General features: G+C 39.6%; 148 protein-coding genes, 6 pseudogenes and 3 riboswitches (1 of these 157 running past the window's edge). Of the genes and pseudogenes, 102 read left to right on the forward strand and 52 right to left on the reverse strand.

All coding sequences use genetic code 11. The features are described 5' to 3' along the window. The 4 genes from qoxB to ACIQYG_RS13280 all read left to right on the forward strand — a co-directional run. Positions 1–1824 carry the 3' portion of a cytochrome aa3 quinol oxidase subunit I gene (qoxB, locus tag ACIQYG_RS13265; RefSeq protein ID WP_402838671.1) on the forward strand. It extends 123 nt beyond the left edge of the window, so 1824 of the gene's 1947 nt are visible here — the last part of the coding sequence; the start codon falls outside the window, past its left edge; its stop codon occupies positions 1822–1824. After that, positions 1824–2420 carry a cytochrome aa3 quinol oxidase subunit III gene (qoxC, locus tag ACIQYG_RS13270; protein WP_048684979.1) on the forward strand — a complete coding sequence of 199 codons (597 nt, stop codon included), beginning with the start codon at positions 1824–1826 and terminating at the stop codon, positions 2418–2420. Before qoxB ends, qoxC begins: the two co-directional genes overlap by 1 nt. A gap of 1 nt (position 2421) precedes the next feature. Beyond that, complete coding sequence (gene qoxD, locus ACIQYG_RS13275; protein WP_048684982.1) at positions 2422–2706, forward strand: cytochrome aa3 quinol oxidase subunit IV; 285 nt, start codon at positions 2422–2424, stop codon at positions 2704–2706. 321 nt (positions 2707–3027) lie between these two features. Continuing rightward, on the forward strand, positions 3028–3477 hold the full coding sequence (locus tag ACIQYG_RS13280; protein ID WP_402838674.1) for a YfmQ family protein: 450 nt from the start codon (positions 3028–3030) through the stop codon (positions 3475–3477). Positions 3478–3751: 274 nt separating this feature from the next. On the opposite strand, the gene ACIQYG_RS13285 is transcribed toward ACIQYG_RS13280, so the two are convergent. Together ACIQYG_RS13285 and ACIQYG_RS13290 are read right to left on the reverse strand one after the other, a co-directional pair. Beyond that, positions 3752–3886 (reverse strand): BA3454 family stress response protein, encoded by a 135-nt coding sequence (locus tag ACIQYG_RS13285; protein WP_095390432.1) that lies wholly within the window; start codon positions 3884–3886, stop codon positions 3752–3754. A gap of 247 nt (positions 3887–4133) precedes the next feature. Further along, positions 4134–4991 (reverse strand): DMT family transporter, encoded by an 858-nt coding sequence (locus tag ACIQYG_RS13290; protein ID WP_402838677.1) that lies wholly within the window; start codon positions 4989–4991, stop codon positions 4134–4136. A gap of 130 nt (positions 4992–5121) precedes the next feature. Continuing rightward, a riboswitch (PreQ1 riboswitch) is annotated at positions 5122–5167 on the forward strand. A gap of 104 nt (positions 5168–5271) precedes the next feature. Here ACIQYG_RS13290 and queF point away from each other — a divergent pair. Both queF and ACIQYG_RS13300 read left to right on the forward strand, forming a co-directional pair. Continuing rightward, positions 5272–5772, forward strand: a complete 501-nt coding sequence (queF, locus tag ACIQYG_RS13295) for a preQ(1) synthase (protein ID WP_034305880.1) — start codon at positions 5272–5274, stop codon at positions 5770–5772. 203 nt (positions 5773–5975) lie between these two features. Further along, positions 5976–7322, forward strand: coding sequence for an aspartate kinase (locus ACIQYG_RS13300; RefSeq protein WP_402838679.1), 1347 nt, complete (start codon positions 5976–5978; stop codon positions 7320–7322). Between the two features lie 157 nt (positions 7323–7479). Here ACIQYG_RS13300 and ACIQYG_RS13305 read toward each other — a convergent pair whose 3' ends face one another. Both ACIQYG_RS13305 and ACIQYG_RS13310 read right to left on the reverse strand, forming a co-directional pair. Then, positions 7480–8646: an ABC transporter permease gene (locus tag ACIQYG_RS13305; protein WP_402838681.1), complete on the reverse strand. Its 1167-nt coding sequence runs from the start codon at positions 8644–8646 to the stop codon at positions 7480–7482. After that, the gene (locus tag ACIQYG_RS13310) at positions 8636–9388 is read right to left on the reverse strand and encodes an ATP-binding cassette domain-containing protein (protein ID WP_402838683.1); all 753 of its coding nucleotides are present in this window, start codon (positions 9386–9388) and stop codon (positions 8636–8638) included. The genes ACIQYG_RS13305 and ACIQYG_RS13310 overlap by 11 nt, the downstream gene beginning before the upstream one ends. A gap of 162 nt (positions 9389–9550) precedes the next feature. On the opposite strand from ACIQYG_RS13310, the gene ACIQYG_RS13315 reads away from it, so the two are divergent. Continuing rightward, positions 9551–10249: a LytR/AlgR family response regulator transcription factor gene (locus ACIQYG_RS13315; RefSeq protein ID WP_402838685.1), complete on the forward strand. Its 699-nt coding sequence runs from the start codon at positions 9551–9553 to the stop codon at positions 10247–10249. Between the two features lie 12 nt (positions 10250–10261). After that, positions 10262–11239, forward strand: a complete 978-nt coding sequence (locus ACIQYG_RS13320) for a sensor histidine kinase (RefSeq protein WP_402838687.1) — start codon at positions 10262–10264, stop codon at positions 11237–11239. Between the two features lie 107 nt (positions 11240–11346). On the opposite strand, the gene ACIQYG_RS13325 is transcribed toward ACIQYG_RS13320, so the two are convergent. Continuing rightward, on the reverse strand, positions 11347–11907 hold the full coding sequence (locus ACIQYG_RS13325; RefSeq protein ID WP_402838689.1) for a nitroreductase family protein: 561 nt from the start codon (positions 11905–11907) through the stop codon (positions 11347–11349). A gap of 449 nt (positions 11908–12356) precedes the next feature. Here ACIQYG_RS13325 and ACIQYG_RS13330 point away from each other — a divergent pair, with 449 nt between their 5' ends. From ACIQYG_RS13330 to ACIQYG_RS13375, 10 genes are all read left to right on the forward strand, one after another. Beyond that, positions 12357–14105 carry an ABC transporter ATP-binding protein gene (locus ACIQYG_RS13330; RefSeq protein ID WP_402838691.1) on the forward strand — a complete coding sequence of 583 codons (1749 nt, stop codon included), beginning with the start codon at positions 12357–12359 and terminating at the stop codon, positions 14103–14105. Then, a complete protein-coding gene (locus ACIQYG_RS13335) occupies positions 14080–15870 on the forward strand; it encodes an ABC transporter ATP-binding protein (RefSeq protein WP_402838693.1) in 1791 nt (596 codons plus the stop codon). Before ACIQYG_RS13330 ends, ACIQYG_RS13335 begins: the two co-directional genes overlap by 26 nt. A gap of 357 nt (positions 15871–16227) precedes the next feature. Then, complete coding sequence (locus ACIQYG_RS13340) at positions 16228–18303, forward strand: carbon starvation CstA family protein (RefSeq protein ID WP_402838695.1); 2076 nt, start codon at positions 16228–16230, stop codon at positions 18301–18303. Beyond that, complete coding sequence (locus ACIQYG_RS13345) at positions 18297–18500, forward strand: YbdD/YjiX family protein (protein ID WP_402838697.1); 204 nt, start codon at positions 18297–18299, stop codon at positions 18498–18500. The genes ACIQYG_RS13340 and ACIQYG_RS13345 overlap by 7 nt, the downstream gene beginning before the upstream one ends. A 301-nt stretch (positions 18501–18801) precedes the next feature. Next, on the forward strand, positions 18802–20016 hold the full coding sequence (locus tag ACIQYG_RS13350; RefSeq protein WP_402838698.1) for an ammonium transporter: 1215 nt from the start codon (positions 18802–18804) through the stop codon (positions 20014–20016). 15 nt (positions 20017–20031) lie between these two features. Next, entirely contained in the window at positions 20032–20394 is a 363-nt protein-coding gene (locus ACIQYG_RS13355; protein ID WP_402838700.1) for a P-II family nitrogen regulator, read from the forward strand. A 55-nt stretch (positions 20395–20449) separates the two neighbouring features. Further along, entirely contained in the window at positions 20450–20632 is a 183-nt protein-coding gene (locus tag ACIQYG_RS13360) for a hypothetical protein (RefSeq protein ID WP_402838702.1), read from the forward strand. A 323-nt stretch (positions 20633–20955) separates the two neighbouring features. Then, positions 20956–21606 carry a LytTR family DNA-binding domain-containing protein gene (locus ACIQYG_RS13365; protein ID WP_402838704.1) on the forward strand — a complete coding sequence of 217 codons (651 nt, stop codon included), beginning with the start codon at positions 20956–20958 and terminating at the stop codon, positions 21604–21606. A 131-nt stretch (positions 21607–21737) separates the two neighbouring features. Then, complete coding sequence (gene scpC / locus ACIQYG_RS13370; protein WP_402838706.1) at positions 21738–23264, forward strand: succinyl-CoA:acetate CoA-transferase ScpC; 1527 nt, start codon at positions 21738–21740, stop codon at positions 23262–23264. A 383-nt stretch (positions 23265–23647) separates the two neighbouring features. Next, positions 23648–24754, forward strand: a complete 1107-nt coding sequence (locus ACIQYG_RS13375; RefSeq protein ID WP_402838708.1) for an AI-2E family transporter — start codon at positions 23648–23650, stop codon at positions 24752–24754. A gap of 53 nt (positions 24755–24807) precedes the next feature. Here the strand turns inward: ACIQYG_RS13375 and ACIQYG_RS13380 are convergent, their stop codons facing one another. From ACIQYG_RS13380 to ACIQYG_RS13400, 5 genes are all read right to left on the reverse strand, one after another. After that, positions 24808–26226, reverse strand: coding sequence for an NAD-dependent succinate-semialdehyde dehydrogenase (locus ACIQYG_RS13380; RefSeq protein ID WP_402838710.1), 1419 nt, complete (start codon positions 26224–26226; stop codon positions 24808–24810). 207 nt (positions 26227–26433) lie between these two features. Then, positions 26434–27702: a dicarboxylate/amino acid:cation symporter gene (locus tag ACIQYG_RS13385; protein WP_402838712.1), complete on the reverse strand. Its 1269-nt coding sequence runs from the start codon at positions 27700–27702 to the stop codon at positions 26434–26436. Positions 27703–27932: 230 nt separating this feature from the next. After that, the gene (locus ACIQYG_RS13390; protein ID WP_402838714.1) at positions 27933–28853 is read right to left on the reverse strand and encodes a ketopantoate reductase family protein; all 921 of its coding nucleotides are present in this window, start codon (positions 28851–28853) and stop codon (positions 27933–27935) included. 147 nt (positions 28854–29000) lie between these two features. Beyond that, positions 29001–29564, reverse strand: a complete 564-nt coding sequence (locus ACIQYG_RS13395) for a 3D domain-containing protein (protein ID WP_402838716.1) — start codon at positions 29562–29564, stop codon at positions 29001–29003. A gap of 620 nt (positions 29565–30184) precedes the next feature. Continuing rightward, complete coding sequence (locus ACIQYG_RS13400; RefSeq protein ID WP_402838718.1) at positions 30185–31249, reverse strand: M20 family metallopeptidase; 1065 nt, start codon at positions 31247–31249, stop codon at positions 30185–30187. A 163-nt stretch (positions 31250–31412) separates the two neighbouring features. Here ACIQYG_RS13400 and ACIQYG_RS13405 point away from each other — a divergent pair, with 163 nt between their 5' ends. Beyond that, positions 31413–31919, forward strand: coding sequence for a general stress protein (locus ACIQYG_RS13405; protein ID WP_048685038.1), 507 nt, complete (start codon positions 31413–31415; stop codon positions 31917–31919). A gap of 48 nt (positions 31920–31967) precedes the next feature. Here the strand turns inward: ACIQYG_RS13405 and ACIQYG_RS13410 are convergent, their stop codons facing one another. From ACIQYG_RS13410 to ACIQYG_RS13420, 3 genes are all read right to left on the reverse strand, one after another. Beyond that, positions 31968–33962: a methyl-accepting chemotaxis protein gene (locus ACIQYG_RS13410; RefSeq protein ID WP_402838721.1), complete on the reverse strand. Its 1995-nt coding sequence runs from the start codon at positions 33960–33962 to the stop codon at positions 31968–31970. Between the two features lie 195 nt (positions 33963–34157). Further along, positions 34158–35627: a PH domain-containing protein gene (locus ACIQYG_RS13415; RefSeq protein WP_402838723.1), complete on the reverse strand. Its 1470-nt coding sequence runs from the start codon at positions 35625–35627 to the stop codon at positions 34158–34160. A 2-nt stretch (positions 35628–35629) separates the two neighbouring features. Continuing rightward, a complete protein-coding gene (locus ACIQYG_RS13420) occupies positions 35630–36124 on the reverse strand; it encodes a PH domain-containing protein (RefSeq protein WP_402838725.1) in 495 nt (164 codons plus the stop codon). Positions 36125–36339: 215 nt separating this feature from the next. Between ACIQYG_RS13420 and dacB the strand changes: the two genes are divergently transcribed. The 3 genes and pseudogenes from dacB (at position 36340) to bluB (ending at position 39602) form a co-directional block, all read left to right on the forward strand. Next, positions 36340–37830: a D-alanyl-D-alanine carboxypeptidase/D-alanyl-D-alanine endopeptidase gene (gene dacB / locus ACIQYG_RS13425; protein ID WP_402838727.1), complete on the forward strand. Its 1491-nt coding sequence runs from the start codon at positions 36340–36342 to the stop codon at positions 37828–37830. A gap of 423 nt (positions 37831–38253) precedes the next feature. Continuing rightward, positions 38254–38858: pseudogene (locus ACIQYG_RS13430) on the forward strand (uridine kinase family protein). A 102-nt stretch (positions 38859–38960) separates the two neighbouring features. Further along, positions 38961–39602 (forward strand): 5,6-dimethylbenzimidazole synthase, encoded by a 642-nt coding sequence (gene bluB / locus ACIQYG_RS13435; protein ID WP_402838729.1) that lies wholly within the window; start codon positions 38961–38963, stop codon positions 39600–39602. 133 nt (positions 39603–39735) lie between these two features. On the opposite strand, the gene rpoN is transcribed toward bluB, so the two are convergent. After that, positions 39736–41094 carry an RNA polymerase factor sigma-54 gene (gene rpoN / locus ACIQYG_RS13440; RefSeq protein ID WP_402838731.1) on the reverse strand — a complete coding sequence of 453 codons (1359 nt, stop codon included), beginning with the start codon at positions 41092–41094 and terminating at the stop codon, positions 39736–39738. Positions 41095–41475: 381 nt separating this feature from the next. Between rpoN and ACIQYG_RS13445 the strand changes: the two genes are divergently transcribed. From ACIQYG_RS13445 to ACIQYG_RS13455, 3 genes are all read left to right on the forward strand, one after another. After that, complete coding sequence (locus ACIQYG_RS13445; protein ID WP_402838733.1) at positions 41476–42801, forward strand: aminotransferase family protein; 1326 nt, start codon at positions 41476–41478, stop codon at positions 42799–42801. Positions 42802–42819: 18 nt separating this feature from the next. Then, positions 42820–44253 (forward strand): aldehyde dehydrogenase family protein, encoded by a 1434-nt coding sequence (locus ACIQYG_RS13450; protein WP_402838928.1) that lies wholly within the window; start codon positions 42820–42822, stop codon positions 44251–44253. A gap of 215 nt (positions 44254–44468) precedes the next feature. After that, on the forward strand, positions 44469–45989 hold the full coding sequence (locus ACIQYG_RS13455; protein ID WP_402838735.1) for an aldehyde dehydrogenase family protein: 1521 nt from the start codon (positions 44469–44471) through the stop codon (positions 45987–45989). Positions 45990–46214: 225 nt separating this feature from the next. On the opposite strand, the gene ACIQYG_RS13460 is transcribed toward ACIQYG_RS13455, so the two are convergent. Beyond that, the gene (locus ACIQYG_RS13460) at positions 46215–48263 is read right to left on the reverse strand and encodes a molybdopterin oxidoreductase family protein (protein WP_402838737.1); all 2049 of its coding nucleotides are present in this window, start codon (positions 48261–48263) and stop codon (positions 46215–46217) included. A 156-nt stretch (positions 48264–48419) separates the two neighbouring features. Here ACIQYG_RS13460 and putP point away from each other — a divergent pair, with 156 nt between their 5' ends. The 4 genes from putP (at position 48420) to megL (ending at position 53903) form a co-directional block, all read left to right on the forward strand. Beyond that, a complete protein-coding gene (gene putP / locus ACIQYG_RS13465; protein WP_402838739.1) occupies positions 48420–49889 on the forward strand; it encodes a sodium/proline symporter PutP in 1470 nt (489 codons plus the stop codon). Between the two features lie 374 nt (positions 49890–50263). After that, positions 50264–51331, forward strand: a complete 1068-nt coding sequence (locus ACIQYG_RS13470; RefSeq protein ID WP_402838741.1) for an ATP-binding protein — start codon at positions 50264–50266, stop codon at positions 51329–51331. Between the two features lie 47 nt (positions 51332–51378). Beyond that, positions 51379–52515 (forward strand): DEAD/DEAH box helicase, encoded by a 1137-nt coding sequence (locus ACIQYG_RS13475; protein ID WP_402838744.1) that lies wholly within the window; start codon positions 51379–51381, stop codon positions 52513–52515. 212 nt (positions 52516–52727) lie between these two features. Then, positions 52728–53903 carry a methionine gamma-lyase gene (gene megL, locus ACIQYG_RS13480; protein WP_402838746.1) on the forward strand — a complete coding sequence of 392 codons (1176 nt, stop codon included), beginning with the start codon at positions 52728–52730 and terminating at the stop codon, positions 53901–53903. 17 nt (positions 53904–53920) lie between these two features. On the opposite strand, the gene ACIQYG_RS13485 is transcribed toward megL, so the two are convergent. Continuing rightward, positions 53921–54649: a TspO/MBR family protein gene (locus ACIQYG_RS13485; RefSeq protein WP_402838748.1), complete on the reverse strand. Its 729-nt coding sequence runs from the start codon at positions 54647–54649 to the stop codon at positions 53921–53923. Between the two features lie 200 nt (positions 54650–54849). Continuing rightward, positions 54850–54980: riboswitch (FMN riboswitch) on the forward strand. A gap of 146 nt (positions 54981–55126) precedes the next feature. Here ACIQYG_RS13485 and ribE point away from each other — a divergent pair. From ribE to ACIQYG_RS13505, 4 genes and pseudogenes are all read left to right on the forward strand, one after another. Continuing rightward, on the forward strand, positions 55127–55765 hold the full coding sequence (ribE, locus tag ACIQYG_RS13490; protein WP_402838750.1) for a riboflavin synthase: 639 nt from the start codon (positions 55127–55129) through the stop codon (positions 55763–55765). 18 nt (positions 55766–55783) lie between these two features. Continuing rightward, positions 55784–56422: pseudogene (gene ribB / locus ACIQYG_RS13495) on the forward strand (3,4-dihydroxy-2-butanone-4-phosphate synthase); the annotation flags it as partial. Positions 56423–56502: 80 nt separating this feature from the next. Continuing rightward, positions 56503–56973, forward strand: coding sequence for a 6,7-dimethyl-8-ribityllumazine synthase (gene ribH, locus ACIQYG_RS13500; protein WP_048685088.1), 471 nt, complete (start codon positions 56503–56505; stop codon positions 56971–56973). A 405-nt stretch (positions 56974–57378) separates the two neighbouring features. After that, positions 57379–58545 (forward strand): DHH family phosphoesterase, encoded by a 1167-nt coding sequence (locus tag ACIQYG_RS13505; RefSeq protein ID WP_402838751.1) that lies wholly within the window; start codon positions 57379–57381, stop codon positions 58543–58545. Positions 58546–58606: 61 nt separating this feature from the next. Here the strand turns inward: ACIQYG_RS13505 and ACIQYG_RS13510 are convergent, their stop codons facing one another. The 6 genes from ACIQYG_RS13510 to ACIQYG_RS13535 all read right to left on the reverse strand — a co-directional run bounded on the left by ACIQYG_RS13510 (position 58607) and on the right by ACIQYG_RS13535 (position 63815). Further along, positions 58607–59473 carry a YihY/virulence factor BrkB family protein gene (locus ACIQYG_RS13510; protein ID WP_402838753.1) on the reverse strand — a complete coding sequence of 289 codons (867 nt, stop codon included), beginning with the start codon at positions 59471–59473 and terminating at the stop codon, positions 58607–58609. A 415-nt stretch (positions 59474–59888) separates the two neighbouring features. Further along, entirely contained in the window at positions 59889–61115 is a 1227-nt protein-coding gene (locus ACIQYG_RS13515) for a cation:proton antiporter (protein WP_402838755.1), read from the reverse strand. Between the two features lie 6 nt (positions 61116–61121). Beyond that, positions 61122–61619: a cation:proton antiporter regulatory subunit gene (locus ACIQYG_RS13520; protein ID WP_063234692.1), complete on the reverse strand. Its 498-nt coding sequence runs from the start codon at positions 61617–61619 to the stop codon at positions 61122–61124. A 52-nt stretch (positions 61620–61671) separates the two neighbouring features. Then, a complete protein-coding gene (locus ACIQYG_RS13525; RefSeq protein WP_402838758.1) occupies positions 61672–62235 on the reverse strand; it encodes a tyrosine-type recombinase/integrase in 564 nt (187 codons plus the stop codon). Between the two features lie 265 nt (positions 62236–62500). Then, the gene (gene mreBH, locus ACIQYG_RS13530; protein ID WP_402838760.1) at positions 62501–63508 is read right to left on the reverse strand and encodes a rod-share determining protein MreBH; all 1008 of its coding nucleotides are present in this window, start codon (positions 63506–63508) and stop codon (positions 62501–62503) included. A gap of 79 nt (positions 63509–63587) precedes the next feature. Then, positions 63588–63815, reverse strand: coding sequence for a hypothetical protein (locus ACIQYG_RS13535; RefSeq protein ID WP_402838761.1), 228 nt, complete (start codon positions 63813–63815; stop codon positions 63588–63590). Between the two features lie 110 nt (positions 63816–63925). Here ACIQYG_RS13535 and ACIQYG_RS13540 point away from each other — a divergent pair, with 110 nt between their 5' ends. From ACIQYG_RS13540 to map, 6 genes are all read left to right on the forward strand, one after another. Continuing rightward, a complete protein-coding gene (locus ACIQYG_RS13540; protein ID WP_402838763.1) occupies positions 63926–65023 on the forward strand; it encodes an AbrB family transcriptional regulator in 1098 nt (365 codons plus the stop codon). A 535-nt stretch (positions 65024–65558) separates the two neighbouring features. Then, entirely contained in the window at positions 65559–66350 is a 792-nt protein-coding gene (gene motA, locus ACIQYG_RS13545; protein WP_402838765.1) for a flagellar motor stator protein MotA, read from the forward strand. After that, positions 66343–67098 (forward strand): flagellar motor protein MotB, encoded by a 756-nt coding sequence (motB, locus tag ACIQYG_RS13550; RefSeq protein ID WP_402838767.1) that lies wholly within the window; start codon positions 66343–66345, stop codon positions 67096–67098. Before motA ends, motB begins: the two co-directional genes overlap by 8 nt. A 45-nt stretch (positions 67099–67143) precedes the next feature. Beyond that, positions 67144–67365 (forward strand): late competence development ComFB family protein, encoded by a 222-nt coding sequence (locus ACIQYG_RS13555; RefSeq protein WP_402838769.1) that lies wholly within the window; start codon positions 67144–67146, stop codon positions 67363–67365. A gap of 211 nt (positions 67366–67576) precedes the next feature. Further along, positions 67577–68092, forward strand: a complete 516-nt coding sequence (locus ACIQYG_RS13560; protein ID WP_402838771.1) for a type 1 glutamine amidotransferase domain-containing protein — start codon at positions 67577–67579, stop codon at positions 68090–68092. A 106-nt stretch (positions 68093–68198) separates the two neighbouring features. Next, the gene (gene map / locus ACIQYG_RS13565; RefSeq protein ID WP_402838773.1) at positions 68199–68945 is read left to right on the forward strand and encodes a type I methionyl aminopeptidase; all 747 of its coding nucleotides are present in this window, start codon (positions 68199–68201) and stop codon (positions 68943–68945) included. Between the two features lie 40 nt (positions 68946–68985). Here the strand turns inward: map and ACIQYG_RS13570 are convergent, their stop codons facing one another. The 4 genes from ACIQYG_RS13570 to ACIQYG_RS13585 form a co-directional block, all read right to left on the reverse strand. Further along, positions 68986–69228: a DUF2164 domain-containing protein gene (locus ACIQYG_RS13570; protein WP_402838775.1), complete on the reverse strand. Its 243-nt coding sequence runs from the start codon at positions 69226–69228 to the stop codon at positions 68986–68988. A gap of 12 nt (positions 69229–69240) precedes the next feature. Further along, complete coding sequence (mobB, locus tag ACIQYG_RS13575; RefSeq protein ID WP_402838777.1) at positions 69241–69756, reverse strand: molybdopterin-guanine dinucleotide biosynthesis protein B; 516 nt, start codon at positions 69754–69756, stop codon at positions 69241–69243. Then, on the reverse strand, positions 69744–71009 hold the full coding sequence (locus ACIQYG_RS13580; protein WP_402838778.1) for a molybdopterin molybdotransferase MoeA: 1266 nt from the start codon (positions 71007–71009) through the stop codon (positions 69744–69746). Before ACIQYG_RS13580 ends, mobB begins: the two co-directional genes overlap by 13 nt. 98 nt (positions 71010–71107) lie before the next feature. Next, complete coding sequence (locus ACIQYG_RS13585; protein WP_034305672.1) at positions 71108–71332, reverse strand: DUF1128 domain-containing protein; 225 nt, start codon at positions 71330–71332, stop codon at positions 71108–71110. Positions 71333–71564: 232 nt separating this feature from the next. Between ACIQYG_RS13585 and ACIQYG_RS13590 the strand changes: the two genes are divergently transcribed. Together ACIQYG_RS13590 and ACIQYG_RS13595 are read left to right on the forward strand one after the other, a co-directional pair. Continuing rightward, entirely contained in the window at positions 71565–71957 is a 393-nt protein-coding gene (locus tag ACIQYG_RS13590) for a YtxH domain-containing protein (protein ID WP_402838780.1), read from the forward strand. Positions 71958–71973: 16 nt separating this feature from the next. Continuing rightward, positions 71974–72813, forward strand: a complete 840-nt coding sequence (locus tag ACIQYG_RS13595) for a YihY/virulence factor BrkB family protein (RefSeq protein ID WP_402838783.1) — start codon at positions 71974–71976, stop codon at positions 72811–72813. A 229-nt stretch (positions 72814–73042) separates the two neighbouring features. Here ACIQYG_RS13595 and ACIQYG_RS13600 read toward each other — a convergent pair whose 3' ends face one another. Next, a complete protein-coding gene (locus ACIQYG_RS13600) occupies positions 73043–74962 on the reverse strand; it encodes a heavy metal translocating P-type ATPase (RefSeq protein WP_402838785.1) in 1920 nt (639 codons plus the stop codon). A gap of 323 nt (positions 74963–75285) precedes the next feature. After that, entirely contained in the window at positions 75286–76452 is a 1167-nt protein-coding gene (locus ACIQYG_RS13605) for an MFS transporter (RefSeq protein WP_402838786.1), read from the reverse strand. A 189-nt stretch (positions 76453–76641) separates the two neighbouring features. Between ACIQYG_RS13605 and cax the strand changes: the two genes are divergently transcribed. Together cax and ACIQYG_RS13615 are read left to right on the forward strand one after the other, a co-directional pair. Continuing rightward, positions 76642–77700: a calcium/proton exchanger gene (gene cax / locus ACIQYG_RS13610; protein ID WP_402838930.1), complete on the forward strand. Its 1059-nt coding sequence runs from the start codon at positions 76642–76644 to the stop codon at positions 77698–77700. Positions 77701–78160: 460 nt separating this feature from the next. After that, positions 78161–78973 carry a YfkD famly protein gene (locus ACIQYG_RS13615; protein ID WP_402838788.1) on the forward strand — a complete coding sequence of 271 codons (813 nt, stop codon included), beginning with the start codon at positions 78161–78163 and terminating at the stop codon, positions 78971–78973. A 33-nt stretch (positions 78974–79006) separates the two neighbouring features. On the opposite strand, the gene yfkAB is transcribed toward ACIQYG_RS13615, so the two are convergent. Further along, positions 79007–80128, reverse strand: coding sequence for a radical SAM/CxCxxxxC motif protein YfkAB (yfkAB, locus tag ACIQYG_RS13620; protein ID WP_402838932.1), 1122 nt, complete (start codon positions 80126–80128; stop codon positions 79007–79009). 156 nt (positions 80129–80284) lie between these two features. Here yfkAB and ACIQYG_RS13625 point away from each other — a divergent pair, with 156 nt between their 5' ends. Beyond that, positions 80285–80470 (forward strand): SE1561 family protein, encoded by a 186-nt coding sequence (locus tag ACIQYG_RS13625; RefSeq protein ID WP_034305661.1) that lies wholly within the window; start codon positions 80285–80287, stop codon positions 80468–80470. A 291-nt stretch (positions 80471–80761) separates the two neighbouring features. Further along, entirely contained in the window at positions 80762–82330 is a 1569-nt protein-coding gene (locus tag ACIQYG_RS13630) for a fumarate hydratase (RefSeq protein ID WP_402838790.1), read from the forward strand. 49 nt (positions 82331–82379) lie between these two features. On the opposite strand, the gene ACIQYG_RS13635 is transcribed toward ACIQYG_RS13630, so the two are convergent. Then, positions 82380–82517: a hypothetical protein gene (locus ACIQYG_RS13635; RefSeq protein WP_402838791.1), complete on the reverse strand. Its 138-nt coding sequence runs from the start codon at positions 82515–82517 to the stop codon at positions 82380–82382. A 111-nt stretch (positions 82518–82628) separates the two neighbouring features. Here ACIQYG_RS13635 and ACIQYG_RS13640 point away from each other — a divergent pair, with 111 nt between their 5' ends. The 5 genes from ACIQYG_RS13640 (at position 82629) to ACIQYG_RS13660 (ending at position 86797) form a co-directional block, all read left to right on the forward strand. Then, positions 82629–82814 (forward strand): hypothetical protein, encoded by a 186-nt coding sequence (locus tag ACIQYG_RS13640; protein WP_402838792.1) that lies wholly within the window; start codon positions 82629–82631, stop codon positions 82812–82814. Positions 82815–82983: 169 nt separating this feature from the next. Then, positions 82984–83769 (forward strand): delta-lactam-biosynthetic de-N-acetylase, encoded by a 786-nt coding sequence (pdaA, locus tag ACIQYG_RS13645; RefSeq protein ID WP_402838793.1) that lies wholly within the window; start codon positions 82984–82986, stop codon positions 83767–83769. A 122-nt stretch (positions 83770–83891) separates the two neighbouring features. Further along, entirely contained in the window at positions 83892–84776 is an 885-nt protein-coding gene (locus ACIQYG_RS13650; protein WP_402838794.1) for a DNA-3-methyladenine glycosylase family protein, read from the forward strand. Then, a complete protein-coding gene (gene rlmD, locus ACIQYG_RS13655) occupies positions 84773–86158 on the forward strand; it encodes a 23S rRNA (uracil(1939)-C(5))-methyltransferase RlmD (protein WP_402838795.1) in 1386 nt (461 codons plus the stop codon). The genes ACIQYG_RS13650 and rlmD overlap by 4 nt, the downstream gene beginning before the upstream one ends. A 117-nt stretch (positions 86159–86275) precedes the next feature. Continuing rightward, positions 86276–86797, forward strand: coding sequence for a YehS family protein (locus ACIQYG_RS13660; protein ID WP_402838797.1), 522 nt, complete (start codon positions 86276–86278; stop codon positions 86795–86797). Between the two features lie 169 nt (positions 86798–86966). On the opposite strand, the pseudogene ACIQYG_RS13665 reads toward ACIQYG_RS13660, so the two are convergent. After that, positions 86967–87200 (reverse strand): annotated as a pseudogene (locus tag ACIQYG_RS13665) (3-hydroxyacyl-CoA dehydrogenase family protein); the annotation flags it as partial. 11 nt (positions 87201–87211) lie between these two features. Between ACIQYG_RS13665 and ACIQYG_RS13670 the strand changes: the two are divergent. Beyond that, the gene (locus tag ACIQYG_RS13670; RefSeq protein ID WP_402838799.1) at positions 87212–87601 is read left to right on the forward strand and encodes an SDR family NAD(P)-dependent oxidoreductase; all 390 of its coding nucleotides are present in this window, start codon (positions 87212–87214) and stop codon (positions 87599–87601) included. 527 nt (positions 87602–88128) lie between these two features. On the opposite strand, the gene ACIQYG_RS13675 is transcribed toward ACIQYG_RS13670, so the two are convergent. Beyond that, positions 88129–88260 carry a hypothetical protein gene (locus ACIQYG_RS13675; RefSeq protein ID WP_402838800.1) on the reverse strand — a complete coding sequence of 44 codons (132 nt, stop codon included), beginning with the start codon at positions 88258–88260 and terminating at the stop codon, positions 88129–88131. A 372-nt stretch (positions 88261–88632) separates the two neighbouring features. Here ACIQYG_RS13675 and ACIQYG_RS13680 point away from each other — a divergent pair, with 372 nt between their 5' ends. The 7 genes from ACIQYG_RS13680 (at position 88633) to ACIQYG_RS13710 (ending at position 96734) form a co-directional block, all read left to right on the forward strand. Next, positions 88633–89823, forward strand: a complete 1191-nt coding sequence (locus ACIQYG_RS13680) for a glycine C-acetyltransferase (RefSeq protein WP_402838802.1) — start codon at positions 88633–88635, stop codon at positions 89821–89823. Between the two features lie 45 nt (positions 89824–89868). Beyond that, on the forward strand, positions 89869–90828 hold the full coding sequence (locus tag ACIQYG_RS13685) for an L-threonine 3-dehydrogenase (protein ID WP_402838803.1): 960 nt from the start codon (positions 89869–89871) through the stop codon (positions 90826–90828). A 319-nt stretch (positions 90829–91147) separates the two neighbouring features. Further along, entirely contained in the window at positions 91148–92545 is a 1398-nt protein-coding gene (locus tag ACIQYG_RS13690) for an amino acid permease (RefSeq protein WP_402838806.1), read from the forward strand. Between the two features lie 771 nt (positions 92546–93316). Next, positions 93317–93610, forward strand: a complete 294-nt coding sequence (locus ACIQYG_RS13695; protein WP_402838808.1) for an RNA polymerase alpha subunit C-terminal domain-containing protein — start codon at positions 93317–93319, stop codon at positions 93608–93610. 96 nt (positions 93611–93706) lie between these two features. Beyond that, positions 93707–94627, forward strand: a complete 921-nt coding sequence (coaA, locus tag ACIQYG_RS13700; RefSeq protein WP_402838809.1) for a type I pantothenate kinase — start codon at positions 93707–93709, stop codon at positions 94625–94627. A gap of 172 nt (positions 94628–94799) precedes the next feature. Further along, a complete protein-coding gene (locus tag ACIQYG_RS13705; protein WP_402838811.1) occupies positions 94800–95042 on the forward strand; it encodes a hypothetical protein in 243 nt (80 codons plus the stop codon). Positions 95043–95228: 186 nt separating this feature from the next. Beyond that, positions 95229–96734: a malate:quinone oxidoreductase gene (locus ACIQYG_RS13710; protein ID WP_402838812.1), complete on the forward strand. Its 1506-nt coding sequence runs from the start codon at positions 95229–95231 to the stop codon at positions 96732–96734. 291 nt (positions 96735–97025) lie between these two features. Here the strand turns inward: ACIQYG_RS13710 and ACIQYG_RS13715 are convergent, their stop codons facing one another. Then, the gene (locus ACIQYG_RS13715) at positions 97026–98081 is read right to left on the reverse strand and encodes a potassium channel family protein (RefSeq protein WP_402838815.1); all 1056 of its coding nucleotides are present in this window, start codon (positions 98079–98081) and stop codon (positions 97026–97028) included. Positions 98082–98771: 690 nt separating this feature from the next. On the opposite strand from ACIQYG_RS13715, the gene ACIQYG_RS13720 reads away from it, so the two are divergent. The 4 genes from ACIQYG_RS13720 to ACIQYG_RS13735 all read left to right on the forward strand — a co-directional run bounded on the left by ACIQYG_RS13720 (position 98772) and on the right by ACIQYG_RS13735 (position 102852). Next, entirely contained in the window at positions 98772–100109 is a 1338-nt protein-coding gene (locus ACIQYG_RS13720; protein WP_402838817.1) for a YjiH family protein, read from the forward strand. Between the two features lie 526 nt (positions 100110–100635). Next, positions 100636–101412, forward strand: coding sequence for a transporter substrate-binding domain-containing protein (locus tag ACIQYG_RS13725; protein ID WP_402838818.1), 777 nt, complete (start codon positions 100636–100638; stop codon positions 101410–101412). A gap of 64 nt (positions 101413–101476) precedes the next feature. Then, positions 101477–102121 (forward strand): amino acid ABC transporter permease, encoded by a 645-nt coding sequence (locus ACIQYG_RS13730; protein WP_402838820.1) that lies wholly within the window; start codon positions 101477–101479, stop codon positions 102119–102121. Continuing rightward, on the forward strand, positions 102118–102852 hold the full coding sequence (locus tag ACIQYG_RS13735) for an amino acid ABC transporter ATP-binding protein (RefSeq protein WP_048685183.1): 735 nt from the start codon (positions 102118–102120) through the stop codon (positions 102850–102852). The genes ACIQYG_RS13730 and ACIQYG_RS13735 overlap by 4 nt, the downstream gene beginning before the upstream one ends. Before the next feature lie 230 nt (positions 102853–103082). On the opposite strand, the gene ACIQYG_RS13740 is transcribed toward ACIQYG_RS13735, so the two are convergent. Then, on the reverse strand, positions 103083–105590 hold the full coding sequence (locus ACIQYG_RS13740; protein WP_402838823.1) for an NEW3 domain-containing protein: 2508 nt from the start codon (positions 105588–105590) through the stop codon (positions 103083–103085). Positions 105591–105847: 257 nt separating this feature from the next. On the opposite strand from ACIQYG_RS13740, the gene ACIQYG_RS13745 reads away from it, so the two are divergent. Genes ACIQYG_RS13745 through argH form a run of 5 tightly spaced genes read left to right on the forward strand, consistent with a single transcriptional unit; the run spans position 105848 to position 112478 of the window. Continuing rightward, positions 105848–107074, forward strand: coding sequence for an ROK family transcriptional regulator (locus ACIQYG_RS13745; RefSeq protein WP_402838825.1), 1227 nt, complete (start codon positions 105848–105850; stop codon positions 107072–107074). Further along, on the forward strand, positions 107074–108165 hold the full coding sequence (locus tag ACIQYG_RS13750) for an extracellular solute-binding protein (protein ID WP_402838827.1): 1092 nt from the start codon (positions 107074–107076) through the stop codon (positions 108163–108165). Before ACIQYG_RS13745 ends, ACIQYG_RS13750 begins: the two co-directional genes overlap by 1 nt. Positions 108166–108180: 15 nt before the next feature. Then, positions 108181–109293, forward strand: coding sequence for an ABC transporter ATP-binding protein (locus ACIQYG_RS13755; protein WP_402838829.1), 1113 nt, complete (start codon positions 108181–108183; stop codon positions 109291–109293). Continuing rightward, the gene (locus tag ACIQYG_RS13760) at positions 109290–110978 is read left to right on the forward strand and encodes an ABC transporter permease (RefSeq protein WP_402838831.1); all 1689 of its coding nucleotides are present in this window, start codon (positions 109290–109292) and stop codon (positions 110976–110978) included. Before ACIQYG_RS13755 ends, ACIQYG_RS13760 begins: the two co-directional genes overlap by 4 nt. A gap of 15 nt (positions 110979–110993) precedes the next feature. Then, on the forward strand, positions 110994–112478 hold the full coding sequence (gene argH / locus ACIQYG_RS13765; RefSeq protein WP_402838833.1) for an argininosuccinate lyase: 1485 nt from the start codon (positions 110994–110996) through the stop codon (positions 112476–112478). A gap of 712 nt (positions 112479–113190) precedes the next feature. On the opposite strand, the gene ACIQYG_RS13770 is transcribed toward argH, so the two are convergent. The 3 genes from ACIQYG_RS13770 to ACIQYG_RS13780 all read right to left on the reverse strand — a co-directional run bounded on the left by ACIQYG_RS13770 (position 113191) and on the right by ACIQYG_RS13780 (position 116485). Next, complete coding sequence (locus ACIQYG_RS13770) at positions 113191–114669, reverse strand: sodium:solute symporter family protein (RefSeq protein WP_402838834.1); 1479 nt, start codon at positions 114667–114669, stop codon at positions 113191–113193. Continuing rightward, positions 114666–114866, reverse strand: a complete 201-nt coding sequence (locus tag ACIQYG_RS13775; RefSeq protein ID WP_402838836.1) for a DUF3311 domain-containing protein — start codon at positions 114864–114866, stop codon at positions 114666–114668. The genes ACIQYG_RS13770 and ACIQYG_RS13775 overlap by 4 nt, the downstream gene beginning before the upstream one ends. A 275-nt stretch (positions 114867–115141) precedes the next feature. Further along, positions 115142–116485 carry an amino acid permease gene (locus ACIQYG_RS13780; RefSeq protein ID WP_402838838.1) on the reverse strand — a complete coding sequence of 448 codons (1344 nt, stop codon included), beginning with the start codon at positions 116483–116485 and terminating at the stop codon, positions 115142–115144. 207 nt (positions 116486–116692) lie between these two features. Beyond that, positions 116693–116771: riboswitch (glycine riboswitch) on the reverse strand. Positions 116772–117274: 503 nt separating this feature from the next. On the opposite strand from ACIQYG_RS13780, the gene ACIQYG_RS13785 reads away from it, so the two are divergent. Next, positions 117275–118663, forward strand: a complete 1389-nt coding sequence (locus ACIQYG_RS13785) for an amino acid permease (RefSeq protein ID WP_402838840.1) — start codon at positions 117275–117277, stop codon at positions 118661–118663. Between the two features lie 585 nt (positions 118664–119248). On the opposite strand, the gene ACIQYG_RS13790 is transcribed toward ACIQYG_RS13785, so the two are convergent. Together ACIQYG_RS13790 and ACIQYG_RS13795 are read right to left on the reverse strand one after the other, a co-directional pair. Further along, positions 119249–120034 carry a glucose-1-dehydrogenase gene (locus ACIQYG_RS13790; RefSeq protein WP_402838934.1) on the reverse strand — a complete coding sequence of 262 codons (786 nt, stop codon included), beginning with the start codon at positions 120032–120034 and terminating at the stop codon, positions 119249–119251. A gap of 18 nt (positions 120035–120052) precedes the next feature. Then, positions 120053–120904 (reverse strand): GRP family sugar transporter, encoded by an 852-nt coding sequence (locus tag ACIQYG_RS13795; RefSeq protein WP_402838841.1) that lies wholly within the window; start codon positions 120902–120904, stop codon positions 120053–120055. A 212-nt stretch (positions 120905–121116) separates the two neighbouring features. On the opposite strand from ACIQYG_RS13795, the gene ACIQYG_RS13800 reads away from it, so the two are divergent. Beyond that, a complete protein-coding gene (locus tag ACIQYG_RS13800; protein ID WP_402838843.1) occupies positions 121117–121677 on the forward strand; it encodes a thioredoxin family protein in 561 nt (186 codons plus the stop codon). A 181-nt stretch (positions 121678–121858) separates the two neighbouring features. Here the strand turns inward: ACIQYG_RS13800 and ACIQYG_RS13805 are convergent, their stop codons facing one another. Continuing rightward, a complete protein-coding gene (locus ACIQYG_RS13805; protein WP_034305549.1) occupies positions 121859–122404 on the reverse strand; it encodes a helix-turn-helix domain-containing protein in 546 nt (181 codons plus the stop codon). 402 nt (positions 122405–122806) lie between these two features. Between ACIQYG_RS13805 and ACIQYG_RS13810 the strand changes: the two genes are divergently transcribed. The 14 genes from ACIQYG_RS13810 (at position 122807) to ACIQYG_RS13875 (ending at position 153140) form a co-directional block, all read left to right on the forward strand. Then, positions 122807–123046: a PLD nuclease N-terminal domain-containing protein gene (locus tag ACIQYG_RS13810; protein ID WP_034305547.1), complete on the forward strand. Its 240-nt coding sequence runs from the start codon at positions 122807–122809 to the stop codon at positions 123044–123046. Beyond that, positions 123043–123948 (forward strand): ABC transporter ATP-binding protein, encoded by a 906-nt coding sequence (locus ACIQYG_RS13815; RefSeq protein WP_402838845.1) that lies wholly within the window; start codon positions 123043–123045, stop codon positions 123946–123948. Before ACIQYG_RS13810 ends, ACIQYG_RS13815 begins: the two co-directional genes overlap by 4 nt. After that, on the forward strand, positions 123945–124733 hold the full coding sequence (locus ACIQYG_RS13820) for an ABC transporter permease (RefSeq protein WP_402838847.1): 789 nt from the start codon (positions 123945–123947) through the stop codon (positions 124731–124733). The genes ACIQYG_RS13815 and ACIQYG_RS13820 overlap by 4 nt, the downstream gene beginning before the upstream one ends. A 49-nt stretch (positions 124734–124782) precedes the next feature. Next, on the forward strand, positions 124783–125499 hold the full coding sequence (locus ACIQYG_RS13825) for an ABC transporter ATP-binding protein (RefSeq protein ID WP_402838849.1): 717 nt from the start codon (positions 124783–124785) through the stop codon (positions 125497–125499). Then, positions 125474–127066, forward strand: a complete 1593-nt coding sequence (locus ACIQYG_RS13830; RefSeq protein WP_402838851.1) for a hypothetical protein — start codon at positions 125474–125476, stop codon at positions 127064–127066. The genes ACIQYG_RS13825 and ACIQYG_RS13830 overlap by 26 nt, the downstream gene beginning before the upstream one ends. 88 nt (positions 127067–127154) lie before the next feature. Further along, the gene (locus tag ACIQYG_RS13835) at positions 127155–127442 is read left to right on the forward strand and encodes a transposase (protein ID WP_402838852.1); all 288 of its coding nucleotides are present in this window, start codon (positions 127155–127157) and stop codon (positions 127440–127442) included. Positions 127443–127797: 355 nt separating this feature from the next. Continuing rightward, positions 127798–128508 carry a 4'-phosphopantetheinyl transferase family protein gene (locus ACIQYG_RS13840; RefSeq protein WP_402838854.1) on the forward strand — a complete coding sequence of 237 codons (711 nt, stop codon included), beginning with the start codon at positions 127798–127800 and terminating at the stop codon, positions 128506–128508. Continuing rightward, a complete protein-coding gene (locus ACIQYG_RS13845) occupies positions 128499–129158 on the forward strand; it encodes a hypothetical protein (RefSeq protein ID WP_402838855.1) in 660 nt (219 codons plus the stop codon). The genes ACIQYG_RS13840 and ACIQYG_RS13845 overlap by 10 nt, the downstream gene beginning before the upstream one ends. A gap of 9 nt (positions 129159–129167) precedes the next feature. Then, positions 129168–136706: an amino acid adenylation domain-containing protein gene (locus tag ACIQYG_RS13850; protein ID WP_402838857.1), complete on the forward strand. Its 7539-nt coding sequence runs from the start codon at positions 129168–129170 to the stop codon at positions 136704–136706. 10 nt (positions 136707–136716) lie between these two features. Next, positions 136717–136983: a phosphopantetheine-binding protein gene (locus ACIQYG_RS13855; protein ID WP_402838858.1), complete on the forward strand. Its 267-nt coding sequence runs from the start codon at positions 136717–136719 to the stop codon at positions 136981–136983. Between the two features lie 27 nt (positions 136984–137010). After that, positions 137011–141729, forward strand: a complete 4719-nt coding sequence (locus tag ACIQYG_RS13860) for an amino acid adenylation domain-containing protein (protein ID WP_402838860.1) — start codon at positions 137011–137013, stop codon at positions 141727–141729. 79 nt (positions 141730–141808) lie between these two features. Beyond that, the gene (locus ACIQYG_RS13865; protein WP_402838862.1) at positions 141809–149488 is read left to right on the forward strand and encodes an amino acid adenylation domain-containing protein; all 7680 of its coding nucleotides are present in this window, start codon (positions 141809–141811) and stop codon (positions 149486–149488) included. After that, positions 149485–152388 carry an amino acid adenylation domain-containing protein gene (locus ACIQYG_RS13870; RefSeq protein WP_402838863.1) on the forward strand — a complete coding sequence of 968 codons (2904 nt, stop codon included), beginning with the start codon at positions 149485–149487 and terminating at the stop codon, positions 152386–152388. The genes ACIQYG_RS13865 and ACIQYG_RS13870 overlap by 4 nt, the downstream gene beginning before the upstream one ends. A 20-nt stretch (positions 152389–152408) precedes the next feature. Beyond that, positions 152409–153140 carry a thioesterase II family protein gene (locus tag ACIQYG_RS13875; protein ID WP_402838865.1) on the forward strand — a complete coding sequence of 244 codons (732 nt, stop codon included), beginning with the start codon at positions 152409–152411 and terminating at the stop codon, positions 153138–153140. A 439-nt stretch (positions 153141–153579) separates the two neighbouring features. Here ACIQYG_RS13875 and ACIQYG_RS13880 read toward each other — a convergent pair whose 3' ends face one another. Both ACIQYG_RS13880 and ACIQYG_RS13885 read right to left on the reverse strand, forming a co-directional pair. After that, positions 153580–154971 (reverse strand): hypothetical protein, encoded by a 1392-nt coding sequence (locus ACIQYG_RS13880; protein WP_402838867.1) that lies wholly within the window; start codon positions 154969–154971, stop codon positions 153580–153582. Positions 154972–155294: 323 nt separating this feature from the next. Beyond that, positions 155295–155471: a hypothetical protein gene (locus ACIQYG_RS13885; RefSeq protein ID WP_402838868.1), complete on the reverse strand. Its 177-nt coding sequence runs from the start codon at positions 155469–155471 to the stop codon at positions 155295–155297. 1324 nt (positions 155472–156795) lie between these two features. Between ACIQYG_RS13885 and ACIQYG_RS13890 the strand changes: the two genes are divergently transcribed. Beyond that, positions 156796–157203, forward strand: coding sequence for a DUF4183 domain-containing protein (locus ACIQYG_RS13890; RefSeq protein WP_402838870.1), 408 nt, complete (start codon positions 156796–156798; stop codon positions 157201–157203). A gap of 93 nt (positions 157204–157296) precedes the next feature. Here ACIQYG_RS13890 and ACIQYG_RS13895 read toward each other — a convergent pair whose 3' ends face one another. Together ACIQYG_RS13895 and ACIQYG_RS13900 are read right to left on the reverse strand one after the other, a co-directional pair. Next, on the reverse strand, positions 157297–157581 hold the full coding sequence (locus tag ACIQYG_RS13895; protein ID WP_402838872.1) for a DUF4183 domain-containing protein: 285 nt from the start codon (positions 157579–157581) through the stop codon (positions 157297–157299). 163 nt (positions 157582–157744) lie between these two features. Then, entirely contained in the window at positions 157745–158119 is a 375-nt protein-coding gene (locus ACIQYG_RS13900) for a hypothetical protein (protein WP_402838874.1), read from the reverse strand. Positions 158120–158360: 241 nt separating this feature from the next. Here ACIQYG_RS13900 and ACIQYG_RS13905 point away from each other — a divergent pair, with 241 nt between their 5' ends. From ACIQYG_RS13905 to ACIQYG_RS13915, 3 genes are all read left to right on the forward strand, one after another. After that, positions 158361–158708 (forward strand): hypothetical protein, encoded by a 348-nt coding sequence (locus tag ACIQYG_RS13905; RefSeq protein WP_402838875.1) that lies wholly within the window; start codon positions 158361–158363, stop codon positions 158706–158708. A gap of 171 nt (positions 158709–158879) precedes the next feature. Continuing rightward, positions 158880–159845 (forward strand): hypothetical protein, encoded by a 966-nt coding sequence (locus tag ACIQYG_RS13910; protein ID WP_402838877.1) that lies wholly within the window; start codon positions 158880–158882, stop codon positions 159843–159845. Positions 159846–159872: 27 nt separating this feature from the next. Further along, a complete protein-coding gene (locus ACIQYG_RS13915; protein WP_402838879.1) occupies positions 159873–160058 on the forward strand; it encodes a hypothetical protein in 186 nt (61 codons plus the stop codon). A 126-nt stretch (positions 160059–160184) separates the two neighbouring features. Here the strand turns inward: ACIQYG_RS13915 and ACIQYG_RS13920 are convergent, their stop codons facing one another. Continuing rightward, a complete protein-coding gene (locus ACIQYG_RS13920; protein WP_402838881.1) occupies positions 160185–160664 on the reverse strand; it encodes a hypothetical protein in 480 nt (159 codons plus the stop codon). Positions 160665–160831: 167 nt separating this feature from the next. Here ACIQYG_RS13920 and ACIQYG_RS13925 point away from each other — a divergent pair, with 167 nt between their 5' ends. From ACIQYG_RS13925 to ACIQYG_RS13940, 4 genes are all read left to right on the forward strand, one after another. Then, on the forward strand, positions 160832–161098 hold the full coding sequence (locus ACIQYG_RS13925; RefSeq protein ID WP_402838936.1) for a UvrD-helicase domain-containing protein: 267 nt from the start codon (positions 160832–160834) through the stop codon (positions 161096–161098). Between the two features lie 528 nt (positions 161099–161626). Further along, positions 161627–162313 carry a 4'-phosphopantetheinyl transferase family protein gene (locus ACIQYG_RS13930; protein WP_402838883.1) on the forward strand — a complete coding sequence of 229 codons (687 nt, stop codon included), beginning with the start codon at positions 161627–161629 and terminating at the stop codon, positions 162311–162313. A gap of 53 nt (positions 162314–162366) precedes the next feature. Then, positions 162367–162795, forward strand: a complete 429-nt coding sequence (locus tag ACIQYG_RS13935; RefSeq protein ID WP_402838885.1) for a MarR family winged helix-turn-helix transcriptional regulator — start codon at positions 162367–162369, stop codon at positions 162793–162795. Between the two features lie 119 nt (positions 162796–162914). After that, on the forward strand, positions 162915–163571 hold the full coding sequence (locus tag ACIQYG_RS13940) for a carboxymuconolactone decarboxylase family protein (RefSeq protein ID WP_402838938.1): 657 nt from the start codon (positions 162915–162917) through the stop codon (positions 163569–163571). 467 nt (positions 163572–164038) lie between these two features. Here the strand turns inward: ACIQYG_RS13940 and ACIQYG_RS13945 are convergent, their stop codons facing one another. Next, positions 164039–164179, reverse strand: coding sequence for a hypothetical protein (locus tag ACIQYG_RS13945; protein WP_402838887.1), 141 nt, complete (start codon positions 164177–164179; stop codon positions 164039–164041). Positions 164180–164263: 84 nt separating this feature from the next. Between ACIQYG_RS13945 and ACIQYG_RS13950 the strand changes: the two genes are divergently transcribed. The 8 genes from ACIQYG_RS13950 (at position 164264) to ACIQYG_RS13985 (ending at position 174971) form a co-directional block, all read left to right on the forward strand. Beyond that, positions 164264–165862, forward strand: coding sequence for an MFS transporter (locus tag ACIQYG_RS13950; protein WP_402838890.1), 1599 nt, complete (start codon positions 164264–164266; stop codon positions 165860–165862). 146 nt (positions 165863–166008) lie between these two features. Beyond that, positions 166009–167208, forward strand: coding sequence for a LuxE/PaaK family acyltransferase (locus ACIQYG_RS13955; RefSeq protein ID WP_402838893.1), 1200 nt, complete (start codon positions 166009–166011; stop codon positions 167206–167208). A 406-nt stretch (positions 167209–167614) separates the two neighbouring features. Then, positions 167615–167986, forward strand: coding sequence for an iron-sulfur cluster assembly scaffold protein (locus ACIQYG_RS13960; RefSeq protein ID WP_402838895.1), 372 nt, complete (start codon positions 167615–167617; stop codon positions 167984–167986). After that, positions 167980–169170, forward strand: a complete 1191-nt coding sequence (locus ACIQYG_RS13965; RefSeq protein ID WP_402838897.1) for a cysteine desulfurase family protein — start codon at positions 167980–167982, stop codon at positions 169168–169170. The genes ACIQYG_RS13960 and ACIQYG_RS13965 overlap by 7 nt, the downstream gene beginning before the upstream one ends. 14 nt (positions 169171–169184) lie before the next feature. Further along, positions 169185–169481: a phosphopantetheine-binding protein gene (locus tag ACIQYG_RS13970; RefSeq protein WP_402838899.1), complete on the forward strand. Its 297-nt coding sequence runs from the start codon at positions 169185–169187 to the stop codon at positions 169479–169481. Positions 169482–169503: 22 nt separating this feature from the next. Then, the gene (locus ACIQYG_RS13975; RefSeq protein WP_402838901.1) at positions 169504–171282 is read left to right on the forward strand and encodes a fatty acyl-AMP ligase; all 1779 of its coding nucleotides are present in this window, start codon (positions 169504–169506) and stop codon (positions 171280–171282) included. Between the two features lie 30 nt (positions 171283–171312). Further along, positions 171313–173853 (forward strand): type I polyketide synthase, encoded by a 2541-nt coding sequence (locus tag ACIQYG_RS13980; protein ID WP_402838903.1) that lies wholly within the window; start codon positions 171313–171315, stop codon positions 173851–173853. A 23-nt stretch (positions 173854–173876) separates the two neighbouring features. After that, a complete protein-coding gene (locus ACIQYG_RS13985) occupies positions 173877–174971 on the forward strand; it encodes a flavin-containing monooxygenase (RefSeq protein WP_402838905.1) in 1095 nt (364 codons plus the stop codon). 162 nt (positions 174972–175133) lie between these two features. Here ACIQYG_RS13985 and ACIQYG_RS13990 read toward each other — a convergent pair. Continuing rightward, positions 175134–175616: pseudogene (locus tag ACIQYG_RS13990) on the reverse strand (IS6 family transposase); the annotation flags it as partial. 259 nt (positions 175617–175875) lie between these two features. Here ACIQYG_RS13990 and ACIQYG_RS13995 point away from each other — a divergent pair. After that, a pseudogene (locus tag ACIQYG_RS13995) lies at positions 175876–176673 on the forward strand (dihydrodipicolinate synthase family protein). 206 nt (positions 176674–176879) lie between these two features. Here the strand turns inward: ACIQYG_RS13995 and ACIQYG_RS14000 are convergent. Next, positions 176880–176972, reverse strand: a pseudogene (locus tag ACIQYG_RS14000) (IS3 family transposase); the annotation flags it as partial. A 409-nt stretch (positions 176973–177381) separates the two neighbouring features. Here ACIQYG_RS14000 and ACIQYG_RS14005 point away from each other — a divergent pair. Beyond that, positions 177382–177513 (forward strand): anti-repressor SinI family protein, encoded by a 132-nt coding sequence (locus ACIQYG_RS14005; protein WP_402838907.1) that lies wholly within the window; start codon positions 177382–177384, stop codon positions 177511–177513. 17 nt (positions 177514–177530) lie between these two features. Here the strand turns inward: ACIQYG_RS14005 and ACIQYG_RS14010 are convergent, their stop codons facing one another. Both ACIQYG_RS14010 and ACIQYG_RS14015 read right to left on the reverse strand, forming a co-directional pair. Beyond that, positions 177531–178646 (reverse strand): response regulator, encoded by a 1116-nt coding sequence (locus ACIQYG_RS14010; RefSeq protein WP_402838909.1) that lies wholly within the window; start codon positions 178644–178646, stop codon positions 177531–177533. 88 nt (positions 178647–178734) lie between these two features. After that, entirely contained in the window at positions 178735–181821 is a 3087-nt protein-coding gene (locus ACIQYG_RS14015) for an ATP-binding protein (RefSeq protein ID WP_402838911.1), read from the reverse strand. A 1563-nt stretch (positions 181822–183384) separates the two neighbouring features. Between ACIQYG_RS14015 and ACIQYG_RS14020 the strand changes: the two genes are divergently transcribed. Next, positions 183385–184710, forward strand: a complete 1326-nt coding sequence (locus ACIQYG_RS14020) for an FAD-dependent oxidoreductase (protein ID WP_402838913.1) — start codon at positions 183385–183387, stop codon at positions 184708–184710. A 450-nt stretch (positions 184711–185160) separates the two neighbouring features. Here the strand turns inward: ACIQYG_RS14020 and ACIQYG_RS14025 are convergent, their stop codons facing one another. Both ACIQYG_RS14025 and ACIQYG_RS14030 read right to left on the reverse strand, forming a co-directional pair. Beyond that, positions 185161–185829 (reverse strand): TetR/AcrR family transcriptional regulator, encoded by a 669-nt coding sequence (locus ACIQYG_RS14025; RefSeq protein ID WP_402838940.1) that lies wholly within the window; start codon positions 185827–185829, stop codon positions 185161–185163. A gap of 22 nt (positions 185830–185851) precedes the next feature. Further along, the gene (locus tag ACIQYG_RS14030) at positions 185852–187018 is read right to left on the reverse strand and encodes an FAD-dependent oxidoreductase (RefSeq protein WP_402838915.1); all 1167 of its coding nucleotides are present in this window, start codon (positions 187016–187018) and stop codon (positions 185852–185854) included. Between the last annotated feature and the right edge of the window lie 351 nt (positions 187019–187369).

A 187369-nucleotide genomic window follows, 5' to 3' on the forward strand; every position in this document is an offset into this window, starting at 1 on the left:
TACTTATGGCGTGAGTGGTTAACAACGGTTGACCATAAACGTATTGGTATCATGTACATCTTGGCAGCACTGCTTATGCTCTTCCGTGGTGGCGTCGATGCACTTATGATGCGTGCTCAAACGGCTATTCCAGATAACGGTCTTTTGGATGGACAGCATTATAATGAGGTATTTACAACACACGGGGTCGTCATGATCCTATTCATGGCTATGCCATTCATCATTGGGTTAATGAACATTGTTACACCATTGCAAATTGGAGCGCGTGACGTAGCATTCCCACGTCTGAACGCAGTAAGCTTCTGGTTATTCTTCATGGGGGCAATGCTATTTAACATCTCTTTCGTAGTCGGTGGTTCTCCTGATGCAGGTTGGACATCTTACTTCCCGCTGGCAAGTAACGATTTCAGTGAATCAGTAGGTTCGAACTATTACGCGATTGCAATTCAAATAGCTGGTATCGGTACATTACTGACTGGTATCAACTTTATCGTAACAATCTTGAAAATGAGAGCACCTGGCATGAACTTAATGAAAATGCCAATGTTCACATGGTCTATTTTGATCACAAACTTCATCATCGTTTTCGCTTTCCCTGTATTGACAGTGGCACTTGCGTTGATGACAATGGATCGTCTATTCGGAACTCAATTCTTTACGATGGCCAATGGCGGTAGCGATATGCTTTGGGCGAACTTGTTCTGGGTTTGGGGACATCCTGAAGTTTATATAGTAATTCTTCCAGCTTTCGGTATTTACAGTGAAATCATTTCGACATTTGCACGTCGTAACCTGTACGGGTATAATTCGATGGTTATCTCCATGGTAGCTATTTCTACTCTATCTTTCATTGTATGGGCTCACCATTTCTATACAATGGGTCACGGTGCAATGGTTAATGGTATCTTCTCGATTACCACGATGGCAATTGCCGTCCCAACTGGTGTTAAGATTTTCAACTGGTTGTTCACACTTTGGAAAGGTAAAATCGTATTTACCGTTCCAATGCTATACTCTTTAGCTTTCATTCCGATTTTCACGCTCGGTGGGGTAACAGGGGTAATGCTTGCAATGGCAAGTGCTGACTACCAATACCATAATACAATGTTCTTAGTAGCTCACTTCCATTACGTTTTAATCCCTGGTACTGTATTTGCCGTACTTGCTGGTTTCACGTACTGGTGGCCAAAAATGTTCGGTTTCATGTTGAGCGAAAAAATTGGGAAATGGTCGTTCTGGTTCATTACAATCGGCTTTAATGTAACATTCTTCCCGATGTTCATCACTGGTTTAGATGGGCAGGCACGTCGTATGTATACGTACTCTGAATCAACAGGGTATGGTCCATTGAATATGCTCTCTTTCGTTGGAGCGATTGGCTTGGCAATAGGTTTTGCACTTATTGTGTACAATATCTATTGGAGCACACGTTATGCGTCAAGAAATATTTCAAACGATCCATGGGATGCGCGTTCCCTAGAGTGGGCTACACATACACCAATCCCTGAATATAACTTTGCAATTGTGCCAACAGTTGATTCTACAGAAGCATTCTGGGATGCAAAGAAAAAAGGCTTTAAATTATTTGGCGGTAAAGTAGAAAAGATCCATATGCCAAATAACAGTGGTGTGCCGTTTATCATGAGCTGTATCTTCTTCGTTTGGGGCTTTGCGATGGTATTCAGCATGTGGATCATTGCAATCATTGCAACGATCGGTATCTTTGCTTGTATGATTCACCGTTCATTCGAAAAAGATCACGGACGTTATATCTCTGTTGAAGAGATCGAAGAAACTGAAAATAAATTGCGAGGTGCTAAGTAATGAAAATAGATAACTCGCTGCCACTAGAATATAGCACGGAAGAAAATCGCTTAAAGATTTTTGGATTCTGGATTTTCCTAGGAGCAGAAATAGCTCTTTTCGCTACACTGTTCGCAACTTACTTTGTATTAGTTGATGGAACTGGAAATGGTCCAACAGGGGAACATCTTTTTAAACTCCCAACCCTGATGTTTCAAACAATCTTTCTTTTAACCAGTAGTTTTACCATTGGTCTTGGAATCAATGCAATGAGACTTGGAAGGCAGAAAGCAACGATTGGTTTCTTCATCATCACCCTTATTCTTGGTTTAGGCTTCTTGGGAGTCGAAATTTATGAATTCGTGGAGTATGTACATGAAGGGGCAACCATTCAAACAAGTGCTTTCTTATCTAGTTTGTTTACATTACTAGGTACGCATGGAGCTCACGTTACACTTGGTTTATTCTGGGGAACCTTCATCATCATGCAGATCAAAAAGCGCGGTATGACTCCAGAAACAACAAACAAGGCTTTCATCTTTTCACTTTACTGGCATTTCTTAGACGTTGTCTGGATCTTCATCTTCAGTTTCGTCTACCTGAAAGGAATGATGTAATATGAAAGAATTATTCCCACGGGGCCAAGTTATGGGATTTGCCTTTTCACTAGTCCTGACTTTGGTCGCACTATCAGTTATTATGTTTGATCTCTCACTGAAAATGGCTATGATCATCCTTCTTGTTACAGCTTTCATGCAAGCTGCACTTCAATTAGTTATGTTCATGCACGCAGGTGAGTCTGAAGATAAAGCATCGATTTATACAAACGTTTATTACGGATTGTTCGTTGCATTGGTTACAATTTTCGGTACAATGCTAACAATGATTTGGGGATATCAATAATCGATTCCGGAAAAGCTGGGCGTCTTGATGACGCCCAGTTTTTTTGTATTTTAATTCTTATACTTGTCTATCCATTTCATTCATGGAAGTTTGTTAAGTAGGTTGTGGCTGAAATCATATTGTTTAGTATAACCATTTCATGAAATTATATTTATAATCGGGAAATTCTCACTTTAGAAGCGTGCCCGTGCATTTAAGTGCAATGTTCTACTAAAGTCTAAACGTTAATAGAACGGACACATCTTCTAAGAAAAACTGTCAGCCCTTTTGATATAATGAGCCATGTAAGAATTAATTTATAAATGTAGCGGAGATGATGAATTGACATTGCCGGTTTTGATTTTGACAATTATCTTAAGTTTGTTAAAAATATTGGTTTCCTGTCTTCCAACAGATGCAGTTAATTGGATTATCAGCAAATTTAAAATACACTCAGAAATTATTGATGGGAATGCAATCGTAACCTTTGACGGGAAACATTTGGAAGGTGAAGAAAAAATTCAAGTTATTAATTATTTTAATAACGCTAGATTTTTGAAGAAAAATCATATATTCCCAGGGAACGAGCAATTGTTTTTACATCCAGAGAACAGTGGGACTCCATTAGTCATTGATACTAAAAGAGGCAAAAAGGATGTTAGGTTATTAATTTTTATTTACAACGATCGCGTGGATGTAGTTAAACTGTACAAGAAGAAGGTCATTTCTTATAGTCTGTTTTCCGATAGCCTCCAAGAACGTACCATGCCATTAATAAGAAATTTAGTTTAAAAGAACATTAAAAAGACGGTCCATAAAAAGACCGTCTTTTTTTATAAGTCTTTTAATATATAATCCCATTTCAATTAGATATTTTTTTCATTATAAAAATTCTAGTATACAAACTGACATCTTAATTTTAGTGTCTTTTGAAAAAAACAATTAAAAATGTTTTTTAAGTAGGAGGGAATTGCTGCAAGAGGGTCTTTAATAGTGCATATGAAAAGTATTTTGGATAGTATTTAAGGTAATAAAAAAGCAGGTATCTATTACGATGCCTGCTTTTTTATGCTTTCCATTGTTTTTCAACTTGATGAAGGGCTTGTTGTAAAATTACTTCATGATCAGTACCCGGTTTAGTAAGGACGTTAGTTTGATAAGATTTTCCTTGGAAATCAACTGTTACTGTAACTTTTACCATTATGCATCTTTCCTTTCCTAATTCAGAATTAAATGAGGGGTTGTACCTATTTCTTTTATACCCATGGCAGAAGGATAATCAAACATTTCAAAAGCAGTAAAATTTGAAAGAATTAATATTCAAAATTATCTGATATTTTCAGGGAGGTGTCAACACTTTTTTTTTGACCTACCCTATTTTCCGGTTAAACAAAAAACGACCTGGCTTGTATACTGACAGCCAGGTTGTTTTATTAAACGAACTATATTCATATTTTAGTTAAAATAATACCGATTAATGCTGCAAGGACACCGGCAATTTGATAGGTTTTTAGTTTTTCCTTGAATATATAACATCCAGCGAATACGACAACCAAACAGTTCAGGCTGACGACAGGGAAAATGATGCTTGCGATCCCGGTGTTCAACGCAAAGAAATAACATCCATAGCCTATCATGCTTAAAAACCCTACTAAGGAACCGATTTTGACTTCCGTTAGCTTTATTTTTTCTTTTTTAAAGGCTAGAGCCGAAAGAAGATAAAGCATTCCGCCTCCATACATTGATACAAGGATATCAAGGGAGTTTAAATGAAGACGTGTTGATGTCGTCATAAGAATGCCGAGCACACCAAAAGATAAGATGGAGAGTAATGTGTGCATCATCCAAGGGACATATTGATGATTACCTTTTGCGTTAGGTGTATATTGGATGACTAATGTAGCGATAAACATGCAGACGATTCCACTCCACTGCAAGGAAGAAATATGTTCGTGGAAAATTAAAGCTGCACAGAGAATGGGGAATATTGCATTCGCTGCGATTAATGGAGATGTCAAGCTTGCCGGCCCTTTTTCAAAGGCGCTTGCCATCTGGATGTTACCATTAGCGTTCAGTACCCCAATAGCTGCCCCAAGCATGATGGATAGCCAGTTCAGCTGCAAACCTTCCGTGAATACTCCATAAAAAATGGACAAAATAAAAGCTGAAAAATAAAAGAAAAATTGGATATGTATCTTGGAATAGCCTTTTCCGCTGCTCCATTTAAAAATGCTGTTATTGATTCCGAAACATAAACTCGTGATGAGTGCTGCAAAAATCCACATTGACTTAATCTCTTCCTTCATGTAGGATAAACTTCTTCTACATTTTAAGCTGAATGCCTTCAGGAATCAAACCAAATTTAAAATGTATGATTGACAGATTAGATTTTTTTTTCTATATTAACTATGACAATTTTAAAATATTTCCCGATAAACGGGAGAGGTTCATAGCATCACCCTCTTAAAAAAACTATGGCTTTGATATTTTTCGCGAATCAACCATATCTTTGAGGAGATATGGTTTTTGTTATATAGAGGCCCATTTTATGAATCTCCCTGAAACGTGGGATTAGGAGGACTTTTCATGTCTGGAAGAAAAGAAGAAGAATTAAAAAAAGATATTACACTGCTTGGGAATCAAGGAACAAAATATACATTCGATTATGCTCCTGAAATCCTTGAGTCATTCGATAACAAGCATCCGAACCGGGATTACTTCGTCAAATTCAATTGCCCGGAATTCACTAGCTTATGTCCGATCACGGGCCAGCCGGACTTTGCTACCATTTACATCAGCTATATTCCCAGTGTGAAAATGGTGGAAAGCAAGTCTTTGAAACTTTATTTATTCAGCTTCCGCAATCATGGTGATTTCCATGAAGATTGCATGAACATCATCATGAATGATTTAATCGAATTGATGGATCCTAAATATATTGAAGTCTGGGGCAAGTTTACACCTAGGGGCGGAATTTCCATCGACCCTTACACGAATTATGGGAAACCAGGTACGAAGTATGAGGAAATGGCGAATTACCGCTTGATGAATCATGACTTATACCCGGAAACCGTGGATAATCGCTAAAGAATGGGAGAGACAATCGGCATATGCCCGTTGTCTTTTTTTAATTTTTAGCTAATCTCGATCAGTGGTTCTGTTGTTTTGTCTTTTTTAAAAAGACAAATGTCCTCCTATAATGGAATTTTCACTTGATTGTTTCGAGAAAAAGCGTAATAATAGGGAGAGTTAATTTTGACAGAATATTTACGAAAATAGGGGATGTCGAGATGAAAGTTGCAAAGTTTGGTGGAAGTTCACTTGCGTCAGGTGAACAGTTGAGGAAGGTATTCGAAATTGTTGTTTCTGATCCGGAGAGGAAGATTGTGGTCGTTTCGGCTCCGGGAAAACGCAATTCCGATGATATAAAGGTGACGGATTTATTGATTGAAGCTGCGGAACAGCAGCTGCGCGGGGATAACGGTGAGCATTTGATAGAAGATGTCGTATCCCGCTATGCGAGCATTGCTGAAGAGTTGGATATATCCGAGAGTGTCATCACAGGGATTCATGAAAATTTAATGGCACTGCTGCATGCAGACCAAACTAACCCGAAGCGCTATGTGGATGCCTTGAAGGCCAGTGGCGAGGATAATAATGCGAAGCTGGTCGCAGGTTATTTCCAAAGCCTTGGAGTAGAGGCACAGTATATAAATCCAAAGAAGGCCGGCTTGATCGTAACGGATGAAGGTGGATTTACCAAGGTGCTGCCAGAGTCTTATGATCGGTTATATGCTCTGCGAGATGAGCCGGGAATCGTTGTATTCCCAGGGTTCTTCGGATATACGTTAGATGGTGATGTGTTAACCTTCTCGAGAAGCGGTTCCGATATTACGGGTTCGATTCTTGCGAATGGGGTCAAAGCTGATTTGTATGAGAACTTTACGGACGTGGATGCCGTTTATGCGGTGAATCCAAATGTGGTTTCCAATCCGAAGGGAATCCGGGAACTAACCTATCGTGAGATGCGTGAGCTTTCTTATGCAGGTTTCTCGGTATTTCATGATGAGGCGCTGATTCCTGCATTCCGTGCGGGAATACCTGTCCATATCCAGAATACGAACAATCCGGCGGCACAAGGGACTCGCATTGTGAATACACGGGATAATACGAACGGGCCGGTTATTGGGATTGCAAGTGATAAAGGATTTTGCAGTATTTACATTAGCAAATATTTGATGAACCGGGAAGTTGGTTTTGGCCGGAAACTGCTGCACATCCTCGAAGATTATGGAGTTTCATATGAGCATATTCCATCAGGCATCGATGATGTGACGCTTATTCTAAGGCAAGACCAGATGAAAGGGGATGCCGAGAAGAAAATCATTTCCCGAATCAAGAAAGAGCTTCATGCCGATGAAGTGAATGTGGAGCATGATCTTGCCTTGATCATGGTTGTAGGGGAAGGAATGCGCCATAATGTCGGTACAACGGCAAGAGCGTCAAAAGCCTTGGCCGAAGCAAAGGTGAATATTGAGATGATCAACCAAGGCTCTTCGGAGGTAAGCATGATGTTCGGTGTGAAAGGGCACAACGAAGAGACGGCAATTCAGGCATTATATCACGAGTTCTTTTAAGTATGAGCGTTTAGGGGCCTCCTTGAAAAGGGAGGTTTTTTGGTTATGGATTTTCCCGCCATTAACATGTGTTTTCCATGATTGTGGGAAACGGTGGATTTTCATGGAGTTAAATTGGAGTGAATAAAAGACGCGCCGAGGGTTCAGCGCGTCAGGTTCAGTTCAGTACCCATTTGTCCTTTAAGAATAATATCCTTGAGACAGCAAAGAAGAGGATGATCGAGACGATGAGGGAGCTGGCTGTAAGGAAGATATTCTGGATATCGATCACACCATAAATCAATTCTTTAAAGAGTGCGAAGATGTTGAAAATCGGCAGCAGGAAGTGCTTGTTTGTTAACTCATGTAAACCTGTGCCTCCTAAGAACAATGCCGGCAAAATGACGAGCATGGTAATGGGCGATAAATAGTTTTGTGATTCCTTTACAGTTTTCGAAATGATGCTTGCGGACATTTGCAATGCACCCATGAACATCGAAAATAACACGGTGACCGATAAAGCGATCGGCAGGATCAGCCATAGATCGTTACCGAAATTAAACCCTTTTCTTAGCTCTTCCGTTAAAAAGATGAGTTCCAAGGTGACCACAAGGATGGAGATGATACCGGCAAGCGCCCCGATCGATGAAATCGTGAGCCACTTTGCGACAAGGATTTTCCCGCGGCTGACCGGAGTCATAAGAAGGGCTTCCATCGTTTTACGATCTTTTTCCCCGGCAAATAAGTCAGAAGCAAGCGGATAGGCACCGGTGCTGATGGCCATCGTGATGATCATCGGCAAAAAGATGGATAGAATGCTGAGTGAGGCGCCATTATCGGTGTCGAGACCAACTTCCTTGATGTTGACTTGCAGCGGACTGATCAGCTGGGAATCGGCCTTTATATTCTGCAGTCGTTCTTGGATTACTTGCTTTTCAAAAAGTGTTAAAGCAGATTCGATCTGAGAAATGGTGAAAGAGCTATCTTGGCTATATGTGTCCCCTGAGAGATTGAATGTGACTTGTTTTCCCTTTTCTATCTTTTCCATAAATCCTTCGCTTACTTGAAGCGCAGCGGCGGCTTCACCTTCTTGAACGGCTTTTATCGGGTCATCAAACGATTGGACTTGTATTTGGTTTAAGCCATCAAGTAAGCCTTTTGCATCTTTGCTGAATGATGGATCGACTGCAAGTGTATATGTTTCATTTTCATCCGTGTTCATCATGCTCTCATAAAATAGAGTTAGTCCTGTCAATAATAGGATAGGAAGGAAGACGCTCAAAATCAATGTACGGCGATCTCTAAGTGCTTCCTTCATTTCTTTTAAATACATATCAAGAAACATACGATTGGTTCCCCCTTACAAGTTTGGACATGAAAATATAATTTAGATCACGGCTGTTTTCTTCTGTATAAAGCGATTCCAGCTTACCTTTATAAATCAGTTCCCCTTTATGCATCATTGCTACGGAGTCACAAAGCAATGTTACCTCCTCCATGATATGACTTGAAAAAATGATCGTTTTTCCCTGCTGCTTCAGTTCCAGGACCAGCTGTCGGAAAACATTGGATGATGTGATATCGAGCCCTGTCGTCGGCTCGTCGAAAAGTATGATATCAGGATCATGAATCAATGTTCGTGAAATGGCGACTTTTTGCCTCATGCCTTTAGAGAATCCTCCAACTTTCCGGTCAAGATAATCTTTCATCCCGAACATGACGGCGAGTTCTTCGATCCGGACTTTCGTTTCGTGCTTGCTTAGCCCGTAAAGTGTGGCGAAGTATGCAAGGTTTTCGCGGGTGGTCAATCGATCATATAGACCGGTTTCTCCACCGAACAAGACACCGATCCTTTTCTTGATTTCATTCGGATTATCGATTGTATCGAATCCGGCAACATTGATATATCCATTAGTTGGAGTCAAGAGTGTGGCAATGGATCGAAGCAAGGTTGTTTTTCCAGCCCCGTTTTCTCCAAGCAATCCGACAATTTGGCCCTTCCTCACATCAAGGGAAACATGTTTAAGTGCAGTTATGAATAATTTTTTATCTTGGAATGTTTTAGTGATTTCATGAATTTCAATCATTTCGTAACCTCCTGTAATCTCTTTTGGTAGTTTTAACCATACAAACAAACGAGACGGGAATCTGCAGTTTTGTCGTGAAAATGTCATTTATTGTCGTGAAAAGGTCATTTTTCCATATTGGAATGGTAAAATAAAGATAATTTTAAATGGGGAGAGTTAAAAATGAAGGTAGGACTTGTGGATGATCGGATGATCGATTTAGACAAGCTGAATGGGATCGTGAGTCAAATACCCGGTATCGAGCTTGTCTTTTCTACGGATTCCGCTGAATATGCTTATGAGCAGATTAAACAGGAAACGATTGACTTACTTATTGCGGACATTGAAATGCCCAATTTGTCTGGTTATGAATTGGCAGACATCATCCATTCCCATGCACTGAACATTGCCGTCATTTTCGTGACCGGTACCAGCGGGTATGCGGTCCATGCATTCGAGTTGAATGTGCATGACTATATCATGAAGCCTTACTCGAAGGATAGGCTTGTCAAATCCATCGATCGTTTTCTGGAAAAATCAAAAACTGCGGAAGTGGCGGGAAGATTGTTTTTAAAGCAAAAAAATGATATTCATATTCTGCAAAAGAAAGATATTATCTTCATTGAACGTTCTGGCCGTTCCACTACGATACATACGAAAGGCGGTCCGATTAAAACCTATCAAACATTGAATGAATTGGAAGGCGAGTTGCGGGAAAGAGACTTCATCCGTTCTCACCGATCATTCATCATCAACATACATTTCGTCAAAAACTTTTCTTTATACGCAAAAAATTCTTACCTCGTTAGTTTTGAGGGCATCGAGGAGCAAGCTATGATCACGAAGGAAAGAGTGGACTTCCTTCAAGCCCAATACTTTTAAGGTGTGAAGACCGTGAATGCATTACCGATCATTACAGCCCTATTAGGGACATGGAATGTTTATGGATTAACAAAATTATTTTCGTTGCCTTTCCCGCTATGCATATCAGCGATATTCTTCTGCTTTCTTGCCTTTTTCCTTTACCGAAAGGATTCTCGCCTCTATAAGCAAATTTCACCGGGAATCTATGTGACTGCTATTCTATCAGGCATTCAGCTGATTGTTGCGATACTTTATGCAGTGATAGAACCTTCAATCGCGTATATTGGTCTTTGCCTTTTGTTCGTAGGAGTAGAAATGGTTAGGGTCGATATGGGGAGAAGTTTCCTCCGGCTGAAAAATCAACAGAAGCAAATGGAAGAAGAACGGATGCAGATCAATGAAACCTTCAGGGTGGTCCGCAGTGAGCGCCATGATTTCCTCAAGCACGTATCAGCACTCCAATTTATGATCGAACAGGATGAGGGGGCGGCGGCAAAGGAATATATGAATGGATTGATAGCTGAGTTTGAAGAAACGAATCTATCGATTAAAGGTGAAAAAGGGGTAGTTGCCGGGATACTTCATCAAATGTACAGGAGGGCAAAGGAAACTCAAGCCCAAATTGTATTTGAATTAGATGTTCCCCTCTCATCTTTACCTTTAAAGGATCATGACCTTGTGGCATTGATAGGGAATGTCCTTGCAAATGCGATAGAAGCAGCTGCATCATGGCAGGAGGAAAAAGGGGAGATAGCCCAAATCACGCTCCATTTTTATAAACGGAGCGGTATGTACCTGTTATCATGCAGTAACAGCAGTCTGCCCATACCTAATCCCATTCTGGATGCACTGTTTGAAAAACACGGTCAAACCACGAAATTAGGGCCGCATGAAGGGATGGGTACAAAAATCATCGCTGATATCGTGAAAAAACATCAAGGGTATTTGGATTTCACCTATAAAAGTGAAGAATTCAACTTGAAGATTAAGGTGCCGGCTATTATATAATCATCTTTAATGGATTATGATAAGTGGAATGCAACATTTGCCCGTTAATGATTGTTAAATATAAAAGGAAAGCCTCCAAATGGAAGATTGGAGGCTTTCCTTTTATTTTAGTCCATAATGGTCAAGAGTTGATCGATCGCGTTCCTTGGACGCGGGGCAGGGATCATATCGGGATAACCAACGTGAAGGCTGCCGACAATCTTCTCGCCTGGTTTCACGCCTAAAGCTTCACGAAACTCCATGCTGTGTATCATGCCGTATGTTTCCCATATCATCCCGATTCCCTGTTCCCAGGCAAGCAGGCTGAAATTCTGGATCAAGGCACTTGTAGCCGCATAATCTTCTTCACGTGTCATAGGATTCGGATGCTCTTCCATGATCACTGCGACAAACATCGGTACACCTATAAGTTTATTATATCCTCGCTGTCCGGCTGCTTTTTTCTTTTCAGGGTCCTTCTCTTTGCCTTCCATGAATGCACGGGTTGCTTCTGCGAGTTTTAAACGGCTATCACCATGCACCACGATGAAGCGCCATGGTTGGGTCATTTTATGGTTCGGTGCCCATGTTGAAGTTTCCAATAATGATTGGATGGTATCGATAGGAACAGGAATGTCCTTAAATCGTTTGATGCTGCGCCGTTCTTTAATGATACCTTCTAGTTTCATGACCATCCTGCTCCTTTAAATCATATATGTAAGTTTAATAGTTGAAAAAAAATAATCCCCGGCTGCCTAATATGCTTCCAATGTGAATAAATTACTTGAATAAAGAGGGGGCAATATTCTAGTGACTTGCATTCGCTAATGAGCATATAATTTTACTAGGCACAGAGAAGCCGGGGCGACATTGTATCTATGTACAATATCAAAAGGGTACGATAAGAGAATATCGTAATTGCTTATCAAATTTCAGAGATCGATAATGAAATTGAAAATCATTATCAATTAGAATTTTCGCTTATTTCCTGTTATTTGTCAAGGGTATTTATAAAAAAAATTCAAGATATTTACCAACCCTTTAAAACAGGTAAAATCTTTTAAAAAATCTGTATAAAAATGTATAATGAGAGGATGAAAAGATGCTATCTACATATGGAGAATCGAAGGTGTCATAGATGAAAAAATTGTCCTCATTTCTTAAGCCGTACTGGCTTTTGATCATTCTTGCTTTATCCTTAATGATTGTCGAGCTCGGGGTAGAGCTGTTACAACCTCTATTTATAGCAAAAATAATTGATGATGGCATTTTACAGAAAGATTTATCGGTAGTGATTAAATGGGGAAGCGTCATGGTTGGACTTTCCATTTTTTCATTTCTTGGCGGGATCGTTAATTCATTTACGGCATCACATGTAAGTCAAAGCTTTGGACATGATGTCAGGAAGAGCCTTTTTGGTAAAATACAGGCGTTTTCTTTTGCGAATTTGAATAATATCCCGACTTCCTCATTGATCACAAGGATGACAAATGATGTGACCCAACTTCAAAATACGATTTTTATGGGCTTACGTATCATGGCAAGGGCACCATTGATCGTAATCGGCGGAGCGATAATGGCTATTACGGTCGATTTGAAATTATCCCTTGTATTGGTCATTTCAATACCGGTTCTTGTTTTCTTCTTGGGATGGGTTATGAAACGCGCTGCTAAGCTGTTTATGCTCGTGCAGAAAAAACTCGATAATCTCAATGGCGTCATGAGGGAAAACCTGATAGGCATGCGCCTGATCAAAGCTTTTCTTCGTAAGGAGCATGAAATCGGCCGATTTGACCATGCGAATGAAGAGTTGAAAAGAAAGACTGTGTCTTCCCTTCGTTTAATTGAAACGACGATGCCTGTGCTGATGCTTGTCATGAATGTGGCGATTCTGGTCATTCTCTGGCTTGGAAGTGAATTTATAACAACGGGAGAGATACAGGTAGGGGAAGTTGTGGCGATTGTCAACTATGCCACGAGGATTGCCGCATCCCTTTCCGTTTTTTCGTGGCTGATCATGGTCATTTCCCGTGCAAAGGCTTCAGCGGAACGTGTGACGGAAATATTTGAAACCCCGATAGATATTGATGAAGGTAATGCGGAAAGCAAGAGTGGGGACGTAAATGGGGGAGGCATCAAGTTTCTGGATGTATCTTTCCGCTATCCCGGAACCGAAACCCCGGTATTGAAAAACTTGACCTTCTCCATCGATCCGGGAGAATCGCTTGCAATCATAGGAGCGACAGGATCGGGGAAAACATCACTGTTTCAGCTGATTCCGAGATTATACGGAGTTGAAAGCGGCTCCATTCAAATTGATGGCCAGGATCTGAAAGATATTCCCTTGAATTCGCTGCGGAATAGGATCGGCTATGTCCCGCAAGAGGCCCTGCTTTTTTCAGGAACCATAAAAAATAATGTCGCTTGGGGAAAAGAAGGTGCCTCGATGGAGGAAATCATGGCAGCGGCCATGCATGCTCAGGTCCATGAGACAGTAATGAAACTTCCGAAGCAGTATGAAACCCAGTTAGGGCAAAAAGGAGTGAATCTATCGGGAGGGCAAAAACAGCGCTTATCGATCGCAAGAGCATTGGTGCGCAAACCGAAGATTCTCCTTCTGGACGATAGTACAAGTGCGCTGGATTTGAAGACGGAAAGTAAATTGCTTGCCGCTTTAAAGGACTATACATGCACAACGCTCATCATTACCCAAAAAATCAGTACAGCCATGGAGGCTGACAAAATCTTGTTGCTGGAAAGCGGTCAAGTCCTTGCGCTGGGGAAACATGAGGATTTGATGCAAACAAGCGATCTTTATCGAAAAATCGTTCACTCACAGTCTGGGGAGGAGGGGATTTCGCTTGAGTCGAAGAATATCTCCCGATAAGGCAAAGTCTAAACCGGTCAACTCCTGGAAAACGATAAAAAGGATCGTTCCCTACTTAGCAACGAATAAAAGCCTGCTATTTTGCGTCCTTTTCATGGTACTGATGAGCTCGGTCTTGGGATTGCTTGGCCCCTTTCTTGTTGGGGTGGCCATTGATGATTATATTGTCACAAGAGATAGCGGGGGGCTGATCCGCCTTCTTTTAGGGCTTCTCGGAGTCTATATATTTTATTCCCTATCCATGTGGCTTCAGAATTATTGGATGATCGGAATCGCACAGGATACGGTTTATGCGATGCGCAATCAACTATTCAAAAAGCTTCACCAATTGTCCATTCCCTTTTTTGACCGGCGTCAGCATGGGGAATTGATGAGCAGGGTCACGAATGATATAGAAAATGTCAGTTCCACTTTGAATAGTTCCGTCATCCAGATTTTTTCAAGTGTGCTGACACTGGTCGGGACGATCGGAGTCATGCTTTATTTGAGCCCTTTATTAACTGTTTTAACCTTATTCATCGTTCCCCTCATGTTCTTCGGTCTGAGGTGGATAACGAACAGGACGGGAAAGCTGTTTAAACAACAGCAGAAGAACCTGGGAGAACTGAATGGGTTTATAGAAGAAACGATTTCCGGACAACGGATCGTAAAGGCTTTTTCACAGGAAGATAAAGTGATCCGTGATTTTATCATCCGGAGTGAAAACTTGAAGAAAGCCGGCTTTCTATCACAATCATACTCAGGGCTGATTCCAAAACTGATGAATTTACTGAACAACCTAAGTTTCACGGTAATAGCAGCTGTCGGCGGATTTTTGGCGCTGAGTGGCATAGGTACGGTTTCCATCGGGGTCATTGTCATCTTTACCGAGTATTCAAGGCAATTCACCCGTCCGCTCAATGACCTGGCTAACCAATTCAATACACTGCTCTCAGCTGTTGCCGGTGCTGAGCGGGTTTTTTCCATACTTGATGAAAAAGAAGAGGAATTGGATGAGAAACAGGCTGCTGAACTTCGTGATGTCAGCGGTGACGTGGGCTTTGAGGGTGTGTCCTTTTCGTATAATGATGAAGAGCAAACGATATATGATGTTAGTTTCCATGCTAAAAAGGGAGAGACCATCGCGCTTGTAGGTCCCACGGGGGCAGGTAAGACCACGATCATTAATCTTCTTGCCCGTTTTTACGAGCCGAATAGCGGCCGGATATTGATTGATGGCCAGGATATCAAACAGGTGACAAGGTCCAGTCTCCGTAAGCATATGGGTTTCGTTTTACAGGATTCCTTCTTGTTTCAAGGTACGATTCGTGAAAATATCCGCTACGGCCGGCTGGAGGCTGGAGATGAAGAAGTGGTGAATGCAGCCAAGCTTGCCAATGCCCATTCCTTTATCATGAAATTGCCAGATCGATATGATACCATCTTGAATCAAGATGGCAGTGGGATAAGTCAGGGGCAGCGCCAGCTGTTATCGATTGCCAGGGCTATTTTGGCCGATCCCGTTTTATTGATTTTGGATGAAGCGACAAGTAGCATAGATACGATTACCGAGCTTAAAATCCAGGAAGCATTACACCGCTTGATGGAGGGCAGGACAAGTTTTGTCATTGCCCACAGATTGAATACAATTCAGCAGAGTGATCAAATCCTCGTACTTGATGAAGGAAGGATCATTGAAAGGGGATCCCATGATGAATTGTTGCGGCAGAAGGGTTTTTATTACGATCTAAATCGCGGTTCATTAAGGGAAAATCAGATAGGATGAAGAAAAAAATGTGTGCCACTAGGCGCACATTTTTTTGTTGGTCCTAAAATAAGGATCTTAAACTTGGATTGCCGTTCATTTAATCCTGGATTTTTCACACAATAAGGTTTTTATAAAACGTGAAATCACCAATTCCATCATGGTGGGAAAAGAGGTAATTATCGACAAAATAATGGGAAATACTTTACAAATTGACCAAATTGCTATTGCTAATAAACCTAATGGTAACATATAATTCAGAATATATATAAAATTCTTTAAATTTAATGGGCGTGGGGAGTAATACAGCCCAGGCCCCTTATAAATGAAGGTTTTTTATAGTTGCACACTAGATCAATAGAGAGGAGATGGAAAAAAATGAAAGCGCTTAAGTCGGTTATTCTTTGGGGGATCATATCTGCATTGGGTGCGGTTAGTTTTGGTTTCGTCGCGCTAAACCGGGGGGAAAGCATCAATGCCATGTGGATTGTTACTGCAGCACTCTGTGTTTATTCAATTGCATACCGCTTTTATAGTAAATTCATTGCACGGAAAGTGTTTGAGCTAGATGACAATCGCCAGACTCCATCGGAAGCGAACAATGATGGGAAAGATTATGTACCTACAAACAAATGGGTGTTGTTTGGCCACCATTTTGCAGCAATTGCCGGAGCTGGACCTCTCGTAGGCCCCATCCTTGCAGCGCAGATGGGATATTTGCCAGGGACACTATGGCTTGTAGTCGGAGTTGTATTGGCTGGTGCCGTACAGGATTTCATCATTCTCTTCGGTTCGATGCGCCGTAACGGCAAATCTTTAGGTGAGATGATCAAAGAGGAGATTGGACCGGTTACTGGCTTGATAGCGATGATCGGTATCCTCGGTATCATGATCATTTTATTAGCGGTACTTGCCCTGGTTGTCGTAAAAGCGCTGGTGGGCAGTCCGTGGGGGATGTTCACGATTGCTTCGACCATACCGATTGCAGTCCTTATGGGCATTTACATGCGTTATATAAGACCGGGCCGGGTTGGTGAAGGATCGATTATCGGAATCATACTTTTAATGCTCGCTTTATATTTCGGCCGCTTTGTAGCCGAGAGCGAAACATGGGCGCCAATGTTCACTTTCAGCGGGGAAACGATTGCCATCATGTTGATCGTATATGGTTTCGTTGCCTCCGTATTGCCTGTATGGATGTTATTGGCACCGCGTGATTACTTAAGCACATTCTTGAAAATCGGGACGATCATCGGACTTGCACTTGGCATCTTTATTGTCATGCCGAGCCTTGAAATGCCTGCCGTCACTCAATTCATCGATGGAACAGGACCTGTATTTTCCGGAAATTTATTCCCGTTCCTATTCATTACGATCGCTTGTGGAGCGGTATCGGGATTCCATGCACTCGTTTCATCAGGTACAACCCCTAAAATGATTGAACGAGAATCTCATTCACGTCCAATCGGATACGGGGCGATGTTGACTGAATCCTTTGTAGCCATCATGGCGATGATAGCAGCCTGTGTATTGACGCCAGGTATCTATTTTGCCATTAACAGCCCGGGGGCCGTTGTGGGAACGGAACCTGCGCAAGTGGCCGCTACGATATCAGATTGGGGTTTCCTTTTGACACCTGATATGATTACCGGCCTTGCAGACGATGTTGGGGAAGAGACCATTATATCCCGTACTGGAGGAGCTCCAACCTTTGCTATCGGCATGGCCCATATCTTCTCGCAAGTGATTGGCGGAGCGTCCCTGATGGCGTTCTGGTATCATTTCGCGATCCTGTTCGAGGCATTGTTCATATTGACCACCATTGATGCGGGAACCAGGGTAGGGCGTTTTATGATACAGGATATCATCGGCACCTTTTACAAACCATTTGCCGAAACGAATAAATGGCTACCTAATATAATTGCGACTGCCATTTGTGTCATCGGTTGGGGGTACTTCCTTTATCAAGGTGTCATTGATCCTCTTGGAGGAATCAATACCCTTTGGCCATTGTTTGGAATTGCGAATCAGATGCTTTCCGCCATTGCGTTGCTGCTTGGGACGACGGTCCTTTTCAAAATGGGTAAAAAAGCGTACACATGGGTCACCCTTGTGCCCACTACATTCTTGTTGATAGTGACCATGACGGCAGGGTGGCAAAAGCTGTTCCATGAAAACCCGGCGATTGGCTTTTTAGCACATAAAGATAAGTTTAAAGCAGCCTATGACAGTGGGGAAGTTCTTGCTCCGGCAGCTAACCTGGCCGAGATGAAGCGGGTTATCGTCAATGATTATGTGGATGCTGCCCTATGTGCCATCTTCATGATCGTGGTGATCACGGTCCTGATTTCTGCCATAAGGTTATGGATAAAAGTCTTGAAGAACCAGAAAATAGATTTACATGAAACACCTTATGTATCCAGGTCGTCCATAAGGGAGGGAAGGCAATGTTGAAAAGAATAATTAAAATTCTCAGCTACAGAAAGCAATTCGTCAGTTTGCTCGTCGGTGTGCCAAGTTATGATACGTATGTGGCACATATGAGAATGCATCATCCTGAAGATCCTGTGAAAACCAGGAAAGAATTTTTCTGCGAAGCTCAGGATGAACGGTATAACGCAAAGGGCGGGAAAGTGTCCCGTTGCTGTTAAAAAATATTTATTGAAGGGTCCTCAATAGGGGGGCCTTTTTTTCGTGGTTTTTTCGAAGTGGGACATAAGTGGAGGGTGAAATGTAACAGCCGTGGAGTAGTGGAAATGTGGAAAAGTAAATATAAAACCAAAAAAAACACATTTCCTGGTCCTTTATTCATATTGATGTTATATAATCTAACATTTTTTTGAAAAATTCAAAAATTAAGTTGAATAATTAGAAAATTAAGTATATGATAAAAAATATAACATAATAATGTAAATAAACATAACATATACAAAACAAGGGGGAAAAAACAGTATGCAAATGACAGATTCGGTATTCATGTTTTTGGCAACGATGATGGTTTGGTTAATGACACCAGGGATTGCCCTATTCTATGGAGGGATGGTAAAAAGTAAAAATGTCCTGAATACGGCAATGCATAGTTATATGCCTTTGGCTGTCATTTCGATTCTTTGGGTGTTGATTGGGTATTCATTATCATTTTCACCTGGTAATACACTTCTGGGCGGTCTTGATTGGGTTGGCTTAAAGGATGTAGGCTTTGCACCTGGACCATACAGCGAAACAATTCCTCATAGTTTGTTCATGTTATTTCAAATGACTTTTGCCGTTTTAACTGTCTCGATCATTGCAGGTGGTATTGCCGAGCGGATGAAGTTTTCAGCATTCCTGATTTTTACGATCCTTTGGTCTTTATTCGTATACGCTCCCGTTGCACACTGGGTATGGGGAGGCGGCTGGTTAGCGGAACTGGGTACACTTGACTTTGCAGGTGGCAACGTTGTTCATATTTCTTCAGGGGTTGCAGGTCTGGTTTTAGCGATCATGTTAGGTAAAAGGAAAGAGTCAGGGGACAGTGCACCGCATAATCTTCCTTTAACATTCCTTGGCGGATCATTAATTTGGTTCGGTTGGTACGGATTCAACGTCGGAAGCGCACTGACAATCAATGAAGTGGCGATGAATGTATTCGTCAATACAGCTGTTGCAGCGGCTGCCGGTATCATAGGTTGGCTGATCGTTGAGTATATGGCTAATAAAAAGGCAACATTGCTGGGTGCGGTATCCGGAGCCATTTCTGGATTGGTGGCCATTACGCCTGCTTGCGGATTCGTAACCCCTGCCTCTTCCATCATCATCGGGGTCATCGGCGGTGCCGTATGTTTCTGGGGCGTATTCTTCCTGAAGAATAAACTGGGTTACGATGATGCACTTGATGCTTTCGGATTGCATGGAATCGGTGGGACATGGGGGGGCATCGCTACAGGGTTGTTCGCGACAACTTCCGTAAACGAAAACGGTGCAAATGGTTTATTCTATGGTGATTTCAACTTGTTGTGGAAGCAGCTTGTAGCGATCATTGCGACATATATCTTCGTTGCCGTTGTCACCTATATCGTTGCTAAAGTCATTAACCTTTTCGTGCCGTTGCGTGTCAGTGAAGAAGATGAGTCAATGGGGCTTGATCTTACACTTCATGGAGAAAAAGCTTATCACGAATCCATTTAAAAGGGGGTTGCTCATATGTCCGAGGTTTTAACGAAAATAGAAATCATTACACGTCCCATCAAGTTTGAACAATTCAAAGCGGAACTTGCAAAAATAGGGGTAAGCGGAATGACTGTATCGGAAGTAAAAGGAACGGGTCTTCAGAAAAGTTATGTGGAAACCTATAGAGGCAGAAATCGTGAAATGTCATTACATGACCGAATTAAAATCGAAATCGTCGTGTGTGAAGTGCCAGTTCAGGATGTTGTGGATGTAGCAAGGAAATTCTTGAGTACAGGTAAACCGGGTGACGGAAAAATCTTCATTTATGAATTGGCGAATGTTGTGAATATCCGTACCGGAAAAGAAGGCCATGATGCGTTAAAGAATGACCTCTGATTGTTGATGATCCGGCCGAATGTGCCGGATACATTAGATATAAGGGAGCCTGAAAATGGGGAGACTGGTCCGAATTGTTAATGCAAAAAAACAGAAGATCGTTAAAACGCTCATTTCAGAGGATGTATATCAACCTGATGACCGACCCTTTTTATTGGAATTGCCATTGAAAAATTTAGAAGAAATACTATCCCTCCGTATGAAATCCTCGTTTCAAAATCCCCGTTTTAAAAAATGACCTTTCAGCCGTTATCCTATATGGGATTAGCGGCTTTTTTATGGTTTTATTACCTCCCTCCGCTTTAATGTATTAAGGTAACTTTTTTCTAGAATCCCCCATGGAAATCGGGGAGCTTTCCAACTATAATGAATAAGGATATTAAATTTAAATACGATTTTCTTGCCTTTTTTGACGCTTTTCGCTTAGTTACTTCAATTTTTCTTACGAAAAGTTAATTCAAAAAAATGAAGTTTCCCAAAGAAACGATGAATTATTTCGTGAATGCCCTATTTAACAATAGGGAAAAATTATTAATATGTTCTATTAAGAGGTGAAAGGAAATGGATCAATTTACGGTCGAATCCGTTTTAAATATCATTAGGGAATTTGTACCGAAGGATGCTTCAATTTCTGTGGCTGATTCCGAAAAATACATTTATTATCAACCAAGCAAACAAGTTGACTTAAGAATAAAACCGGGTGATTTAATCAGTGAAAACACGGCGACATATAAAGCGCTGAGTGTCCGTAAAAAAATAGGGGTGCAAGTTGAAAGCAATGTATTTGGCGTACCTTACTATGGGCTGAGTGTTCCTATCATGGACGAGGGAAATCCTTTAGGGGCAGTAACTGCCATCTTGCCATCAAAGCCATTAATTTTACCGACATCATTCTTGACCATTAAAACGGATGACCGCTGGATACCGCTTCCATATGATGAAATTATGTATTTGGAAGCTCAAAATAGGAAAACTAAAATACAGTCCGAACGTGTGAGTGGATTTCATAAAATGAACTTGAGTGAATTGGAATTCATTTTACCTGGTGATTCATTCATTCGGGTGCATCGTTCGTACATCGTCAATATCAACTATATTCAAGAGATCCTTCCTGATTTCCATTCTACATTTTTATTGATAATGAAAGACAACTCCAAAATCCAGGTCAGTCAAACATATGCAAGTCAATTCAGGAGGGCTTTGGGGTTTTAGTGATTCTCCTTTGTGTGAAAAAAATGCTGGTTTATGCCCAATTTAAGGCTTTTCATTCGAAAATGAATGTGACGATTACACAGGATTGGTAAAATTAAGTGTAAGAAAAGCGAAAAATGGGGGTCTTTTGTATGAACGAAAGCGTTTTCAAAAAAATTCGCAACGAACAATTTAAGGGGAAAGTAGTTACAGCGGAAGAAGCAGCTTCATGGATTAAAGATGGGATGAAACTCGGTATGAGTGGATTTACCCGTGCTGGTGATGCTAAAGTTATTCCGATGGCTCTAGTTGAAAGAGCTAAAACTGAAAAATTCAAAGTTGACGTTTATACTGGTGCCTCATTAGGGCCGGAAGTCGACCAACATATGGCGGAAGCAGGTATCATAAATAAACGTTTGCCGTTCCAAGCGGATAAAGGCATTCGCAATAAAATCAATGCTGATGAAGTAACTTATGTGGATCAGCATTTATCTCATACAGCTGAACAAGTTCGTCAAGGCATTGTCGGACCAATAGATTTTGCAATCATCGAAGCTTTGGCGATTACGGAAGATGGATTGATCATCCCGACAACTTCTGTAGGTAACTCAGCCATATTCGTTCAAGAAGCTAAACATGTGATCATTGAATTGAACGTATCCCATCCAGAAGGGTTGGAAGGGATGCATGATATTTATACACCAGCTAAACAAGGGGAACGCGAACCGATTCCTATGACTAAAGCAAGTGATCGCCTTGGATCGATCGGTATTGCGGTTGATCCTGAAAAAGTAATGGGAATCGTCGTTTCTACAGATCTTGATGCACCTTCTACAATCGTGCCGCCGGATGAAGAAACTGCAACAATCGCCAACCACCTCATTAACTTCCTTCGTGAAGAAATCAAGGCTGGCCGTTTAACAGAAAGCCTTGCTCCGCTTCAGTCGGGTGTAGGTTCAGTGGCAAATGCAGTATTCGCTGGCTTCCTTGATTCTGAATTTAAAGATTTGGAAGTTTATTCAGAAGTGCTGCAAGATGCAGTATTTGATTTAATCGATGCTGGCAAGGTTAAATTCGCTTCAGGGTGTTCGATTACATTAGCTGAAGAAAAAGGAAAACAAGTCTACAGTGAGCTTGAAAAATACCGTGATAAACTAGTTCTTCGTCCACAAGAAATATCTAACCATCCTGAAATCATCCGTCGTTTGGGCTTGATTTCAATCAATACAGCGTTAGAGTGTGATATCTATGGTAACGTAAACTCTACACATGTTTCTGGGACAAGAATGATGAACGGAATCGGTGGATCAGGAGATTTTGCCCGTAACTCACGCCTAGGCATTTTCGTAACGAAATCATATGCAAAAGGCGGCAAAATTTCCAGTATCGTTCCTTTCGTTTCTCATGTGGATCATACTGAACATGATGTGGATGTATTAGTGACAGAGCAAGGGATCGCAGATTTACGTGGCTTGGCACCAAAAGAGCGCGTAGAGTTAATCATAGAAAACTGTGCTCATCCTGACTACCGTCCGCAGCTTCGTGCATACTTCACTGAAGCTGTTGCTCAAACGGGCGGGCATCAAACTCCGCACATTCTTGAAAAAGCATTTTCATGGCATACGAACCTAGCTAAAAACGGTACGATGCTTGAAGCGGTTCTTCAAGATCAAAAATAAGACTCAAAACCCCGCCAATAAACAGCGGGGTTTTTTTATTTGGGTCCGTGTCCGTATAGGTTAAACCCCATGAATCTTTCAATATTGAAAGGTAAATAGATTATTTCCCCTAAGTAATTTGTATGATGTTTCCTATTGATTCTTTTTCCTGCGACATATAACGGATTTAAAGTTTAAAATGATGCTTAACCATCAAAAAGATAGGGAACTGTATCTTTAGGCTTTTTTCTTTTATTTTTGTATATAATTATTCATTCAAGTTATAGAAATATGGTAAACTGCTAACAATGAAAGATTATCATACATAGAATTTTTCGCATTCATGATGTTGTTTCCATAGAAATAGGGAGTTAAATAGAATTGCTTATAGTGGAGGAGATAATTTGTTCAAGACAAAATTACATTTTTGGACGTTAGAGTTATTACTATTGTCTTTACTTTTTTATGTTGGTACAAAGATTTCTTTTCTTTTTGAACCAATAGTCATTTTTACATCTACATTGTTCTTTCCAATCTTGATTTCGGGCTTTCTCTACTTTTTGTTCAACCCTACTGTTGATTTCCTCGTTAAAAGGAGAATGCCAAGGGGATTGGCGATTTTATTGCTTTACGTATTTTTCCTTGGGTTGATTAGTTTATTGGTCGGTCTGGTTGGTCCATCACTTTCCAAACAGGTTACGGACTTAATCAATAACCTTCCGGATTATTTCAATCAAACAAGGAAGTTCATTGAAGATTCAGCTGAGTCAAAATGGTTTTTGTGGACGGTGGAACAAGATTATGTACCTCTGCAAGAAGTAGGTGACTCGCTTCAGAAATATTTGACTGATTTACCTAGTAATATAACAAACAGTTTAACTTCGGTTTTCAGTGTGGTCACGAATATTACTTTAGTGGTCGTAACGGTTCCTTTCATCCTGTTTTATATGTTGAAGGATGGGGATAAGCTTCCGGCCGCCATTATGAAATTCGTACCGGTTCGCTATAGAAAACCAGCTTTAACAGTACTTCAGGAAACTGGCGGGACGCTTACTACATACATACAAGGGCAGATGCTTGTTTGCATGTTTGTCGGGATCGGAACGTTCATCGGGTATTTGATCATTGGTTTGCCTTACGCGTTCTTATTCGCGCTGATTGGTGCCGTAACCAATATCATTCCATATGTAGGCCCGTTTATCGGAGCCGCTCCTGCTGTCATTGTGGCGCTGATTCATTCGCCGACCGAGGCGTTATTGGTCATTCTGGTTGTAACGGTCATTCAGCAATTGGATGGTAATTTCATTTCACCGTTAGTCATCGGGAAAAAATTGAACACACATCCGCTTACCATCATCATCCTATTGCTCGTGGCCGGAAACATTGCCGGTATCATCGGCATGATTTTGGCTGTTCCGACCTACTCCGTTGTTAAAACGATTGTATTGAATATCGTAAAATTCATCAGGATCCGTAAAGAGGAAAAGCTTGAAGAAGATATATTGGAATGAAAAAACGGGCCCGGCTCAATTGAGTCGGCCCGTTTTATAGTGTGCTAAATAGGTTACAAACCTAAGGAAATATATTTTACTTCCAGGAATTCCTCGATGCCCTGGTGTCCGCCTTCACGGCCGAGCCCACTTTGCTTGAATCCGCCAAATGGAGCTTGCGGAACGGAAGGAAGTCCATCGTTCAAGCCTACAATACCGAATTCAAGTGCCTCGGTGAACTTGATGCCCTTGGTGATGTTTTCAGTGAAGACGTAAGCTGCCAAACCGAAGATGGAGTCATTTGCCCTTTTGATTGCCTCTTCATCAGTCTTAAAGGAGGCAATGGGAGCTAGAGGGCCAAATGTTTCTTCCTTCATGCAGAGCATGCTGTCATCAATGTTGGAAAGTACGGTTGGTTCAAGAAAAAGACCGCTTATTGATTTACCGCCAGCTTCGAGCTTAGCGCCGCTGCTGATTGCTTCATCAATTTGTTTTTGAACCTTATCCACTGCATTTTGATCGATAAGAGGACCGATATCGACGCCATCTTCCAGTCCATTTCCTACCTTTAGTTCTTTGACCTTGGCAACGAGCTTTTCGATAAAGGCATCTTGAATTGCTTCGTGGACATAAATGCGATTTGAGCAGACGCATGTTTGTCCTGCGTTACGGAATTTTGAACTGATGATGCCATCAACCGCTTTATTAAGGTCGGCATCCTCAAGAACGATTGCGGGTGCGTGACCTCCGAGTTCAAGCGAGATTTTCTTTACCGTGTCAGCTGAGCCTCTCATAAGGGTTTTGCCGACTTCTGTAGAACCGGTAAACGTCAATTTACGAACCCTCGTATCTTGAAGCCAAGTTTCGCCGATTTCTGATGATTTTCCTGTCACGACGTTTATGACTCCTTTTGGGATGCCAGCTTCTTCAGCTAATTCAGCCATTTTTAAAGCTGTTATGGGAGTCAGGTTTGCCGGTTTAATGACGACTGTGCAGCCAACGGCAAGCGCTGGTGCAACTTTTCTTGTAATCATGGCTGCAGGAAAGTTCCAAGGCGTAATGACAGCTACAACTCCGACAGGCTGTTTAGTCACGAAAAGCCGCTTATTGGACACGGAAGCAGGGATCGTTTCGCCGTACACCCGTTTTCCTTCTTCGGCAAACCAAGATAAAAAGCCATTGGCATATGTCATTTCACCAAGCGCTTCTTTAAGGGGCTTGCCTTGCTCTTCAGTCATGATTTTGGCCAGTTCTTCTTTATGATCATCAATCAATCGATGCCATTTCCAAATTAGTTCAGCACGTTCGTAGACTGATAGCGCGGCCCATCCCGTAAAGGCTTCATATGCGGCATCTGCAGCCTTCGCCGCTTCAGTTGCACCGCCTTTAGGAACGGTGGCAACTACTTCATCCGTTGCCGGGTTTCTCACTTCAATTTTATCCAATCCAAAATCCGACCACTCACCGTTAATAAATAATCCGTAATCCTTCATGATAAAACCTCCTAATTTGGTTAAATCCATCAAACTACTAAAACTTTTAACTTTATACTTTTACCTGTTACATAAAAGTATAAACACTTTTCCGCGATTCTGAAATTAATTTGATTGGCTATTTATAGAAGATCGGCTGTTCAGTTGATAGAAAGGGAGCAATAAAAAAAGAGGTGCAAGTTGCACACCTCTTCATTCAGGGTTCGATTATTTTTCCGATGAGACGGCCACTTCATCCATATCACCTGAGATGGCTTGATTTGGATTGAATTCACCTTCTGATTTAGAAATGACCACTGTAGCGACACTGTTACCGATTAGATTAGTGATGGCACGTGCTTCAGACATGAAGCGGTCGACTCCAAGCAGTAATGCCATTCCTTCAACTGGTATCATTGGGAAGGCAGCTAATGTTGCAGCAAGTGTAATGAAACCGGATCCCGTTACACCGGCAGCACCTTTGGATGTTAACATCAAGATTCCTAGAAGGGTCAATTCCTGCCAGATGCTTAAATCGACACCATAGGCTTGGGCGATGAAAATCGCAGCCATGGATAAGTAGATGGATGTGCCATCAAGGTTGAAAGAATAACCGGTTGGGACAACCAACCCGACTACCGATTTTGAGCAACCGTATTTTTCGAGTTTTTTCATCACGCTTGGCAGGGCGGATTCCGACGAAGATGTTCCTAAAACTAAGAGGATCTCTTCTTTTATATAGGCAATGAACTTGAAAATATTAAATCCGTACATTTTTGCGATCGAGCCAAGGATGAGAATGATGAATAGTGCCATTGTGATGTATACGCTACCCATTAATTGTCCTAACGAGGTTAGAGAACCAAGGCCAAACTTACCGATTGTATAAGCCATTGCTCCGAAAGCCGCCAATGGAGATACTTTCATGATCATACCGACGATGCCGAAGAAAATGTCGGCAATATGCTGAAAGAAAGAAACGACTGGCTGCACTTTCGGTCCCATTGCCGCCATTGATAATCCGAATAATACGGCAAAGAATAGAATAGGGAGTAAGTCTCCGCCAGCCAGTGCGGCAACGGCATTATCAGGAATGATATTAGAAATGAAAGCAACGGCTCCATGTTCCGTTTCGGAAGCGGCTGTTGTATATTGTGATACATCTCCGCCCTCGACTGAATCGATGTTAAAGCCTTTACCAGGTCCCAGCAGATTGACCACGATGATTCCGATGGCAAGTGCGAAAGTGGTGACGATTTCAAAATAGAGCAGGGCCTTTCCGCCGATGCGGCCAACCTTTTTCATATCACCCATACCGCCAATTCCGATTACGACGGTTAAGAAGATGATTGGTGCAATGACCATTTTAATCATTTTAATAAATAAATCTGCTAATATCTTCAGCTGTTCACCGAAAGCAGGGAAGAAGAAACCGACTGTAATACCCAGAATGATACCGATGATGACCTGAACTGTTAGATTTTTTAATATTTTCAAGGTGCATTCTCCTTTGTCATATGATAGCGCTTTCTTAACTTGATAATAGTGTAACAGAAGAAAGAATCAGAATATTCTTTTGGTGATATTGTTTTCTTTTTGTTCTTTTTGGTCTTGGGGATTTTTAATAACTGAAGGGAAGAAAGGGAATTAAAAGTGACGATTAGGATATAGATAGATTACTAAGCTGCAATAAAAAAATACCGGCGGAGTGCCGGTATTGGGAAAAATCAATTTTCAAATGGTTTTATGAGTGCATATAGGGTTCCAATCACAGGTAGTTTCAAACCGGCCTTGTCGGCTAGGCGCAGTGCACCGCCCTGTAAATGTTCCACTTCGAGGGTCAGGCCCTTCCGGCGGTCCTGGTGCATCGAAGAGGTGGATTCATCAGGTAAGCCTGCCATGTTTTCCAACGCTTGAGCAATATTCTCCGCAGTAATCCCGACGTCATAAGCATTTGCAAGCTCCTTCATTTCAACAAGGACCTTTTCTAGCAATCCATTGGTTTCCGGAAATCTCCGTATCGTGCCGATAGGGAGGTTGGAGGCAGTTGTCACACCGGAGAACGCGGTGATGAACATGTATTTGATCCACATCCTGATCAATATGTTTTCCGTTCTGCTTGCCTTCATGATAGCTGAGCCGGCCGCCTGTTCGAATTCATCACAAATCTTTTTTTGTGACGGATGAAGCGGGCCATAGATTAAATCGTGATTTTCATTGGAGTGTATGACATGCCCTTTTTCATCAAGGGTGGCGATGATGAAGGCGCTTCCTCCCAAGACGGCTTCTTCGCCCAGTTCGTCCTGTAAAATGGATACATGTTCCAACCCATTCAAAAGCGGGAGGACCTTTGCGCCCTTTTCGACAAGCACCTTTAAATCTGAAAGGGTGCCTTGCAGATGCTGGCCTTTTACGGCGAGAATCACGAGATCGACCTTTTCTATATCCTTTACATTCTCTGTGATATGAAGGTCGTTGAAGTGGTAATTTCCATGTGGGCTGGTTATGCTGATCCCGTTTTCCTTCAATTGTTTGGCGCGGTTTTTTCGGACAAGGTATTGAACATCCTGCCCGGCCTGCTGCAACCTGCCCCCAAAGTAGGAGCCGAGTGCCCCGGCCCCTATAATGACAATATTCAAAGCGCACACCTCTCTTTTGATTAAGATGTACTAATCATAACATTGACTGAATTTTCGGTAAATGTTTCCGTTTGAAGGTCAACTGGTTGTTTACATGTTTATAAGAATGGGAAAAACAAAAGACCAGCCTGAAAGGTTTCAGGCTGGTGCTTATCATTATTTATAGATTTTTACTTTAACTGTTTTTCTGCCCCAATTGATAGCTTTTGAGTGAGAAGAGTAGAAGACGTCAATTTTATTCCCTTTGATTGCGCCGCCTTTATCTGCCGCAATGGCATCCCCGTATCCTTCTACATGAACTTTTGTTCCTAGTGGAATGACCTTAGGGTCGACTGAGATGGCTTTTACGTTAGGGTTTTTCTTTAAGTTAAGACCAGATGCTGTAATACCGCTGCAACCTTTGCAGTTCGCAGTGTAAGCTGTTGCCTTCACCGTGATCGTTTTATATTTCTTGGATGATGATGAGGTTTTAGCTTTAGCTTTAGGTTTAGCAGAGGTCGAAGTTTTCTTGATCTTTAAAACTTGTTTTGGATGGATGTTATCTTTTTTCAGGTTGTTCCAACTTTTGAGTTGATTGACTGTTATATTATGTTTATTGGCGATACCCCATAGTGTGTCGCCGCTTTTAACTTTGTATGTAGTAGTAGCAGCCGATGAAACTCCGGAAAAACTAAATACCAAAAAGAAAGCAGTGAATAGTGGAAGTAGTATTTTTTTCAAAATGAATAGTCTCCTTTGTTTTAAATCGTAGACTTAGAATAACAGGTCTTTATGACAACAATGTTTCGGTGGAATAGTAATTGTGTTACAAAAAGGTTTCCTTTGATAAATAAATGTAATATAAACTAGGACAAAAGGACTTATCTGTTAAATGTAAATATATTATTTATTATGTCAGTATAAGCGTATTTTTGTTAAATAGTGCTGCTATAATGGCGTATCCTGTTTAATTAGGTAAAATGTGGATGTGTATTCCCTGGTTTTAAAGTCCTGTATATTTTGTAAAAAAGCAACGTAATAATAGAGGGTTGAATGCTGTTTATTTTTGTGGGAGAGATATTCGGAAAATGGAAAAATCCGGCATCTGTGTGATGCCGGATTAAACTATAGACAAACTCGATTAAAATCGGTTTGTCTATAGTTTTTTTGAGAGTTTGTAAAAATTCGAACGTTGATTTCCACTCCAGGCACTCGCTTCCCGTCGGCTCCCATCGACGCGCTTTTCCCGCAGGAGTCTCGCACCTTCCGTTCCAATCAACTTTGTTTTGAAATTTAAATAAAACCCCTTTCCACAAACTCAGCTGGCATCTATGAGATGCTAGCTTTTTTCACGATTTTGATTAATTTAAAACGAATTCAGAAGCGAAATCGACTAGCATTTTTTGATAGACTGCTACCGATTCAAGATTGACGCATTCCCTATCTCCATGCCAGTTCTCGCCTTTTGGTCCGAATTCAATGGCTGGGATATCATATGCCGCAAAAAAGACGGTATCTGCGGAGCCGTGTTGTCCAAAAATGACAGCGTCTTGCTTGGTGTTTCTTTCGATAATCGGGCGAAGCAGAGTGATGAATGGGTCTGACTCTTCGGTTTTTACAGGTTTACTGTACATATTAAGGTGAACATTATTTCCTGTTACACTTTCGATCTGAGCGATGATATCTTCCATTGTTTGCGTAGGAAGATAGCGAATATCAAGACTTAGCAAACAGGCATCCGGTACCTTATTGTAGACCTCCCCGCCTTTTATTTTTGCTAGGTTAAGTGAAGGGGAAGAGTAAAGGGGAGTATGATCCCGGGTGAAAGGAAGCTCCTTTATTTTTTGATAGAAATCATAGGCCTTTTCAATTGCATTCACGCCTTCCCATGGACGGCTTCCGTGTGCAGATTTGCCGGATACTTCAATATCGAGACGAAGGGCACCCTTTGCCTGGAGCCCGATTCCCAATTGCGTAGGTTCAGCACAGATTACAAAGTCCCCTCTATAACCATGTTTCGCTAAATATCCGGAACAGTTCAACCCGCCAATCTCTTCATCCGATACGATCTGAAGCTGGATTTTCAAACCTAAGTCCTTATCTTTCAGTTCGTTAAATGCACACATCATCCCTGCAACTCCAGCTTTCATATCGGCTGTCCCGCGTCCATATAAATTTCCTTCATGAACCTCAGGGAAAAATTGATCCGGCGTACCGCTGACAACATCGACATGGCCATTCCAAATTAGGGTTTTATCTCCGCTGCCAATCTCGCTAACAAGCATTTTATAACCGTTATTTACAATCAAATTCACGGTAAGTCCTTGTTTTTTTAGCCAATCCGCACAGTAATCAACCGCTTGGTTGGCTCCTTCTTTCGATGAACTGTCGATAGATACTAAATCTTTAAGTAACTCGATGAGCAAAAAGAAAACCTCCTAAAAATATGCATACTAATATTATATATACCCTTTCTGAGTAAGGGTTAACTCAAAAATATTTTCCTGTTAAATAACGTTTAGCACTTTCATCCCCTGGGGTATGTAAAGGGGGAGCGACAATTTACATTCTTTAAGGAGGATGATAGATATGGATAAACGTATAATTGGTGTATATGAAACTGGAGAAGAAGCCATAAAGGCTGTTGAGTCATTACAGGCCCAAGGGTATAATCGTGAAGATATTTCAGTGGTAGCTAAAGATAAAGAAGAATTAAATGCAGTGAATGAAGAAACGGGTACAAAAGTTGAAGAGGGGCTCGCAGCTGGTGCGGCAACTGGAGGTATTTTGGGAGGTGCTGCCGGATTATTAGCAGGTGTGGGTGCGTTGGCAATTCCGGGAATCGGGCCGGTACTGGCTGCTGGACCGCTTGCTGCAACATTAGCCGGAGCGGCTGTAGGCGCTGGTACAGGAGGATTGGCTGGTACATTAATCGGAATGGGCATACCTGAAGACGAAGCCAATCGTTATGAAGCGGATGTAAAGAGTGGCAAGCTGCTTGTGTTAGTCGATTCGGATGCGAGAAAATCCAGTTCTTCTTACTCGGGAATAACTGAAACCGATGAAACGCTAACGAATGGCAGAAGAACTCTATAAGTCGTAAGTTAAAAAAGGACGGATCCCTTAGGACCCGTCCTTTTTTGATTAGAATGTGAATTTCTTTATTTCTTTGTGCATTTCCTGGGATAGGGCATCCAATTCACTAGCCAGGGCATTTAATTGTTCCATGGAGGCATTCGTTTCTTCTACAGAAGCTGATACTTCTTCAGTTCCTGCTGCAGTTTCCTGACTGATTGAATTTAATTTTTCTGCATTGGTCGCCATTCGTGTGACCTCGTTTACCATATCATTCATCATCTTTTTCATTTCGTCAAAATTGCTGAATGTGTTCGCGATGATGGATGCAATGTGACTGAAAGCATTTTCCGTATCCGTTACAGAAGTATCCTGAAGATGGATTTTTTGATTGACTTGATCAATCAAATGAACGGTATTGGTTGTATCGGTTTGCATGGCTTGAATGATTTCAGAGATTTCTTTCAGTGAGTTTTCCGTCTGCTCGGCCAATTTCTTCACTTCATCGGCAACAACTGCAAATCCTTTTCCATGCTCACCGGCCCTGGCTGCTTCGATGGCAGCATTCAGGGCGAGTAAATTCGTTTGTCCGGCAATCCCACTTATGGTCTTTACTATCGCACTAATATCATTGGACCGTGCATCCAATGATTTGACTGCTGTACTCATCTTATTGGATATCTGGGACGTTTCATTGAATTGTTGTTTTAGGCTTTGCACTTGAGTGATTCCGTTTTCGGAAGCTTTGAACATATTTTCGGATTCCGTGGCCATTTTGCCCGTTTGCGCTTCAAGGTCATTGATTTTGTCAGCCAGCAGCTTTACGGCTATTTCGTTATTCTGCCCAACTTCGATTTGGTCTATGGCACCGGCCGCTATTTGTTCCATCGTCATGGCCACCTCGTTAGCAGCCGCTGAATTCTCATCGGCACTAGCCACTAGTGTCATGGAGGAATCCGATACTTTATCGGAAAGGTTGTTGACAACCCCAAACATATGACCCATATTCCTGGTCATTAAGCTGGTGTCTTCTGCAAGTTGGCCTATTTCATCTTTCCTGAAAATGGAATTCTTGGAGGTGAAATCGCCATCAGCCATTTTCCTTATGGATTCCTGCAGTTTTTTAATGGGATTCGTTAAAGAACGGGTGATGAAGATCGCAGATAGTGCAGTGACGGTAAAGACAATCAACAGTGTGATGATATTATCGATTATCATCGAGCTTGCCCGGACTTTCACTTCATTTTCGTCCATTACCCCTGCTATTCTCCATCCGGTGGTAGGGTTGGTGGCGTATCCGACGATCCGGCTTTGCCCTTCATATTCCTCGTTCATTGATCCGGATGCACTTTTCATTTTTTTGAAAATATTTTCCTTTGATATGTCCTGTTGAATTTTTTCCTTGTCTGGATGTGTAACGAATGACCCTTTCTTATCCAACAAAACCGTATAGCCCGTTTCGCCGAATTTCGTTTGATTGACCATCGTGATCAATGTATCGATCGAGATGTCGACACCGAGCACGCCTATTAATTTATCACGATCATCATATATGGCTTTTGCTGCCGTAATGACAAGTTCATTCGTCGCCTGATCCGTATAAGGTTCCGTCCAAATGGTCTTGTTTTTTTGTTTCAATGCGGATTGATACCAATCCCTTTGTCTCGGATCGAAGTCAGCCGGCAATTCCGCTTTAGGGAATATTAATGTTTTTCCATCTTTCTCCGTGCCGAGGTATAAACCATTTATTTCAGAACTGCTTGACTGTGTATGGGAAAACTCATCCATTATGGATTCGGGGTTCTTATCATAAGTACTCATGATAGGATACATACCGATCCTATCCAATTGATTTTCCGTTTTTTGAAAGAAGATTTCGAAAGAATCGTTCATTGACTTGACTTGCTCTTCCGTCGTTCCGGTAAGTTCCTTGGTCGTCAACTCGATACTATTTTTATAGCTCATGTAAGAGATGGCCATTCCGCTTATCATGATCAAAGCTAAAAAAGGAATCAATATTTGTTTTTTTAGCGAATTAAAATACCAGTCTGTCAGTCTTTTCATCTGTACAATTCTCCTTATATACCTCAAATTAATTTAGGCTTCTATAGATATTTCGGTCTGCTTTGACTTTTTTTGAAGTTTCAAGTTAGAAAATTCCCAATATTAATTTTGCTGTGAGTGAACGACATGCATTCAAGGTATAGTGGATAAAAAAAAGAGCTGACAGCCATGGTCAACTCTTTCATTCATTGATTGCTATTCGACTTGGATATTTTTTGTCCTGTCCATATACCATGTGTAAAACTCGTCTGCATAATTAACGGATACATCTTGGAGCTTTGTATGGTGTACAGGCTTGGAGCGGTTGATCGTTTCAATTGTGGCAAGCCCGAAAAACTTTTGCAGCCTCGAACGCTCCACCTCAATTTGGATGACCTTGCTTCTTTTGGTAATGAATAGTGATGTTTCCAAACTTCCGGATTTGAACTGAATGAACTCATCATTTAACAAGTAACGGCTATTTTTGTAATCCATTATTCTCAATGTATAAATGAGGACGAATAGAATCAGCGAGATATACCATAGGGAGGGTTTGAAATAATAGATCGCCAATGTTGTGAGAATCCAGAAAAAGCTGGGCCGAAGCATTCGGATTTTGAAGGCCTGTTTCGATAGTGACTTCATTGACCGTTCCACTTTATAAGCGGGTAAAATCTCTTCTACCATCCCATATGCCCGTTCAATTGATAAAAAAGGATAGAGGGTGTTCGTTTCCAGATCTTCATCACCGGTGCTTCCTGCACTGATCAGTTTTACTTCTGCCAATCCTAGCAATCTTTTAATGATTGATTGGGTGATTTCGACTGCTTGTACTTTTTCTTTCTGAATGGAAAAAGCGGATTCATCCAGTACGCCTTTCTTGATATATATACGCTCGTGATCGGATGAAATTTCATATTTTCCATATTTAACGAATGTGGAAACGATTCCGAATGCAACGGCGACACAAATGAGACCCGCAATAACGATGGTTATGATCCACCAAGTATCCAATAGCCTGGCAAGGAAGCCTTCGGCGTTCTCCAAATCGATAAAATCATCAAGTGTATTATATAACGTGGCCAATATTGGGATTAGGGCCAGAAAACTGAGTGATGTAAAGGAAGCTTTCAGCACATCTTGTTTGCTTGGCGTGAAATGGATTGTTTTTTCACTGGTTGGTTGTATATCCTCAGCTATTCGTTCTTCAGGACTATCCACTTCGATAACCGGAAGTTCCTGTTTTGAAGCATATTCCCCCTCAAGCCGTTCGGCCTCTTTTCGGGAAATCATCTCGAAAGGTACGGTACCCTGATCGCCAGTCATCCCCGTTTCGAATGTTAAAGAGGTCAATCTGAAAATTTTATGAAATAAAGTCGTCCGTTGCTGGACATTCTGGACCTTATGAAGCGGGACAGTTCGATACGATTTCGAGATAAGCCCTGAAGTAATATGTATGGCACTTTCTTTGATTTGGTATTTATACGTATACCATTTAAGGATGACAGAAATGACTTTCCAAATCAGATAAACTAGAAAACCGATTTGGAGTACCTTCATGTACATCTTTTCAGAACCGAAATTCAGGACATAAAGCATGATTATGAAAAACACATTCCCTTTCAGCAATTTCCAAAATTCGAAAGGGATTTTGAAAGGGTGTAATCGTTTTGCTTGTTCTTCCATCGTTAATCCACTTCCTTAATTTTTGCGAAATGGGCAATTTTATCTCGTAATTCATACGCCTCTTTCTCGGGGATGGCAGGTATGTCATGAGAGTCGCCCATTGTTCCGACGCTTAGGGAATAAAGGTTATATTTTCGCAAAAAAGGTCCTTGGTTCAATTTGACGGATTGAACCTTCGTCATTGGAATGAGTTCATGCTTTTCACTCCAGGCTCCCCGTTTTGTTTGAATGAATTCTTCGTTCACATCGTAACGCCAATACTTTTGCAAAAGTATCGGTTCAATGAAGATGGACCAGATTGCATTGAAAAAAGATAATACGATAAGTCCGTTTAAAATCCATCCAATCCATTCTTTCCAAGTGAAATAATCATCAACAAATAATAGGATGCCAAGTACGGCGAGGATAATAAGATTTGTAATGGCTTCAGTCATCCGCCAAACCTTCACTGATTCTTTGGAAATTTTCTTCGTTGGTGGCTCTATCTTGGAATACATATATTCACTCCTTACTATGTCTTTATACTTATACGGATTATCTTACAAAAAAGTTCCCTATCATAAGAACTTGTTTCCATGGGGTGCCGGCCGAATAATCCTGCAGTTTCCCGAGTATATATAAATAAGGAACTTTCTAGTGGCTCTTTTCTTTTTATAAGACAGTAAAATGGACAAGATAGAAGATGTAAGTTTTTAGAGTGGGAGTGATAGGTTTGACATATAAAAGGAAGTTGAGTTTTATATTCTTCCTGTTTTTGATTTGTTTTTTTGATGGGGAATCGAAGCAGGCTGCAAATGATGATGGAAACCTAGAGAAGGAAATTCAACAAATATTAGAGTATTCGCCGGGATTGGCTGGGGCTTTGACGGGAATTTCCATCCGTTCAGCTGAAACGGGGGAAATGATTTATGAATGGGGAGCGCAAACGAGATTGCGGCCTGCTTCGAACCTTAAGCTATTGACTGCAGCAGCTGCGCTGGAAACTTTAGGGGAAGATCATGTTTTTCAAACAGAACTATACATAAAAGGAGTGCAGGTTGGCCATGTTCTGCAGGGAGATGTATATCTGAAGGGAAAAGGAGATCCCACATTATTGGAAAAGGATTTTGATGAGCTGGCAGCTTCATTGAAGCGCAGGCAAGTTAAGCTGGTTCATGGGGACCTTATAGCGGACGATTCTTGGTATGATGATATTCGCTATTCCCAAGACTTGGTTTGGAGCGATGAACAGGAATATTACGGAGCAGCCGTTTCGGCTTTAACCGCATCCCCTAATGAAGATTACGATACCGGTACCGTCATCGTGGAGATAACGCCTGGGGAAAAGGCTGGTAAAAGGGCAACGGTGAAGCTGGAGCCGGAAACGGATTACGTGAAGGTCATCAACAAAACGAAAACTGAATCGGCAGACAGCAATAAGAAAATTGAAGTCGAACGGTCTCATGGCACACAAGTCATTACGGTGTCCGGGACCATTCCGGAGCGTTCTGGGGTGACCAAAGAGTGGATCTCGGTGGAAGATCCCACGGAATATGCCCTGAGCCTATTTGAAAAATCAATGAAGAAACATGGAATTAAAGTGTTGGGAAAAAGGGAAAAAGGGAAAACGCCAGTAGAAGCGGACTTGATTGCCACTCATCAGTCCATGCCGCTTTCACAGCTGCTTATTCCTTTCATGAAATTGAGCAATAACAGCCATGCCGAGGTTTTGGTAAAGGAAATGGGCAAAGAGGCAGAAGGGGAGGGAAGCTGGAAGGATGGTTTAAAGGTTACTCGAAATCAGCTCAAGAGTATGGGTCTCGATATACAAACGATCATGATGCGTGATGGATCTGGCATTTCCCAAGTCAATATGATTCCAGCGAATGAAATAACGAAGCTTCTGTATGCCGTACAGGAAAAAACATGGTTTCCTGCTTACTTGAATGCTTTGCCGATTGCAGGCAACGAAAATCGGATGGTGGGGGGTACGCTAAGAAAGAGGATGAAAGGGACACTTGCAGCCGGGAATGTTCGCGCTAAAACAGGGACGATTTCAGGAACGAGCTCCTTATCAGGTTATGTGACGACCAAAAGAGGGGAAAAAATTATATTTTCAATCATCTTGAATAACTTTGTAGAAGAAAAAGGCATTACGGCAATCCAGGATAAGATAGCCGTTATGCTCGCGGAACAGGAAAACCTATTGGGAAGTGGCCATTAGTATCCATGGAAAGCAAGGTATGTAGTTCAGATCTGTGATAAGCTGCTCGTCATCTGCCAATTTATTTTCTTCGGCAAAATAAAGCCGATAAGCCGTTTTTTATTTGCTGACTCGATGTCGGGTTTCAATCGGAGATTCGAATGGCGTTTCAAATCGATGTTCATTATATAACATTGCATCAAGCCGGCTTTTGAACCATCGAAGACCTTTAAGGCCAAGCTGTTTGATCGTAGACAGGGTCTCCATGAAGTGAGGAAAAGCTAACCTTTTCCTTCTCTGTTTCTTGAATCAAACATGAAGCTTGGAAGCATATTGGATTTTATTCAATACCAGCACCTTCCTCTTATTTTTTTCATTTATCCGCTCAAGGAAGGATTTTAAGGGAGGATTAATAGAAATAAGTAGTATAGGGGGGGAATGCTTATGAACTTTCCAACACTCAATGGACAGTATACGATTAGCAGTCTTATAGCTGAAATTCACGAAATTTCAAAAAAACGCTCACTCTATATATTGGCCATAGATGGTCGGGGCGGGTCTGGAAAAAGTACACTCGCTTCCTGTATCCAAGCAGAATTTCCAGGTAGCGTGGTCGTTCATATGGATGATTTTTATTTGCCGTCATCGGATAGGGTTAAACTGCCTCCATCCCAAAAGCAGATTGGAGCGGATTATGATTGGGAACGGGTTTGTAACCAAATACTGAAATCGCTTACAAAAGGGGGAGAAGGAAGGTATCAAAGGTATGATTGGGAATCGGACACGATGGCCGATGGCATGTGGTTCCTGCTGGAGGCCTTGTCATTATAGAAGGAACATATTCTATCCGTAAAGAATTGGCAGGGTACCATGATTTCACGATTTGGGTGGAGTGTCCCCGTGATCAGCGATTGAAACGTGGCCTTGAGCGGGATGGTGAAGATGCACGTCAGATGTGGGAGGATAATTGGATGGTTTATGAAGATCTTTATGTGGGTGCACAAAGGCCTCAAGAAAGAGAGAATCTTGTTGTGGACGGAACGAGCTGAATCTGGGATATCTGGAGCTCGCTTTTAATTGTAAGGGTTTATCTATAAAATATATTATATGTTTAGATAAATTTCTGGGGAGCCGGAAACTGGGGGGAAACGATGTTTACTAATGAAGAACAAGCTGCCGTATATAAAGCCATTTATAACCGAAGGGATATCAGGAGTTTTTTGCCTAAGCCCATTTCAAAGGATATACTCCGCAGAATTTTGGATGCTGCACATCATGCGCCGTCTGTAGGATTCATGCAACCTTGGAGTTTCATCGTGATTTCATCGCAGGAAACCAAGGACAGTTTGGCATGGGCAGCGGATAAAGAGAGAAGGGCCCTCGCTATTCATTATGAAGGAGGTAAAGAAAATAAGTTTCTTGGTTTGAAAGTGGAAGGGTTAAAAGAAGCACCATACACCATTTGTGTTACATGCGACCCGACACGGGGCGGCTCCCATGTTTTAGGGAGGAACTCCATTCCGGAAACCGATATCCTATCCACGGCCTGTGCGATTCAAAATATGTGGCTGGCAGCCTGTGCGGAAGGATTGGCAATGGGATGGGTAAGCTTTTATAAGAAAAATGATATTCGTGATATTTTGGAGATTCCGCCGCATATAGAACCCGTCGCACTCCTGTCGATAGGCTATACGGATCAATATCCGGATAAACCCATTCTTGAACTTGCTAAGTGGGAAAAAAGAAGGCCGATGGACGAACTTATTTTCAAGGATAAATGGGGGAATAAATAAAACGATATATTAAGGTTCTAAAACTTGTTTATTAAGCCCCTGGTTCAGGGGTTTTTTGTTGTGAGGAAAATATAGAAGACTCTTACGAAAGATGCATCTTTTGAAAGAGTCTTTTTAAAAATTTGGTTTGATTTTAAAATCTGCGCCGTTTTGAAGATCCCGGTATACCGAGATCTTCACGGTATTTTGCAATAGTCCGGCGGGAGATCTTCGTCCCTTCATTTTCGAATATTTGACAAAGTTTCTGATCTGAAAAAGGCTTTATTTTATCTTCATCGGCAATCAAGACCTTTATTTTTTCCTTGATGGTGGTCGTTGATTCGGTTGCTTGGCTGTTCACGCGGTTTAACCCTCTAGTAAAGAAGTTCCTTATTTTGAAGAGGCCATGCGGCGTCTGGATATATTTATTGCTCGTCGCCCTGCTGATCGTTGATTCATGAAGCTGAAGTTTTTCCGAAATGTCCTTCAGTGTCATAGGTTTTAATCCTGTAATTCCCTTCATGAAAAACTCATGCTGCTCATCCACGATTGACGCTGTCACTTTGTAAAGTGTCATTTGCCTTTGTTCGAGCCCTTTTAAAAGTAATTGGGCATCATTTATGTGCCCTTTTATATAATCTTTAGCTGGATTAACAGAATTCATGGCGACGTGATTCTTGTAGTAAGGATTGATGGAAAGTTTAGGTGTGCAGCTATCGTTGACCGTTATCAGGAAACCTTCTTTTTCTTTTTCCACGTAAACGTCCGGAACGATGTAATGAGTCATATCATTGGAAAAGTGACTGACTGGACGCGGGTTTAACGTACGGATGAAATCCGAGGCCTCTTGTACTTCTTGAACGGTCACTTGGTGAAGGGCGGCAATTTTCCTGTAGCGTTTTTCTGCTAAATCCGCTAAATGCTTTTTAACGATCTTATACGCCAATTCATTGTGATTCTCATGCTCACGCAGCTGAATGAGTAAACAATCGGTCAGATCTTTAGCCCCGACTCCAATTGGGTCAAGGGATTGCAATACTTGAATCATATTTTCGATTTCTTCCACGGGTACGGAAAAATGCGAGGCAGCCCAATGGGCATCCAATTCAAGAAATCCATAATCATTTAAGTTTCCAATCAAAAATTGGAGAATCTTCTTTTCAAATTCTTTCAACGAACTTAGTAAACTCAATTGTTCCAGTAAATGGCTTTCCAGTGTTTCTGTGTTAACTGAATAATTGTTGATAGGGTTGTAATCATTGTCTCCGGTGAAACTTTTACTTTTAGAGGAGGATCCACGTATCTGAGAATTTATTTTATGTGTACGAATATTAAGTGATGCGAGGGGGTCTTTAAAGCTAATTTCGAGAATGGGATTTTCGTAAGCCTGTCGGTTCAGGAAATCTATCAGTTCATGGGTGGAATATTGAAGGATATTGATCGATTGCTGTAATTCAGGGGTTAATGATAACTTCAAGGTTTGTTTTTGATACAGTTCAAATCCTACCTGCATATATATCAACTTCTTTCTTTAAGATTAACATAGCGGCTTAAAAGGAATGAAAAAATATTAACATGATAATAATACAAATCTTACGAAAATTCAATATTGTGTGTCAGGTTTTGTAACATCAATTAGAAAATAATGAGGGGGATTCAAAAAAATGCTTGTATTTCAGTATTTAATCTAATGAATGGGAGTTGTTGATTCGAATATGAATCAAACGATTTATATGTGAATCAACACGTACTACTATTGATTTGAATATGAATCATTTTAACTTGAATACCTTTAATATAAGGCTCATATAATTTGGCATGCATCTTGCTACATCTATAAATATAAAAATAAACTAGCTTGAAAAAATCCATTACAGAGAAGGGTGTTTTTTACATGATTAAAGAGACGACGGGTATTCAGGAATTAATCGATTTGGATAAAAAGCATTTTATTCATCCGACTACGGCAATCGAACAACAGCAGACAGATGGTCCAAGTTTCATCTTTAAGGAAGGGAAGGGGATATATCTTACGGATGTCACGGGCAGGACTGTCATTGATGGCATGGCTTCACTTTGGAATGTGAATATTGGACATGGACAAGAAGAGATGGCTGATGTCGCGAAGGAACAAATGGCGAAATTAGCTTTCACCTCAAGTTTCGCCACTTTCAGCAATGAGCCGGCAATCCGTTTGGCGGCCAAAATCGCTTCCATCGCGCCAGGGGATTTGAATGCAGTTTTCTTCACTTCAGGTGGATCGGAGTCGAATGATACGGCGATCAAACTTGCTCGTCATTACTGGCTTTTGAAAGGGCAGCCTAATCGTCAAAAAATCATTTCCCGCTCGAAATCCTATCATGGAGTGGCAATGGGAGCTACAAGTGCGACTGGCCTGAAGCCGTTCCGAGATTTCACGAATTCAATCGCACCTGATTTTTACCATGTGGACGCTTCCTCCATTGAGGAGTTGCGTAAGGTCATAGAACAGGAAGGACCGGAAACGATTGCGGCATTTATCGCTGAACCGATTCAAGGGGCCGGTGGCGTGAACCTTCCTCCTGAAGGCTATTTTAAGGAAGTAAGGGAAATTTGTAATGAATACGGGATTTTGATGGTGACGGATGAAGTCATTACAGGTTTCGGAAGAACAGGGACTTATTTTGGGATTGAACACTTTGGTGTTGTACCTGATATGATGTGCTTTGCAAAAGGTGTAACGAGCGGATATGCACAGTTAGGCGGGGTCGTCCTGAATGATAAGATGCATCAGGATTTCATTGCCCTTTCAAAAGGCACGCTTTTACATGGCTACACTTACAGCGGGCATCCGATGGCATGTGCGGTTGCTTTAAAAAATATTGAAATAATTGAACGTGAAAACCTGATAGAAAACTCGAAACAGCGTGGTGAAGAGTTGCTTGCCGGCTTTAAGAAGCTTCAAAGCAAACATCCGATTATTGGTGATGTCAGAGCACTTGGACTAATTGGAGGCATCTCCATCGTAAAGGACAAACAAACAGGTGAAGGCTTTGAGTCACAGCTTGCTCCAAGACTTGTTGCTGAAGCGGCGAAGAATGGTTTGATTTGCCGCTCTGTTACGTTTGATCAAGATACACTCGTATTCGCACCGCCTTTAATCATTACAAAAGCGGAAGTCGAAAGAATGATTGAAATCCTTGATGTGACATTTACTGCTGTCGAAAAAGAAATTTTATAAGAGGTGAAAGTGATGGTCATGACGGAAACGCTGAAAAAGAAATTATACATTAATGGTAAATGGCAAGAAGCTGAAAAGTACACGACACTAAAGTCTCCTTATAGCGGGGAAGTCCTAGCGGAGATTCCTTCGGCGAGCCTTGAAGACGTCGAGTTGGCAATAGAATCAGCCTATCAAGCTAGAAAAACAATGGCAGCTTTACCTAGTCATAAACGCGCTGCCATACTTGAAAAGCTTGCGAGCCTTTTGGAAAGCCGCAAAGATGAGGCAGCTGAAATTATTGCAAAAGAGGCAGCGAAACCGATTAAAACGGCAATGGTTGAAGTATCCCGGACGATTGCCACATATAAATTTGCAGCAGAGGAAGCAAAAAGGATTCATGGAGAAACATTGACGATGGATGCAACAGCTGACGGAGAAGGAAGGATAGGGTACACCGTCCGTGAGCCTCTAGGCGTTGTGGGTGCGATTACGCCTTTTAATTTTCCGATGAACCTTGTTGCCCATAAAGTAGGCCCGGCCATTGCTGCCGGAAATACACTTGTCCTGAAACCTGCGAGCCAAACACCGCTATCTTCACTATTTCTTGCCGAACTATTAGCAGAAACGGATTTGCCGGCAGGTGCGTTTAATTTAGTCACCGGAAGCGGTTCGGTAATCGGTGATAAATTAGTCACCGATTCACGGGTGAAGAGCATTTCATTTACCGGAAGTCCGGCTGTCGGAATCGGGATCCGTAATAAGGCCGGGTTAAAGAAAGTGAGTCTTGAACTAGGTTCGAATGCGGCTGTCATCGTCGATAAAGGGATCAATATCGATAAAATCATCCAACGCTGTGTATCGGCAGCATTCGCTTTTCAAGGGCAGGTCTGCATTTCCTTACAGCGCGCTTATGTTCATGAAGAGGTGTATGATGAGTTCGTCAAAAAATTCATGGAAGTAACGAATGGCTTGAAACTAGGGGATTCTTTGGACCCGTCTGTGGATATTTCGGCATTGATCAGCGCTGGGGATGTACAGCGAAGCCTGGATTGGATCGGTGAAGCTAAACAACACGGTGCGATTGTTGCAGCAGGAGGTAAATCTGAAGGAAATATCCTGCATCCCACTGTGTTGCTGGAAGTGGATGCAATGCTTAAGGTATCTTGTCAGGAAGTCTTCGCTCCAATTGTTTTGATCAATAAGGTTTCTTCCGTTGAGGAAGCGATTGACTTGGTCAATGATTCCGAATTCGGATTGCAGGCCGGGATTTACACAGAAAATATCAATCTGGCTCTTTCTGCCGCAGAAAAATTGGAAGTCGGCGGTGTTATCATTAATGATATCCCAACTTACCGTGTTGACAACATGCCATATGGCGGAGTCAAAAAAAGCGGGACTGGTCGCGAAGGGCTGAAATATGCCATTGAAGAAATGACGGAAATGAAATTAATCATTATTAACCGGAATTAATCAGAAAAGAGGTGGGCAGCTGCTCATCTCTTTTTTCTATGAATCTTGTAAGAGATTGGCCCATGAGTTATGCAAAAATGAATAGGTAATTCACCACTGAATTTAAATAAGACAGGAAAGGGCAAAAAAACGTGAGTTACCTAATATTTCAAACTGGCATGAATCTTGCTCATATTTTATATAGGTAGATATCTTAAAACCGAGGAGGAAATTACATGCAGGAAACTTTGCAAAATAATACGAAAAAAGAAGGAACGGGAGCACTGGACTTAAAGATGTTCATCAATGGGGAATGGGTGAATTCGACTTCAGGTGAGAAGAGGGATGTATTGAATCCGGCCACGGGGGAAGTTATTGCCAAAGCAGCGGAAGGGACACAGGAAGATGTGAATGCAGCGGTCGAGGCAGCAAAATATGCTTTCTATGAAGGTGGTTGGTGGGGAACTCCGGCCGTCGAAAGAGCTCGCATTTTATTCAAAATAGCCGACAAAATAGAAGAAAAAGCTGAAGAACTAGCTGCGTTGGAGACATTGGACAATGGGAAACCATTGCGTGAGGCTCGTTATGATATAGCTGATTCGGCAGCCTGTTTTAGATATTATGCAGGATTGGCTACAAAACCGACAGGTCAGACTTTTGAAGTTCCTGACGGCCAGCAAGCGATGGTCGTAAGGGAACCGATCGGTGTCTGCGGGCAGATCGTTCCATGGAATTTCCCACTGATGATGTCCGCCTGGAAACTGGCTCCGGCTCTTGCTGCAGGAAATTCCGTTGTGTTCAAACCATCTGAGATCACTCCGGTGACGGCGGTCAAACTATTTGAAATCATGGATGAGGTAGGATTGCCAAAGGGTGTTGCAAATCTTGTGTTAGGAGCGGGGCCAGTTGTCGGACAAGCCATTGCAGAGCATGAGGAAATCGATAAAGTAGCCTTTACAGGAGGAACGGCAACAGGACGTAAGATCATGGAGGCTTCACTGGGTAACCTAAAGAAAGTGACATTGGAGCTCGGCGGTAAATCACCTAATATCGTATTTGCGGACTCAGACTTTGAGACTGCCGTTGACTATGCTCTATACGGGATTTTCTGTAATCAAGGACAAGTGTGTTCAGCAGGCTCCCGTTTACTGTTGGAAGAGTCAATTTACGATCAATTCATTGCAAGTCTTACTGCGAAGGCGAAAAAGATCAAAGTAGGTTCAGGTTCTGATGAAAACAGCCAGATGGGACCTATCGTTTCAGAAGCCCATATGAACAAAATTTTATCGTATATCCAAATCGGAAAAGAAGAAGGTGCCAAATTAATCGTCGGTGGAAATCGAATTAAAGAAGAAGGCATGGATAAAGGTTACTTTGTCGAACCTACTATTTTTGTTGATACGACACCGGACATGAGGATTGTTCAGGAAGAAATTTTTGGACCGGTGCTTGTCGTTCAAAAATTCAAGGATGAAGCGGAAGCTCTTCGACTTGCCAATGATACAAAATATGGTTTAGCCGGAGCGGTGTTCACGAATGATATCGCAAAAGCATACCGTGTCATTAAAAAAGTGCGTGCCGGCATCACGTGGATAAACTCATATCATCCGACTTATAACGAAGCTCCTTGGGGAGGGTTCAAGCAAAGCGGAAATGGACGCGAACTGGGAACCTTCGGTTACGAAGCTTACACCGAAGTGAAGCAAATCAATAACAACTTGGATATTCAGCCAACAGGCTGGTTTGATGAAGAGTAAATAGATTGACGAAAAAAGGCTGTTCCTTGGGGAACAGCCTTTTTTCGTGGAATCGGAAATATAATGCCGAAATCGGAGATAAAATCCGAGAAACGCAGATAAAATGTCGAAATCGGAGATAAAATGCCTGAATCGCAGATAAAACCCGAGAATTGCAGATAAAATAGAAAAACGCAAATAAAATGTAGAAATCGCAGATATATTTAAAGAATGCTAAACATTGTTTTACTTTTGTCGGACTTTTTCAAGATCAACCCGTCCTGAAAAGAAAACGGCGCCATTACCCATATCTGCGAGGCGATCTGGGGTAAGGGAATTGATGTGTTGTTTTGTTTTAGGTGCATTTTGCCACAAGCCTTGGCTGACAAGTACGCCGGGTAACACATTTTCACCGGGAGCAGCGGTAAGCAAACATTCACCGCGATCATTCCAGATTCTAACCATATCTCCGGCGGCTATCCCCATTGTTTTGGCATCAGCGGCATTCATGTGCAGTTTCGGTTCCTTTTCCATGGAGATATGTTTGGCATTATTTGAAAAGGTTGAATTCAAGAAATTGTGATTAGGTGCCGGAATGAATAAAAATGGCAGGTCGCTGTCTTTTATGATTGGCGTATATGTTGGCAAAGGCTCGTATCCATCCTGTTTCATCCGTTCGGAATAAAGTTCGATTTTACCGCTTGGTGTCGGGAGTTTTCCTGGGAACAGCGGCTGCATTTTGGCTTTGACAAATTGATTCTTTGAGAGGGAGTCATAGGTAATGCCTTCCAAATGCGGGTTATCGGGAAAATTCAGCGCCTGCCGTATCATATCTTCCTCTGAATCTCTAAATGCTTGTTCCACAAATCCCATTCCAATAGCTAACAGTTTGAACAATTCAACATTCGATTTCGATTGGCCATATTTTTCGACTACAGGTTTTTGTATTTGCACGTAATTATGCCAGTATGAATTATAAAAATCCTCCGTTTCATAAGATGATGTGGCAGGAAGGACGAGGTCGGCAAACATGGCCGTTTCGGTTAAGAATAGATCATGGACAACTGTGAATAGATCTTCCCGCATTAGACCTTCCTGCACCTTATTTGCATTCGGAGCGACAAGTGCTGGGTTTGATCCGTATACAAACATGGAGCGAATCGGGTTTTCTTTTTCCAGAAGAGCTTGACCGATTTGGTTCATATTAATGGTGCGGGTAGCTTTATTTTGCAATAAATCAGGACGTCTTAAGGCATTTATATTAAAGGCTAGATATCCTGAATTACCTTTGATGGCTCCGCCGCCTTCCGCCATCCATTGGCCGGTAAGTGCAGGCAGGCAGGCAATGGTACGTACCGCCATGCCTCCATTGTCATGGTGCTGCAGGCCATTGCCTATCCGAACGAATGATGGACTTGTGGTGCCGTACATCCTGGCTAGTTCATATAAGTCATCAATTGGAACGCCAGTTATCGCGGAGACGGTCGCAGGGTCATATTGGCGGACGTGTTCGCGCAATTCAGCAGCACCCACTGTGTATTCATCGAGAAAGGGCTGGTCGACTAGATTCTCGGCATATAGTATATGCATTAATCTGAGGGCGAGTGCACTATCGGTGCCAGGCAGAATCGGAATGAACCAATCTGCCCACTTGCCGGTTTGGTTTTTATGTACGTCAATGACAACTACTTTGGCCCCGTTTTTTCGGGCTTGCTGGGCAAGCGTCACTTGGTGCATATTTGTGCTCACAGCGTTAATGCCCCACATGATGAAAAGCTTTGTATGAATCGTTTCTTCTGGATCGATGCCGAATGAACCACCCATTGTATAGCTGTATCCGACTGAGCCAGCCGCATTACAAATGGAACGCTCGAGCATGCTTGCACCGAGTTTGTTGAAAAAGCGGCGATCCATCCCCTCGGCGCTGAGGTTCCCCATGTTTCCGTAAAAGCTGTAGGGAAGTATGCTTTCCGGTCCGTGCAATTCGATCAGGTCTTTCCATTTGGAAGTGATTATATCAATGGCCTCTTCCCAGCTGATTGGAGCGAAAATCCCTTCCCCTTTCGGACCTATGCGCTTTAATGGCTGTTTTAAGCGATTGGGGTCATATAGGCGAGCAGTCATGTTTCGGACTTTGTTGCAAATATTACCTTTGGTGACTGGATGATCAGGGTCTCCTTGAACTTTAATGATTTTCCCGTCTTTTTTGTGCAGCAGTAAACCGCATTGATCAGGACAGTCAAGAGAGCAAACAGAGGGAAAGACTCCATCTGGCTGATTGATATGGGATTGCATGGCGTATTCCTCCAAAATGATTTATTCTAATAAAATGAATTTTCTTATTTATATTGAAAGTGAAATCGTTGAAAGGTGCAAGAACTTCTTAACATATGTTTTTTTTTCTGATAAGCTTACAAGATGAAAATTAACCTATAAATAGGAGGATTCATTTTGGAGTATGGAATTATAATATCAATTGGAATATACATGGCAGGTATGCTGCTAATTGGCTATTTGGCGTATCGGAAAACGGCTAACCTAACCGATTACATGCTTGGCGGCCGGAACTTGGGCCCGGCTGTGACTGCATTGAGTGCAGGGGCTTCCGATATGAGTGGCTGGCTGTTGATGGGTCTCCCTGGTGCGATGTACATAAGCGGGTTGAGTGCTGGCTGGATTGTCATCGGCTTGTGTGCAGGCTCCTATTTAAACTGGTTATTCGTGGCACCAAGACTTCGGACATATACGGAAATTGCCGGCAATTCGATTACGATTCCCGACTTTTTGGGAAATCGGTTTAAAGATGGCTCCCGGGTCTTAAAAGTGGTATCAGCATCGGTCATTTTAATTTTCTTCACCTTTTACACTTCTTCGGGCATGGTAGCGGGCGGTGAGCTTTTCCGTACGGCTTTCCATTTAGATTACCGGTGGGGCATCTGGCTGACGGCGAGCGTCGTTATTCTTTATACATTATTTGGCGGATTCCTGGCTGTCAGCTGGACGGACTTCGTACAAGGTACAATCATGTTCATTGCCTTAATTCTAGTACCAGTTGTCACGATTATAAATATTGGGGGCTGGGATCCTGCCTTTAATGAAATAAAATCGATTAACCCGAATTTATTGCATGTTTTTGAAGGAACATCAACCATTGGCATCATATCTCTTCTGGCATGGGGGCTTGGTTATTTCGGGCAGCCTCATATAATCGTTCGATTCATGGCGGTTTCATCTGTTAAAGAATTGAAAAGTGCACGGCGAATCGGTATGGGATGGATGATTTTTGCTATCGTCGGAGCGATGTTCACCGGATTGGTGGGGATAGCTTATTTTAACCTGACAAACAGTCCTTTAGGGGAAAGGAATGCGGAGTCCGTCTTCATCATTTTATCTAAAGAACTGTTTCCATCTTTAATTACAGGCTTCTTGTTGGCTGCGATTTTAGCGGCGGTCATGAGTACGATTGCATCACAGCTGTTAGTATCGGCAAGTGCTCTGACAGATGATTTCTATAAGCAGTTCATTCGGCCGAATGCATCTGATAAGGAGTTAGTGCTGGTGGGTCGGTTTGGTGTATTGGCGATATCTGCCATTGCCCTATTATTGGCTTTTAATCCAAGCGGTACGATTCTTAAATTGGTTGGTTATGCATGGGCTGGTTTTGGGGCGGCATTCGGTCCTGTCATTCTGTTAAGCCTGTATTGGAAACGGATGACGAAATGGGGAGCCCTGGCGGGAATGATTGTCGGTACGGCAACCGTGATTGTCTGGGATATGATCGATAAGTTCGCTGGAGTATACGAAATCATTCCTGGTTTCATCGCTGGTTCAATAGCGGTGGTCGTTTTCAGCTTATTATCGGCCAAGCCTGCAAAAGATATAGAAGAAGAATTCAATCAAGCCATTAAAAACCTCTCTTGATTTATTGAAGGTCCAGTTAAAATGCCGGTGATTTTTATACGATATAAAACAATGAATGCAATATATATGGTACAATATCCATAGAGTCCTTATGTTGAAAACATGAGGGCTTTTTTTGAGTGATTTGGGAATAATAAACCAAAAAACAATACAAAGGAAAAAATATGAACCAATCTCATAAAATTGCATGTAAAGTGGCTTTTATATATATATTCATTGGGGTCTTATGGATTATCGTTACGGATTACATCTCTATGTCGCGGGCAAGGGCAGATGTTCAGATATATGCAATGTTTCAACATTCCAAAGGGTGGATGTTCATATTCATAACAGGGCTTTTCCTATACTTCATAATCAGGTATTGGACGGGGGAAATGTTGAGGTCCCAACAGGAATTCATTCTGAAGGATGAACAGTATCGGTCGCTATTCAAGCATAACCCGGATTGTATCCTTGAGCTGAATCTCGAAGGAAATGTTGTTTCGATAAACCCGGAAGCTGAAAAACTGTTAGGTCATCATAGTGACAATTTGAAAGGCAAGAATGCGAATCATCTCCTCAACTGGAATGAAAGTGATAAAGTATCTGAGTTCTTTATACAGTCCCTTCAAGGGGAGGCTGTAAAATTCGAAACGACCATTCAGAATAGCAGTGATGAACAACGGATAATCCGTGTAACTTTTTTACCGATCATCGTTCACTCGGAAATGCTTGGAGTATATGCAATCGTTAGGGATATTACTGAATTGCGGCGCGAAGAGGAATTGATGATCATGTCTGAAAAGCTATCTGTTATCGGACATCTGGCTGCGGCCGTCGCACATGAGATAAGGAATCCGCTGACATCGTTAAAAGGATTTGTACAGTTAATGGATATGACCAAGGAAGTGAACCCGCTGCATTCTGATATCATGTTGAAGGAAATTGACCGAATCAATATTATCTCAAGTGAACTTTTGGTTCTTGGGAAGAAACAGGATGTCGCATTCTGCAGGATCGATCTTGCCGACAGTTTACAACAGGTATTCACGTTGATGAAGGCAGAAACGAATTTGAAAAATATCGAAATGGGGCTAAGGATTAAAACCGCCGAACCGATTTATATTATGGCTGATTCAATTGAACTTAAACAGTTGATAATCAATATCGTCAAGAACAGCATTGAAGCGATTGAGGATAATGGAGAAATTGATATATCGCTGCAAACCATCGATGGACAAGCTGTAGTCAGCGTGAGTGATAATGGCATGGGAATGGTGCCAGAGCGTCTTGAACGGATCGGTGAGCCTTTTTATTCGACGAAGGAAAAGGGAACAGGGATCGGGCTTGCAATTTGCCGGAAGATCGTTCATCGCCTTCAGGGGGAAATGAATTTTGAAAGTGAAATAAACAAAGGGACGACGGTTACAATTCGTATTCCGTTGGCTACAGGACAAGAATAAATGGTACTATGAAAGATAGGAAAAGTTTTATATTAAAGGAGAACGATATGAGCGAATTACCTGCAATAGTGAACGATAGAAAACCATATATACAAGAGGTCTGGAAAAAGTCCGGATTCGGACAGCTTACTCCGATTCAAACGAAAGCGATTCCCGTGATTGTCGAGGGAAAGGATATCATGGCCGAATCACCGACTGGTACGGGAAAAACATTAGCATATTTACTGCCATTGCTGGAAAAGATAGATCCTGAAAAAAAGTCGCCCCAAGCTTTGATTCTGGCATCATCACGAGAACTGGTCATGCAAATCAATGAAGAAATTCGCATTTGGTCAGAGGGAAGCGGCATTACGGGTGCAGCATTCATCGGCGGTGCTAATGTGAAAAGGCAGTTGGACAAACTGAAGAAGCGTCCACAAGTGATTGCTGGAACACCGGGGCGGATTTACGAATTGATTGCCCAAAAGAAATTGAAGATGCATGAAGTTAAGACGATAGTGCTTGATGAAGGTGACCAATTGATCACTCCAGAGCATATGGGAACAATCAATAATATCATCAAAACAACGCTAAAGGATCGGCAAATCATGGTGTTTTCAGCAACCCTGCCAGAAGAAACGGAAAAAGCGGCCCGGGGATTCATGAATGAACCCGTAATGATCAAGATCGATAAGCATGAAAAAATGGAATCAAAGGTGGACCATCTTTACTTTGTTGTTGAGAGACGGGAAAAGTCCAAGATTCTCGAGAAAATCACAAGACTTAAAGATGTGAAGGCACTTGCCTTCCTGAATGATATAGCGGAGCTGAGCGTCTTACATGAAAAGCTGAGTTATAAAGGTATTGAAATGGGCGTGCTTCACAGTGAATCCAATAAAGTCGACAGGGAGAAAGCGCTGCGCAAGCTTCGTTCCGGAAAATCCCCGATGCTTATAGCAACGGATGTAGCGGCAAGGGGGCTTGATATTAAAGGTCTTACTGCGGTCGTTCATATTGATATGGCTGACAACATCGAACAATATATCCATAGATCCGGTAGAACTGGGCGTGCAGGTGCAGATGGCACGGTCATTTCAATCGTAACGGAAAGAGAAGAGCGGGAGCTGAAAAAAATGGCTCGTGAACTGGAGATTCCATTAACGAGAGTAACCTTCTATGGTGGAAACATCGTAGTCGATGAATGATTCGGAAAAAGGGACGGCCATGGCGGCTGTCCCTTTTTTTACATTCCCGTTAGGATTAAAATTAAAAGAGTTGCTCAATTTGCAGAATCCAACTGAACAGAAAACCAGATAATATTTCCTGAATTCATGGTCCACTTATATGAATGAAAACGCTTCCTTTATATGGTTTTTTGACATATGATAGAAATAGACATAGGTTAGGAGGAGACGGTATGACAAGAAAGTATAAACAATTTGAAACGGCAGTCATCCATGAAGGATATGACTCGAAGAAGCATTTGGGAAGCTTGGCAGCACCTTTATTCCAAACCTCAACATTCACTTTCGAAAATGCCGAGCAAGGGGAGAGGCGTTTTGCCGGTATGGAAGATGGATATATTTATTCCCGCCTTGGAAATCCAACGGTACAAGTGCTAGAAGAAAAGATTGCCGCACTGGAAGGCGGGGAAGCTGGTCTTGCTTTCGGTTCAGGCATGGCTGCCGTCTCAGCGGTACTTTTTGCGTTAACTAAAACAGATGATCACATCCTCTGCTCACAGGGGTTATATGGTTGTACATTTGGCCTTCTACAGCTAATGAAAAATAAATACCGGATAACTCATGATTTTTGTGAAATGGATACAGAAGAACAGGTTAGGAAAATGATCCGGCCGGAAACGACCTGCATCTATGTAGAAACCCCGATCAATCCGACGATGAAAATGATCGACTTACAGATGGTGGTGAGGGTTGCGAAGGAATATAATGTGACGGTCGTGGTCGATAATACGTTTTCGACGCCCTACCTACAGAGACCGCTTGAATATGGCTGTGATATCGTCCTTCATAGCGCTACTAAATATCTTTGCGGGCATGGGGATGTCGTTGCGGGACTTGTGGTGGGTAAAAAGGAATTCATGAATCATATAGCTGGGACTACACAGAAAGATATCGGTGGAATCATTTCACCATTCGATGCCTGGCTACTATTGCGGGGGTTAAAGACCTTGCCTGTCAGGATGGACCGTCATTCGGCCAATGCAACGGCAATCTTTCATGAACTTAAGAAACATCCAAAGGTGAAAAAGGTATATTATCCAGGTGATGATGCTTCACCGGATCACTATATAATGCAAAAACAGATGAAACATGGCGGCGGCCTTATCTCTTTCGAATTGCATGGCACAAAACAGGATGGACAGGTATTCCTCAATAAATTGAAACTTATCAAAATTGCCGTAAGTCTAGGGGATGCCGAAACATTGATCCAGCATCCCGCTACCATGACGCACTCTGCCGTTCCTGAAGATTCACGAGAACAAATGGGCATCAGTGACCAGCTGGTCCGTCTCTCAGTTGGCCTTGAAGCTTGGCAGGATGTATGGCAAGATCTTCAGCAAGCATTTTAGGGTACCATATCCCTCATTTAGTTCCTTCTATTTTTAATGAAGATGGTGATGGATACGATAAAAGTGATGGCAGCCAGGATATAAGATATGTCTGTGATTATCGGATAGGCGCCGCTATTTCGTATCCCGATGCCTATGAACGCCCAAACGAATACGAGAGGATAGCACCAATCCCGGTTTTTACCTACAAAGACAAAGGCAAGGGTTGTTGCTGCAATCAGCAGGAAGATCGTCCAGTTTAATCTGGAAACCCCAAAACCGTCCCATTTGATATAGGTGAGGTAATAAGAAATGTTAGCTATGGTTGCAACACTTACCCAGCCTGTATAAACGGAAAACGGAAATAGGTCGAAAGTCGTGTGTTCCACTTTTTTTATGCTTGTATAAATGATCATTAAAGTAACCAACAAAGCAATGATAATGAATACGGATAACAAAAGGTGTTCATAGTGCCAAGCCAAAAGCCAAGCAACATTCAGGACACAGCTTAAAGCGAACCAAGGGAAGGATGCCTTATAAGCAGGGCTGTTTTGATATTTACTTAAAAACTGCCTGAAGACCCAGATGGCGAGCAGGAAATAGATCAAGCCCCAAATGGAAAATACATAACCGGCAGGAGTGAAAAGGACATCCAGTTTATCGGAAATCTTTCCTGATGTCTGGCCGTTCAATGGCAGGAAATTGGCTGAAAAATTCATCGTGACGACGAACAGATAGAATATCAAGTTAATGATGGAAATAAGCATGTTTTTCCTCCTTACTTGAATTGTGATCCTCTAACCCTATTCCACATATTTACCTTGGTTAACCTTTTTGGAGCACATCGGGGACTTGGGGGTCGATATTTCATAAAAGGAGGAAGTTTCTGTAACAATTGAACCATTTAAGGTTAGAAATTTTACATCTTCACATTATGGTGATAAAATATTCAAAGATTCATATTAATTTAGTCCTTCGGGGTCGGGTGAAAATCCCAACCGGCGGTGATGAAGAAATTCTAAGCCCGCGAGCCTGTTAAAGGCAGGATTTGGTGAGATTCCAAAGCCGACAGTACAGTCTGGATGGGAGAAGGACGTGTGGAACCCAAGTGTATACGTACGCCTAATTTTTCGAAAATGAAAATATTAGGCTTTTTAAGTATACAATTTTTTTCACTCATTTCTCCTGTTAACTCCTTAGGTCATCCTAAGGGGTTTTTTATATTTTATAAAAGGGGGAAAAACATGTTTACGGGAATCATTGAGGATATCGGTACCGTCCATTCCTTGAAAAAAGGAAAAAGCAGTATGGAGTTATCGATTCGTTCTGAAAAAATCCTTGAAGATGTGCATCTGGGGGATAGTATTTCAGTAAACGGGGTCTGCTTAACGGTAACGTCCTTCACGAAAAGTTTATTTACGGTCGACGTGATGCCGGAAACGGTCAAAGCTTCCTCGATCCGGACGTTAAAATTGGGATCACCTGTTAATCTCGAACGAGCCATGAGTGCACAGGGAAGGTTTGGCGGTCATTTTGTTTCAGGTCATATCGACGGAACCGGAACAATCATAAAAAAAGAACGGAAAGAAAATGCCGTATATTATGTAATCCAATTGGAAGAAGGGCTTAGTACCTTTTGCATTCCAAAAGGTTCCGTGGCCATCGACGGAACGAGCTTGACGATATTTGGGATCGAAAGGAACCTTTTGACAGTATCATTGATTCCATTGACTCATCAGGACACCGTATTGGGACAAAAAGCGGCTGGAGATATCGTTAACATCGAAAACGACATGATAGGGAAATATATAATACATCAAATGAAAAATGGCAATCCAAAACCAGGACTGAATTTAGAGTTTTTGGCAGAGCATGGATTCTAATAAAAGGGCGGTGTAATGATGTTCCATACAATAGAAGAAGCAATAGAAGATTTGAAGGCTGGCAAGGTAGTAATCGTATCCGATGATGAAGACCGTGAAAATGAAGGGGATTTTGTAGTGTTGGCCGAAAAGGCGACACCGGAAGCGATTAATTTCATGGCGACTCATGGACGTGGTTTGATTTGTACAACCATCACTGAACAACTGGCAGCAAAATTGAAACTGCATCCTATGGTAGGAGAAAATACCGATCATCATGGCACTGCTTTTACGGTAAGTATCGATCATAAAAGCACCTCTACAGGAATCAGTGCTTTTGAACGGTCCTTGACCATCCTTGAGCTTCTTAATGAAGATTCGGTCGCTGAAGATTTCCAAAGGCCTGGTCACACTTTTCCGATAGTCGCTAAAGAAGGCGGCGTATTAAGAAGGGCAGGACATACGGAGGCATCGGTGGACTTGGCGAAGTTATGCGGTGCCGCTCCAGCCGGTGTCATTTGTGAGATCATGAATGAAGATGGATCGATGGCCCGCGTATCCGATTTAGAAGTCATCGCTGATAAATTCAACCTGAAATTCATTACGATAGCCGATTTGATTCGGTATCTTCAACACAATGATAAAATCGGGAAACAGGAACTTGAACTGAACATCCCGAAAGCTTGAAGGATTTTTAAGGAATTAAATCTTAACATGAAAAAAATAATATTGTTTTTAAAAATTAGGAGGAATTGGACATGGGGAAAACTATTGAAGCACAATTAATCGGATCAGGATTGAAAGTCGGAATCGTGGTAGGAAGATTTAATGAGTTTATCACAAGCAAGCTTTTAGGAGGGGCATTGGATGGCCTTAAGCGTCATGGCGTTGATGAGAATGATGTTGACATCGCTTGGGTACCGGGTGCTTTTGAACTTCCTTTAATTGCTAAGAAACTTGTGAATACAGGTAAATATGATGCGGTAATCGGTCTTGGAACGGTAATCAGGGGTGCTACTTCACATTATGATTATGTCTGCAATGAAGCAGCTAAAGGGATGGCTTCCGTTTCTTTGGAAACAGGTGTACCGGTTATATTCGGTTTGCTGACAACTGAGAATATTGAACAAGCCATTGAACGTGCTGGAACAAAATCAGGTAACAAAGGCTATGAAGCTGCAGTAAGTGCCATTGAAATGGCTAACCTTGGAAAATTGATAGAACAGTGATTTCACATAAGGAAGCCGCAGGGAATAATATTCCTGCGGCTTTTTTTGATGTGCTGGATCTTGGTCTGATTGAGTCAACTTTCATAAACCATTCAGCAATTTTTCAAAGTTCGTAAAGTTCCTTGCCATTGATCGATTAGCTAGTGCTGATCTTCGACACCCGCCTCAACCTCTTCAATGGAAATATCTCGATTTCAAAGTAATGGGTTTTCAAATTTTTTTAGAATAAATTATGGAAAATAAAGAATCATTAGGGAATTTCTTTAAAAAAAACCGAACAAAAGCATCACGTAATGGAAGCATGATAAAATATGCGGATATGATTATGCTACAATTGTAAAGATTGCAATTGAAATTCATGTCTTTAGGGAAAAGTAAATTTATTAGTTATTAGGAGGGGTTTGTGTGTACCATCTCTTTACACATAATGATTTAGATGGAGTCGGCTGCGGCATTGTAGCCAAGCTGGCATTCGGAGAAGAAGTAGTGGTTAGTTATAATTCAATTGGCCGCCTTAATCAGAATGTAGGAGCATTTCTTGAGCAGGCCAAGATTGAAGATACATTGATCGTTACTGATCTATCGGTTGATGAAGATAACGAAAAAATGATTACTCAGTTTGTGGAAGATGGAGGCAAGGCGCTGTTGATTGATCATCATAAGTCAGCACTGCATTTGAACGAACATGATTGGGCATCTGTAACTGTCGAACAGGAAGATGGTAAACAGACGGCAGCCACGTCATTATTCTATCAGTATGCAGTTGAAAATAAATTGCTGGAACCTTCAAGCATTGTCGCTGAATTCGTTGAATTGGTCCGTCAATACGATACTTGGGAATGGGAAGTCAATAAAAATACAACGGCAAAGCGATTGAATGACCTGTTTTTCATGATTCCGATAGAGGAATTCGAAATGAAAATCGCAAATAAGCTGTCCACGGCTGAAAGTTTTTCTTTTGACGAAGTGGAGCAAACGCTTCTGAATGTTGAAGAGAGTCGAGTAGATCGGTACATAAACAGGAAAAAAAGAGAAGTTTATCAGGCCACGGTCGGTCCCCATACAGCTGGTGTAGTCCATGCAGAGTCATACCACTCAGAATTGGGTAATGAACTATCGAAAGAGTTCTCGCATCTGGATTATATAGCCATCCTGATGGTAGGAGGTAAAAGAATCAGCTTCCGGACAATCCACGATGATATTGATGTTTCTGAGGTTGCTGGCAAGTATGATGGTGGCGGCCACCAAAAAGCTGCCGGTTGTACGATGTCCGAAAAGGCATATAGCCAATATGTCGAAAAGACCTTCTATTCCGAGCCGCTTAAACGAGATGCACATAAAAATCAATTGAATGTAAAAGAATCCCCAGAGGGTTGCCTATATTCAACGAGAGACAAACAGGACATATTCATCTATGAAGATGAAGAAGAGGAATGGATTGTAGAAATCAACGGAAAACAACAGAAAAAAACATTCGATACTTTTGCAGAAGCGGAAAAATACATTAAGCGGAAATACGCTGCATGGCTGGCCCATGATGAAAGATATGAAGAGTTTGTCAATAAGGGATAAATAGGAAAGCGGCTGTCCGAATGGGACAGCCGCTTTTCAATCTTCAATGTCATTCATTGATTTACCTTTTAAGCGGGACAGGATGAACGATGGTGCGTGACGGTTTTTTTGGAATGGAATTTTGGCGATGAAGAATTGCATTGATCTCTCCGCCGATCACAAAAATCAGACCACTCAAATACAGCCAAAGCATCAAGATGATGACGCCCCCTAAACTGCCGTATGTAGAAGAGTAGTTGGCAAAGTTACTGACATAGAATGAAAATCCAAGTGATATTCCCAGCCAAAGTACAGTTGCGGTCACTGCCCCAGGGATGACATGTTTAATGGGAAAACTTTTATTCGGTGCAAAGCGATATAAAAAGGCAAGGACAAGTGAGATGACCACAACCGCGATGACCCACCGTAATAAGCTGAATAATATTTGCGTTTCTTCAGGGATCGGAATGACTTGCTGTAATAATTCGATGATGACTTTTCCGAAGACGGGGAGACCCAACATGACGATGAATGCTACAACCAGACCTAATGTCAATATAATGGAAATGAAGCGGGCTTTAATGAAATTCCTTGTTTCTTCCACATCATAGGCGATATTCATGGAATGGATGAACGCATTCATTCCGTTGGAAGCGGACCATATGGTTCCAAGGAAACCAAAAGTCAGTAAGCCGCCGTTCCGTTCAGATAATATGTTGATGATATTTTTCTCGATGACTTCCATCGTTTCCGCAGGCATGAAGGTTTTTATCGTGTCAAGTGCTGTCTGAATATCGATATTCAGATAAGGTAATATGGACAGCAGTAAAATGAGCAAAGGGAATAGTGCCAGTAAATAGTAATAAGCTTGTTCTGCTGCCAGCCCGGTCACACGATCTTCCTTTATTTCTTTAATAAGTTTCTTTGAAAATTGGATCGACTTATTCATCTGGGCATCACTCCTGAATAGTTACTTAGGCTATCTGCTTCTATTCCCTCTGTTACTATAAGTTAATCCTTAATAGAAAAGAAATTGAAACCTCTAATCCGTGCGCTTGTAGAAGTTTGTGACAATGACATAACCTACAGCTACTCCCGTGTGATTGATCCGAACTCCGTAATTACGAAAAACAAATTTGGAGAGAGAGGCAAGTCAATTTTAAATGCTTAAAGTCAATTAATATCCCAAATTCTCGAAAGTTTCTCGATTAACTGTGAATAGGTGCTGATGATACTTCAAGGACGGCACCAATACTACTACTAGGTATGATTTTATGCCCACTGTATAACAAGTATTAATCATGTAAGTGAGTTATAAAAGGTAAACGGAAAAAGGCCAGACAGCAATTTCTGGCCTTTTTTCTCTATTGGACTTCTTTTTCCTGCTCCTTTTGAACCTTCGGAGGGGTCCATTTGAATACTTTATTTAGGATATTATAGATGTGTTTGGATTCTTTTGTAAGGATCGGCCCAAGAATCGCTAAGGTTAAAACATAAAGTGCCGCAAACGGGGTTAATATAGGCATTAAACCTCCGGCAATGCCTAAGTTGGCTAAAATGATGGAGAATTCGCCGCGCGAAACGATCGTTAAACCGATGTTTGCGGAAGCTCTGTGAGATAAACCGGATTTGCGTCCGGCAATCATGCCAGCTGCAAAGTTACCGATTATGGTGATGATGACAGCTCCAAGAACCATCCAGACAGCTCCGCCAAGGGTCGTCGGATCGATACTCAAGCCAAAGCTGAAGAAAAATATGGCTCCGAAGAAGTCTCTGAAGGGAATGACAAGTTTCTCAATCCTGTCGCTATGTTCCGTTTCAGAAAAGACCAGGCCGAGCAGTAATGCACCAATGGCTTCCGCAACATGAATCGTTTCCGAGAAACCGGCGATGAAGAATAGTAATGCGAACACGACGATGATAAAAATCTCATCGGAGGTTATATTGAATAATTTGTTAAGGACACCAGATGCTTTCCGGGCGATAACGAAAAATATCAGCATATACCCAATCGCGATAAATGTAGAAAGTAATGTTCCCCAAACGGAACCAGAAGAGCTTAATACCAATCCGGATACGACTGATAAATAAACAGCGAGGAAGATATCTTCAAACATGATGATGCCAAGGATAAGCTCCGTTTCATTGTTACCGGTCCTTTTAAGGTCCACAAGTACCTTTGCCACAATGGCACTTGAAGAAAAACTGATGATCCCGGTTAATATCAGGACCTCTTTTAACGGAAGACCGAGCAGGAAACCATACAGCAAGGCCATTCCCACGTTGATTAAAATGTAATAGGTTCCGCCTGTCACGATATTTTTCCCTGACTTCATAAGCTTTTTGACGGAAAATTCAAGCCCTAGGTAAAACAGAAGGAATAAAATACCGACACGACCGAGGAATGCTATGATTTCATCACTTTCAATGAAACGCAGGTCAATTAATCCGAAGTGCGGGGCATGGGGACCAACGAGCATCCCGATGATAATTAATAGTGGAACATTTGATATTTTGAATTTACCTGCAACGAGAGCGGCTAATGCCACTAGAAGTAGGGCAGTTCCCACTTCAAAGACTAAATGGTCCATATGAGCTTAGTCACTCCTTTCGTCGGTCAATAATTCTCTTATCAGGTTACGGATATCTTTTCTTTCACCGGATATTACAAGGGTGTCGCCTGTTTCGATGATGGAGTCAGGACCAGGATTATTCAGTTGTTTTTTGCCTTTTTTAGAATGGGCGATGACGGTCACGTTATAATTGCTCCTGATATCAATCGAACCGATCGTTTGATTGATGGCCTTTGAACCGGGTTCGACTTTGAACCATTCTATCACCAGGTCCCCCAATGACATTTCAATTGTTTCAAGTGCTTGTGGTTTATAGACCATGCCGCCTATGATGGAAGCCATTTGCCGGGATTCCTGATCATTAAGGGTGATGCTCGATATGACGTCCTCATGTTCATTATCAAAATGGTATAATTCCCGACGGCCATCATCGTGAATGACGATTACTAACTTTTCATCATTTCTCGTTATGATTTCGAATTTTTGGCCAATACCAGGAAGTTCACTTTCTCTAATTTTCACTGGAATTCCTCCTTAAAATGTTGGTTAGAGTTAATAGAAGAGAGCAGAATGTTTATAAGTTAACGTCAATATTCGTCTTGAATTTCTTCTCCTTGGATATACCGATGTATTTTAATGTCTCCGATGGACTTGAATGATGGTAATGCTTCTGTATCAAGGCCAATGACACTCCTTGTTTATAGGCATGGTAGCCAAAAGTTTTACGCATCGAACTTGCTCCGAATTTGCCTGTCAGCCCTGCACCTTCCACAGCATCATGGATGATTCGGTGCGCCTGTTGACGTGTAATCGGCTTTTTTGTCTTAGGGGAAAGAAATAAAAATTGACCTTCGATAACCTTCGAGCCTTTAAGGTATTCTTGTAAGGCGGTACGGACTTTCAGGTTCAAATAAATTTGGTTGACTTCGTCATTTTCCGTCCGTTGCTCATAGAACTCCTTGATTTTACCCGTTTCATCCAGAACGCTGGCGACGGTGATTTCGAGCATTTCATTTATCTTCATACCTGTATTGATGCCGAGTACAAATAATAAATAATCCCGACTGGAGTGAGCGCGTAAGTAGGTTTTCATTTTGCTGATTTGATTGATATCCTTAAAGGCTTCTACATATTCCATAGATCTTCTCCTCTTGCTAATGTAACATAATTACATTGTAACACATATTATGTAACATTGCATGCATTTAGTCCGACAGGTGATTCCTATCCAAACAGAAATGCATGCTTTCGAACGTAAAAAAAACTATTCCTTATTCTCTACTTAAACGAGGTAAAATATTTCAGGGAAGTTATTTAATGTGGAGATTGCTGTTTGCATCATGGGGGGACATCAGCCTGGAATGATAAAAAAAAGAAACCCCAAGTTGGGGTTTCCTATCTTTTTAGTACACGGCTTTTTGTAATTTGTGAATGACCTCAAGTGAAAGCCCGGTTCCGATGGCAACTGATTCAAGCGGGTTATCCGCAAGTTGGACAGGGACGACGATTTCATTCGTCAGCCATTCCTGTACCCCGTTGAGAAGTGCACCCCCGCCGGATAAGATGACTCCTTGATCGACGATATCCCCGCTCAATTCAGGAGGACAATCTTCCAAAGTGGCCCTTATTGCTTCCAGTATATGAAGAAGCGATTCCTGGATGGCTTCCTGGATGTCAGTGGATGATATTGTAATCGGTTTTGGAAGACCCGTTACAAGATCGCGGCCCCTGACTTCCATGGTGATCACGGAATGTTCAACGAGTGCGTAGCCGATTTCTTTTTTTATTTCCTCGGCTGTTCTTTCCCCAATCAGCACATTATGTTTTTTCCTGACATATTGGCTGATATCTTCATCCAATTGATCCCCGCCAATTCTGATTGAATTGCAAGAAACGACGCCGCCATAAGAAATGATAGCGACCTCAGTCGTGCCGCCGCCGATATCAACGATGACATTGGCAACGGGCTCTTCGACAGGCAGGCCCGCACCTATTGCTGCTGCTACCGGTTCCTCGATAAGGTGGACCTGTTTCGCTCCGCAGCTTTTGACTGCATCCTGAATGGCCCTTCTCTCAACTGAAGTGGAACCTGATGGTGTACAGACCACTACACTAGGTTTGCGAATCGATAAACCTAGGGCCTTACTAGCTTTTTTCATGATTTCCCTAAGCATTTGCGCGGTCACATCAAAATCCGCAATGACACCATCCTTAAGCGGACGGATTGCCACGATATTTCCAGGTGTTTTCCCGATCATGTTTTTTGCATCAACACCGACTGCCAATACTTTATTAGTCTCTATATCAATGGCCACCACAGATGGCTCATTAAATACGATTCCTTTATTTTTACTGTAAACTAGCGTATTTGCAGTTCCTAAGTCAATGCCTATTTCTGTATTTGATAACATCTAGTCACCCCTCCATAAGAGTTTGACCCCCTATATATATCATTCTACCTTTTCTTGCGAGTTTGTGGGGGTGGGAAATCTAGTAAATGGTGGAAGTGCCACGCTGTTTCTTTTCATGGAGCGAAAACATGATGAAATATAAAAGTGCACTGACGATGGCGAGCGCGCCAAGAACGGCAAATGTCCCAATTGTAACCAATCCACTGACATCGGAATGGCTGATGGGACCAACATTCTGCCTATTGTAAAACGTAAGCTGGAGGCTGCAAATATATCCTCTCATATGAGCCGGTTTAGTATTTATCACTACTGCGCTACTCGCTTCAGTCGAAAACAAGCGTGGATGACAGCTTTGAACCAACATATTTTATGTTAAGATATAGATGAAAAACCGCTTAGATAAAGAAGGTAATTTTTTTGAATGCAAATTTAATCGAGAGTAAGAGTTTTAGAGTCATTTTTACAGCTTTTCTAGCATTCCTGGGTGGTTATGCGTTTGATAGCCTAGGAATATACCTGCCATGGATGCTTGGGCCATTATTCGTCGTGATGATTGCGAAAGTGAAGTTAAGGAAGTACTTGTTTTGGTCTAAAACATTTAGAAGTACTGGATTGGTCATTCTAGGTTTACAACTGGGCAGTTCATTCACGAAACAATCGTTAAATGAGATGATTGAATATCTGCCCGTCATGCTTTTTACGACAATCGCAATCATTTCATTTACAGTGTTGACTGGCTGGTTTGTCGGAAAACGAATGAACTTATCCTTGGGAACATCCATGCTGGGCAGTTTTCCGGGAGGTCTTTCCCAGATGGTGGTCTTAAGTGAGGAAATGAAGGATAGTGATGAAACGGTTGTAGGTTTCATGCAAACACTGCGGGTCATCCTGGTGATTTCCATTGTTCCTTGGGTTGTGACTCATGTAATGTCAGTTGAATCAGGTGCGATAATGGCCGTAACGGAGCGGCCGTTTTTCTTATTTGAATATGATGGGAAATTAGCCATCATGATGTTGCTAACCTTGCTTTTATCCATCTTCATCACAAAGAAAGCCAATTTCCCGCTTCCTTTTTTGCTAGGACCTCTGATGGCCGCAGCACTATTCAATTTAGCAGGCCCAGGTGCCCCGCAGATTCCTGACTTTTGGTTGAACTTGTCGCAATTGTTGATCGGCGCACATTTAGGCTACACACTGAAAATAGATAATCCACGACTTTTCAGAAAGATGTTCGGGGCCGTATTCGTCAGTAATGTCCTATTGATTGGATTTTGCTATTATCTTTCCATTCAGTTTGCCCCGATCCTATCTTTACAGGCGAACGAACTATTTTTGAGCATGGCGCCAGGCGGCGTCGCCGAAATGGCAGTCACAGCCATGTCTGTGCATGTAGATTTATCCGTTGTCACAAGCTTTCATTTATTCAGGATCTTATTCATTTTATTTTTTCTTTCACCAATCATAAAATGGCTGGCAGGAAGAAGCCCCGGGAAACAAGAACAGGGACAAAGCTGACAGGCTTTGTCCTTTTGGCGTTTTGCGGAATTCACGAGTAAATGAGCAAAACTCACGAGTAAATGAGCAAAATTCACGAGTAAAAGTTTAAAACTCACGAGTAAAAGTGCGAAATTTACGAGTAAAAGTGGAAAACTCACTAGTAAACACACAAAACTCACGAGTAAAAGCGCGAAACCCACGAGTAAACCGCAATTTACGAGTAAAAAAGTGAAACTCACGAGTAAAAGTGCAAAACTCACGAGTAAAAGTGCAAAACTCACGAGTAAACCCCAAAAACTTACGAGTAAATGCGCATATTCCAGACGTTATGAGAAAAGTACGAACGGAACAGGCTGGTAATTCCATTCTCGAAATGATAAAGTGCCAGAACCATTGAAATGTGCTGTTGATTAAGCTTATGTAGGCAATAAAGTTGGTGGATTTTGTGATGATTTAATGAAAATTGAAATCGAATAGTAAAATAATCCTCACTTTTTTTGAACTTCATCCGATATAAGGAGGAGACGAGACTTTAAATGAATGGGTGAGTATTATGGATATAACATCAGTTTTGGGCGTAGTTCTGGGTATTGTGGCCATCTTAGTCGGAATGGTGTTGAAAGGTGTTAGTGTAACGGCGCTGATTAACCCGGCGGCTATTTTGATCATCATTGTAGGGACGATAGCTGCTGTCGTAACGGCTTTCCCTTTGTCGGAATTAAAAAGACTACCAAAAATATTCAAGATTTTATTCTTTGAACAAAAATTGACAAGGCCGGAAGATTTAATAAAAACCTTTTCGGAATGGGCCGTCATTGCCAGGAAAGAAGGCTTATTAGCATTGGAAAGCATTTCGGATCAAGTGGATAATACCTTTTTGAAAAATGGCTTGAATCTTGCAGTCGAAGGTCAGAGTGCCGATTATATTCGTGATATTTTAGCAGAGGAAATAGACGCGATGGAAGAACGTCATCTAAGCGCGGCAGCGATTTTCAGTCAAGCCGGTACATACGCACCTACGCTTGGCGTACTGGGTGCGGTAATCGGGCTGATTGCTGCATTGGGTAATATGGCTGACACGGAGGCATTGGGACATGCCATATCTGCCGCGTTCGTCGCGACCTTGATGGGGATTTACACGGGGTATGTGCTATGGCATCCATTTGCCAATAAGCTCAAACGGAAATCGCAGCAGGAAGTCAGAATCAAAGAAATGATGATAGAAGGTATTTTATCGATCATCGAAGGGGAAGCGCCGAGAACGATTGAACAGAAATTAACATCATATTTGCCTGCTGGAGATCGTAAAAAGTGGTTGGAAGGCGATGTGAGAGAAGATGGCTAGGCGGAAAAAGAAACAAAGGCATGAAGAGCATATCGATGAATCATGGCTGGTTCCCTATGCCGATATCTTAACATTGCTTCTCGCGCTTTTTATCGTCTTGTTCGCTTCAAGTTCGGTTGATGCAGTAAGGTTCCAGCAGTTGTCCAATGTATTTAATCAGGTTTTTACAAGCGGAACGGGTTTTATGGATTATCCAAGTGATTCCCCCAGCAATGAGCCGACGTCACCAGAACAAAAAACAGGTGCAGAAGATCTTGAGAAGCTAGGGAAAAACGAGCAGGAAGAACTTACGGAAGTTCAGGAGCGTGTTGATGCCTACATCGAAAAGAATGATTTAACGGATAAATTGGGAACGAACCTTACGGATGAAGGCATGTTGATTTCAATTAGGGAAAACGTGTTGTTCGAATCGGGTGTGGCCGAGGTGAGAAGTGAAAACCGTAAAATCGCTAAAGAAATCTCGGATTTATTGGTCATGGACTTACCTAGAAATATTATCGTAAGCGGACATACTGATAATATTCCTATTAAAAATTACCAGTATGAATCCAATTGGGACCTGAGCGTGATGCGTTCCGTGAATTTTATGAAACTTCTCCTCGAAAATAAGGATTTGGATCCCGAAATGTTCAGTGCTAAAGGACATGGGGAATTCAAGCCGGTTGCTTCCAATGAAACGAAAAAAGGAAGGGCGAAAAACAGGAGAGTTGAAATCCTAATTGTTCCACGGACAGCGATAAATGAGTGAAAACCTGTCAGGAATGGACGGGTTTTTCTTTTTGAAGGAGAATATATGGAAAGAGAATGCACAAATGTGATGGAAGAAATCGTAGTGACATGGGTGCAGGTTTTAATGTCAGGTATGGAATACCAAACATTTTGTTCGTGCAGGAAATGTAAAAATGACATCATCACATTATCATTGAATAACCTGCCTAATTACTATGTAACCACGGAAGAAGGGCGGAAAAGGATATTTGGAAATTACAAAAGAAAACAGGAAATGGATCAATAAAAGAATCATCAATGCGATACACGTTGTTGGCTTGTATCCTAAACATTGATTTGCATTGGGTAAAGGAAAAAGTGGACAGCCGGAAACTTAGGGATTTACTCATAAACAAAAGGGACAACTATTAATTATGTGTTTTATTTATAGTAGTAGAGGGAACATAAATAAAGTGCAAATAGGTTCATTCGATCAAAAATTGAGGAGATGAATTATTATGGGTAAAAATATTGCATGTGTAGTAACGAATATGTTTGAGGATTCGGAGTATAGTGAACCGGCAAAAGCATTCGAAGAAGCCGGCCATAAGGTAACGACGATTGAAATGGTGAAAGGGAAAACTGTTAAAGGGAAACAAGGGGAGGTAGAAGTCGAGATTGATGAAAGCATCGACTCGGTGAAACCAGAAAGTTTCGATGCATTATTCATCCCCGGTGGATTCTCGCCTGATCAACTGCGTGCTGATGAACGTTTCGTATCTTTCGCAAAATCGTTCATGGATGATAAAAAACCTGTATTTGCGATCTGTCATGGACCGCAGTTGCTGATTACGGCCAAAACACTTGAAGGACGCCACGCAACAGGATATACATCCATTAAAGTCGATATGGAGTATGCAGGTGCCACATATTTGGACAAAGAGGTTGTGGTTTGCGGCAACCAGCTTGTAACCAGCAGGACACCTGAGGATCTTCCGGCATTTAACCGGGAATCGCTCAATCTATTGAAATAATGAAAAATCCCGGCAGCTGCCGGGATTTTTCATTTTAAAGGATTCATATACTTCAATCTTTGCAGTAAAATAAAAGGAGAGACGAATAAAAAAGGAAGTGTCACGATTGATCGTATTAAAATCTGCACGTGAAATTCAAGCGATGCATGAATCGGGTAAAATTTTGGCAGCTTGTCATAGGGAGATTGCAAAGTTGATTGTTCCTGGTGTGACAACATGGGAAATAGAGGAATTTGTTGAAGGATTCTTAAAAAAACATGGTGCGAAGCCGGAACAAAAGGGTTACAAAGGGTATGAATATGCGACATGTGCCAGCATAAATGAAGAAATCTGTCATGGTTTCCCTCGTAAGACCCCTTTGAAAAATGGAGATATCGTAACGATTGATATGGTCGTCAATTATAATGGGGCCCTTGCTGACTCTGCTTGGACGTATACGGTCGGTAAGGTTTCAAAGGAAACCGAACATTTAGTGAAAGTGACGAAGGAATCTTTATATAAGGCGATTGAAGTATGTGTGGAAGGCAATCGGATTGGAGATATAGGTCATGCCATACAAACATATGTCGAAGCGGAAGGCTTCTCTGTCGTTCGTGATTTCATCGGACACGGGATAGGGAATGTCATTCATGAAGAGCCGCAAGTTCCGCATTATGGACTGCCGAATAAAGGTCCGCGTCTTAAGGAAGGAATGGTATTCACCATCGAGCCAATGGTAAACGTAGGTACATATAAAGCGAGCCGCGATCCGAATGGATGGACGGCATCCACTGCAGATGGGAAATACTCGGCTCAATATGAGCATACGATTGCCATAACGAAAAACGGCCCGCTTATTCTAACCGAACAATGAACATAAAAAAACAGCATCGATTATGATGCTGTTTTTCATTTTAATCAATTGGACGTTCCAATGAATACAAATCTTCTTCGATATTTCCTAATCTGTCCTCAATGACTTTTTTAGCATCTTTGATACCTTCATTGTAAATAAAGGGAGCGATATTTTCGAAAATGAACTGCAAGTGATTTTCAGCAGCGATTTCACCGATTTCCTTCCCATGTTCCTGATACACATAATCTTGGATACTATCGATCATCTTGCGGCGTTTTTCCATGGGGAATTGAATGAACATTGTCCGCCTCCTTCATATTTGTTCTAAAAACCATGTAATGAATTCATCCGAATCCAAAGGGAAGACTGGTACTGAAGCATGATTCCTGGTTTGTTCCAGACATTCGGGCCAAGCCACTGCCGCATTGACATTGGTAAGCCGTTCCAATAACAGGAGGTCACTTACTTCCTTGATTAAAATGATCTTAGGAAAGTCCTCTTGCTTATAACCTTCAATTAAGATCACATCAGGGAGAAATAGACACAGTAATTGAATCAGCTCAGTGATAGGGGCTCTCCCCTTGAAATTGCCGAGCAGCTCGATTGTTCCATCTCCTTCAACAAGTGAAGCGGCCGCCCCAGCAAGAAAGTGTTTATTGGAATCCTTCGTGCCTGTAACATCCGGTTTTCCGCCATGTCCATGATGTTTTAAAACGGCTGTCTCCAATTTGGCTTCGCCAAGCTTTTTGATTAAATTCGTTATGAAGGTCGTTTTTCCTCTATTTTGGTAGCCAACCACCTGAAAAATAAAGGGCTTCACCAAGGCCATTTGCATCCTTCCTGGTCATCGAGGAGCAGGATGTCCACGAAATCCCCCGTTTGGAAACCACGTGTCCCTCCAGGTAAGACGGTCAGTGAATTGGCACCTGCCAAACTTGTTGTAATATTGGATTTATCCACACCGCTTGGAATTACCTTCAACTGGCCGGATTCGTAAAATAATCGGGTACGAAGCAGACGTGAGAATGGATTGGGTTTTAAAAAGTCCTCTGCCAATTGGGCCGTTTCTTTTCTTAAATGCGGATGTTCCGAAAACAGCATAGTGCGGATGATCGGTCTTGCAAATAGTTCAAAGCCGACATAACTGGCGGATGGATTGCCGGATAAACCGAATAAAAATTTGTCATTATATACCGCTACGGTTGTAACGCTGCCGGGGCGCATGGCCACTTTGTTGAATAAGACATCAGCGCCAATCTTTTGATAAATATCCGGGAGAAGGTCAAAATCACCGACAGAAACTCCTCCTGTTGTAATGAGCAGATCCACTTCCTCCAAGGCAGTCGAAATGGCATCGTAGCTTAATTCGAATTCGTCCTTAAGCTTTCCATAAAAACGGACTTCTCCCCCGGCCCTCCGAATTTGGGCGGAGATGGCATGTGAATTGCTGTTGCGTATTTTCCCAGGCTGCAACGGTTCATTAACATCAAGCAGTTCCGATCCCGTAGCGAATAATCCGACGACAGGCTTCTTGGCAACTGGCACTTCGGCATAACCGAATGTTGCCAGCAAGCCGATGATCCCTGGATTGATCGCTGTTCCTTTTTTTACAAGAACATCTCCTTTCTTTGCATCCTCGCCTTGAAAAGAAACGTTTTCGCCTTCCTTAAGTGAGCGTTTAAATGATATGTACTTCTTTCCGTCCTTTTCGAATTCCTTCGTAAGTTCGAGCATGATTACGGCATCACACTCAGCTGGCATCTGAGCTCCAGTCATGATTCTAGCCACTTGATTTTTTTGTACAGGAATAGTCGACACCATACCCGCAGCCAACTCTTCCACCACCTCGAACTCGAGAGGGTTATTTATGGAACCTTCAGAAGTATCCTTGGACCTGAGGGCGAATCCATCATATGGGGAGCGGTTAAAATGCGGAACATCATTTGTAGCTACAATATCTTGAGCCAAAAAACGGTCTTGGCTGTCCTCGAGAGGAATCAGTTCCACTTGTCCTATTAATTTATGCTTCATCACTTTTTCCACTGCTTCTGCAATGCTGATGGGCGTTCTTCTTTCTACCATGCTTACAACTCCTGTCCGTTTTCAAATTTCTATATCAAATGTAGCAGAATTTTTTTGAAAATGAAAAAAATCCTCACCGGTATGGGAGGATTTGAATATTACTTATTACGCAGTCTTCCAAGTTCTTCAGCGATCGCTTCCATTTCACGGACACTGAAATTCGTTTTTTTCATCACCATTGTATAAATATCGTGCAGCTCTTCGTACATTTCGATATCAAAATGAGTTGATTTGATTGCTCCAAAGTTCATCACCTTTAATTTATCCTTGATTGCTTCGATCATAAACTCGACACTTTCGGCTGTGTTTTGCGTTAAATCCATTTTCCTTCATCCTTTCATACGTTCCTAAATTATTTTCATCTTTGCATGATTACCGCTGGAAGTCAATGAATATTCGGGTGGGATGCGAAGCTTGACCCCCGATATACTTGGTCATCTTCGCGTTTTAAAGTTAGAGAGTTTGGGAAAAGATAGGAAAAAACTTTTTTAAACATTGTATAATGGAGATAGCTACCATTATCCATCAACTAATATATGACGAGGAGGAGAATATATGAGCAACATTCGAGAAGAATATAAGTGTGCCAAGAAAAGTAAATTTATGCAAGCGGTCTTTATTGGGGCGTTAGCTGGGGCGGCAATAAGCCTTTTTGACAAGCAAACGCGTTATTCTGTATTGGAAAACAGCAAAAGCTGCATGAGTAATATGAAGGAATTCGTGAAGAATCCCAATGGGGTGCTTACACAAGTACGTGAAACATCATCCAAGGTCCGTTCCACTGTTGAAAAAATTTCCGAAGATGTATCCTTCATTTCCCAAAAGGTTGAGGAAATGAAAGATATTCCATCACAAGTGGCCCAAGTGGTGATGGAGACGAAGGAAGTTTTTGCTGCAGAGGAAGAAGAGCCATCTTCTAGAAATCACGATCAAATTTCCTTAAATTAGAAAATGGGGTGGAGGTATGGCCAATAAAAAAGAATGGCTGAAAGGCTCATTCTTCAAGACTTTGGTAAAACGGTTACAGGTCGATGATGTGTCTGGGCTTGCCGCACAGCTGTCTTATTTCTTCCTACTTTCCCTGTTTCCATTACTTATTTTTTTATTCACTTTATTGGCCTATCTGCCATTTTCACAAGAAGATATATTAAATACCGTCCGTACATATGCACCTGACGATTCGATGAACATCATTGAGGCTAACCTATCGGAAGTAATGGAAGCGAATGGGACTTTATTGTCGTTTGGTGTCATCGGAACGATATGGTCGGCATCGAATGGGATGAATGCAATCATTAAAGCATTTAACCATGCATATGGTGTAAAAGAAAGTCGAACTTTCTTTATTTCCCGGGGAATGTCGATTCTTCTAACTTTAGCGATGATTTTTGTTTTTATTGTCGTTTTATTGCTGCCGGTATTCGGAAAACAAATCGGAGTGTTCCTATTTGCCGAAATTGGACAATCCGATGAGTTTCTTACGATTTGGAACCAAATTCGCTGGGTGATCAGTACGCTTGTATTTTTAATTGTGTTTACCATCCTTTATTGGATTGCGCCCAACATTAAGCTGAAGTGTATAACCGTACTGCCTGGTGCAATCTTTGCAACGGCAGGATGGAGTCTCGCTTCTTTTTTGTTTTCATTTTATGTGGAGAACTTCGCTAATTATTCCGCAACATATGGAAGTCTTGGAGGGATAATCGTATTAATGGTCTGGTTTTATTTATCGGGGCTCATCATCATACTGGGCGGGGAAATAAATGCGCTCATAAGTGAAAAGAAAAAGCCAGAATGTGAATGAACTTCCTGGAGTTTCCGTAATAGCGGACTATCATGCTGCGGATACTATTCAAGAAATGACAACTTTTAAAGAGGAGGAGTTCTTTCATGAGTAAAAAGGATGGCAGCACAAAGCAAAAAGGGAAAAATAAAGGTTCGAACCATAAAACATCAGGTTCTGCAAACGGTAAGAACGGATATCACTAAATGAACATAAAAAAAGGGAGCCTTGTATGGCTCCTTTTTTATGTTTAGTTTCTCAATAGTCTTAAGCTGTTCAGTATAACGAGGATTGTGCTTCCTTCATGGCCAATGACTCCATATGGTAGGTCAAGGAATTGAAGGAAATTGGATGCTATCAGGATCATGATGACAGAAATTGAAAAGATGACGTTTTGTTTGATGATCCGATTCATCTTCTTGGATAATTTGACTGCTTCCGCGATGCGCGGCAGGTCATTCTTCATCAGGACGACATCTGCTGTCTCCAAGGCAACATCCGTTCCTTCACCCATCGCAATTCCAACAGAAGCTGTTGCTAGTGCAGGTGCATCATTGATGCCATCCCCAACCATTGCTACGGTGCCAAAATGTTCTTTCAGCTTTTTCACTTCAGTCACTTTCGTTTCTGGAAGGCATTCGGCAATATATGCATCAATATGGCTCTCCGAGGCAATCGCTTTAGCCGTTTTTTCACCATCGCCTGTCAGCATGACCGTATGGATGCCCTCATTTCTCAAAGCTTCGATGGCTGTAACGGTTTCTTCACGCACGACATCTTTCATAGTGAGTATACCGGCAATCCCTTGATTATCTTTTGCATACACGATTGTCTTACCTTGTTCAGCTAATGTCAGCGCAATGCCATTTTGGAATCGTTCTGCTTCACTGCGACCGACGAAATCAGCTTTTCCGACTTGCCAAAGCACGCCATTGATGTATGCTTGAACACCATTACCTGAGATATCTTCCATATTATCCGGTTTAATGATGTCTCTTTGCAATTTCGTTTTGGCATAACGTACGATTGATGTTGCCAAAGGATGGTTCGAATAATTTTCAACAGATGCAATATGAAATAAGAAATCTTCTTCGTTTAAATCATTACGGATAATGACATCTGTTACCTCTGGTTTTCCTTTTGTCAATGTACCGGTTTTATCTAAAGCAATTGCCTGCAGGTTACCTAGATTCTCAAGATGGATGCCGCCTTTAAATAAAATGCCATGACGAGCACCATTTGAAATGGCAGAAAGTGTAGCTGGCATAATAGAGGCCACAAGGGCGCAAGGCGAAGCGACAACGAGCAGGATCATCGCTCTGTAGAATGTCTCGGTCCAGCTCCACTCCAATAGGAAATGGGGTACGAACATCATCAAACCGACAACCGTCAATACCACTTTTACATAAGTCCCTTCAAACCGTTCAATGAACAGCTGGGAAGGGGACTTTTCACTTTGTGCGGATTGAACGAGAGTGATTATTTTTTGAAATAATGTTTCACTTGCTGGTTTGGTGATTTCCACGGTAATCGTACCACGGAGATTAACCGTTCCAGCAAAAACTTCATCATCCAATGATTTACTGACTGGTATGGATTCGCCAGTAATGGCCGCTTCATCGATATTGGTACGCCCATCCGTGATTTTTCCATCTGAAGGAACTCTCTCTCCTGGTTTCACTAAAATCAGATCCCCGATATGAAGCTGGGAAACGGACACGGTTTCCTCATATCCGTTAGTGATGCGCAGTGCTTCTTCAGGCTGTAAGTCCATAAGTGCCGAAATTTCTTTATGGCTTTTATTCATCGTGTATGTCTCAAGGGCGCCGCTTAAAGCGAAGATGAAAATCAATATGGCACCTTCCGTCCAGTATCCGATGACCGCAGAACCGATGGCCGCAAAAATCATCAGCATCTCAACATTCAATTCCCGGTCGGCAATCGTATCTTCTATGCCTTCTTTTGCCTTGGCATATCCGCCAATCAAGAAAGAGGCTAAGTATATGACTATGGAAGCGGACTCCATTCCGTTCTTTGAAAGGGCCCAGCCCAAAACTATTAATAAACCGCTGAATAATGCGGCAATAAGTTCTAGATGAGGTTTTGCTTTTTCCAACCAAGTGGTTTTGCATGTAGCCGGTTGGGTTAAATGTTTAGTATCTGTAGTCATAAGATTCCCTCCCACATTCTTCTCTATTTTGTGTAAATGATATAGATTATCATTTACTTTATATATAATTGAGAAAGATAATCAACGTCATTTCTCTGGATAAAATATGAAAGCTGCCACCGTAATTGCGATGACAGCAATGTTTTCAAAGGTTTATTAAGGTGATGTCCCTTTTGTTAATATTATATTACCACATATCCTATTCAGAAATAAAGAAGAATGATTCTAATCTAGGAAAAAATATAAAGTATCGAATACAGGCACTCTTGATAAATACCGTTCAAATTGAATAATAAAAGAAGTAGTCCAGATAATAAACTATATTACATAACTGAAGCAGGCATTTTCTCCTTAAACAAGGCCAATGAAATGAAGACAAGGAAAAGCATGATGCTGATCATGTAGAAAAAATTCCCGCCTTGTATATGTTCAATGACCAGGCCGCCAAAAAATGGACCGCCAATGCTGCCGAGACTAAAGAAAATACTGCATAATAAATTTCCTGCAGGTAATAGGTTTCGAGGCAAAAGATCTGCCATATAACTGATCCCCAGCGAAAAGGTCGAACCAACCATCATTCCGCCAAACATAAAGCAGATGAATAGACCAATCACTGAATAGGAATAAATCCCTGCAAGCGTGAATATGGCAAACCCTGAAAAAAGGATTGTCAGCAAGGTCTTTCGCCGGCCAAAACGGTCACTGATCATCCCCAAGGGAATCTGGGTGAGCAGAGTCCCTGCGGAAAATGCCGGAATGATGATGGAAACGGCGGTTAAATCGATTCCGGAGCGCAGGGCGAATACAGGAAAATTGCTATTCAATGATGCTTCGAGCACGCCAAATGTGAACGGAAGTAAAAAAGCGACCCAAGCTATGCGGCTCACTTTCGTAAACCTTTTGAGTGTGCCCACGAATGATGTGCTTTCGGAATCATCCTGTTCAGGAAGTTCATTTCTAATAAGGAAAACAGCGGACCAAGCCAGAAGGCTAAGCATGGATGTGATAATGAAAGGCAAAGACTGATTAATCTCGAGAAGCTTCGTCATCAGCGGGCCCACCATGAAGCCAAGACTGAAGAAAAGTCCATAAATGGCAAGATTCCTTCCGCGCTTCATTTTTGGTGAAATGGCAGTGATCCATGTCTGGGTAGCGAAGTGAAGTGTATGATCGCCGATTCCAATGAAGAAACGCAGGACGAACCAAAACCAGAATGATTTCCAAACAGGAAATAATGCAAGCGATAGAATGACCGTTATCCCGCCAAATAATATCAATGGCTTATAGCCGTATTTACGGAGCGGGGCTTCCATAAAAGGAGAAATCAACAGAATTCCGATATAAAGCGAGGCTGCATGAAACCCGTTCAGGGATGAGCTAATTCCGTCATTTTCAAAAATGATGGCAATGACCGGCAGAAGCATTCCCTGTGAAAACCCCGATATGCCGACAATTAAGATTAAAACGCTAAAAAGCAATTTATTATTCATGAAATCAAGTCTCCTAAGAAATGTATACCTTCTTGATGTTACATCTTAGGAAGAGGATTAAGCAATAGAAATTTGGGTAAATATTGACAAGAAAGGAGAAGATGATAAAATTTTCCTTTGTCATCGCACAAAGATTTTGTATGATAGTTTTTGTTACATAAAAAGAACTATAGGATTGTGAGGAGAAGTATCGTGAATAAAATATTTTTTGGGCTTGTCCTGTTAGGCGTCCCCATATCAGTCATCGGGTCATTATTGCACTGGCCGAGTGTGATCATGTTCATCGTATATTGCTTAACCATCGTCGCGCTAGCAGGCTTCATGGGCCGGGCGACTGAAAGCTTAGCAATCGTCATGGGACCAAGGATTGGCGGTCTTTTGAATGCAACCTTTGGTAATGCAGTGGAATTGATCATATCCATCTTTTCATTAAAGGCGGGGCTTGTTGGGGTCGTGTTGGCGTCTTTAACTGGTTCCGTTTTAGGAAACTTATTGTTGGTGGCAGGACTTTCATTCTTTGTCGGAGGGACTAAATACAAACGGCAGAAGTTTAATGTATTCGATGCGAGGCATAATGCCGGTCTATTGATTTTTGCAGTTATTGTAGCCTTCGTCATACCGGAAGTATTCACACAAGACATGAGTGAATCAAGCACGATGTCGTTAAGTGTAGGAATTTCCATTATATTGATCTTATTATACCTTGCTGCATTATTCTTTAAATTGGTTACTCACCGCGGGGTATATCAGCATACGGAGAAACCCGCGGAACATGAAGAGGAAGTGCCGGAGTGGAGCAGGAAAAAGGCAATTATAATACTTGCTGCCGCTACATTGGCCGTTGCGTACGTATCGGAAAAACTTGTCCATACGTTCAGTGAAGTGGGGGAAACCTTCGGATGGTCTGAGTTATTCATCGGTGTCATTATCGTTGCAATCGTGGGTAACGCGGCAGAGCATGCGTCCGCAGTCATAATGGCCTATAAAAACAAAATGGATGTCGCAGTGGAGATAGCCGTCGGTTCCACGCTTCAAGTTGCGATGTTCGTAGCTCCTGTACTCGTACTTATTTCGTTAATGTATCCAACGCATATGCCGCTTGTCTTCACAATGCCAGAACTGATCTCAATGGTTACAGCAGTCTTTCTGATGATCATGATTTCTAATGACGGGGAAACGAACTGGTTTGAAGGCCTTACCTTATTGGCCGCTTACTTCATTATGGGAATTGGATTTTACTTATTATAAGAATGCAGGCCTTCCGATACGGAAGGTCTTTCTTTTTATAAAATAAAAATGACTCTGCTCAGGTTAGATTTAGCAGAGTCATTTCTATATTAGTAAATTACCATTCATAAGTTATTCCAAAAATTTTCATCATGCTTTGTAAAAGTTGAGAAAATATTCTAGAGTGTCACACCATCCTTTTACATCAGATTTAAGTATTGGCGAATTCGTTTTCTGTCATCCTTTAAAAGGGTTTCATGGATTGTTCGATAAGCATACCTCCTAAGGTTTAATAGGTATGAACGATTTCGCCTCCTTTTTATAATGTAAATTAATTATAACCGATTCCAAAAGAAAAGTAAATATTCAGAACTTTACAAATTCATTACAAAGTTGAAATCGGAATGAAATGTATAGAATGTTGGCTAAAAACAAAATCTATAAACAAAATGATTGAACCCCTCAAAAGGAGTGCGACAGCATGAGAAGAACAATTCTTATTACGATGATTGCCCTAATTGCCTTCATACAGGCGAATGTAAGTTTTGCAGCAGATATACCAGTAGACAAAGCAAGTCCGAAAAAGGTGAATATCCCTCCTTCCGTATTGAATATTGCAAAGGAGAATACGTACCCGAACCCGACCCAGGATCTTCCGATGCTTCAGCCAAGTACGTTTGCGAAACAATTGATCGATTCGTCGGATATCAAGATTGAAAATCCAGAACTCATCCATATGTTGAATGAATCGGCAGTTGCAAAGGCGCCGCTTGCTTTTGGTTACAGGGCGACCATTTACCTTGGCCATTGGGCATTGAATTATGAGTCTTTGGAAACGGCACCAAACTGGGAATACCAAAAAATCAATACGAATTACTATGATAATCGCGGCGGTGAAGTTCCATACAAAATCCGTTATGTCCAGGAAAGTCAGAAGGCAGTGAGCGGCGGTCTGACAGCGAAAATCCCTAAGACAGAGGATGTTCAAAAAATGATGCTGTTAAAAGCCACTGAGAAAACGAATTTGCCATTGGCTTTTGAAACGATCATCGGAGCTGGTACGAAAAAAGATGAAGTATACAATGTTGCTTCAAATAGGATTGGTTACTTATCCAGCTATGCTTCCGCCGTAAATGAAAAAGGCAAGGTCACATATGGGGAAGTGTATTTGAACCTAAAAGGAAATAAAAGAACCATTACGATAAAGAACATCACTTCCCAAGGCATCGGTGCATGGATACCGGTTCAGGACCATGTTTCCTTCAGTTTTACAGTCTCGCAGCAACCCAGGTAAATTGAAAAACTCGCCGGATTGGCGAGTTTTTCTTCATATGGTTGACTTCCTGATCCTGAAGTCCTCCTTCGGGTAATATGCATTTTTGACGAGAACATTCGGGCCTAGGCATTTGACTGCAGGGCAGTGGCAATTCAATTTATTGGCCAGTTTCGAATTCATCCATGTTTCATAGGATTCGGTCAATGGCTGCTCTTTGATATTCCCTAATGTAGGCGCATCCCCGAAGTCGGTCACGATCACTTCCCCGGTGAAAATATTGATGTTCAACCGGGAACGTCCATCAGGGTCATTACGCACAGTCACTTTATGTGAACCGTAAAGGCGTTGAAGCAGGTTAATATCCTCTTTACTGTCATTACATGGATAAAATGGCAGGGTACCGAAAAGCATCCAAACATTTTCATCACGGATATCAAGTAAATGATGAATCGCTTCACGTATTTTGTCCAGTGATAAAGTTTCAAGTGCCGATGCGAAATCGCTTGGATACATCGGATGAATTTCATGCCTTTGACATCCCATTTCATCGACGATCTGCCTGTGAATATGCTCAAGATGAGGCAATGTCCGTTTATTAAGCATCGTTTCTGCAGATACCAGCACACCAGCTTTTGTCAGGGCACGGGAATTTTCGATCATTTTATCAAATAATTTCTTTCGCTGTTCCCGGGATGGTTTTCGGTCCATCATGGCAAAGCCGATATCAATGAATTCATCGATCGTTCCCCAGTTATGGGAAATGTGGAGAACATCCAAAAAGGGAATGATTTCCTCATACCGTTCCAAGTCAAGGGTCAAATTGGAATTGATTTGTGTCCGGACCCCGCGACTGCGGGCATATTTCAATAGAGGCAAAACATAATTCTTCACTTGTTTTCTTGAAAGCATCGGTTCCCCGCCAGTGATGCTGAGCGAGCGAAGCAAAGGGATCTCATCAAGGCGCTGGATCAGTAATTCCAGAGGCAGTGCATCCGGGTCCTTGGGCTGGAGTGTGTAACCGACGGCACAATGCTCACAACGCATATTGCAAAGGGTGGTGGTGGTGAACTCCACATTGGTAAGGCTGAGTTTTCCATATTGTTCAACGTCCATATATGCTTCCCAAGGGTCATACTTGGGTGTAATTGGTGTTAAAAGATCTTGCTTGATTATTGACATATTTAAAACTCCTTACGTAATAATGCACTAACCCATTATGAACAATGGGGACAAAAATTGTCAAATGGCGGAGAGCTGCATTTATAGCTTGCCATTGCACTTTCAAGCAGATTTCGTTACGATGAAAGAAGAACGGAAGGAGAGTGCCTCATGGGAAAATCCATTACAGGTAAAAACGAACAATTAACATATTTAAAAGAACGCCTCACGATGTTCATGGAAGTTCTTGATCATATCGAACCGGAAAATACGGAGTTGGAAGATATAGACCGTTTAATCGGCATGATAGATGATTTGGAAGGCAAAGTGGAACAATTCAAAACCCGCGAAGACTAATATCTGTTTCGATAGTATGATTTTTTCAATGTTAATATTCTGAAGGGATGACGGGAAAATGCGTCATCCTTTTTTGATGGAAATGTTTGGTGACGAAATTTCACACATGGGCTATTTCTGGCGCTTTGCTCATTTCTCTCCCAATTGCTGTTCATTAAGAAAAATAATTACTTGTTTTCGAAAGATTATGTTAGATGTATAATAAAACGGGTGTTGAATCATTCACTATTTATAGAGAAGCAGGGAAATGATTAAATCTAATCTAGGGGAAATAAGAGGGGGAAGAGAAATTTGGATATTCAAAAATTCCAAGAAAGTATGTACAGTCTTATCGTTGAAACTTCAACGAATCTTCCAAAGGATGTTCGTCGTGCGGTCAAAAGTGCAAAACAACGTGAAAATGCAGGTACTCGTTCTGCATTGAGCCTGACCACCATCACGAATAATATTACAATGGCTGACGACAATGTATCACCGATTTGTCAGGATACTGGTCTGCCGACTTTCAAAATAAAAACTCCAGTTGGCGTGAACCAACTTGAAATAAAAAAAGCAATTCGGAATGCAATCATTTTAGCGACAAAAGGCGGAAAACTTCGTCCAAACGCAGTTGATTCTTTATCGGGTGAAAATAGCGGGGATAACCTTGGGGAAGGTCTTCCTGTCATTAAATTCGATCAATGGGAAAAAGACTATATTGATGTTCGTCTCATCTTAAAAGGCGGCGGCTGTGAAAATAAAAACATCCAATACAGTCTGCCTATGGAACTTGAAGGATTGGGAAAAGCGGGTCGCGATTTGGATGGAATCCGTAAATGTGTCCTTCACTCTGTCTATCAAGCACAAGGACAAGGCTGCAGTGCAGGCTTCATCGGCGTAGGGATCGGAGGGGACCGTTCATCCGGATATGATCTGGCTAAGGCTCAACTTTTCCGCAGTAATGAAGATGTGAATCCAAATGAAGATCTTCGTAAACTTGAAGATTACATCATGAAGACAGCTAATGAATTGGGTATCGGCACGATGGGCTTTGGCGGCGAAACTACACTGCTTGGATGTAAAATCGGTGTCATGCACCGTATTCCGGCAAGCTTTTTCGTTTCCGTTGCTTATAACTGCTGGGCGTTCCGCCGTTTAGGGGTGAAAGTCAATCCTGTAACAGGCGAAATCAGTGAGTGGTTATATCAAGAAGGCGAGAAAATCGACTTTGCCCGGGAAGCAGAAAAAGCGGCGAAGGATGAAGTGGCAGCCGCTGCAGAATCGGACGTTGAAGCTTCCCGTGAAATCACCCTGCAAGCACCAATCACGGAAGAACAAATCCGTGAATTAAAAGTTGGTGACGTAGTTCATATTAACGGCAGAATGTATACAGGCCGTGACGCCATCCACAAGCACTTATCTGAAAATCCTGCACCAATCGACCTGGATGGACAAATCATCTATCACTGTGGACCAGTAATGCTGAAGGATGAAGAGGGCAAATGGCATGTCAAGGCTGCCGGACCGACAACAAGTATTCGTGAAGAACCATACCAAGGCGATATCATGAAACGATTCGGTATCCGTGCAGTTATCGGTAAAGGCGGAATGGGACCAAAAACACTAGAAGCATTAAGTGAACACGGCGGCGTTTATCTAAATGCAATCGGCGGAGCTGCTCAATATTATGCAGACTGCATCAAATCCGTCGAAGGTGTGAACTTCACTGAATTTGGTATTCCAGAAGCAATGTGGCATCTGAATGTTGAAGGATTCACTGCAGTGGTTACCATGGATTCACATGGAAACAGCCTGCATAAAGATGTTCAGCAATCTTCATTGGAAAAATTGGCACAATTCAAAGAACCAGTATTTAAATAAATGTATGGTAAAAGACGCTCACCAAAAGGTTGAGCGTCTTTTGTATATCTTACTCTTCGACTTCCGGCAGTGGATCGATCCTTGACGAATCCTCTAGATTCAATCCGCTTTTCACAAAATGAACAAACACTCCACCACTTAAACCAAGACAACCAACAAATCCTAAAGTGATAACCCATTCCAGCATTTCATTCCCCCCTTGGTAAATGTATATGAAAAAAAAGGCGAAAATTACCTCAGAAAAGTACAATCTTTTGGAACGGTCGCACATACATTAGAAGAGAAAGGAGGGATTTTCATGCAGAATAGCTACATCTTATTCTTTTTAGCCATGTTAACCGGTTTTGCTTTCATCCAACTTCCTGTGGCAAACACGATTTTCTCCGGTCTTGAAACATTCCTTGACGTAGTTGGAATTGTAACCGTTCTCATTTTCGCTATCTCCATTATTTGGAAGGCGGCACAAGCGTTATTTAAAGGATGAACAAAACAAAGAGGCCTATCCCTTTCGGGGGAAAGGCCTTTTTTTGCGTGGGATTATGGTTTTGCGGAAGGAATTCGACCCATAGCCCGTTAATTCCACCTTCACAATATCATGCATATAAATCTCCATGTTCCAAACAATAAGAAAAAAGGATATGGGGGATATTCCAATGAAAAAAATGGTGATTTTATCCGCTTTTATATGCTTGATGTGCTCTTTGGCTAGCCCAGCTTTTGCAGAATCCTATAACTGGGGTTTCAATAAAGGTAAAAATGGGACACCTGCCGATGCCGGCAAAAAATTCAATGAAATGCTGCCTAAATATGAAGCGATTTATAAGGGGGATACAAAGAAAAAAGTCGTTTATTTAACCTTTGATAACGGTTATGAAAATGGCTATACGGGCCAGATTTTGGACGTTCTGAAGAAACATGGTGCTCCTGGAACTTTTTTTGTCACGGGTCATTACTTAAAAACGGCACCTGAGCTTGTCGTCCGTATGGCTAATGAGGGGCATATCGTAGGAAACCATTCATGGAACCATCCGGATATGACCAGCGTGACGGACGATGTGATCCGCACCGAGCTTGAGCGGGTAAAAGAAGCAACGGAAAAATTAACGGGACAAAAGGGAATGAACTACTTAAGGCCGCCTCGTGGAGTATTTAATGAGAGAACAATGAGGATCGCAAAAAAAGAAGGGTATTACCACATCTTTTGGTCACTGGCATATAGAGACTGGATTGTAGATCAACAAAAGGGTGCCGCGTTCGCACATGATGAAGTGCTTAAGCAGATTCATCCCGGCGCGATTTTATTATTGCATACCGTATCAAAGGATAATGCGGAAGCATTGGACTCGATTCTGACGGATCTTGAAAAACAGGGGTACACCTTTGGTAGCCTTGATGAATTAATGATTGCGAAACAGTTGCCGAACCGAATGCTTTATTAAAATGAGAAGCGGGTCCTGTAGTGATAATTCAGGTCCCGCTTTTATCCATTCTTCTCAATTTCAAGTAATATTTCAGGAAACATGCTATAATACGTGGAAAACTGCTAAAGGATGGATCGCTTGTGTGGACAGAAAAATTACAGGTTCAAGGACCCTATAATTTCGATCTTGTTCTCGAACGATTATCGTTAGACCCACTTCAGGTAGTTGATTTCACTAACAGGACGGTAAAAGTTCCGCTATATATAGAAAAAGAACCAATCGTTTTGCAGGTTCAGGCAATAGGAAATATCGATGAACCATCTTTTATCATCAAAGGTCAATCAGAGGTGTACAAGTCAAAAGCAATCGAACGGTTAAAAAAGGTTTTTCATTGGCATCAGCCATTAGAAGGCGTTTCCCGGCACTTCCGGGAATCCGATTTGCGGGAAATCTTCGAAGAGCACCGCGGTACTGCCATAGTCTTGGACTTTGATTACTACAGTTGCCTCGTCAAATGCATCATACATCAGCAATTGAATTTATCTTTTGCCCATACGCTCACGGAACGATTCGTTAAAACTTTCGGCTTTCAGATGGAAGGTGCCTGGTTTTATCCGACACCGGAAACAACCGCCCAACTTCAAATCGAGCAATTAAGAGCCATTCAATTCAGTGGCCGGAAAGCGGAATACGTCATCGGACTTTCCGAGCAGATCATTCAGGGCCATCTCAACCTTGATATAATGGATAAGCTATCCGATCAAGAGGTTATGGATACACTAATAAAAATACGCGGTATCGGGAGATGGACGGCTGAAAACTTCCTGCTTTTTGGACTTGGCCGGCCGAACCTATTTCCTAAAGCCGACATTGGCATTCAAAATGCCTTGAAAATATTATATGGCTTACCGCATAAGCCAACCCAAGAAGAAATGGAGTCCTATAGTGTGAAATGGGCTCCATATCTAAGCTACGCTTCCCTCTATTTGTGGAGAAGCATTGAAAAACGGAGTGAAAAGAAATGACAAACATTCAAGATACAAAACTAGAAGTGAATCAAACCCTTCCCCTTACGATTAAACGACTTGGCATAAACGGAGAGGGAGTCGGTTATTTCAAAAAGAAAGTCGTCTTCGTCCCAGGAGCATTGCCAGGTGAAGAAATTGTAGCTTTGGTTACAAAGGTTCAGCCAAACTTCACCGAGGCGAAAATAAAAACCATCCGTAAAGAATCACCGCATCGCATTGCAGCGCCATGTCCGGTTTACGCTGAATGCGGCGGATGTCAGTTGCAGCATTTAAGCTATTCCCAGCAACTTATTGAAAAACGAGATATCGTCATTCAAGCGATGGAACGTCATTCGAAATTCCCAGTTTCTTCATTAAATGTAAAAGAAACGATCGGCATGGAAGATCCTTGGAATTACCGCAATAAAAGTCAGTACCAAGTCGGCCAAAAAGATGGCAAGTTGATTGCTGGCCTTTACGGCTTGAATTCCCATACACTGATCGATATCCCGAATTGCCTCGTACAGCATAAAGCAACAAATAAGGTAACACGTACAGTGAAAAAGATACTAAAGAACCTGAACATCTCGATTTATAACGAAAGAAAAAGAAAAGGTGTTATCCGGACGGTCATTACACGTGTAGGGTTTGAAACAGGTGAGGTGCAGGTTGTCCTTGTTACAGGAGCGGAGGAAATTCCACAAAAAGATCAGTTGCTAAAACAAATTCGTGACCAATTGCCTGAAGTGAAATCGGTTGTACAAAACATCAACAACCGGGACACATCACTGATCTTTGGCGAAAAAACGATTCACCTGGCAGGCGAAAAAGTCATCAACGAAACATTGGGTGACCTATCATATGAACTATCAGCCCGTACATTCTTCCAGCTTAACCCTGTCCAAACTGTTCGCTTATATGATGAAGTGAAAAAAGCAGCAGCCTTAACCGGCACGGAAAAAGTGGTTGACGCTTATTGCGGTGTTGGAACCATTGGGCTGTGGCTGTCTGAAAATGCCAAGGAAGTCAGAGGAATGGACGTCATTAAAGAATCCATTGAGGACGCCAAGAAAAATGCCAAAAAGCATAAACGCAACAATGTATACTATGAAACAGGCAAAGCAGAGAATATCCTTCCACGCTGGACCAAAGAAGGCTGGAAACCGGATGTACTGGTCGTCGACCCGCCAAGATCCGGCTGTGATCAATCTTTACTGCAGACAATCTTGAAAGTTAAACCGAAAACCATAGTGTACGTATCATGCAACCCGTCCACATTGGCGAAGGACTTACAAGAACTGGGATCTTCTTATCGCGTGGAGGCCATGCAGCCAGTGGATATGTTCCCGCAGACGAGCCATGTGGAAGTAGTAACCTCGTTGAAGCTGATTAAAGAATAAGCAGAGTGATCCGGGAATCTGTAAAAGGTTCTCGGATTTTAATCTGCGTTTATTTCCATCCATTTGTGAAATAATGAAAGTACTGTGAAAATCGAGAAATACATAGGAGGGTTTTGGATGCATAATCATGATATATTAATTCGATTAAGATATGCGCTGGATATTAAAAATAAAGATATGGTTGAGATATTTAAACTCGGGGAGATTGAAGTGACAAGAGAAGAAGTCATGCAGATGCTCACAAAACCAAAAGATGATTATTATGATGAATATGATGATGATATGGATGAAGCTGAAGATGGGATAAACTGCAATAACATGATGCTAGAGTCCTTCTTAAATGGTTTGATCATTTTTAAACGAGGGAGACAAGAGCCAAAACCTGGTCAGCCCCAAAGTCAGGCACCTGCTGTAAAGAATAAGGAAAGTGTGAATAATATCCTTTTGAAGAAACTGAAAATAGCATTGACATTAACCAGTGAGGATATGATTGATATCTTGGAAGATGCAGGAGTCATGATAACCAAAGGGGAATTAAGCGCTATATTAAGAAAAGTGGGTCATAGGAATTATAAAGAGTGCGGGGATCGATACGCCAGGAATTTCTTAAAAGGATTAGCTTTGAAATATAGGGGATAAGGGTTCAGTACTGTTTTTATCTTGAACATCATGATATTTAGACCTTGATTTCGTGAAAAGTACTTTTCCGATTTCAGGGTCTTTTTCTATTCGAAGACACTAGGAAGTGAGAATGAATTTAATAACAGAAGGCACCCCTTAAGGCACCCTCTGCACATTAAATACGAGTTCATTGGCCTCTTAAAAAGTCTGGTTTTGCGAAATTGGGGTTGGGATATTTATAGAAGCCTTCTCCTGCTTCTCTTCCGATTTTCCCTTTATCGATATACTCTGTTTTCAATAAGTTAGCCAACTTTTCAACTTCTGGATCACCTGTCGCTTTCGCTTTTGCAAGTGAAATATTATAAGCGGTATTGATTCCTACCACATCTAAAATGGCGAAAGGTCCAAGAGGTGCTCCTGTTCTTAAGTTCAATGGCTGGGATCATAACGACACCATACAGCGGTCCGTATGCAGCAACCAAACATGCCATCGAGGGAATGGCTTTAACCTTGAAAGATGAGCTGAAGGAGTATGGGGTGCAGGTTGCGACCATCAATCCGGGTGCCTACAATACCGGTTTTAACGACAGGGCAGCTGAGGAAAAATGGGAATGGTTCGATGAAGAAAAGAAGTTTACAAGAGCAGAGGGTATGAAAAAGCAAGAAAAGGGATTAAAGAACCAATTCGATCCGGAAGACATGATAGAGAAGATGATCGAAATCATTCCGGCTCACCACCATAAATTCAGTACTGTCCATCCCGAGAAAACGGAAAAACGGATGAAGGAGACCGAAGAGGAACGGTGGGACATGGAAACCTGATTTAGCCTGAGCAGCTGGGCACTACTGTCCTAGGAGAAGTGCAGGGGGATAATTTGTAAGTTGTGCATGAATTCTGGACGAAGGAAAAGAAATAGGGTAAATCCTTATTCTTATTCCCTTTCTCCTATTCTTTTGCATGACTTTTTTGTACGTGAGATTTAATTCAATATCCGAGCTGATCAGCAGCTCTTTTTTTATTGTTGTAATGGACTTAAGCGTCCATTAGTACAATGTATAACAGACAAAAAAGAGGATGATTATTCCCCTTTCAGATTATCGACAAATTTGAAAAAATCGGTTTTCCTGCAGTTTTTTCTTAAAAAAACAATCCAGTTGATTGGTGCAGGTGTTCGAGTCTCCTGCTTAGAAAAGAGTGTCCAAGAAAAAGACCCCACAGGCGCAAAGACCGCCCGCGGAAAGAGATTGCTGGAGGGGAAATTAAGCCCCCAAAAAAAGATTCATGATTAGGAATGAACCATTCTGAACTTCCTTTTGTCAACAAAAGGAAAGAGGATGATCCCCTTGTTTTACTTGTCTTCATTTGTTTGTTCATCAGGTTTTTGGACGATTTCTTTTAATTCCCCAATGTCACCTTTGGCATTGATAACCTCAAAAATTTCATTTAGGCCTTCTGATGTTTTTTCATCTTCCGTTTTCACTATACCCCTCCTTAATTAGGTTAATGGTTAAGGTCTCCAAAAAACCAGTAGATAAACATCGGTTAGCTTGGAAAATTGATGAAATTCTCTTCGTATTTCCATTGATATAAGCGCATTTTAGGCGGATGTTAATTGTAAAACTACAAAAAATCAATTTTTTTTGTCCGCACAATATGGACAACGTTGAAATTATCTATTATTATGATTGTTATAACTCTTAGTATAAAGGGGTTTGTGGTACTTCTTAATGTATTTTTGGAGAGGACACATGTATTTTTAGAAAAAAGGGAAAAAATACAATATTTCTGAAATAGGGGTAAAACATATAAAGATCCTGCATTTATTCCAACCATCAATGAGGGGGTATATTAAATGTCAAGTGAAATATTAAATGAATTCTTGAAAGAAAATTTGGAAGATTTAAAAGAAAAGGGACTTTACAACGTTATTGATCCAGTGGAAGGTCCTAATGGTCCGGTAATTACCATTGCAGGCAGGGAGCTAATTAATTTATCATCCAATAATTATTTAGGTTTAGCGACAGATAGACGATTAATAGAGGCTTGCATAGAAGCGACGAAAACATATGGTGTCGGTGCCGGTGCCGTTCGTACGATCAACGGAACGTTAGATATTCATGTCAAATTAGAAGAAAAGCTTGCTGAGTTTAAACATACGGAAGCAGCAATTGCTTATCAGTCTGGATTTAACTGTAATATGGCAGCGATTTCAGGAGTGATGGATAAACACGATGCCATTCTTTCAGATGAACTGAATCATGCTTCAATCATTGATGGATGCCGATTGTCCAAGGCGAAAATTATTCCCTTTATCCATTCCGACATGGACGATTTACGGACAAAAGCCCGTCAAGCAAAGGAGTCCGGATTGTATAACAAAATCATGATTATTACCGACGGAGTGTTCTCGATGGATGGCGATATTGCCAAGCTTCCTGAAATCGTGAAGATTGCCGAAGAGTTCGATTTAATCACGTATGTTGATGATGCGCATGGTTCGGGTGTATTAGGTAACGGTGCAGGAACGGTAAAACATTTTGGGTTATCGGATAAAGTGGATTTCCAAATTGGGACATTATCCAAAGCCATTGGTGTTGTTGGAGGCTATGTAGCAGGAAAGAAAGATTTGATTGATTGGTTAAAAGTGAGAAGCCGCCCATTTTTATTTTCAACGGCTGCCACACCGGGAGCAGTTGCAGCTAGCATAGAAGCCATCGATATTTTGATGAATAGCTCAGAACTTCAAAATAAGCTTTGGGAAAACAGCGATTACTTGAAACAGGGCCTAAAAGAATTAGGGTTTGATATCGGTGAGAGCGAAACACCGATTACACCTTGCATTGTGGGTGATGAAACAAAAACGCAGCAATTCAGCAAGAGACTGAATGAAGAAGGTGTGTATGCTAAATCCATCGTATTCCCTACCGTTCCAAAAGGAACAGGAAGAGTGAGGAATATGCCTACTGCTGCTCATACAAAAGAGATGCTGGATCGTGCAATTGCCATTTATGAAAAAGTAGGAAAAGAGATGTCGATCATATAAGTAGATTGCTTGTTTCAGAGTTTAAAACTTGGGGAGGGATTTTTGATGAAAAAGGTCTTGGTAACGGGGGCTTTAGGTCAAATTGGTTCAGAACTGACGCTGAAAATGAGAGAGGTTTATGGAGCTGACAATATCATTGCGACAGATATTCGAAAAACGGACAGCGATGTTGCTCAATCAGGTCCATTCGAAATTTTGGATGTTACGGATGAAAAAGCGATGTATAACATGGCAAAAAAACATGAAGTGGATACAATTATACATCTAGCCGCTTTATTGTCAGCAACAGCTGAAAAGAAGCCGCTTTTAGCTTGGCATTTAAACATGGGCGGATTGGTCAATGCTTTGGAATCGGCACGAGAACTCGAATGCCAATTATTCACTCCTAGTTCCATTGGTGCGTTTGGTCCAACCACTCCTAAAGATTGGACACCGCAAGACATCATTCAAAGGCCGAATACGATGTACGGCGTGAATAAAGTATCCGGAGAGTTATTATGTGATTATTATCATCATAAATTTGGGGTTGATACGAGGGGGCTTCGATTCCCGGGACTGATTTCATATGTCACACCTCCTGGCGGTGGAACTACCGACTATGCAGTTGAAATTTACTATGAAGCGATTAAAAACAAGCGATATACTTCTTACATTGATAAGGGAACGTATATGGATATGATGTATATGCCGGATGCTTTAGCAGCCATCATTAAATTAATGGAGGCAGATGCTTCAAAATTGAAACATCGGAATTCTTTCAATGTTTCTGCCATGAGCTTTGATCCTGAGCAAATTGCAGCCGAAATTAAAAAGCATATTCCGGAATTTGTCATGAATTATGAAGTCGATCCTGTAAGACAGTCCATTGCAGACAGTTGGCCAAATACAATTGATTCAACTTGTGCAAAGGAAGAGTGGGGATTCAAGGCGGAATATGATTTGGAGAAAATGACCAATGATATGTTGTTGAAGCTGAGATTAAAGTCCCTTTTAGTAACAGCATAATAAACCTGCAAGCCGAATAAAAGAGTTGCAAAACTCTTTTATTCGAGTTATTTTATACAGGGGAATTTTTACGTTTAAGGGGTGAGCTTTTATAAGCGATAAAAAGTAAGCGCTTTCTATGAAACCTTGAACAGAATCAAGAAATAACATGAAATTTGATAGTAATCTTTCTGACTGTCAGGAATGCTTAAAAGTGAAGAATGATTTTAAGGGGCGGCTTTAAAATAAAGTGCCTGCTATATCATTTCTATATTAAATAGGGAGTGTATTAAGCATCTTGCATTAAATTTCGACTATTAGTAGTGTAGGGGGAAATGGAATGGCAAACAAAGATTTGAATAGGGACCTGAAAGGTCGTCATATTCAGATGATCGCTTTGGGCGGAACGATTGGTGTCGGTTTATTTATGGGTTCAGCCAGCACGATTCAATGGACAGGTCCGTCTGTAATGTTAGCTTATGCGATCTCTGGTTTATTTATATTCTTGATCATGCGCGCAATGGGGGAAATGTTGTATTTAGAGCCAAGTACAGGTTCATTTGCAACATTTGGTTATAAATACATTCATCCATTGGCAGGATATATGACAGCTTGGAGTAACTGGTTCCAGTGGGTTATCGTCGGGATGGCAGAAATTATTGCAGTGGGGACGTACATGCAGTATTGGTACCCTGATCTCCCTGCTTGGATTCCAGGTTTAATTGCAATGGTGATTCTTGGAGCAGCGAACTTAATTTCCGTTAAATCATTTGGGGAAATTGAATTTTGGTTTGCACTGATTAAAATCGTAACGATTATTTTAATGATCGTTGCAGGTTTTGGACTAATTTTCTTTGGAATCGGTAACGGAGGGGAAGCCTTAGGGTTATCGAATCTTTGGGAACATGGCGGTTTATTTACAGGTGGCTGGAAGGGCTTCTTCTTTGCTCTCTCACTGGTGGTTGCCGCTTATCAAGGTGTAGAATTAATTGGGATTACGGCTGGTGAAGCAAAAGATCCGCAAGAAACGATAACCAAAGCGATTCAAAGTACCATTTGGCGTATTTTAATCTTCTATATCGGTGCGATCTTCATTATTGTAACCGTTTACCCTTGGGATCAATTAAGTTCGATCGGCAGTCCATTTGTTGCGACCTTTGCGAAGGTTGGTATCACGGCAGCAGCTGGAATCATTAATTTTGTCGTAATCACGGCTGCAATGTCTGGCTGCAATAGTGGAATTTACAGTGCAGGACGAATGCTTTACACATTAGGGATGAATGGACAAGCGCCAAAATTCTTTGCAAAAGTATCTAATAGCGGTGTCCCTTTATTCGGTACGTTTGGAGTGATAGTCGGTTTAGCAATTGGGGTTGTTTTAAGTTATATTGCACCAGAAAATTTATTTGTGCATGTATACAGTGCGAGTGTACTTCCTGGAATGATTCCATGGTTTGTCATTCTGATCAGTCAAATTAAATTCAGGAAAGTCAAAAAAGCAGAAATGCACAATCATCCATTCAAGATGCCGTTTGCACCTGTTACAAACTACCTGACCATCGCTTTCTTGCTCATGGTATTAATCGGTATGTGGTTTAATGATGACACACGTATATCTCTTATGGTTGGAATAGGTTTTCTGGCTATCGTTGCAATTAGTTATTTCGCTTTTGGAATAGACAAGCGAGTACAAGCCAATGCTCAGACAGAGGCTCAGAAGGAAGATAAAGTGGGTTAATCCATCATTCACTATGAGGTTATGCAAAGGGTTGCTGCGGCAGCCCTTTTCCAATGAAATTAAAAGGGCAGATTAGTTTTAATAAGAGATGATAAAATGGATTAAATTGATTGCTTCATTGTGAAGGGTGAACTAACGATGTCGGACTTAAAAATGACAATCCTAAAATGTATACGAATCCATCCAATATCATCAAAGACCACAGAAATGCACTTAAATAACTGATTAGTGAAAACTTCCAGAAATATGGGGGGCCTGGAAACAAAACGAAGAAGAATGGTTTAATGATTGTCCCGGCGTTATCCATTTTGGAAATCGCCAATTAGAATTATTTGCAAACAAAGCTGATGAATACGCTGTTACCTTTGACAAAATCCTTGTTACCCAAGACCTTTGTTGGTATGGGACGGATTTAAGACTTAAATGGGAAAAGAACAAGTTACTGAATTCAGCTACTTGTAAACAGCTGGTTGGGATTGAGATTGTTGAAAGATGTGAAACAAACGCACCGGATTATTTTTATTTATATGTCCTTGGGCTTCACTTGAACGATGGCTATCTCACCATATGTAATGGATCTGATGAAAATTCAATAATCATTAAAAGGGAGAAGATCCAATTTACAGGCACACGCTTATCTGACAAATATCAATTTTTTATGATCTATGATGAATGGAAAACGATCTGGGCAGTCTAGTTAATGACATCAGGATACGTTTCCGCCAAAGTTAATATAGAATGCTAAATATCATAGAAAAGGAGAAGTTGACAATGACAACTTCAAAGAAGAATTTGAGGACTTGCGAAAAGGGACACAAATACTACAAATCCAGCGACTGTCCGACCTGTCCTGTATGTGAGCAGGAACGAAAACCTGATACAGGATTTCTTTCAGTGCTCTCGGCACCTGCCAGACGTGCATTGGAAAACAATGGGGTAACCTCTTTACAACAGCTATCAACATATAGTGAAAAAGAGATTTTGAAATTTCACGGTATGGGACCAGCTTCTTTACCTAAACTTAGGGAAGCTTTGGAGACAGGTGGGTTATCATTCAAAGATTAATCACTTTACGTGAATAAGGGATCAGGAACATCTTTTTTATGGACATCATCCTTGTTAAACTGATAGTAACTCTAAAAAGTGAGGTAACGAAAAATCATGAGTTCCTATACTCCCTATTTTGAATTCAATCGAAAAAAGTGGGCATCTTTGCGAAACCATACCCCACTTCCTTTAACTGAAGAAGAATTGGATAACTTAAAAGGAATAAATGAAGAAATATCCATTCAGGAAGTAGAAGAGGTTTATTTGCCCTTGACTCGTTTGATCAATTTACATGTTGAAGCATCTCAGCAGCTTAACACAGCCGCTTCTTCATTTCTAAAAACTGATGCTAAAAAAGTACCTTATATCATTGGGATTGCAGGGAGTGTTGCTGTAGGAAAGAGTACGACTGCAAGGTTACTTAAGACTTTATTATCCAGATGGGATAATCACAGAAACGTAGGTCTTGTCACTACCGACGGTTTTTTGTATCCAAATCATCGTTTAGAAGAAAAAGGACTGATGAAAAGAAAAGGGTTTCCTGAAAGTTATGATACTCAAAAATTAATCAACCTTATCGGAGATGTAAAAGCGGGAAAAAATAAAGTGGAAGTTCCAATCTACTCACATTTGAAGTATGACATTTTGCCAAATGAAGTGCAGACTATCTGTAATCCGGATATTTTAATAGTGGAAGGTGTTAATGTACTTCAAGTTGACAAGGAAAATCAAGTATTCGTCAGTGACTTTTTTGATTTCTCAATCTATGTAGATGCAGACATAAACGACATAGAACGATGGTATGTTGAAAGGTTCCTTTTACTTCAGAAAACCGCATTTCAAAGTCCCGAATCCTATTTTCATCGTTATATTGATTTGTCTAAAGAACAGTCCATTAAACAAGCGACTCAAATTTGGGAAGAAATTAATCTGAAAAATTTACATGAAAATATACTGCCGACAAAAGGAAGGGCGAAACTCGTCTTGAAAAAAGGATCAGAACACAAAGTTGAAAATATCTTTTTGCGAAAATAATAAATTAGAAATAATGTTTTTTTGTAATAGCAATAAAGCAAGGAATTTCATTTATAAGGAACTATGCGATAAGTCTTAAAATTAGGAATATTTTCAATGATAATACCTTATATTGGTTTAATTTTCATTAATTATTGGTATTGTTATAATATCTAATAATTGGGTGGAATTTATGATTCAAGTTAAAAAGATAGGATTTTGGGGATTTCAGGAAGTCCCTTATTTTTTAGGGAAATGGTTACAAAAACTTCTAATTTCACTTCTGTTTTTGTCAATAAATGTGTATTTTCATGACTTTTTCGACTCTGTCAATATTATTTCACTAACAGTTTCTTCCTTCAATAATGGGGAGTTACTGAAGAAATCTTTTAATGTGACTATCGGGGTGGATAAGTTTAAGCCAATTTCTTCGTAAAATCAACATTTTAACAAAAAAAGTAATAGTAGAATATTTTAATCTATGAAATAATAATAATAGATTATGATATAGTTATAAGGAGACAGAAAAGGTGTGTTCCTAGTTCGTGCCGGGCTTTTTTGTGACACCTAAGCAGGAGCGCCTACATCTTTTTTGCAAATATAGGGGATAAGGAAGGTTATAATGAGCAACATACAGAAACAAACAGACGTTATCTTAATTGGCGGCGGAGTCATGAGCGCGACTTTGGGATCATTACTGAAAGAGTTAGCACCGGAATGGGAAATCAAAGTATTTGAGAAGCTTGCAAACGCAGGAGAAGAAAGCTCTAACGAATGGAATAATGCGGGTACGGGACATTCTGCGCTGTGCGAGCTTAACTATACATCCGAAAAAGCTGACGGATCTATAGATATTAGCAAAGCAATTAAAATAAATGAACAGTTCCAAGTTTCATTGCAGTTTTGGTCGTATCTTGTAAACTGTAAGCTGATTGATAATCCGCAAGACTTTATCATGCCATTGCCTCATATGAGTATGGTACAAGGGGATAAAAATGTAGCGTTCTTAAAGAAACGTTTTGAAGCGCTGTCAAAAAATCCTCTGTTCCAAGGTATGGAGTATTCCGATGACCCAGCAAAACTGATGGAATGGATTCCACTTATTATGCAAGACCGTCCATCGAATGATTCTATAGCGGCAACAAAAATTGATTACGGTACAGACGTTAACTTCGGTGCTCTAACACGTATGTTGTTTGACCACTTAAAGACTCAAAACGTCGATATCAAATATAAACATAGTGTTGATAATGTTAAACGTGCCAGTGATGGCTCATGGGAATTAAAAGTGCGTAATGTCGATACCGGTAGCGTAGAACGCCATAATGCTAAATTCGTCTTTATCGGAGGCGGGGGCGGAAGCTTGCATTTACTGCAAAAATCCGGCATTCCTGAAGGGAAGCATATCGGAGGATTCCCGGTAAGCGGATACTTCATGGTATGTAATAATCCTGAAGTTGTTGCGCAGCATCATGGGAAAGTATACGGAAAAGCTAAAGTTGGTGCTCCACCAATGTCTGTTCCGCATCTTGATACACGTTTTATCGACAATAAAAAATCGTTGCTATTTGGACCATTTGCGGGCTTCTCACCGAAGTTCTTAAAAACAGGTTCAATGTTCGATTTAATAACTTCAGTAAAACCGAATAATGTTTTAACTATGTTGGCGGCAGGCGCAAAAGAGATGTCATTGACAAAATACCTGATCCAGCAAGTTATGTTATCGAAAGAACAGCGCATGGAAGAGTTACGGGAGTTCATCCCGAACGCTAAGAGCGAGGATTGGGATTTAGTAGTAGCTGGCCAACGTGTACAAGTTATCAAAGATACTGCTGAAGGCGGAAAAGGTACACTTCAATTTGGTACGGAAGTTGTCAGTGCATCCGATGGCTCTATTGCAGCATTGCTAGGTGCTTCTCCAGGGGCTTCTACTGCTGTTCACGTTATGCTTGAGGTAATTAATAAATGCTTCCCGCAACGCATGAAAGAGTGGGAACCGAAAATTAAAGAAATGATTCCTTCTTATGGAGAGTCACTAATGGAAAATCCAGAGCTTCTGCAAGAAATTCAAACTTCAACATCAGAGACGCTTGGTCTGAGCAAAAAAAAAGAGCTAGTTTATAGTTAATTTTTGGATATTGAAGCAACATTGAAATTAAAAACAACAGAACCTTTAATCTATCTTTGATTGAAGGTTCTTTTTTTTGTTTTGGGATGCTTTAATTGCATCCCTCAGTTTGTAGACAAAAGGGTTCTATCTAAAAGTTAAAACTAAGTTGATTGGAGCGGGTGTTCTCGAGACTCCTGCGGGAAAAGCGGGTCTAGGGAGAGCCTGCAGGCGCAAGCCGAGGAGGCTCCAGACTCCCGCGGAAAGCGAGTGCCCTACGTTCCAATCAACGTCCAAATTGTACAAGAGATTCTAATGTATTTTTGAATTTATTTTGGAAATGGTCTCTTTATCGCAAATAATGAAAAGCTGTGCATCATCAGGAATTCGTGCATCTAATTTTTGGTTTATGTTAAGATCACCACGATCTGCCACCAGTGTGGCTCCTTTATCGAGAAGATCTATGAATGCATCACGATAAGTTCGCCATTCATCTTGTTTAGGAATTTCATACATCGTCTCTTCATACTTTGTGCTCATAAGTTCAGAATACATGTGGGTGACTCCATGAGAAAACAATGATCGTACTGCTGCGTGGGAGATCATTTCTTGTGTAGGAATAAACTCATCCACCTTTACACGCTCGAATAAACGAATATGCTTTTGATTGATCACCTCAGCGGTGACATGAATGGACGTATTCGTTTTTTCTTCAATGGACGTTATGGCAGTGGCAACTAATAATGTCTTTCCATCGACAAGTAACGGATCTTTTGTAGCGTAATTATCTTGTGTTATTTGGTCAGCAAAAATGATAACGCCTTTTGCTTTAGGAAGGTTTGCACGGATTAATGTTTCTTCATCGGTGGCATCCCCGCGAACATAAAATAGACGCTCCTCCATCATGGGGGATTTTTCCAAGTTATCAATGATTACAATATCAATGGTTTCATCAGATTTATAAATTTCTTGGAGTGCTGATTTTGACTTATCACTCCATCCAATCAGAATGATATGATTTCTACCTGTATATTTCATTTTTCCACCAACTTTACGTTTTTCGATAAGGTATACAGATTTAATGATTTTTCCAATAAATAGACTAACAAGCCCAATACCCGTTATGTAAAGACCGATGGTAAATGCTTTTCCAAGATCGGTGACAGGTGCATAGTCACCAAAACCAACCGTAGCAAGCGTTGTAAGAACCCAGTAAACTGAAGTTAAATATGATTCGAACGTCTGTGGCTCTATAGAAAAAGCAACATATGCTGCAACTAATATGTACAAAATGGCAAATGGTATAAAGATTCTACCTCTTAATTTTATCAGGTAATATATTATTTTTTTTACCTTAATTCTCATCATACCCATCCTAGTTTTAAAGTCATCATCGATTGAATTTATATTTCCCCAATTTAACAGATAATTAAACGTAAGTGTAAGAACTATTTATCCCCAAGTTAGGAGCAAGAAGCATATAAAAGAAAGATTGGTTCTTTAATGATATGTGCGCTCCGCTCTTGTTCTTATGCAAGAAAAAGGGCAGGAACACTCTGCCCAGGTTTTATAGACTACATATTCAAGCTTTTTGTACCAAAACTACGGATTCTCCTCTTAAATTTTGCTCTAATATTAATATAGATTATAAAAAGAACAATAATAGATGAATTTTTGAAAATAAATTATAAAATAATCATCAAAAAATAAAAAATTTTTTCAAATTTTCAGTATACAATGAATGTTGAATGATGAGGAGGTCAACCAAAATGAAAGCGGATACAATGGAAAAAGTAACGATATGAAAAAAAGAACAGGATTGCATATAAAAGTCTCGCAACAATTGGCAGTGTTTCGCATGTTAGTGAACAATTTTGGCCGGGGTGTAGTTGTGCACCGATATACGGCGGGATTGGAAAGCGGCACATAACTGTGGTGTTTTGCTTCGAATGTTCAATCATTTAAAGAGCTGTAAGCGGGTGAAGCTTTACTTGATTGGATGTGGGTATGACGCCAGGGATTTACCCAGTATGCAATTAAATTATAGGGGGAATGATTATGGGATCACCAAATGTTGCGACAAATACGAAACAAGAGAAGCCGCAAATTCAATCAACCACCAATGTACTGAAGTTTATTATATATAGTTTAATAGGAAGTTTTATGTTTTTTATTCCTATTACCATAAATGGTGTTTCAAGCATACCAATTGATCATATGGTAACATGGATCAAAGTAAACTTACCGTCGGCTGTTCCTATTTATGCTCTAATCGTTATCCTATTAGGAGCTGTTTATCCATTTATTTCAAAAAACTGGAGCAAAGATAAGGTATCGATAGTTTTTTCTTTCTTAAAAGTAATAGGTGCTGTTGTTGCGATATTAATATATTTCAAGATTGGACCTGAATGGTTAATGGCCCCAAGTATGGGTCCTTTCCTTTTCGATAAACTTGTCATACCTGTTGGACTTGTTGTTCCTTTTGGTGCAATATTTTTGGCGCTGCTCATTGGATACGGGCTTCTCGAATTTTTGGGTGTGTTGATGCAGCCAATCATGAGGCCGATATTTAAAACGCCAGGGCGTTCAGCGGTTGATATGGTTGCTGATTTAGCAGGTAGCTACTCTATTGGCATGCTTATTACGAATAGACTATATAAAGAAGGAAAATACACCCTTAAAGAAGCTGCTATTATTGCAACCGGCTTTTCAACCGTTTCAGCAACGTTCATGATCGTTGTTGCAAAAACTCTCGGGCTTATGGACATATGGTCGCTTTTCTTTTGGGTTTCTTTAGGGATAACGTATCTTGTCACTGCCATTACCGTACGTATTTGGCCATTAAATAAAATGAGCGACGAATATTATTCGGATAATGCCGATCCAGAAGAAGTTATCAAAGAAGGACTTTTCCGAAATGCCTGGAACAGTGCGATGGTGGGGGCAAACAATTCCGTAAGTCTTGGCAGAAATTTATGGGAAAACTTAAAGGACGGTTTTCTTATGACAATGAGCATTCTGCCGTCCATTTTATCCGTTGGTCTCATCAGCCTTGTATTAGCGGAGTATACTCCAGTATTTAATTTACTTGGCTATCTTTTTTACCCATTTACCTGGGCATTGCAAATACCTGAACCATTTTTGGCTGCAAAAGCTTCAGCTATAGGAATTGCAGAAATGTTCCTGCCGGCGCTTCTCGTGGTTGAAGCACCTCTGGTAACTAAGTTCATCATTGCCGTGGTATCTGTATCATCCATATTATTCTTTTCAGCGACGATACCTTGTATCCTATCAACCGAAATCCCGATCAGTATTACGAAGTTGGTTGTAATTTGGTTTGAACGGACGCTCATCACGTTAATTATAACTGCACCTATCGCAATATTGCTGCTTTAGTACAAATCAACGAATCTTAATTCGATCACAAATCGAAAAGGTGCGTTCGTATCATAAGGTCGACCAGTAAAATTACTGGTTGACCTTTTTTGATAGAATCTTAAATCAGTAGACATGGTAGGATGCACGGTTGCACGGACATTTAAAGTAAGGGTAGTGGAGGCGGAAAAAACAATTCCTATATTCTAGTTTATGAGCCTCCAAAAGTTAATTGATTTAGTTTTTTTGGGGGATCCCTAATAGGGATGACTAAGGAACCCTAGTGAAAAACCCCCCTCTAATGGTGTTGTTTACAGGTACTGGTGACATGATCATCTATTTTTATAAAGAAGGAACAAATATGCGATTCCCATACCCTTTTGATAGTTACCATCACTGAAACAATATTAGGAAAAACATCCAGAAAAATTATTTAAAGAAAATAATATATATTCTAAAAATTCATATTATAATACTTTATACTTATGCTATATTATAGGGAGAATTATTTATTATCACGTATAATCTAAGAATTGGAGTGATTTGAATGAAGAAACTTGGTTTACTGAGTATGTTTTTGATTCTTGCTATCTTTATCTCGGCTTGTGGAACCAATGAAGAAAAAAATGCAGGTGAGGAAAAGGAACCTGAAAAGGTATATAAGGTTGGTGTGGATACGACTTATCCTCCTTTTGAATTTAAAGAGGGGAACGACTATAAAGGTATTGATATAGAATTGATCAATGCAATCGCGAAAGACCAGGATTTTAAAATCAAATTGTCTCCAATGGATTTCGGCGGAATCATTCCGGCTATGCAAGCCAATCAGCTTGATGTGGCCATTGCGGGAATGAGCATTACAGAGGAAAGAAAAAAGGTAGTAGATTTCTCAACACCGTATTTTGATGCAGGATTAACAATAGTTGTTAAAAAAGATAATACAAGCACTAAAACCGTTAAAGATCTTAAAGGAAAAACCATTGCAGTCAAAAAAGGGACAACTGGTGCTAAATATGCACAGGATAATGCTACTGAACTAGGAATAAAAGTTGTCCAATTCAATGATAGTCCAGCGATGTTCCAGGAAGTGGCCAACGGCAACGCCGATGCCCTTATAGAAGATTACCCGGTTATCTCCTATGCGATCGCCCAAAAGGATCTTGGGTTGAAAATCGTAGGTGACCGTTTGAATGGTGACCAATATGGCATTGCTGTATTGAAAGGGCAAAACGAGGATTTATTGAAGAAAATAAATGATGGTCTTGCCAATCTTAAAAAAGACGGCACGTATGATGAAATTATAAAAACGTATCTTGGTGAATAAACAGTAGATTAAAGCTAAATAGGCGCGCTTATGGCGCGCTTTCTTTTTCAAAGGGGTGAAAGAAATGGATATAATTGTTGCGGCATTGCCACTTTTATTAAAAGGACTTCAGGTGACACTTTATATCTTTGTGATTGCCATTATCCTAGGTTTTTTGATTGGTTTAGTGGTCGCTTTGCTGCGGCTTGCCCCCATCAAAATCTTGAACTGGATTGCAAAGGTTTATGTGGATGCGATACGAGGGACGCCGTTCATCGTTCAGTTATTCTTTATCTATTTTGGTGTGAATTCTCTGAATTTGATTTCTTTGGACAGTACAACAGCTGGAGTCATTACCGTTGCAATCAATGCAGGGGCATATTTTGCTGAAATAATAAGGGCAGGGATACAATCCATCGATAAAGGGCAAACGGAGGCGGCAAGATCCATCGGGTTCACTGGAGCTCAAACAATGAGATATGTCGTGCTTCCGCAAGCCTTTAGAAGGATGCTCCCTACCATTACGAACCAATCGATCATCAGCTTGAAGGACACTTCGCTATTATCCGTCATTGGTATAGCCGATTTAACCCAGCAAGGTCAGATTCAGGCTTCGGCAACCTTTGAAGCATTCAAGATTTGGCTGGCCGTGGGTGTGATTTACTTTATCATCATCTATTTGTTAACCCTAATTGCTAATTTCATAGAAAGGAGGGTACAAGTTCGATGAGCATCATTACAGTAAAAAACCTGAGAAAATCATTCGGAACTGTCGAGGTTTTAAAAGATATTAATGCAGAAGTGCAGGAAAAGGAAGTAATTTGCGTAATAGGCCCTTCTGGATCTGGAAAGAGTACATTCCTGCGTTGCCTGAATCTCCTTGAGGAAGTTACGGGCGGTGAGGTGGTCATTAACGGACATGATATAACCGATCCTAAAAGGAAAATCAATATAAACAAAGTCCGGCAAGAAGTTGGGATGGTTTTTCAACATTTCAATCTATTTCCCCATAAAACCGTTTTGGAGAACATAACCTTGGGCCCTATTAAAATTCGGGCCACCGATAAAGCGGAAGCAGGAAGGTTAGCGCTTGAGTTATTGGATAAGGTTGGTCTAAAGGAAAAGGCAAATAGCTATCCAGGGGAACTTTCCGGCGGACAAAAACAGCGGGTCGCCATCGCAAGGGCATTGGCGATGAATCCGAAAATCATGCTATTTGATGAACCGACTTCGGCCCTTGACCCTGAAATGGTCGGCGATGTTTTGGAGGTAATGAAACAACTTGCCAAGGAAGGCATGACAATGGTCGTCGTTACGCATGAGATGGGCTTTGCCCGGGAAGTAGGGGACCGGGTCATATTCATGGATGGAGGGTATATCGTGGAAGAAAATGAGCCGAATGAATTATTCGGTAACCCTCAGCACGAAAGAACGAAAGCATTCTTGAGCAAAGTGCTTTAACGGGATGGCTGTAAGAAACCATGGTGCATCATGAATGAAGTTGTGCATGAAGTGTGGACAAAGGAATAGCGGAAAATGAGGGGAAACCCAAACGCATCAGCCTTTTCCTCATCTTTGTGCATAACTTTTTTGTTTTTTAGAGTAGAAATCAGTCAGGCATGTTTATTAATATCATCGGGCAGGCATCAAAAAAACCTATGCATTCGGTACATGCATAGGTTTTTTCTTATTTACTTGGCACCGTAACTAATCAAGTTCGTCATGATTCGATATCCGCCGGGAACCTGGCCTTGAATTTGCCTGTATAGGACAAGGTTTGTGTAGAGGTAGGTGCCATTACCGTATTTAGCCATGAGGATTCCGCCATCAAATGGTTCTTCATTTGGATCAGCCATGGAAATGAATGTTTCAAACCGTTCATCCCATTCCATCGGGAAGTACAATCCTCTTTCTTGGACCCAATTGCTCCAGTCATCACTTGTTATTTTATTTGGATAGTTAAAAAGAGCCGATTCGGGTTTCGAGACGTTTACCGTGGCTTTTTCATCGGTTACCCGCCAGCGAATCGAAGGATTCCCGAGGGTAAGGGGATATGGAGCTGTCTTCAGGGCATCCCATCGATCACCCGGTTTATGGTATTGAACGACGAGATGACCGCCGTTTTCCACATATTCAAGTAAGCGCGCGTTATTTGCCTTTAAATCTTCCCTTGATAGATAAGCACGGATGCCTGTAACGATCGTGTCATATTGACTTAAATCACCTTCAGCTAAATCAGCCGCAGTTAACTTCGTAATGTTCAGGCCTGCATTGCTCAAGTAATCTGCCACTTTATCGAATCCGCTTTCAATGTACCCCACTTTTAATGAAGCTGGCTTCAAAAGCTCAAATGCAACGGTGTTGATAACTGCTGGGTATTGGTAATAGAATGTTCCGATATGGTCATAGGAAATTTCCTGAATGGTCGAATCAAAGGTTTTCCCATTGACTGTAGCAGCTGCCTTAATCTGATATTCACCATTTTGAATTGCCTTCGGAGGTCTGAGGGTGAACTTCACTTGTTTTTCTTCTGATTTTTCATTAAATGATACAGTGGCATTTTTGGGATGAACTCCCCAATTTTCAGGGACTTTTAAAGCGACCTTTGCTGATGTTTTTCCTTCTGTATAGTTTTTCAAGGTCACCGTCACTGGGACTTCTTCTTTTACATCTGCTGTATTTACGACGATATCTTCAGGAGACAGGGTAAGGCCAACGTCGGGCAGGACAGCGATCGTTCCGTCCAATTCTTCCTTGATGGAAGTTTTTGTGCTGCCGTATTTATAAGAAATGCCCGTTGTAATGGTTGGTTCATCATAGGTATGGTAATAGGCTGCATCTTCAGGGACTTCAACCAGGTAGGTCATCGTCGCTGATTTATTTGGAGCCAGATTGACATCTTTAGCTTTTGTTTTGATCTTCCATCCTTTAGGCACATTCAATGCAGCAGCGACTTTTTTCAAGGTTTGTTTCCCGTTATTCTTCACGGTTACGGTAACATTCGTTCTTTGGCCTTTCGTAAGGATCTTTGAAGCTGCTTCAGCTTGAACTTCGAGTCCTGAAGAGACATAACTGACGTTTTGCAATTGCTCTTCTTTTAATGAGAGCTTATGAAGCAAGTCGTTTTTAATGGCAGGACTTAGCTTTGCCTTTTTGACTTGCGCAGTAATTGAACGAACATTGGAGAGAGCATTTTGGGATGTTGAAAAAACACGTTTTTCATTTGGATAAGCCGCAATAACGGCGTCCAAATTCCGTTGCAGGTATTTAAGTTCACCTTTCAATTTTGAAGCTGAGCGAGGGAGTTTTTCAGCCCATTCAGTAAAATTGTATGGTACACCTGCAAAAAGGTCCGACTCGCTTTTTGTATTAACGGCGCTTTGCTTCAAATCCAGATGGATTTGGCGAGGTGCTGCAGGGATATCAGAACCCATGCCTTGGCTTTTATGCAGATAGCGTGATTGTTCTCCAAGCTGCGGGTAAGTCATATTGTATATTGGGTCAAATTTACCTATTTCAATCGAAGTGGTTGCTTGATCTGCCGAGGAAACGGGCAAATATAACTTTTTCACTTGCCATACCGATAGACCTTGTTTCAATTGTTGTGGAAACACAGTTGGGTCGGCGGCATCCTTAAAGGCACGTTCACTTAAGATTGTCATTGTTCGATGATGTCCATGCTGGGTATCATCATTTTGAAAGGATGGCATCAATATATCCGGCTGATATGTCCGAATAAAGCGGATTAGCCTTTCATAGGTGAGTTCCTCGCCCCATCTTTCCAATGTTTCCTCTGGTGTTTTAGAGAAGCCGAAATCATAAATGGGATCTGAGGTAGTTTCACTTAGATGATAGGCCTTAACCCCGGTGATTTTTGCAGCTTCTATCATTTCCCTCGAACGGATGATTCCAAGAGCATTGTCCAGTTCATCCCCAATTTCATTTTGTCCTCCTTCACCACGGTTTGCAATCAGGCTGGATGTCTTAACCCCTAACCCTCTCGATAGATAAGCGAGAAAGTCACTGCGTTCATCATCCGGATGGGCACCGCTGTTCAAGAATGTCACGGTCGTCTCGAGCGGCTTGACCGCACTCCATAACTCAACGTTGGCTTCCTCAGGATTTGCAGCGTTACCCCCAAGCGGCAATAATGCAAGGACCAACCAAAGGGAAAGCAACGATAACAAAGCTTTTTTCATCTTCTTGTAACCCCCTTCAACTTTTATAAAACACCTAAAAAAATGTAGGTTAGTAATGTTTTCTAACTAACCAGACGGGAAAAAAACATATCTAATAAATAGCACTAATGGTTATAAATGTAAATAATACAAAGTAATTATTTAAAGTTGAACATTTTAAATGTTCAGAAAAATAACTTGTCCGTTGAATATTTTTAAGTTATATTTTTACTTAATTAGTAAGATTTACTAACTAAATGATGTAAGGCCGTGATGTGATGAGTTTTAAAAGAACACCCAGTCATCAAAAATATGTCAATAAAAAAAGAATCATTCAATGCATCCAAGAATGTTCACCCATTTCAAGAGCTGAAATCGCCGTTAAGCTTCAGCTAAGCAAACCAACAGTTTCTCAGGCTGTGGATGAACTTATACAGGAGAAATGGGTATTGGAGAAAGGAATAGGAGAATCCTCATCTCAAGGCGGGAGGAGGCCCATCCAGCTCTTTTTTAATGAAAAGGCTGCCTATATCATCGGTGTCGATATAGGCGGGACGAAAGTGAAAATCGTTTTAAGTGATTTAAGCGGCAACATACTTGCCGGCACTAGTTTTTCAACTAACACTTATTTAAAATCAGGGCTTCTTAAACAAATGGCGATTGAAACGGAACGGTTAATTGCAAAGAATCAGATTGCGAAAGTAAGGATATTGGGGATGGGAGTCGGTATCCCTGGTATTACGCAAACGGCAAGCGGATTGGTAATAGAGGCACCGAGTTTAGGATGGGTACAATATCCATTTATAGCAGAAGCGAAGCGTTATTTTGATTTCCCGATCTTTCTGGACAATGATGTAAACGCGGCTGCACTAGGTGAACAGTGGCTGGGTAATGCACAAAATAAGCGGAATCTGCTGTTCATTGCGGTGGGCACGGGGATTGGAAGCGGCATTATCTTGAATAACCAGTTATACAGAGGGGCTTCCAGTGCAGCTGGGGAAATGGGATATATGGTGACGGACAAAGAGGATATAAAACGTGAATTCAAGCCGATTTTCCATAGATACGGCTATTTGGAAAGTGTTGCAGGAGGAAAGTCGATTGGCGGTCATTTCACCAGGGAGGTCCTCAAGGATCCTCATCATTTTTTATTCGAACGGGCCAAATCTTCCGAACTATCGGGGGAGGATGCTTTTTTTGCAGCAAAAAAAGGAGACACGACAGCCATTGCCGTCATAAATGAAGCCATCGAACATTTAGCCTGCGGAATTGTCAATGCGGCTAGTTTGCTAAATCCGGAAGTGATCATTTTAGGAGGTGGTGTATTAAATTCTTCTGAATACATTTTACCTAGAATTCGGGAGATCGTTGATCGATATCTTCCAAGTTTAGTAGAAATGAAAACTTCACAACTGGGAGAAAACGCAGGAGTGCTTGGAGCGGTTTCCCTATTCTTAAGGGAACATGATGGCATTTTGAATTTTCGTGATGAGGGGGATTATTAATGAAAAATAGGAAAAAGTCGCTTGTTTCAGTACTGACCTTATCGGCAGCGCTATTGATTTCGGGATGTAACGGTACAGATACGAAAACGAATTCGGATACTGGCGGTGCCAAGGGAGAAAAGGATGAGCTGGAAGATAAAATCGTTGTTTATTCACCGCATGGCAAAGATATTTTATCAAAATTCGAAAAGCAGTTCGAAGATAAGTATGGTATTGATGTTGAGTGGCTTGATATGGGTTCCCAGGAAATTCTTGACCGTGTTCGATCAGAGAAAAGCAATCCGCAGGCAGACGTTTGGTGGGGTGCCCCTTCCACGAACTTCAATCAAGCAAAGGATGAGGGGCTGCTGGCTGCTTATAAGCCTAGCTATTCTGATAATCTCGATGAAGGATTCCGCGATCCGGAATGGTATTGGACAGGAACGAGCCAGACACCGGAAGTCATCATGTATAACAGTAAAGAGCTATCAAAAGACGAGGTACCGAAAGATTGGGATGAGCTGCTTGATCCCAAGTGGAAAGACGAAATAATCATCCGCTATCCGTTAGCCTCCGGAACGATGAGGACAATTTTTTCTGCGATGATCTATCGTACGTATAAGGATACAAATGATCCAAAAGAAGGGTATGACTGGTTAAAGAAGCTCGACCAAAACACAAAGGAATATTCAGCGAATCCTGAAATGATGTATAACAAGGTAGCCAAAGGAGAGGGGTCACTTTCCGTTTGGGCAATGCCGGATGTTGTCATGCTTAAGGAAAATAAAAATTATCCATTTGAGTTCGTCATTCCGAAAAGCGGAACACCAGTATTGACAGAAGGTATCGCCATCGTTGAAGGTGCCAAGCATCCAAAAGCGGCAGAGGCCTTTTATGAGTTTGTGAATACACCTGAAGCCGCAAAAACTTTGGCAGAAGAATTTTACAGGATTCCGACCAGAAGTGATGTGAAGGGTTTACCTGAATGGATCACGGAAACAGAAATTAAAGCGATGGATATTGATTGGAATGCATTCGAGGAAAAAGGTGACGAGTGGATGAAATACTGGGACGAAAATATTAAAAGTGGAGATAAAGAAATTAAAGAATAAGGAAGTGTCGTTGGGATGGCGTCAATAAAAATGGAAAATGTCCAAAAAGCCTTCGGGAAAACGATAGCTGTTGACCAGTTAAATCTGGAAATCAAAGAAGGTGAGTTTTTTACCTTTCTTGGTCCAAGCGGCTGTGGTAAAACGACAACGCTTCGGATGATTGCCGGTTTTTATTATCCGACAAAAGGTGTCGTCCGATTTGGCGACAAAGATATGACGCGTGTACCTCCGGAGAAAAGGAATACAGGCATGGTTTTTCAAAACTATGCCCTCTTTCCCCACATGACTGTTTTTGAAAATGTAGCGTTTGGCTTGCGTGTCAGAAAGGTTTCTCCTGCTGACTTAAAAAGGAGAGTGCTGGATGCCCTCCAAAAGGTCAGGCTGGAGAGCTATTCGGATCGTCAAGTGAGCCAGTTAAGCGGAGGACAGCAGCAGCGGGTGGCCCTTGCGAGAGCACTGGTCATTGAACCGGAGATATTACTGCTGGATGAACCATTAAGTAATCTGGATGCCAAGCTTCGTGATGAAATGAGAGTGGAAATCTTAAGGCTGCAGCGTGATTATAAGATTACCACCATTTATGTCACACATGATCAGGCTGAGGCATTATCCATGAGTGATCGGATCGCTGTGTTCAATTATGGTGTATGTCACCAGGTCGGGACGCCAACAGAAATTTATAATCGGCCGGCCAATGACTTTGTGGCGAGTTTTATAGGCGAGATTAATCTATTGCCCGTTCAAGTCGAAAAAGTTCAACAAGATAATATAGAGGTTGCCCTTAAAGGTAGTGAACAACCGATTAAATTGAATGTGGAAAATCAAGCTAGAGAAGGAATTTCAATCTTACAGACTGATGTTGACCTTGCTGTTTCGATTCGTCCTGAAGCAATCAGAATTCTGGATGTGACCGAAGAAGGAATGAATATCTTTAAAGGTAAAATAAATTCCGTCCAATTCTTTGGATCTGTTATGAATGTCATGGTGGATGTTCAAGACGTGTCACTAAGGGTCGACGTATTTAACACCCATGATTTTGGATACTTTTATCAAGGAAAGGAAGTGTATGTCCAGCTTCCCGAGAAACAGCTGCGTCTTATCCCTGTCATAAGCGGTGATGCTCCATGATTAAAAATCGTGATACGAGATTGACGGTTTGGCTCCTTCTACCAGTTGCATTGGTGCTTGTAGCATATGTACTCTACCCATCGTTGAGGACCTTTATAGAAAGTCTGCAAAAAGACGGAATGATATCCCTTGGAAATTATCAGGACTTCTTCGTACAGGAATCGAAAACGAACTTAGAGGCTCTTTGGAATTCTGTTTATATATCCTTATTGAGTGTATTGGTCAGTGCCTTGATTGGCATTCCGCTCGCATTCATTTTTAACCGTTACGATTTTCCCGGCAGAAGCTTCTTTTCATCAGCAGCGATTTTGCCGATTGTCCTGCCATCATTGGTAGGGGTCATGGCCTTTATGTTTTTATATGGAGAATCGGGATTGGTTCCAAATGCCATCAAGGACCTGTTTGGTCTTGATAAGGTTCCATTCAAGATTGGCGGGGTATCGGGAATTCTTATCGTGCATGCCTATACGATGTATGTTTATTTTTATATGACTGTATCCGCTGCAATCAATAAAATAGATCCCTCACTTGAAGAAGCCGCTTATAACTTAGGCGCAAATAAATTCAAGGTTTTTTGGAAGGTGACATTTCCATTATTGACACCTGCCATCGTTGCCGCCTCTTTACTAGTTTTCATGATATCAATGGCTTCTTTCAGTGCCCCGTTTTTATTAGCTGGCGGATACAGGGTGTTGAGCCTGCAAATTTATTTTTCAAAAATCAATGGTGATATGGAAATTGCCGCTACTCAATCGGTCATTCTATCCATCGTTTCGATTTCATTTCTATTATTCATGCGTTGGTATCAGAATAGGAAGGATTATCGCATGGCTTCGAAAGGAATTGGCGCACACAGGAGTGAAGTGAAGAACCCGTTCATGAAATGGGTGATGGTCGTAACGGGTATCATCGGCGTAATTATTCTGCTTTTACCGCATTTTACGATTCTTTTGCTTTCACTAGTGCCGGATGGAACCTGGACATTTCAAACGTACCCCACAGTATTTAATGTGGAAAATTACCGGCTTTTGTTTGAAGATCCTAATATCTTCAAACCGTTACGAAATAGTTTACTGATGGCGGTCATTGCAACGTTGGCAAATCTGGTGTTTGGGGTCATAGCGTCCTATGTACTTGTCAAACGGAAATTCGTCGGGAAAAGCCTTGTCGATATTCTAGTCATGATTCCTTGGGCGTTGCCTGCAACGGTCATAGGGATGAACTTGATATTCGCATTCAATGAACCTAGCGTTTTTTCCTTTGGTCAAATATTGGTAGGAACATTTTGGATATTGCCGCTTGCCTATTTCATCAGGCATATTCCACTCGTTGTCCGCTCGACTAATGCCGTTCTGGAGCAGCTGGATGATTCGATTGAGGAAGCAGCCAGAAACTTGGGGGCTAAGTGGTTTTATACCTTCAGAAGGGTCATATTTCCGATTATTATGCCAGGTGTTTTATCAGGGACATTATTGGCATTTATCGAATCTGTGGGGGAATTCCCGACCTCGGTCCTGTTGTACACGATTTCAAACAGGCCCATATCCATTGAAATCATGAATCAGCTTAGGATGTTCAATATGGGGCAGGCAGCCGCATATGGGATGATTCAAATCACGCTGATTGTAATCGTTCTCTTTATTTCGAACAAGTTTTTTGGAATCAAAGCGGAAAAAGCTTTATAAATCGGAGGTTCAAAGATGAGCAGGCTTGAAGAGTTTATCAAAAATGAAGGTAGTGTCTTTCCCGGAAAAACCTATGCTAGAGAGCTTCTGATGCCTGTTTTTAATGATCAAAGAGATTATTTATTTCATGCAATGTTCGATATTCATCGGGCACATGTCATCATGCTTTCGGAACAAAAGATCATTAAAGATGAAGAGGCGAGAACCATGCTTGATGGGATTCGGAAAGTGGCCCAAACAGATCTCGCCCAGTTGACCTATCAGCCCCAATTCGAAGACTTATTCTTCATGATGGAGGCAAAGATCGGTGAGGAAATCGGTCATGAACTTGCAGGGAAGATTCATATCGGCCGCAGTCGTAATGATATGGGAGTTGCAATGTACCGGCTTGTTTTGAGAGGTCATCTGCTCCAATTGATAGGCTATGCAAACCAATTGAACGAAGCATTCTTAGTGCAGGCTGAAAAACATACAGAAACCTATATTACAGGTTATACGCATACCCAACCGGCTCAGCCGACTACAATAGGACATTACTTTTTAGCCATTTATGATGTGCTTCAAAGGGATATTGGCAGATTGTGGTCAGCCTATGAAACGGTTAACCAATCCCCTTTGGGTGCGGCCGCGTTAACGACCACCGGATTTCCGATCAGTCGGAACCGTACTGCTGATCTGCTTGGGTTTGATTCGGTGATTGAGAATTCCTATGATTCGATAGGCGGGGCAGATTATTTATTGGAAACCGCAACTGCAATCATGACGTGCATGGTCAATACAGGGAGATGGATTCAAGATTTCCTGCAGCATGTGACAAGGGAGTTTGGAACATTTCATGTGGCGGATCCTTATGTTCAAGTGAGCAGCATCATGCCGCAAAAAAGAAATCCAGTCTCAATTGAACATTCCCGTTCAATTGCAAGCAGTGCGTATGGTGATGCACTTGCTGCAATGAATATGATCCACAATACACCATTTGGTGATATCGTCGATACGGAAGATGATTTACAGCCGCATTTATATCGAGCTTTTTCGAATGCAGGCCGTGTCATGAAACTAATGTATGCCGTCATATCGACTTTGAAAGTAAATGAAGAACATACAAAGAAAATGGCCGCAAAATCCAGTATAACGGTTACTGAATTAGCGGATACCCTATCAAGAGATTACGACATATCCTTTAGAAAAGCCCATTCCATAGCCAGTACTATTGCAAAACGGTCAATTAGTGAAGGGAAAGAGCTATATGATTGGGACACACAAGAAATCAACAGTATCATCAATGAATTCGTTTCAGTGAACATAGCTGAAGACGAATGGAAAAAAATAATCTCTCCCGAATATTTTGTGGAGATAAGAAGCATTCAAGGCGGGCCCTCCCCGAAAGAGGTTACGAGAATGATTGTAAATAGAAAACAAAAACTGGAACAAGAGTTGCAAGAATATAAGAAAATGGTCAAAGAATTGAATGATCGCAGGAAGGCTTTAGTGGATTACTGAAGGTACGGGGTAAAAAGGAAATGAGCTTTAACGGACATGAAATTCACGAGTATTTGCACCAAATTCACGAGTAAAAGCATGAAACTCACGAGTATTTGTTCCAATTCATGAGTAAAAGCATGAAACTCACGAGTAAAAGCCCGAACCTCCTGAAGAGAGTATTTTTGGTCGGCTTGGACGAAATACGATGCATTTTATCTGTTAACAGAGAAAGCTTCCTATTTTATGATATATAGTCATTCTTTATTAGGGTGGCTATTTTTTTGAATTTTATTGAAACTGAGATATCCCCACTAACAATAAATGTAGATTATTTCCAAAGGCAATGCAGTTATTTGTAAAATATATAATATGAGGCGGAATGTTAATGTCAAATAGATTTCAGTTCGGTTTTATCCTGATTTTAATAGCTTTCGTAATATCGATTATTTTTTGCTTGAATCCGGAAGCTTTATTAAGAGGTGGATATGACTTAGCTATTGATGGTCTGGTAGTATCCAGAACCTTGATGATTATTTTTTCGTTGTATTTATTAGTTAAAATAGGGGATTTGTTTATAAACAGAAAAGATTAATAGTCTAAAATGAGACTTCCTATAATCAAACTTGAGAAAAAGGACATTATGCTTTGTCTGTCGATAATAAGGAAGGCTCAGTCTTTTGACTGAGCCTCCAATGTTTATTTATCCAGAATAACCAGTTTCAAAGTTGCTTCATATATCGTTAACGGATTTAGGTTCCAACTGAACCGCATGCTTTCTGAAAGCAAGACTTACCGTGATCATCACAATGAAATTGACTGCCAATGCGATGATTCCAACATTCAAATCTTTCGCTGCTTGCGGCAAGGATGGAAACAAGGTCCCTATTGTCGATTGACTTAGTGTAATGCAGATTACGATGGCCAATCCGGTGATGATACCGGTGATTGCACCAAATTTATTGATCGGATTATTCCTTTTCAGACTAAAGAGAAGGGACGGGAAAAGCTGTGTGATGAGACTGTATCCCATAAGAATTAATGCCGACATCGTTTCACCGCCGTTTAAGGTGAAGTAGACGGCTATAAGGGCAATGACTGGCACAAGGAACTTTGCCAACCGTACAATGTGGCGATCGGATACTGCGGGTGCAAATTCCTTATAAACGTTTTTCGCGAGCAGTGTAGCGACGCTCATCAAAAGCATGGATCCCGGCACCAATGCGGTCAACAATCCAGCTCCGCCGATTATGCCTATAAACCATGGATCAAAGGTCTCGATCGAAAGGCGCAGCAATGAGAGGTCTGCATCTGCCCCAACGAGTCCGGGCACTTTCAATATAGCTGTAAACCCAACGAAAAAGACGAATAACAGCATGAGTGTATATAAAGGGCTGATGATGGCGTTTTTTCGAAATACCTTGCCGCTGCGTGCTGAATAAACAGCGCTGAAAACTTGTGGCCACATATAGAAACCGAATACGAGCAATATTACCGTGGAGATGAACCATGATACGCTAAGCCCCTGATCAGGGAACTTTAGAAAACCAGGCTTGGCCGCATCAACCGCTTCAAACATCGGCTGAAATCCGCCAAAGTAATGTATCGGCAGATAAATCCCCAAAAATCCTATTATGGCGACCATCATGATATCTTTAATGACCGCTGTCCAAACTGAACCGTGGATACCGGAAATCATCACATAAATGGTAAGGCTGATCGCCCCCATCCAAACTGCCTCGGACATTGAGATGGCACCATAAGATGCTTCCGAGACAATGATCCCCAATCCTTTCAGCTGCACGACGATCACTGGAATCATCGACACCACACCGACAAGCGCAGCCAAAATTCCTAAACTGGGACTCTTATATTTGCTTACAAAGAAATCGGATTGAGACATCAGTTTATTTTCTTTGGCATATCTCCATATTTCCGGTAGGAGCCAATAGGATAATACGTAAGATAAAGTAATGTAAATGAGAACATATAGAGCGGGTGCACCCTTGCCATAAGCCCAGCCGCTGCCGCCAAGGAAGGAGAAGGTCGTATAGATTTCCCCGGCCATCAGCAGAAAGACGAATATCGCACCAAAACCGCGTCCGCCCACCGTCCATTGTTCCAAGTCCATATCTTTTCCTTTTGAAGAGCGTATGCCTAAAAATATCGATAGAAGTAAAAATGCTAAAATGATTAAGAGAGCAATATTCATTCCTGGTCACCTTCCCGATTCCTGGGATCCAGCTTATACATGATGCCGAGTATGGCAGAGGTAAGGACCACCCACATAGCCATCCAGAACATATTGAAAGGCATCCCTAATACATATGGTTCTATTTTATTAACAAAAGGTAGAAATACGAGTATGCCTATAAAAGGAACTAGAGTAAGAATATATATAATCTTCACTAAACAAACCCCTCCGTTTTTATATAAAGTGAAACGCCCACCAATGGGGGTTTATTCTTCAATGCGACTGATGGATGGGTGAACCAAACCGGGATGAAAAATTCATACATGACGGAAAAGGTCCGATGATATATATTAGCTTACACTATTTTGATATAAAATTTAATGCAGTTGCCTGATATATTTTAGCAACAGTTCGCAGACAGCCGAATCCAAATGTGTTCATAAGACAGATAAAGCCTTGAATTCATATTGAGTTCAAGGCTTTATTTCCTTTAGCTATCTTTTTTCCGATAGTTATATAGTATCACCAAGAGGATGAACCAGATTGGGGTCAAGAGCAGTGATAGTCGTGTAGCTTCAGCGAATAGCATAACAATAAGGATGAACAGGAATAATCCTAAAATGGCGTAATTGACAAAAGGTGTAAAAGGAGCCTTGAAAGTCGATTCGGCTCTTAGGTCAGGCCTTGTTTTCGAATATTTGATATGGGAGATCAAGATAATGCTCCATACCCATATGAAACAGATGGCACTGATGGTAGTCACGACAGTAAATGCCTGTTCAGGTATCATTTTGCTTAATAATGCCCCTATTGATACAACGATTGTGGATGTTAATAAGGCATTGCTCGGAACAGCCTGTTTATTTAATTTTTCCAGTTTAGCAGGGGCTTCTCCATTCCTGCTTAACGTATAGAGTATTCGGCTTGTTGAAAATAAACCGCTGTTGCATGCAGAAGCAGCGGATGTCAAAACGACGAAGTTGATGATCCCTGCAGCGACGGGAATGCCAATTAACGCAAAGACCTCTACAAATGGACTGCTCGTGGCATTCAATTGTGTCCATGGGTTGACGCAGAGAATGACGAATATGGCACCAACATAGAAAAGTAAAATCCGGACAGGGATTTTATTGATGGCAGATGGAATGTTCTTTCTCGGGTTCGCCGTTTCTGCTGCAGAAACCCCGACCAATTCGACACCGACAAATGAGAAGACGACCAACTGTAAAGATAGTAGGAATCCGGAAATGCCATTGGGGAACATGCCACCATGATTCCATAGGTTCGTTAGGGAAACCGTTCCGGTATTGGTATTGAAGCCGATGATCAAAAGAAAGATTCCTACGATGATCAAGGCGATGATCGTGATTACTTTAATGATGGCAAACCAGAATTCCAATTCGCCAAATATCTTAACGGTCAATAGGTTCAATCCTAACAGAATGACCAGGCATATTAGAGCCGGAATCCATTGAGGGACATCAAACCAATATTGTATATAGACACCGACAGCTATGATATCGGCCATTGCGGTCATGATCCAACAGAACCAATATGTCCAACCTGTCACGAAGCCGGCCCATGGACCGACATATTCAGTTGCGAATTCAGTGAATGATACATACCCTGCATTGGATAAGAGCAATTCCCCCAGGGCCCTCATCACAAAAAACAAGGCAATCCCTATTATCAGATAAGAGAATAATATGGAAGGTCCTGCCAATTGTATAGCTTTTCCTGAACCTAAAAATAACCCGGTGCCAATGGTTCCTCCTATTGCAATCAGTTGTACATGTCGATTTTTTAAATCTCTTTTCAATTCTTGTTTAGCCAATTCGTACGCCCCCGTCTTTTATAGTCTTGGTAGTGAATGTTTTTACCTGCATGGTCTTGGAGAGAGGGACGTGATTATTTCGCCCAGCTGGCCTTTCCCATTGGTTTTAAAAGTTGGTGTTTTTAGTCCAATCACAAAATGGACAATAAAAAAAGAGATTGGATAATACCAATCTCTTAAAGGGCTCAGAATAACAATTTTATCATTCGTTACTCTTCTGTCCTTTTGCCTGAGATTGTGAATCCTTCGGCGCTGTATCTTGTACAGTCTCTCCAGAAGCTGCTCCTGCTATAGTGTCATCCATAGCATTCATCGCTTGCTTGTATGCGGTTGTGAAGAAATGTCAGTCAGTGAAAATCTATCACTGCTGGAGCATTCATTATACTTATAAAATAATATTGGAATTCTATCATCTATTTTTCGGTAGGTCAACAAGTTTTTTTGAAGTGAAACTGGCCTTATCTGCAGTTTATAGTGGGTTGTATTTAACTTAAGGTTTAAGCAGAAGTGATCTTTTTGAACGATCACTATAATAAAATACTGAACATCACTTTTTTAAAATGATATTTTTAGACTGGGAAAATCGACAAGATATTATTGGTAACTGTTTATTTCAAAAATACAATTGTATTTTTACAGAATATTTACTATTATAAGATAAGAAAACGTAATTGAAGTGTTATGTAATATTGATTAGGATAAAGCATTTCTAACTGCAATAATTAATAGAGAGTCGTTCGTGGTAAGGATAGAAAAACATTACCGATATTGCATCTGGGGGAGTTAATCATGTCGAACAAGGAATTAAAGAGAGGGCTGGAATCACGACATATTCAAATGATAGCTTTGGGCGGAACCATCGGAGTCGGGTTATTCATGGGTTCTGCAAGCACGATCAAATGGACCGGGCCCTCTGTAATGCTTGCTTATGCCATCGCAGGTATTTTTATATTTTTCATCATGCGTTCCATGGGTGAGATGTTATATTTAGAACCGACTACAGGTTCTTTTGCAACCTTTGCGAGCAGCTATATACATCCTTTGGCAGGTTATATGACTGCTTGGAGCAATTGGTTTCAATGGGTAATCGTCGGAATGTCCGAAATTATCGCGGTTGGGTTGTATATGCAATATTGGTTCCCGGAGTTACCTGCTTGGATACCAGGTGTGGTAGCCATGATCATCTTGGGGGCGGCCAACCTCATTTCCGTAAAATCATTCGGGGAATTTGAATTCTGGTTTGCGCTTATAAAAATCATAACGATTATATTGATGATCGTTGCCGGCCTGGGCCTTATCTTCTTTGGGATAGGCAATGGCGGGGATGCGATTGGATTATCGAATCTATGGGCAAATGGCGGCTTCTTTACGGGAGGCTGGACAGGATTCTTCTTTGCGCTTTCACTTGTCGTGGCTTCCTATCAAGGCGTTGAGCTTATCGGCATCACGGCCGGTGAAGCGAAAGACCCAACGAAGACCGTAACAAAAGCGATTCAATCAATCATATGGCGCATATTGATTTTCTATATTGGTGCCATATTCGTCATCGTGACAGTCTTCCCTTGGGATCAACTGGATGACTTAGGCAGCCCATTCGTTTCAACCTTTGCCAAAATCGGTATCACTGCGGCGGCAGGAATCATCAATTTTGTCGTAATCACTGCGGCAATGTCCGGATGCAACAGTGGGATTTTCAGTGCAGGACGTATGCTTTACACACTGGCATTGAATGGCCAAGCTCCGAAAGTCTTTGCTAAAGTATCTAAAAATGGAGTGCCGGCATATTGCACGATCGCTGTACTATTAGGATTGGGCATCGGGGTTATCCTGAATTACCTTGCACCGCCGCAATTATTCCTTTATGTGTATAGTGCGAGTGTATTGCCCGGGATGATTCCATGGTTTGTCTTACTTATCAGTGAGCTTAAATTCAGAAAGGTAAATGCCGCTGAAATGGAGAAGCATCCTTTCAAAATGCCGTTGGCCCCTTACAGTAACTATGCGACAATAGCCTTTTTACTGATGGTGCTGGTGGGTATGTGGATCAATCCGAGTACCCGGATTTCCTTGGTTGTCGGGATCGTTTTCCTAGCCTTGGTTGTGGCAAGTTATTACATGCTGAAAATGGATAAACGAACACCGTTGGATGTTAAATCCGATGATGAAATTTCAGGATAAAAATTCTATTAGAAAGCCCTTCTCTTAATTCGAGAAGGGCTTTTGTTGTCTTTGTGGATCAATTGTTAGAATTCACGAGTAAATCAGCGAAATTCACGAGTAAATCGGCAAAACTCACGAGTAAAGTAGTTGAATTCACGAGTAAATCACTTAAATTCACGAGTAAAGCTAATTTGACCCCATAACAAGGGAGACCAGTAGGGGGAATGAATCAAAAAGCCTATGGAATGAGAATTCCTGCCAGATTTTTTCATCTTTACACAAGGAAGTTTTTATACAAATTACCGGGCGTACCGTAACACCAAATGAAGCGCTCCACATGAACGAATATAAACAGCGTCTATTCCAGACGATTTTCCACTGACATCAATTCCGCGATATAGCTTATGATTTGTTGGTTCCAATGCAGAAATCGAGCCAAATGGGACACCAATCCAAGTAATAGAACGCAAGTATAGTAAGTATTATTTTTTAACAATATTTATCCGCCGAGAATAGGATTCTAAATTGTACAATTCTTGTCCAGGGTCATGAAAAGAACCACCCCAAGTTTGTGATGGAGTGTTTTTTTTTCATAAGTTAAGTTCAGCCTTTTCCTGCTTGGAATCCTGGATATTTGGTCATTCCGCCATCAGCGTATAAGGTCATTCCCGTTACGTAGCTCGATTCGGCGGAAGCTAGCCAAGCGGCACAAGCGGCAATTTGTTCCGGTTTTCCGATGTATCCCATCGGTATCAGGTCGATGACTTCTTGTTGAGCTTTTGGGTCATTGAATTTTTCGGCATTGATGGGTGTGTCGATTGCCCCAGGTGAAATATTATTAATGCGAATCCCTTTAGGAGCATATTCAAGTGCAAGGGTTTCTGTCATCATCTTCACTCCGCCCTTACTTGCTGCATAGTGGACAAAATGAGGCCAAGGTATCCGGTCATGGACGGAAGACATGTTAATGATATTGCCCTTGATACCATGATCGAGCATATAATTGATTGCTTCCCTGCTTGCCAGGAACATCCCCGTTAGATTTACATCGATGACTTTCTGCCAATCTTCAAGAGTCAATTTTTCGCTGGGCACTTCATTTTCAATACCAGCATTGTTGATCATGATATCGATTGTACCAAAGGTGTCCACAGCGAAAGAAAGCAATTTCTTCACATCCGCTTCTTTAGAAACGTCACCTTGAATGGCTGCGGCTTTCCCGCCTGCAGCTTCAATCGTTTTGATGATTTCCTTATGGTCGCCATTTTCAGTGTGATAATTTAATACGACATGTGCTTTTTCTTTACCGAACCTTTCGGCCATGGCTTTTCCTAACCCTTTTGCCGCTCCGGTGATCACGACCACTTTTTTCTCTAAATCGTCATACATCATTCATCTCTCCTTTAACTATTCTTTTGTGAAGCCGATCATGATTCCGCCAGCAATTACGAGTACACACCCGATGATGACGAAGGCCATTTGCTTTTTGGATTTTTTCTCTCCTAAAAGAAAGATGCCGCCTAAAGTGGAAATGACGATTCCCATTTGGGAAAATGAGAATGCGATGGCAACGCCCACTTTTGGATTAGCGAGCAAGAGAACGATATTACCGACTGCCCACATCATTCCGGTTAGAATATTTCGTCCGGCATACTTATTAAACGGTTTATGTTTGATTGAAAGGAGCAAGGCAGCCAGGAACATGCCAATTGCTTGCGGCAGGATCGCCGACCATCCGTCAACTTCATTCCATCTAACGACGATGACATATGTAACATAACCCATCGTAGAAATGGCAAGGTAAAAAACGCCTTTTTTCATGTTTCCTTCTTTTTTGTTATCACCATCACCGTAGCTAGTCAGCAAGACACCTGTAATCAAACAGATTATTGCAACAATGCCGATGGTGATTGTCATCTTGTCATTCCATTCCCTGAAAATGATAACCGCAAAAAATGTATTCCCTAGAATTTGCAGTCCTGTTGAGATTGGAACGGTTTTTGATACCCCGATTTCCTTCACGCTATTGAATTGAAATAACTGCCCGAATGCCCAGCCTATTCCGGAAATGATGCCGACAGTCCACACTGTACCGCTCCATTCCGGCGGATTGATGAAAGACATCATGATGGCGAACAGTAAAGAACCGATTGTAATGCCAAGTGTTTGATTATAAGAGTTGCCTCCGAGTTTTTCGGACACAAGCACTAAGCTGCCCCATGTCAATGCAGGGAGGAGCGCAAAGAGAAAACCTTCCAAAATTTCATCTCCTAAACTAGAAAACAATGTTTTTATCAATATAAAATAGCAAGTTAGTAAGCTATTGAATGTATGTATAGTTTTCCCTTTACACGGGAAAGAAAACATGGTTTTAATTTACCAATTTTCCATTTTATTTTTCAGGGGTGATTCAATGAAATAATAAGTGGTTTATGGTACTTTTAATTTAAAAAATAGTTAGGAGAAATAGTATGACGACACTGAATGAATGGTTTGAAAAGGGGATTTCTGCTCAAGAATTTGTATCTTCGATGAAAGTTCATAAAGAAAACTTACAATCGATTCAGGATGGTTTTTCCATTTCTGCTGAAGACCAAGGTTTTTTTGATGCATTAAAGAAGAAGGAACTTCGAGCCATTGTCATTACTGAAGACTGGTGCGGAGATGCGATGATGAATATTCCTATACTGCTGAATATATCTGAAGCGGCAAATATTGAAACCCGCATGGTTTTACGAGATCAAAATCTTGAACTGATGGATCAATACCTAACGAATGGAACAGCGCGTTCGATTCCCATTTTTATATTCATTGATAAGAATGGTGAAGAAAAAGCTGTTTGGGGGCCTCGTGCACCAAAGGTACAAGAGTACGTAATGGAGTTAAGGTCAGACCTGCCTCCCAAGGATGATGAACGTTTCGAGGCAGAGCAAAAAGCATTCATTAAAAAGATAACTGCGGCTTTTGCTGAAGAAAAACACCTGTGGGACGAAGTATACGGCAGTATAAAGGAAGCATTGGGGAACTGCTGAAAGCGGATATATCACTTTTAGTCCTGTCCCATAACGGGTGGGATTTCTTCCATAATGAAGGGCTGTTTCAAAACGGGACTGCAACCTGATTGGTTTGTGAATATATAGATATGTTTCCTGACGGTTTTTTTCTAAGTATTCTTTTCTTGAGTCCGTGGTTTTGGAACAGCCTTTTCATTTTTTATGATTCTGGAATAATTGTAACGCCGATTGTTCGAATAGGAGAATCTTGTTTGGCACTTTGATTCGTTGCTTTGTAGTATTTTAACATTAAATCGTTCAATTCATTTTGGAAGTTAAGGAAGCTTTCATCATCAAGCTTTAGTTCTAAAAGGGAAAAGGTTGAACCATCTTCTGCGCAGTCTCTTTCTTCTAATTTAGTAAGATAGTTTTGATATTGGGTCATAAGGGATAATTGATAATAAGAAAAATAGTTCACCTTTTTTTCATTAGAGGATTTTTTCCATTCTTCCCCGCTAAGCCGTGCTTCTTCTTCATTTAAAACGTAATATTTTTCGGAAACGGATCTCACTTTTTTCTCTTTTACAATGCGTATGACCCCTGAATCCAAAAGAACCTGTATATGTCTATATAATGTTGCTTGGGGTACATCTTTAATGATTTTTAACATTTCTAATGGTGTTAAACCATTTTCCCTATTTCTCATTAAAGCTTGGGTAATCTTTATTCTTACCGGGTGCATTAAAATTTCAGCTTTATTAATCATCTAATTCTCCTCACATTGTTATAACTGGATAATTTTTGATCAAATTTAATGTTGGTCATGAATAATAAGTTTAATTCGTCATATATTGTAATGTTTGAATCATTTTCATTTAAATAAAAATGACACGGTTCGAAAAATAATATTACCGAAATATTTTTTCGAAGTAAATAATAAGCCTTTTTAAATAATTTAAATTTTTAAAAAAAGATGTATTCATGCAATGAAAATTAATAAATATCGCGATATTTTATTATTATTTATTATGATAATATTATCATTATAAATAACAATAAAAACTAAAACAATATTTTATTAAGAAAAAAAATAGGTGCAAAATTCCAAATTACATGTTATCATTATCGATAATGATAATAATATTTCGTTACCAAAGGAGTGGTATATATGGAATTGCATTATGGATGGAACGAATTGAAAGATATTGATTTCATGTCTATTCTGCCAATTATTTTACCGGTAATTGCAATTGGAATGATTTTAGTTCTTATAGCATTAATTGATTTATACAGAAATCGAAAGACGAGGAAAAATGTTTTATTGTGGACACTCATCATTATTTTTGCAAATACTATCGGTCCAATTCTGTACTTCGTTATCGGTAGAAAGGATAGTGAAAGAATATGAAATTAGAGATTAAAAATGTTACAAAAAAATTCAAAGAAAAAACAGCGGTCAATAATTTTTCAATGGAATTGCAATCAGGAGAATGTGTTGGATTGATTGGGCCCAATGGGGCTGGTAAATCGACACTGATAAAAGTGATTGCAGATATTATAGATCCAAGTATGGGAGAAGTATTGCTTGATGGTAAGAAAATTTCAAAAATGAAAAAGGAAATAGGCTACTTACCACAATACCCTAACTTCTTTCAATGGATGACCGCCAAAGAAACCCTTACTTTCATGGGGCAGCTTTCGGGTATCAAGAGGGAAGAATTATTAAGCGGCATCCCAGAGATATTGTCGAAAGTGGGGTTGAGCGGGGAAGAGAATTCAAAGGTGCGGACTTTTTCAGGCGGAATGAAACAAAGGCTTGGAATTGCACAGGCGCTGTTACATAAACCGGCATTGATTGTCATGGATGAACCGGTTTCGGCATTAGATCCAATCGGCCGGAGAGAAGTGTTGAATATCATAAAAGAGATAAAGAAAGATACGACAATTTTATTATCGACGCATATATTAAGCGATGCAGAAGAAATATGTGAGAGGTTTGTCATTATAAAAAGCGGTAAAAAAATTGAGGACACAACAATGCCAGAATTATTAAACAGGAATAGCGGAAATAAAATCAATGTCGACATAACCTCTAAAAGTCAAAAATGGATTGAAACCGTTAAAAGCTTGAACTTTGTCAAAGGTGTAGAGGTAATGGGAAATAAATTGAAGATAGAAGTGGAAAATATTGAGTCAAACAAGAATATGTTACTGGCGAATGCCTTGGAGCATAATGTTGATCTTGTCAGGTTCGAAATAGATAACGATACATTGGAAGAGATATTCTTAAAATTGGTGGTGGAAAAATGAATAATTTTGCCGTTTTAGCTAAAAAGGAATTTGTTCAGATGGTACGTGAATTTAAAGTGATTTGGCTGCCGCTTGTATTTATATTTTTAGGAATAACTCAACCAGTTGTAAGCTATTATTTACCTTCAATATTAGAGGCACTGGGCGGGGGCCAAGGGATCACCATTGATCCAAGCATGGCTGCCCAAAAAGGCGGCGAAGTTCTTGCCAGTACCTTAGGGTCTCAATTTGATCAGCTAGGGGTCATGATCATCATCGTTTCCATGATGGGAGTCGTACAGTCCGATAAAGCAAATGGGATGCTTGCTTTCATACTTACAAGACCCGTCACGGTCGGATCATATATAAGCGGGAAAATCATTTCCAATTATCTGTTTGTTGCCTGCAGTGTAGCATTGGGATATTTGGTTTCATATCTGTATGTAGTTTTTTTGTTTACGAATGTTAACTTTGCGGATTTAATAGTGGCTTTGCTTTTCTATCTGCTGTGGATCCTATTTATCGTTTCATTCACGACGATGATCAGTACCATTTTTAATAGCCAGGGTATTATAGCATTAATTTCGATAGTATTTCTCCTCGGGTGTAGAATCATAGTTGGATTAAGTCCGGTAATAGACAATGTGAATCCGGCAAGCATGAGTAAACATGCCATGGAAGTACTGATTTTAGGCACAGTCAATTCACAGGCGATTTGGGGTGCATTAGCTGCACTTGCATTGACGGCAGTAACGATATTGGTAACGAACATATGGATTTCAAAAAAGAAATTCAATAATGAGTAAGTTTGGGGTGGAAATGTGTTAATCATGAAGTGATCGGAGGGTGATAACTTTGTTAAGCATCACAGATTTAGAGAAAAGCTACTCGGCCAGGAAAATTTTGAATGGGGTAAATCTAGAAATCAAAAAAGGGGAAATCTTAGGTTTTATAGGAGCAAATGGTGCAGGGAAAACCACGACGCTGAACATTATTACGGGCATTTTAGATTCTGAAAATGGAAAGGTTGAAATAAATGGCCTGACCAAAGAAGACGGCATAGAATATAAAAAACAATTTTTCTTCATTCCTGATACTATCAATGTATTTAACAATGTTTCGGGATTTGATTGGATTCGTTTCTTGATGAACCTATATGGAAATGATGACAAAGAGCGGTTGGGGAAATATATCAACCGGTTTGGGATGCAGGAGTCCATTAAAAAGCCAATGGGAAGTTATTCTTATGGAATGATGCATAAGGTATCCCTGATAGCGGCTTTTACCATTAATCCCCCGATCATCATTATGGATGAACCATTAAACGGATTAGATCCAAACGCCGTTTTAGTTTTTAAGGGGTTGATCAAACAATATGTTGAAATGGGCGGTACAGTGTTTTTCTCGACGCATCTGCTGGATGTGGCAGAGAAAATTTGTAATACAGTGGCTATTTTAAAAGAGGGAAAAATCATCCTGCATGATGAAATTCAAAATATAATAGGTGAAAGTTCATTGGAATCTACCTTTATGGAGGCTCAGGTATATGAAGGAAAAACTTCAGTTAACTAGATTTTTCGTTTCTTCCTTCTATAAAATGCCCAAGCAGACAATGTTGCAGGCTGTCCTGATAATCGCCGTTTTTTATATGTTTTTGCAGCTGACTGTCGTTAATGCCTTTGTTTATTTTCTTGGAGATACCCAGGTCTTCCTATTTTATAATTTGACGATTTCCAGCATTCTCGTCTTTGCATTGGTTTGTTATTTGTCCACATCACAAATATTTGCTTATTATGAATTTAAAGTATTGGCACCTCTGCCGCTCACCTATAAGGAAATATCAAGGGCTAAGGTGTTAAGTAGCTTATGGGTCCCCATCATCTTATCAATGATAACCCAAGTGCCAACATTAGGCTTCTTGATAGTCGATCTAAAGTTTATGGAAGCGATTAAATTATTCGCGTTTTTACCGATTGTCAATGGATTAACGGCCTTGTTCCTGCTTTTTATCCTATCGTGCATTAATAGGTATTATTATAGATTCAAAAGTAAAGTAGCATACTTAATGGTGAACATTGCTATCATTCTATTGCTTACGATTTTTTCCATCGTATATTTTGCAGGAAAATCATCAATTGCCATTTCAAAGGTCATCTCGGAAATAGATTTGAATTCTTTTGAAGGGCTAAAAAACTCGTTGGAATTGTTAATGAGACATATGTTTGAAACCGCAAATATGATTCCAGTGATTAAGTGGATACTGGATGCTTTTGTTTCAAATGAAATAACAGGTCAATTTTTTATTATTTATATTTCGATACTGGTAATTGGTTTCCTATTGTATTCAATTATTATAGAAAACATTTCTGTTAATTACTTTAAAAACGGGTTATTGGGAAACAACAAAACGAATATGAAAAACTCAAAGGTTAATATATCAAAAAATCAATGGAGTAACTATTTACAAAGAGAGATGTGGATCATTAAGTCTGAAGCATATTTTAAAATGCAAATCGCTTTAGGTCTCCTGTTGCCGCCAATCGTATCACTTGTCATATTATTGCTGATTCAGAATGAAGTGTTCCCGAGTTATTTGAATATAACGAAAGAGGGAGTCTTTGATAAATACTTTTCATATTCGGTCCTTTTCTTGTGTTGTATAAATAATATAAGCGGAACTCCATATTCAAGAGAAGGGAAATACCATTATTTACTGAAAAGTGCCCCTTTTGATGAAAGATATGTTTATTTTTCTAAAGTGATATTTTCATCAATAATCAGTATTATTGCCGTAGTGATCAGCTTTATAATATTTGCACTTTTTGGCTATTGGGAAATGGAAAATGCAGTCTTGTTATTGATTACTTCTTGTTTAGTGGTTTGCTATAATCTTCTAACACCATTATATGATATGAAAAATCCTAGTATAGAATGGGAGAACCCATCTGCTGCTATCAAATCAAACCCCAATGTATTAATAAGCCTGCTTTATGGATTGCCATTATTAATCATGGTAACAGCGATTCATTTTGCCTTGATTTGGTTCAGTGTCCAACCCCTGATGGGAGCTCTGATAATTTTAATGATCGCAATAGCGATCAATTCCATTTTGATTAATAGATTGAAAATAAATTTATGAAAGTCTTTATATTAGAAAAACATTTCCGTTTGATAAAGGAAGTACAGAAAATCGGCACTAAATAAATTTAAAAAAGGAGTGTCTTATTATGGGGAAGCACCATGATAAAGATTTTAAAATTTATGCTGCTCGATTAGTATTGGAAGAAGGCAGAAAACCTAAGGAGTTGGCCGAAGAACTTAATATCTCCATACCTACATTAAGAAATTGGGTCAATATCTATAAAGAAACAAATGAAGATGGCCCGGCGGACTCCAGTAATGGTTTTTCAGGGCTCAGTCTGAAAGAGGAAAAGGATAAAATAATTAAAGATTTACAGGAAGAGAATGAGATTTTAAAAAAAGCAATGCACATTTTTACGAAACAACCAAAATGATTGAACAGTATTAAAGCCATATTTTATTTTTCACAAATTATAGTGAAAAATAAAATATGGCTTTTTTATTTGAAAATTTAAGGTTAATTTTTCCATCTAAATTTACGCGGTAAGTCCTATGAAAATACTACTAAAGAAGAAAAAATGAAAATTGGTAAAGTTATTATGTAATGTAGATAATTTACAAATTTTTAATGGACTCGGCAAAATTGTTGTGATAAAGTGTTATCGATAATGATAATAGGTAATATTTGACCTAGAAAATGAAATAATTGTTTAAAAAAAGAAATTTTAGAGGTAAAAAATGGAGAAAAATTGCGAGATTTCTAGAAAAAAGAAGGGAGGCAAATTATAATTGATTGAATATTTTATGAATAAGAAAAAAATTTATAAATCTTATATCAAGTTTTATGAAGCGGATTCAGTCAATTTGAACTATATTGATGATGTTTTTAACGAAAAAGAATGGAGTTATCTAAATTTGCAAAATGGTCCCAAAAGAACCATCGAAGCAAAGAAAAGTTTGTACTGTGGAAAAAAAGCAATTATGGAATTTTTAGGTATAGGTTTGGATGAAATAAAGAATGTATCACTGTTGAAAGGAGTCTTTGGACAGCCGGTTATTGTTGCAAACTTGTTCTTATTAATGAACATGGGTATATCCATCACACATACGGATAAAACAATCGGAATATTGATTTTTGATCAGCTGCATCCAATGGGAATCGATATTGAGACTAAAACGAAATCTGATTCTGAATTTTTGGAGATCTATTTAACGGAATCCGAGAAAAAAATGATTAAGGAAAGTGATGGTGTTTTAAGTAAAGAAATTTTCTTTAGTGCAAAAGAAAGTCTATCAAAGATACTAAAAACAGGATTGACCTCTCCACTTGAAATCTATGAGATTTCCAAGGTTGAATTGGATCATGATAACATCTCACTTTTTTATAAAAATTTTTCCCAATACAAATCGACGGTTGTACTCGTGAATGATGAAATAAGAAGTGTTACCTTTCCAATAAATTCTACAAAAATAATTGAGGGGGAATACCAATGGAATTAAAAATGGAAGCAAATGCTGAATTAAGAAACAATAACAAATTAGTGCAATATCTTTTTAAAAAAGAGGATAGAGTTCATAAGTTAATAATTTCGTTATTGATACTCAGTTTAATAGCAGGTATCGAAACGACTCTTTTGTTATATTCTGCAGATCAAAAAGGGATGAACGTATTAAATGGCATGTCCATTTCAGAGATCGGAGCCATGAGTTTTGCCATTAACACAATTGTAATGGGGGCTCTAGGATTATTGGTTACATTCATCATTCAAATATTAATTGTGTGCCTATTATTTTTAGTTTTAAAAGAAAGGCCGGTAAATATAAAAGGGATCTGCCAAGCTGTCATAAATGCAGGGATATGCATCGTGATTGGATCTGGTGTTAATGCAATCATCGCATTATTGGTTAAGAGCAAGGAAACGACATTTACTAGTTTATCCTTACTGGTGCATGATAAACATTCCATCCTTCACACATTCATGGCTGAGTTTGAGTTGTTTTACATTGTCAGTTTAATTCTATTCAGCTATAGTCTGGAAAAATTGGCGCTCATTAAGAGAAGAAATGCATTAATCATAACGATTGTAATAGCTTTGATTTCTTTTGTTTTCCATATATTGACAGTTGCATCAGGCACATATTTAAAATAATGGGGGAAAATGATGAATATGAATTCTTTAGCGAATTTATTTGAAGAAAGTGTTAGGGAATATGGAGACAATATTGCAGTAAGAAATAAGGATAGGCAATTTACATATAAAGAAACGAATATCTTGGCAAATAAAATGGCAATGTACATAAAGGACAAAGGGATAAATAAAGGAGACAATGTCGGAATCTATATTGAAAAATCCGAGCATGTTTTATTTTTGATCATAGCACTACTTAAATCGGGTGTTACTTATGTACCTATCGACCCTAAAAGTCCTGATAAAAGAGTAAAGCATATAATAAAGAATTCAGAATTGAAGTTATTAATTGGGGATAAAAGCAATATTAGCGACATTGATTGTAATTATGTATCCATTGATGAAGTGATAGAGAATTCAAAAGAAATGACAGGTGAGAATCTACATACTTTAATTGACCCAGAAGATCCAGCCTATATCATTTTCACATCGGGCTCTACAGGAAAGCCTAAAGGAGTTTGCGTTTCACATGAAAATGTCATGAACTTGTTTTATGGCTGCGCCGATTTGTTCGAGTTTAATAATAAAGATAAATGGACATTTTTCCATTCCTACGCATTTGATTTCTCCGTATGGGAGATGTGGGGGGCTTGGATATATGGCGGAGAAGTTGTAGTGGTTTCATTTGAAGAAAGCAGAAATCCAATATCCTTTGTTGAATTATTGATAAGTACAGAAACAACCGTTTTTAATTGTACGCCAAGCGCTTTCTTCGAGGTGAGCGGTGAGCTCATAAATCGTCAAAATGAATTAAGTTTAAAATACATTATTTTTGGAGGGGAAGCATTAAACTTCAAGAAATTGACGCAATGGTTTTCTCCCGAAAATGGCAGACTGCCAAAGCTAATAAATATGTATGGAATAACTGAAACGACCGTTCATGTAACATACAAAGAAATCGCCAATAGTGATGTTGAAAAAGGAATTACCAATATCGGAAAAGTCTTGCCTCATCTTGGGTTCAAAGTGATGAATCAAAATGGAGAAGAAGTAACTGGAGATGAAGAGGGCGAGTTATACGTTTCAGGAAAAGGTGTATCGCTTGGCTACTATAAAAACCCCATGATGAATAAGATGAAATTTACGGATATTGATAATGTCCGCTACTATAAGTCAGGGGATGTAGTGAAACTGTTGGATGATGGTGATCTGCAATATATCTCCAGGAATGATGAGCAAGTGCAGCTAAGAGGTTTCAGGATTGAATTAGGGGAAATTGAGAGCGCGTATAATGATTTGCAAAACATCAAGAATGCAGTTGTTACGATGGATAAAGCGTTTAATGATGATATGCATTTATTCTTATACTATGTTGCTGATGAAGAATTAGCTGCTGGTTATTTGAGGGAAAGTGTAAAAAGCTCTTTGCCAACGTATATGATACCAAGCTATTTTATCAAGGTGGACAACATCCCCCTAACTGTAAATGGAAAACTGGATAAATCATTATTACCAAAATTCATAATAAAAGACTGTGAAGCTCCATCGAATATCAAGAGTCCAGCAGATAAAACAATAAGTGAAAAAGTAAGGGAATTGGTGGTTAGCATCATAGGCAATGGGGTTATAAATAATAATCATTCGCTACTTGAAAGTGGAATGAACTCATTATCGATAATGAGATTGATTGTCAATATTAAAAATCAATTTCAGATTGAAATTGCGCCTTCCGTTTTATTGGAAAACGATACGATTATGAAATTATCCCAGGTCATAGAAGCTCGTCAAAAAGAAGAGGTAAAGCAAGAGTATACACCTATCAATATGAATGCCAGAAATACATACCCTTTAACATATGAACAAGAAAATTTGTGGTTCATTCATCAAACCAATGTAGACAAATCATTATATAACATCGTTTTTTCGTATGAAATAGCAGGTGCAGTGAATGAAGGAAATCTGGAACTATCTTTAGATAAGCTAAGCAATAAACATCAAATCTTAAAAAGTGTCATTAGAGAAGAAGCTGGAATGGGCATCTTGGCTTTCGATGAGTCGATTCATCATTATATTAATTATTTCGATGTTTCGGATATTCCTTCAGACATGCAGGAAGAAAAAATGAATCACTTTGTGAAGGAAGAAACGGAACGGCAATTTGATTTAGGAAATGGTCCCCTCCTATCAATTACGTTAGTGAAGACGAATGAACGTGAATATCAATTATTATGTAACATCCACCATATCATTTTTGATGGTTGGTCGATTCCATTAATGATCAATGATTGGTTTGCCATTTATGAGCAAATCGAGAATGGACAACGAAATGATGAAGATAACCAATCAATCCAATATGGAGATTATGCTTTATGGCAAAAAAACTCACCAAATTATGTAACCAGTAAGGATAATGAGTTCTGGAGTAATGAACTAACTGCACTACGGCAAAAGTCCTTTTTACAATATGATCATCAAAAAGCGGGAGAAGGTAAAAGCACGTCCGATATTATCAGCTTTTTGTTACCGAAAGAAATTCAAGACAACCTGGAAAGTCTTCATAAAAAAACGAAATCGACTTTGTTCATGAGCTTACTTACCGCTTATCAAACCTTTTTATCGGTTTATTTTGATGAAGGGGAAGTTGTCGTTGGCAGCCCTTTGGCGAAGAGAAACCATGTGGAAACTGAACAATTGATAGGATATTTCGTCAACACCTTGCCCTTTAAATTAAATGTGTCTCAAGAAGATTCATTTGAAGAGATTTTGCGAAAAAACATAAAAAATATTGCAGGTGTTTTTGACCATCAAAATTTACCTACTAAGGAAATTTTGAAATATATATCGGCAGAAAGAACCATGGGAAATACGCCATTGTTCGATACAGTATTTGTCCTGCAAAATAACCAAAAAGAAAAGCTGGCATATAGAAATTTCAAGTTAAAACCGAAAAAAATCAATACCTTTAAAGCTAAATTTGATTTGGTTGTTCAGGCAGAAGAAATGGATGAGGATGATTTAGTCATCTCGTTTGAATTCAACAAATCATTATTCAATAAAACGACGATTCAAAGAATGGCCAGTAATTTTCAGCATTGGCTGCAAGAGGTTACAACCCAGGAAAACAAGCGGATAAAGGACATTACCTACTTAGAGCCTGAACAGTTGCAATCAATAATCGAAATGGGGACAGGCAATGTAAATCAAGAAGTGGAAGATCATCGCTTTGAAGATGTAATAACCAGGTTTGAGAAAAAAGTAAGGACAAATTTCACTGATGTTGCCATTGTTCATGGTGATGAGCAGGTGACGTATAGCGAATTAAATGCCCGGGCAAATCAGGTGGCGCAACGCTTATTCCTAAACCATGTAGGTGTAGAGGATAGAATTGGGATTTTTATGGATCGATCGATCAATATGGTTACGGCCATTTTAGCCATTATGAAAGTTGGGGCGGCATATGTACCTTTGGACCCGTCACAACCAGTGTCACGGCTGAAACATATGATTGAGGATTCTCAAATCACATATTGTTTAAGTAATGAAGCAGGACTTCCAAAGTATCCTGGTGATGAAGGAAAACTATTATGTATCGAAGACATACTAAAAGAACGGGAAATGGAGTGCTCAGAATTCGATTCAAGAAAGATATCGGAAAGTGATCTGGCCTATATCATCTACACTTCAGGAACAACGGGAAAACCTAAAGGGGTCATGATTGAGCATGGAGGGTTGGCTAACCTCTGTAATTGGCATATCAATTATTATTCAGTCGATGGAAATGATGCAGCAGTACTGGTTTCGAATACATCTTTTGACGCTTCCGTTTGGGAGATATTCCCTTACCTGACGAATGGGAATAAACTCCTGATACTGGATTACTATGATTTATTGGATGTAGAAATCCTTTCGGAGAAGATGGAAAAGGAGAAAGTCACACTCGCGTTTTTTTCAACGGGACTGCTCGAGCAATTATTTATAAACGATATGAAATTCCCAGAATCAATCAGAGCTATTTTGACAGGGGGAGATCGTTTAAAAACGATACCCGATCGTTTGAGTTTTGATTTATATAATAATTATGGTCCAACGGAGGGCACTGTCGTTTCGACAGCATATAAGGTACTTCCAAGTGATGATACAGTGATTCCGATCGGAAGGCCAATATTAAATGCAGAAGCATACGTGTTCAATTCCAGGATGAAGCCTACTCCTATAGGTCAAATAGGCGAGCTGTATATCGGCGGGAAAGGCATTGCAAGGGGATATATAAATAATCCGGAGAAAAACGATGAAAGCTTTATTCCTAATCCGTTCAGTCCCTCAAGGAAACTATATAAAACTGGAGATTTAGTTAAGTATGCCGAGGATGGAAATCTACTATTTGCAGGTAGAGCTGATGACCAAGTGAAAATCCGGGGATATCGTATCGAACTGGGAGAGGTCAGTGCAGTTCTGAATAAATGCACGGGTATAAAGGATTGCTTCATAGCGATAAAAGAAGAATCTAAATCGAAGAAATTCATCATTGCCTATTATATCGCCGACAATGACCTAGAAGAAAATTATATCCGGGATTATATGAAGAATCACCTTCCCCACTATATGATTCCTTCATATTTCATTAAACTGGAGTCCTTTCCGCTAACCGTTAACGGCAAAGTGGATGCGAAGAGCCTGCCGGATACAAAAACGAATTCGGAAGGAGCCAACAGTAAAAGTGTCATTAATGGAACGGAACAAAAATTGTTAAAGATATGGAAAGAGGTGCTGAATAATCAGGAAATAACCATCTTTGATAACTTTTTCCAATGTGGAGGAGACTCCATCCTAAGCATTCAAATTTGTTCACTTGCCAAGAAAGAAAATCTTCACATCACTTCAAAAAACATCTTTGAAAAACAAAGTATCGAAGAGCTGGCAAAGGTTGTGGAATTGACGGGCGATTTAACGATAACTCAGTCTGATGTTTTTGGAAAGGCACCATTTACACCTATTCAAAGTTGGTTTTTCACTCAACAAATAAATAATTATAATCATTGGAATCAATCTGTAACGTTAAAGGGCTATCCGCAATTGAATGAGAAGCGGCTGCAAAGAATCATGGCCCATATCGTCAGACATCATGATGGGCTCAGATCAAGATTCAATAGAGAAGAATCATTTTCGCAGGTGGAAGAGCATATCGACCCGTCTGAAAATTGGACTTTGAATTACGTAAATCTATCAAACGTGAATAAGGACAAACAGGAACGGGAAATAGCTAGACTCGGGATCGATGCACAGCAGGGCATCAACATATCAAACGGACCGCTAATGAAAATAGTATGCATCAATACAGATCAAAACGAGCATGAAATCATTTGGATCATTCATCATTTACTTGTTGATGGGGTTTCCTGGAGAATCTTGATCGAAGATTTTGACCAGCTATACATGCAAGATATAAACAATCAGGAACTAAAACTGGATAGTAAAACGACATCATATAAGGAATGGGCGAATAGCCTAAACCAATATAAAAATAGCATTCCTTTAGGCATTAAAGAGTACTGGCTGAATGAACATGACACAGCATACGAAAACGCACTAGTCAAAACAGGGAATGTTTACGATGGAAAATCATTTGAAATGAAGCTGAATAAAGAGATTACAAACAAAATCTATAATGAAATGAGAAAAGCGTATAAAGCATCTATCGATGAAATATACTTATCCATTTTCGCAGCGCTGATCGGGAAATATTTTAATAAAAAAGATATTCATTTTACTTTGGAGGGACATGGTCGCGAAGAGTTATTTGCAGGTGTCGATCTGTCCAGGACAGTAGGATGGTTTACGACCATGTGCCCGGTTTATATAGAAAATAAAGAATCCATTTCGAACACGATTCAAGGTACAAAGAAAAAGTTAAGGACACTGCCTAATAAAGGGATTGAGTATGGAATCATAACCGAATTATGCGGCGGGACACATATGAAACGAAATAGGCCGATCATCAGTTTTAATAATTTAGGTAGATTTCACCAAAACAATGAATGGGCTGCAAAAGAGGTCATCTTTTTTAGTGAACAAGATATTCAACATAATTCCTATACCGAACATGAAGTCGATATCGAATTGCTTGTAGTGAATGAGGAGCAAACCATAAAAATAAACTATAACAGACATTTCGTAAGAGAAGATTTTGAGCAATATATTCAACACAATATGCCGGAATTGTTACGGACATTGGAAGAAGAAACATTGGGAAAACAGATGTACCGTCCGGAAGACTTTCCATTGGTGGATATGCCCGAAGAGGAACTTAACCAACTATTGCACAAAGAAACAAGAATTGTTGATATTTATGAATTGACGGCTTTGCAAAAAGGGATGTTGTACCATAGCTTGTTTGATAGTGAAAGCAGCCAGTATAAAGTGCAACTCATTTTTGATATTAAAGGTTTTCTGGACGTCGAAAAATTAAAGAATGCCATTGTGACAACTGCAGGGAAACATGACATTTTAAAAACCAAATTATATTCAAGCAGAAAAGGGGTATTCTACCAACTGTTAATGAGTTCCATGGATACCGAGATTGAATATGAAGAACTAATTGATCATCAAGAGAACTTGGAAAAGTTGTTAGCAGATCAATATAAGATCATAGATATCGAGAACAATAAGTTGAATCGCTTCATGATCGTTAAGCTTGCGGAAAATGAATACCAATTAATATGGACATTCCATCATATTATTATGGATGGTTGGAGCTATTCGATGGTGATAAATGACATTTTTGCTTCTTATTATTCAATAGCAACATCACCATCCGTGAGTGCTTCATTTAAAAAGTATGTTGAATATATGAAAGATTATACGAGTAATAAGGAGCTGCGGGACTATTGGGCAGGGAAATTGGAAGGTGCTCGAAATTCCGGATCTAGTTTAATGGGAGTGTTGGAAGGCGAGGGGTACATTGAGAATAGCTACTTGAAAGTATTGGATGAGGAATTAAGTGATTCCATTCAACGATTCTGTCAGGAGCACAAGATTACCATGAATACTTTCTTTCTAACCATTTGGTTAGCCACTTTGAAAGAAGTAAAAGGAACGGAAAATGTATGCTGCGGCGTAGTGACATCCGGCAGGAATATTCCTGTCCAAAATATTGAGTCCATGGTTGGTCCATTTATCAATACTGTGCCGTTTATCAAGCATATCAGCCACGAAAAGACCTATATGGAAATACTGGATGAAGTTCAAAATGAATTTTTGGAATTAAGTGCCTATGAGAATACACCGTTATCAGAGATTTATGAGTGGGCTAATTTGGAAAACCAATTATTTGAATCATTATATGCTTTTGAAAACTATCCCGTGAAACTAGCTAATAATGATGAAATTAACGTGAGTTTGAAAGAAGGGCGGGAAACGACCCATTATCCAATCGTCATCATCATCACCCCTGGTTCAAGTGTTCAAATTAAATTTAATGAGGCAGCGGTCAATCCAAAGTTAAGGTCATCAGTACTTTCTATATTTAATCAAATCTTAAGTGAAATGTTGGAAAAATTGAAAGTGAAATGAGGGGAAATATATGGAGACAACAATTACGGTGAAGGAAAGGTTAATTGAGGAAAAGCTTATTGGATTTTGGAGGGAAATTTTAGAACAAGAAACAATAGATACAGATTCCAACTTCTTTGACTTAGGAGGGAATTCCCTTTTGGCCATGCAATTTATACAAATGGTGAAGAATAACCTGGGAGTGAGATTACCAATCAAAGTCATGTTCGAACAGTCCACCATCCAGGAACTATCTGTACTCATCAAACAATTGGACGATATGAATAAGTTAAGTTGAATGGAAAAGAATTGAGGTGTTTTATCTATGAACAGGATGATCAGTGAAACGGAAGATAGGCTATTAAACTTGATTTCAATTGTTATCGAACCTATTAAAATATCACTATTAGAGGACATGAATGAATCATTAAGCACAAATGAAAAAAAAGATGAGTTTTTGTCTTCGATAAAACAGGAGTTTGGTATTCAATTAACACCGGAAATCATTTCAAGTCAATGGAATATAGAAAAACTGGCAAGTTTCCTGGACATGCTCCTCGAAATGAGGGAAGTCGAGGTAAATAAGCCTTATAAACGCGGGAAAAGTGAAGGAATGCTTTCTCATAATCAAGATCGAATGTATCTGTTTGACAGCCTGAATGAAAGGAAAATGCTCTATAATATGCCATTTAAATTCATTTTAAATGGCGTAGTGGATACTGATGACCTGCAACAGGCATTAGATTTCATGATTGACCGCCATGAAACTTTGCGAACTAATTTCAAGGGTGAAGAACATCAAATCCTTCAATTCTTATCAAAAAAAAGCAGAAACATAATTGCCTATGAAGACTGTCGGGATTTAGATCCCGAAGTCAGTAATATAATGGTCACCTCCCATCTTACTGAAGAAATGGAAAGATGCTTCGACCTGGAAAATGATCATTTATTTAATATGAAACTATTTCGAGTTGACGAAGAAATGCATTATTTAGTATGCAATTTTCACCATATCATTTTTGATGGAGTATCGTTTGTCACCTTTTTCGAAGAGTTATTGGAGATTTATGAAAGAATTCAAACAGGCAGGGTTGGGGATATTCCTCCTCTGGACATGCAATATTTAGATTATGCTGTCTGGCATAAGGAGTGGGTCAAGGAAAGTACGCCAAGCCAAAGGAGGTTTTGGGAAAGTTATTTAGATCAAGAGGAAGAAGCATTAGAACTTCCATTTGACTTTCAACGTCCAAAATCACCTTCTTACTCAGGGGAAAGACTGGAAATGGACATAACGGATGAACTTCGTGTATTGATAGACAGGGTTTTAAAGGAGAATGGTACGACTTTATATGCTTTTATGATGACAGCCTATCAAGTGTTTTTAAGTCAGTATACCGGGAAGAATCAAATCGTTGTCGGGAGTACCGTGGCAAACCGTGGCCAAGAAGAATTTGCCCGGACAGTTGGATGCTTTGTCAATACGCTGCCATTGAAGTTAACCGTGGATGCCACGGAATCATTTCATGAAATATTGAACCGGAATCGTAAAGTGATTTTGGATGTATTGGAACATCAGGCTTTTCCATTTGAAAAAATCGTGGAAATCATTAATCCAGACAGGGATCTCAGCCATTCCCCATTGTTCCAAACAGCTTTGGCAATGGAAGAAAGCTTTGATGGGAACTTTAGCAATTCATTCTTCACTCTTGAACAAGACAAATTCGAAATTCCTTATTCAAATTATGACCTGACTATAAAGGTGAAGGGGTCTCATGATCTAATCCTGGAATTCGAGTATTCCGATGAACTTTTCAGACGGGAAACAATTGAAAGACTCATGTTGAGTTTCGAAAAATGGTTATTCCAAATCTGCAGAAATGCAGATATGCCTATCTGTCATTTGCAGTATTTAGATGACAATCAAATGAATCAATTGTTAATTGGGTGGCAAGGTGAGGTTTCGGATGCACATCAAAATGAGACGATTACCACCATATTCAAAAGAATCGTTAAGAAGCATTCAAACAAATTAGCCGTTGCTGATAATGGTCAGACCATTACTTATTCGGAATTAGATCAAAGATCGAATGTGATTGCGAAATTGGTTAGAAATAAAATCGAAAATGGTTCTAATAAGGTAGGCCTGCATGTAAATAGATCGATTGATATGGTAATCGGCATGTTGGGAATCATTAAAGCCGGATGTGCATACGTTCCGCTTGATCCTATGCTGCCAGCTGAAAGATTGGAATATATCATCAATGATTCGAAAATGGATATATGCATTACGAATCAAGTTGAGGTTCCTGCCATTAAAAAAATAGCTAAAGTGATTGATCTAGAATCCGTACATTACGTGGATACCGAGTGCTGTAACGAATCCATTGCACCTTCCGATCTGGCTTACATAATCTATACTTCGGGAACGACAGGAAAACCCAAAGGTGTCATGTTATCTCATAGAGGAGTAGTGAATTTAATAATAAGTCAAAACAAATACTTACAACTTGATGAGACCTCAAAGGCATTACAATTTGCCACGTTTAATTTTGACGCTTCTATATATGAGATTTTTGGGAGCTTATTAAATGGTGCAGAGCTGCATATCGGGAATAATAAGGAGGAAATGTTTGATTTATTCGCATTGGAAAATCAAATCAAAAGTGAAAAGTTAACGCATCTAGTATTGCCGCCTGCAGTATTACAAGAGCTCAATATAGAGGGATCCCATGTGAAATTCGTTGGTTCAGCCGGATCTGAATGTCCAATAGCTTTGCTGGATCGCTATCAAACTATAAATTTTTATAATGCCTATGGTCCAACGGAATATTCAGTATGGACCACGTTTGAAATGTTTAAAGCGCATGAAAACAATGAGACTACTAATAATAAAGTATCGATAGGCAAACCAATCCTGAATACCGACGTCTATTTATTAAGTCCTGAGCAAAGACTCGTCCCGATAGGTGCAGCAGGGGAAATATATATTGGTGGTGAAGGGTTAGCCGTTGGATATGTGAATAATGATGATTTAACAAAAGAAAAGTTCATTGAACATCCTTTTAAAGCTGGAAAGCGTTTGTATCGCAGCGGTGACCTTGCAAAATTCACGAGCGATGGTGAGTTGATTTTTCTGGGGCGTAAAGATAATCAAGTGAAAATAAGAGGTTTCCGTGTGGAAGTTGATGAGATTTCGGTCAATCTCAATGCATATCCGCAAGTAAGTGACTCATTCATTAAGGTTCAGGATCAGCCAAACTTAAATAAACAAATAATCGCTTATTTCACATCCAAACAACAAGTTGATTACGATCACTTAAAAGCATTTTTAAAAGAGAGATTACCAAGTTACATGATTCCTTCATTCTTTATGCAAGTGGACAAATTTCCATTAAATGCAAATGGGAAAATTGATTCAGCGCTTCTTCCGGTGCCAGTAACTAGGAGCAATACATTGGAAGAACCTGAGACGTTCAATGAGAAAGTGCTTCTTCAAATTTTTAAAAGTGTCTTAGGGTTAGATGATATCAGTATCCGAGATAACTTTTTTGAACTTGGCGGCGATTCCATTCAGAGCATTCAAATATGTTCACTAGCAAGGCAGGAAAGTATAATCATTAGTCCAAAATCAATTTTTGAAAATCAAACGGTAGCAGAGCTGGCAGCGATCGCGAAAACCGAAAATAAGGTCATGATCCAACCTATAGCCACTAGGGGGAATGTGGAACTGACCCCCATCCAAGAATGGTTCTTTGCAGAACACACGACTTCCATCAATCATTGGAACCAGTCTATTGTTTTTAGTAAAGATGCCCGTGTCCAAATGGAGGACATGGAAAAAATTCTATCTCAAATCGTGGAACATCATGATGGATTGTTAACCCTATTTAAAAAACAAGACAATAAATATATCGGGAATATAGACTCCGAACACAAAACATGGGAGTTAGTCTATAAGGATATACATCATTTAGATGAAGAAACGCGGATGAAAATGAGAGATGAATGGGAAAGCAAGGCTCAAGGTTCATTGGACATAAGTAATGGACCGATCATGAAAATGCTTGTTTTAAAAGAACAATCGAACAAATATCGCTTCTTTTGGGTAATCCATCATTTATTGATTGATGCAGTTTCCTGGAGGATTTTACTTGAAGATTTCAATACTCTCCATGATCAAGCATTAAACAATCAAACAGGGAAGCTGGCTTATAAAACTTCATCATTCAAAGACTGGTCAAACTTCTTGAGGAAATACAATGAATCGTTGATGGACCCTGAAACACTCCGTTATTGGGAACAAAAAACAAAAAGTGAAATAACGGATTTTAAAATAGCGGAAGACTTTATAGCTAAAGAAGAAAGTACGATGGAGAAATCATTCGGTGAAGAAGAAACTGAATTATTGATCCAGGAATTAACAAGGCAATCTAAAGCGACTGTAGAAGAAGTATTGTTGTCATTAATCGCAAAGGGTTTGAAACAATCTTTGGATGTAAAGAACTTTTGGATGGAAGTAGAAGGGCATGGCAGGGAAATGGTGGACGAAACAATCGATGTTACTAGGACCGTTGGCTGGTTTACAGCGATGTATCCAATATTGCTGCATTCAGATGAGACGTTTGACGACACTTTAAGAAACACGAAGAATGCCATAAGGGAAATCCCAAATAAGGGTCTTGATTATGGCGTCATCAAGTATTTACGACCTGGGGTCATTCAGGAGCCGGATATCCACGTGACTTTCAATTACTTAGGAAGATTGGATTCTCAATTTGAATCATCCAATAGCAGGGATTTTGGTGAGTTTGAAAATAAACCAAAACTGCATTTCCTGTCATTTATTCAGGACGGAAAACTAATCATAAAAATCATTTCAAAATTAGCCGCAGAAAAGATGAACTTAATAATAGAAGCTATTGGTAAAGTCGTCATGGAAATCAAGGGAACTGAATTTGACCAAGGTTCTTTAATAGAAAGTGATTTTCCGGATGCGATACTCACTGAGGAAGATTTGTTTCATATATTGAATTCTAATAAATAAGGTGATTACTGGTTTAATAGAATGATTGTAGTCAGCGGGTATGGATGACACGAAGATAATGGAATCGGGAGGCGCAAAATTGGAGAAATCTATTCAGAATATCTACTCATTAACTCCGCTTCAAGAAGGAATCCTTTATGAACTGGAAATGAACAATACAGCTGAGAACCTTTACATTTCTCAAATGCGAATCAGGATAACAGGCGCTCTTGAAGTGAATGCATTGTTCGAGGCGTGGAGTCAGGTTGTAGAACGTCATGAAGCATTAAGAATGAAGGTCATCTCTAAAAATATTGAAAATAATGTTCAGGTTGTATTCAATACAATGGATTATCAACCGGAAATGATCGATATGACAGAGTTGAGTGATCATGAACAATTAAAGGAAATTCAGAGAGTGACTTCCGAATCTCAGGAGATGGATGTGAATAACTCCAATTTGATGAAACTCCAGTTAGTGAAAATTGAAGAAAATCAGTTTATCTTGATTTGGACTCATCACCATATAATTTTGGATGGCTGGAGCACCAGCATAGTCATCGATGAACTCTTTGTTATTTACGGCCGAATTGTGGGAAAAGACTCCAAAGGACTTATTGAAAAGCCAAAGCAATATGGAGATTTTATCCGGTATATGAATAAAACAGATGAGGAAGATTTAAATCGTTTTTGGAAAGAGCTTGCAAAGGATATTGAGCAGCCGACGATCACATTTCCCGTCATGAAACATGTGAAGGAAAACCAACAGGAAAATGATCTCTTTTGGGAGCTGGATAAAACACAAAGTAAGCTTTTAAGAGAATTTGCCGCTAGAAACCATGTAACGCTTAATGTATTACTGCAGTTAATTTGGTCAATCCTCCTAAAGGAAATGTCCAATCAAAATCGAATAGTCTTTGGAATCGTCAGCTCTGGCAGGTCGAATAACTTATTCAAATCGGAAGAAATTGTTGGGATGCTCATTAATACGATTCCTATGATAGCTGAAATAAGCGATACAGACAGCGTTACCGATTTACTGAAACGATTCCAGGAAACATTAAACAATATGCTGGACTACTCCCAAATTTCTTTAGTGGATATCAAAAGGCATACGAAATTAAAGAAGGACGATCCGATTTTCCAAACTTTATTTGTTTATGAAAATTATCCGGAGGCGAAAGATGAAGGCATTAGCATTAACTGGGAGGTCGAAGGCGGAAAAGAGTCACATAGCTTTCCGTTATCGTTACAAGCCCAGGATAATAAAGAAACGGTTAAATGCAAATTGTATTTTAATACCTGCTTCTTACAGCGTTCGCTAGTAAATGATATCCAATCAGCCTTCATGCAGATTGCCCATCAAATTACTAAAGTTCAGCAAATTGATGAAATATCTGTGGATATTGATTTTTCAAAACTTAAAAATAATGTGAGTAAAGACGATCAAGCAACGGATAGCCATTCGATCACATCCACACCAGTTAATCAAGGACTTAAAGAAATATGGCAAGAGTTTTTCTTGAACAGCGATATTAATGGTGATTTCTTTCAATTGGGCGGGCATTCGATAACAGCCATGAAAATGGTGTCTAAAATAAATAAAAGACTTGATGCGAATATGAAATTAGCTGATTTGTTTGAAAATCCTACATTGAAAATGCTAAATCATAAGATCTTTCAGGAAATGAGTACACCTAAGAGAAATGAAACGCAGGTAGTTTCATCTTTCGTGGAAAAGACATTTTTGGAAGTCTTATCAACAAGTCAAATCGATAAAGATGCCGATTTTTTTGAAATGGGCGGACACTCGATTTTAGCCATGAAGTTATTGACAAAATTAAACAAAGAATATAATCAAATTCTAACTTTGAAAAATATTTTTCAAAATTCTACAATCGATTCGTTGACGGCCTTCATCATTAATGAAATTTCAGATCATGACATTGAGCACATAGAAGTGCAACAAAAAGATCATGTTTTATCCAGTAACCAAGAGGCTTTATGGTTCAACGAAAAACTCAATGGTAAGACAGCCAATTATAATATCCCTCAAAAATATAAAATTACTGGAACAGTGGATACTTCGATGCTGGAAAAAGCTATCAATCATGTCATTGATAGACATGAGATTTTGAGGACGACCGTCCGTGAAAAAGCTGGTAAAGGCTATCAGGAAATCAGGGAAGATGTATACATTAAAATAAATGAAATCGATCTCTCTGCGTTAAAGCCTGAACAGCAAACGACTCGTATGCTGCAAATTGAAGATGATGTCCAATCGGAAATCTTTGAAATTGAAAAAGGTCCTCTCATGACAGTGAAACTTGTTAAATTGAGTGAAAAAGATTTTGTTTTATTTGTGAATCTCCACCATTTCGTTTTTGACGGATGGTCAGTGAGTATATTTTTAGATGAATGGTTATCTTTTTATGACAGTGAAGTGAATGAAAAGGAACTTATCCTTGGAAATGACTTTAAACAATATAAGGATTTTGCATTAGAGCAGAAAAACTGGTTGGAAAATAACATTAAAGAAGAATCACTATTTTGGGAAACAAACTTATCTGGGGAATTACCTAAATTGGAGCTTCCTTTAGATACGATGCGTTCAAAAGAAAATCGCAACGATGGCAGTAGTTTTATAGTGGAACTAACAAGGGAAGAGCTCCAGGGTTTAAAGCGGATGTCCCTGGAAAAAAACTCGACTTTATTCATGACACTGCTAACGATGTACCAGTCTTTTCTAGCAAAATATACAGGTCAAAATGATATCATCGTTGGAAGTCCTTTGGCGAATAGAATGATTGAAGGGACAGAAAAATCGATAGGTTATTTTGTCAATACACTTCCCTTTAGATTAAAGCTGGGACATGAGGAAACATTTGAAGAGATTCTTCAAAGAAATACAGACCATATCATCGACATCTATGATCATCAGCAAATGACATTGGAGAAAATCGTTGAAGTCATTAACCCTGAAAGAAATTTAGCAAGCACTTCTTTATTTCAAACCGTCTTCATTTTACAAAATAATGCCAAAGCTGCATTGGAAAGTGAATACATAAAGATAACGCCTGAAGTAATAAAATCAAAGGCAGCAAAATTCGATTTGAGTTTAGCTGCTGAAGAATATGAAGATAAGCTATTATTCGCCTTTGAGTATAATTCAGGGATCTTCAATGAACAAACCATTCAATCGTTAGCTGAGAATTTCCTGGAGTGGATCAAGAAAATTACTTATCAGCCTGAACAATCCATTGACAAGGTATCTGTCGTGAGTAAGAAGCAGGAGAAAGTATTATTGGAAGAATGGCAGGGGGAAACCATTCGCTTTGAGGGGATCAATGACACAATCCCAGAAGCCTTCCATAAAATTGTTGAACGATTTCCCGATAAGATAGCCATTGTTGATGGTCCTGGAACCATTACATATCGCGAATTGAATGATAAGAGCAATCGACTTTCACACTATTTACTAAGCAAAGGGATTTCTAAAGAAGAAAGAATCGGAATTTATGTGAATCGATCAATTGATATGGTGACAGGGATGTTGGCAGTAATTAAAGCAGGTGCTGCGTATGTCCCATTGGATCCTCATTATCCTAATGAACGATTAAGCTACATGGTTGAAGATTCGTCCATTTCCTATTGCTTGAGTCACAAAGAACTCGGAAAGAATGGTTTGATTGACTCATCCAAAATAATATATTTTGAAGATATTGAAAAAGAATCGGATTTGTTAATGAAAGAGAATCTTCACATTGCGGATCAGCGAGACTTAGCATATGTCATTTATACCTCTGGAACGACAGGCAGGCCCAAAGGAGTCATGTTGGAACATAGAGGAATCATTAACTTAGTTTATAACCAAAATAAAATGATGTGTTTAGATACATCAGCTAAAGTGCTGCAATTCGCTACGTTTAATTTTGATTCATCCGTCATAGAGATTTTCAGCACACTATTGTTCGGTGGCGAGCTGCATATAAGCGTAGATAAAGAAAATCAATTTGACATGAGTAAACTTGTTGAACAAATTAAGCACGAAGGAATTTCTCATATCATTTTACCGCCTGCTGTGTTGAAGGAACTGCCAATCAATGAATTGAGCACTATTAAAGTGTTGGGATCCGCAGGTTCTGAATGTCCAGTTGAGCTCGTTTCAAAGTTTAAGCATATATCGTTTTTCAATGGCTACGGGCCTACTGAATATTCGGTGTGTACAAGTTTTAAAATGTTTCCCCCGAATGAGGATGTTACAGATGAATTCGTTGTTTCAATTGGGAAGCCTCTGACTAACACGGTTGCACTTGTGCTGGATGAAAACCGGAAACTAGTTCCGGCAGGAACGGTTGGTGAACTTTATGTCGGAGGAATGGGGTTAGCAAGGGGATATCTGAATAATGAGAGTCTGACAAATGAAAGATTCATATCCAATCCATTCAACCCTAACGAAAAAGTTTACAGAACTGGGGATTTAGTAAAGCATAACAAAGCTGGGGAATTAGTTTATATAGGCAGAGCGGACGATCAAGTGAAAATAAGGGGATACCGTGTGGAACTATCTGAGGTTAATGTTTCATTACGAAAAATAGCAGAAATCAAAGATAGTTATGTAACGGTAATGGAAGATGGATTTGAGAATAAAAGGCTAATTGCTTATTATACGGTGAATGATGAGGTTTCGGTGGATTCAATCAGAAGAAGACTGAAAGAAACACTGCCTGCGTTCATGATTCCTGCTCATTTTATGCAACTGGATAAATTCCCTTTGACGCCGAATGGAAAAGTTGACCGGAAATCCCTGCCGAAATGGACTGAACAGTTGGATGAGAGGAAAGAAAAAGTGCTGGATGTGCAAGAATTGTCCAAAACTGAAACAGAGCTTCTGAAAATATGGAGAAATGTTTTAAACGATCCAACTATAGGACCAGAAGATAACTTTTTTGAATGTGGCGGTGATTCAATCATCAGTATACAAATATGCTCTGCTGCAAAAGAAAAAGATTTATTTATAACGCCTAAAGATTTATTTGAATACCAAACGGTACGTGAGCTAGGGAATATTGTAAATGAGCTTGAGCAAAAACAAGTGGTTCAAGAAAAAATATCAGGTTATGTACCGTTGACGCCTATTCAATCTTGGTTTTTTAATGAAAATCATGAGAATATCCATCATTGGAATCAGTCAGTCGTTTTGATGAAGGATAATGCGTTGGAGACTGAACAATATAAAAAAATCATCATGAAATTAATTGATCAGCACGACATATTAAGGACGTTATTTGTAAAACATGGTGATTCATATATTGGCAATATTTCAAATGCTGATACGGCATGCGGTTTTTATGAGTATCATGTTTCAAGTTTTACAGATGAAAATAGTCTGAAAGTAATTAAGGAGCTAGAAGAAAACGCCCAACAAAGTTTAAACATACACAATGGCCCCATGATGAAGTTCCTTCTATTCAGGGATCAAAGGGAGGTAAGGATTTTTTGGGTGATTCATCATCTTGTGGTTGATGGTGTTTCATGGAGGATACTTCTTGATCATTTCGAAAGATGCTATCAACAGATAAAGAATGAACAAGAACCTTCACTGCCTTTAAAAACGACTTCTTATAAACAATGGTCCGAGAAACTGAACGAATACCGGAACACTGACCTACCGGACGATGCCGTTCAATATTGGGAAAAGGAAATGAATATTCCGGTTTCTCCGCTGACGGAAAGCTTAGGAGAAACATGTGATTTTGAAAACATGTACAAAATACAAATGGATGTGGACCAAACACAAAACCTTATTAAAAACACTTTAAGAAAACATAAAACGACGATTGATGAAGTCTTATTATCCGTTATCGCCCATGCGTTTTCCAATATAATGGGAATCGATGAGTTTTGGCTCGATTTAGAAGGACATGGCAGAGAGGATATTGAAGATGATATTGATCTATCAAGGACGGTAGGGTGGTTCACCTCCATTTATCCAGTTAGGATTAAAGGAATGGCGTCTTTGGGCTCAACCTTGAGAAATACAAAAAACAAATTAAGAAGTGTGCCAAATAAAGGGTTCGACTTTGGAATCCTAAAGTATATTTCCACCCGGAATCATAACTATCCAGATAGCCTTGTGAGTTACAACTATCTTGGACAGTTCAATAACACTGGTGATATGGAACAAACCAATAGCAGCAATATCGATTTGAACTATAAATTTCCATATAAACTCAACTTTGTCGCCAGCATCGTAAACAATAGACTCATGCTGAATATTATTGGCGATAGCAACAATGAAAACTACCAAATGATATGTAAAGAAGTTGAAGTACACTTAAACAAAATTTTAAGTGGAAGTGCAGATTTGAATGAAGCTATTGTCGAAACGGATTTTGAAGCTGAGAAAATAGTCGATGGAAGTACGATCACCCATTTCATTAATAAGTTTAATAACATTGAAGAGATTTACCCAGTGACATCACTTCAAGAAGGGATGTTATTCCATAGTGAAGTAACTCAAAGTCCTGAATATATTTCACAGCTATCGATTGATTTAATAGGTGATCTGGACTTTGTTAAATTGGAAGAAGCTTGGAATGAAACCTGTAGAAAATACGACGTTCTTAGATCTGTTTTCAGGCGCAATCAAATGGGTGACCGTTATCAAATCATACTAAATGACATTTATTATGTGTTTAATCATGTGGATCTAACGATGTTTAGTGAAGACAAGAGAGCATCCAAGATAGAAAATCTTATAGAGCATAGCAAAAATAGACAAACGGATTTAGAGAATGGTCCGCTCATGAACATCACCTTGATCAAGCTATCGGATCATCGCTATAAATTCATATGGACACATCATCATGCTTTAATTGATGGCTGGAGCCTGCAAATCGTCATTAATCATTTTTTGGATAATTATCGAAGTCCATCCAATATGGCAAAAGACAGTGATGAACACAAGATTGCTTATAAACAAGTCATGAATCATGTCCGGAATATTAATAAACAGGATGAAGCAGCTTTTTGGAATGAAGAATTGAAGGATTTTGAACAAGTAAAAGCACTAGTAGGTAAGAAAACGGATAAGGAAGCTGTTACATCGGATAAAGTTATTGAATATAGTTTACCTGAAGAGCTTACCGAAAGATTAATAGAATTATCCAAGCGGCATAGAAAGACGATCAATACAGTCGTTCAAGGAGTCTGGGGCATCGTCCTGTCCTGCCTCAGTGAAAGTGACTCAGTATGCTATGGGGTGACAAGCTCAGGAAGGAACCTCAGCATTCCGCATATTGAATCAGCTGTAGGCTTATTGATCAATACTCTGCCATTCTCGTTAAAAATCGATTGGGATGATGATTTACAATCCTACCTTACTGCTATTCAAAACAAACAATTACAAATGAGAGAGTATGAGTTCAGTTCACTTACGGATATAAAGCGATACGCCAAAATTCCATGGGATAAAGAATTGTTCCAACATATATTTGTATTTGAAAATTATCCGAGCACAGAACTGGCAGAGGATTCGCGAATCATGATCGAAAATTCAGTTGGAAGCGAATCGACCAATTTTGATCTTACGTTCTCCGCGGCTGTAGTGCAATCCAAGCTGCATTATAAAATCATTTATAAAGACAGTAAATTCGCCGAAAATGAAATTTTAAGTTTTATGGATTCCATGCAAGAAATATTCTTAAAACTACTAGAAGATGAAACGCTTCTATATATTGGTGAATTAATAAATCACTTGAAAGTTGGGGCCCGATGATAAGTAAATCGATGACGACGAATAAATTGATATCAATAACTGAAGCTTTTAAAAAAATCGTGGAAGATAATCAATCAAATGCGGCACTTTGTGAAAATGAACGTCAAATTACTTATAAAGAATTAGACATTCTTTCAGATAATCTTGCCAAAAGGATCATTGATTTGGGGATTCAAGAAGAAACAATGATCGGTATTCCAAGCAAAAGGTCCATTGAACTGATCATAGGGATGCTTGCCATAATTAAGTCAGGCTGTTGCTATGTTCCAATTGACGAAAAGTACCCATTAAAAAGATTGGAATATATGCTTGCAGATACGGATATGAAGTTCTTCTTATCGTTTAATGGTCAAGAAGGGAAGCTCAGTGAATTGGATATCGAACCAATTCCATTTGAGATGAATGAACTAAGCAGGGACGGGCATATTCCCGTGAACCGTTCTTCGGAGAATGGTCTCGCATATGTCATCTATACATCAGGAACGACCGGGGAGCCAAAAGGTGTAATGATAGAGCATAAGAGTGTAGTCAATTTAGTACTGAACTCTGAAATTCTTGAAATAAACGAAAATAATAGAGTGGCTCAATTTTCCAACCCATGCTTCGACGCCGCAACTTTTGAGATATGGGGAGCTTTATTAAATGGAGCAACTTTATTCTTGATGCCGAATGAGTTCACTTCTTTTGATGATTGGAAAGAAGCGATATCCATTGGAAAGGTGGATGTAGCTTTTTTTACGACAGGTCTTTTCAATGCAATGGTAGATGAGGATCCATTAATTTTTGAAGGATTAAAGAAAATTGTGGTTGGCGGAGATAAAATCTCGGTTTCCCATGTGAGGAGATTGAAGCAAACAATCGGTCATTTTTCCTTGATTAATGGGTATGGGCCAACTGAATGCACGACTTTTGCCATTTGTCATGAGGTCGAAGACAAAGATGCAGATGTTATTCCCATTGGAAAGCCATTGAGCAATGTAGAAATCAGGATTCTATCTGAAGAACAAGTAGAGGTAGCAGATGGGGAAATAGGCGAAATCTACATTGGCGGTCAAGGGGTCATGAGAGGCTATTTAAATCAGCCGCAATTAACCGGACAAGCGTTGATCATGGATGACTTGAATCAGACCAAGTGGTATAAAACAGGTGATCATGGCATCCGGTTACATAATGGTGAGATCCTGTACAAAGGCCGAAAAGACAGTCAAGTGAAAATTCGCGGTTTTAGAATTGAACTGAATGAAATTCAAGACAAGCTTGATAAATACATGAAGGTTGAAAGTTCAGTAGTTGCTGTTAAAAACATCAATGATGAAAAATATGTTATCGCTTATTACAAACATAAAGATGAAAAAGCCGAAAACGCTGAAAAGGATATTAAAGATTATCTGAACAATGAATTGCCGAATTATATGATTCCCCACTTTTTTGTCAGAGTGGATGATTTCCCGCTTAATGCCAACGGTAAAGTGGATAAAGAGAAATTATTGGAAATGGATATCATGTCAAATAAAACTTCCTTAGCCAATCAAGAAACTGGAAAGAAAAAAGAAGTATTGGAGATTTGGAGAGATGTATTAGGAAATCAAAGTCTAGGATTGGACGACAACTTCTTTGAAAATGGAGGCCATTCCATTTTAGCTACAAAACTGGTCTATGTAATGAAGGAAACTGTACTTCCTGAAGCCACTTTACAAATCTTATTGGAAAATAATACAGTGAATAAATTTGTTGAGGCAATTGAAGTCGATTCATCTGGCAGCATGGAAGCAGTGATGGAGAAGGATTCCATGCTCGATCGAGAGTTGGTGCGGAAAATAAAGGAAATATCCGCTAAACCAGTTCAAATTGAAAAAAATATGATGATTACAGGTGGAACAGGTTTTTTAGGAGCACATCTATTAAACAAATTGTTACTGGAATTGGAAGATATCAAAATCTATTGTTTGGTTAGGTTTCCTTCAAGAAATAGGCTGAAAGATACATTAATGAAATATGGTCTTTGGCAGGATGAATTCGTAAGTCGAATCGTTGTAATTGAAGGGGATCTTAGTAAACATCAATTCGGTCTGGATGATATGACATATGAGAAATTAAGCAATGATGTTTCTCATGTGTATCATGCCGGTGCAGAAACGAATTTCTTCGAGCCGTATAGCAAATCAAAAATATCGAATGTGGATGGTGTAGTGGAAGTCATTAAGTTTGCTTCATCATACAATCGGAAAAACATTTATTATGCATCAACGCTTTCTGTCTTGACCGGAGAAAGGAAATGGGACGAGGAAGACGAATTGGTTTACTCCCCCGATTTAATGATCGGGTACAGCCAGTCCAAATGGGTTGCCGAGAAACTGCTACTTCAAGCAAGGGAACTTGGACTTACAATCGATATTTTCCGATTAGGCAGGATTTCATCTAATTCAAACGGGGTTTGGAATGAGAAGGATATGTTGTACAAGGTTTTCGAATCATTTATTGAACAAAGGATATTGCCATTTAAAGAGGAAATTCATTTTGAATTGATGCCAGTCGATTTTGTAAGTGAGTTTATTTACAAAATATCAAGATTAAAAGAGGATCAGAAGCTCGGGATCTATCATATGTTCAATGATCAGAGAGTTTCAAGTGAATTCGTGACCTCCTTCTTCGAAAAAAATGAAATACCTTACTCCAATATGGATTTGGAAGAATGGTTACACTCTTTAAAAGAAAAGACACAATCTAACGAGATTCATTCATTAAGTGCTTTGTCCCAGTTAATAGATGAATCAACCAAATTAAAAGAGTCGGAAATCCTGCAATCAAAAACCAAGAAGGACATGGAAAGGCTATCAATGAAAATGCCGGAAATTGATCCAAGGTATGTTGAAAGCTTTATGAAGTACATGTTGAAATAATTGATCGTAAGAGAAGGGGGATGAAAGGACTGAAGAAAACACTTTTTTGTTTCCCTTATGCTGGGGGAAGTGCATCTTTTTATAGAGAATGGAAATTTGATGATGATGTGATAGAGGTAGTCCCGCTGGAATACCCTGGACATGGCAGTAAATATAGTGAGCCATTATGTGATCATATGACGGATTTGACGGATATATTATTGAAAGAAATGGAAACGAAACATCGAATGAATTCACTGGAAAGCATCTCTTTGTTTGGACATAGCATGGGTGCGATCGTAGCCTATGAAATTGCGGCAAAATTAGAAGAGAGAGATGGTAATAAAGTTGAACATTTATTCATTTCAAGTAAGTCGTCTCCAAATTATAAAGTAGATCAAATCGATTGCTCTAATACAAAACATTTAAAACAATCGCTTGAAAAAATCGGGGGCACAAACAAGGAACTCCTGGAAACGGAAGATTTCATGAATATATTCCTTCCGATAATCCAGTCGGACTTGAATATATTAGCAAACTACCACCATGAAAAAAAACGCGAGAAAAAGGTGGGAAACAAAGCCGTTTTGCTATTGGGATCGAATGATACCGTGACGAAGGAAAGTATCGAAAGCTGGAATGAATATATTGAACATATTGAAGGATTGCATATATTAAAAGGGGATCATTTCTATATAAAGCAAAACCAGGATATCGTTTTAAAAATCATTCAAGAGTATGTACTCAACCGTCGTTGTGAAGTTCTCATTTAAGATAGCGGCCGGTTTTGTACCAAAATTTGCTCCGCCAATTAGTTTCAGAAGTCAAAATTTAATGTAAGTTTGGCATATCCGCTTGGATAAGCATGAAACCCAATCTTCATCTAAAAAAAGGACTGATTTATTCAGTCCTTTCAAACAGTAGATAAACTCAATGAAAATCGAGTTTATCTACTGTTTTTTATTGGTTTTTAGATTTTGGATGTAGATTGGAAGTAGGTCCGCCCTCGGCTAGCCAGTTATTCGGCATGAGTATCGCTAATTTATTCAATCAATGAGAGATCATCATTATAAAAAAGTAAAAAACATGAAGGATAACCAATTCTATTTCACGGTTCGGGGTGAGACCAATCGAACCTCCTTTAAATATGGAAATGGAAATTGAGATGCCGTTCCGTGTGTTTTAAAGTCCACACAAATCGGCGTAAATCGATTAAATGAGGAACATTGCGACAATCGTAGTCACTGCTAAACCAATGGTTACCGGAAGCAGATTCCGGCGGGCAAGTTCAAAGGGACTGACGTTACATATGGCAGCGGCTGGTATCAGTGCCCATGGAATCAGGGTACCTCCACCAACCCAAATCGCGGTTATTTGCCCGAGTGCAGTCAAGGTGGCAGTTCCGCTTCCGATTGCCGTGCCAAAAAGTTTGGCGACAGATCCCGCTAAAGAAATGCCTGAAAAGCCCGATCCATCCAAGCCAGTGATGGCACCGATGCCCGTTAATGTGACGGCTGCTATTTCTTTCGTTAAAGGAACGGAGGCAGCTAAGGCGGCACCGAGGTCATTGACGATGCCGAGGGATGTTTTTGGTAAGTAGTCACCGATGATCTGATTGAATCCAGAATCACCTAAATAGAAGAATGCGGCGATCGGAATGACGGGTCCGAATACTTTGAAGCCAAATTGAAACCCCTGAATCAAATAGGCCGTTGATTTTTCAAGTCCTTGTTGTTTATGTGCGACAAGGGATAAAACCAACAGAATGAATACGGCTGTACCGCCAACCAACGCCGTTGCATCTCCGCCTTGCAATTTCAAAATCGACAATGCCACAACATCCAACAGAAAGGCAATCGGAATGAAAACGGCAAAAAACTTCTTTTGTGCCAGTGTTAGCAAATCTTCACTGATTGTTTGATCTTGGACAAGTCCCTCATTATCCGCAGGCTGGATTCTTCCAAGCTTCATATCCCGCTTTAAAAGGATAAAGGCGGAGAGGGTGGTGACGACCCCCATTGTAATGACAAGGGGGATGCTCGCAGCAATGACATCACCGACTGGTATGGAAGCCGCATCACCCGTTAGCTTAGGGGCAGCCTGAATGATGAAATCCCCCGATAATGCTATTCCGTGACCAAAAAGGTTCATCGCCATCGCCACTCCGAGTGCAGGTAAACCAGCCCGTAAAGCAACGGGAAGCAGAACAGCCCCAAGTAAGGCAACGGCAGGTGATGGCCAGAAAAACCAGGAAATCATCATCATGACGATTCCGATTACCCAAAAGGCAAGTGTAGGATTTTTAATGAATTTTGCAAACGGTGCAATCATGACATCATTAATGCCCGACTTCGTTAAAACCGTACTCATGGCAACGATTATGGAAATGATTAATATCGTGGACATTAATTCCGTGATTGCGAAAATGAAGCTGTTGAATATCCCGCTTATGGAAGAGGCTAAACTGCCTGTAGCCACTAAAGCCAAAAGGAAAATACCAATTATGCAGATGAGGGTAGTATCACGACGTTTTACCATAAACCCGATTATCAATGCAATAAAAACAACATAAATCCAATGGAGTGCCGTTAATTCCATCTCCATGATCCGTCCCCCTCATAAATGTGCCTAGTTACAGATTATGAGGGAGGTACGGGGTGGTGAGTTGTTTCAAAAATTTAAAGGCTTATCTTATTTTCAACTTATGGTGTAGATATCGAGTTTAAGATGAGATTACTGGGTCAAAGTGTTTTTTCTTTTACTTAAGACTTAGTTGAAATAGAGGAATGTTGTATAAGATAATGCTAGTAAACTAAAGGGGCAGGTACTTAAAGAAATTCGTATTTTTTATATAAACTATATTTGGTAATATATTAAAAAAAGTGCCTTGATCAAGTACTGGATCAAAGCACTTTCCATTTAACAAACTACCATTTACCAAAAGTTATCAAAGCAGTGTTTCTTCTTACAACAAATAAAGTGATGGTCATCATTGCAGCATTTTTTCTTACAAAAATCAAAGTGATGGTCATCATCGCAGCGTTTTTTCTTACAAAAATCAAAGTGATGGTCATCATCGCAGCATTTTTTCTTACAACAATCATCGTGTTTCTTATGATCACATTTGTTATGATTTTTATATGTGGTATCTACAAAAGGTTTACAATGTGGAATAGGATTAAACGGGTTTATTTTAATCACCTCTTTTTTATTTTCAAGTTATTTTATTCATTAATAGAAAAAAAGTTTGTACAATATAGTATAAATAGTGAAAATAAGGCTATAAAAACAGCCTAAATCTACTGGTTTATAGCCGTTTTTAAGAATTTGATAGTTTTAAACAAAAAGGGTTTGAAGTAATATTAGAAAATGAACTTCTTAAACTTTTTTAAACAATTTTCTTGAACGCTCCTGTTAGTTCTAAAAGAAGGAAAAATCCACTTACATCACTATACAGCTAATTTTTTAAAGAAAAAGAGCGTTAACCCTTTTGGTCAACACTCTAAAATCGATTTAACATACATTAATAACTAATACATGACCATGCCAAGCGTAAATTTCAATATCAATCTTCCTTTTCTACTTCATATAAATCGTGTTTACCAATATAAATAGGGCCGTTTGCATAATCAATTCTGATTGGCCATTCATACGGAACGGATAAACGGCTTGCTATACACCTCTCCAAAATTTACTCGAATCGGTTTCAAAATCTTGAAACCCTTTTAATAGTTCTTTATATGACGCACCGTCAAATTGTATATTCATTTACTGTAACCTCATGAAAGCCATTTGTCTAATTTCAAACTCTGTTGCTTTTTCCATTTCTTATCCAGTTGCCTCTTCGATAATGGTTCCTGGCGGGGGTAAAATAGTGTAGATATTATCTACTTCTTCTCCCGTTTCTTGTGCGGTGATCAATTTATTCCGAATCCGATTAAGCATAAAGTCGACTCCTAATGGATTTCATCTATTATATATAAGTCTATCGAGCCGCGTAAACAAAATACTCTTCATGTTTAAACTAATGCACCCGACAGTTAATGTACAATTCTTCACACAATTTCGTCTACCCCATATTTTATAAGTTGTTCAATTTATCTAGGTTTTGGTTTTTGTTCTTCTGTACTTACACGGCTTAGAGTCGTCGCCGGCAGGAGTAAAGATGGGAAGTAGAGAGTAGGTTGTATGTATAAACGGAGTGAAGGGGATGAGAAAGAGATAGAAAATAAAAAGAATAGTAGCTTGAAGATAAAAAAGTGGGAAGTCGGAAAAAGCAAAAAAATGTGTATGATGTGAAAATTATAGAGGCTGTAGAACCCATACCTGAACCAATAGAAATGAATATATAAGTGTAAGGGAGATACAGAACAAGTACAGAGAATTTCGGAGCATCATTATCCAAAAAGGAGGGTTTAATAGTAAGTTATGACTAAGAAATTAATTGGTTATCATAGCATGTACCAGCAACAAAAGAAAACAGGATTGTATAATAAAAATAGTTGTATATCACCAAGTCCGCCAAGAGGTTGTCCAAATATTTATCCAGTGAGGGAAAACCCAAATCCAATTAACATTTTAAAGGTAAAAACTTTTCAATATACTGCAATCTCTGACGGTATAAAAAGGGTTTATACCAATCAAGATGGAGTATTAAAATACGGAAGCTCTGGGATTCTTAATCCAAACAGCGTATCTTATATAAACTTATTTATAAATGGAATATTACAGCCAAATATAAATTACATCGTAGAAAAGGGAAAACTTACATTCTCTAACGATTTACCCCTATCTGGATCCCCTATTATTCTTCAATTTGTAATAATTTATGGATAAAGAAAAAGTGGAAGTTCTTGCGCATCCAATGAACAAAATGCCGGACAATCACCAATTGATTACCGGCATTTTTTCATTGGCAAATCATGAGGATTAGTTGACTACAACTTCAACAACAATTGGAGTTGCAGCATCAAGTGCATCGCCACCTGGAATAGTTATAGTAGTAGTAGTAAGGGTTGAGGTATCAGCTGTTTGAATCTGAGCATTTATATATAAAATATAATAAGCAAATGACCCTGGAAATGCGGTTACAGCTGCACCTGCATCATCCGTAAAGGTTGTTGCTGCAATTGCAAAAGTCGCACCTGTACCTGTACCATCTCCTATTGTGGCAGTGAATTTTCTGGAAGCCATAAAAGGTTTAATTATTGCCATTTATATCCACCCCCTTCTTTTTTAATATACGTTTTTTTTCAGACATTCCTTAAGAGCTTGTCCGTCCCCCTGTTAATTATTTTATTTCATACTTCGAATTAGGGAACGGCAAGTTTGACTTTTCTTATGGAGCTAACCTGCCCTTTTTAGTTCCATAAGAAAATCAGCAAAAACCTTTAATAGAAAAAAACTGCTTAATAACCTTCCAGAATTCCTGTATAGTTTCAGCCTTTTCATAGAATGAACCTACTAGGTTACTGAATACATCAGGAACCCAATGTCTACGAAATTTGCTTTTTTTTAAAGAGTTTTCTTGGGTTTTAATGGCCGGACACTTCTTGGACTCTTTCACAGGGGGCTTGCCGGACATTTCTTCTTTCACAGGTTGAATAATGATGGCATTGGCTGTTTGCATCATATCTTTTTTTCTCTTCATTGGTACTTGGCGGGTCATACCAAGGTCTTCAAGTTTTTTCATTAAACGTTGAACTGTTTTATAAGAGACTTCAAGCTTATTTGCAATTGTATTCTTACACATTTAGCTCACACCGAAATTTGCTTGCAGCTGTGAAAGAAGAAAAAGTAGATTGAAAAGTTCGCCTTTTTTATTTATTCGTCACAAAAACGGCTTATCAATTGCAGGGTAGTTTCCTGTATTTATCCAGTTGGGAATTTGTTAAGACAAAATCAGCTGCAGACATATTTTACTGTATAATTTGGTAATACTTACTTAAATTTACTTTTATAGTAAAATGTTAAACGGAGGGGAGGTTATTATATTGAAGTTGAAAAGGTCATTATTTATAACAGCATTAGGTTTATCAATACTAGGTTCTGCTACGGGGGCAAGTGCAGCTGAAACTGAAGGTCTGGTAAATTCGCAAGAATCATCATTTACTCAAGAACCAGATGGTACAGGTAGTACCATCCTAGCAAAGAATAAAGTCCGTATGAGTTTAAGTACATACAACCCAATTTTATCGACTAATTATGCAGTCGCTAAATCATCTTCTGATAAGATACAGGACTATATTTACGCACGAGCTAAAACCTTTAATGGTGATGGTTCTTTAAAACTAAATCGGCAAGTTCTACAAAGACGGACTATATTGGAGTTAAAACATTGAACGATTCAATATACTTCAGGAATGATTTTGCTATTGGGACTCATACTTTTAAACTTAAAGGGTATAAAACTGTTAATGGTCAAACAAAGGCCTATTGGTAATTGGTAGTAGAAAAATAATGAAGAGATATGCTCATTGCATATCTCTTTTAATTAGGAGAAGATTGGTTTTATGAAAAAATACTACATAGCTGCGTTATCTGTTTTGATATTGCTTGGGGTTTTTTACTGGTTTTATGCTTCATCTCCACTTAAAGAATTAAGATTAAGCACGTCTAATAATGATGATATTGAAAAAGAAAGCAAAGAAACGAATGCGGCTGAGTATGGTTCGGTTGGGTATGGTTTGATAGATTTGAATGGTAAATTTATCGATGAAGGAAGTGCACTTAATAGTAAAAACAATGAAGTGACAGTTGTTGCCTCAGTAGACAATGACATTGATGAGGACAGAAAGTATGCTTTACTTATTTTTGAAGATTATAAACAAGTAAATTTCAAAGCTGAAAATAAGGAGCAGGAAGTAAATAAATTTTTCTTTGATGCGAAACCTAACACCTCCATAAACTTCAAAGTTTCTGTTCCCATTCGTTCCGATTCCAGTGAATTGACTTTTGTAATCGTTCAAAAGCCAGAGTATAAATTGAAGGAGCTCGACCTAAATAGGGCAGGGATTTTAGAACAAGTTTTAAGTATGCGGTATTCCATCAACAAAGCTGACAGCGGGAAAGATGCAATAAAAGTAAAGCAAGTAAAACCTGATGCTATTGTAAAGGATGGATTCAATGAAAATATATCTATCACAAATAGTCAGGAAAAGTTGCAATCAATTATGACTGAAAAAGAAGGCAAGGAACTTAAGTTCTCTGCCGGAAATGAGACAAATGCTGAGATCAGATATGCAATCATAGCTTTAAAAGATTGGGAACAAGTTGCAGTTAGAGATAACACAGACGTCTTATATACCACTGTTCCACCAGAAACTAGACATCTTTTTGATTTTAATCTACCCAACGTTGAAAGAGAAAATAATTTCCAACTCATCGCCTTCCCATTTCCTTATGAAGTAAATGCTGATAATTATGAGAGTCAACAAACTTTTGGTTCCTTTAGAGTTGTTATTCAAAATAAAGAATAAGATTATTAACGGAAAGGAAGAATCGGATTGTCTACTATAATTAATATATTAGGTTTCGTGGGTATTATCGGATTTATAGTTTTTTTAGCAATAGCAAAAACTATAAAAGATAAATCTAAAAGGGGAGTTGGTTTTATTAGTGAAATCACTTTCCCCGATAAGAGGTCTGGATTACCAGGCCTTTTTTTGTTCCTTACTTATACAGCATTGTAAGACGAGTCAAAAATCAAAAGGAGAATTCATATACCCTTTTACAAGTTTTCAATAAGAAGGACTCCTCAATACAGTAAAAGTTCGTCTTATTAAAGTGAATTCTTCCAACTATCCTGCTTCTTATGTTCAATTAAAGCTGTGCATAAACTCTTCATCAAAGTAAAATTCATTCATAAGCTTATTCACAATCCCATTAAAGTAAGCAAATGGTCCTTTATGCATCTTAACTCGACTCTTAACCTTCATAGCAAATTCCTTAAAAGCTTTGGTTCCGATTTCTATTTCCTGTTTACCTGTGAATGCTCTTTTGTTAGCAGAATAATCAACCACTCTATTACACTGCTTAATAACCTTCCAGAATTCCTGTACAGTTTCAGCTTTTTCGTAGAAAGAACCAACTAGGTTACTAAATACACTCGGAACCCAATGAGCTACAAAATTCGCTTGTTTTAAAGAGTTTTTTAGAGAATTATCCACATGAGAGAATTGAGCAACGGCTTTACGTTTATTGTTTTTAATATTTTGTTTTAAGAAAGAAGTAGCTGATTTAATGGCTGGTCTTCTAGTGTCTTTTAGAAAAAGGGGTTGCTTGATTAAATTAACCATCAATTTATGCTAAAAAACTACCCTGTTTGGTAGTTTTTTAGTTACTGAACGGTAACAATACGAATATGATTGAACAATTAAAAGCTTTAACACCAAAAATTTTACCACCAGGGTGTGATTTTTTTGATTAACAAAAAGAAGCAATAAGGGCGGAGGGTTCAATTGATATAGTTGCAGGTCCAGGATCTGGTAAGACTACTGTTCTAATTGCTAAGTGTGGCCTACTATTGAACAAAATAGCTAAGAGTGATAAAGGGATATGTCTTATTACGCATACAAATGTTGCAGTAGATGAGATTAGGACAGGTTTAGCAAAAATGGGGATGAATGATATAGAATACCCTAACTTTATTGGAACAATTCAGGAGTTCTTTAATAATTTTTTTGCAAAGAAAGCATTCCAAAAAAATGATTTTAGGAGAAAAGAATTTTAGGAGAAAAGAATTTTAGGGTGTTAGATGATGAAGAATATCAAGAGAAGTTTTCTGAGCTTTTTGATTAAAGGAAACCTGATTGGTATAATACGTATAATCCAAAAGTAAACAAATGGAATCCGAAAATTTTAATCACTGATGATTTTTCATACAGTATTGTTAGTGATGTAAAGAATACAATTAAGAGTCCTTTCAATTAAGAGTCCTTTCAATCGGAGCATAGAAATCTGAAGCGAATAGGAGAACAACAACACGCTATCTATCTTTACAATGGAGCACTGGAGGTACTGTCATTTGAAAATGAAGAAAGAAAATATGTCATCACAGGAAACCTAATCGTAACCTATATACAGTGTGAAGATTGGGGAAATGCGAAGAGAATTATTGATTTAGTAAACGAGAATGAACTTTATTCGTTATCGCGAGATCACTTTTTTTACAACAAAGAAGAAGTCGAACAGAAATTTATCGAGGGAATCGATAGGGAAATAATAACGTCATCATTTGTACAAAGGGAGGATAATAGAATTGATCAAGATTTTTGCGCTTAAGATACCAGGAGAAATTGAACCGGAAATTTTTTTAAAATGGAGCACAAAAGTATCAAAAGAACGAATGGAGAAAGTAAGTCGATTCTTTCGAAAGGAGGATGCAATGCGCTCACTGTTCTCTGAACTATTAGTGAGAGCGGTCATAAGTAAAGAATTTAACATACCAAATGAAGAAATTAAATTTACTTATAATCAATATGGGAAACCGTCGTTAAAGAATTCAAAGTCTTTTTTTTTCAATGTTTCTCATTCAGGTGAGTGGGTAGTGGCAATATTCCATACAGCCCCCATAGGGATTGATGTGGAAAAAATTCGCCCTGTTGATATTCACATCGCTGAACGCATTTTTTCGGATAAGGAATATCAAGAAATTTTGAGGAAGCCAAGGGAAGAACAAGAAAACTATTTTTTTGATTTATGGAGCTTAAAGGAAAGCTATGTAAAGGCTGTGGGAAAAGGCTTGTTCCAACCTTTTCATTCGTTTTCCATAACCAAAAAAAACAACGGGGAGATTATTTTTGCATGCAATGAAAGTCCCTGTCGCTGGTTTTTTAAGCAGTATAATTTGGCAGAAGGTTATACCTTGTCAGCGTGTACTATACAGGCGCAATTTCCCGAGGAAGTAACATTAATGGACCTAGAAGCAATAGAACAAGTTATATAAGACTTTGTTATAATAAAGTTAGAATTTTACTTTTCTTATGAGAGGAAATCAATATGGACAAAAAAATGAAAAGTTGGATAGGATTTTGGTTAAAAAGGAATTATAGATCAATTTGTAATTATTTAGATCATGAGTTAGAACAATACAACATAACGAATTCACAATTAGGTGTATTGCTTATCTTATGGGAAAGTGACGGTACCAGCCAGAAAGTAGTTCAACAGACTTTGGGAATTACGCCAGCGTCAATAACTAATCTCATTAAAGGACTTGAAAACAAAGGACTTATTATTAGAAGAGTGGATCCTAATGATTCAAGGGCAAATCTTATGTATTTGACGGACAAAGGAAAAGCGCTAGAGGAAAGATGCTTGACTATTGTCGAGAAAGCAGAAGTCATAGTTCGTAAGGGGTTTTCGCCTGAAGAGACTATGATACTTCGCTTATGGCTTCAGCGTGTGCATAAAAATATTGAAATATAACAAAACGCTTATTTCCATCTGTTATAAGATTGTAAATATTGACAATCCAAAAATATTTAGATACCATAATTTATGGGAGCTAATGATTTCTATTTTTTGGAGGGATAATATTGATTAAAATGGATGATGTTTTATACAAACGGTCTAACTTGGAGCGAGTTTCTGATATTCAAAAGCTTGCGCCCAAAACAGCGAATGCTTTTTTTGGTTTTATGAATGAGGCGTTTTCTCCTGGTTTAATTGATGCTAGAACCAAAGAACTGATCGCTGTTGCTATTACGCATGTAACAGGGTGTCCTTACTGCATCGATGTTCATACAAAAAAATTCAAAGGTCACGGCGGAACAGTAGAGGAGATTTTGGAAGCAGTTATGGTTGCGGGCGTAGTAAACGCTGAGTCCGTCATTTTAAAAAGTGTGAATGCATTAAATGCTTTCAAGGGAGAAGCAAGTGATAGCCTTTATTTGAAAACTTATATGGATAAATTCAAGGAAGTTAAGACGGCGTTACCTAAGGCAGTGGAATCTTTTGAAGTATTTAATACAGATGTACTTGTTTCAGGAAATATCGATGCAAAGACTAAGCAACTTATTGCCGTGGCAGTCGCTCAAGTGACTGGATGCGCCTATAGTATTGAGGTCCATACTCAAAACTATAAGAAACTTGGTGGGGAAATGGAAGAGATTTTGGAAGCGGTTATGGTTGCGGGCGTTGCAAATGCGGGATATGTTCTCACTCACAGCGTGAATTCTTTGACGTGTTTTGAAAAGCACTAAACATTATTATAATTAAAGAAACTTGGTCATTTAGGTCGGGTTTCTTTAATTTGAAACTTTTCTTATATACGTCGGAGTATCGTTTACCTGTTTCCGATAATCTGTGTCAAAAACAGACCGTAGTGTAGATTATAATTTAGAAATCGAAATAAAACTCAAATATTAACCGATTAAATAAGTTGTAAAAAATATATAAAAGGATATTATTGTAATTATATAGTTAGAAAGCTAAGTAAAAGGAGGGGTAATCTTGATTGATAAATGTGTTCGTATTTTCTCGAGATTTATGCCAAAAGTATGTATGCGTTTTTTTGCAAAGTTAATGGGGAAAAAACTACAATGATATATTAAACGACTTGATATAGTCATATAGAAATTAAACTAAGAACTAGGTTTGTTTTCTAGAAAGATCGTGGAAAAAGCCCACCGAATCTAAAAAGGGTCGATGGGCTTTTTAAAATTCTTTTTTACTTTTTGTCACAAGGAATCTGCGGTGATTTCTTTGCATTCTTTTTGTTTTTTCTTTTCTCGTTTGCCCAAACAATAAAATCCGCCATGTAACACATAGGACATTTTAATTCAAATTCTTTTTTTTCTTTGTTGCTCATAACTATCACCTCACTTTATTATTTATTACAATATTAAACAAATATTACTTTAATTTCCATATAAAAATGAAAGGTGGAAATAATTTGGCTGAACTAAGCGAAAATTCATCGGGCTATGGGGGCATGAAACAAGTTTTTACTATTAGTTTAGCGCTCTTTATTATTTTCTTAGATGGAAGTATTGTAAACATTGCGTTGCCAAGCATCATCAAAGAATATAGCACTGACTTAGGAATGGCATCTTGGATAATAAATGCGTACGTCATTACTGTAGCGGTTTTTCTTGTTTTTATGGGGAAAATCGGAGATATGTTAGGGAGAGCTAAATTTTACAACATAGGCTTGGTTATGTTTATGCTCAGTTCTTTTTTTTGCGCGCTTTCCACTAATGTGGAGATGCTTATCCTTTTTCGTTTTTTTCAAGGGATTAGCGGAGCGATTGTGATACCAACCAGTATGAGTCTAGTTCGTACTGCAGTTCCTCCTGAAAAAGTAGGCTCTGCCATGGGGGTTTGGGGAGCAGTAGGTGGATTGGCGATAGCAATTGGACCTGCTTTGGGGGGAGTAATTACAGAGGTTTCTGATTGGCGTTGGATGTTTTACATTAACCTTCCTGTCATTACAATTGCTTTGTTTTTAAATAAAAGAATATTTCAACATTTAAGAGAAAAGACACAACCGCTCCATTTTGATGTTTGGGGGACAATTACATTGAGTGTTACACTCTTTGTTCTTATTTACACTGTTATTAAAGGGCCGGATGTTGGGTGGATGTCCTGGCCAATAATAGGAAGCTTTACTTTTTCCATACTAGGGGTAGGAGTTTTTTATTGGATTGAACATAAGATCTCTTATCCGTTAGTTGACTTTGAATTATTCACCAATAAGTTGTATGTAGTTGGGCTGATATCGAATTTACTAGGTGGAATTCTTTTAAGCGGTATGATGATGATTTTGCCGATCCTTCTTACGGAAGCTATGGAATTTACGTCGTTGCAAGCAGCCTATTTTATTACACCATTATCTGCAGCGATGCTGATTACTGCTCCGGTTACGGGGAGACTGATTGATCGCTTCGGTTTTTTTGTCCCTATGATAATTGGTTATATTATCAGTGTTATCGGTTTTTATCTTTTAACAAGTCTTGAAGTAAACACACCTACACTATCCATATTGTGGAGAATTGGAGTCATTGGTGTTGGGATTGCCATGATTGCAGTTACCAGTTTAACTGTCAGCACCGTTTCTGTTCAATCTTCACAGTCTTCTGTCGCATCAGGTATTTTTGCAATGGTACGAAATGTTGGAGGGGCCATTGGTGTTTCTCTTTTTGTTAGTGTGATTATGACATCCTTTAATCATTTCTCTATGGTTTCGATACAAGATTCCATTCAACAAATTCATTCAACTTCTTTGTCAACGTATGAAAAAAGTAAACTAACAGATGCTTTAAAAGCACAACAGGTATCGTTTTTCGATAGAAATTATACATCCCATTTGGAATCGCTCGAAATCAGTAAGAATAATCTGGGAGAATGGAAAAAGATGATTTCAGATTTGCGAGATCAGGAACAGAAAAATAAGGTAACTGCTATTCATTATGCATTTATTTTCGGAATGTTATTATCCATTTTCTTTAGTATTTCAGCGATGTTTTTACTAAAAAAATCATTTCGGTTATAGCTAAAAAAGAGTGATTTTAGAGATGGATTAAATTATTTCACCAAAATTCCAATTTATTATTTACATTTTTTTGAAATGCAGATAATATTATCCTGTATTTAAGGAAAATAAATACAATACAGGTAAAAAAAAGGTGGTTTTGATTAATGGGTAGTTATTTTGCTGAAGTGGTAAAAAATATGAACAATTTGGGGATTGATCCAGTAGGGGCAGTTATCTCGTCTGTAAAAGACATTTATACACGACCAGAAAAAGAAATTGAGGAAATCAAGGCAAACCTAATCTATGATAATTTCAAATTTCATTACGAAAATAATGCCTATTACCGAGGCCTCTGTGATGAACAGGGTGTGACTCCTGATGATGTGCAGACATTTAAGGATCTCGTAAAAATTCCAGGGATACACGTAGCAAGATTTAAAGATGTTAACTCTCACCAATTGTTGACCAAATCTATTGCGTCTCTTGAACACGAACTAAGAAGTTCAGGAACAAGTGGTATTCCTAGTATCTCCAGACGGGATGAAGCAACCATCAACCGTACTGTATTAGGGATTTACGCAATGTATCGAGAGTTCTTCAAATTTTTTGACGGAGAAGCAATCTTCTTGGCACCATCCGCTGAGGAAATGCCGGAAATGGGGATGGTCAAAGTATTGAGCATGTTCTCTGGATTGATGGATGGAAGCCATAATGTAGTGAAGCAAGCGACTTTTGTTCCAGAAGAGGTAATAGAGTTATTAAATAGATGGGAAAGAATTCACACCAGACATCTTATTGGACCTCCGTTTATGATTGACCGACTGCTCAATTATCTAAGAGAAAATGATATCAGACTGAAACTGGATCGAAAAACAAAAGTAATTACTCTAGGTGGATGGAAAAGATATACGGGCGTTGAGATAGATAGAGAACAATTTAATAAGGAATGTGCTGAGTATTTAGGTATCAAGGAAGATCAAGTGAGAGATATGTATGGATTGGTTGAAACTAATTTTATGGCTATTGAGTGCGAACAACATGAAAAACATGTTCCCCCTTGGGTACATTTTTCTGTACGGGCCATGGAAGATCTCAGTAAAGAAGTAGAAGATGGGGAAGTAGGAAGACTAGTAATTTTAGACCCTACCTCCATATCGTATCCAGGATTTATTATTACGGAAGATCTAGTTTTTCTGTCTAAAGATAAAGGCTGCTCCTGTGGTCGAAATGGACAAAGGATCAACTATTTATTTCGAATTAAAGGGGCGGAAATCGGTTGCTGTGCCATCAATTTAGAAAAGCACATGGATGAAAATGAAAAGAGCGATGGCGGAGAAGGTTTCTCTGTGAGTTGTTTTTGTTAGCAGACTAAATTTGGATATATAGAACAGGGAATGCGAAAATAGAAGCATTCTAAAGCAAGGCAGCTTATTTAGAAACAGAAAAGTCAGTAGAGTAGACTGCTTGGGAACTAAGGACTAGAGCCTCCTACATCGTTGAATGACTGAATTCAAAAATGAGAAGATGATATAAGCTTTTCCGTACAGTGGGTATTTAAAATTAGAAGAGCAAGTCCTACAGAATATCGAAAAGAAAATTAGAGATCTATTAGAAGAGAAACGAGATAAAAAACGATGCACTACTTCGCGATTGGTGCTAATCGATGCTTTCACTCATCGGTATGGATTTAGGTTTCTTGTCACGAAGAGGTGCAAAGTTCTTAGCACTTTCCAAATAAGATGATTATGGATGAAGTAAAGGAGGCTAAAAATGTACAACGAAATTATTACAGAACATTTTATGAATCCCCGTAATATTGGAGAGCTAGAGCATCCAAGTCGCGTTATTAAAATTGGCAACGCTGTTTGTGGTGATACTATCATTCTTCATATTGCTTACAACAATAATCAAGAAATTACGGACGTCAGATATAAAGCTTATGGTTGTGCCACATCTATCGCCACAGTCAGTGTGTTTAGTGAATTTATACAGAATAAGTGTATTTCCGATTTGTCTGCCGTTTCCGAGACAGAAATCGAGGCATTGCTTGGGGAATTAGAGCCAAATCAAATGCATTGTCTGGATATCATGAAAGAGCTCTTTAAACAACTTGGTATACCGGAAGGGACGAATGCATGTTGAGAACGTACTTTGATTACAATGCAACAACCCCTATAGATGAGAGTGTAGCAAAGGCTATGTCAAAAGAAGCATTTGAATTGTTCGGTAATCCGTCAAGCAACCATCAGTATGGAGGTAGTTCCAAGAAGAAGATAGAGAAGTCTCGTGAAGAAATCGCAGCCCTTATTGGAGCGAAACCAAATGAAATATATTTTACATCGGGAGGTTCGGAAGCTAATAACTGGGTTTTAAAAGGATGGATTGAACAATTTCGATTTGATCCCATTCATGTAATTACATCGATGATTGAACATCCTTCTGTATTAGAAGTATGCAAATACTTAGAAAGGTATTTCAACGCTGAAATCACTTATTTGGAAGTGGATAAAAATGGATTTGTGTCCGTGGATGATCTTGAACGCTCAATTCTCCCGCACACCCGAATCATCTCACTAATGATGTCAAATAATGAGATTGGAAGCATTCAGCCCATACAGGAATGCGCGAGTATTGCTAAGCGCTATGGTATCTTTTTTCATACCGATGCCGTTCAGGCTGTTGGAAGAATACGTATTAATATTGAAGAATTAGGGGTAGATGCCCTTTCATTCTCTGGGCATAAATTTTACGGTCCAAAAGGAATTGGGGGACTTTTTTTAAAAGAATCACGCGCACTTGAACCACTCCTTCATGGAGGATCTCAAGAGAATGGATTGCGTAGTGGAACGGAAAATGTGATTTCCATTGTTGGCTTGGGAGAAGCAAGTGCAAAAATACGTCAGGAGTTTAAAGAAGATTATGAAAGGATACAGGCATATAAAAATCTTCTTTTAAAGCAGCTCATAGAGCGGATTCCTCACACTTGCATTAACGGCTCAACTGATCAAGAGCATGTCTTGAATAATACTGTAAATATTAGTTTTGAAAATGTCAGGGGAGAAGCAGTTGCTGCTCTTTTGAATCAGATTTATGGTATTGCTGTTTCAGTAGGATCGGCATGTAGTTCGAACAAACAAGCTTCTTTGTCACATGTGCTGACCGCCATTGGATTATCAGAAGCACAAATCCGCTCATCTATCCGAATCAGTATTGGAAAATATACACAAAAAGATGATGTGTTTTTCCTGATTAATGCATTAGAGCATGTCGTTTCAAAGCTTCGTCGGATGATTCCTATTGAGCAGAACAATTTTGTACAACTCTAACATGAGGTGAGGATATGCAAGCAAATAAGGTGCTAACCATTGAAGATATTTCGTATGTGATAAAACAGAAAGTAATTATTGAGAATTTGGAATTAACAGGGATTACAGCGGGCGATATTCAAGATACAGAGCCTATTTTTGGAGAAGGACTGGGTCTTGAATCAGTCGATACGATTTATATCGTTAAAGGAATCGAAAAGGAGTTCGGGATGAAAGTAGATATTAAAAAAATCAATTCTTTGAGAAAGCATTTTTATTCGGTTGCCACATTAGCTCAATACGTACTTTCACATCTTCAACAGACAAAGTAGGAAAAGGTGGAGGAAATAATACATGACAATAGTAAATATAGCTGAACAACATTCAAATCTTGTCAATTTACTGCAGTACCGTGCATTATATGATCCACATTCGTTAATGTATACATACTTAGATGACACTGGAAAGGTAGAAAGAACGTTTACCATTGCTGATTTGGACAGAAAAGCTCGTGCTATTGCCTCAACGTTGCTTGAGATGGGAAAGCCAGGGGATCACGTTCTTCTTCTTTATCCATCAGGTCTCGATTTTGTTGCAGCATTCTTTGGATGTCTATATGCAGGAATGATTGCTGTACCTACTTCGTTGCCTCATTTTCGTCGTCCTTCGGAAAGAATTCAAGCGATTGTTGCTGACTCTCAGGCTTCTATTGCTTTAACTACTTCTAAAATATCCGACGAAATCAAGAAGAATTCATCTATACTACCTTATCTATCCATCTTGAGATTTAAGGCAACAGATCTTATTTCAGATATTTCAGCTAACGAATTTCAGGAAAAAGAGATTTCTGCTGACATGATTGCTTTCCAGCAGTATACATCAGGTTCTACTTCAAAGCCAAAGGGCGTGATGGTTACTCATCGTAATTTGCTACATAATCTTTTTCTGATGGAACAAAACTTTAAACTTTCTTCTGAAACAAAAGCGGTGAGCTGGCTTCCAGCTTTTCATGATATGGGCTTGATTGGAAAAATTCTTTTGACACCTTATTTGGGTAGTCAGCTTGTTATGATGTCTCCAGTTAGCTTTATGCAACGTCCACTAAAGTGGCTACAAACAATTTCAAAATACGGTGCAACTTACAGTGGGGGTCCTAATTTTGCTTACGAATTATGTGTTCAGAAGTTTAAACCTGAGCAGGTGACTGATTTGGATTTGAGTAGTTGGCGTGTAGCTCTAAATGGTGCGGAACCGATCCGTTTAGAAACTCTAAGAAAGTTTGCGGAGTGTTATGCTCCTTATGGTTTTAGGGAAGAAAGCATCATGCCTGGGTATGGATTGGCGGAAGGTACTTTGTATGTATCTGCTTGTAGCAGGGATTATTTTCCGATTACGTTATTCGTCGATGCTGTAAAGTTAGAACAAAATCAAGTGAAGGTTGTTTCGGAAACAACAGAGGAAGCACGTGCGTTGATTGGCTGTGGTCACGTTTATACCGGACAAAAGGTAGCGATTGTTGATCCAGAAACATTGGTTAACTGTACTGATTTGCAAGTCGGTGAGATTTGGGTGTCTGGACCAAGTATATGCAAAGGATACTGGAACAATCCAGAGAAAACTGCTGAAACTTTTGAGGCTTACATCAAAGATACAGGAGAAGGCCCATTTTTACGAACAGGTGATTCAGGATTTATTATGGATGGAGAACTATTTGTGACGGGTAGAATGAAAGATTTGATTATCATTCGAGGACGTAATCACTATCCGCAGGATATTGAATTAACTGTTCAAAAGAGCAGCCCGGCTATTCGAGATGAATATGTAGCAGCGTTCTCGGTAGAGGTTGATGGGGAAGAACGATTAGTGGTAGTTGCTGAACTGAATCGTGACTACCGTCCAAGAGGCAAAAATGAAAATTTAGAGGATCAGAATGAGTCGGATGAGGCGGTTCTTTTGAAAAAAGTTGCTACTGAAGTACGCAAGAAAGTTGTGGAAGTACATGAAATTCAACTTTATAAACTCATACTGATTAAAACTGGTACAATTTCTAAGACTTCTAGTGGTAAGATACAGCGGCATGCTTCAAAAATAAAGTATCTAGAAAACAATTTTGAAGCCTATGGATGTTTCTAATCTAAAAACACAGGTATGAAAGGTAAACAAATGAGTCTAAATGTACGTACTTCATCAGATATAAAGAAATGGCTAATTGAAGAAATTGCTGCTCGATTGGAACTAGTTCCAGAGGAGATCGAGACAGGGGAACCATTCATTAATTTTGGTTTGGATTCTGCGGAAGCGGTCATGTTGTCTGGAGACTTGGCAGAATGGTTAGGTCAAGAAGTTTCACCGACAATTTTCTGGGATTTTCCTTGCATTGAGGAATTAGCAATTTCATTGTCAAATGGTGATAATGAAGATTGCAAAATTAATTTTACCGCCGATAAAAAAGTACAAATATCAAAAGAACCGATTGCAATTGTAGGCATTGGTTGCCGATTTCCTAGAGCAAAAAATCCTAGAGAGTTTTGGGATTTGTTGAAGGAAGGTAAGGATGCGATTTCAGATTTCCCGATTGAACGTTTGAAGCTGATTAATCAGTATAAGGGAGAACATTTTGGGATACGTAGAGGGGGATATGTAGAGAATATTGAGCTTTTTGATAACTCTTTTTTTAAGATTACTAAAAGGGAAGCGACTAGAATGGATCCACAGCAACGTATGCTGTTGGAAGTAACGTGGGAGGCTTTCGAAGACGCGGGCATTAATCCTGAGAAAATACGTGGGACGAAGACAGGTGTATTTATTGGAACCTCCAACAGTGATTATGGACGTATGCAAATCACTCAATCGCAAGATCCTCATATTTATGCGGTTACTGGTACAGCATTAAGTATTGCTGCCAACAGGATATCATACTTTTTTGATCTTCATGGTCCGAGTATGGCAATTGATACTGCTTGTTCATCTTCTCTTGTTGCCATTCATTATGCCTGCCAGAGCATTTGGCAAGGAGATTCAACATTGGCTGTTGTCGGTGGTGCTAATCTCATTTTATCTCCGGAGATTACGTCCAGTTTTGCGAATGCAGGTATGCTTGCAGGTGATGACTGTTGTAAAACATTTGATGCTCGAGCAGATGGCTATGTTCGCGGAGAAGGAGTAGGAGTGGTAATTCTTAAGTCGTTCTCCCAAGCTATATGTGATGAAGATGACATTTACGCAGTCATTCATGGAAGTGCTGTGAATCAGGATGGACGCACAAACGGCTTAACAGCACCGAATCAACAATCACAGGAAGAAGTACTTTTAGCTGCTTATAAAAACGCTGGGATCTCACCTACAGATGTTGATTATATCGAGGCACATGGGACTGGTACATATCTTGGTGATCCTATCGAAGCAAAAGCGTTAGGAAAAGTGTTGAGCCAAGGTAGAAATGCTGAAAATTACTGTTGTCTAGGTTCGGTGAAGACAAATATTGGGCATTTAGAATCTGCTGCTGGTATTGCGGGACTCATTAAGGTAGCTCTTTCCATTAAACATAAACAGATTCCTCCACACTTGAACTTTGCTGAACCGAATCCAAACATTCCATTTGAAGAACTTTTATTACAAGTTCCAACAAAGTTACAATCGTGGCCTGATGCAAATAAAAACATAGCAGGGATAAGTTCATTTGGCTTTGGTGGAACCAATGCCCATGTGGTGTTGGGAGGGGTTTTTCCAGGTAATAGCTGCACGTTTTTGGATCAGACAACCTCTGACCAACCTGTGTTATTTCCTCTTTCAGCTAAAGGAAGGGATGCGCTCGTGACTATTGCTAGTCGAATGCGTGACTATCTGTTGTATTCTTCGGCGGAGGAAGAGCGATTGGAGGATATTAGCAGCACACTTATTCATCAAAGAAAGCATCATGAGACTCGGTTGGCTGTTGTCGGGAGAAGCAAAGAAGAAGTTGCTAAGAAGCTCGAAGAATACGTGAAAAACAAAATGATAGAAAATTTAGATAACAGCAAAGAGGTAGTGTTTGTTTTTCCAACCCAGATGCCTATTTGGTCACAGGACAAAGACTTTTGGATTTTACAAGAAGCAGTTTTTCGTGAATCATTGATAGAAACAGACCGTCTCATACAAAAGCAGGTTGGCTATTCAATATGGAATCAGTTATTTGTAAATCGAAACACTACATGGGAGGGTTCATCAGAACAACTAAAGTTCACACTGTTTGCACTACAAGTAGCTTTAGTGGATTTATGGAATTACTGGGGTATAAATCCAGTATCTTTTATAGGAATCGGCTTAGGAGAAATCAGTGGTTCCTACGCAACTGGATTGTTGACGCTACAGGAGGCAATTCATAGGGTACTATCTATGGATGATAGGGCCGTACATTCAGATTATGTTAGCCTTAGCGTTGAACAACAATTGCAGACATGGGTTAGTAAAAGGGATGCCATTTACTTGGAAATTTCACCAGAACCTCTATTGGATCAGGAAAATATGGTAGATAGACTAGAAGGGAAATCAGCGCTTCTCCTGCGATGCTCCTTTCAAGATAAAACGGTTATGTTGGAGAGTTTAGGTCACCTTTACACAAGGGGATATCCGATAGAAACAATTTCGCTCAATCAAAAAAGGAGAGCAAATGTTCATCTGCCTGAGTATGCGTGGCAGAGTACGAAATGTTGGTTTGGAATCTAGATGGATTGAGGAGTATAACGATTATGATGAAAAAGATAGATATCCTAGTTATTGGAGCGGGGCAAGCTGGATTATCTTTGGGATATTATTTGCAACAACAAAATGTGTCCTTTCTCTTAATTGACAGCAGTCAAAATATTGGTGATATTTGGCGTTATCGCTATGACTCACTTGTGTTATATACACCGAGATTTTACAGTGCCTTACCCGGATTACGCATTTCTGGCGATCAGTGGGACTATCCTACGAAGGATGAGATTGCGGATTATTTAGCAGATTATCAAAGACATTTTTCCATTCCAGTTTCTTTAAACACAAATTTATACAAAATGAAAAAAACAGCAACCGGATTTTTGGTTGAAACCAGCCAAGGGGAGTTTGAAGCTCAAAAAGTAGTCATTGCGACAGGTCCATTCCAAAATCCCTATATTCCCAGTATAGCTGAAAATTTATCAAACGAAATTTATCAGATTCACACGTCTTCATATCATAATCCTTCGCAGTTACCTGAAGGTCCGGTGTTAGTTATTGGAGGAGGTAGCTCAGGTGGGCAGATTGCTGTAGAATGCTCAAAAGATCGTGAAGTTTATCTTGCTATTAGTTCTAAGATTAAATATTTGCCGTATAAGTTTTTAGGAAGAAGTTTATTTTGGTGGTATGATAAATTAGGTTTGTTAAAAAAGGGGCCTGAAACAATATTAGGTAAGAGAATGAAAGGAAAACCTGATCCTATGTATGGGTTTATACTCAAAAAACTAGTCAAATCAGGCGCTATTAAAGTAAAGCCTCGCGCAATAGAAGCGATGAATGATGAAGTGGAATTTGCTGATCAAACAAAATTGAAAATCAAAACTATCGTCTGGGCCACGGGATTCATATCAGATTACAGTTGGGTTGAAATCCCAGAACTGTTTGACTATGATGGGAAGGTTATTCAAGATAGAGGAATAAGTAATGTTCCTGGGTTGTATTTTCTGGGATTGCCTTGGCAGACTTCCCGCGGCTCTGGTTTGATTGGATGGGTTGGCCGGGATGCAAAGTTTATAAGTGAACAAGTAGTAAGTTCTCATGCACAACAGGTTCAGATCAAAAAAGAAGAGACTTTTTCAGCTATGTAGATTAGTTTTATAGACGGTGTTGCAAAACGTATAATTTTTTGTTATTCCTTAAAGTTGTTGTTACTGGATATCCAGATAGCACAAAACATTCTTAATAAGGTTCTGGTGCAAATACTTCAGGAGAGGTATAAAGAGGCGAAAAGTTTCTTAGTGGAATCTATTTTATGCTGGAAGGCCGAATAGTTGATGAATGAGGTTTACTTGATTTCGGACAGACTTCTCCCCTTGGAGGGTTTGTCCTTTTTTCATCATATGCACAGCTTCTACTCCTGCAAGAATTTGTTTGGCAGTTCGAAAGGACTTTAATCCTAACATGGAACGAACTCGCTTTTTAATGAAGCGATGATCTTGTTCTACGATGTTATTAAGATATTTTATTTTTCTTATTTGGATGCCTAAAGGCATCTTTTTCTCCTTCTTCAGCTCTTCAATCGCCACAGGATAGGCGGGATTCCTATCAACGGTTATCACACGAGGTATTGAAACATGAAAAGACCGCAAGGCTTTCTTAAAGAATCGCTTTGCAGCCTTGTGGTCTCTTGTTTTATTTAGATAAAAATCAATGGTATTTCCTTCTGAATCAACTGCACGATACAGATACATCCACTGTCCTTTGACTTTGATATAGGTCTCATCCACTCGCTTCATTGGGCGCTTGGTTTTTAGAAGAGCCGGTGGGTAGTACACCTCGTCACATAGTCAAACAAACAAACAAACAAAGAATAACTAGAAAATATTAGTTAATACTTTTGCCTCTAAGAATGTAACTAAACTTTAAACAACATATACACAGAATAATTTCGTCATTCAAAAATCCCTTAAATAAATGTTCTGAAGGGATTTAGTATTTGACCTTATGTACAAATAAGTTCTTGCTATGTAAATATACTGGAGGATATAACTGATGAAAAATTTTAATGTTGCTATTCCGACTCCCTTTCATGATGATGAGAGCTTATATTTAGAAGGATTCAATCACATCATTAAACATTTAACAGATAACGGAGTAGATTCACTTCTTGTTTCTGCTACGACAGGCGAACAAAATTCAATGAGCCTTGACGAGCGTATCCAAATTATTGATTATTTTAATCAAGAAAATTTTGAAAATGTTGAACTGATGTTTGGTGTATCAGCTACAAGGACTTGAGATGCAATAAAGTTGATTAAAAAGCTTGAGGAATCTGTTTTTAGTTCTATTCTAATTCAGTTTCCACTTTACATTCAGCCGACGCAACAACAAGCTATTTCTTATATAAATGAACTGCTACAACATACAACTAAAAAAGTTGTCCTTTATAATAACCCTTTCCGAACAGGATTTGAGCTGAGTGCTGAATCATTAAGGGCACTTATTAACCAGAAACACGCCAACCTTGTAGGACTTAAAGAAGAAAGTGATGCCAAACGTCACCATAATACTGGTTTACCAGATAATTTCATCATGTTCGCTGGTGGAGATGTAAACCTTATAGAAAAGATAATGAATGGATGTAACGGACTTTCTAGTATGGTAGGAAATGTTTATCCAAAAGAAATCAGACAAATTTTTAATGACTTATTAATGAATAAACCAGTGGATCTTTGGAAGATAAACGAATTAATTAATGAAGTTACAAGTGGCCAAGCCATTATAAACATAAAAAATCACTATAATTCTTTAGGTATAAAGGTGGGAGCTTGTCGTTCTCCTATTAACTAACAGTAGAAAGTCCATAGAATAGCTCCATTTAATTAAAGTGTCAATGCTCATCGTTTTTATGAAGAGAAATTAGATTATGATAAATGGTGCTATTCATTTAGAAAAACATTGTGATTAAAAATAGAGGGAATGCTTCGATTAGAGAAGCATTACCTTTAAAAGTGCTGAGTATGAAGTGAACCCAAAAAGTTAGACACTTTATTTACTTAGGCAGCCTTGAGGGCATGAACCCGGTAATCTACCGGGCTCATGCCTTTTAATTTTACCTTGATTCGTTGATGATTGTAGTAATGGACATATTTCTTCTAGTTCTTGTTTGAATTGCTCCATGCTCCCAGCTAGATGGAATTCTGTGACGTCTGTCACCCATTTTTCATTGGACTTTGCGGCCTTGAAATCACGTGTAGAATGTTGGGCGCAATCTTGCCGATTTTCCTCTAAGTTATATCTCCATACCAGGAATATTACTTTTCAATTTAGCGGGAGCCTAAACCATATAGGTAGAAAATGTTGAATTTTATAATAACAAAACAAAAACCCTTAAGATTAATTAACTGAAGGGAATCGAGAGTATGAACTTAGTGAAGCTAAAAACTATTACTAATATTGATTAACGGCAGTCCATTGTGGATTTGTCTTTCTTCATTTAAGAGATTTTTAAGAGATAAACGATAAAATGAATTAACATATTTAGGGGGAATGTAGAATATGAATGATACCTGTAAAAAAAATCAATTAGATGAAGAATGGATTTCTTTAATAATTGAAGCAAAGGAATTAGGTGTGAGTATAGATGAAATAAGGGATTTTATACAATCATTTAATAATGTGGAAAGATAAAAAAACTATGGAAACGGTTATCCTATTAGTAAGGACTGATAAAGTGTAGCTAGACGTTCTCCGGGACCAATTCCTAGATCTTCCGAGAGCAATTGTTCATAATCATTATATATTTTCATTGCTTCAACATGATTTCCTTTTTGAATGAGAAGTTGCATTGTTTGCTCAATATTTCTATCCGAGTATGGTGATAGCCTTCTTTGAATATGTAGATAATGTAATGCTCTATAGCGGTCATTGTCACTATAATAATCTATTACTTTTTCCAAAAGAATAATAATGTCATTTTCTATTTTTTGTGCCACTTCATTTGCCCATTCATAGCGGTTCCATTCCATATATGAACCGGAATAGAGTTTTAGTACTTCCTCGATGTGAAGTATATTTGATTGGTCAACCTTTTCTATATTTAAAACAACCTCGTTGATTATAGTTAAATCGCAGTGAATCGAATCCATTGATAAAATATAGCTCTGATCTGAAAATTTAATGCAATTTGTATATCCAATTGCACTCAAAAATTTTCGTAAATAGGATAGGGTGGTATGGAGATTGATCTTTGCTTTTTTACTATCATAATTTGGCCATAGGCTATCGATAATACGGTCACGAGGAATGTATGTATTCATAAAGGTTACAAAATATGCAAATAACTCCTTTACTTTTGCAGTTTTAAAATGGAGTAGTTCACCATCTTTCAACACCTGGAATTCATAAAAGCACTGAATATATAATGACGGATTCTCCAACTTTCGATCAACTTTATTGTCAATGATTTTTTCTGATAATCGCTGTATGGTCTTAGCTAATCGATTGGGCATAACAGGTTTTAATAAATAATCGATTGAATGTATTTCAAAAGCTTTTATTGCATATTCAGCATACGCAGTTACAAAAACAATTTGAATAGAAGGAGATAAAGAATAAATAGTTTCTGCAAAATCTAAGCCGTTTCCATCAGCCATTTCAATATCTAAAAATACAACGTCAACGGTTTGGCTCAGAATATCCTCTAGAATACTAGTTTTATCTGTATATGTATTGATAATATGAATTATAGGAAATGCCCGAAGTAAATTTGTTAAATAATCTAGTGCTAGAATCTCATCATCAACTAATATAGCCTTAATCATTCTATATCTTATCTCCTTTAGTCATATATATCATAATGCTTAAATAATCAGAAACAAAATGAGGAAAACCGAAAGATAAGTAAATTGATTATCCCTTATCTTTTCGGATGAAAAACGTAATCGTTGTTCCTTGATTTAATTTACTTTGAATTGTTAATCCTTTCCTGTACATTTGCTCAAGACGACGATTGACATTGATTAGTCCTATTCCTTTTTTATGTTCAGACTTTACATATGTAAACAGATTTTGTTGTATATCTGGACTCATACCTTTACCATCATCACAAATTTCAACTTTTAAATCATGGGCTTCTTTTGATAGTTTTATCGAGATAGTACCCCCTCCTGGCTTCGATAAAATACCATGGTTAACTGCATTTTCGACAAGGGGTTGAATCGTTAGAGGTGGAATCATCCATTCACCGCTGTAGTCAAGCTCCCAATTAATTGTAAGACGCTCATTGAACCTAACCTTTTCAATATATAAATAAGATTGGACCAGCGAAAGTTCATGCGATAACGGAACAAGCGGTTCAGCATTATTAAAATCAAAACTTAAGCGTAAATAATTACTGAATTCATCGAGTAAAGTAAGCATTCTAGAGGAATCAGTAACTCCTAGTGCAGCAATTGAATTTAGTGTATTAAAAAGAAAATGTGGCTGGATTTGTGATTGCAACCAAGCACCTTCCATTCTTAATCGTTCCTGTATCGAATGCTTTAGGTCGATAACAACGCCAATCCGTACCCTTAATTCTAGCGAATCTATTGGTTTTACTAGATAATCGTTTGCTCCTACTAGAAACCCTGTATAAACTTCCTCAGGATTATTTTGAGTTGTTAGCAATAAAACAGGAAGTTCAGAAATAGAAAAGTGCTTTCGTATCTTTCTTGTTAATTCGTAGCCTGACATTTTTGGCATCATAACATCGGCAATAATGAGATCCCAACCTTCGTCCAACCGTTTTAAAACTTCTTCACCACTTGTTACGATTTCAATTGAATACTCTTCACCTGAGAGAATGTTTTTTAAAACGTGAAGATTCATTGGGTCATCATCAACAGCCAAAATTTTTGGTTTGATATAACCTTGCTTATCCCTTGTAGATAGTGGATCTTCGGATATTGCTAACTCTTGATGGACCATGTCTTCTTGGCTGGTGGATGGAGCAAGACCGTTTTCTTCCTGTTTTCCCTCATCATCCTGTGTGAGCGGCAAGGTGAATGTGAAAATAGAGCCTTTTGAAAGGTTGGATTCAACGGTTAGCGTTCCGTTATTCATCCTGACTAATTTGTGGCAAACACTCAGCCCTAACCCCAGCCCGTTTAGGTCATCGTAACGCTCCTTTGACCCTAGCTCATACGAAAGGAAAGCACGCTTCAGTTTTTCATCAGCCATTCCGATTCCAGAATCCTTTATATGGATGACAGCCTCCTTGTTATTCACCTCGGCTTCAACAATAATTACACCATTTACTGAATATTTCACCGAAATATTCAGTAAATTGAAAATGATTTGTCTGAGGTGGGTTTCATCTGCATAAACAGGCGGGAAATCTTTAGGGATGACTAATTGAAAGTGAAGATTCTTCGAGTCCATCATAATCCTTTGAACATTAACAACGGTTCTGATGGCAGGAAGAAGGTCAAACGTTTGTTTCTTCAAGTTGATTTTGTTTTGTTGAATTTTCGTCACATTAATTAAATCGTTTAATAAATAGGACATTCTCCGACCGATGACCATGAGAAGCTCAAGCTTTTGTTTGCTTTGAGGAGTAAGTCGTGACCTATCTTGTTCGATAATGCTTTGAGCCATATTGATCATCCCGTGCAAAGGATTACGAAGCTCTTGGGAAGTATTGGCTAAAAATTGATCCTTTGTAGTATACTCCTTTTGGAGCTTATCCACGAGTTCATGATTTTTGTCATTTGCGCGAAAGAATCGCATGAACCAAAATGTGGAAAAAAACAAAAGTGCAAGGGTTAAATCAACTGGATAAAAGTTAGGGTCAATCATACTAATAATCCCTAAATTGAGCGAGTGTACTCTTCCAGCAAAGGTCGACCATAGGATGCTTGAAGCCACGCTAATAGCGGCCAGCAGTAAAAAGAGGGAATCCTTCACTTTATTTACGATTACTTGAAACATAAGCAATATAATGGCAGTAAACGGTATTCCTAGTACAAATAGTAGTAATATTGACCATTCCCGTATCAATGTGATCGGCGCCATAACAATAAAAAGCCCATACACCCCGCAAAAACCTGAAATCCATCGAACCATTTGATTTCCTTTGTAATTAGTAAATAAATACCTCACAAACAATAAGAAGAAAACGGAGAGCCCTGTGTATGACAGATATGCAAGCTTAACAAACATTTCATAATTTAATGGTACCCATTGAAGAATGAGGCGATCGTCACTAACCAAAATGGATAGGGAGGAGAGTAACATGGCCACCATAAAGTACAAAAGCTCGATTTTTTTTGGACGAATAAAATAAAGAATACAGGCATATATTCCGTGAACTAGCATGATTGAAGCCACCATCAGCTGCATTGCCAATGATGTCCAATGTTCTCTGATAATAGCTCTTTCTGTTCCGAAACGAATCGATTTTAATAACCCGCCATCATAGATTTCATCACTGGAAGAAACAGCAATTACAAGATGAATCCATCCCGTTTCATCGGGTGTCGCCGTTATGATGGTCGGAACGAGAGAGGACTGATTCATTGGGTCAATGGAAGCAGTTCGCTGTTCGATCTTATCTCCATTTACGTATAGAATAAATGAGTCTGAAATTCGGTGTAATTTTAAACCGTACTTTTTTTCGTCGTCTTGTACATGGATCCGCAATTCGTAAGTTCCAACTTGCTTAGTATCGTTTGTTAAAGTGGAAAGCTCCTTCCACCCACGTGGGACTTGAATGAAGCTATGTTTGTCCAGCGTTGGCAGTTCTTTAGGAACAGCAAATATATTTGGGTAAAATGACCATTCGCCATCAAGGGCAACGGTGGATTTATCAGATAATGGAAAATGAACTAAGTCAAAGACACCTTCCTCAACAAACGGTTGATTGAGTGGTAAATTTTTGATGAACCAAATGACTCTGAGGCTTGTAAGAAGTAGTATAAAAACAAAAACGATTGTTAGTATTTTTCGAACAGACATAGGTTTTCTCCCTAGAATAGCTAACCAAATTGTTTGATTACTGTTATGAAATATATTCTTCATTCTATAGGTTGCCATAATAGGAAAAAATTCGCAATATTAATACGAGAATAATAAATATTTTAGTTAATGGACTGTAATCCTTAATTTTATCAATAGGGAATTTGACCTGTGAACGGGGCAGTAATCCCCTACTATTTTGCGGTAAGTATACGTACTGATAAGCAGACCTAACTGTTTTCTTGTGATAATTATCAATGTTCAAAAATGGAAAATGAAGAGTGGACTTACTCTATATATCAAGACGAAAGTCCTCGACTTCCATTAAAAAAATAGAGAAAAGCCAAAAAAAGATAAGAGGCGTGATGAATTTAGGGGGATGTATTTTTGGGAATAAATACTAAACGTTTAATTGTTATCATTTTTCTCTTAGTATTCATTGGAGTTCCTCTATTAATATATGACGGATTAAAAGGTAATCCTGTTCGCTCATTATTAATGGAGAATGCAACAAAGGATTGTCTTTAAGGAGCTGGATATAAAGCCAGTGATTGGTTACAAGTCTACGCTCACTATGGTATGAAGTGGAACACATGTGCAATTAAAGGAACAGTTGCTAATGTCATTTTTAAAGATGAACCAGAAGAAAAATATTTATACGTCAAATGGAGGGGCTCAGTGAGAAATACTTCAATAAGGATACTGATGCTTATGAAGTAGAATATACCCAAAAATTAATTCATATGGTGAAAGACTGTTATTGAGACCACAGTTTTTTAAACAAACGAGTGCATTTCTTCAAGAAGGAGAAGTGCATTTTTTTGTTGAACTAAAGGAGCAGCATTCCTGTATTAACTGAAATACTAAAAAGTTTGTGAAAAAACTACTTAAACTCCCATGAAAATTAAAAAAGCTCAAAATCCAGAAAAAATCACAACAAAATAGACCCAGTAAAAACGCTTTTTAAAAAAAGGCTGAGCCTAATGAGTGATCTGATTGAGTTTGGTCAATCGTTAAACAAAAACCTCCAATCAAAGCAAATTAAGTAGAGGCTAGCGCGACGACCAAAAAAGGATTAATCTCCCATGAGTGCTACCCATAAAGGGCGCGACAGTCGGTGGTACACCGTGGTCGTCGGAGTCAGACTAACGGATGGGCTCAAAGGCACCATAGTTCAACGACCTTCTTCGCAGCCATTAAAACATTATCGACATAGAGACCAATGTTCATTCTCTTTAGTGAAGCGCTGATTTTTGCGCTTCATGGATGGCTAACGGGTGCGTTAGCTGAAGATCGGAGCTGTCTTTACGGCAGCTTTTTCATATGGCGCTAACGGGGCAGGATAGTTCCATAACACAAACTGGAAATATATGTGGTGATTTGCAAATTCGCTGGCGCTACTTCAAACGAATCTGTTGAATCAACAGTTCCAAGTGATAGCTAATCTTTCTACTCCTATTTTTGTTTTTTAGTTATAATAAGATCGTGCTTAAAATAGCAAAACAGTAAAAGTTTTCTGAATGCTTCAATCATGTAAATATAAAATAAAAATGGAGGAGTAAAATGCGGGAAAAGGCTGTAGTCATTGGTGGGGGGATTGCCGGTAAATTAGCTGCTAAAGCGTTGTCTCATTTTTTTCAGCAAGTCATCATCATAGAAGCAGGTCAAGAATGTAAAGAAAAAGTCCCTAGAAAAAGAGTTCCTCAGAGCTACCACCCTCACGTTTTATTGAAAAGAGGAGAAGAAGCCATTGAGATTTTGTTTCCGGGGATAGTGTCTCAATTAATAGAAGATGGCAGCATCGTCACTAATTTTACAAAAGATCTGAAGTGGCACCATTTTGGTTATTGGAAACAACGGTTTTCTGGAGAGTTTATCCTGATTCAGCAAAGCCGGCCTATGCTTGAATGGCATTTACAAAGACGGGTTGAAGAAGTTCCTAATATTACTACTCGATATGAAACAAAAACGGAACAGCTGTTAGTAAACAAGCATGACCATACCGTTCTAGGAGTCCGAGTACGTTCCTTTAAGACGGGTCTCGCAGAAGAACTGGATGCCAGTTTTGTAGTGGATGCCAGCGGTTCTGCCTCTAAGAGTATAGATTGGCTACAAGCACTTGATGTAAAAGTGAAGGAAGAAAAAGTTAAGATTCAATTGTTTTATGCAACACGCCTTTATTCTCTTAAAAGTCAAGAACATCCCGAATGGCAAAACCTCCTTATATCACCGAGCTTTCCCGATAACCCTTACGGTGCCTATATTCAAACTCTTGAAGAAAACCGATTCTCTGTCACGTTCAGCGGGTATGCTAATGCATATGCACCACACACAAATGAGGAATTTATCTCATACGCAAAAAGAATTCCTGTTCCTGATGTTCTTCGATTTCTTGAGGGAGCAGAGCCTCTTTCCGAGATTAAAATACATCGGGTTCCTTATCAAGTACGACGCCGTTTTGATCTAGCAAAAAACATTCCGGAAGGTTTCTTAATCATTGGTGATGCTCATTGCCGTTTTGACCCTCTTTTCGGACAGGGAATTTCTGTTGCTGCGGTGCAAGCTTTAGAGTTGCAATCTTCTCTTTTTCAAACGAAGAGGGCTGACAAGGGATTTGGTCAAAGATTTCATAAGAAGATTTCTAAGATTATCGACGTTCCTTGGGAAATGGCGACAACAGAGGTTCTTCGTCATCCCGAAATTAAAGGGGAGCGAACTTTTGTTCAGCCATACAAGCAGTGGTACTGCAAAAGGGTATATGAACTTTCAGCTTCTGAGCCGGAAATATATATTCGATTAGTCAGAGTAATGAATCTTATCCGAAGCCCTCTCCATCTGTTTCATCCAAAAGTACTATTCGCGATTCTTACTAATCAGCGGCATGAATGATTCTCCTGTTATAAAGGATGTAACAATTATAGATCTCTGAATACTTAATAACGTTTTCTTCTAATGCTTTTACAATAGTTATTAAGAATATACGAGAAAAAAGACTCATGATTCGTTTGTGAGTCTTTTTCTAATGAAAAAGACACTGTTAAATAATCTTGTAGATTTTCTTGTTGAACAAACGGGGGGGGTTAGTTGAAGAAAAAAATAAGCTCATTTGCATCCATGTTTCTATTTTCGTTATTTCATTATAGGGCGCGATTGTGGAACAGGAAAGAAAAGGGAGGATACATATTATACAAGACTAATATGTATCCCCCTTTATTTTTTAATGATTTTACGATTTAGGTATTGATAATTTATAATATCTTCGTCCTCGAAGGGTGCTCTGTTTTGTTCAATAGCATAGGAGAAATAAAACAAAGATACACCTCATAAAGTGCTGTGTTCTCATTTATTTTGCATTTGTAATATTCCTTGCAGGATCACCTCTAATCCCCAACGAAAACGTTCTTGTTCTCCCGAGAATAATTCCTCTTTTAAACTAGAGATTATTGGATATTCCCTAGCATCCACTGATTGGTAAGAAACGTAAAGGGAATCCATCGCAGTTCCATTCTGTTTACGTGAAGCTTGTTCGAATGCCACTGAAGTAGCATAGATAAATAGTTGATCTACTCCCCACGCTGCTGAAGTAGAATGAATTCCACCCGCATGAAGACGCTGAAGGATATATTCTATCATTGCTAATGAGTTAGGTCCTATTGGAAGTGTCGTTAAAGCAAGTTCAGCGATCCCTGGTGATTCATAGAGAGTCATTAGATAAGATTCTAGTGCATCAAATAACTCATCTTTCCAATGCCCTTGGCTATCTGACAAGACAACCTTTTCGAGTCCATAATCTAACACATACGCTCTTAACTCTTGAGCGTTTTTAACATACACATATAGAGAAGATGGACCCGTATCTAACTCTTTGGCAATTTTACGCATGCTCAGCCCAGAAAGACCTTGGTTCTTTAAAATTTCTAACGCAGTTCTCACAATAAGATCTTTGCTTAATGGATCCTTAGCAGGCCGCGAACGACGGCTAATAATCGTGCGTTCTGATTTATTCATCATTCTTTTCCAATCTCCTTTATCAAATGGTGTCATTATATTGTTTCATTAAATCCATCCATTTAACTGCGGCATTATCTGAAAAACAAAGCTTGAGGTTCGAATCTGACTCTTCGGCTGATTGGGAGGAATACACATACATTTTTTTCTCGTATCCTTGAACCGCCTGATCAACATTCTCATGCTTAACAATTGACAATGCCAATTCCGCAGCATCCCGCATTGCCAAGTTTGCGCCTTTTCCGGCAAAAGGCGACATTAAGTGTGCCGCATCGCCAATCAGAGTGACACCTGGTTTATGAATCCATTTAAGGCCAATAGGTAACATATATATACGTCTTGGGAGTATAGCTTCATCAGCAAATCGGATATAATCTTTTAGAGACTCATCCCAATCATTAAAGTACTGAAGTAGCTGTTGTTTAGCTTTATCAGGTTCATTGAACGGGATTTCACAAGTATCTAGCCAGTTGTGGTCAACTTTAAATGATAAATATACACGAATATTCCCATTTCCATTTAGCTGCGCAAAAATACTTTTATGATCAGCGATGGCAAAGAATGTTCCATGACCATTGAGCTCAGCAATACTTGGATGAGAGGTTGCTACATTTTTTATATTTAGCTCAACCATGCTGAGTCCAGTATATTCAGGTACGGAATCCGTTACAAGAGGGCGAATACGTGAAAAAGCGCCATCGGCAGCTATCACAAGATGAACAGTATCAACATGCCCATTCTCAAAGTGAAGTTCATGTATGCCATTTTTTAAAGGAACGGCATGTGTCAATTTATGTCCCCATTGAATACAAGTTGAATCAACAGAATCTAATAATAACTCACGAAGTATTCCACGATCGATTTCAGGACGCTTTCCATTATTTTTATCTGTAACTTCATCCAAATAGACTTTACCCGATTTATCTACAAGACGAAAGTCTTCTCCTTCATATCGAGCAAGCGTTTGGAATTTTTCAAATAAGCCAGCTTCTTTTAACGCCCATTGTCCGGAATTCTCATGAAGGTCTAATGTACCACCTTGTTGGCGGCTAGTTGGAGACTTTTCTCTTTCATAGACGACCGTTTTTACACCATGTTTCTGTAAAATGCGAGCTAATGTGAGGCCGCCTGGACCTGCCCCTATAATAGCAATCCGTTGTTCCTGAATTTCTTTTGTTTTCATTATCATAATTATCAACTCCTATAAATTAAATTTTAAATGTCTTGTTCTATTTATAATATAACGAACGGTGTTTGTAAAGAACAGTGTTCGTTATATTTGGTGGTAACTTTTTAAGTTCGCGTTTCTCTACTAACTAAAGAGCTGATTTATCAATTATTTTCTTAAATCTTTGTTCCGAACTAATATAAGTTTGTGAAGAAGTGTACTTAAACTAACGGGTGCGTTAGCTGAAGATCAGAGCTGTCTTTAAGGCAGCTTTTTCGTGCGCCCGGCATGGGTGCAATCTATAGGGTGAAAGTCCCGAACCATGAAGGCAGTAGTAGTGGTTAGCTTAATGCAAGGGTGTCTACGGTGACG

Source organism: Peribacillus sp. NPDC096622, assembly GCF_044762665.1.
Lineage (GTDB): Bacteria > Bacillota > Bacilli > Bacillales > DSM-1321 > Peribacillus > Peribacillus frigoritolerans_B.

Excerpts from the sequence above, each read along its gene's own strand:
- qoxC (WP_048684979.1), top strand. The coding sequence starts at position 1,824 with ATGAAAATAGATAACTCGCTGCCACTAGAATATAGCACGGAAGAAAAT.
- qoxD (WP_048684982.1), top strand. The coding sequence starts at position 2,422 with ATGAAAGAATTATTCCCACGGGGCCAAGTTATGGGATTTGCCTTTTCA.
- ACIQYG_RS13285 (WP_095390432.1), bottom strand. The coding sequence starts at position 3,886 with ATGGTAAAAGTTACAGTAACAGTTGATTTCCAAGGAAAATCTTATCAA.
- ACIQYG_RS13290 (WP_402838677.1), bottom strand. The coding sequence starts at position 4,991 with ATGAAGGAAGAGATTAAGTCAATGTGGATTTTTGCAGCACTCATCACG.
- queF (WP_034305880.1), top strand. The coding sequence starts at position 5,272 with ATGTCTGGAAGAAAAGAAGAAGAATTAAAAAAAGATATTACACTGCTT.
- ACIQYG_RS13300 (WP_402838679.1), top strand. The coding sequence starts at position 5,976 with ATGAAAGTTGCAAAGTTTGGTGGAAGTTCACTTGCGTCAGGTGAACAG.
- ACIQYG_RS13305 (WP_402838681.1), bottom strand. The coding sequence starts at position 8,646 with ATGTTTCTTGATATGTATTTAAAAGAAATGAAGGAAGCACTTAGAGAT.
- ACIQYG_RS13310 (WP_402838683.1), bottom strand. The coding sequence starts at position 9,388 with ATGATTGAAATTCATGAAATCACTAAAACATTCCAAGATAAAAAATTA.
- ACIQYG_RS13315 (WP_402838685.1), top strand. The coding sequence starts at position 9,551 with ATGAAGGTAGGACTTGTGGATGATCGGATGATCGATTTAGACAAGCTG.
- ACIQYG_RS13325 (WP_402838689.1), bottom strand. The coding sequence starts at position 11,907 with ATGAAACTAGAAGGTATCATTAAAGAACGGCGCAGCATCAAACGATTT.
- ACIQYG_RS13330 (WP_402838691.1), top strand. The coding sequence starts at position 12,357 with ATGAAAAAATTGTCCTCATTTCTTAAGCCGTACTGGCTTTTGATCATT.
- ACIQYG_RS13340 (WP_402838695.1), top strand. The coding sequence starts at position 16,228 with ATGAAAGCGCTTAAGTCGGTTATTCTTTGGGGGATCATATCTGCATTG.
- ACIQYG_RS13345 (WP_402838697.1), top strand. The coding sequence starts at position 18,297 with ATGTTGAAAAGAATAATTAAAATTCTCAGCTACAGAAAGCAATTCGTC.
- ACIQYG_RS13350 (WP_402838698.1), top strand. The coding sequence starts at position 18,802 with ATGCAAATGACAGATTCGGTATTCATGTTTTTGGCAACGATGATGGTT.
- ACIQYG_RS13355 (WP_402838700.1), top strand. The coding sequence starts at position 20,032 with ATGTCCGAGGTTTTAACGAAAATAGAAATCATTACACGTCCCATCAAG.
- ACIQYG_RS13360 (WP_402838702.1), top strand. The coding sequence starts at position 20,450 with ATGGGGAGACTGGTCCGAATTGTTAATGCAAAAAAACAGAAGATCGTT.
- ACIQYG_RS13365 (WP_402838704.1), top strand. The coding sequence starts at position 20,956 with ATGGATCAATTTACGGTCGAATCCGTTTTAAATATCATTAGGGAATTT.
- scpC (WP_402838706.1), top strand. The coding sequence starts at position 21,738 with ATGAACGAAAGCGTTTTCAAAAAAATTCGCAACGAACAATTTAAGGGG.
- ACIQYG_RS13380 (WP_402838710.1), bottom strand. The coding sequence starts at position 26,226 with ATGAAGGATTACGGATTATTTATTAACGGTGAGTGGTCGGATTTTGGA.
- ACIQYG_RS13405 (WP_048685038.1), top strand. The coding sequence starts at position 31,413 with ATGGATAAACGTATAATTGGTGTATATGAAACTGGAGAAGAAGCCATA.
- ACIQYG_RS13410 (WP_402838721.1), bottom strand. The coding sequence starts at position 33,962 with ATGAAAAGACTGACAGACTGGTATTTTAATTCGCTAAAAAAACAAATA.
- ACIQYG_RS13415 (WP_402838723.1), bottom strand. The coding sequence starts at position 35,627 with ATGGAAGAACAAGCAAAACGATTACACCCTTTCAAAATCCCTTTCGAA.
- ACIQYG_RS13420 (WP_402838725.1), bottom strand. The coding sequence starts at position 36,124 with ATGTATTCCAAGATAGAGCCACCAACGAAGAAAATTTCCAAAGAATCA.
- bluB (WP_402838729.1), top strand. The coding sequence starts at position 38,961 with ATGTTTACTAATGAAGAACAAGCTGCCGTATATAAAGCCATTTATAAC.
- rpoN (WP_402838731.1), bottom strand. The coding sequence starts at position 41,094 with ATGCAGGTAGGATTTGAACTGTATCAAAAACAAACCTTGAAGTTATCA.
- ACIQYG_RS13445 (WP_402838733.1), top strand. The coding sequence starts at position 41,476 with ATGATTAAAGAGACGACGGGTATTCAGGAATTAATCGATTTGGATAAA.
- ACIQYG_RS13450 (WP_402838928.1), top strand. The coding sequence starts at position 42,820 with ATGACGGAAACGCTGAAAAAGAAATTATACATTAATGGTAAATGGCAA.
- ACIQYG_RS13455 (WP_402838735.1), top strand. The coding sequence starts at position 44,469 with ATGCAGGAAACTTTGCAAAATAATACGAAAAAAGAAGGAACGGGAGCA.
- ACIQYG_RS13460 (WP_402838737.1), bottom strand. The coding sequence starts at position 48,263 with ATGCAATCCCATATCAATCAGCCAGATGGAGTCTTTCCCTCTGTTTGC.
- ACIQYG_RS13470 (WP_402838741.1), top strand. The coding sequence starts at position 50,264 with ATGTTGAGGTCCCAACAGGAATTCATTCTGAAGGATGAACAGTATCGG.
- ACIQYG_RS13475 (WP_402838744.1), top strand. The coding sequence starts at position 51,379 with ATGAGCGAATTACCTGCAATAGTGAACGATAGAAAACCATATATACAA.
- megL (WP_402838746.1), top strand. The coding sequence starts at position 52,728 with ATGACAAGAAAGTATAAACAATTTGAAACGGCAGTCATCCATGAAGGA.
- ACIQYG_RS13485 (WP_402838748.1), bottom strand. The coding sequence starts at position 54,649 with ATGCTTATTTCCATCATTAACTTGATATTCTATCTGTTCGTCGTCACG.
- ribE (WP_402838750.1), top strand. The coding sequence starts at position 55,127 with ATGTTTACGGGAATCATTGAGGATATCGGTACCGTCCATTCCTTGAAA.
- ribH (WP_048685088.1), top strand. The coding sequence starts at position 56,503 with ATGGGGAAAACTATTGAAGCACAATTAATCGGATCAGGATTGAAAGTC.
- ACIQYG_RS13510 (WP_402838753.1), bottom strand. The coding sequence starts at position 59,473 with ATGAATAAGTCGATCCAATTTTCAAAGAAACTTATTAAAGAAATAAAG.
- ACIQYG_RS13515 (WP_402838755.1), bottom strand. The coding sequence starts at position 61,115 with ATGGACCATTTAGTCTTTGAAGTGGGAACTGCCCTACTTCTAGTGGCA.
- ACIQYG_RS13525 (WP_402838758.1), bottom strand. The coding sequence starts at position 62,235 with ATGGAATATGTAGAAGCCTTTAAGGATATCAATCAAATCAGCAAAATG.
- mreBH (WP_402838760.1), bottom strand. The coding sequence starts at position 63,508 with ATGTTATCAAATACAGAAATAGGCATTGACTTAGGAACTGCAAATACG.
- motA (WP_402838765.1), top strand. The coding sequence starts at position 65,559 with ATGGATATAACATCAGTTTTGGGCGTAGTTCTGGGTATTGTGGCCATC.
- motB (WP_402838767.1), top strand. The coding sequence starts at position 66,343 with ATGGCTAGGCGGAAAAAGAAACAAAGGCATGAAGAGCATATCGATGAA.
- ACIQYG_RS13555 (WP_402838769.1), top strand. The coding sequence starts at position 67,144 with ATGGAAAGAGAATGCACAAATGTGATGGAAGAAATCGTAGTGACATGG.
- ACIQYG_RS13560 (WP_402838771.1), top strand. The coding sequence starts at position 67,577 with ATGGGTAAAAATATTGCATGTGTAGTAACGAATATGTTTGAGGATTCG.
- ACIQYG_RS13570 (WP_402838775.1), bottom strand. The coding sequence starts at position 69,228 with ATGTTCATTCAATTCCCCATGGAAAAACGCCGCAAGATGATCGATAGT.
- mobB (WP_402838777.1), bottom strand. The coding sequence starts at position 69,756 with ATGGCCTTGGTGAAGCCCTTTATTTTTCAGGTGGTTGGCTACCAAAAT.
- ACIQYG_RS13580 (WP_402838778.1), bottom strand. The coding sequence starts at position 71,009 with ATGGTAGAAAGAAGAACGCCCATCAGCATTGCAGAAGCAGTGGAAAAA.
- ACIQYG_RS13585 (WP_034305672.1), bottom strand. The coding sequence starts at position 71,332 with ATGGATTTAACGCAAAACACAGCCGAAAGTGTCGAGTTTATGATCGAA.
- ACIQYG_RS13590 (WP_402838780.1), top strand. The coding sequence starts at position 71,565 with ATGAGCAACATTCGAGAAGAATATAAGTGTGCCAAGAAAAGTAAATTT.
- ACIQYG_RS13595 (WP_402838783.1), top strand. The coding sequence starts at position 71,974 with ATGGCCAATAAAAAAGAATGGCTGAAAGGCTCATTCTTCAAGACTTTG.
- ACIQYG_RS13600 (WP_402838785.1), bottom strand. The coding sequence starts at position 74,962 with ATGACTACAGATACTAAACATTTAACCCAACCGGCTACATGCAAAACC.
- ACIQYG_RS13605 (WP_402838786.1), bottom strand. The coding sequence starts at position 76,452 with ATGAATAATAAATTGCTTTTTAGCGTTTTAATCTTAATTGTCGGCATA.
- ACIQYG_RS13615 (WP_402838788.1), top strand. The coding sequence starts at position 78,161 with ATGAGAAGAACAATTCTTATTACGATGATTGCCCTAATTGCCTTCATA.
- ACIQYG_RS13625 (WP_034305661.1), top strand. The coding sequence starts at position 80,285 with ATGGGAAAATCCATTACAGGTAAAAACGAACAATTAACATATTTAAAA.
- ACIQYG_RS13635 (WP_402838791.1), bottom strand. The coding sequence starts at position 82,517 with ATGCTGGAATGGGTTATCACTTTAGGATTTGTTGGTTGTCTTGGTTTA.
- ACIQYG_RS13640 (WP_402838792.1), top strand. The coding sequence starts at position 82,629 with ATGCAGAATAGCTACATCTTATTCTTTTTAGCCATGTTAACCGGTTTT.
- pdaA (WP_402838793.1), top strand. The coding sequence starts at position 82,984 with ATGAAAAAAATGGTGATTTTATCCGCTTTTATATGCTTGATGTGCTCT.
- rlmD (WP_402838795.1), top strand. The coding sequence starts at position 84,773 with ATGACAAACATTCAAGATACAAAACTAGAAGTGAATCAAACCCTTCCC.
- ACIQYG_RS13660 (WP_402838797.1), top strand. The coding sequence starts at position 86,276 with ATGCATAATCATGATATATTAATTCGATTAAGATATGCGCTGGATATT.
- ACIQYG_RS13670 (WP_402838799.1), top strand. The coding sequence starts at position 87,212 with ATGGCTGGGATCATAACGACACCATACAGCGGTCCGTATGCAGCAACC.
- ACIQYG_RS13680 (WP_402838802.1), top strand. The coding sequence starts at position 88,633 with ATGTCAAGTGAAATATTAAATGAATTCTTGAAAGAAAATTTGGAAGAT.
- ACIQYG_RS13685 (WP_402838803.1), top strand. The coding sequence starts at position 89,869 with ATGAAAAAGGTCTTGGTAACGGGGGCTTTAGGTCAAATTGGTTCAGAA.
- ACIQYG_RS13690 (WP_402838806.1), top strand. The coding sequence starts at position 91,148 with ATGGCAAACAAAGATTTGAATAGGGACCTGAAAGGTCGTCATATTCAG.
- ACIQYG_RS13695 (WP_402838808.1), top strand. The coding sequence starts at position 93,317 with ATGACAACTTCAAAGAAGAATTTGAGGACTTGCGAAAAGGGACACAAA.
- coaA (WP_402838809.1), top strand. The coding sequence starts at position 93,707 with ATGAGTTCCTATACTCCCTATTTTGAATTCAATCGAAAAAAGTGGGCA.
- ACIQYG_RS13705 (WP_402838811.1), top strand. The coding sequence starts at position 94,800 with ATGATTCAAGTTAAAAAGATAGGATTTTGGGGATTTCAGGAAGTCCCT.
- ACIQYG_RS13710 (WP_402838812.1), top strand. The coding sequence starts at position 95,229 with ATGAGCAACATACAGAAACAAACAGACGTTATCTTAATTGGCGGCGGA.
- ACIQYG_RS13715 (WP_402838815.1), bottom strand. The coding sequence starts at position 98,081 with ATGATGAGAATTAAGGTAAAAAAAATAATATATTACCTGATAAAATTA.
- ACIQYG_RS13720 (WP_402838817.1), top strand. The coding sequence starts at position 98,772 with ATGGGATCACCAAATGTTGCGACAAATACGAAACAAGAGAAGCCGCAA.
- ACIQYG_RS13725 (WP_402838818.1), top strand. The coding sequence starts at position 100,636 with ATGAAGAAACTTGGTTTACTGAGTATGTTTTTGATTCTTGCTATCTTT.
- ACIQYG_RS13730 (WP_402838820.1), top strand. The coding sequence starts at position 101,477 with ATGGATATAATTGTTGCGGCATTGCCACTTTTATTAAAAGGACTTCAG.
- ACIQYG_RS13735 (WP_048685183.1), top strand. The coding sequence starts at position 102,118 with ATGAGCATCATTACAGTAAAAAACCTGAGAAAATCATTCGGAACTGTC.
- ACIQYG_RS13740 (WP_402838823.1), bottom strand. The coding sequence starts at position 105,590 with ATGAAAAAAGCTTTGTTATCGTTGCTTTCCCTTTGGTTGGTCCTTGCA.
- ACIQYG_RS13745 (WP_402838825.1), top strand. The coding sequence starts at position 105,848 with ATGAGTTTTAAAAGAACACCCAGTCATCAAAAATATGTCAATAAAAAA.
- ACIQYG_RS13750 (WP_402838827.1), top strand. The coding sequence starts at position 107,074 with ATGAAAAATAGGAAAAAGTCGCTTGTTTCAGTACTGACCTTATCGGCA.
- ACIQYG_RS13755 (WP_402838829.1), top strand. The coding sequence starts at position 108,181 with ATGGCGTCAATAAAAATGGAAAATGTCCAAAAAGCCTTCGGGAAAACG.
- ACIQYG_RS13760 (WP_402838831.1), top strand. The coding sequence starts at position 109,290 with ATGATTAAAAATCGTGATACGAGATTGACGGTTTGGCTCCTTCTACCA.
- argH (WP_402838833.1), top strand. The coding sequence starts at position 110,994 with ATGAGCAGGCTTGAAGAGTTTATCAAAAATGAAGGTAGTGTCTTTCCC.
- ACIQYG_RS13770 (WP_402838834.1), bottom strand. The coding sequence starts at position 114,669 with ATGAATATTGCTCTCTTAATCATTTTAGCATTTTTACTTCTATCGATA.
- ACIQYG_RS13785 (WP_402838840.1), top strand. The coding sequence starts at position 117,275 with ATGTCGAACAAGGAATTAAAGAGAGGGCTGGAATCACGACATATTCAA.
- ACIQYG_RS13790 (WP_402838934.1), bottom strand. The coding sequence starts at position 120,034 with ATGTATGACGATTTAGAGAAAAAAGTGGTCGTGATCACCGGAGCGGCA.
- ACIQYG_RS13800 (WP_402838843.1), top strand. The coding sequence starts at position 121,117 with ATGACGACACTGAATGAATGGTTTGAAAAGGGGATTTCTGCTCAAGAA.
- ACIQYG_RS13805 (WP_034305549.1), bottom strand. The coding sequence starts at position 122,404 with ATGATTAATAAAGCTGAAATTTTAATGCACCCGGTAAGAATAAAGATT.
- ACIQYG_RS13810 (WP_034305547.1), top strand. The coding sequence starts at position 122,807 with ATGGAATTGCATTATGGATGGAACGAATTGAAAGATATTGATTTCATG.
- ACIQYG_RS13815 (WP_402838845.1), top strand. The coding sequence starts at position 123,043 with ATGAAATTAGAGATTAAAAATGTTACAAAAAAATTCAAAGAAAAAACA.
- ACIQYG_RS13820 (WP_402838847.1), top strand. The coding sequence starts at position 123,945 with ATGAATAATTTTGCCGTTTTAGCTAAAAAGGAATTTGTTCAGATGGTA.
- ACIQYG_RS13830 (WP_402838851.1), top strand. The coding sequence starts at position 125,474 with ATGAAGGAAAAACTTCAGTTAACTAGATTTTTCGTTTCTTCCTTCTAT.
- ACIQYG_RS13835 (WP_402838852.1), top strand. The coding sequence starts at position 127,155 with ATGGGGAAGCACCATGATAAAGATTTTAAAATTTATGCTGCTCGATTA.
- ACIQYG_RS13845 (WP_402838855.1), top strand. The coding sequence starts at position 128,499 with ATGGAATTAAAAATGGAAGCAAATGCTGAATTAAGAAACAATAACAAA.
- ACIQYG_RS13850 (WP_402838857.1), top strand. The coding sequence starts at position 129,168 with ATGATGAATATGAATTCTTTAGCGAATTTATTTGAAGAAAGTGTTAGG.
- ACIQYG_RS13855 (WP_402838858.1), top strand. The coding sequence starts at position 136,717 with ATGGAGACAACAATTACGGTGAAGGAAAGGTTAATTGAGGAAAAGCTT.
- ACIQYG_RS13860 (WP_402838860.1), top strand. The coding sequence starts at position 137,011 with ATGAACAGGATGATCAGTGAAACGGAAGATAGGCTATTAAACTTGATT.
- ACIQYG_RS13870 (WP_402838863.1), top strand. The coding sequence starts at position 149,485 with ATGATAAGTAAATCGATGACGACGAATAAATTGATATCAATAACTGAA.
- ACIQYG_RS13875 (WP_402838865.1), top strand. The coding sequence starts at position 152,409 with ATGAAAGGACTGAAGAAAACACTTTTTTGTTTCCCTTATGCTGGGGGA.
- ACIQYG_RS13880 (WP_402838867.1), bottom strand. The coding sequence starts at position 154,971 with ATGGAGATGGAATTAACGGCACTCCATTGGATTTATGTTGTTTTTATT.
- ACIQYG_RS13885 (WP_402838868.1), bottom strand. The coding sequence starts at position 155,471 with ATGATTGTTGTAAGAAAAAATGCTGCGATGATGACCATCACTTTGATT.
- ACIQYG_RS13890 (WP_402838870.1), top strand. The coding sequence starts at position 156,796 with ATGACTAAGAAATTAATTGGTTATCATAGCATGTACCAGCAACAAAAG.
- ACIQYG_RS13895 (WP_402838872.1), bottom strand. The coding sequence starts at position 157,581 with ATGGCAATAATTAAACCTTTTATGGCTTCCAGAAAATTCACTGCCACA.
- ACIQYG_RS13900 (WP_402838874.1), bottom strand. The coding sequence starts at position 158,119 with ATGTGTAAGAATACAATTGCAAATAAGCTTGAAGTCTCTTATAAAACA.
- ACIQYG_RS13910 (WP_402838877.1), top strand. The coding sequence starts at position 158,880 with ATGAAAAAATACTACATAGCTGCGTTATCTGTTTTGATATTGCTTGGG.
- ACIQYG_RS13920 (WP_402838881.1), bottom strand. The coding sequence starts at position 160,664 with ATGGTTAATTTAATCAAGCAACCCCTTTTTCTAAAAGACACTAGAAGA.
- ACIQYG_RS13935 (WP_402838885.1), top strand. The coding sequence starts at position 162,367 with ATGGACAAAAAAATGAAAAGTTGGATAGGATTTTGGTTAAAAAGGAAT.
- ACIQYG_RS13940 (WP_402838938.1), top strand. The coding sequence starts at position 162,915 with ATGGATGATGTTTTATACAAACGGTCTAACTTGGAGCGAGTTTCTGAT.
- ACIQYG_RS13945 (WP_402838887.1), bottom strand. The coding sequence starts at position 164,179 with ATGAGCAACAAAGAAAAAAAAGAATTTGAATTAAAATGTCCTATGTGT.
- ACIQYG_RS13955 (WP_402838893.1), top strand. The coding sequence starts at position 166,009 with ATGGGTAGTTATTTTGCTGAAGTGGTAAAAAATATGAACAATTTGGGG.
- ACIQYG_RS13960 (WP_402838895.1), top strand. The coding sequence starts at position 167,615 with ATGTACAACGAAATTATTACAGAACATTTTATGAATCCCCGTAATATT.
- ACIQYG_RS13965 (WP_402838897.1), top strand. The coding sequence starts at position 167,980 with ATGTTGAGAACGTACTTTGATTACAATGCAACAACCCCTATAGATGAG.
- ACIQYG_RS13970 (WP_402838899.1), top strand. The coding sequence starts at position 169,185 with ATGCAAGCAAATAAGGTGCTAACCATTGAAGATATTTCGTATGTGATA.
- ACIQYG_RS13975 (WP_402838901.1), top strand. The coding sequence starts at position 169,504 with ATGACAATAGTAAATATAGCTGAACAACATTCAAATCTTGTCAATTTA.
- ACIQYG_RS13980 (WP_402838903.1), top strand. The coding sequence starts at position 171,313 with ATGAGTCTAAATGTACGTACTTCATCAGATATAAAGAAATGGCTAATT.
- ACIQYG_RS13985 (WP_402838905.1), top strand. The coding sequence starts at position 173,877 with ATGATGAAAAAGATAGATATCCTAGTTATTGGAGCGGGGCAAGCTGGA.
- ACIQYG_RS14005 (WP_402838907.1), top strand. The coding sequence starts at position 177,382 with ATGAATGATACCTGTAAAAAAAATCAATTAGATGAAGAATGGATTTCT.
- ACIQYG_RS14010 (WP_402838909.1), bottom strand. The coding sequence starts at position 178,646 with ATGATTAAGGCTATATTAGTTGATGATGAGATTCTAGCACTAGATTAT.
- ACIQYG_RS14015 (WP_402838911.1), bottom strand. The coding sequence starts at position 181,821 with ATGTCTGTTCGAAAAATACTAACAATCGTTTTTGTTTTTATACTACTT.
- ACIQYG_RS14020 (WP_402838913.1), top strand. The coding sequence starts at position 183,385 with ATGCGGGAAAAGGCTGTAGTCATTGGTGGGGGGATTGCCGGTAAATTA.
- ACIQYG_RS14025 (WP_402838940.1), bottom strand. The coding sequence starts at position 185,829 with ATGAATAAATCAGAACGCACGATTATTAGCCGTCGTTCGCGGCCTGCT.
- ACIQYG_RS14030 (WP_402838915.1), bottom strand. The coding sequence starts at position 187,018 with ATGATAATGAAAACAAAAGAAATTCAGGAACAACGGATTGCTATTATA.